The organism is Rhodococcus sp. SBT000017, assembly GCF_003688915.1.
In the GTDB taxonomy this organism is placed as follows: Bacteria; Actinomycetota; Actinomycetes; order Mycobacteriales; family Mycobacteriaceae; genus Rhodococcoides.
This window is the reverse complement of the sequence record NZ_REFU01000001.1, coordinates 2,748,555-2,975,726: the sequence shown is the minus strand read 5'-3', so window position 1 is coordinate 2,975,726 and position 227,172 is coordinate 2,748,555. Positions and strand designations below refer to the sequence as shown.

221 protein-coding genes and 6 pseudogenes (2 of these 227 running past the window's edge) are annotated in these 227,172 nt (G+C 63.3%); 128 read left to right on the top strand and 99 right to left on the bottom strand.

Annotation, left to right across the window (positions count from 1 at the left end; genetic code table 11):
- From AYK61_RS13845 to AYK61_RS28260, 11 genes are all read left to right on the top strand, one after another.
- Window positions 1-491, top strand: the final stretch of a protein-coding gene (locus AYK61_RS13845) for a lipase family protein (protein WP_121871187.1). 727 nt of this gene lie to the left of the window's left edge; 491 of the gene's 1,218 nt are visible here — the last part of the coding sequence; its start codon lies beyond the left edge, outside the window; it ends in the stop codon at window positions 489-491.
- Entirely contained in the window at window positions 488-1,357 is an 870-nt protein-coding gene (locus AYK61_RS13840; RefSeq protein WP_259468050.1) for a sialate O-acetylesterase, read from the top strand. Before AYK61_RS13845 ends, AYK61_RS13840 begins: the two co-directional genes overlap by 4 nt.
- 313 nt (window positions 1,358-1,670) lie before the next feature.
- Window positions 1,671-3,116 carry a sugar transferase gene (locus AYK61_RS13835; RefSeq protein WP_259468189.1) on the top strand — a complete coding sequence of 482 codons (1,446 nt, stop codon included), beginning with the start codon at window positions 1,671-1,673 and terminating at the stop codon, window positions 3,114-3,116.
- A 98-nt stretch (window positions 3,117-3,214) separates the two neighbouring features.
- Window positions 3,215-3,478 (top strand): hypothetical protein, encoded by a 264-nt coding sequence (locus AYK61_RS13830; protein WP_147458330.1) that lies wholly within the window; start codon window positions 3,215-3,217, stop codon window positions 3,476-3,478.
- Window positions 3,479-3,655: 177 nt separating this feature from the next.
- Window positions 3,656-4,975 carry a UDP-glucose/GDP-mannose dehydrogenase family protein gene (locus AYK61_RS13825; protein ID WP_121872737.1) on the top strand — a complete coding sequence of 440 codons (1,320 nt, stop codon included), beginning with the start codon at window positions 3,656-3,658 and terminating at the stop codon, window positions 4,973-4,975.
- Window positions 4,976-5,416: 441 nt separating this feature from the next.
- Window positions 5,417-6,928, top strand: coding sequence for a sugar transferase (locus tag AYK61_RS13820; protein WP_121871184.1), 1,512 nt, complete (start codon window positions 5,417-5,419; stop codon window positions 6,926-6,928).
- A gap of 131 nt (window positions 6,929-7,059) precedes the next feature.
- Window positions 7,060-7,341 (top strand): PqqD family protein, encoded by a 282-nt coding sequence (locus tag AYK61_RS13815; protein ID WP_121871183.1) that lies wholly within the window; start codon window positions 7,060-7,062, stop codon window positions 7,339-7,341.
- Entirely contained in the window at window positions 7,259-8,530 is a 1,272-nt protein-coding gene (locus AYK61_RS13810) for an asparagine synthase-related protein (RefSeq protein ID WP_121871182.1), read from the top strand. The genes AYK61_RS13815 and AYK61_RS13810 overlap by 83 nt, the downstream gene beginning before the upstream one ends.
- 127 nt (window positions 8,531-8,657) lie before the next feature.
- A complete protein-coding gene (locus AYK61_RS13805) occupies window positions 8,658-10,307 on the top strand; it encodes an ABC transporter ATP-binding protein (RefSeq protein ID WP_183130277.1) in 1,650 nt (549 codons plus the stop codon).
- Window positions 10,300-11,157 carry a hypothetical protein gene (locus AYK61_RS13800; RefSeq protein ID WP_121871180.1) on the top strand — a complete coding sequence of 286 codons (858 nt, stop codon included), beginning with the start codon at window positions 10,300-10,302 and terminating at the stop codon, window positions 11,155-11,157. The genes AYK61_RS13805 and AYK61_RS13800 overlap by 8 nt, the downstream gene beginning before the upstream one ends.
- Window positions 11,158-11,448: 291 nt before the next feature.
- The gene (locus AYK61_RS28260; protein WP_121871179.1) at window positions 11,449-11,907 is read left to right on the top strand and encodes a lasso peptide biosynthesis B2 protein; all 459 of its coding nucleotides are present in this window, start codon (window positions 11,449-11,451) and stop codon (window positions 11,905-11,907) included.
- Between the two features lie 15 nt (window positions 11,908-11,922).
- Here the strand turns inward: AYK61_RS28260 and AYK61_RS13790 are convergent, their stop codons facing one another.
- Window positions 11,923-13,050 carry a nucleotidyltransferase family protein gene (locus AYK61_RS13790; RefSeq protein WP_121871178.1) on the bottom strand — a complete coding sequence of 376 codons (1,128 nt, stop codon included), beginning with the start codon at window positions 13,048-13,050 and terminating at the stop codon, window positions 11,923-11,925.
- 308 nt (window positions 13,051-13,358) lie between these two features.
- Here AYK61_RS13790 and AYK61_RS13785 point away from each other — a divergent pair, with 308 nt between their 5' ends.
- Complete coding sequence (locus AYK61_RS13785) at window positions 13,359-14,810, top strand: lipopolysaccharide biosynthesis protein (protein ID WP_259468187.1); 1,452 nt, start codon at window positions 13,359-13,361, stop codon at window positions 14,808-14,810.
- A gap of 31 nt (window positions 14,811-14,841) precedes the next feature.
- On the opposite strand, the gene AYK61_RS13780 is transcribed toward AYK61_RS13785, so the two are convergent.
- Window positions 14,842-16,947, bottom strand: coding sequence for a cellulase family glycosylhydrolase (locus AYK61_RS13780; RefSeq protein ID WP_147458329.1), 2,106 nt, complete (start codon window positions 16,945-16,947; stop codon window positions 14,842-14,844).
- A 356-nt stretch (window positions 16,948-17,303) separates the two neighbouring features.
- Between AYK61_RS13780 and AYK61_RS13775 the strand changes: the two genes are divergently transcribed.
- Genes AYK61_RS13775 through AYK61_RS27880 form a run of 3 tightly spaced genes read left to right on the top strand, consistent with a single transcriptional unit; the run spans window position 17,304 to window position 21,557 of the window.
- A complete protein-coding gene (locus AYK61_RS13775) occupies window positions 17,304-19,382 on the top strand; it encodes a cellulase family glycosylhydrolase (RefSeq protein WP_183130275.1) in 2,079 nt (692 codons plus the stop codon).
- A gap of 5 nt (window positions 19,383-19,387) precedes the next feature.
- Window positions 19,388-20,746, top strand: coding sequence for a glycosyltransferase family 4 protein (locus AYK61_RS13770; RefSeq protein WP_259468186.1), 1,359 nt, complete (start codon window positions 19,388-19,390; stop codon window positions 20,744-20,746).
- The gene (locus AYK61_RS27880; protein ID WP_259468185.1) at window positions 20,667-21,557 is read left to right on the top strand and encodes a glycosyltransferase family 2 protein; all 891 of its coding nucleotides are present in this window, start codon (window positions 20,667-20,669) and stop codon (window positions 21,555-21,557) included. Before AYK61_RS13770 ends, AYK61_RS27880 begins: the two co-directional genes overlap by 80 nt.
- Before the next feature lies 1 nt (window position 21,558).
- On the opposite strand, the gene AYK61_RS13760 is transcribed toward AYK61_RS27880, so the two are convergent.
- Window positions 21,559-22,410 carry a glycosyltransferase family 2 protein gene (locus AYK61_RS13760; protein WP_121871172.1) on the bottom strand — a complete coding sequence of 284 codons (852 nt, stop codon included), beginning with the start codon at window positions 22,408-22,410 and terminating at the stop codon, window positions 21,559-21,561.
- Window positions 22,411-22,723: 313 nt separating this feature from the next.
- Between AYK61_RS13760 and AYK61_RS13755 the strand changes: the two genes are divergently transcribed.
- The 17 genes from AYK61_RS13755 (at window position 22,724) to AYK61_RS13675 (ending at window position 39,663) form a co-directional block, all read left to right on the top strand.
- Complete coding sequence (locus AYK61_RS13755) at window positions 22,724-23,527, top strand: WecB/TagA/CpsF family glycosyltransferase (RefSeq protein ID WP_183130274.1); 804 nt, start codon at window positions 22,724-22,726, stop codon at window positions 23,525-23,527.
- A 130-nt stretch (window positions 23,528-23,657) separates the two neighbouring features.
- A complete protein-coding gene (locus tag AYK61_RS13750; RefSeq protein ID WP_147458327.1) occupies window positions 23,658-24,404 on the top strand; it encodes a hypothetical protein in 747 nt (248 codons plus the stop codon).
- A gap of 58 nt (window positions 24,405-24,462) precedes the next feature.
- On the top strand, window positions 24,463-25,758 hold the full coding sequence (locus AYK61_RS13745) for an O-antigen ligase (protein ID WP_183130273.1): 1,296 nt from the start codon (window positions 24,463-24,465) through the stop codon (window positions 25,756-25,758).
- Complete coding sequence (locus AYK61_RS13740; protein WP_121871168.1) at window positions 25,755-26,897, top strand: glycosyltransferase; 1,143 nt, start codon at window positions 25,755-25,757, stop codon at window positions 26,895-26,897. The genes AYK61_RS13745 and AYK61_RS13740 overlap by 4 nt, the downstream gene beginning before the upstream one ends.
- Window positions 26,894-28,030: a glycosyltransferase gene (locus AYK61_RS13735; protein WP_121871167.1), complete on the top strand. Its 1,137-nt coding sequence runs from the start codon at window positions 26,894-26,896 to the stop codon at window positions 28,028-28,030. Before AYK61_RS13740 ends, AYK61_RS13735 begins: the two co-directional genes overlap by 4 nt.
- The gene (locus tag AYK61_RS13730; protein WP_121871166.1) at window positions 28,027-29,340 is read left to right on the top strand and encodes a glycosyltransferase family 39 protein; all 1,314 of its coding nucleotides are present in this window, start codon (window positions 28,027-28,029) and stop codon (window positions 29,338-29,340) included. The genes AYK61_RS13735 and AYK61_RS13730 overlap by 4 nt, the downstream gene beginning before the upstream one ends.
- Before the next feature lie 67 nt (window positions 29,341-29,407).
- The gene (locus AYK61_RS13725) at window positions 29,408-29,782 is read left to right on the top strand and encodes a serine acetyltransferase (protein WP_147458326.1); all 375 of its coding nucleotides are present in this window, start codon (window positions 29,408-29,410) and stop codon (window positions 29,780-29,782) included.
- A 57-nt stretch (window positions 29,783-29,839) separates the two neighbouring features.
- On the top strand, window positions 29,840-30,862 hold the full coding sequence (gene gmd / locus AYK61_RS13720) for a GDP-mannose 4,6-dehydratase (protein ID WP_121872736.1): 1,023 nt from the start codon (window positions 29,840-29,842) through the stop codon (window positions 30,860-30,862).
- Window positions 30,826-31,812, top strand: a complete 987-nt coding sequence (locus AYK61_RS13715) for a GDP-L-fucose synthase (protein WP_121871164.1) — start codon at window positions 30,826-30,828, stop codon at window positions 31,810-31,812. The genes gmd and AYK61_RS13715 overlap by 37 nt, the downstream gene beginning before the upstream one ends.
- Before the next feature lie 27 nt (window positions 31,813-31,839).
- Window positions 31,840-33,099 carry an O-antigen ligase family protein gene (locus AYK61_RS13710; protein WP_121871163.1) on the top strand — a complete coding sequence of 420 codons (1,260 nt, stop codon included), beginning with the start codon at window positions 31,840-31,842 and terminating at the stop codon, window positions 33,097-33,099.
- Window positions 33,096-33,995, top strand: coding sequence for a glycosyltransferase family 2 protein (locus AYK61_RS13705; protein WP_121871162.1), 900 nt, complete (start codon window positions 33,096-33,098; stop codon window positions 33,993-33,995). Before AYK61_RS13710 ends, AYK61_RS13705 begins: the two co-directional genes overlap by 4 nt.
- Window positions 33,992-34,822, top strand: a complete 831-nt coding sequence (locus tag AYK61_RS13700) for a glycosyltransferase family 2 protein (protein WP_121871161.1) — start codon at window positions 33,992-33,994, stop codon at window positions 34,820-34,822. Before AYK61_RS13705 ends, AYK61_RS13700 begins: the two co-directional genes overlap by 4 nt.
- Window positions 34,823-34,887: 65 nt before the next feature.
- On the top strand, window positions 34,888-36,177 hold the full coding sequence (locus AYK61_RS13695; RefSeq protein WP_259468048.1) for a lipopolysaccharide biosynthesis protein: 1,290 nt from the start codon (window positions 34,888-34,890) through the stop codon (window positions 36,175-36,177).
- Window positions 36,174-37,430 carry a glycosyltransferase gene (locus tag AYK61_RS13690; RefSeq protein ID WP_121871159.1) on the top strand — a complete coding sequence of 419 codons (1,257 nt, stop codon included), beginning with the start codon at window positions 36,174-36,176 and terminating at the stop codon, window positions 37,428-37,430. Before AYK61_RS13695 ends, AYK61_RS13690 begins: the two co-directional genes overlap by 4 nt.
- Complete coding sequence (locus AYK61_RS13685; RefSeq protein ID WP_183130272.1) at window positions 37,431-38,027, top strand: serine acetyltransferase; 597 nt, start codon at window positions 37,431-37,433, stop codon at window positions 38,025-38,027.
- Window positions 38,024-38,566, top strand: coding sequence for a putative colanic acid biosynthesis acetyltransferase (locus AYK61_RS13680; RefSeq protein WP_121871158.1), 543 nt, complete (start codon window positions 38,024-38,026; stop codon window positions 38,564-38,566). Before AYK61_RS13685 ends, AYK61_RS13680 begins: the two co-directional genes overlap by 4 nt.
- A 2-nt stretch (window positions 38,567-38,568) precedes the next feature.
- Window positions 38,569-39,663: a glycosyltransferase gene (locus AYK61_RS13675; RefSeq protein WP_121871157.1), complete on the top strand. Its 1,095-nt coding sequence runs from the start codon at window positions 38,569-38,571 to the stop codon at window positions 39,661-39,663.
- Between the two features lie 550 nt (window positions 39,664-40,213).
- Here AYK61_RS13675 and istB (AYK61_RS13670) read toward each other — a convergent pair.
- The 4 genes and pseudogenes from istB (AYK61_RS13670) to AYK61_RS13650 form a co-directional block, all read right to left on the bottom strand.
- Window positions 40,214-40,882: pseudogene (gene istB / locus AYK61_RS13670) on the bottom strand (IS21-like element helper ATPase IstB); the annotation flags it as partial.
- 61 nt (window positions 40,883-40,943) lie between these two features.
- Window positions 40,944-41,747 carry an IS21-like element helper ATPase IstB gene (gene istB, locus AYK61_RS13665; RefSeq protein ID WP_121869744.1) on the bottom strand — a complete coding sequence of 268 codons (804 nt, stop codon included), beginning with the start codon at window positions 41,745-41,747 and terminating at the stop codon, window positions 40,944-40,946.
- On the bottom strand, window positions 41,744-43,375 hold the full coding sequence (gene istA / locus AYK61_RS13660; RefSeq protein ID WP_121869745.1) for an IS21 family transposase: 1,632 nt from the start codon (window positions 43,373-43,375) through the stop codon (window positions 41,744-41,746). Before istA ends, istB (AYK61_RS13665) begins: the two co-directional genes overlap by 4 nt.
- 344 nt (window positions 43,376-43,719) lie before the next feature.
- On the bottom strand, window positions 43,720-44,334 hold the full coding sequence (locus AYK61_RS13650) for a bifunctional 2-polyprenyl-6-hydroxyphenol methylase/3-demethylubiquinol 3-O-methyltransferase UbiG (RefSeq protein ID WP_121871156.1): 615 nt from the start codon (window positions 44,332-44,334) through the stop codon (window positions 43,720-43,722).
- 177 nt (window positions 44,335-44,511) lie between these two features.
- Between AYK61_RS13650 and AYK61_RS13645 the strand changes: the two genes are divergently transcribed.
- A complete protein-coding gene (locus AYK61_RS13645; protein WP_121871155.1) occupies window positions 44,512-44,943 on the top strand; it encodes a hypothetical protein in 432 nt (143 codons plus the stop codon).
- Window positions 44,944-45,071: 128 nt separating this feature from the next.
- Window positions 45,072-45,869, top strand: coding sequence for an alpha/beta fold hydrolase (locus AYK61_RS13640; protein ID WP_183130271.1), 798 nt, complete (start codon window positions 45,072-45,074; stop codon window positions 45,867-45,869).
- A 79-nt stretch (window positions 45,870-45,948) separates the two neighbouring features.
- Here AYK61_RS13640 and AYK61_RS13635 read toward each other — a convergent pair whose 3' ends face one another.
- The gene (locus AYK61_RS13635) at window positions 45,949-46,347 is read right to left on the bottom strand and encodes a type II toxin-antitoxin system VapC family toxin (protein WP_183130270.1); all 399 of its coding nucleotides are present in this window, start codon (window positions 46,345-46,347) and stop codon (window positions 45,949-45,951) included.
- Window positions 46,344-46,577 (bottom strand): type II toxin-antitoxin system Phd/YefM family antitoxin, encoded by a 234-nt coding sequence (locus AYK61_RS13630; RefSeq protein ID WP_121871152.1) that lies wholly within the window; start codon window positions 46,575-46,577, stop codon window positions 46,344-46,346. Before AYK61_RS13630 ends, AYK61_RS13635 begins: the two co-directional genes overlap by 4 nt.
- Window positions 46,578-46,733: 156 nt before the next feature.
- Between AYK61_RS13630 and AYK61_RS28175 the strand changes: the two genes are divergently transcribed.
- From AYK61_RS28175 to AYK61_RS13615, 3 genes are all read left to right on the top strand, one after another.
- Window positions 46,734-47,681: a GGDEF domain-containing protein gene (locus AYK61_RS28175; protein WP_121871151.1), complete on the top strand. Its 948-nt coding sequence runs from the start codon at window positions 46,734-46,736 to the stop codon at window positions 47,679-47,681.
- 213 nt (window positions 47,682-47,894) lie between these two features.
- On the top strand, window positions 47,895-48,221 hold the full coding sequence (locus AYK61_RS13620) for a hypothetical protein (RefSeq protein ID WP_121871150.1): 327 nt from the start codon (window positions 47,895-47,897) through the stop codon (window positions 48,219-48,221).
- A gap of 163 nt (window positions 48,222-48,384) precedes the next feature.
- Window positions 48,385-49,353 carry a diiron oxygenase gene (locus AYK61_RS13615; protein WP_121871149.1) on the top strand — a complete coding sequence of 323 codons (969 nt, stop codon included), beginning with the start codon at window positions 48,385-48,387 and terminating at the stop codon, window positions 49,351-49,353.
- On the opposite strand, the gene AYK61_RS13610 is transcribed toward AYK61_RS13615, so the two are convergent.
- The 5 genes from AYK61_RS13610 to AYK61_RS13590 all read right to left on the bottom strand — a co-directional run bounded on the left by AYK61_RS13610 (window position 49,326) and on the right by AYK61_RS13590 (window position 53,550).
- Window positions 49,326-50,546, bottom strand: coding sequence for a Fic family protein (locus AYK61_RS13610; protein ID WP_121871148.1), 1,221 nt, complete (start codon window positions 50,544-50,546; stop codon window positions 49,326-49,328). The two genes, AYK61_RS13615 and AYK61_RS13610, sit on opposite strands and share 28 nt — an antisense overlap.
- Window positions 50,547-50,654: 108 nt before the next feature.
- The gene (locus tag AYK61_RS13605) at window positions 50,655-51,386 is read right to left on the bottom strand and encodes a TetR/AcrR family transcriptional regulator (RefSeq protein ID WP_183130269.1); all 732 of its coding nucleotides are present in this window, start codon (window positions 51,384-51,386) and stop codon (window positions 50,655-50,657) included.
- Between the two features lie 35 nt (window positions 51,387-51,421).
- Window positions 51,422-51,946, bottom strand: coding sequence for a copper resistance CopC family protein (locus AYK61_RS13600; RefSeq protein WP_121871146.1), 525 nt, complete (start codon window positions 51,944-51,946; stop codon window positions 51,422-51,424).
- 27 nt (window positions 51,947-51,973) lie between these two features.
- Complete coding sequence (locus tag AYK61_RS13595; RefSeq protein ID WP_032396178.1) at window positions 51,974-52,330, bottom strand: metalloregulator ArsR/SmtB family transcription factor; 357 nt, start codon at window positions 52,328-52,330, stop codon at window positions 51,974-51,976.
- 14 nt (window positions 52,331-52,344) lie between these two features.
- Entirely contained in the window at window positions 52,345-53,550 is a 1,206-nt protein-coding gene (locus tag AYK61_RS13590; RefSeq protein WP_121871145.1) for an MFS transporter, read from the bottom strand.
- Between the two features lie 146 nt (window positions 53,551-53,696).
- Here AYK61_RS13590 and AYK61_RS13585 point away from each other — a divergent pair, with 146 nt between their 5' ends.
- Entirely contained in the window at window positions 53,697-54,914 is a 1,218-nt protein-coding gene (locus tag AYK61_RS13585; RefSeq protein ID WP_121871144.1) for a GGDEF domain-containing protein, read from the top strand.
- A gap of 42 nt (window positions 54,915-54,956) precedes the next feature.
- Here the strand turns inward: AYK61_RS13585 and AYK61_RS13580 are convergent, their stop codons facing one another.
- Complete coding sequence (locus AYK61_RS13580) at window positions 54,957-55,250, bottom strand: hypothetical protein (RefSeq protein ID WP_147458324.1); 294 nt, start codon at window positions 55,248-55,250, stop codon at window positions 54,957-54,959.
- 93 nt (window positions 55,251-55,343) lie between these two features.
- Between AYK61_RS13580 and AYK61_RS13575 the strand changes: the two genes are divergently transcribed.
- Window positions 55,344-55,556 carry a hypothetical protein gene (locus tag AYK61_RS13575; RefSeq protein ID WP_147458323.1) on the top strand — a complete coding sequence of 71 codons (213 nt, stop codon included), beginning with the start codon at window positions 55,344-55,346 and terminating at the stop codon, window positions 55,554-55,556.
- A gap of 22 nt (window positions 55,557-55,578) precedes the next feature.
- Here the strand turns inward: AYK61_RS13575 and AYK61_RS13570 are convergent, their stop codons facing one another.
- Window positions 55,579-56,460, bottom strand: a complete 882-nt coding sequence (locus tag AYK61_RS13570) for a type IV toxin-antitoxin system AbiEi family antitoxin domain-containing protein (RefSeq protein WP_310886826.1) — start codon at window positions 56,458-56,460, stop codon at window positions 55,579-55,581.
- A 93-nt stretch (window positions 56,461-56,553) separates the two neighbouring features.
- On the opposite strand from AYK61_RS13570, the gene AYK61_RS13565 reads away from it, so the two are divergent.
- The 3 genes from AYK61_RS13565 (at window position 56,554) to AYK61_RS13555 (ending at window position 59,486) form a co-directional block, all read left to right on the top strand.
- On the top strand, window positions 56,554-56,976 hold the full coding sequence (locus AYK61_RS13565) for a hypothetical protein (RefSeq protein ID WP_121871141.1): 423 nt from the start codon (window positions 56,554-56,556) through the stop codon (window positions 56,974-56,976).
- Between the two features lie 131 nt (window positions 56,977-57,107).
- Entirely contained in the window at window positions 57,108-57,569 is a 462-nt protein-coding gene (locus AYK61_RS13560; protein WP_121871140.1) for an SRPBCC domain-containing protein, read from the top strand.
- 321 nt (window positions 57,570-57,890) lie between these two features.
- The gene (locus AYK61_RS13555) at window positions 57,891-59,486 is read left to right on the top strand and encodes an ABC-F family ATP-binding cassette domain-containing protein (protein ID WP_121872733.1); all 1,596 of its coding nucleotides are present in this window, start codon (window positions 57,891-57,893) and stop codon (window positions 59,484-59,486) included.
- A 12-nt stretch (window positions 59,487-59,498) separates the two neighbouring features.
- Here AYK61_RS13555 and AYK61_RS13550 read toward each other — a convergent pair whose 3' ends face one another.
- Window positions 59,499-59,831 carry a hypothetical protein gene (locus tag AYK61_RS13550; protein ID WP_147458322.1) on the bottom strand — a complete coding sequence of 111 codons (333 nt, stop codon included), beginning with the start codon at window positions 59,829-59,831 and terminating at the stop codon, window positions 59,499-59,501.
- Between the two features lie 41 nt (window positions 59,832-59,872).
- Here AYK61_RS13550 and lepB point away from each other — a divergent pair, with 41 nt between their 5' ends.
- Window positions 59,873-60,610 (top strand): signal peptidase I, encoded by a 738-nt coding sequence (gene lepB / locus AYK61_RS13545; protein WP_121871138.1) that lies wholly within the window; start codon window positions 59,873-59,875, stop codon window positions 60,608-60,610.
- On the opposite strand, the gene AYK61_RS13540 is transcribed toward lepB, so the two are convergent.
- Window positions 60,611-60,982: a PLD nuclease N-terminal domain-containing protein gene (locus AYK61_RS13540; protein WP_121872732.1), complete on the bottom strand. Its 372-nt coding sequence runs from the start codon at window positions 60,980-60,982 to the stop codon at window positions 60,611-60,613.
- A gap of 130 nt (window positions 60,983-61,112) precedes the next feature.
- On the opposite strand from AYK61_RS13540, the pseudogene AYK61_RS13535 reads away from it, so the two are divergent.
- Window positions 61,113-61,433: pseudogene (locus AYK61_RS13535) on the top strand (alpha/beta hydrolase); the annotation flags it as partial.
- 244 nt (window positions 61,434-61,677) lie between these two features.
- Here the strand turns inward: AYK61_RS13535 and AYK61_RS13530 are convergent.
- Window positions 61,678-62,436, bottom strand: a complete 759-nt coding sequence (locus AYK61_RS13530) for an N-acetyltransferase (protein ID WP_121871137.1) — start codon at window positions 62,434-62,436, stop codon at window positions 61,678-61,680.
- Between the two features lie 148 nt (window positions 62,437-62,584).
- Window positions 62,585-63,919, bottom strand: coding sequence for a glycosyltransferase 87 family protein (locus AYK61_RS13525; RefSeq protein ID WP_121871136.1), 1,335 nt, complete (start codon window positions 63,917-63,919; stop codon window positions 62,585-62,587).
- A gap of 702 nt (window positions 63,920-64,621) precedes the next feature.
- Between AYK61_RS13525 and AYK61_RS13520 the strand changes: the two are divergent.
- From AYK61_RS13520 to AYK61_RS13500, 5 genes and pseudogenes are all read left to right on the top strand, one after another.
- A pseudogene (locus AYK61_RS13520) lies at window positions 64,622-65,098 on the top strand (DIP1984 family protein).
- 253 nt (window positions 65,099-65,351) lie between these two features.
- Window positions 65,352-65,921, top strand: coding sequence for a cysteine hydrolase family protein (locus AYK61_RS13515; RefSeq protein ID WP_121871135.1), 570 nt, complete (start codon window positions 65,352-65,354; stop codon window positions 65,919-65,921).
- A 12-nt stretch (window positions 65,922-65,933) separates the two neighbouring features.
- On the top strand, window positions 65,934-66,488 hold the full coding sequence (locus AYK61_RS13510) for a hypothetical protein (RefSeq protein ID WP_121871134.1): 555 nt from the start codon (window positions 65,934-65,936) through the stop codon (window positions 66,486-66,488).
- 191 nt (window positions 66,489-66,679) lie between these two features.
- The gene (locus AYK61_RS13505; protein WP_147458320.1) at window positions 66,680-67,084 is read left to right on the top strand and encodes a hypothetical protein; all 405 of its coding nucleotides are present in this window, start codon (window positions 66,680-66,682) and stop codon (window positions 67,082-67,084) included.
- A 3-nt stretch (window positions 67,085-67,087) separates the two neighbouring features.
- Window positions 67,088-67,423: a hypothetical protein gene (locus tag AYK61_RS13500; RefSeq protein WP_121871132.1), complete on the top strand. Its 336-nt coding sequence runs from the start codon at window positions 67,088-67,090 to the stop codon at window positions 67,421-67,423.
- 57 nt (window positions 67,424-67,480) lie between these two features.
- On the opposite strand, the gene soxR is transcribed toward AYK61_RS13500, so the two are convergent.
- A complete protein-coding gene (gene soxR / locus AYK61_RS13495; protein ID WP_121871131.1) occupies window positions 67,481-67,984 on the bottom strand; it encodes a redox-sensitive transcriptional activator SoxR in 504 nt (167 codons plus the stop codon).
- Between the two features lie 97 nt (window positions 67,985-68,081).
- Between soxR and AYK61_RS13490 the strand changes: the two genes are divergently transcribed.
- From AYK61_RS13490 to AYK61_RS27870, 4 genes are read left to right on the top strand one after another with little or no spacing between them, the layout of a single operon-like run.
- Window positions 68,082-68,714 carry a DsbA family protein gene (locus AYK61_RS13490; protein WP_183130268.1) on the top strand — a complete coding sequence of 211 codons (633 nt, stop codon included), beginning with the start codon at window positions 68,082-68,084 and terminating at the stop codon, window positions 68,712-68,714.
- Complete coding sequence (locus AYK61_RS27640) at window positions 68,711-69,226, top strand: alcohol dehydrogenase catalytic domain-containing protein (RefSeq protein WP_220709116.1); 516 nt, start codon at window positions 68,711-68,713, stop codon at window positions 69,224-69,226. Before AYK61_RS13490 ends, AYK61_RS27640 begins: the two co-directional genes overlap by 4 nt.
- On the top strand, window positions 69,223-69,642 hold the full coding sequence (locus AYK61_RS27635; RefSeq protein ID WP_220709115.1) for a zinc-binding dehydrogenase: 420 nt from the start codon (window positions 69,223-69,225) through the stop codon (window positions 69,640-69,642). Before AYK61_RS27640 ends, AYK61_RS27635 begins: the two co-directional genes overlap by 4 nt.
- The gene (locus AYK61_RS27870; protein WP_121871129.1) at window positions 69,642-71,000 is read left to right on the top strand and encodes an MFS transporter; all 1,359 of its coding nucleotides are present in this window, start codon (window positions 69,642-69,644) and stop codon (window positions 70,998-71,000) included. Before AYK61_RS27635 ends, AYK61_RS27870 begins: the two co-directional genes overlap by 1 nt.
- Window positions 71,001-71,093: 93 nt before the next feature.
- Here AYK61_RS27870 and AYK61_RS27865 read toward each other — a convergent pair.
- Window positions 71,094-71,438 (bottom strand): annotated as a pseudogene (locus AYK61_RS27865) (winged helix-turn-helix transcriptional regulator); the annotation flags it as partial.
- Between the two features lie 74 nt (window positions 71,439-71,512).
- Here AYK61_RS27865 and AYK61_RS13470 point away from each other — a divergent pair.
- Entirely contained in the window at window positions 71,513-72,940 is a 1,428-nt protein-coding gene (locus tag AYK61_RS13470; protein ID WP_220709114.1) for an MFS transporter, read from the top strand.
- Here the strand turns inward: AYK61_RS13470 and AYK61_RS13465 are convergent.
- Window positions 72,925-73,419: a hypothetical protein gene (locus AYK61_RS13465; protein WP_121871127.1), complete on the bottom strand. Its 495-nt coding sequence runs from the start codon at window positions 73,417-73,419 to the stop codon at window positions 72,925-72,927. The two genes, AYK61_RS13470 and AYK61_RS13465, sit on opposite strands and share 16 nt — an antisense overlap.
- A 146-nt stretch (window positions 73,420-73,565) precedes the next feature.
- Between AYK61_RS13465 and AYK61_RS13460 the strand changes: the two genes are divergently transcribed.
- Window positions 73,566-74,165 (top strand): putative glycolipid-binding domain-containing protein, encoded by a 600-nt coding sequence (locus tag AYK61_RS13460; RefSeq protein WP_121871126.1) that lies wholly within the window; start codon window positions 73,566-73,568, stop codon window positions 74,163-74,165.
- Here the strand turns inward: AYK61_RS13460 and AYK61_RS13455 are convergent.
- The 3 genes from AYK61_RS13455 to AYK61_RS13440 all read right to left on the bottom strand — a co-directional run bounded on the left by AYK61_RS13455 (window position 74,125) and on the right by AYK61_RS13440 (window position 77,309).
- A complete protein-coding gene (locus AYK61_RS13455; RefSeq protein ID WP_183130267.1) occupies window positions 74,125-75,402 on the bottom strand; it encodes an alpha/beta fold hydrolase in 1,278 nt (425 codons plus the stop codon). The genes AYK61_RS13460 and AYK61_RS13455 overlap by 41 nt on opposite strands.
- On the bottom strand, window positions 75,399-76,004 hold the full coding sequence (locus tag AYK61_RS27045; protein ID WP_147458319.1) for a TetR/AcrR family transcriptional regulator: 606 nt from the start codon (window positions 76,002-76,004) through the stop codon (window positions 75,399-75,401). The genes AYK61_RS13455 and AYK61_RS27045 overlap by 4 nt, the downstream gene beginning before the upstream one ends.
- A gap of 159 nt (window positions 76,005-76,163) precedes the next feature.
- Window positions 76,164-77,309 carry a citrate/2-methylcitrate synthase gene (locus AYK61_RS13440; RefSeq protein ID WP_121871124.1) on the bottom strand — a complete coding sequence of 382 codons (1,146 nt, stop codon included), beginning with the start codon at window positions 77,307-77,309 and terminating at the stop codon, window positions 76,164-76,166.
- Window positions 77,310-77,398: 89 nt separating this feature from the next.
- Here AYK61_RS13440 and AYK61_RS13435 point away from each other — a divergent pair, with 89 nt between their 5' ends.
- Window positions 77,399-78,607, top strand: coding sequence for a citrate synthase (locus AYK61_RS13435; RefSeq protein WP_121872729.1), 1,209 nt, complete (start codon window positions 77,399-77,401; stop codon window positions 78,605-78,607).
- On the opposite strand, the gene AYK61_RS13430 is transcribed toward AYK61_RS13435, so the two are convergent.
- Window positions 78,601-79,239, bottom strand: a complete 639-nt coding sequence (locus AYK61_RS13430) for a TetR/AcrR family transcriptional regulator (RefSeq protein WP_121871123.1) — start codon at window positions 79,237-79,239, stop codon at window positions 78,601-78,603. The genes AYK61_RS13435 and AYK61_RS13430 overlap by 7 nt on opposite strands.
- Window positions 79,240-79,485: 246 nt before the next feature.
- Here AYK61_RS13430 and AYK61_RS13425 point away from each other — a divergent pair, with 246 nt between their 5' ends.
- From AYK61_RS13425 to AYK61_RS13415, 3 genes are read left to right on the top strand one after another with little or no spacing between them, the layout of a single operon-like run.
- Window positions 79,486-80,610, top strand: coding sequence for a DUF5938 domain-containing protein (locus tag AYK61_RS13425; protein ID WP_121871122.1), 1,125 nt, complete (start codon window positions 79,486-79,488; stop codon window positions 80,608-80,610).
- An 11-nt stretch (window positions 80,611-80,621) separates the two neighbouring features.
- Window positions 80,622-82,178, top strand: a complete 1,557-nt coding sequence (locus AYK61_RS13420) for a long-chain fatty acid--CoA ligase (protein WP_121871121.1) — start codon at window positions 80,622-80,624, stop codon at window positions 82,176-82,178.
- Window positions 82,175-82,930 carry an SDR family NAD(P)-dependent oxidoreductase gene (locus AYK61_RS13415; RefSeq protein ID WP_121871120.1) on the top strand — a complete coding sequence of 252 codons (756 nt, stop codon included), beginning with the start codon at window positions 82,175-82,177 and terminating at the stop codon, window positions 82,928-82,930. Before AYK61_RS13420 ends, AYK61_RS13415 begins: the two co-directional genes overlap by 4 nt.
- Window positions 82,931-82,973: 43 nt before the next feature.
- On the opposite strand, the gene AYK61_RS13410 is transcribed toward AYK61_RS13415, so the two are convergent.
- From AYK61_RS13410 to AYK61_RS13400, 3 genes are all read right to left on the bottom strand, one after another.
- Window positions 82,974-83,270, bottom strand: coding sequence for an NIPSNAP family protein (locus AYK61_RS13410; protein ID WP_259468046.1), 297 nt, complete (start codon window positions 83,268-83,270; stop codon window positions 82,974-82,976).
- A gap of 66 nt (window positions 83,271-83,336) precedes the next feature.
- Window positions 83,337-84,269, bottom strand: a complete 933-nt coding sequence (locus AYK61_RS13405; protein WP_121871118.1) for a TIGR01777 family oxidoreductase — start codon at window positions 84,267-84,269, stop codon at window positions 83,337-83,339.
- A complete protein-coding gene (locus AYK61_RS13400; protein WP_121871117.1) occupies window positions 84,266-84,937 on the bottom strand; it encodes a TetR/AcrR family transcriptional regulator in 672 nt (223 codons plus the stop codon). The genes AYK61_RS13405 and AYK61_RS13400 overlap by 4 nt, the downstream gene beginning before the upstream one ends.
- 164 nt (window positions 84,938-85,101) lie before the next feature.
- Here AYK61_RS13400 and AYK61_RS13395 point away from each other — a divergent pair, with 164 nt between their 5' ends.
- Window positions 85,102-86,043, top strand: a complete 942-nt coding sequence (locus AYK61_RS13395) for an SMI1/KNR4 family protein (RefSeq protein ID WP_121871116.1) — start codon at window positions 85,102-85,104, stop codon at window positions 86,041-86,043.
- Between the two features lie 67 nt (window positions 86,044-86,110).
- Window positions 86,111-86,521: an SRPBCC family protein gene (locus tag AYK61_RS13390; protein ID WP_121872728.1), complete on the top strand. Its 411-nt coding sequence runs from the start codon at window positions 86,111-86,113 to the stop codon at window positions 86,519-86,521.
- Here the strand turns inward: AYK61_RS13390 and AYK61_RS13385 are convergent.
- The gene (locus AYK61_RS13385) at window positions 86,515-87,423 is read right to left on the bottom strand and encodes a phosphotransferase family protein (protein WP_121872727.1); all 909 of its coding nucleotides are present in this window, start codon (window positions 87,421-87,423) and stop codon (window positions 86,515-86,517) included. The two genes, AYK61_RS13390 and AYK61_RS13385, sit on opposite strands and share 7 nt — an antisense overlap.
- Window positions 87,424-87,560: 137 nt before the next feature.
- Window positions 87,561-87,956 (bottom strand): DUF1761 domain-containing protein, encoded by a 396-nt coding sequence (locus AYK61_RS27320; protein ID WP_183130266.1) that lies wholly within the window; start codon window positions 87,954-87,956, stop codon window positions 87,561-87,563.
- Window positions 87,957-88,067: 111 nt separating this feature from the next.
- Here AYK61_RS27320 and AYK61_RS13375 point away from each other — a divergent pair, with 111 nt between their 5' ends.
- Complete coding sequence (locus AYK61_RS13375; protein WP_121871115.1) at window positions 88,068-88,916, top strand: helix-turn-helix transcriptional regulator; 849 nt, start codon at window positions 88,068-88,070, stop codon at window positions 88,914-88,916.
- Window positions 88,917-88,982: 66 nt separating this feature from the next.
- On the opposite strand, the gene AYK61_RS13370 is transcribed toward AYK61_RS13375, so the two are convergent.
- Window positions 88,983-89,393 carry a MerR family transcriptional regulator gene (locus tag AYK61_RS13370; protein ID WP_121871114.1) on the bottom strand — a complete coding sequence of 137 codons (411 nt, stop codon included), beginning with the start codon at window positions 89,391-89,393 and terminating at the stop codon, window positions 88,983-88,985.
- 55 nt (window positions 89,394-89,448) lie between these two features.
- Here AYK61_RS13370 and AYK61_RS13365 point away from each other — a divergent pair, with 55 nt between their 5' ends.
- The 3 genes from AYK61_RS13365 to AYK61_RS13355 all read left to right on the top strand — a co-directional run bounded on the left by AYK61_RS13365 (window position 89,449) and on the right by AYK61_RS13355 (window position 92,151).
- Window positions 89,449-90,303: an alpha/beta fold hydrolase gene (locus AYK61_RS13365; protein ID WP_121871113.1), complete on the top strand. Its 855-nt coding sequence runs from the start codon at window positions 89,449-89,451 to the stop codon at window positions 90,301-90,303.
- 102 nt (window positions 90,304-90,405) lie between these two features.
- Window positions 90,406-91,422 carry an NADP-dependent oxidoreductase gene (locus AYK61_RS13360; RefSeq protein ID WP_121871112.1) on the top strand — a complete coding sequence of 339 codons (1,017 nt, stop codon included), beginning with the start codon at window positions 90,406-90,408 and terminating at the stop codon, window positions 91,420-91,422.
- Between the two features lie 63 nt (window positions 91,423-91,485).
- Entirely contained in the window at window positions 91,486-92,151 is a 666-nt protein-coding gene (locus AYK61_RS13355) for a class I SAM-dependent methyltransferase (protein WP_121871111.1), read from the top strand.
- On the opposite strand, the gene AYK61_RS27040 is transcribed toward AYK61_RS13355, so the two are convergent.
- Window positions 92,152-92,508, bottom strand: coding sequence for a hypothetical protein (locus tag AYK61_RS27040; protein WP_147458318.1), 357 nt, complete (start codon window positions 92,506-92,508; stop codon window positions 92,152-92,154).
- A gap of 139 nt (window positions 92,509-92,647) precedes the next feature.
- Between AYK61_RS27040 and AYK61_RS13340 the strand changes: the two genes are divergently transcribed.
- Both AYK61_RS13340 and AYK61_RS13335 read left to right on the top strand, forming a co-directional pair.
- Complete coding sequence (locus tag AYK61_RS13340; RefSeq protein WP_121871108.1) at window positions 92,648-93,118, top strand: protein-tyrosine phosphatase family protein; 471 nt, start codon at window positions 92,648-92,650, stop codon at window positions 93,116-93,118.
- A gap of 45 nt (window positions 93,119-93,163) precedes the next feature.
- Window positions 93,164-93,466, top strand: a complete 303-nt coding sequence (locus AYK61_RS13335) for a helix-turn-helix domain-containing protein (RefSeq protein ID WP_259468045.1) — start codon at window positions 93,164-93,166, stop codon at window positions 93,464-93,466.
- Here the strand turns inward: AYK61_RS13335 and AYK61_RS13330 are convergent.
- Window positions 93,424-94,050 (bottom strand): ClpP family protease, encoded by a 627-nt coding sequence (locus AYK61_RS13330; protein WP_121871107.1) that lies wholly within the window; start codon window positions 94,048-94,050, stop codon window positions 93,424-93,426. The genes AYK61_RS13335 and AYK61_RS13330 overlap by 43 nt on opposite strands.
- Window positions 94,047-94,655: a ClpP family protease gene (locus tag AYK61_RS13325; RefSeq protein WP_121871106.1), complete on the bottom strand. Its 609-nt coding sequence runs from the start codon at window positions 94,653-94,655 to the stop codon at window positions 94,047-94,049. Before AYK61_RS13325 ends, AYK61_RS13330 begins: the two co-directional genes overlap by 4 nt.
- Before the next feature lie 99 nt (window positions 94,656-94,754).
- Between AYK61_RS13325 and AYK61_RS13320 the strand changes: the two genes are divergently transcribed.
- From AYK61_RS13320 to AYK61_RS13300, 5 genes are all read left to right on the top strand, one after another.
- On the top strand, window positions 94,755-95,222 hold the full coding sequence (locus tag AYK61_RS13320; protein ID WP_121871105.1) for an SRPBCC family protein: 468 nt from the start codon (window positions 94,755-94,757) through the stop codon (window positions 95,220-95,222).
- 190 nt (window positions 95,223-95,412) lie between these two features.
- Window positions 95,413-95,901, top strand: a complete 489-nt coding sequence (locus AYK61_RS13315; protein ID WP_121871104.1) for a histidine kinase — start codon at window positions 95,413-95,415, stop codon at window positions 95,899-95,901.
- Between the two features lie 78 nt (window positions 95,902-95,979).
- Entirely contained in the window at window positions 95,980-96,831 is an 852-nt protein-coding gene (locus AYK61_RS13310; RefSeq protein WP_121871103.1) for a DUF4097 family beta strand repeat-containing protein, read from the top strand.
- Window positions 96,832-96,847: 16 nt separating this feature from the next.
- On the top strand, window positions 96,848-97,786 hold the full coding sequence (locus tag AYK61_RS13305; RefSeq protein WP_121871102.1) for an ATP-binding cassette domain-containing protein: 939 nt from the start codon (window positions 96,848-96,850) through the stop codon (window positions 97,784-97,786).
- Window positions 97,787-97,794: 8 nt separating this feature from the next.
- Entirely contained in the window at window positions 97,795-98,583 is a 789-nt protein-coding gene (locus AYK61_RS13300) for an ABC transporter permease (RefSeq protein WP_121872724.1), read from the top strand.
- Between the two features lie 174 nt (window positions 98,584-98,757).
- Here AYK61_RS13300 and AYK61_RS13295 read toward each other — a convergent pair whose 3' ends face one another.
- Window positions 98,758-100,221, bottom strand: a complete 1,464-nt coding sequence (locus AYK61_RS13295; RefSeq protein ID WP_121871101.1) for a PLP-dependent aminotransferase family protein — start codon at window positions 100,219-100,221, stop codon at window positions 98,758-98,760.
- 61 nt (window positions 100,222-100,282) lie between these two features.
- Between AYK61_RS13295 and AYK61_RS27860 the strand changes: the two genes are divergently transcribed.
- Window positions 100,283-100,408: a hypothetical protein gene (locus AYK61_RS27860; protein ID WP_259468044.1), complete on the top strand. Its 126-nt coding sequence runs from the start codon at window positions 100,283-100,285 to the stop codon at window positions 100,406-100,408.
- 230 nt (window positions 100,409-100,638) lie between these two features.
- Here the strand turns inward: AYK61_RS27860 and AYK61_RS13290 are convergent, their stop codons facing one another.
- The 5 genes from AYK61_RS13290 to AYK61_RS13275 are packed head-to-tail and all read right to left on the bottom strand — an operon-like array spanning window position 100,639 to window position 104,032.
- A complete protein-coding gene (locus AYK61_RS13290; protein WP_121871100.1) occupies window positions 100,639-101,259 on the bottom strand; it encodes a TetR/AcrR family transcriptional regulator in 621 nt (206 codons plus the stop codon).
- 10 nt (window positions 101,260-101,269) lie between these two features.
- Window positions 101,270-102,478, bottom strand: a complete 1,209-nt coding sequence (locus tag AYK61_RS13285) for an NAD(P)/FAD-dependent oxidoreductase (protein WP_183130265.1) — start codon at window positions 102,476-102,478, stop codon at window positions 101,270-101,272.
- Entirely contained in the window at window positions 102,475-102,648 is a 174-nt protein-coding gene (locus tag AYK61_RS27315; RefSeq protein WP_027495558.1) for a rubredoxin, read from the bottom strand. Before AYK61_RS27315 ends, AYK61_RS13285 begins: the two co-directional genes overlap by 4 nt.
- Window positions 102,645-102,809 carry a rubredoxin gene (locus AYK61_RS13280; protein WP_037193905.1) on the bottom strand — a complete coding sequence of 55 codons (165 nt, stop codon included), beginning with the start codon at window positions 102,807-102,809 and terminating at the stop codon, window positions 102,645-102,647. Before AYK61_RS13280 ends, AYK61_RS27315 begins: the two co-directional genes overlap by 4 nt.
- Entirely contained in the window at window positions 102,809-104,032 is a 1,224-nt protein-coding gene (locus AYK61_RS13275) for an alkane 1-monooxygenase (protein WP_121872723.1), read from the bottom strand. The genes AYK61_RS13280 and AYK61_RS13275 overlap by 1 nt, the downstream gene beginning before the upstream one ends.
- 456 nt (window positions 104,033-104,488) lie before the next feature.
- On the opposite strand from AYK61_RS13275, the gene AYK61_RS13270 reads away from it, so the two are divergent.
- The 6 genes from AYK61_RS13270 to AYK61_RS13245 all read left to right on the top strand — a co-directional run bounded on the left by AYK61_RS13270 (window position 104,489) and on the right by AYK61_RS13245 (window position 111,493).
- The gene (locus AYK61_RS13270) at window positions 104,489-106,315 is read left to right on the top strand and encodes a DUF4012 domain-containing protein (RefSeq protein WP_121871098.1); all 1,827 of its coding nucleotides are present in this window, start codon (window positions 104,489-104,491) and stop codon (window positions 106,313-106,315) included.
- A gap of 34 nt (window positions 106,316-106,349) precedes the next feature.
- A complete protein-coding gene (locus AYK61_RS13265; protein ID WP_183130264.1) occupies window positions 106,350-107,018 on the top strand; it encodes an SGNH/GDSL hydrolase family protein in 669 nt (222 codons plus the stop codon).
- Between the two features lie 124 nt (window positions 107,019-107,142).
- Entirely contained in the window at window positions 107,143-107,361 is a 219-nt protein-coding gene (locus tag AYK61_RS13260; RefSeq protein WP_147458317.1) for a hypothetical protein, read from the top strand.
- Window positions 107,362-107,696: 335 nt separating this feature from the next.
- Window positions 107,697-108,952, top strand: a protein-coding gene (locus AYK61_RS13255) for an IS3 family transposase (RefSeq protein WP_121872722.1) whose coding sequence is annotated in 2 segments (ribosomal slippage) — window positions 107,697-107,970 and window positions 107,970-108,952 — 1,257 coding nt in all. Because the reading frame shifts where the segments join, the coding sequence is not laid out codon by codon here.
- A 47-nt stretch (window positions 108,953-108,999) separates the two neighbouring features.
- On the top strand, window positions 109,000-109,902 hold the full coding sequence (locus tag AYK61_RS13250) for a GGDEF domain-containing protein (RefSeq protein WP_183130263.1): 903 nt from the start codon (window positions 109,000-109,002) through the stop codon (window positions 109,900-109,902).
- A gap of 118 nt (window positions 109,903-110,020) precedes the next feature.
- Complete coding sequence (locus tag AYK61_RS13245) at window positions 110,021-111,493, top strand: polysaccharide biosynthesis tyrosine autokinase (RefSeq protein ID WP_121871094.1); 1,473 nt, start codon at window positions 110,021-110,023, stop codon at window positions 111,491-111,493.
- A 140-nt stretch (window positions 111,494-111,633) separates the two neighbouring features.
- Here AYK61_RS13245 and AYK61_RS13240 read toward each other — a convergent pair whose 3' ends face one another.
- Together AYK61_RS13240 and praA are read right to left on the bottom strand one after the other, a co-directional pair.
- Window positions 111,634-112,350, bottom strand: coding sequence for a hypothetical protein (locus AYK61_RS13240; protein ID WP_121871093.1), 717 nt, complete (start codon window positions 112,348-112,350; stop codon window positions 111,634-111,636).
- Window positions 112,351-112,402: 52 nt separating this feature from the next.
- The gene (gene praA / locus AYK61_RS13235) at window positions 112,403-112,912 is read right to left on the bottom strand and encodes an alkane oxidation protein activator PraA (protein ID WP_121871092.1); all 510 of its coding nucleotides are present in this window, start codon (window positions 112,910-112,912) and stop codon (window positions 112,403-112,405) included.
- 446 nt (window positions 112,913-113,358) lie between these two features.
- On the opposite strand from praA, the gene AYK61_RS13230 reads away from it, so the two are divergent.
- A complete protein-coding gene (locus tag AYK61_RS13230) occupies window positions 113,359-114,573 on the top strand; it encodes an EAL domain-containing protein (RefSeq protein ID WP_121871091.1) in 1,215 nt (404 codons plus the stop codon).
- 144 nt (window positions 114,574-114,717) lie between these two features.
- On the opposite strand, the gene AYK61_RS13225 is transcribed toward AYK61_RS13230, so the two are convergent.
- The 4 genes from AYK61_RS13225 to AYK61_RS13210 all read right to left on the bottom strand — a co-directional run bounded on the left by AYK61_RS13225 (window position 114,718) and on the right by AYK61_RS13210 (window position 117,235).
- Window positions 114,718-114,936: an ANTAR domain-containing protein gene (locus AYK61_RS13225; protein ID WP_121871090.1), complete on the bottom strand. Its 219-nt coding sequence runs from the start codon at window positions 114,934-114,936 to the stop codon at window positions 114,718-114,720.
- A 120-nt stretch (window positions 114,937-115,056) separates the two neighbouring features.
- Window positions 115,057-115,365, bottom strand: coding sequence for a WhiB family transcriptional regulator (locus AYK61_RS13220; protein WP_121871089.1), 309 nt, complete (start codon window positions 115,363-115,365; stop codon window positions 115,057-115,059).
- 145 nt (window positions 115,366-115,510) lie between these two features.
- Entirely contained in the window at window positions 115,511-115,696 is a 186-nt protein-coding gene (locus AYK61_RS13215; RefSeq protein ID WP_121871088.1) for a hypothetical protein, read from the bottom strand.
- 27 nt (window positions 115,697-115,723) lie between these two features.
- Window positions 115,724-117,235 carry a bifunctional aminoglycoside phosphotransferase/ATP-binding protein gene (locus tag AYK61_RS13210; protein WP_259468043.1) on the bottom strand — a complete coding sequence of 504 codons (1,512 nt, stop codon included), beginning with the start codon at window positions 117,233-117,235 and terminating at the stop codon, window positions 115,724-115,726.
- Between the two features lie 207 nt (window positions 117,236-117,442).
- Here AYK61_RS13210 and AYK61_RS13205 point away from each other — a divergent pair, with 207 nt between their 5' ends.
- Window positions 117,443-117,811: a DUF5313 family protein gene (locus AYK61_RS13205; protein ID WP_121871087.1), complete on the top strand. Its 369-nt coding sequence runs from the start codon at window positions 117,443-117,445 to the stop codon at window positions 117,809-117,811.
- 8 nt (window positions 117,812-117,819) lie between these two features.
- On the opposite strand, the gene AYK61_RS13200 is transcribed toward AYK61_RS13205, so the two are convergent.
- Entirely contained in the window at window positions 117,820-118,593 is a 774-nt protein-coding gene (locus AYK61_RS13200) for a sulfite exporter TauE/SafE family protein (RefSeq protein ID WP_121871086.1), read from the bottom strand.
- A 131-nt stretch (window positions 118,594-118,724) separates the two neighbouring features.
- Here AYK61_RS13200 and AYK61_RS13195 point away from each other — a divergent pair, with 131 nt between their 5' ends.
- On the top strand, window positions 118,725-120,104 hold the full coding sequence (locus tag AYK61_RS13195) for a rhodanese-like domain-containing protein (protein WP_121871085.1): 1,380 nt from the start codon (window positions 118,725-118,727) through the stop codon (window positions 120,102-120,104).
- 217 nt (window positions 120,105-120,321) lie between these two features.
- On the opposite strand, the gene AYK61_RS13190 is transcribed toward AYK61_RS13195, so the two are convergent.
- Window positions 120,322-121,200 (bottom strand): universal stress protein, encoded by an 879-nt coding sequence (locus AYK61_RS13190; protein WP_121871084.1) that lies wholly within the window; start codon window positions 121,198-121,200, stop codon window positions 120,322-120,324.
- A 304-nt stretch (window positions 121,201-121,504) separates the two neighbouring features.
- On the opposite strand from AYK61_RS13190, the gene AYK61_RS13185 reads away from it, so the two are divergent.
- From AYK61_RS13185 to AYK61_RS13175, 3 genes are all read left to right on the top strand, one after another.
- Window positions 121,505-121,897, top strand: a complete 393-nt coding sequence (locus AYK61_RS13185) for a cupin domain-containing protein (RefSeq protein ID WP_121871083.1) — start codon at window positions 121,505-121,507, stop codon at window positions 121,895-121,897.
- A 68-nt stretch (window positions 121,898-121,965) separates the two neighbouring features.
- Window positions 121,966-122,406 carry a hypothetical protein gene (locus AYK61_RS13180; protein WP_147458316.1) on the top strand — a complete coding sequence of 147 codons (441 nt, stop codon included), beginning with the start codon at window positions 121,966-121,968 and terminating at the stop codon, window positions 122,404-122,406.
- Window positions 122,403-122,915: a flavodoxin domain-containing protein gene (locus tag AYK61_RS13175; RefSeq protein ID WP_183130261.1), complete on the top strand. Its 513-nt coding sequence runs from the start codon at window positions 122,403-122,405 to the stop codon at window positions 122,913-122,915. Before AYK61_RS13180 ends, AYK61_RS13175 begins: the two co-directional genes overlap by 4 nt.
- Here AYK61_RS13175 and AYK61_RS13170 read toward each other — a convergent pair.
- Together AYK61_RS13170 and AYK61_RS13165 are read right to left on the bottom strand one after the other, a co-directional pair.
- Window positions 122,883-123,755 (bottom strand): universal stress protein, encoded by an 873-nt coding sequence (locus tag AYK61_RS13170; RefSeq protein WP_121871080.1) that lies wholly within the window; start codon window positions 123,753-123,755, stop codon window positions 122,883-122,885. The genes AYK61_RS13175 and AYK61_RS13170 overlap by 33 nt on opposite strands.
- On the bottom strand, window positions 123,752-124,162 hold the full coding sequence (locus AYK61_RS13165; RefSeq protein ID WP_121871079.1) for a DUF1003 domain-containing protein: 411 nt from the start codon (window positions 124,160-124,162) through the stop codon (window positions 123,752-123,754). Before AYK61_RS13165 ends, AYK61_RS13170 begins: the two co-directional genes overlap by 4 nt.
- A 255-nt stretch (window positions 124,163-124,417) precedes the next feature.
- Here AYK61_RS13165 and adhP point away from each other — a divergent pair, with 255 nt between their 5' ends.
- From adhP to AYK61_RS13150, 3 genes are all read left to right on the top strand, one after another.
- A complete protein-coding gene (gene adhP, locus AYK61_RS13160) occupies window positions 124,418-125,428 on the top strand; it encodes an alcohol dehydrogenase AdhP (RefSeq protein ID WP_121872720.1) in 1,011 nt (336 codons plus the stop codon).
- Between the two features lie 111 nt (window positions 125,429-125,539).
- Complete coding sequence (locus AYK61_RS13155) at window positions 125,540-126,298, top strand: GAF and ANTAR domain-containing protein (RefSeq protein ID WP_259468041.1); 759 nt, start codon at window positions 125,540-125,542, stop codon at window positions 126,296-126,298.
- 138 nt (window positions 126,299-126,436) lie between these two features.
- Window positions 126,437-127,036: a hypothetical protein gene (locus AYK61_RS13150; RefSeq protein WP_121871078.1), complete on the top strand. Its 600-nt coding sequence runs from the start codon at window positions 126,437-126,439 to the stop codon at window positions 127,034-127,036.
- 22 nt (window positions 127,037-127,058) lie between these two features.
- Here AYK61_RS13150 and AYK61_RS13145 read toward each other — a convergent pair whose 3' ends face one another.
- From AYK61_RS13145 to AYK61_RS13135, 3 genes are read right to left on the bottom strand one after another with little or no spacing between them, the layout of a single operon-like run.
- On the bottom strand, window positions 127,059-127,457 hold the full coding sequence (locus tag AYK61_RS13145) for a VOC family protein (protein WP_259468040.1): 399 nt from the start codon (window positions 127,455-127,457) through the stop codon (window positions 127,059-127,061).
- Between the two features lie 40 nt (window positions 127,458-127,497).
- On the bottom strand, window positions 127,498-127,941 hold the full coding sequence (locus AYK61_RS13140; RefSeq protein WP_121871077.1) for a universal stress protein: 444 nt from the start codon (window positions 127,939-127,941) through the stop codon (window positions 127,498-127,500).
- A complete protein-coding gene (locus AYK61_RS13135; protein WP_121871076.1) occupies window positions 127,938-128,468 on the bottom strand; it encodes a flavodoxin domain-containing protein in 531 nt (176 codons plus the stop codon). The genes AYK61_RS13140 and AYK61_RS13135 overlap by 4 nt, the downstream gene beginning before the upstream one ends.
- Before the next feature lie 507 nt (window positions 128,469-128,975).
- Here AYK61_RS13135 and AYK61_RS13125 point away from each other — a divergent pair.
- On the top strand, window positions 128,976-129,920 hold the full coding sequence (locus AYK61_RS13125) for a carbamate kinase (RefSeq protein ID WP_121871074.1): 945 nt from the start codon (window positions 128,976-128,978) through the stop codon (window positions 129,918-129,920).
- A gap of 16 nt (window positions 129,921-129,936) precedes the next feature.
- Entirely contained in the window at window positions 129,937-130,833 is an 897-nt protein-coding gene (locus tag AYK61_RS13120) for an alpha/beta fold hydrolase (RefSeq protein WP_121872718.1), read from the top strand.
- A 45-nt stretch (window positions 130,834-130,878) separates the two neighbouring features.
- Here AYK61_RS13120 and AYK61_RS13115 read toward each other — a convergent pair whose 3' ends face one another.
- Window positions 130,879-131,790 carry a universal stress protein gene (locus AYK61_RS13115; protein ID WP_121871073.1) on the bottom strand — a complete coding sequence of 304 codons (912 nt, stop codon included), beginning with the start codon at window positions 131,788-131,790 and terminating at the stop codon, window positions 130,879-130,881.
- Between the two features lie 193 nt (window positions 131,791-131,983).
- Between AYK61_RS13115 and AYK61_RS13110 the strand changes: the two genes are divergently transcribed.
- The 4 genes from AYK61_RS13110 to AYK61_RS13095 all read left to right on the top strand — a co-directional run bounded on the left by AYK61_RS13110 (window position 131,984) and on the right by AYK61_RS13095 (window position 136,176).
- Entirely contained in the window at window positions 131,984-132,649 is a 666-nt protein-coding gene (locus AYK61_RS13110) for a response regulator transcription factor (RefSeq protein ID WP_094613350.1), read from the top strand.
- Entirely contained in the window at window positions 132,642-134,345 is a 1,704-nt protein-coding gene (locus AYK61_RS13105) for a GAF domain-containing protein (RefSeq protein WP_121871072.1), read from the top strand. The genes AYK61_RS13110 and AYK61_RS13105 overlap by 8 nt, the downstream gene beginning before the upstream one ends.
- Window positions 134,346-134,452: 107 nt before the next feature.
- Window positions 134,453-135,295 (top strand): universal stress protein, encoded by an 843-nt coding sequence (locus AYK61_RS13100; protein WP_121871071.1) that lies wholly within the window; start codon window positions 134,453-134,455, stop codon window positions 135,293-135,295.
- Window positions 135,292-136,176 carry a universal stress protein gene (locus AYK61_RS13095; protein WP_121871070.1) on the top strand — a complete coding sequence of 295 codons (885 nt, stop codon included), beginning with the start codon at window positions 135,292-135,294 and terminating at the stop codon, window positions 136,174-136,176. The genes AYK61_RS13100 and AYK61_RS13095 overlap by 4 nt, the downstream gene beginning before the upstream one ends.
- Here AYK61_RS13095 and AYK61_RS13090 read toward each other — a convergent pair.
- The 3 genes from AYK61_RS13090 to AYK61_RS13080 are packed head-to-tail and all read right to left on the bottom strand — an operon-like array spanning window position 136,160 to window position 142,145.
- Complete coding sequence (locus AYK61_RS13090) at window positions 136,160-138,883, bottom strand: HAD-IC family P-type ATPase (protein ID WP_121872717.1); 2,724 nt, start codon at window positions 138,881-138,883, stop codon at window positions 136,160-136,162. The genes AYK61_RS13095 and AYK61_RS13090 overlap by 17 nt on opposite strands.
- The gene (locus AYK61_RS13085; protein ID WP_121871069.1) at window positions 138,880-141,270 is read right to left on the bottom strand and encodes a phosphoketolase; all 2,391 of its coding nucleotides are present in this window, start codon (window positions 141,268-141,270) and stop codon (window positions 138,880-138,882) included. Before AYK61_RS13085 ends, AYK61_RS13090 begins: the two co-directional genes overlap by 4 nt.
- Window positions 141,267-142,145 carry a universal stress protein gene (locus AYK61_RS13080; RefSeq protein WP_121871068.1) on the bottom strand — a complete coding sequence of 293 codons (879 nt, stop codon included), beginning with the start codon at window positions 142,143-142,145 and terminating at the stop codon, window positions 141,267-141,269. Before AYK61_RS13080 ends, AYK61_RS13085 begins: the two co-directional genes overlap by 4 nt.
- Before the next feature lie 151 nt (window positions 142,146-142,296).
- Here AYK61_RS13080 and AYK61_RS13075 point away from each other — a divergent pair, with 151 nt between their 5' ends.
- Entirely contained in the window at window positions 142,297-142,692 is a 396-nt protein-coding gene (locus AYK61_RS13075; protein WP_121871067.1) for a DUF6153 family protein, read from the top strand.
- An 82-nt stretch (window positions 142,693-142,774) separates the two neighbouring features.
- Window positions 142,775-143,401, top strand: coding sequence for a DUF305 domain-containing protein (locus AYK61_RS13070; protein WP_121872716.1), 627 nt, complete (start codon window positions 142,775-142,777; stop codon window positions 143,399-143,401).
- A gap of 83 nt (window positions 143,402-143,484) precedes the next feature.
- Here the strand turns inward: AYK61_RS13070 and AYK61_RS13065 are convergent, their stop codons facing one another.
- A complete protein-coding gene (locus AYK61_RS13065; protein WP_121871066.1) occupies window positions 143,485-145,545 on the bottom strand; it encodes a heavy metal translocating P-type ATPase in 2,061 nt (686 codons plus the stop codon).
- Window positions 145,546-145,578: 33 nt separating this feature from the next.
- Window positions 145,579-145,815: a heavy metal-associated domain-containing protein gene (locus AYK61_RS13060; RefSeq protein ID WP_310886825.1), complete on the bottom strand. Its 237-nt coding sequence runs from the start codon at window positions 145,813-145,815 to the stop codon at window positions 145,579-145,581.
- Between the two features lie 166 nt (window positions 145,816-145,981).
- On the opposite strand from AYK61_RS13060, the gene AYK61_RS13055 reads away from it, so the two are divergent.
- Entirely contained in the window at window positions 145,982-147,289 is a 1,308-nt protein-coding gene (locus AYK61_RS13055) for an NAD(P)/FAD-dependent oxidoreductase (RefSeq protein ID WP_121871065.1), read from the top strand.
- A gap of 79 nt (window positions 147,290-147,368) precedes the next feature.
- Here AYK61_RS13055 and AYK61_RS13050 read toward each other — a convergent pair whose 3' ends face one another.
- On the bottom strand, window positions 147,369-147,764 hold the full coding sequence (locus AYK61_RS13050; RefSeq protein ID WP_121871064.1) for a hypothetical protein: 396 nt from the start codon (window positions 147,762-147,764) through the stop codon (window positions 147,369-147,371).
- Window positions 147,765-147,844: 80 nt separating this feature from the next.
- On the opposite strand from AYK61_RS13050, the gene AYK61_RS13045 reads away from it, so the two are divergent.
- From AYK61_RS13045 to AYK61_RS13035, 3 genes are all read left to right on the top strand, one after another.
- Entirely contained in the window at window positions 147,845-149,122 is a 1,278-nt protein-coding gene (locus tag AYK61_RS13045) for a hypothetical protein (RefSeq protein WP_121871063.1), read from the top strand.
- 177 nt (window positions 149,123-149,299) lie between these two features.
- Complete coding sequence (locus tag AYK61_RS13040) at window positions 149,300-150,265, top strand: alpha/beta hydrolase (protein WP_374700532.1); 966 nt, start codon at window positions 149,300-149,302, stop codon at window positions 150,263-150,265.
- 105 nt (window positions 150,266-150,370) lie between these two features.
- Entirely contained in the window at window positions 150,371-150,667 is a 297-nt protein-coding gene (locus AYK61_RS13035; RefSeq protein WP_121871062.1) for a hypothetical protein, read from the top strand.
- Window positions 150,668-150,723: 56 nt separating this feature from the next.
- Here the strand turns inward: AYK61_RS13035 and AYK61_RS28255 are convergent, their stop codons facing one another.
- From AYK61_RS28255 to AYK61_RS27310, 3 genes are all read right to left on the bottom strand, one after another.
- Window positions 150,724-151,314: a CsbD family protein gene (locus AYK61_RS28255; protein ID WP_121871061.1), complete on the bottom strand. Its 591-nt coding sequence runs from the start codon at window positions 151,312-151,314 to the stop codon at window positions 150,724-150,726.
- A gap of 143 nt (window positions 151,315-151,457) precedes the next feature.
- Window positions 151,458-152,105, bottom strand: coding sequence for a TetR/AcrR family transcriptional regulator (locus AYK61_RS13025; protein ID WP_121871060.1), 648 nt, complete (start codon window positions 152,103-152,105; stop codon window positions 151,458-151,460).
- A gap of 71 nt (window positions 152,106-152,176) precedes the next feature.
- Complete coding sequence (locus tag AYK61_RS27310) at window positions 152,177-152,338, bottom strand: hypothetical protein (RefSeq protein ID WP_183130260.1); 162 nt, start codon at window positions 152,336-152,338, stop codon at window positions 152,177-152,179.
- 174 nt (window positions 152,339-152,512) lie between these two features.
- Here AYK61_RS27310 and AYK61_RS13020 point away from each other — a divergent pair, with 174 nt between their 5' ends.
- From AYK61_RS13020 to AYK61_RS13010, 3 genes are read left to right on the top strand one after another with little or no spacing between them, the layout of a single operon-like run.
- Window positions 152,513-154,051: an NAD(P)/FAD-dependent oxidoreductase gene (locus AYK61_RS13020; protein ID WP_310886824.1), complete on the top strand. Its 1,539-nt coding sequence runs from the start codon at window positions 152,513-152,515 to the stop codon at window positions 154,049-154,051.
- Window positions 154,052-154,071: 20 nt separating this feature from the next.
- Entirely contained in the window at window positions 154,072-154,893 is an 822-nt protein-coding gene (locus tag AYK61_RS13015; protein WP_183130259.1) for an alpha/beta fold hydrolase, read from the top strand.
- The gene (locus tag AYK61_RS13010) at window positions 154,890-155,666 is read left to right on the top strand and encodes a TetR/AcrR family transcriptional regulator (protein WP_128644948.1); all 777 of its coding nucleotides are present in this window, start codon (window positions 154,890-154,892) and stop codon (window positions 155,664-155,666) included. The genes AYK61_RS13015 and AYK61_RS13010 overlap by 4 nt, the downstream gene beginning before the upstream one ends.
- Here AYK61_RS13010 and AYK61_RS13005 read toward each other — a convergent pair.
- From AYK61_RS13005 to AYK61_RS12995, 3 genes are all read right to left on the bottom strand, one after another.
- Entirely contained in the window at window positions 155,603-156,721 is a 1,119-nt protein-coding gene (locus AYK61_RS13005) for an endonuclease/exonuclease/phosphatase family protein (protein ID WP_121871057.1), read from the bottom strand. The genes AYK61_RS13010 and AYK61_RS13005 overlap by 64 nt on opposite strands.
- Window positions 156,722-156,913: 192 nt before the next feature.
- Entirely contained in the window at window positions 156,914-158,356 is a 1,443-nt protein-coding gene (locus AYK61_RS13000) for an AarF/ABC1/UbiB kinase family protein (RefSeq protein WP_259468039.1), read from the bottom strand.
- Between the two features lie 93 nt (window positions 158,357-158,449).
- The gene (locus AYK61_RS12995) at window positions 158,450-159,538 is read right to left on the bottom strand and encodes a ferredoxin--NADP reductase (protein ID WP_259468182.1); all 1,089 of its coding nucleotides are present in this window, start codon (window positions 159,536-159,538) and stop codon (window positions 158,450-158,452) included.
- 111 nt (window positions 159,539-159,649) lie between these two features.
- On the opposite strand from AYK61_RS12995, the gene AYK61_RS12990 reads away from it, so the two are divergent.
- From AYK61_RS12990 to AYK61_RS12965, 6 genes and pseudogenes are all read left to right on the top strand, one after another.
- Complete coding sequence (locus AYK61_RS12990; RefSeq protein ID WP_310886823.1) at window positions 159,650-160,654, top strand: alpha/beta hydrolase; 1,005 nt, start codon at window positions 159,650-159,652, stop codon at window positions 160,652-160,654.
- Window positions 160,654-161,355 (top strand): annotated as a pseudogene (locus AYK61_RS12985) (SDR family NAD(P)-dependent oxidoreductase); the annotation flags it as partial. The gene AYK61_RS12990 and the pseudogene AYK61_RS12985, both read left to right, overlap by 1 nt.
- A pseudogene (locus tag AYK61_RS12980) lies at window positions 161,354-162,370 on the top strand (flavin-containing monooxygenase); the annotation flags it as partial. The pseudogenes AYK61_RS12985 and AYK61_RS12980, both read left to right, overlap by 2 nt.
- 166 nt (window positions 162,371-162,536) lie before the next feature.
- A complete protein-coding gene (locus AYK61_RS12975) occupies window positions 162,537-163,274 on the top strand; it encodes a MerR family transcriptional regulator (protein ID WP_121871055.1) in 738 nt (245 codons plus the stop codon).
- 76 nt (window positions 163,275-163,350) lie between these two features.
- Complete coding sequence (locus AYK61_RS12970; protein ID WP_121871054.1) at window positions 163,351-163,557, top strand: hypothetical protein; 207 nt, start codon at window positions 163,351-163,353, stop codon at window positions 163,555-163,557.
- Between the two features lie 50 nt (window positions 163,558-163,607).
- On the top strand, window positions 163,608-164,183 hold the full coding sequence (locus AYK61_RS12965) for a YdcF family protein (RefSeq protein ID WP_121871053.1): 576 nt from the start codon (window positions 163,608-163,610) through the stop codon (window positions 164,181-164,183).
- A 10-nt stretch (window positions 164,184-164,193) separates the two neighbouring features.
- Here AYK61_RS12965 and AYK61_RS12960 read toward each other — a convergent pair whose 3' ends face one another.
- Window positions 164,194-164,559, bottom strand: coding sequence for a CrcB family protein (locus AYK61_RS12960; protein WP_121871052.1), 366 nt, complete (start codon window positions 164,557-164,559; stop codon window positions 164,194-164,196).
- The gene (locus tag AYK61_RS12955; protein WP_259468038.1) at window positions 164,556-164,951 is read right to left on the bottom strand and encodes a CrcB family protein; all 396 of its coding nucleotides are present in this window, start codon (window positions 164,949-164,951) and stop codon (window positions 164,556-164,558) included. Before AYK61_RS12955 ends, AYK61_RS12960 begins: the two co-directional genes overlap by 4 nt.
- A 102-nt stretch (window positions 164,952-165,053) precedes the next feature.
- On the opposite strand from AYK61_RS12955, the gene AYK61_RS12950 reads away from it, so the two are divergent.
- Genes AYK61_RS12950 through AYK61_RS12940 form a run of 3 tightly spaced genes read left to right on the top strand, consistent with a single transcriptional unit; the run spans window position 165,054 to window position 167,729 of the window.
- On the top strand, window positions 165,054-165,434 hold the full coding sequence (locus AYK61_RS12950) for an STAS domain-containing protein (RefSeq protein ID WP_374700531.1): 381 nt from the start codon (window positions 165,054-165,056) through the stop codon (window positions 165,432-165,434).
- A gap of 21 nt (window positions 165,435-165,455) precedes the next feature.
- Window positions 165,456-165,911, top strand: a complete 456-nt coding sequence (locus tag AYK61_RS12945; RefSeq protein ID WP_121871050.1) for an ATP-binding protein — start codon at window positions 165,456-165,458, stop codon at window positions 165,909-165,911.
- A gap of 30 nt (window positions 165,912-165,941) precedes the next feature.
- Window positions 165,942-167,729: an ABC transporter ATP-binding protein gene (locus AYK61_RS12940; RefSeq protein WP_121871049.1), complete on the top strand. Its 1,788-nt coding sequence runs from the start codon at window positions 165,942-165,944 to the stop codon at window positions 167,727-167,729.
- A gap of 17 nt (window positions 167,730-167,746) precedes the next feature.
- On the opposite strand, the gene AYK61_RS12935 is transcribed toward AYK61_RS12940, so the two are convergent.
- Together AYK61_RS12935 and AYK61_RS12930 are read right to left on the bottom strand one after the other, a co-directional pair.
- Window positions 167,747-168,145: a hypothetical protein gene (locus tag AYK61_RS12935; RefSeq protein WP_121871048.1), complete on the bottom strand. Its 399-nt coding sequence runs from the start codon at window positions 168,143-168,145 to the stop codon at window positions 167,747-167,749.
- A 90-nt stretch (window positions 168,146-168,235) separates the two neighbouring features.
- Complete coding sequence (locus tag AYK61_RS12930) at window positions 168,236-168,745, bottom strand: low molecular weight phosphatase family protein (protein WP_121872710.1); 510 nt, start codon at window positions 168,743-168,745, stop codon at window positions 168,236-168,238.
- A gap of 143 nt (window positions 168,746-168,888) precedes the next feature.
- Between AYK61_RS12930 and AYK61_RS12925 the strand changes: the two genes are divergently transcribed.
- Entirely contained in the window at window positions 168,889-170,247 is a 1,359-nt protein-coding gene (locus tag AYK61_RS12925; RefSeq protein WP_121871047.1) for an Hsp70 family protein, read from the top strand.
- 10 nt (window positions 170,248-170,257) lie between these two features.
- On the opposite strand, the gene AYK61_RS12920 is transcribed toward AYK61_RS12925, so the two are convergent.
- Complete coding sequence (locus tag AYK61_RS12920; RefSeq protein ID WP_121871046.1) at window positions 170,258-171,196, bottom strand: endonuclease/exonuclease/phosphatase family protein; 939 nt, start codon at window positions 171,194-171,196, stop codon at window positions 170,258-170,260.
- A 358-nt stretch (window positions 171,197-171,554) separates the two neighbouring features.
- Here AYK61_RS12920 and AYK61_RS12915 point away from each other — a divergent pair, with 358 nt between their 5' ends.
- Both AYK61_RS12915 and AYK61_RS12910 read left to right on the top strand, forming a co-directional pair.
- Entirely contained in the window at window positions 171,555-172,559 is a 1,005-nt protein-coding gene (locus AYK61_RS12915) for a DUF1839 family protein (RefSeq protein WP_121871045.1), read from the top strand.
- Window positions 172,556-174,961, top strand: coding sequence for a glycoside hydrolase family 2 protein (locus AYK61_RS12910; RefSeq protein ID WP_121871044.1), 2,406 nt, complete (start codon window positions 172,556-172,558; stop codon window positions 174,959-174,961). Before AYK61_RS12915 ends, AYK61_RS12910 begins: the two co-directional genes overlap by 4 nt.
- Window positions 174,962-175,019: 58 nt before the next feature.
- Here AYK61_RS12910 and AYK61_RS12905 read toward each other — a convergent pair whose 3' ends face one another.
- The 12 genes from AYK61_RS12905 to AYK61_RS12850 form a co-directional block, all read right to left on the bottom strand.
- Window positions 175,020-175,982 (bottom strand): glycosyltransferase family 2 protein, encoded by a 963-nt coding sequence (locus AYK61_RS12905; RefSeq protein WP_121871043.1) that lies wholly within the window; start codon window positions 175,980-175,982, stop codon window positions 175,020-175,022.
- Complete coding sequence (locus tag AYK61_RS12900) at window positions 175,979-176,836, bottom strand: glycosyltransferase family 2 protein (RefSeq protein ID WP_121871042.1); 858 nt, start codon at window positions 176,834-176,836, stop codon at window positions 175,979-175,981. The genes AYK61_RS12905 and AYK61_RS12900 overlap by 4 nt, the downstream gene beginning before the upstream one ends.
- A 213-nt stretch (window positions 176,837-177,049) precedes the next feature.
- A complete protein-coding gene (locus AYK61_RS12895; RefSeq protein ID WP_121871041.1) occupies window positions 177,050-179,302 on the bottom strand; it encodes a hypothetical protein in 2,253 nt (750 codons plus the stop codon).
- Window positions 179,283-180,569 (bottom strand): glycosyltransferase family 2 protein, encoded by a 1,287-nt coding sequence (locus AYK61_RS12890; RefSeq protein ID WP_121871040.1) that lies wholly within the window; start codon window positions 180,567-180,569, stop codon window positions 179,283-179,285. Before AYK61_RS12890 ends, AYK61_RS12895 begins: the two co-directional genes overlap by 20 nt.
- Before the next feature lie 48 nt (window positions 180,570-180,617).
- On the bottom strand, window positions 180,618-181,604 hold the full coding sequence (locus AYK61_RS12885; protein WP_259468037.1) for a glycoside hydrolase family 16 protein: 987 nt from the start codon (window positions 181,602-181,604) through the stop codon (window positions 180,618-180,620).
- Window positions 181,601-182,296: a DUF998 domain-containing protein gene (locus AYK61_RS12880; protein ID WP_121871039.1), complete on the bottom strand. Its 696-nt coding sequence runs from the start codon at window positions 182,294-182,296 to the stop codon at window positions 181,601-181,603. Before AYK61_RS12880 ends, AYK61_RS12885 begins: the two co-directional genes overlap by 4 nt.
- Window positions 182,293-183,573, bottom strand: coding sequence for a hypothetical protein (locus AYK61_RS12875; RefSeq protein ID WP_121871038.1), 1,281 nt, complete (start codon window positions 183,571-183,573; stop codon window positions 182,293-182,295). Before AYK61_RS12875 ends, AYK61_RS12880 begins: the two co-directional genes overlap by 4 nt.
- A complete protein-coding gene (locus AYK61_RS12870; protein WP_183130257.1) occupies window positions 183,570-185,267 on the bottom strand; it encodes a lipopolysaccharide biosynthesis protein in 1,698 nt (565 codons plus the stop codon). The genes AYK61_RS12875 and AYK61_RS12870 overlap by 4 nt, the downstream gene beginning before the upstream one ends.
- Window positions 185,264-187,036, bottom strand: a complete 1,773-nt coding sequence (locus tag AYK61_RS12865; protein ID WP_259468036.1) for an alpha/beta fold hydrolase — start codon at window positions 187,034-187,036, stop codon at window positions 185,264-185,266. The genes AYK61_RS12870 and AYK61_RS12865 overlap by 4 nt, the downstream gene beginning before the upstream one ends.
- 41 nt (window positions 187,037-187,077) lie before the next feature.
- Entirely contained in the window at window positions 187,078-188,025 is a 948-nt protein-coding gene (locus tag AYK61_RS12860; RefSeq protein WP_121871037.1) for an amino acid--[acyl-carrier-protein] ligase, read from the bottom strand.
- On the bottom strand, window positions 188,025-189,179 hold the full coding sequence (locus tag AYK61_RS12855) for an acyl-CoA dehydrogenase family protein (RefSeq protein ID WP_121871036.1): 1,155 nt from the start codon (window positions 189,177-189,179) through the stop codon (window positions 188,025-188,027). The genes AYK61_RS12860 and AYK61_RS12855 overlap by 1 nt, the downstream gene beginning before the upstream one ends.
- A gap of 4 nt (window positions 189,180-189,183) precedes the next feature.
- Window positions 189,184-189,441 carry an acyl carrier protein gene (locus AYK61_RS12850; RefSeq protein WP_032396368.1) on the bottom strand — a complete coding sequence of 86 codons (258 nt, stop codon included), beginning with the start codon at window positions 189,439-189,441 and terminating at the stop codon, window positions 189,184-189,186.
- A 268-nt stretch (window positions 189,442-189,709) separates the two neighbouring features.
- Here AYK61_RS12850 and AYK61_RS12845 point away from each other — a divergent pair, with 268 nt between their 5' ends.
- The gene (locus tag AYK61_RS12845) at window positions 189,710-191,131 is read left to right on the top strand and encodes a hypothetical protein (protein WP_147458315.1); all 1,422 of its coding nucleotides are present in this window, start codon (window positions 189,710-189,712) and stop codon (window positions 191,129-191,131) included.
- 175 nt (window positions 191,132-191,306) lie between these two features.
- The gene (locus AYK61_RS12840) at window positions 191,307-193,205 is read left to right on the top strand and encodes an Hsp70 family protein (RefSeq protein WP_121871034.1); all 1,899 of its coding nucleotides are present in this window, start codon (window positions 191,307-191,309) and stop codon (window positions 193,203-193,205) included.
- Window positions 193,206-193,211: 6 nt separating this feature from the next.
- Here the strand turns inward: AYK61_RS12840 and AYK61_RS12835 are convergent, their stop codons facing one another.
- Complete coding sequence (locus AYK61_RS12835; protein WP_183130256.1) at window positions 193,212-193,736, bottom strand: Lrp/AsnC family transcriptional regulator; 525 nt, start codon at window positions 193,734-193,736, stop codon at window positions 193,212-193,214.
- Between the two features lie 116 nt (window positions 193,737-193,852).
- Between AYK61_RS12835 and ald the strand changes: the two genes are divergently transcribed.
- A complete protein-coding gene (gene ald / locus AYK61_RS12830; RefSeq protein WP_121871032.1) occupies window positions 193,853-194,935 on the top strand; it encodes an alanine dehydrogenase in 1,083 nt (360 codons plus the stop codon).
- A gap of 80 nt (window positions 194,936-195,015) precedes the next feature.
- Here ald and AYK61_RS12825 read toward each other — a convergent pair whose 3' ends face one another.
- Window positions 195,016-196,374 carry a YibE/F family protein gene (locus tag AYK61_RS12825; protein WP_121871031.1) on the bottom strand — a complete coding sequence of 453 codons (1,359 nt, stop codon included), beginning with the start codon at window positions 196,372-196,374 and terminating at the stop codon, window positions 195,016-195,018.
- 214 nt (window positions 196,375-196,588) lie between these two features.
- Window positions 196,589-197,839 (bottom strand): pyridoxal phosphate-dependent aminotransferase, encoded by a 1,251-nt coding sequence (locus AYK61_RS12820; protein WP_032396087.1) that lies wholly within the window; start codon window positions 197,837-197,839, stop codon window positions 196,589-196,591.
- 102 nt (window positions 197,840-197,941) lie between these two features.
- Here AYK61_RS12820 and AYK61_RS12815 point away from each other — a divergent pair, with 102 nt between their 5' ends.
- A complete protein-coding gene (locus AYK61_RS12815; RefSeq protein WP_121871030.1) occupies window positions 197,942-198,679 on the top strand; it encodes an SOS response-associated peptidase in 738 nt (245 codons plus the stop codon).
- Between the two features lie 109 nt (window positions 198,680-198,788).
- Here AYK61_RS12815 and AYK61_RS27855 read toward each other — a convergent pair whose 3' ends face one another.
- Window positions 198,789-198,914, bottom strand: coding sequence for a hypothetical protein (locus AYK61_RS27855; RefSeq protein ID WP_259468035.1), 126 nt, complete (start codon window positions 198,912-198,914; stop codon window positions 198,789-198,791).
- 101 nt (window positions 198,915-199,015) lie between these two features.
- Here AYK61_RS27855 and AYK61_RS12810 point away from each other — a divergent pair, with 101 nt between their 5' ends.
- On the top strand, window positions 199,016-200,929 hold the full coding sequence (locus tag AYK61_RS12810; RefSeq protein ID WP_121872707.1) for a prolyl oligopeptidase family serine peptidase: 1,914 nt from the start codon (window positions 199,016-199,018) through the stop codon (window positions 200,927-200,929).
- Here the strand turns inward: AYK61_RS12810 and AYK61_RS12805 are convergent.
- Both AYK61_RS12805 and AYK61_RS12800 read right to left on the bottom strand, forming a co-directional pair.
- Window positions 200,922-201,191, bottom strand: coding sequence for a hypothetical protein (locus AYK61_RS12805; protein ID WP_121871029.1), 270 nt, complete (start codon window positions 201,189-201,191; stop codon window positions 200,922-200,924). The two genes, AYK61_RS12810 and AYK61_RS12805, sit on opposite strands and share 8 nt — an antisense overlap.
- Before the next feature lie 292 nt (window positions 201,192-201,483).
- On the bottom strand, window positions 201,484-202,365 hold the full coding sequence (locus AYK61_RS12800; protein WP_121871028.1) for a LysR family transcriptional regulator: 882 nt from the start codon (window positions 202,363-202,365) through the stop codon (window positions 201,484-201,486).
- A gap of 138 nt (window positions 202,366-202,503) precedes the next feature.
- On the opposite strand from AYK61_RS12800, the gene sbnA reads away from it, so the two are divergent.
- From sbnA to AYK61_RS12780, 4 genes are read left to right on the top strand one after another with little or no spacing between them, the layout of a single operon-like run.
- Entirely contained in the window at window positions 202,504-203,496 is a 993-nt protein-coding gene (gene sbnA / locus AYK61_RS12795) for a 2,3-diaminopropionate biosynthesis protein SbnA (RefSeq protein ID WP_121871027.1), read from the top strand.
- Window positions 203,493-204,446 carry a 2,3-diaminopropionate biosynthesis protein SbnB gene (locus AYK61_RS12790; RefSeq protein ID WP_121871026.1) on the top strand — a complete coding sequence of 318 codons (954 nt, stop codon included), beginning with the start codon at window positions 203,493-203,495 and terminating at the stop codon, window positions 204,444-204,446. The genes sbnA and AYK61_RS12790 overlap by 4 nt, the downstream gene beginning before the upstream one ends.
- Complete coding sequence (locus AYK61_RS12785) at window positions 204,400-206,040, top strand: FAD/NAD(P)-binding protein (protein ID WP_121871025.1); 1,641 nt, start codon at window positions 204,400-204,402, stop codon at window positions 206,038-206,040. Before AYK61_RS12790 ends, AYK61_RS12785 begins: the two co-directional genes overlap by 47 nt.
- Window positions 206,037-207,473 carry an L-lactate permease gene (locus AYK61_RS12780; protein ID WP_183130254.1) on the top strand — a complete coding sequence of 479 codons (1,437 nt, stop codon included), beginning with the start codon at window positions 206,037-206,039 and terminating at the stop codon, window positions 207,471-207,473. Before AYK61_RS12785 ends, AYK61_RS12780 begins: the two co-directional genes overlap by 4 nt.
- Before the next feature lie 45 nt (window positions 207,474-207,518).
- On the opposite strand, the gene AYK61_RS12775 is transcribed toward AYK61_RS12780, so the two are convergent.
- Entirely contained in the window at window positions 207,519-208,508 is a 990-nt protein-coding gene (locus tag AYK61_RS12775) for a hypothetical protein (protein ID WP_259468034.1), read from the bottom strand.
- Between the two features lie 172 nt (window positions 208,509-208,680).
- Window positions 208,681-211,923, bottom strand: coding sequence for a heterodisulfide reductase-related iron-sulfur binding cluster (locus tag AYK61_RS12770; protein WP_121871024.1), 3,243 nt, complete (start codon window positions 211,921-211,923; stop codon window positions 208,681-208,683).
- A gap of 590 nt (window positions 211,924-212,513) precedes the next feature.
- Here AYK61_RS12770 and AYK61_RS12765 point away from each other — a divergent pair.
- Window positions 212,514-213,176, top strand: coding sequence for an ammonium transporter (locus AYK61_RS12765; protein WP_121871023.1), 663 nt, complete (start codon window positions 212,514-212,516; stop codon window positions 213,174-213,176).
- A gap of 189 nt (window positions 213,177-213,365) precedes the next feature.
- Window positions 213,366-214,451 (top strand): GNAT family N-acetyltransferase, encoded by a 1,086-nt coding sequence (locus tag AYK61_RS12760; protein WP_183130253.1) that lies wholly within the window; start codon window positions 213,366-213,368, stop codon window positions 214,449-214,451.
- Here the strand turns inward: AYK61_RS12760 and AYK61_RS12755 are convergent.
- From AYK61_RS12755 to AYK61_RS12730, 6 genes are all read right to left on the bottom strand, one after another.
- Entirely contained in the window at window positions 214,448-215,557 is a 1,110-nt protein-coding gene (locus AYK61_RS12755) for a S1 family peptidase (protein ID WP_183130252.1), read from the bottom strand. The two genes, AYK61_RS12760 and AYK61_RS12755, sit on opposite strands and share 4 nt — an antisense overlap.
- Window positions 215,558-215,643: 86 nt before the next feature.
- Complete coding sequence (locus AYK61_RS12750) at window positions 215,644-216,942, bottom strand: S1 family peptidase (RefSeq protein ID WP_183130251.1); 1,299 nt, start codon at window positions 216,940-216,942, stop codon at window positions 215,644-215,646.
- A 75-nt stretch (window positions 216,943-217,017) separates the two neighbouring features.
- Complete coding sequence (locus tag AYK61_RS12745; RefSeq protein WP_121871020.1) at window positions 217,018-218,676, bottom strand: Hsp70 family protein; 1,659 nt, start codon at window positions 218,674-218,676, stop codon at window positions 217,018-217,020.
- A complete protein-coding gene (locus tag AYK61_RS12740; protein ID WP_121871019.1) occupies window positions 218,673-219,827 on the bottom strand; it encodes a hypothetical protein in 1,155 nt (384 codons plus the stop codon). The genes AYK61_RS12745 and AYK61_RS12740 overlap by 4 nt, the downstream gene beginning before the upstream one ends.
- Before the next feature lie 43 nt (window positions 219,828-219,870).
- On the bottom strand, window positions 219,871-222,381 hold the full coding sequence (locus AYK61_RS12735; RefSeq protein ID WP_121871018.1) for a helix-turn-helix transcriptional regulator: 2,511 nt from the start codon (window positions 222,379-222,381) through the stop codon (window positions 219,871-219,873).
- A gap of 7 nt (window positions 222,382-222,388) precedes the next feature.
- Window positions 222,389-224,167 carry an Hsp70 family protein gene (locus AYK61_RS12730; RefSeq protein ID WP_121871017.1) on the bottom strand — a complete coding sequence of 593 codons (1,779 nt, stop codon included), beginning with the start codon at window positions 224,165-224,167 and terminating at the stop codon, window positions 222,389-222,391.
- Window positions 224,168-224,455: 288 nt separating this feature from the next.
- On the opposite strand from AYK61_RS12730, the gene AYK61_RS28170 reads away from it, so the two are divergent.
- Both AYK61_RS28170 and AYK61_RS12720 read left to right on the top strand, forming a co-directional pair.
- Complete coding sequence (locus AYK61_RS28170) at window positions 224,456-226,957, top strand: IniB N-terminal domain-containing protein (RefSeq protein WP_121871016.1); 2,502 nt, start codon at window positions 224,456-224,458, stop codon at window positions 226,955-226,957.
- A 148-nt stretch (window positions 226,958-227,105) separates the two neighbouring features.
- Window positions 227,106-227,172: the beginning of a dynamin family protein gene (locus AYK61_RS12720; RefSeq protein WP_121871015.1), read on the top strand. The gene runs 1,742 nt beyond the window's last position; only the first 67 of its 1,809 coding nucleotides appear in the window; its start codon is at window positions 227,106-227,108; its stop codon lies off the right edge, out of view.

Below are 227,172 nucleotides of genomic sequence, written 5' to 3'. Positions count from 1 at the left end.
CGGAGGCGGGCACGTTGACCGAGGACCAGGGGCCGGTGCTGCAGTGGATACTCGAATCACTCGCTCGGCGTGACGAGAATCTGAATCTCGACGACTACCGCAGCGGCAATGCCGAGCAGGACTGGGACACGCTCACCCAGTGCACTCTCGACAAGGCGGGTGCGCGCACCGATGCGGCGAAGAGGCTCGGCAACAACGACTTTGCACCCGACTCCCCTGCGGCGGCCGCGACGCTGCGTGACGAGCTGACGCAGATGGCTCTGCCGACGGGACCGGCATCGGCACCGATGTTGGTGGCGTACGGAGATGCCGACACCTACATCGACGTGGCGTGGACCGATGCGGCATTGCAGTCGGCATGCCGACTGGGCGATGTCATCACCATCGACCGGCAGGCCGGGCGCGGGCACGGAGATGTCAACGGCGACGCCGTCAATCAGTGGTTGGCCGATCGATTCGCAGGGGTGCCGGCGCAGAACGATTGCACGTGAGTAGGGGGAGCGTCATGGGCTTGCGCAAAGATCTGACGGTACGGGCGAAGGATGTCATCAAGAGGCGGCTGGGACGCGGCATTCCGGTGGAGGCGATCGATGAGCCGTATCTGGTGGTTGCGGTACTGGGGCAGTCCAATGCGCACGGTGCCGGCGTCGGATTGGACAGTGCCGGTCTGGATGCGCCGCATCCACGGGTGCATCAGTGGGCGGCCTCGGGCCGGTCTAAGAACACCATCGTGGCGGGCAGCAATCCACTGTTTCACGAGGTGCCATCCAAGGCAGTCGGATTCGGTCCGACGTTCGCCGCGCATCTCGCCGATGCGACGGGTAGGCCGGTGTTGCTGGTTCCGTATGCGCGCGGCGACTCGGCGTTCGTACGGGTCAACGGCATCTCCTGGGATCCTGCCGATACACGGGCCCGAGTCAACCTGTTCTGGAATGCGATGCAGCGCATCCGAACCGGGCTGGCGACCAAGCCCAGTAACGAGCTCGTTGCCGTGCTGTGGCATCAGGGTGAGAGTGACGTGCCGCTGACGTCGGGGCCGGTGTATGCCGAGAAGCTCGACTCGGTGATCGACACCGTGCGTGCCGAGTTCGGCGACGTGCCGTTCGTCATCGGGCAGATGGTGCCGGACGAGATCGAATCGGGGGAGCCGAACTACGCCGTCATCGATGCGGTGCATGCCGATACTCCTCGACGCAAGGCCGCAGTGGCGTACGTGCCGGGTCCGAGGGGGCTCTACAACAGCGAGACCGAGAAGATTCACTACAACGGCGAGGGTCAACGGGAACTGGGACGCCGAATGTGGGAGGCATTTGCCGGCATGTCCCCGCGGGTCCGACGTTCGACCGACAATGCTTGACACACGGCGTGGATGTGGCACTAATAGGTGGTCGAGACTGACCGGAATGGGGCTTGTCGGAGAAATTGGCAACGCAGCGGACGCGTCTGGTTAATGCAGTAGAAACATGTAACGACCTGCGGGTTTGCGCCGATCAACATACCGTTACCAAGTGACACGATAAGTACGACAAGATAATCTGCACGACGGGGTGGCACGGAGCTGTGTCGATCACGCAAGGGTTCGGCAACGCGTACGTACCGAGGGGAAACAAGTGTCAGTCAGCGATCTGGAAGCGCAGAGTTCGGTTGTCTCGCGGCGTGACGCACGACGGTTGCGCAGGACGACATCGCGTCGTGAATGGGAGACGCACTACACCGAGGGACTTCGTGTCACCGACACGGTGGTCGTTCTCGGCGCGGTGACGGTGGCTCAGATCATCCGCTTCGGCGAGATCGATTTTCGCGAGCCGTGGTCCATCGTCGGCTACTTCGGGATATCCGGAGTACTCGCAGTTCTGTGGCTGACGTTTCTCGCCATCTTCCGCACCCGCTCTCCACGGGTGATCGGTAACGGTTCGGAGGAGTACCGCCGCATCGTGTCGGCCACGTTCAGGCTGTTCGGAACCATCGCGATTCTCTCCCTGCTGTTTCGTCTGGATATCGCCCGTCTATATCTCGCGATCGCCCTGCCCGTCGGACTGGTCGGGCTTCTTCTGAGTCGATGGGTGTGGCGAAAAATAGTGTCGCGCAAACGTGCTCGTGGCGGGTACCAGACCTCGGTGCTCATCGTCGGCAGCCGTAGCTCGGCTCTGGCCATGGCCAAGTCGTTCGAGCGTTCCCCCGAGGCCGGCTACAGCGTGGTCGGCATCTGCCTACCCAACTACGAGCCCGGCAACGACACGTCCTTCACCATCGACGGCGTCGAGATTCCGGTGCTCGGTGACGAGCACAGTGTGGTCGAGGCCATCGAGACCTCCGGCGCAGACACCGTGGCGGTGACGGCCACCGAACACATCGGCCATCACGGACTGCGAAAGATGGTGTGGGACCTCGAGAAGAAGAAGGTCGACCTCGTCGTGTCGCCCGGAGTGGTGGACGTCGCGGGTCCGCGTCTGGTGATGCGTCCGGTGGCGAACTTCCCGCTCATCCACGTCGAGAAGCCGCAGTACAACGGCGCGAAGCGATTCAGCAAGACGGCGTTCGACTTCCTGTTCGCTGCCTCGGTTCTGCTGCTGATTTCGCCGGTCCTGATCACGCTCGCCGCAATCATCAAGTTCACCAGCAAGGGCTCGATCTTCTACAAGTCCGAGCGAATGGGTATCGACGGCAAGCCTTTCCAGATGATCAAGTTCCGCAGCATGGTCCAGGACGCAGACAAGCGGGTGCAAGAACTGGCCGCCCTCAACGAAGGGGCAGGCGGGGTGCTGTTCAAGATGCGCGACGACCCACGGGTCACCCGGGTGGGCAAGGTGATGCGCAAGTTCAGCCTCGACGAGCTGCCGCAGTTCGTCAATGTGCTCAAGCGCGAGATGAGCGTGGTGGGTCCGCGGCCGCCGCTGCGCAGCGAAGTGGAAACGTACGACGGTGAAGTGCGTCGTAGGCTGCTCGTCAAGCCGGGCATCACCGGGCTGTGGCAGGTGAGTGGCCGTTCGGATCTGTCGTGGGAGGAGAGCGTGCGACTCGATCTTTCGTACGTCGAGAATTGGTCGATGACAGGCGACTTGCTGATCATCGCGAAGACCGCTGTCGCGGTCCTCAAGAGCGAGGGCGCATATTGAGGCGACGACGGGCAACTCGACGTTGACATGCGAACGGTCGGTATCTTCCGTATCGTTCCCGCCAGTCTCACTTCTCGAAGAACGGACACACAGTGACCATGACGCAGAATTCGTTTCACGACTATCTGACAGATCGTGTCGACGAGATCGCTCGCGTACACCTGAACCGATCGACGTCACTGCATGCGGTGATTTCGGACAGCGTCAATGCCTACACGTCGGCATTTGCCGAATTCCACGGCACCGACACACCGTTGGATCTGTTGCAGCCCGAGGTTCGCAGTGAGTTGAGTGGTTTCATTCATCAGTGTGCCGAGGCCGTCGAAGAGCCGGAGAATCCACAGTTTCCCGTTCGCCGCTGAGTCACCTTCTGTTCATTGTTTTCGCGTGGTTCTGTGATGATTCTCCCTCGAGGTACGGGCCCGGCTGCCCCGTGCTTATATTTTCAGTGATTCGGTCGAGGTAGCGGGGACTCTCGCTGGGGCAGCTGGCCGTTTCGCGAAATACATCATTCGATACAAACGATGGGGATCGGCCGCATGCGAATCACTGTTTTCGGTACCGGGTACCTCGGCGCAACTCACGCCGCGTGCATGGCCGAGCTCGGCCACGAAGTGCTCGGTGTCGACGTCGATCCAGCCAAGCTCGCCAAGCTCGAAGCCGGCGAGGTGCCGTTCTGGGAGCCTGGTCTCGAAGAGGTGCTGCAGCGCAACATCGCCGCCGGACGACTGCGCTTCACCGCGTCGTATCAAGAAGCCGCGGACTTTGCAGAGGTTCATTTCCTCGGCGTCGGTACTCCCCAGAAAAAGGGCGAGTTCGCGGCCGACATGAAATTCGTCGACTCGGTGGTCGAGACGCTCGCGCCGCTGCTGACCAAGCCGGCGGTCATATTCGGCAAGTCGACGGTCCCGGTGGGCACGGCGGAGCGACTCGGGGCGATGGCTCGCGAACTCTCGCCGGCCGGTGACGATGTCGAGATCGCGTGGAATCCGGAGTTTCTGCGCGAGGGTTTCGCTGTCAAAGATACCCTCCACCCCGATCGCCTGGTACTGGGCGTGGACCGCGCCCGTCCCGGCCGTGCGGAGGATCTCGCTCGGGAGGTCTATGCGCAGCTGCTCGACGAGAAGATTCCTTTCTTGGTCACGGATTTGGCCACGGCCGAGCTGGTCAAGGCCTCCGCAAACGCGTTTCTGGCGACCAAGATCTCGTTCATCAACGCCATTGCAGAGGTGTGTGAAGCGGCTGGCGCCGATGTCACCGTGCTCGCTGACGCGATCGGTCATGACGAGCGCATCGGCCGAAAGTTCCTCAACGCGGGCATCGGATTCGGTGGTGGCTGCCTGCCCAAGGACATCAGAGCCTTCATGGCCCGTGCGGGCGAGCTCGGGGCCGATCAGGCGCTGACGTTCCTACGCGAGGTGGACAACATCAACATGCGTCGCCGTACTCGGATGGTCGAGTTGGCCCGTGAGGCCTGCGGCTCGCTTCTCGGGGCGCGAGTGGCGGTGCTGGGCGCGGCGTTCAAACCCGATTCGGACGACGTCCGCGATTCACCTGCGCTGAATGTGGCCGGGCAGATCCAGCTGCAGGGTGCTGCCGTCAATGTGTACGACCCGAAGGCCATGGACAACTCCCGCGCGCTGTTTCCCACTCTCACGTACTGCAGCTCCGCACTCGAGGCTTGCCAAGGGGCCGACGTGGTGCTGGTGCTGACCGAGTGGAAAGAGTTCAAGGCACTGACACCGAAAGACATCGAACCTGTTGTGCGAGCGAAGTCGCTCATCGATGGTCGCAACTGTTTGGAGCCTGCACTGTGGCGTGCAGCCGGCTGGACGTACCGAGGACTGGGGCGACCGTAGATATTCGGTAGATTCGTTCGTATTGCAATCGAATCGTGCTGACGATTCCTCGAATTAGCTTGTTTGAATGAATTTTTCCCTGCGCATTGTTTCCAATACATTTCGGATAGCTTACGAGTCCATGTGATGTATCCCAATTGGCTGGCCACCGAAGTAGTGCACCGCGAGAAAATCCAGATCCTCTCCTGTGATCGGTAACGTTCCCGGTGTTGGGTGCGCTATATGACCATTGTCCGTTTCTCGAGATGTAATGGGGCAGAATCGCGGATTCGGCCAGTGAGATGGACAACTGATGAAGTGGTCCGAGTCGATTCGTGCAAAGATCATCGAGGGCTCGAAGATTCCATTCCGAGCTGATCGCGACGCGGCGATGTGGACGTGGTCGGTTCGATTCGGGAAATGCTTCGGCGGGTGAAGCCGACGGGTGGAAGAGGATGATCGGTGACGGCTCTCGAAACAACACTTGAAAAGTCAGCGACCGGACGGTCGGGACGGTCTGGTTGGCGCAATCGTCGACCGACATCCCGTCGCGTGTGGGAACAGCAGTACGTGGACAGGTTGCGTTACAGCGATGTCGTAGTTGTCATCGCTGCCGTGGCTGTCGCGCAATACATCCGATTCGGTGAGGTCACTGCCATCAGCTCGGACTCGCTGATCGGCCACTTCGGAATGTCCATCGCGCTGGCGTCGATCTGGATCGGCTTCCTCTCGATCTTCCGTACCCGGTCGCCGCGTGTCATCGGAACCGGAGCCGAAGAATACCGGCGGATAGTCTCGGCCACCTTCAGACTGTTCGGCGTCATTGCCATTGTGTCACTGCTTGTTCGGGTCGACATCGCGCGGCTGTACTTGGCGATCGCCCTTCCTGTCGGTCTGATCGGACTCTTGTTGAACAGATGGCTGTGGCGCCGAAGCGTCACGCACAAACGGAGCAAGGGCCTGTACCAAACGTCGGTGCTGATCGTCGGGAGCCGAGCAGCTGCTGTGTCGATGGCGAAGCAATTCGAGCGCGCTCCCGAAGCCGGATACACCGTGGTCGGGCTCTGCCTACCTGGCTACTCTGCGGAGGACGAAGCCGCCCTGACGATCGAGGGTTCGGCAATTCCAATTCTCGGCGACGAGGCATCCGTGGTCGATGCCATCGAGGCGTCCGGCGCGGACACGGTGGCCGTCACGGCTACGGAACATCTGGGCAACAGTGGAATTCGTAAGATGATCTGGGATCTCGAGAAGAAGAACGTGGATCTCGTCGTTGCACCCGGTGTGGTGGACGTGGCCGGACCGAGACTGGTGATGCGGCCGGTCGCAGGCTTCCCACTGATCCACGTCGAGAAGCCCCAGTACAACGGTGCCACTCGATTCAGCAAGACGGCATTCGACATGGCGTTCGCGGCCTCGGTGCTGATACTCATAGCACCGGTTCTCCTGGTGCTCGCCATTTTGGTGAAGGCAACCAGTCGCGGGCCCGTCTTCTACAAGTCGGAGCGCATGGGTATCGACGCAAAGCCGTTCCCCATGATCAAGTTTCGCAGCATGGTGCAGGATGCAGACAAGCGAGTCGATGCCTTGCTCGCTCAGAACGAGAGCGCCGGTGGCGTTCTGTTCAAGATGCGGGACGATCCGCGCATAACCAAGGTCGGCAGGGTGATGCGCAAATTCAGCCTGGACGAGTTGCCCCAGTTCATCAACGTACTTCGGCGCGAGATGAGTGTTGTCGGGCCACGCCCGCCGCTGCGCCGTGAGGTGGAGACCTACGACGGAGACGTTCGACGTCGGCTCCTCGTGAAGCCCGGGATCACCGGTCTGTGGCAGGTGAGCGGCCGATCTGATCTGTCATGGGAAGAGACTGTGCGACTGGACCTTTCGTATGTCGAGAATTGGTCGATGGTCGGAGACATTTTGATCATCGCCAAGACGGTCAAGGCAGTTGCGGGTAGCGACGGAGCCTACTGAAACCTGGTCCAGGCGACCTCCTGTCGGGGAGAACAAGCCAAATGCCGGAATCATGCCTGCAAAGCATGTTGAGCGGTATCGTTTCGGTTGCTGTCGGATAGTTCGGCTGCAACCACCCCGAAGGAGTATCGATGAGCCAGACCTTTGTCGTAGAGGCTTCGCGCGTGACGTGGACCAACAGTGGGGTCGAGATCGTGATCCTCGATCTCGAAGGTTCGCAGTACTTCGCGCTGAACGAGTCCGGCTGCGAACTGTGGCCACTGTTGGTGAATGGCACGTCACGTGACGATATGATCGCCAAGCTCGTCGACGAGTACAAGATCTCCGAAGATGTTGCTGCGCAGGATGTCGACGCGCTTCTGGACGGGCTGTTGGAACGCAATATCGTCAAGGTCGCCGATGGTTCGATCTGACGCCGCAGGGGCTCGTCTGGCACCTCTGTCGTCTATCGAGATTGCTACGTCCAGGCCGAGCGGCTTGGATAGATCCCGGCCTGTCCTGGAAGAGTCCGCCGCGGCAACACCTCGCACTGCTTTTCGTGACACTGTCCGGTCGGCACTCGAACACGGCCCGTGCGTCATGAGCTTCTCCGGCGGTCGAGACTCCTCGGCGGTTCTCGCCGCTGCCGTCGACGTGGCCCGAGCTGAGGGGCTCGCATTGCCGATTCCGGCCACATTGCACTTTCCCGGTATCGAGGAGTCACACGAGTCGGAGTGGCAGAACCTGGTGCTCGATCACCTCGGCGTCACCGAGCGTCTGCAGTACTCCCTGACTACCGAGATGGATGCGCTGGGTGAGTCGGCCCGGGAGTTGTTGACTGCCTTCGGTGTAATGTGGCCGTTCAATACTCACCTGCATGGTGTCATCTGTCGCGACGCGGCGGGAGGTACGTTGGTGACGGGTTTCGGCGGCGACGAGCTTGCATTGTCGGCGTCAAATCGTTGGTCCGCCCGAGCGCTCGCGAACCCGCGGGGTCTGACTCCTCGCAAAGTCATGTCGATTGTGCATTACGGCAGTCCGCAACCGTTCCGCTACGTTGCTGATCTGCCGTTCAGCATGCCTGATCGGCTCGATTTTCCTTGGCTTACTCGCAAGGGGCGTGCTCAGGCCACGCACCGTTCCGCGACTGACAGCGCAAGCATTCCCATGGGTTGGGGCAAGATTCTCCGGGAGTGGATTCCGCGGTCACGCTATTTCGAGATGGCGAAGCAAAGCATGAACGATCTTGCATCACTACACGATGTTCGGGTAGTGCATCCATTCGTCAGTTCTCCTGTGCTGCAAGCATTTGCGGCGCATTCTCCGTCAGTGGGGCTACGCGGTCGCCGTGCAATGATGGAGTTACTGGTGGGAGGTCTTCTCCCGGCTGAAGTGATGAAACGTACATCGAAAGCCTCGTTCACTCCGTCGTTGTGGAACGGTGAGTCGCGCGAGTTCGCGCGAGATTGGGACGGCACCGGACTCGACGAGACGATTGTCAGACCCGAGATCGTTCGCGCGGAGTGGCTCAGGGAAGACCCGGGAGTCCACAGCCTTTGTCTACTGCAACAGGCCTGGCTGTCTTCGCAGAAGTCTTTCCCTCTGAGGGAGGGCCATGCCTAATTCTTTTGCACGCGAGGCAATTCAGTCGTCGAAGGTTGCTCTGGGCTTGGCGATCAGGGCAGATCGAAGACGTACGATCAGTACCGGCGTCTTCCAGGTGGTGGGCGCGGTTGCTGCCATCGGCACGGTGGTGATCGGCAAGGTCCTGCTCGAGCGAATTCTCGATGACGGGGCGACCTCGCCGCAGCAGTTGTTGTGGCCGCTGCTGGGGTTGGCGTTGGTAACGGCAATCACTGGAAGCATCGCCGTCATCCGGAACCAGCAGGAACGATTGCTCGGTGAGCGAGTGAGTCAACTGGTGTGGAACGAGGTCCTCGACGTCGTCACGAACGTCGATTTGATGACCTACGAACAACCGGGATTCATCACCGAGTATGCGAACGTGGAGCGAGGCGGGATGACCCGACCGCTTCCCATGACCAAGAGTGTCTTCGGGTTGATGGGCGCGGGGTTGGGTGTGGTTGCAATGTTGTTTGCACTGGTAAGCATCGCACCGGTGTTGGCCCCCATTCTCTTTCTCGGTGCTATCCCGGCAGTTATCGTCTCGCGGTTGGCTTCTCGTTCCGAGTTTGCGTTTGCGCAGAGGCTGACTCCGGATTTTCTGCGTCGGGAGTATTTACGGCGGGTTCTGACGCACCGGGAATATGCGGCCGAAGTACGCTCCTTCGGTGCGGCTCCCAACCTGCGATCTCGGCATACGATGCTGGACGGCGTCGTCGCCGATGGGTTGAAGACGCAGGTTGCCGGCCGTACGAGGTTGGCGCTGGTTCAGATTGCAGGCTCGGCACTGAGCTTGGTAGCGGTCCTGCTGGTGATCGTCTACATGCTGGATCGAAATTTTCTGAGCCTTCCGCAAGCCGGTGCGGCTGCCATCGCCGTCAGGATCCTCGGTTCGCAGCTCAGTTCGGTGTACGGCTCGTTCAGTACCTTGACCGAGTCAGCTCCTTTCGTCGCCGAACTCAACAAGTTCCTGCGGAACCGGCCGAAAGTCAATGCGCTGGGGGAGCCGGAGGTACTGCATAGAAGACTGACGCTCTCGAATGTCGGGTTCCAATACCCTGGTCGTGAAACTGCTGCCTTGGCCGGTATCGATCTGTTCATCGACCGTGGCGAGGTTGTTGCGCTTGTGGGCGAAAACGGTTCGGGCAAAACGACTCTCGCAAATATTGTCGCCGGTCTGTATGAGGCGGACTCGGGAGAAATTCTATGGGACGACGAGCCGCTCGCTCGCGAGCGGGTCCGGGCAAGCGTCACGATGGTTTTTCAGGACTTCGCTCAGTTCTCGTTCAGTGTCAGCGACAACATCGACATTGCTGGGCGGGCGATTACCAATCCGGGACGGGTTCACCTGGCGGCACAAGGTGCGCAGCTGGCCGAGACGATCGCCTCGCTTCCTTCGGGCTTCGACACCATGCTCGGCCGCGACCTCGACGATGGGCTCGATCTATCGGGTGGGCAATGGCAGCGCATGGCATTGGCACGGGCGCTCCTGAAAAACTCTTCGTTGATTGTCCTCGATGAGCCGAGCGCAGCGCTCGACCCACGCGCAGAGAACGAGTTGTTCCACGATGTTCGCCGGGTGCTGGACGGACGAGCCGCTCTGCTGATCTCCCATCGATATTCCAACGTGAAGCACGCAGATCGCATCTACGTTCTCGACGGGGGTCGCGTGGTCGAGTGTGGCAGCCATTACGAGTTGATGAGTCGCGGCGGGAAATATGCCGATCTGTTCACGCTGCAGTCGGCGGCATACTCGATCGAGTCGGCCGATGAGTGAGCTCGGTGCGTACGGTCTGACATTGCCGGGAATGCCTGGGCAGAATTGGCTCAAGTCCGCTCCGGCGGACTGGGTTCCGTGGTCCTTTGTGGTCGATGCCAGCCCACTCGTCAAGCGCCCTCCACAACATGTTTCGCTGGATTCGGCGATGCTGTACACCCAGCCGCGTGGATACGTTCACATCGACCGGAAGCGTTCGGTGACGACCGTCCGCCAAGGCAAATTTCCGGTGCGAGATGCATACGTGCACCCGTTGCTGGCGTCCACCGCGCTTATGGTCGCAGAGTGGAACCAGCGTCTGGTTTTCCACGGTGGCGCGTTTCTGGATTCCGCCGGGTACGTGTGGGGCGTGCTGGGCGATCGTGAGCACGGCAAGAGCTCTTTCCTCGGTTGGTGTGTGGCCAACGGAGTGGAGGTGTTCTCGGACGACTTGGTCGTCACCGACGGGCATCAGGTTCTGGCCGGACCGCGGTGCATCGACCTGAGGCAAAGTGCCGCAGAACATTTCGGTGTAGGTGTCGATATCGGCGTCGTGGGAACGCGGCGACGTTGGCGCGTCCAACTCGACGATGGAGTGGCCTCGGCCCCTTTGGGGGGATGGATCGCGTTGAAATGGGGCGAAACGTCGGTCCGAGCGATGACGGCCCAAGAGCGTGTGGCGATGCTGATCGCCAACCGCGGCATCAGCGTCGGACAGAATCATCAAGTGCCCTGGCTCAACTCGATCTCTGCACCGGCGTTCGAGTTCAGGCGCCCCCAAGATTGGGGGCACGTTGATGTGGCTATGCAGTCGCTCGTGCGCTCCGTGGAGAGATTCCGTACGCGAGCGGGATCGATCGCTTCAAGTTAGTTTCACTCACTACTTTCGGGATATATGTTTGTAACACAACGTGCTGGGGTCGAATCGAACCGAAAGTTAAGATCTTCTAGTCGGAACCGGCACAAACCAAAGGAATTCAACATGGCACAGTACTCCGCACCACAGATCTCAGACTTGGGATCTCTCTCTGCAATGACTCTCGCACCCGGAACAATTACGAAGTCCGGTAGCGGCGCGGACGGCTACACCGCATTGTCCGGCCTGACGGGCGGAGACGTCACGGTCACCATCAATTCGTGACACACCGCGGGAAGCCGTGCGATGAAGATGCACGGCTTCCCGCTCTGTTTGGGAGATCCGTTGGATGAGTTGAGCTATGGGGAATATCGGTCGACTCCTCGGCTGTCGCGATTTAACATCCAAGTGCTCCGCGCGGCATTCTGGGCAGCGAAAGCATGTCGTGAGACGCGCAAAGCCCTGCCCGTTTCGGGCGTCAACACCGAGGTGCGGGTACCGGCGTCCCTGCCAATCGGAAGCCGCCGCGGAGTAGACGCGGTTCTGCGGCGATTGAGCCCCACCTGCCTGGAACGTTCTCTCGTCAAGCAGCGATGGCTTGCCTCGCACGGTGTCGACGCCGAGGTCGTGATCGGAGTCCGCAGGGAAGATTCGGACTTTACAGCGCACGCGTGGCTCGATCACGAAACCACAGAGAAGCTTCTTGTCCAGTACTCGATCATTCACCGGCTTCCGGCTCCGTCGAACAACTCGACGCGCAAGTAATGTTGGGCAACCCGCTCACCCGTGAGACGCAACCATATCCAGCCACCGGCGGCGATCGGCTTCTGTTCCGCCGGGTAGATGCAGAATGCTGCGATCGACCACGTGGCTGCGGCGGTTGGATCCGGTGCGCGCAAGCCGAACCGCATTGCGCACAAACTGGACAACACTGTTTCTCGTAGATGTACGTGTTGCGCTGAACAGTGCACGCGCGGTGTACGCATTCAGAAACTCGGATTCCGGCGGAGCTGCTCTCGACGCCAGTCGACTCAGGGCAAGCCAGGGGTGGTGTCCGTGCTCGACCGGCGCATCGGTCCCCAGGAACGCAGCCGTTCTCGACGCCATCACCGATACGAGAAGTTCGACATTGTATTCACGGATTCGTTTGCGGATTACGTCGTTCGGCACATTGAGACTTGCTGCTGCGCAGTGGAAATCGAACATCCACTTCAAGCGATGACCACCCGACAGTACCGCGTGCGTGGCGAGGAAGATTACTGTGTCGGCCGTGTCGAGAACTGTCATCTCGACACCCCCCAAGGTGGTTGTGCAAGCGTGGTCGAATGTGCGGCAGATGTCGAGTTGAAAGGTCGATCGGGTGAGGGCCGAAGAAAAGAAGTGCCAATGCAGATCGATCACGGTCGCACCGATCGCAAGTGTGATCTCTCCTTGCTCGCGTTCGCTGATCAGGAACCAATTCTGGTCGATCAGCCGGGCAGGACCCTGGAGCAGCGCGGTAAGTCCACGCTCGAAGTCGGCGGGGTGAATGAGAATGTCCAGGTCGGAGTAGGTGCGGGCGCTGGGGGCCTCGTAAAATTGCTCGGCGACGGCTGGACCCTTGAACACCAGCCACCGAACACCGGCGGCGTCGAGTGCATTCCTTATGATCCTCAGCACTGCAAGGTGCAGGAGGTGCATGGCCGCTGCAGGTCGTATCGAATCCGCAAGTTCGGCGGGAACAGCAGTGCCGACATCGAGTAGCTTGTGGGCAATCAGAGGTCCAAGACCGGAGAATAGTGCGCAGTCGACCCAGTACGGCTCGAGATCGATAGGGATAGAGGGTAGTTCAGACTGGTTTGCGATGGCTTTGACCGACTCGATCAACAAACCGCGTGCGGCACGTTTCGGCCGCGCCAGATGAGCCATACATCGAGTAAACCAGTTCGGCAGGTGGCATGCGTGCAATGAGCATGATCTGGTGAATATCACAGTTTCTCTCGAGTGCCATGTGCTATCTGGTCAGCGAGGTGCGATGCGGGGTCAGTGGCTGTCCACACGGACCGACGGGCTCTGTTGCGCTTCGACTACCACGACATCGGCCGGGGCTCAACGGAGCGGGTTTGCCCCGGGGCTCGATCAGCGAAGAAGCAGCCTGGCATGGTTCAATTCTGTGTAGAAGAGGGGCTTGCGGCACCGGTAGGGCCTGAACCGAGATTGGGGTCTAGTTGTCTGAGGTGGACTTGGGTCAGTCAGCCGCCCGTGGCGTCTTCGTTACTTTGTTGGCCAAGTGGGGAAATACTATTACCATGCTGGCCTCATCCGTAGTGCTCGCACGCCTGCTGAGCCCAAATGACTTCGGGATTGTGGCCATGGTCACTGTCGTCATCGGATTCACTGTTCTCTTTCAGGATCTAGGATTGACATCCGCCGTTGTTCGGGCAAAAGATCTTACCAATTCGCAGCAAACATCAATTTGGCTGATGAATATCCTTCTTGGCCTTGTGCTGACGCTGACCATGTTTGCGTTGGCTCCTCTTATTGCTTCGTTCTACAATCAGCCGGAGGTAGAGAATGTTGCACGTGTACTGTCTTTGACTTTCTTGATCTCTTCGTTCTCGGGCCAGTCCCGTGCGGATCTTCTCAGATCGTTGCGCTTCAGCGTGCTCGGTGGTACGCAGGTCGCGGTCGGGCTCGTGCAATTGGTCGTCGCAATCGTGCTCGCAGTCAAAGGCTTCGGATACTGGGCGATCGTGACATCATCTGTGGTGTCCAGCGTGTTATGGGCGCTAACGCTGATCTTGAGATCCAACTTTCGACCTAGTCGACCAGCCCCCTTGCGGGAGGTAGGTATTCTTGTCAAGCAGGGTCTTCAAATCACATTTATTCAATCGGCTACGTTTCTTTCTCGAAGCATGGACGTGATCGCCGTAGGTCGTTTTTACGGTGCAGACACGGTTGGTCTGTACAATCGTGCCTCGCAAGTCGTTGGAATTGTCGAACAGCAATTGACATCGGCAATGACGGCTGTCGCGTTACCGGTGTTGTCCAAGCTGCAGGATTCACCGGATCGATTCCAAAAGGCAGTGAATCAAGCTGTGAACGCAATCGGTTACACGTTGACCCCGATATTCACCAGCCTGAGCCTGGCTGCGGTGCCTGCCGTGACTTTCGTCTACGGTGAACAGTGGCGCTTTGCGGGACAACTCCTCGTTATCATTGCCCTGGCAGGCACGGTCCGAAGTGTCCTATTGCTATTCGAATTGTCCGCAACCGCACTCGGCGCGATGAGCAGGCAAATCTCGGGTACTCTGATTGCGCAGTCGGTTGCGGCCGCCGTGTTGATCGCCGCAGCGACGGTGAGCGTTGAAACTGTCGCCATTGGCTATGTCGCCGTTACGTACATATCGGTGGTATTCAATATCTGGTGGATATCCCGAGGGACATACCTTTCGTTCAGGTCCGTGATGATTTCTTTCGCGCGGCCATTGGTAGTGTGGATCTTCGCCTACATTGTCGCGGTATTGGTTCGTGAGTTCCTTGTTGGCGGAGATTTGTTCTTGGCCTCGGTTTCGGTAGGCGTTCAGTTCGCCACAGGGCTCCTCATAATTCTGCTCCTACCTGCTGCTCGCAGAGATGTTCGGGATGTGTTCCGCTTGTTCAGACGCGCCGTGTCCATGCGCGCCTGAGTAGCGTGCCGCGACAAGTACTTACTGAGATTCATTCACCGTTTCCGTAGTCCCACAATCCAGTTCCTGCGTGCGGCGGTGGATTGGTCTTGTCCCGGGTATCGGTAGCCCACCAATTCACAGATGGCTTGGCTACGGACATACCGCTCGTCCGGGCAGCGTGCCAGGCGAGCACCCCGACGCCTTGCTCGACAAGCACGCCGGTGGTTGTCGTAACTCCGTTCCGAACCACGGAACCTTGCTCATACAGTCCAGCTTTGACGCACAGGCTGTCAGCGTCGAATGCGTATGCCTCCACTCCGATCTCGCCGATCAGAAGCGGCAACGATTTAGCGGCAACCCGCTGGCAGTAATCGCGGAGACGGGTGCCGAGCTCTTCGTCGGTAAGTCGGGTCGATCCCGTTCCACCCCAATTGACCGCCCACCGAGCATAGAGATGAACCGAGAAAACTATCGGTCCGTAGCCTTTGCCGGGTCCGAAGTCTGCGGCAATCGAGGAACCACGCGACAGTACATAAGAGTCGACTTCCCTCAAGGCACCTGTGCCTATGGTCGTGGACGTAGGAATGTCGTTCGCAAAAGACGCGGCGTCCAGAACGATGGTCGAGCGTGGAGCCACCGCGCGTACGCGAGCCAACATCCGTCGATACTGAGCGTCGAGTTCCGCCTGATTGGGACCGGGCTCGTTGATCAGGTTGAACCAGACGTACGGATTGTCGCGATACCGCTTGGCGACTTCCACCCACCAGTCGATGGACGCCTGCTCCGACGACCGTCCGCTCGGATCTCCCGACGAACCCGCGGCCGTGGGCAAATTGGAGCCGGCACCCCCGCCGCCTACGGCCGAATGCTGGGCGATCATGACAACGATCTTCTTGGCGGTGTACTCGCTGACAATGGCATCGAGCTGATTGTTGTTGAAATAGGTGTAACCCTGAGGGGATTCGTAGTCTCGGTTTCCGGTACTCAACCGAACGCACGTCCACTTCCACAGGTCGGCTGCAGCTGCCGACCGACCGCGCGTGTCGTCGTTCCACAGGAACGAAGGTCCGTTCAGATTTGCACCGATGGGGATGTACGCGAGCCCAGCCGGGTCGATGATCTTGTTCTTCTGAGTCTTGAAATAATTCGGCTGCGCAGGTGGCTGCATCACAGGTGAGCTGTAGTAGGGGATGGCGTTCGTCTGCGCGGACTGCGCCGACTCGTTGCCGGCACGGTCGTAGGACGAAACGGTGACTCGGTGAGTGACTGCATTCTGCAATCCAGCGATGACCAGAGTCGTCGCGCCTTCGACCTGCCCCCGGAACAGCTGGTTTGCATAGACCTTGTAGCCGAGTACCCCTGACCCGGAGTCCGCCGACGCGGTCCAGGAGACGCGAAGCGCGCTTCTACCGCTCACTGCCGATACACCCGTCGGAACCGTAGGTGCCGAATAATCGTTGAGGAGAGCTCTCGAATACGGAGTGACCCGAATGCGATTACGCGCTTCCGCAATCACAGCCCCGGCCGTATCCAAGCTTTCGAGGATCAGTTCTGACTCGATACCCACTGGAAGTCCTGTGACGAAGCAGCTCGTGTCGTCACCCTGCAGCACTTCCAACGGGTTCGCGCTCGCCGTGGACCGGACGATGTACTGAGCAGGTTTTCTGTCCCGGTTGGGGCCGGCGTGCAACCACCGTAGTTGAACACCGCCGAACGATCTCAGGCCGAAAAGAGCGGCTGGTACAGAACCGGAATCATCATCTGGCACAGCGGTTCTGATCACCCCGGATGATCGCTCCGACTCGACGTTGTCTGCGGTCAACGTCGCCACCTCCACGGTGTGGACCTCTGTGGTGTCGACCCCGGCGATGGTTGCCGACACGCCCCAGGACGTGGCGACCAACACGTCGTCCAAGTACACGTTGCATCGCATCGATCCCGAGGGAATCGACCCAGGCGACCAGCTCACTGCGAACGTTCCGGGCACCGTGCACTTCACTGCTATCTGGGTGGGCGGGACCGCCCCCTCGAAATCGGAGAGCAGAGCGAGACCAGCAGGAGGTTGAGCGTCTGCCGTTGCTGTATCGAACTGCGTTGCCAGCCCGAAAGTTCCGACGACAACAGGTGCCGAGACCAGAAATGTACGTCTGCTCACCCGATGTTGGTGGAGACCGGGAATTCGTGATTCGTCCAAGATGATCGGTCTCGTTTCTCGGGCTGTTTTGTTATTTGCCCTAAATATGACGGAAACTCTTGACGTCAACGCTATCGAGGCGATATGTAATCTGCTGGACACTCCGAGTTTGTTTCGTCGGGGGTCCAGAGCCTCCGATCACCGCAGGAACGCGCTGATGCGACGAATCCCCTAGGATCGCTTCGATAGCAGGCTTCGCACCGGAAATGTTTGCGGCAAACGCATCCGTGTGATTTCGACGATGGGACTCCATGACTTACCACTCCGGAGCGGCGAATCGCGGACCGACGCGACGGCAGTTTTTCAAAATCGGAGCCGTGTCTGCCGCCTTGCCTCTACTGGGCGCGTGCTCGTCGGACGAGCAAGGCCAAACTCCACAACAGAGTGATTCGGGCGAGAGCGCGAGCGCTCTGTTCGACCCACTGAAGCCGCCGACCCAGCTCATTGGTGCTGTCAGTGCTGCATCGGTCATGACGCTCACGTGGTCCGCAGGTTCGGTCTCGTCCGGAGTGCCCCGGTATCAGGTTTACGTCGACGACGAACTCCAGCTCGAGACTGACAAGACACTGGTCACTCTCGACGGCTTCGCGGACGATCGAATACACGCATTCTTCGTGCGAACCATCGATGCCGACGGACGCCAGTCCGCTTCGACCGCTCAGTTGGTGCGCGAGGTCGCTACTCCCGACGATTCTTCGCGGCCGCCTTTCCTGGTCGCAATCCCGGCGGCCAGCGGAGTGCAGTTCCGATGGGCGCATCCCACCGGAGACAGGAACTCGACCCCGGCCGAGTATCGGTTGTTTCGGGAAGGTGAAGTGCGCCCGCTCGCAGTCCTGAGTGCGGATCGGGTCAGCGGAAGTGCACCCGCGACCCACTTCTTCGCCACCGGGGTGCTTCCATCGGTCGAAAACGAGTACTTCGTGGTCGCGTACTCGGACCCCTCGACCGAGATCGGTGAGTCGCTCAATCGCGTTCGAGTCAGCGCGTATGATCGCACCTGGCCGCGCGCCGTCGACAACTTACAAGCGCCTGATCTTGCTGAGGCGAAGCAGGATTCGGCCACAGTCACCGTCTCTTGGTCCTACAACAACTCCTCTGCGCCTTTCGCATGCAACGTTTTCGCTGGTGAGAGGTTCATCGGCCAGCAGACCCAGGGGACGGAACTCGTGGTTCCGGTCGACCGAATCGCAGCGGGTGCATCCATCAACCTCACTGCCGTGGATGATGCCGGATACAGTTCCCCACTCAGTGCAGGTGTCGAGGTCGCCGGATCTAACGCTGTTCGGTCTCGAGCATTCGATGGCGAGTTCCGGACCGACGGTTTCGCGATCCTCGACCCGGAGGACCGCTCGTTCATCCCGGTTGGATCCAATATGTCGGGGCTTGATTACTTTTGGAACGAAAAGGTCATCGGTGAATCGGCTGCTGCAGCCGAGAACTGGCGGTGGAACACCGTCCGAATCGGCTGCGGTATGTCCGACTGGGGAGCGATTTCGGGCGGATATCTGTACTTTCGGAACAACGACTTGCGCCGCATAGTGGATGAGTACACCTCGCGCGAAATCGTGGTAGTCCTCTCTCAATTCTCCAAAGGCGCTCAGGGTCAAATGGGTTCGACCGACGGATTGTTGAACACCGCGCCCGGGAGTGCCCCCGATGGGACCGGACGGTCGATTGCCGAAGCGATGACCGATTGGTGGGTCGAGGTCGCCAAGATCTTTGCCGACAACCCGTACGTATGGATCAATCCCATCAATGAACCAGGAGGCGACCTGGATGGACTGGAGGGGCAATACCGCAGCATGCTGACCCGAATCAGGGCCGTCGCGCCGCGGACGCCGATCGTGCTGGATGCAGCGAACTTTGCGAACGATATTCCGAACAGTGCGACCATCGGTGCCGGGCCGGTGGATCCGGAGCAGTCTTTCGTTCTTTCCCGAGGGCCGAACTTGATGAACGACTTCGGCGCAGCGCGCGGTTACGGACCCGTCATTTTCTCGATTCACGTGTACAGCCGCTGGCCGGTCAACTACGGCGGGGACGGTCGAATAAATGACGAACAGTTAGCGGCCCGAATGCGTACGTTCGTGTCGGAAGCACGCCGACGTGGAGTTCCGTTCTTCGTGGGGGAGACCGGTGTAGAGGACTGGGCCACTGAATACGACTCAGCGAGTGTGCGCGTCGGGCTGTACGAACAAGGCCTTCTGGACGGGCGGCCTGTGGGCGTCTGGCAGGAGCAGCAGGTGGGTGTTCTTGCGTGGCACACCTCGCCGTTCAGTGGAATGCCGGTCGCGGCCGATGATCGCGACTGGTTCTCTGTGACAGATGTCTCCGAGGCCTCGCCACAGCCGGATGCAGGGGTCGGTCTGTGGAATTATTCGCACTCTCCGGGTTGATCGACGTGCTCGAAGCAGGAGATAGGACATTGAACGATATGCGAGTAGGCGTTGCATTCGCTGGCGACGCGGAAGACCCGACGGCGCGCTCCGGTACCCCGTTCGGGGTGCTCTCGGCCATCCGAGAACTCGGGCTGTCCGCGGTCGCGCTGAAAGCAGCACCACCGACCAACATCGATCGAGCGGTGGCGGCGGTCGACGCCGTTGCTCATCTCGCGTCACGGCGATCGATTCCGAGCGCTGCGCAAGCGCGTGAAACGTACAGCGGTGCGCATCTGGCCAAGTTGACGGCGAAGGTTCGCGGATCAGTCCTGGCTCGTCGCCGAGAGCTCGAGGAAATCGATGCGATCGTTGCTCTCGGAACTGGATACGATATCCCGGCCGGCATCCCGTACGTCGTCTACGACGATATGACCGTGCAGCAGGCCGTCGCCATGGAATACCCGGTCTGGATGGCGATGCGCGAATCGGATCGTGCGTTCAGGGTGGAGCAGCAGCGACGTATTTACCTCGGTGCGCAAATGTGTTGCATGACAACGACATGGGCGGCCGAGTCCGTGATACGTGACTATGGCGTGCCGTCGTCTCGGGTTGTTGTCGTGGGCGCCGGGACGCACGAAAAGGTTCGTACTGTCGAGCGAGATTGGAGCGTGCCCAGGTTCCTCTTCATCGGGCTGGACTGGAATCGGAAGAACGGTGCTCGCGTGCTTGCGGCCTTTGCTTCCTTGCGTGAGCGCATCCCGGAAGCAACCCTGGACGTAGTCGGAGGGCATCCACCGATCGAACAGGACGGTGTGACCACACATGGTCGCCTGTACCGGAACGACGCTTCCGACCTTGCGCGACTGCAGAAACTTTACGACCGAGCCACGTGCTTCGCGATGCCGTCCGTTCATGAACCCGGGGGCGTGGTGTTCGTGGAGGCCGCGGCAGTCGGGGTAGGTTCCATCGCTGGAAATCGCGGCGGTTCAGCTGATTTCGTCGGAGATGCAGGACTCATAGTAGATCCTTTCGACGACGGCGCCATCTTCGATGCCATGGTGTCGATGGCTGATCCAGCCACTGCGCGGAGTTGCGGGCAACGAGCCAGCGTCAGGGCTGCCATGTTCACATGGCCGCAAGTAGCCGGTCGCATTCTCGCGGCGCTGCACCCAGAAATCGATCTACCCATCGTGGTTTCCCCTTGGGTGGTAGCCGCCCAGCCGAGATTCAGGAGAACGGAACACCATGAATACGTCGACCCAGTCCGAGTCCACCGTCGGTGCCGTCGACGTGTCGGTGGTGATGGTGACTTACAACGCCGAAGAATGGACCAAGAAGGCGCTGTCCGCGTTACCGAGAGGCGCTACGCGCAGTTCCACTGAGCTGATAGTCGTCGACAACGCCTCGACAGTGTTGGATCGAGACGACCTGCTGTCTTGGGCAGGCCCCGATGCGAAGGTGACCTTCCTGGACGAGAACATCGGTTTCGGAAGAGCCTGCAACTTGGCCGTCACGCAGTCCACGGGCCGAACCGTGTTGTTGCTCAACCCCGATGCGATCGTCGACGAAGGTGCCGTGGACGAATTGTTGGCGTTTCTGGACGAAAATCCGGCCCGCGGAATTGTGGGTGGACGAATTACCGACCCCCAAGGAAATTTGGACTACGGTTCCTGCTTCGGTCACCAGACGACGTGGAGCCTGTTCTGCTTCGCTACTGGGCTGTCCACCGTGTTCGCGCGCAGTTCGGTGTTCAACCCGGAAGGCCTGGGAAAGTGGAAGCGCGACAGCGTTCGTGAAGTGGGAATAGTCACAGGTTGCCTGCTGCTGGCAGATCGCACGCTCTGGGACCGCCTCGAAGGATTCGACCCACGCTTTTTCATGTACGGCGAAGATGCAGATCTCTGCAAGCGGGCGTGGGACTTGGGTTTCCGCCCCTCGGTCACGCCTGCAGCACATGCCGTACACGCGCTCGGCGCATCGTCATCCTCCAGAGTGGCGAAGCAGATTCTGCTGTTTCGCGGCAAAGCCAGCCTGATTCGAAAGTCGCACAGTGGACTGATGGTCGTGGTCGAATCCGCCTTCCTGCAGGCGGGTGTTTGCCTGCGGGGACTCGGGGAACGGGTGACGCGCAAAACAGGTGGTGGGTGGTTGGATCTGTGGAAGCGTCGCGCCGAGTGGAAAGACGGCTGGTGAGTCAGCTCAAGTTGCGAGACGACATGTCCATCGACCATTGCCCGTCAGTGCCTCGCTGCTTCCGGTAAGCCGCAAGCACTTTCGCGGCCAGGGTAATGCCAACGTAGGTCACGACCTCGGCCAACCGAATGTCCTTCGACCGCGCTACTCGCAGGAGCGACTCGCGTGTGCTGCTGGTGCCGGAACCAGTGATGATGGTGTCGACCTGCTTGTTCCCCAATTCGGTTCGCGCACGCCGTCGAATCAGAGCACGCAGTGACACTGGAGCGACAGAGACGAATTCGCCTTCTGTGCTCAATCTTTCGCTCTCGCTGAACAATCCGCGCACGTAGGCGTCGTCGTTGACGACATCGGGAAACATGCCGATTCGGTCTCCTCCGGCACGATTCACGGCGTAAACACCCGATCCGATGACCCCTTCTTCCACGTACGGCAAGCGGACCCAGACCTTGTGATACGCGCGCACCGGCCAGGTGGAATGCCGCCAGTCGACCACCAGCTTGGGCGCAGCGACAGCAGGAGAGTCGGTCGCCTCCAGGTCGTTGACCAATGCCCGCAGGGTTTCGGTCGTCATCTGTATGTCGGCATCCAGGTACACCCTGGGATAGTGCGACATTGCTCGATCGCCGGCGCGCAATGCCTCGATCTTGGACGGGACATCGATGTCCACAACAGTCGAAAGTGGCCAATCCTGCAACACCGACTTGGCCTGCGCCACAGTGTTATCCGACGACCCGTTGGAAACCACACACACATGGAACTCATCCGTATCGGCGCTCGCCAGCAAAGTGCGTATGCAGCGCTCGATTACCGACCCCTCGTTGTGGGCAGGTATGACGACGGCAGAAGGCATCGGCGTAGGCAGCTTCCTCGAACTCGGATAGATGTGAACAACGTGCAGTTGCTTTGGAGATTATGACAGGTGCAGGGAAGTTCCGCTCTGCACGGCAGATCCTTTAGTAAAGCGAAGAATTCGAGAACTGCAGGCACTCTTCGGGGGTGGTTTAATGAGACAGCATCCGGATGGCTGCATGGCCGAAGCGGTGCAATGGGCGCACACGAAGCCTCGTCTGTTCGTTCAATCGGATTATTGCTGGATGCTGCACGTTGTGTTAGTAGGTTCGAACATGGCTGCATTGTTCGTGCGTGAAAGGTTACCGGGGGTAATGGGTCAAGCAACAACACTGTTAACTCTGGCGGAAGACGGTTCGGCTCAGATCGATTCACAGCTGGACCTGTTCACCGGTGCCCTGGATGAACTGATCGACGCTATTTGTGACTTGATAGCAGGCGGTGATGCGCATCTCGTGGTAACTCCCAATGTCGATCAGATTCTGCAGTTGAACCGATCTCCCGCGGCACGGCAGGCTGTGGAGGCGGCATCGCTGCGACTCGTCGACGGGATGCCGCTCGTCGGTCTGCTTCGCCTGCTCGGGGTTCGTTCGGTTCACCGACACACGGGTGCGGATCTGCTCCCTATGGCTGCGCGGCTCTCGCGGGAGAAAGCCTGGAGCATCGCACTCGTCGGAGGGATGGAGGGTGTGGCGGAGGCCGCTGTCCAGCGCCTCCGAGCGGAACATCCCGGCACCATGATCGAGGCCGTCGACCTACCGATGCTCACCGGTCCACAGGATCCTGCGGGCAAGGCAGCGGTACTGAGACTGACCGAACTGCAGCCGTCGTTGGTGTTTCTGTGTATGGGATTTCCGCGCCAGGAATCGTGGTTTCTGCATTGGCGTGAGCTTCTTCCCGGTGGGGTCTATCTCGGCACCGGTGCCGCGGTGGACTTCGCTGCGGGGACCAAGAGACGGGCACCGAAGTTGGTGCAGAATCTCGGTTTCGAGTGGGTGTTTCGCCTGTGGCAGGAGCCCAGGCGATTGGCCCACCGATACTTGGTCACCGGACCCAGGTTCGTCCTTGTCGCAGCGTTCTCCGCGAAGGCTCGGCTACGGGCAGCCCTCCGCAGATGAGGGTTGTGCTTGTACACAAACACAAATGCTCGTACTGAGAACTGCAAAGTATTCGGGTACTGTCCCAGCGGTCGACTACAGACCAGTTTCCTCGGCGTTCTGATGGTCACTCGCGAAGGGTATTGAGATCGTGGATTTGTTCGATGTAGCGAGAATTACCGCCAAGCGCTGGTACGTGTTCATCCCGCTTGCGTTGATTACCGCATTCTTCGCATACCAGGCGTACAGCGGCGTTAAGCCTCAGTACTACACGAGTGTGTCAGTGGGGCTTGTCAGCCCGAGCGTGAAGGATGTCGCCGTTCAATCGAGCCCCAGCGATCCGGTGTTCCAGGTCTCCAACGGTCTTCAGGATGCGGGCGGCGTATCACTACTGGCCAACCTACTGGCCATTGGTCTTCGGGATGCGTCGGTTCAATCCCAGGTGCGGGCCGCGGGCGGATCTGGGAGCTACTCGTCGGAGGTTTTCAACCTTCCCAATGCCGGCCAGCTGCCGATCGTGGTGGTGAGTGCGCAGGGGCCGAGCGCGCAAGGCGTGTTCGACACAGTCAATCTGGTGGCCCAGCAGTCCGACCAAACTTTGCGCGGAATCCAGGCGCAGGCAGGTGTTCCAGACACGCGATTGATAACTGCATTCCCTCTGTCGGCCGTTCCCGAACCCGTCGGTGGACTTCCCGGTAGGACGCGGGAGACTGCAACATTGGCTGTTGCCGGGCTCGCGGGAGCCGTGGTCGCGTCGGTGCTGTTCGACGCCGTCGTCGTCAGGATCGGACGCAGTCGAAGGAAGGATGGAAAGGGAATACGCGACACGGAGGAGCTGGCAGACGACGGTACTGACTCCGAGATGCACCTGGATCGCCGAGACCGTGCCTACAGGTAGAAGGCCCGCCTTAGCAGACTTTGCCTCCGGTGGCCAAAGGCCTTGGCTGGCGGCATCCATGGGGCTGACCCTGTTTCTCCTACCTACTGTCGTAGTGCTGGCCGGGCCTCTGCGATCCAATGGCTCGCCGGCCAAAATGCTCGCCTACGTTATGGCCGGATTGGTAGTTCTGACCTTCGTGAACGGGAAAGTCATGTTCACCCGCGATGGTCTTCTGCACGCAGGCGTCGCGATCGTCATGATCTTCTGCCTGAGCCGGATTTTCGTCCTCGCTCGTACATTCGAGAATGGACTGGATACCGAGCAGGACGCCACGGTACTTCGCACGGTGATGAGCACGGTGGCGTTCGTAGGGGTTGCGGTCTTCATCATGACTCGAATAACAACAGTGCGCGCACGGAACTTCGTTCTCGGAGCTATGCTTATCGGAGCGACATATGCGGCTATTGTCGGTGTGCTTCAGGGTGTTTCGGATATCGACCTCAAGTATCTCCTGCAGCCCCCGGGGTTCGTGCTGAAGGTAGAGAAAACGCTTGCCATCAGGGATGGATTCACTCGCGTGTTGGGTACCTCGGATCATCCCATCGAGTTCTCTGTTGTCGTCGCCACAATGTTTCCGATTGCGGCACACTTTTTTCGTTTCGGTTCGACCCGAAACGTGCGTATGTATTCCGGCATCTCGCTGGTTGTAATGATTCTCGCGATTCCGGCAAGTGTCTCGCGGACTGCGATCGTAGCCGTGGTGGCATCTGCCGTCGTCTACTTGTTCGCGCTCAAGGTTCGCGAAATCTTTGCTGCAGCAATACTTCTTGGAATTGCCGTGCTTATCTACTACGTCTCGGTACCCGAGTTGTTCGATGCCATAGTCAAGCTGTTCGTCGGAGCTTCGGAGGATGACAGTATTACCTCCCGTACCGACGATTACGCCTACACGGGTGATCTGTTCCGTCAGAACCCGGTGCTCGGCTCTGGTTTTGCGGCAACGATGCCCGATAGAACCCAGTACCTGGACAACGTGTGGCTGGGCACCATCATCAGTGGGGGTATCGTAGGGGTACTCGGAATCATGGCCATCGTCGTCGGCGGAATCATCGGAGCCACGCTGGCATTCAGGAACGTCAGAACGGCGGCAGAACGCGACCTCGTGTTCGCGCTGTCAGGTGCATTCGCATCCTTGGTTGTCTCCACCACGGTGTTCGACATGTTTGCCTTCCAGCAGGCTGCGTTCCTGCTGTTCATCGTCTTTGCTCTGTTGTGGTCGCTCGCCTACCGAACAGACAGTCCTGCGGTCGATATGGCTGCCCAGCGCAGTTCGGCCTTGCGCAGCCGCCCGACACAGCGAGTGGAACAGTGATCGGTACGGACGCCGTCGTTGCGATGGTGTCGGACACGTGGGCAGACAGCGTCCGCCGGGGCTTCTACTCCACCGCCGATCAGACCATACTCTCCCTCCTCGGTGACGAGCGCATTCGACGGGTGATGGTGGCAGATCATCCACGCGGACTGCCATCCAAGCTCAAAACCTTGTATGCGGGCGCTGCCAAGGCCCCACATACTGCCTTTCTCCGATCGGTGAGTCCGGCGGTCCTCACCACACCCATCCCTACATCGGTCGCTGCCATCGAGCGGCGCTATCGAATGTACGACCGGCAGTTGGCATTCGGTGCGTTGCGGCATCGACTGCAGTCACCGGCCTTGGTTACGTTCAACATCTATCACGCGGCGTACGGTGACCATCGATGGGCCGAGTCGGTGTGCTTCTATGCCCAAGACGACGAATCGGCTATTCCGTACAAAGCAGCGCAGGCACCATTGCTCAGAGAGGCGTACAAGCAGATCTCCAAGAGCGGTATGGACGTCTACGCAGTCTCCGACGTTCTGCTCGATCGCATCGCACCGACCGGTCGTGGTTTCGTGATCCCCAATGGTGTCGACTCCGAGCTGTGGGGACTCTCGCTGAGGTCAGGGAGGAGTGACACTCGGACTCCGGTGGCTGCCTACGCCGGGACCATCGACGGTCGAATCGATGTAACAGCCGTGGCGCAGTTGGCCGCAAGCGGAATTGCTGTCCGCATGGCAGGAGTGATCGCAGACGCGAGGGTCGGTACGTTGTTGGCCGAGATACCGGGAGTCGAGCTCGTCGGTAGTATCGCGCGGTCCGAAGTGGCGGCATTCCTGATGTCCGCCGACGTGTGTTTCATGGCGCACAGACGAACGCCGTTGACCGAGGCCATGTCTCCGCTCAAGATCTACGAGTACTTGGCCAGCGGAAATCCGGTTGTGGCAACGAATTTGGGGTCCTTTGGTGCTGAACCACTCGTCGGTGCCTCGTGCATTCTCGTCGACCCGGGCGGGGACTACGTCAGCGCGATGAACCTGGCGCTGGAGCGAGGCCAGTTGAGTGAACCCGATCGTCAGAAACTGGTGCAGAGCTTGTCGTGGCGCGCCCGCCATGAACCCCTCATCCAGCGACTGACGGGAGCAGGCTCATGACACCGAAACCCGCGCGACCGGTGGTCGTGTTCGCCTCGATGTACTTCGATGGGCATCAGCTGTACGACCAACGATTGGCTCGGGCATTGGCTACCAGCAACCCCATCCTGTATGTGGAACCTCCGACGCCTCTCCTGCGAAGGCCGGGTAAAGACAAGCGCACGTTCGGGTTCGGCTCCACGAACGCCGATGGCGTGACCACCTTCACTCCCGCCACGCTCCCCCTCGGATCCCGGCGATTGCTGTACCCACTGTCAGGCCTTCTGATCGCGTTGCAGATCTGGATCGGCATCTTCGCGAGGTTGCGTACGGTTCGCTTTCAGTCGGTGTTCATCGCCGTCAATCCGGTCACCAAGCGACTCTTCCCTGCCCGCCGTTCGGTGTCGCTGATTAAAGACGATTACGCGGCTGCATCGAACCTGATCGGCATTCCGAAAGAAGTGGTGCAGAGCCGCTTTCGCTCTACGATCCGTCGAGCACACAACGTAGTTGTCGTATCGCCTGTCCTGCGAAGCATCCTGTTACGCCGAGGTGTTCGCTCTCGGATCATTCCCGCTGGTTGCCACATCCCGGAACAGCAGTGGGATGAACCTGCTGAATTGTCTGATGTTGCCCACCCACGGGCGGTGTTCGTGGGCATGGTGTCCGATCGCATCGACTTGAATCTGATGCAGGCAGTCGTGGAATCAGGGGTGTCCGTTGTCGGTGTCGGTCAGGTTCAGCCCACTTTCTCCAAGCAGGTTCAATTCGAGCAACTGCGCGCGCACGCCAACTTTCACTGGCTTCCACCTCGCTCAGGACCCGACCTCGAAGCAGTCATTCAGCATTGCGCGGTGGGGTTGATCCCGTACGAGTTGTCCGAATTCAATCGTTCCAGCTTCCCGCTCAAGGCTTTCGAGTACCTCGCGTGCGGCAAGGTGGTGGTATCGACCGCGCTGCCATCCATGACCTGGCTCGAATCCGAGAACGTGCGAACGGCCACAGGCGCGGTGGAGTTCGCTTCCGAAGTGCACGACGCACTGGCGCAGGCCAGCGATTCAGGCGTCATCGCCGCGTGCACGTCGTACGCCGAGAACAACACTTGGGCCATGCGGGCCGACGAATTCCGTGCACTGCTCGGGAACAACCAATGACGAGGCCGGGGATCGTTGCGCTGGTCGAGGATCGGCGATGGCGGTCCAGCCGACTGATAGCCGTTGCGTTCGGAATCGCCGCACTGGGTCTCGTCGTGTACGCGATTTACTCGGGACTGGGCCCCCTTCGATATGCCGACGAGAAGCAGTACCTGTCGATCGCACGATCGCTGGCGGACGGTGGTGGTTTCTCCATCCACGGCCGGCCCAGTGCCTATCGTCCACCCGTGTGGCCGCTGATGTTGAGTGCTTTTGTCCTGGTCGGCATCGACGGGAGCATTCTCGTTGTGCTGTCTGCGGTTTTCATGATCGCAGCGGCAGCCCTTGCCGGTTGGATCTGTTCGAGCATCACCGGATCGCGCCTGGGCTACTTGGCGTCGGTGATAATGCTGGTTTATCCGCTGAACGTGTACACCGCTGCCACTCTCTACCCGCAGGGTCTCGCAACGCTACTGGTGCTGGCGTTGTGGGCGGTGGCAATCAAGGCCGATATCAATGGCCGAAAGCCCCTCTCATTCAGAGCATCGGCCGGCATCGGACTGTTGATGGCCTGCCTGAGCCTGGCCGTGCCCACTCTGGTCTTCACCGCATTCTTGGCCGGGGTGTGGATGCTCTGGCAGCAGCGCGGGAATCGTGTCAAGTTTGCCACGGTCACGCTGCTGTTCTTCGCCATACCGGTAGCACTGTGGGCGGCCAGAAACGAACAGCAATTGGGGGAGCCGGTTCTCTTCAGCACGACCTCCGGCGAGAACCTGGTGATCGGCAACAATCCGAGCGCCACCGGAAGCTCCGGGGTCGATATCGTCTATCCGCCGGAGTCGATTCCACCGCCGGAACTCGTGGAAGTGGAGCGGGACGCCTACTTCCGGGATGCGGCGCTGACCTGGATCGAGAACAACCCAGCCGAGGCAGCGCAGCTGTACATTTCCAAGACCCTGAACTACTTCGCGCCATACAACAAGCCGACAACGGAGGGGCGTGGAAGTGCCCTACAGATGGTGGTTGCGATCGTCGCATTCGGTGCGGTCGTGGTTGGTTTGGTCGCCCGAATCTTGTTGCGTCACAATTTGAAAATGCTGCCATCCGAGTGGGCCTTTCTCGTAGTCTTCGCACTCAACGCTCCGTTCATGGCAATTTTCTTCACTCGCACCCGCTTTCGACAGCCACTCGACAGCATCCTCATCGTCGAAGCGGTGGTTGCTGTGGTGATTCTGGTGGCGGGAATGCGGCACATGCAGGCGGCGACAGCAACGAGCGGGTTCGAGGACGGACCGGCACACGAACGAGAGGTGTCCGAACGTGAATCCTGAGGTTTTGTGGGCGCTTTCGTGCCGACTGTATCGGCGTGGCTCGACACTGCCGGCCAAGATCGTGAAGATGCTCAATTTCGCAGTCTTTCACGCCGTGCTCCCCTACGAAGCACGGTTGAACGGTTCTGTCCAGCTGTGGCATCGGGGTTTGGGTGTGGTCATTCACCCCAATACTTCGATCGGAGTTGGCGTCCAGATCGCTCAGAATGTCACTGTTGCCTCCGGTGACTGGGAGGTATCGGAGGAGCCGACCGTTGTGATCGGCGACAAGGTCATGATCGGTGCCGGTGCCTTCCTGTCCTCCAAGAAGGGGCAGGTGCTGCGCATAGGTACGGGGGCGCGCATAGGTGCCAACGCCGTGGTCACCAACGATGTGCCGGCATGGACAACGGTAGCTGGGCCGCAGGCTACGGTGCCGTCCGTTCGTCCGGCCGAGGACTGACTTGCCCTCGATCTCAGGCACTGAACGCAACCGGGAAGTCCAGTAGTGTCATCCGGAATGAAACGTGCGCTGATCACTGGCATCACCGGACAGGACGGCTCCTACCTTGCGGAGTTGCTCCTGTCGAAGGGCTATGTCGTGCACGGACTGATACGTCGATCGTCGACGTTCAACACCTCGAGGATCGAACATCTCTACACCGATCCACACGACCCCGGTCGCCGGTTGTTTCTGCACTACGGCGACCTGACCGACAGTGCACGGTTGGTGTCCCTACTGATGGAGATCGTTCCCGACGAGATCTACAACCTCGCGGCCCAATCCCACGTGCGAGTGAGTTTCGACGAGCCCGAGCACACGGGGGCCGTCACCGGGCTTGGGTCGGTTCGTCTACTCGAGGCGGTGCGGCAGTCGAAGATCGAATGCCGTTACTACCAAGCATCCAGCTCGGAGATGTTCGGCTCGACCCCGCCGCCACAGGGCGAGAGCGCGCCGTTCCACCCCCGATCGCCGTACGCCGCCGCGAAACTGTATGCCCACTCCATGACACAGATGTACCGCGAGGCGTATGGGTTGCACGCTGTGAGCGGCATCCTGTTCAACCACGAATCTCCCCGGCGTGGCGAGACTTTCGTTACTCGCAAGATCACCCGCGCCGCGGCCAGGATCAAGATGGGGCTCGAGAAGCGGATATATTTGGGCAATCTGGACGCAGTGCGAGATTGGGGTTACGCACCCGAGTTCGTCGAGGGGATATGGCGAATGTTGCAGATGGACGATCCTCGGGATCTCGTTCTGGCGACCGGTGTGGGAACGACCGTGAAGGAGTTCGCACACGCAGCGTTCGCACACGCCGGACTCGACTGGCAGGAGCACGTCGAGTTCGATGATCGGTACCTCCGCGCCGCGGAGGTCAACGCTCTGATCGGCGATGCATCGGGTGCACGGGCTGCGTTCGGCTGGAACCCCACTGTCACGGCAGACCGTCTGGCCGTGATCATGGTCGATGCCGATCTCGAGGCGTTGCAGTCCACGGGAAGGCCATGGATCGACCGCCCCACCATTGCGGGGTGGCCGTGATCGGGCCACTCGATCGGCGTGCGCCGATGTACGTTGCCGGACATCGTGGTCTGGTCGGTTCGGCTGTGTGGCGTGCTCTCGAGAATGCAGGTTTCTCGAATCTCGTCGGTCTGACGTCGAACGAATTGGACCTGAGAAACAGGACCGATGTGTTCGACTTCTTCTCCACGCGTCGCCCCGTCAATGTCGTCCTGGCTGCGGCCAAAGTCGGTGGCATCATGGCCAACGACACCCAACCCATGAACTTTTTGTCCGACAACCTGCAGATTCAGGTCAACATCATGGATGCCGCGGTCGAGTTCGACGTGGACCGTCTGCTGTTTCTCGGCTCGTCGTGCATCTATCCCAAACATGCTCCGCAGCCGCTCAAAGAGGACTATCTGCTCACCGGGCATCTCGAACCCACCAACGATGCGTATGCGATAGCGAAGATCGCCGGCATCATCGGCGTGCAGTCCGTCCGCAAGCAGTTCGGCCGGCCCTGGATCTCGGCAATGCCCACCAACCTGTACGGGCCGGGAGACAACTTCTCTCCGCAGACCTCTCACGTCCTGCCCGCCTTGATTCGTCGGTTCGTCGATGCCCGCGACCGAGGATTGACTTCGGTGACGAACTGGGGAAGCGGTTCTCCACGCCGTGAATTCATGCATGTCGACGACATGGCATCGGCGTGCGTCCATCTCATGGACCATTACGACGGTCCACGACACATGAACGTAGGAGTAGGAGAAGACCGATCCATTGCCGAGATCTCGGCCATGGTCGCCGAACTCGTCGGGTACGGCGGGCGGGTTGTGTGGGATACCTCGAAGCCGGACGGCATGGCGAGGAAGTTGCTCGATGTGAGCGCACTGCGCGATACCGGTTGGGAACCGACGATCGAATTTCGCGAGGGTCTTTCGGCGACGGTTCGCTGGTACCACGACAACCTCGAGACCATGCGATCATGACATCGACGGCGTATTGAGGGGCCTTTGATGTCTGTCGTTTCATCGTGGCACGCAGGGACCTCGGTCGACGATCATCGTCATCCCAACACGTCCAGGCGGCGGCTGTTGTTGATCGCAGTCGGTGCAGCCTCGGGGTTGCCTCTCGCGAACTACACGGTGACCGGCTTGTCGGTGCTCTGTGCGCTTGTCGTCCCTGCGCTGATGTTGTCGGTGTCCATCGGCCGCGTGTGGATCCCGACGGTCCTGTCGCTGCTCGGGTTCTGCGCGTACGCAGTGTCCGCCACAGTCAACGGCCTTCCGGATAGTGGCCCCAACTCGATCGTCTTTCTCTCGCTCGCCCTCTACATCGTCGGTATTGCGTTGGTGTGTCAGCGCATCGAGGACGTGTGCGCGATACTCGTCGGCATCGGAATGGGTACCGGAGCCTTCTATCTGTTCGTCGGCACACCGTTGACAATCGGAGGAGGACTGGCCGCCAACTGGAAGTACGGGCTCGCGCCGGCCGTGACCGTCGCAATCGTATACTTACTCGTCATTCGTGGGCGATCAACCGCTGCAATCGCTCTGGCGCTGGTGATGCTCGCGGGGGTGAGCCTCGCTCTGAACTACCGTTCGCATGCCCTCGTCTGCGTACTCGCTGCCCTACTCTTGGTGATCAGCGGGCGGCGGCTCAGGCGTCATCGCCCGCTGGTCGTCATCGCAGCCTTGGCCGCAAGCGTGTCGGCCTATACCTTGCTTCTGCCGATCGCGTCGCGATCGGGCCTGTTCGGCACCGCCCTGCAAACCAAGGTGTCCGCGCAGCTGGGTGAGGGCGTCCCGATGATTCTGGCCGGCAGAACCGAGGCCCCGTTGTCGCTCACCGCGATCATCGAAAAGCCGTGGTTCGGTTGGGGTAACGCACACAACATCCCGGAGTCCGTCTTCGTGCATGCTCGTCGACTGGCACTGGAAATCGGCTTCCCGCAGCGGTTCACATTCGACTTCGTCTGGCGGCTACCGGACGGCTCGGCATCGTTTCACTCGATCCTGCTGGGTACGTGGGCCGAGGCAGGCGTGATCGGGATGCTGTTTCCGTTGTGGTTACTCGTATCGTGTTTGGTCGTCATCGTTCGATCGGGACAAGCCGGGCGATGGATGCCCGTCACTACCCTCGTCGCTGTACAAGCATGCTGGGATCTGCTGTTCTCTCCGTGGTCGTACAACCTGGCAACTGTGTTCGCAGCCGTGGCGGTTCTGTGTGTGATGTTGCGGCCGAGGAAGACTGACGACGTCGGGCAGAACGCGTGACCACGGTCAGCGTCGTGATCCCGACCGTCGGCCGCAGTTCCCTTTCGGGCGCTGTCGATTCTGCTCTGCAGCAGAGCTTCTCGGTCTGCGAGGTGATTGTGGTCGCCGATACCGCTGACGAGCTCGGCCTCGCCGCCAACGCCAGGATCAAGGTGCTGCGGTGTGGACCGGGGGCGGGCGCGCAGAGGGCGCGTCAAATCGGGATCCGCGACGCCGTCGGCGATGTGATCGCGCTTCTCGACGACGATGATCTTTGGCATCCGTACAAGATCGAGGCTCAGATGCTGCTGCTGGAAGCGAGTGGACCGTCGACGACGATCGTGTCCTGTGCCTGCGTTGTGCGCCGCCCTGACGGCCACGAGAAGATTCTTCCGCGCGTTGCCATCGAACCGCGTCAGGACATCGCCGAGTATCTGTACACCTACTCGCTCCATCGGTCCGGCCTCGGAAACGGTGTGGTGCAAACGTCCACGTTGCTGTTTCCCGCCCAGCTCGCGCTGGATGTGCCGCTCGACGAGCGAGCCGACGCTGTGCACGACGAATCAACCTGGCTCCTGGCCGTTCGGTCCAAGTATCCGCGGACGCGTATCGAGCAACTGAACGATCCGTTCGTGATCTATCGAGTAACACCGAATTCGTTGTCCAACAACGGAAAGAATGACGTCTCCAGATACCTGGACTGGGGGCAGGAGCATCTGCACGATGCAAGCCCGCGTGTTCGTGGCGATTACTACTTGACCAGCCCTGTCGCGGCGGCAGCCTCGGCTGGGTCGACGTTGGGTATCCGGCAGGCAATTCGTGTTGGCTCGAATCGAGGGTCACCGGGCATCTGGGCGGTGCTGTACGCGGTGGCCAAACTGCTCACGGTGTCGGTTCGGGCGGTGCGTCAGCGATGACTCCGAACGAGCAGCTACCCGTTGTCTCGGTGATCACCATCTCCTATCGTGATGCCACCGGACTCCACGCCACCGTCGACAGCGTTCGCTCGCAGTCGTATCCGCACATCGAACACATCGTCATCGACGGGGGATCCGGCGATCACGTCGCGAGTTATCTTCGGACTCAACAGCATCTTCGGTACTGGCAGTCCAAGCCGGACGGTGGACGATACGACGCGATGAATCAGGGATCGGACCACGCATCGGGCGACATCCTGTGGTGGCTGCACTCGGGTGACACCTTCGCTGACGCGGATGCTGTGCAGTGTGCCGTAACAGCACTGTCCAAGAACGGAACTCGTGCCGTCGCAGACCGTTGGGGCTATGGGAAAGTGATGCGTCGGCTGGACGGCGCTCCGCTGGGGCAGTGGGGGTACATGCCCTTCGATCGAACTCGTTTTGCGTTGGGTATTCGCCCCATACCGCATCAGGCGGCGCTCATCGGGCGTGAGATCTACGTGTCGCTAGGCGGGTACGACACCGACTTCGGGCTCGCCGCGGACCAACTCTTCATGCTGAGAGCTGCGCTGATGGCCGAGCCCGACCTGGTTCCGGCAGTGCTCACCGATTTCGATGCCTCGGGCGTGGGATCTGTGCGCCCCCAGAGCCAGCACTTCGCGGACGTTCGCCGTGCGTGGGATATTGCCGGCTTCTACCCGTACGGAAGCCGAGGCAAGTCTCGGCTGCTCTCGTTCTGGGTCGAATGGACGGCACGCACGAAGGCGGCGATCAAGCGCCCTGCCCGAGGACTTGCCCGGCTTCTGGACCGTCGGAACAGCCGATGAGCGCCTCACTGCCCGGCAGCCGGCCAGCTGCATCGCACATGCTTGATCAGGCCGAGCGTCGAACAATGCTGTATAGCACCCTGTTCCGAGTGGGTGGAACCCCGATCATCGCGGTGGCCGGACTCGTCACCACTGCCATCACGATCCGTGCCACCGGTGAGATCGGTTTTGGACTGGTAGCGCTCGTGGGATCGCTGGCTGTGTTGTTTCCGTTTGCCGATCTCGGTATCGGTGCCACCGTCACGACTGCCTGCGCACGCAGCGCGAACCTTCGAGAGGACAAGGCTGCGCAGGCCGTGATCGCTCGCGCTTATCGAGTGCTTGCGGGAGTTGCCTTGTCGGTCCTGGCCGTCGCCGTGACGGTGATGGCGGTCGATGGGTGGGAAACGATTCTCGGCATCCGGTCGGGTGCCAGCGACCGATGGGCAATATCACTCGCTGTCGCACTGTTCGGGTTGTCGATTCCGGCGGGACTCGGGTTGCGCATTCTCGTTGGGGTCGACCGGACACCAGTCGTGGTCCTGCTGATGATGAGCAATTCACTGCTGGGTATGACGACTGCAGTCGTGCTGTACGCGTGCGGGATCGACGGCATCTGGTTCGTTCTACCCCCGATCGTGGGTGCGCTCCTGGGGAACGCTGTGGGCACGGTGGTTGCGTTCCGCTCGACAGGGTTGCCGCCATGGTCTCGTGCAATTCGCCTGGCGGAGAACCCAGTAAGCGGATTGCTGGCCGGATCGTTGTGGATGTTCTTGATCTCGATCGGGATACCGTTCGGCCTTCAGGTTCAGCGTGTTGTCCTGGCGCATCGATCCACGCCGGATCAACTTTCGCAGTATTCGCTGTTCGCGCAGATGTACGCCATCGGCTGGACCGTATTCTCCACTGCTGCATTGACGATGTGGCCCATGTTCGTTCGGCGTCGCCCCGATGCCGGGGCCACGGTGACGTTGTGGCTCAGGGCAACCGCAGCGTTCGCCGCAGGGGGTCTCGTCATCGCCGCTGGACTGGTGGTTCTCGGCCCTTGGGTGGGGAAGACTCTCTCCACGGGCCAGATTGCCACCCCCGTTGCGTTGGCGTCGGCATTCGCTGCCCTGCTCGTGTTGCAATGTGCGCACCTGCCGTCGGGGATGTTGCTCACCACACCTCGGGAGGCGAGATGGCAAGCCGGGTGCATGGCTGCGATGGCCGCGATCACTCTCGTCGGTGCTGTCCTCGTCGCGCCCAGATTCGGCGCAATCGGCGTCGTCGTGGTGACTGCAGGCGCTGTGCTGATCGGGCAGCTGATCCCTGACCTCCTGGGTGTCCCGCGGCTCGTGAAGCAGCGTCGAACGATCGACGGGGTCACCACATGAGTGCGGTACCGATGTCGATCGGCATACTCGCGCTCAACTATGCGCCGGAGCCGACCGGGATCGCCCCCTATGTGAGTGATCTTGCATCCGGGTTGACCGAGCGAGGGCACTCGGTGGCTGTGTCGACCGGATACCCACACTATCCACAGTGGGCAATAGACCCGCGGTACGGCGGCAGGACGTTGCGCGAAATCGTCGGCGGTGTTCCGGTCACCCGCCTACGTCACCACGTTCCGTCGACGGCGGGAGCAGTTGGTCGGGTGCGGATGGAGACCAGCTTCGGAACCAGACTGGCGACGATGCCGTGGCCGAACGTGGATGTACTGCTTGCTGTTTCGCCTGCCCTGCTGGCCACCGGTATGGCTCTTCTGCGCGCCCGTGTCTCGGATCGGTCCACGCCGGTCGGACTCTGGGTACAGGATCTCTACGGGCCGGGAGCCAGCGAGACCGGGCTGGTGGGTAGTCGAGGTGCCCGGTGGACTGCCGCTCTGGAGTCCAGAATTCTACGGTCCGCGGATTCGGTGATCGTGGCACACGAGCAATTCGAGCAACAGCTGCTCGAGCGATACTCGGTGGACCCGAAACGTGTTGAAGTGATCCGAAATTGGACTCATCTCCCAGACCGTCCGCAGGTCGATCTCGCCAGCGCTCGTCGACGCTTCGGCTGGGCACCGGGGGAGACGATCGTGCTTCACACCGGCAACATGGGAGTGAAGCAGGAACTGGACAACGTGGTCGAGGCCGGCAAAGTGGTCGATCGGCAGGGCGCCCGCATCAGGTTCCTGTTGGTAGGGGACGGTAACCGGCGCTCTCACCTCGAACATGCCGCTCGCGGAGTGCGATCGATCGAATTTCTTCGACCGTTTCCCAGTGAGGACTACGCGGCAGCGCTTGCAGCAGCGGACGTGCTACTGGTGAACGAGAAGCGTGGGCTTTCGCAAATGTCGATTCCCAGCAAGCTGACATCGTACTTCGCAAGCGGTACAGCCGTTCTCGCCGCAACGGATGCCGGCAGTATCACCAGTCGTGAAGTCGAGCGATCCGGTGCCGGAGTGACGGTGGCGGCAGGGGACCCGCAGGCGCTGGTCGACGGAGTACGTACTTTGGCGTCCGACACCAGGCACGCGCAGTCCCTCGGCCGACGGGGTATCGACTATGTCGATCGAAACCTGACGCGGGTCGCGGCACTGGACAAGTTCGAAGCATGGGCCCGTCGTATCGTCGAGAGCACCAGCGACCGGAGGAACCACTAGATGGCGTATTCCAGAAGCAAGGTGTGGCTCCTGCGCCTCGGCTACGTGTACGCGTATCCGCTCAGGTTGGGAGTCGCGCTCGCACGCGCAGACGAGGTGGTGCGTGCAGACGTCGACCGGTGGATCGACTGCGTCGGTATCGCCGACCTGCACGACCTCGGCCCCTTCGCGAGATTCTGTTACCTGTCGAGCGCGTTGCGTGAATTCAGATCCCTTCTGCACTACCGCCTGCGCAGTGCCCCCTTGCCCGTACGGGCGATCCTCCGCGCGCTCTACAGGGGTGAGCCCACGCTGATTCTCGAAGCCGATGCGATCGGCCCGGGTCTGTTCATTCAACACGGTTATGCCGCATGTATATCGGCCGAATCCATCGGGTCCAACTGTTGGATCAACCAGAATGCGGTGGTCGGCTATTCGGTGCACGGTCGACCCACGCTCGGCAACGACGTGACCGTCGGACCCGGTGCGGTGGTCACCGGTCCCATCACCTTGCACGACGGATGCCGAATCGGTCCCAATGCCGTCGTGTTTCGTGATGTGGCACCAGGCACCACCATGCTTGCTGGCGCTGCTGTGGCGAGGAAGGCAGAACAGTGACCCACAACCCGAACGGCTCTGGCCCTACTCGCTCCCTGGCGGGGTTTCGAGGCGACGGGTACGACAAGGGGCGCGGCCGGGTGGTGCAAGCCTGCTGGTTGCTGATTTCAGGTGCCCTGGTGATGAGGTGGTGGTGCCCCAACTCTGTTCGTATCGCCGTTCTTCGGATGTTCGGCTCCCGGATCGGCCCCGGTGTCTCTATCCGGCACCGGGTGCGGATTCACTGGCCTTGGAAGCTCACGGTTGGAGCCGACAGTTGGATCGGCGAGGGGACATGGATTCTCAACCTCGAACCCGTCGCTATCGGACATGACACCTGTGTATCGCAGGAAGTGTTGCTCTGCACCGGAAGTCACGACAGGAACTCGCCCACTTTCGAGTTCGACAATGCACCGATTCTGCTGGGCAACGGAGTGTGGATCGGTACCCGCGCGACGGTGTTGCGCGGCGTGACCGTCCACGACAACGCGGTAGTGGGTGCTACGACATTGGTGCATCGAGACGTCCCGGCCGGCGCTGTTCTGAAGGCACCGCTGTAGCGATGCGAATCCTCCACGTGGTCACCCTCGTCTCACCCGACGGGGCATTCGGGGGGCCTGTGACTGTCGCGTTCAACCAAGCCGCCGAACTGGCCAGGCGCGGTCACGATGTGACAGTGTGCGGTGGCACACGGGGATACGAAGCAATTCCGACAGAGCGAGACGGAGTTGCGCTTCAGCTGTTTCCTGTTGTGCAGCTACCGAGGTTGGGGTTTGCTGGAATGACGTCGCCCGGCCTGGTGCGTTGGGTGAGAGCCAATGTCACCGATTTCGATGTGGTTCATGTTCACTTGGCTCGAGACTTGGTGACGATGCCGATGGCGCTGATGGCGGTACTCAGAGCCGAAAAAGTGGTGGTTCAAACCCACGGGATGGTCGTTTCCGACACGAGGTTGTCGACCAAGGTGTTCGACCGGTTGCTGACGCGGCCGGTGTTCGCGCGTGTGGCCGCCGCCCTGTACCTGAACGACCGAGAGTTGAAGTCGCTGAGGAACATCGGCGGCCACGGCTTGTCCTGCGTCGAACTGATCAACGGTGTGAAGCCCTACGAGACGAGGGATCCGGCAGCGGAAACTTCCGGGGAGGTCGTTTTCGTCGGACGATTGCACCGGCGCAAGAATGCTCCTATGTTCGTGGCAGCGGCGCACCTGCTCATCGAACGGGGATCGGCTGCGCACTTCACGTTGGTGGGACCAGACGAAGGTGATGGGGCCGCGGTATCGGCCGCCATCGACGGCGAACAGCAGATCTCCTGGATTGGAGCGCTCGGCCCGAATGATGTTGTCGACTTGCTCCGCAAGGCTGCGATCTACGTCCTACCCGCAGTAGACGAGCCCTTCCCGATGACCGTTCTCGAGGCGATGTCGGTGGGCCTGCCTGTGGTCATCACTACGTCTTGTGGTCTTGCCGACTTCGTAACCGAGCACGGTGCGGGTTTGGTGGTCGACGCCACGGCTGCTGACATCGCAGGCGCGATCGACGAGCTGTTGGCCAATCCCGATCGAGCACAGGCCATGGCCGCCCGAGGCCGACAGGCAGTACGCTCTCACGCGAGCGTCGACGCCGTGGTGACCAAACTCGTCGCATACTACCAGTAACCTGTTGACGGACAACGGAATGCGCAACGTGATGGCATGTCCCCAGTGAACGGGTCCGCCCTGTTCTAGAGTCTTGTTGCCCATGAACAGGGCAGATAGGACGATGGAGAACATGGCTGGACGGAAGCGGAACTCGGCAGAGGACCTCGTGCGCAAGCTGCGGCGGGCCGACGAGTTCACCGCTGCGGGCAAGACACAAGATGAGATCGCCGCCGCACTATTTGAGCCCCGACAGGTTCCTGCGGGCCCGGCCGCTATCGGCACGGCCGACGATCAGACCTGCCGGATTGCGGTACGACGCCGAAATCTGGCACTTAGCTCACGCCCTTCAGTTTCTCGCGTTATGCACCCGTTGGCGGGGGTCGGTCGAACGGATGACTCGACATGCCGATCGGTCCGGTTTGCGGCAAGATCGCGCGAATGACAGAACAGCGCCTGGACGAGAAACCGGCACGCACGAGTCGGCTCGACTGGGTGGACATCGCCAATGACGAGGCTCAGTGAAATTCCCCAACCGCGCTCACCGAAATTCCCCACTCGTGAGCGGTCTTCACTGTAGTGGTTGGCGGGTTCCGGTGGTGGCTTTGCGGAGCTTCTCCGATCTGGCGTTGTGGTCTCGTAGGCGGTAGGAATCGCCGTCGAGGTTGAGTACGACAGAGCGATGCAGGAGCCGGTCGAGCATGGCTGCTGCGACGGTGTTGTCACCGAGCACTTCACCCCAGGATCCGACACCGCGGTTTGTGGTCATCACGATCGATGTCTTCATATACCGTTGCGAGACAACCTGAAACAGTGCCGACGCTGCCTCACCGGGTAGCGGTAGGTAGCCGAGCTCGTCGATCACCAGCAGCGTTGGGCCGGCATAGAAACGCATCGTCGTTGCCCAGCGCCCCTCCAATGCAGCTCGATGGCAGCGGGCAGCGAGATCGGCCGCGGTAGTGAAATACGTCCGATACCCCGCATGCGCAGCAGCCCTCGCGAGCCCGACCGACAGATGCGTCTTCCCGACCCCGGGCGGGCCGATGAGCAGCACATTCGTCGCCGTCTCCAAGTATCGGCAGGTCGCGAGCTCGTCGATGAGCTTGCGGTCGACACCGGCTGCGGCGTCGTAGTCGAAGTCCTCGAGCGACGCCGGCGTAGGCAAACACGCGAACCGCAACCTGCCGGTCAACCGGCGTGCCTCGGTGGCCTCGACTTCGATCGACAGCAACCGATCCAATGTCGCTTGCCAGGGTGATGGGACCACCTGATTGCCAGTGGGTAGGGACCACCGTGGCGCGTTATTGAGGATGCTCGTTGTCGGTGGTGGCGTCAACTGTTCCGGGTCGGGTGCGTTGGCGGTAGGACGGTCCTTCGATGACGAGGGTGTGCGCGGTGGAGGTCAGTCGGTCGATGGCGGATTGAGCGAGGAGGGTGTCGGCGGTCATGGTCAGCCACTCCGCCGGCTCCCGGTTGGAGGTGACGATGGTGGTCTTCTTGCGGTGGCGTTCGACGATGAGTTCGTAGAAGTCGCTGGTTTCGGTGGCATCGAGTGGGCGCAGCGCGAAGTCGTCGATGATCAGGACTTCGATGGCGGTCAGTCGCCGGATTTCGGCGTCGACGGTGTTGTCGAGTCGGGCCGCTCGGAGTCGGGTGAACAGTTTGTCCGATCGTGCGAACAGGACACTGTGTCGACGGCGGATGGCCATGTGTCCCAATGCTGTTGCCAGATGCGTCTTGCCGACTCCGACGGGTCCGAGGATGATCGCGGACTGGTGAGCATCGAGGAAGCGTAGTGAGGTCAGATCTCCGAGCAGGGTCCGGTCGTATCGGAGATCGTCGTGGGTGTTCCAGTCCTCGAACGCCATCGCCGGATCCAGTCCTGCTTTGGTCGATCGCAATGTCGCCGAACGGGAGTCGCGGCGGTTGACTTCGTCGGAGAGGAGTACTTCGAGGAACCCGATGTGGCTGAGTTTGTGTTGCCGAGCCAGGGCTGCTCGTTCGGGGAGCGTGTCGGTGAGCGCGCCGAGTTTGAGGGCCTTGAGCAGTCGGACGAGGTCTGTGCCGACCGGTTCGGTGGTGGCTGGGGTGCGAGTGGTGGTCATGAGTGTCCTTCCGTGGATGCGGAGCCGGCGTCTACGACGGTCAGTGATGGTGTTGTGGTGGAACGGAATTCGGATGGGTCACGAGAGAATCGCGTCGATGCCTGTCCGACCGCTGCCGGTAAGGACGGTGCTGTCTTTTCGGTGGCCCGCTCCAACATGGACGCGATCTTGGTGACCGAGACGACATCGAGATCCAACGACAGTGAGCAGGCCTGTTCGACCCGCTCGGCTCCGTAACGTCTCACCAACCCTTGCAGCCGGTAGACACTACGAATCCGCGTCCAGGGCAGTGGGTCATCGAGGATCCGTTCGGCGTAGATCCCGATGTTGCGGCCATGGCCGTTGCAGGTTCTGATCAGTGAGGTGACATCGCGTAATGCGTAGTCGGACTTGTGTTCGGGGAGGTCGGCGCGGTCGGTACTGCGCCCACCTGCAGGTTGGCGGGGATGGATCTTCACCAGGGTGCCGCGGTGATAGAACTTGACCAGCTCGGTGTCGGCCCGGACCGACAGTGTCGAGCCGATCCACTGCTGCGGCAACGAATACAGTGCCCGCCCGATCTCCGCGTGGAAGTCGCGGTGGACTTTGACGTCCTTGAAGATCGGCACGTCGTACTCCGGCGGCACCGGAAGCAGTACCGGCAGTTCGGAGTCCTCGAATACCTCGCGCGGTCGGGCGCATGTCGTGCCGTGAATACGCATACCCGCGGTGCTGCTGCACCACCGAACCGCCGCCTCCTGCGCTTGCTCTAGACTGTTGAATCGTTCACCGGCCCAGAAGTTTCCGCGCACATACTGCACGGTGCGTTCGACTTTCGGTTTGTCCTTCGGCGAGCGCACCCGCGCCGGGTCGGTGATGAACCCGACGTGGGCGCTGTAGTCGAGCCATCCATCGCTCAACCGCGGAGCGATCGGGTCCGCCCTCGTGACAACAGGTTTGAGATTGTCCGGGATCAAGACCGCGAACACGCCGCCGAAGAACTTCCATGCTGCTTCGCAGCCGGCAATGACCGCCACCAACGTCTGCGAATAGCTCAGCCACACGAACATGTGCCGGCTGTAGACCGCGGTGAAGATCAGGGCGTGGACTTTGCGGGCCCGCCCGTCGTCGGGGTCGGTGAGCATCCCCAGATACCCGAAGTCGACCTGGCATTCGATCCCCGGTTCGCCGTCGACGACGCGGACGGTGAGGTTCTTGCGGCCGAAACCACACATCTCGGTGGAGAACCGGTGCAACGTCCGGTACGGCACCACGCATCCTTGACGGGCAAGGAGGACTTCGATTTTCGCGATCGTGAGCGGCTTGCGTTCACCGTCGCCTGCCACCCACTTGGTGATCTGCTCCTGATGGGGCACCAGTTGCTCCCATGCCGCGCCGTGACCGTGCGGCCGGTCGGGCCGGACAGTGGCGACGACCGCTGCGATCACCTCGTCGCTGACCGCGCCGGCATCGTCGGTTCTGCTCAGGCCGGCTGCTTGGGCTGCCTCGACGTAACGGCGGACCGTCTTACGATCCACACCGGCATGCTCGGCGATCGTGCGCAGCCCCGGAGCCGGCAGTGCCGCCGTCCCGAGCCACAGCCGTAGTACTTCTCTGATTTCGTTCACACTGATCTCCCGAAAAGCCATGCTCACCGACCTCCGTGACGGACTTCGTGCTGTCACAGACGATCGAACGAGCAAACGACGGGACCACCGGCAAGGCGCGCCGGTGGTCCCATAACTGGCAATCCAGGTGGTCCCATCACCCTGGCAGAAATCAGGTCACGCTGGTCCCATGCTCATGGCAGACGACAACGCTTCGTGCCGCGTCGCGGGTAAAACCGGATTCCAGTCCGGCGGCACTCGTCGTAGATCGGCACGTCATCTAGACGGGTGGCATGACATGCACGTGCACAGCTGATTCGGGGAGATTGAAAATTCGGACTGATCGGACACCGGTGCCTGGGCGGCAGACGCCGCTGGGCACCGGGTCAGATCAGACGGGTAGCGCGAACCACCGCATCGCGCAACGTTTTCGAGTGCACACCGATACCGCCGACGGTCCTGGAACGCTCGAGTGCGGTGTCGATGCGCCACGAGGAGGCGTCGAACAGGGCGGTGATGTCTTTTACGGTGACGGTGGCCTCGTGCGGCGGCTCGCCATCGTGTGAATGATGTTGTGCGCCATGGTGCAGATGCCCGACGATGAGCAGCGAACCGCCCGGCGCAACCCACTGCGCGATGTGTCGATAGAAGTCCAACTGCGGAATAGACGGATGCGCGTAGTGGGTCATCACCAGATCCCATCGCTCGGTGGGGTTCCAGGTCGTCAGGTCGGCTTCGATCCAGGTGGCGTCGACACGTGCCGACTCGGCCTGCTTCGCGGCGGCGTCGAGGGCAGTGGCGGAGATGTCGGCACCGGTGACTTGCCAGCCCCGCTCGGCGAGCCAGATCGCTTCTGCTCCGGTGCCGCATCCTGCGTCCAATACGGAGCCGGGCGTCGATCCGGCTGTTTCCTCCACGAGATACGGATTCGCGGCGACGGTATGGGATGTTCTGTCATCCCAATGGTGCTGCCAGTAGTCCTTGTCGAAGGTGTGCGTCATTGCAGGGTCCTCTCGGTTCGATGTCCTCGAGTCGAGAGTGGCAGCCCATCGCGAATGCAGCAAGCTATCTTGCTGCTTCGGCAAATCGGTACGAATGTACGACTTTCGGGAACCATTCGTCGCCGCCGAGCGTCGAAGGGGTGGGGGTAGTCGGTCGACGATGGGGGACGTTCGAGCATGACGAAGTGGCGAGAAGTGACGAGCATCGAGTGCCAACAGGATTTCGACGACCTGCTCGACGTCTGTATCGACATCGCAGCCGAACGGATCAGCGAGAACTGGGGCCTGCACCCGGTGGCCGTCGTCAACGCCATCTCCGGCGGACAGCGGGTGCTCGCGCCGCTGCAGTCGGAGGGAGGCGGGGCATCGAACACCGCGATGCACGAGCAACTCGTCCACGATCTGCGAGCCGTCGCCGGAGATCTGCGGTCGTACGCCATCGTCTCCGACGTGACCGGCGAGGAGGCGTCGGGCACATTTCTCGAGGTTCTGCTCGAACACCGCGAATACGCGATGCGGATACTCGTCCCGTACCTGATGCCCGACGCCACGACCTTCGATCTGGGTCCTACGAAAGCTTCAGTGGGACAACGGCTTCTGTGGGGCTGAGCGTGAAGATGGCGCAGGTTCGTGGCCAGTGGAAGCTGCAGGCGGCAGCCCATCGGAATTGCGATACCAATCGGTATGCTCGGGCACATCGGGGCTCGAAGGGGCCAGGCAGAATGCGGAGGCGGTCGATGTCGAATCAACCCGTTCGGATTGTCGGCGACGGCGGTCCTTCGGTCGTTCTGTTGGCCGGAGGGGCTGAATCGGTCTCGGACTTCTTCCCTGGTCTGGTCGACGAACTGGTGTCGAATCGTCGGTGTCGGGTTGTGCTGTACGACCGACCGGGAGTGGGTAGCAACGCAACTCCTGGGCAACTGTCCGGTGCGAGCGTCGCGCTGCATGCGATGCTCGAAACGAACGGTTTCGGTCCTGCTGTGCTGATCGGCCAAAGTCTCGGGGGTGCTGCCGCGCTGCTGCTCGCCAGGGACTATCCCGAGGATGTTGCAGGTCTCGTCCTGCTCGATCCGTCTTTGGTGAACGATGTGAACCTGGCGAGATCGACCGAACGTGCGGCCCGTGCGGCGGCCTTCCTCTGCCGGGTACCGCTGGTCGAGAAGCTGTTCGACTCCCAGTTCCGTTCGTACGGTGCCAAGTTGGCAGACCGACGCAACCTCAGTTCGGACGATCGGTCGGCGTTTGCCCAAGCCGCCGCGGTCGATATCCCCAAACTTCGTGAGGCAGTGCAGGGCTTGGCGGAAATCGCACAGGACTTCCGCGAGAGCGATCTTCCGCGCGTGCCGTCGGCGGTCGTTACCGCCGATCGAAAGAAGTCCTCCAAAGTGTTCAGGGCGCATGCACGCTTGGCCGAAGCTCTCGGTGCCCACTTGCATCAGTGGCCGGGTGCAGAACACGCCGTTCATCTGACCAATCCTTCAGAGGTTGTAGACGTCTGCAGACAAGTTCTAGGAGAAGTCGATCTCAGGACCTGATGCCCGACGCCTCGACCTTCGATCTGGGTCCGACGAAAGCCTCAGTGGAACAACGGCTTCTGTGGGGTCGTGAGTGCTGTCAAGCGCGCGTATCGAGTGTCGACGTCAGTGCCCCGTCGAGGACGACTCGGTCGCTGGTAGCGATAGTGAGGTTTCGACGTAGTGCCTGGGCCACGATCATCCGGTCGAACGGATCGTTGTGAGCCCAGTCGAGTTGGCCGGCCGCCGACGCGTCTGCGGAGTCGATGGCGAGTTCGGTCGCGTTCATCCCGGTCAACCTTTCGGCCCACGTCGACAACAGAATCTTGCCGTCGAAGCGCCCGATTCGAGTCTTGATCGCGATCTCCCATGCCGAGGCCGCCGAGACCACCAGTTCGTTGCTCTGATCGGCGAGTGTGCTCCGCGCGTCGTCGGACATCCTGCTGGAATCGGTGACGAGCCACAGCAGTGCGTTGGTATCGAGAAGGAACGATGTCACGCCGGCGTTTCCCAATCGGACAGTTCTGTCGGGGGCAACGGTTCGTCGAACGATTCCGGTACGACGAGACCACGCAGCTGGCCGAAGACGCGAGGCTTGGGTCGAGTCGGTGTCAGTACCGCGACGGGTCGGCCGTGATTGGTGATCGTGATCGAAACGCCGGTTCGCTCCACCTCGGCCAGAATCGCATTCAGCCGCGTCTTGGCTTCTGTGCTGGTGATCGTCCTCATGTCGCGAGTTTAGACCAGTGCGACTGGTCCGAATAGTGTTGTCGTCGAATTCGACTTCTCGTCGGGTGCGAAATGTGTCACTCGATATACCTCGACGGGTAACGCGGTCGGTTCGGCAGCGATGGACGGTCTGTGATTCCCCGGCGAGAGCGGCAAATGATGCCGAATGCTGCCTCGTCGGTGATGGACGGACGTCGCCGAGTTCTCCCGTCCCTGCTCGCCGTGCTCATGGTGCTGTATCTCGTGGCAGTCTTCGCATCGAGGTTCGATACCAACGGGGCCGGTGCAGTCGGCGAGATGTGGGCCTCGGCAGTGGCTGCGATCGGATTGCTGGCGCTGGCACCTCGGCGGCCCAACCCCGTGCGGCAGGGAATCGCCATCGCCTGTGCAGCGGCGGCACCGGCCCTGACCATGGTCTTCCACGAGTACGTCGAAGGCCAGGTGTGGGCGCTGATACCGGCGATGTTCCTCGCGCTCTATCTGCGGGCGACCTACCGCGTGGTACTGGCTCGGGTGCTGTGCATCGCGCTCGCCGCGCTCTCGACCACAGCGCTGCTGCTCTCTCCGGCCCCGGTGCCGATTCTGTGGGCAATCCTCTACGTGGTGTGCATCCTCGGAGCTGCCGAGATGTTCGGTGCCCTCGGTGCCGACCTCATCGCCGGCGCTCTGCGAGACCCGCTGACGGCCACGTGGAACCGCGCAGGATTCACCTACGCGGCGGCGAACCTCGCTGACGGTGCCGCCCGCCGATGGGAGAACATCGCCGTCATCGTGTTCGACGTGGACCATTTCAAAGCAGTCAACGACAGGCTGGGTCACGCCGCCGGCGACCGCGTACTCACCGACGTGGCCGAGCGACTGACGAACAAGGCCCCCGCCGGAAGTGTGGTCGCCAGACTCGGCGGCGACGAATTCGCCGTCCTCGTCACCGGACACGACGCAGGGCAGGTCGACGCTCTGGCCCAGGAACTGATCGAGGGACACCGGGTGGGCGTCACCTACGGAACGGCACTCGGTGATCCGAACGTCGACGTCCTCGATTCCTTGCTGCCCCTCGCCGACGCCGACATGTATCGACGAAAGGCGCTGCGCCGCAGTGGTTGAGGTGTTGGCCCGGATTTCCCGCAAACGCGCGCGCATTCGCCAGGTGCGCGCGAACTAGGCCCGGATCGGTGGCGAATCCGGACGCGTTTCGCAAGTGCGCGCGCGTTTGCGGAACCGGGGCCGCGCGCGCCCATCGGCCCCGTCCAGGGGATTGGCACTCTCAACCGTCGAGTGCCAAAATGGAGGCACATTCTCACTCGAAAGGAGTCCGCAGTGACTGTCACCTCTCCCCACTTCGATACACGTGATTCGGACGACGACATGCCACCGAAGTGGTGGAATCGGCGCATTCGTACCCGCGCACAGGTGACCGAATACGCCGTGATGTTCGGTGCGCTGTCGATCGTCTCGTTCTGGGCCGCGGGCCTCGGCATCGCGGCAGGACTGATTGCCGTCGCCTCTGCGCTGTGGGCCGATCGCAGCCCCGACCTCTCCGGCCCGCCCGCCGATCGCAGCGACACTGCGCTGGCTATCGGCACCGGAATTCTCGGAATCATCGTCGGCGTGGGATTCGTGGTGATGGTGCTGCCGCACTGGTGATGGAGCGCCTGCCTCGAGGCCGGTCGACCGCAGTGCGGTCGGCCGGTTTCGTTGTTTCGAAGAACATTTCTCATGTATCTGCGACGGAGCGTTGCACCAACCTGTTTTATGTGTGACGCTGTGTTGCGTACACATTTGTTCGGACGCAGGCGGAAGGACCACCATGACTGCAGTCGACGACGCACGGACGCTCTACCGAGACAGGCTGCACGCTCTGTCGACGGCATCTGTGCATCAGCACTTCGACGCCTTCCTCGACATCCCCTGGGACGAGCCCGAATACGCGATCGTTCCGAACGATCCACGCTGGGTGCTCTCGGACGCGGACCCGCTCGGCCACACCGACTGGTACAAGTCGCTTCCCCTGGACCGACAGATTCACATCGGGATGTACCGCCAGGCCAGCATGGTCAAGGTCGGCCTGCAGTTCGAGCAGATCCTCATCAGCGGACTCATGCAATACGCCCTCACACTGCCCAACGATTCACCCGAATTCCGGTACTCGACGCACGAGGCAACCGAAGAGTGCCACCACACCCAGATGTTCCAGGAACTGGTGAACCGCATCGGCATCGACGTGCCGGGTGGGCCCGCGTGGTTCCGCAAGGTCGTGCCGATGCTCACGGTGTTCGCCGCTCGATCGGCACCGTTCGGATTCTTCGTCGGCGTCCTCGCAGGAGAAGAGCCGATCGACCACATGCAGAAGGGCGTCCTGCGCGCCGGTAGCGTCGGACACCCCTTGGTCCAGCGCGTGATGCAGATTCACATCGCCGAGGAAGCGCGACACATCGGCTTCGCGCATCAGTATCTCGAGCACAAGGCTCCGCGGCTCGGACGCTTCGAGAAGGCATCGATCTCGATACTCATGCCCGTCATCATGCGACTGCTGTGCGACGTGATCATGAAACCGAGCAAGCAGATGCGACGCGACCTCGACATCCCCGACGAGGTAGTAGACGCCGTCTGGTGGGACAGCGACTCCTCGCGAAAGGCATTGCGCGACACGTTCGGTGACGTTCGTATGCTGGCGGGCGAGCTCGGGCTGATGAACCGCGTGTCCCGACGCGTCTGGCGCGCCCTCGGTATCGACGGACGACCCTCGCGCTACCGCAGTGAGCCGTCGTTCGGCTGAGCTGATTGTGGGGGGATCGAGCGTTTCCCGATGGTGAGGCTGAGCGCATCGAGTTCGGCCAGCACAGCCGTGGCAGCCCAGATCTGGTTGCGCTTGCTGGCTGTCAGTACCTCGAGCACTCCTGCCTCGGTCAGCCGAGCGAGGGCGCGATAGGTACTCGCATCGGTAGTGCCGGTGATCTGGCCGGCCGTGTCCGCGTTCAAGATCGGGGTGTCGAGCAGGGCGACGATGATCTTCGCGTCCGCCGAATTGGCGCGGGGTCGCGCGGTGGCGCGCCAGTGTTCGGGAAGTTCGGCCAAGGCCTGGGCCGAGTCCTGGGCGGCGTAACTGGACACGGTTGCCGCGTGCGCGACGTACTCCACGAATCCATCTGCGTCACCGGCGCGGTAGTCGGTCAGTCTGTCGAAGTAGCGGCCTGTGTCCGCAAGCATCACCGATGCCAGAGGGACGGTCACTCGTCCGGTCAACCCGCGTCGACGCAGGATCGCGCTGATCAGAGCGCGGCCGATGCGGCCGTTGCCGTCGGTGAACGGGTGGATGGACTCGAACTGGGCGTGCGCGATCGCGGCCTGAGCGAGTATGGGCAGATCTGTTCGATTGGCAAAGGCGAGCAGATCGGTCATCAATTCGTGGACGAGTTCAGGCGGAGGTGGCACGTACAGGGCGTCGATCGGGGTGTAATCGCTGCCCCCGATCCAGTTCTGCACGTCGCGAACGATGCCCGAATCGCGCGCGGTGTAGAAATCCGGTGCCATCAATAATCTGTGCGCGGTCGTGAGATTGTCACCGGTGATCGGACCTTTGCCTGCGGCGTCGACCATCGCCGCCAATGCATGCACGGCCGCAAGTTGAGATTTCGCCTCGGCGTTGGATTTACCTCCTGCGAACGCCTTGCCGAACGCTCGCCAGCCGGCGTCGATGTGCTCGATCTTCGACGATGCCACCGACTCGCTTCGGAGCAAAAAATCGGACAGAGGAGCCAGGTGCTCGCCGAAACCCGCCTCCAGTCGTGCAACTGCAATGATCGCCTCTTCGTTGGCCCGAGCAACCGAGCCGGACAGATCGCAGTGCGCTTCGCCGATCATGGGTGGAATGGACACTTCGACGTGTTGCAGCGTGCGATCGGCCCGCGAACCTTGACGCCGACTCGGCTTCCAGGCCCGCGACTCGACGCGGTGTGGCGACCAGATCATTGCTGCCCCCGTCGTCAGAAAACGCGATCAGTCCGGCCTTAAATATACTTTGATAACATCAAAGTATTCTATGCGGCCGAATGGTTGCGTTTCCCGCCGCTGTCGGGGCTACCGCAGTAAGCCGTCGTTCGGCTGAGTCTCCTCGACGACGCTTTCGAGGGGCACCTGCGGGATCGCGATCCCGCGGGATGCCCCGAGGCCCTTGACCTGCAGCCAGATGGTGTCGGCCAGGAACGTCGCAAAATGATCGAGCCCGGTACGTGATTCGGTCTGCCCGCTCCAACTGCGCACCGCACCCATGCAACCGGAGACAAGGCCCGCCACCCACGGCCGCACCAGCGACCAGTCGTCGGTGGTCAGGTCTGCGTGCACCAGTGACAGGAACGCGGCGACGCTCACTTCCAACTGCTCGGCCAGCAGAGCGTTGGTCTCCTCGAGCGGCGTGGGCGACTCGGCACTGACATCCTGCTCGACGAAACGCGTCCACGCGGGATGCTCGGCCACCCAGCGCACGTACGTGCTCACCACTCGATGCACCACGTCGCGAGGCGTTCCGGTCAACGCGAACGACGTGACCAACGTGGCCGTCAACTCCGAGCAGATGGCCCGCTGAATGGCCGTGTCCAAGTCGGTGCGATCACGAAAATGCCGGTACAGCCCGGTGCGATGCACCCCGGCCTCGGCGGAAATCTGAGCGGTGGTGAGCCGCTCACCAGGAGCGATATCGCGCGCCAGAACCGTCATGGCCGCGTCGATGATATGGCGTCGACGATCGGTGTTGTGCTGTTCCCAACGCCGCTTGCGGCCATCGGACGTCGGGCGGGGGCCACCGTCACTCATGCTGCATGGTCTCACGTCCATATCGGATGAGGACGTCAGTTGCTGCGATTACGAAGCGCGAACAGAACCCCCGCTGCGGCGACCACGGCCACCGCTGCCCCGATGGGCCAGAGAGGGAATCCACTGTCGGTCTCTTCCATGGCGGTTGAGGTTGTTTCGGTTGTGGCCGGCGCTGCGGGTGCTGCCGACGTCGGGGACGATGAGGTGACTTGGAACGGAATGCTGCCGGTGATCGGATGCCCGTCGGCGGAGACCACTCGGTAGCCGATGGTGTACTCGCCGCCGGCACCGAGCCCGTCCAGATCGACGGTCACCGTGCTGCCGTCGACGACGGGATCCGATGCGGCCCAATTCATTCCGTCGGATCCGACGACGGTGACGGTGGCGAAGTTCTGTGAGACGGACTGGTTGAACGTCAGGGTCACCTCGTCCGGCGCGGCGTCGAGCACGGAGTTCTCGGCAGGGTTGCTGGACTGCAGAGTTGCATGCGCAGCTGCTGGGGCGATCGACAGTGCCGTCGCGGTGAGAATGGCGGCTGCGATCACGGCGAGGCGTTTCATCGGGTGCTTTCTTGTTGTGGTGCAGGGTTATTCGTGCGGGGGCTCGCCGGTGACCTTGTGGTCGGCGAAGTTGAGGCCCTCACGAACGAGACGGGCGAGGTGACCGTCGGCCAGGCGGTAGATGACGTTGCGACCGTCGCGTCGGGTCTCGACAAGTCCGGTGAACCGGAGCTTGGCCAGATGCTGACTGACGGCGGTGCGGGAGGTTCCGGTGGCTGTGGTCAGTGCGCTGACGTCCGCGGGGCCTCGGTCGAGTAGCCAGAGGATGTGCAGTCGGGTGGGGTCGGAGAGCATCCGAAAGGTGTCGCTGGCCGTGGCCAGGCGCGCGGAGTCCGGTTCGACGGCATGGTCGAGACTGATGCGCGGTTCCTTCTTCGGTGGCATCGAACGTCGTCTCCCTACGCGGAGGCGACCACCGACATTCGGGAGCGACTCCACAGGCGTGCTGCGGACAGTGCCGCAAGTGTAGCCAAGCCCGTGAGCACCATCGCCGCGGCGAACAGTCCGAACTGGGCCCCGACCCATCCCGCAATCGGATAGGTGAGCAGAAACGCCGCGTGCGACAGTGAGAACTGCGCCGTGAAGATGGACGTTCGGGTGCTCTCGTCGGATTCACGACGCAGAATCCTCGCCGACGGCGTATTGATCATCGACGTCCCGACGCCCAGCACCGCCCACGTCGTGGCCAGCGCAACCCAGGCGGCCGACCCACCGTGCAGTGTTGCCACCAATGTTGCTGCGGCCGTGCCTGTCACGGCTACCGCGGCCCCGGTGAGCATGAGGGTGTGATCGCTGATGGATCTGACGGCTCGCGGGATGAACAGTGCTGCCACCATCGAACCGGCACCGTAGAAGCCCAGAGCGATGGCCAACTGGCTGTTCGATCCTCCGAACAGATCGCGGACGTAGACCACGGAGTTGACCACCACGAGAGCTGTCGCTGCCGCGACCACCGTGTTCAACGCGAGCAGTCCCTGCAGTTCGGGATTTCTGACGAACCTCGCGATGCCTGTTGTCGGTCTTTGGATCTTGGTTGCGACGTGTCTCGGTAGTGCGGTGTTGACCACCAATACCGCGGAGACGACGAACCCCAGAGCTGTGCCGACGAACAGCGTGTGGAATCCGATGACCGTCAACAATGCAGCGGCGATCAGTGGGCTGAGCAGTGATTCGAGGTCGTAGGCGAGTCGCGAGAGCGTCAACGCGCGGGTGTACTGCTGCGCGTCGGGCACCACGGACGGAATGACGGCCTGGAAGGTGGGAGTGAAGGTGGCCGACGCCGCCTGCAGAACGAAGATCAGCACGTAGACCTGCCACACCTGATCGACGAACGGCAATGCCAGCGCGGTGAGCGCCCTGACGACGTCGGCGGTGACGAGTACCAGCCGGCGCGGCAGCGTGCTGGTCAGTGACGAAACAATCGGAGCGACAAACACATACGCGATCATCTTGATCGCGAGGGCGGTGCCGAGCACTGCGCCGGCGGCACTGCCTGCGATGTCGTAGGCGAGCAGCCCCAGCGCCACCGTCAACAGTCCGGTGCCCAGCAACGCGACGACCTGCGCGGTGAAGAGGCGTCGAAACGCGGGAATGTCGAGCAGCATGGCTTCAACATACACACGTGTGCGCAAGTGCGCACTCATAATATTTTCGGGTATTGGAACTCTGCGCCCGGTTCACGCAACCAGCCGCACGTGAACCGGCATTTTTAGGTACATTCGGGACACAATCGAGCATCCGGGGGTGGTTCATGGCCGACGCATTTGTGGAGAGTGCGTGCCGAGCCATCAATCAGTTGCCCTCGATGATCGGATACTGGGATCGCGCGCAGCAGAACGTTTTCGCCAATCGGGTCTACGCCGACTACTACGGCATCGAGCCGTCACGAATGCTCGGCATGCACATCAGCGAACTGTTCGGCGAGACTCTGTACGGGTTGAACTCGCCCTACATAATCGCCGCACTCGCCGGTGAACAGCAACAGTTCGACCGCACACTCATCGATGTCCGCGGCGCGGTTCGCGTCACGCAGGCCACCTATGTTCCCGACATCGTCGACGATGCCGTCGTCGGATTCACCGAATTGGTGGTCGATATCAGCGCCCGCGCCGAAGTGGAACGGCAACGCGACCGAGCGATCCGGCTGTTCCAGATCGCGATGGAGAACGCCCCGATCGGCAAAGCCGTTCTGACAGTGGACGGACGCTGGTTGCAGGTGAACAAGGCCCTCTGCGAACTATTGGGATACACCGCGGAAGAGTTGCAGCAGAAAACCTTTCGTGACCTCACTCATCCCGACGACATCCCCATCGCGGACGAACACCTTCGCGCGTTGGCAGAAGGAACCCTGACCACGGTCGCGTCGGAGAAGCGGTACGTCCGCAAGGACGGTGCAACCATCTGGGTGCAGCGCAACGCCACACTCGTACGTGACAACGAAGCCGGCGACGTGATCATCGCGCAGATCCAGGACATCACCGCACGAAAAACAGCCGAAGCCGACCTCGAACGACAAGTGCTGATCGACGACTTGACCGGGCTGGCGAATCGTCGACGATTGATGGCCGAACTGCACTCGCTCAGGGAGTCGGCAGGCGACCGCCCCGTCGGAATACTCTTCGTGGACGTCGACGGCTTCAAGTCCATCAACGACCGATTCGGTCATGCCGTCGGTGACACTGTGCTGCAGGGAATTGGACGGCGCATCCTCGACAACGTCCGCTCGGACGACGTCGCGTGCCGCATCGGAGGAGACGAATTCGTCGTCCTGCTGCGCAGTGCCCGCTCACTCGAAGGAGTCGAGCGACTGGCCGAACGAGTCGTCGGCCTACTCGCCGGGCCGTACGACATCGCCGGCACCGCAATCCAGGTGACAGTGAGCGTCGGATGGAGCTGGGAGCCGACCACCAGCCCCGACAACCTTCTCCGCATCGCAGACGAACGAATGTATTCCTCGAAGCGAGCCTGAGATCGGGATCAATGTGGGTTTCAGTCGCTCAGAATGCGCATCTCAGAGACGTGTGGGCCGAGCACCCAGCGGCGGCGCAGGGATAGGCCCGCGGTTCTTACGTGAATCGACTCGATACGCGATGTAGAGATACAGGAAGCCGGTGATGGCACCGCCCAGACACCCTGCCGCAGTGTCGAGAGCCGTCGAACCCGAGTCGACTATCAACTGGATCAGAAGGAAGCCGATACCGACTGCGGGGGCAAGAGCAAGTGCATTGATGTAATCGGCTCGGGTTGCGCCGCACTTCTTGCTCAGAGCCCCGGTCATGACCCACTTGCGAAATGGCTTCTGCATCTCGGCCTCCGGCCTGGTGTGGTCCACTTTGCCCGTTTTCTCCACGGTACCGGATAGTTCGCGGCGCTGACGATGTCGTGGGAGGGTGCAGGTATGCGTGCTCTGGTGTTTCTCGCGGTTCTCGCAGTTCTGTACAAGTGGCCTCTGTTCGGAGACAGTCCCGGCCAGTGGTCGGCACTGCTGCAGGGCGTCATGTTCGGCGCGATCATCAGCACCGCGGTGACGCCCGCGGGATGGAAGGCGATCCGACGCATCAGGGGTCGACTCGATGGGTCGTACAGTCCACCCGGGTCCCCGCGGCCATGAAATCGGGTGCAGCTGACCGCGCTCAGCGCGGCTGGCTGCACCGGATTCGATCGAGAGTGGCGACAATTTCGACTATTACGCGATCCATGTCTTCGGTCAGGTCGATCCAGGTGTAGCGAAGGATCGTCCAGCTATGAGTCATGCCGTTCTGCCTGGTCCGATCCCGTTGGAATGCATCGTGATCGGAGTGAAATGCCCAGCCGTCGATTTCGATGGCGACCATCTCGGCGAGGAACGCGATGTCGAGTTCGTAGTCGCCCCATCGATAGTTGACCACCCAGCCGCTGATCTTGCGGGCCCGGAACTCTCCGATCAAGAGTCGCTCTCCCTCGGAGCGGGCACCATTCGCTGCGATCTTCAGTAGCCGCTTCGCTTCGGGAGCACCGGTGCGACCGGGGTTTCGCGCATGGGCTTGCTGCAATCGCCCGAGGTCGGTGTGTCGCTGAAGTGCCCGATCCATGATGTGCGCCTTGCCGATCGAGGCTTCGAGAACGGTGAGTTCGAGAGACGTGACCTGAAGCCCGCGGCGCTCGACGATGTCCTTGCCGTGGATATCGCGGCGACGGAGCCGGCATCCTTCGGCGCGGCTGCGCCCCTTGCGCGGGGTGGTGACCTCGATGATGCTCGGCATCTCGGTTATCACCCGATGCCAGAAAGCCGCGGCTTCCCCGCTGAGCGCAGCGTTCGGTCCCGCACCCCACACCGCGCACCGAATGCGCGCGTCCGCAGTGAACGGGCGGTCGACGACGAAGTACACCGCGCGGTGAATCGTTCGCCACGCACCCGCGCGCACCAGACGGTCCACGGCATCGCCGCTCAGGCCGCAGAACGCCGCCTGCGCGCGAGTGATCACGCCGTCGTGCTGCGCCAACCATTCATCGAGCATGTCCACTTGGACGTTCACTGCGCCTAAGCGGTTCCGCGGAGCGAATCGGGTGCACTGGACCGCGCTCGGCGCGGCTGGCTGCACCGGATCCTGTGTGTTTGAGTTATCTGCATGGATTGGGTCGCCAAAGAGCTTTGCGTCGCAGCGGCCAGTGGTGCGTGTACGGCTGCGGCGCTCATCTGGTCGAGTGCCAACGGTCGGTGGTGGGACCTGACCCTCCCTGCTGTGATCGGCGCAGTGGTCGGACTGATCGTTGGCCTCGTCGCGGTCGCAGGTGGGCATTACGCAGCGCGGACTGCGGTGTTCTGGCCACCGCGCACTCGCAACCGGTGGAGACATCGATTCGCGCTCTGTTCGGCAGCGGCCGTGATGCTGGTGGTTGGGGGACTGCTCGCCTGGGCCGAGGCGGCATCGGGAAATCCTTCCCTACACCCGGAGTCGTTGATAATGCTCGCAACACTGACATCGGTGAGCTATGCATTCGCGTACCTTCTCGCGCCTGCGGATCCAGCGAAGCTGGGGCCCACCGCTTGAACGTCGGACGCTTGCGGTCGGTCGGACTACTGTCATGCCTTGGTAGGCGTGCGGTCGTCGTGTCGGATCGTACGCAACAAGGGCGGATACGGATGGAAGTCTCGGAGGAACTCGAGGATGCGGAGTAGCGAGTGAGCCCGGAGTTCGATTTCGAGCCGGATCTATCACGCGTCGAAGTGGGCAGTTTTTACGCCCAGCAACCGGAGGCTGTCTGGAACGCGATCACCGATCCGGCAGCGCTCGAGCGGTGGTTGATGCCGTCGACCGGGTACATGGGTGCCATCGTCGGTTCTCATTTCCTGTTGTCCGTTCCGTCGAGTGCGTCGGCCGAAATTGCGTGTGAAGTGTTGGCGGCTACTCCCAACAGGGCCATGACCTGGAGCTGGATGGACCTGCGCTCGGCTCGCCCCGTGCGATGGCTCTTGAGCTGGGAGGTCCATTCACATGGGCGTGGTACTCGGCTGCTGTTGATACACAGTGGGTTCGATGTAGACGACAAGCGGCAGGTCATGGCGCGCAACGCATTTGCGCGAGGGTGGAATCAAATCCTGTCGACCAAATTGCCCGACGTCTTGGCTCGACCTCAGTCATAGCCCACCGTCGGCCACTTCGACGGGTGCGCAGGCGCAGCCGAAGACAACCAGGGTGATTGCTCCGAATCCGGCTCTTCTCACCGGAACAGTATGGACCGATGCTTGCCGAGGCCGCCAGCAGCTGACGAAAAAATCGATGGCGGACCGCCGACTCGGCTTGCTACCGTGCCGGCATGCATTTGATCTTCGAATGACGGTCTTCATCGGCGAGTCGAACGTGGGGAACTAACCGCGTTCGACCGTGCCGTCGATTCCGGACCTACCCGGTCCGTCCGTCATTCACGCGCAGTTATGTTGCTGCGCTTATTCTTCGGAGATCTCATGGCATATTCTGCAACTATCCCTGCGCGCGCCGACGCGCAACTCATCGCCTCCGACATCGCAGTCGCCTTCGGCGGCTCACCGGTATTGACCGGTGTCGACATCGCTGTGACACCCGTATCTCGGTGGGCAATCGTGGGCGAGAACGGACGCGGAAAGTCCACCCTCCTTCACGTCCTGGCCGGACGGTTGACGCCCGACTCGGGAACCGTGTCACGCGTCGGGCCCCTCGGTGTTGCCGAGCAAGAGATGGCCACCGCGGACGAACGCACTGTCGGAGAGGTCCTTCGCGAATCCATCGCCGAGTCGATATCGGCGTTGGCGAGCCTGGACTCGGCATCGAACGAATTGGCCTCTGGCGGAGCAGAAGCCGAACAGAGGTACACATCAGCGTTGGAGCGCGTCGAGGCTCTCGACGCATGGGACGCCGAGCGGCGACTGGACATTGCGCTCGACGGACTCGGAGCAGTGACCGACAGATGCCGAGTTCTTTCCACACTGTCTGTTGGACAACGTTACCGAGTGCGACTCGCCTGTTTGCTCGGCGGAGATCACGACTTTCTGCTCCTCGACGAACCGACCAATCACCTCGACCGAGCCGGCCTGGACTATCTGACCGGACGGCTTCGAGATCGGGCCGGTGGCGTCGTAGTGGTCAGTCACGACCGAGCTCTTGTGTCCGATGTGGCGCAACACATTCTGGATCTCGATCCGACTCCGGACGGTCGCCCACGCGTCTACGGTGATGGCTATGCCAGCTATCGGGCCGGTCGCGCTGCCGAGCGGATCGCGTGGGAGCAGGAGTACGAACAGCAGTTGGCGACGACCGTCAAGCTCCGCGAGGATCTGAGCAAAGCACAGAACAAGCTGGTCAGCAGCTGGAGGCCGAGCAAAGGTACGAACAAGCATCAACGAGCCACGCGTGCAGGCGGTCTCGTGCGAAACGTGCACCGCAGGCAGGAGGACCTGGAATCTCAGCTGCTCCCTGTTCCGGAACCACCTCAACAACTGCGGTTTCCGAGGATCGTTGCAAGGCGGGGAACGTTGTTGGTAGCCGAACATGTGTCAGTGGAGGGGCGACTGGGTGTGCCTGTATCGCTGACCTTGTCGGCAGGCGTCAAGCAGGTGGTGACGGGGCCGAACGGATCCGGGAAGTCCACACTCCTGTCCGTGCTCGCGGGACATGAGAACCCGACGACAGGTCAGGTGCGTGCAGCGCACGACGCGCGAGTCGTTCTGCTGCGTCAGGAATCGGCACTACCGCCGGAAAGCCGAGCGGGAGAATACTTTCGATCGCGCTTAGACGGGACGGTCTCGTTGTCTTCGCTCGGCCTACTGCGGTCACGAGAGATGAACAAGCGGATCGGTGAACTGTCGATGGGTCAACATCGCCGCCTCGACCTCGCACTGGCTCTCGCCCGCCGGCCGAGCGTTCTGCTGCTCGACGAGCCGACCAATCACCTGTCCATCGCGCTGGTGGACGAATTGACCCAGGCCCTCGACGCGACCGATGCCGCGGTGGTGGTGTCCACACACGATCGACAGATGTTGCGAGACACAAATTCCTGGGAAACTCTTGACCTCGAGAGTTCGTGATGTCCCGGATGGTCACCGTCCCGGGGCCGGCAAGTGTCGATTGTGCGTCAAGGTTATGACTATGACTGGAATTGCAACTGGCGCAACGAGAGTTGTCATGGTGAGAATGATCGAAGGCCAGGGTGCGGTGTAATCCCACGTCGCATTCATGACGATCAGCGCAGCGACGAGAGCTGCAGTCTGAGCTCCCACTCGAAGCGCTGTGGCTGCGAACGGGGAACGGACCGCGAATCTACCGATGATCATCGGTAGATGGTGGCCTTCGTTGACGCGCGACAGTTGTCTCGTCGCGACGGTCATCATCACCGCGCCGAGGACAGCGACCACAAGGCCCAGAAACAACATGCTCAGTACGTTACGCAACTGCCGGGCTCTAGGCTGCCAGGATGACAACGGCACGCGATCCGCAGCGACGCAGAGTCCCGTCCTGGCTTCGCGAGATCGCCGTCCTCGTGATCGTTGCGCTGGTGCTGAGCGTTTCTCTGCAGACGTTCGTCGGTCGCGTGTACTTCATACCGTCCGAGTCCATGGAACCGACGCTGCACGGGTGCGCGGGATGCACGGGCGATCGGATCGTCGTGGACAAGATGACCTTTCGCTTCGGTGACCCGGAGCCGGGCGATGTGGTGGTGTTCCGTGCACCGTCCTCGTCGTGGAACGTCGGGTACAGCTCCGCGCGGTCGACCAACCCGATAGCGAAGGCGCTACAAGACGCCGGTTCCTGGGTTGGACTGGTTGCGCCCGACGAGAACGACCTCGTCAAACGCGTCATCGCCACCGGTGGGCAAACCGTGCAGTGCTGCGATGCGGAAGGTCGCGTCGAGGTGGATGGTCAGCCACTCGACGAGCCATACGTCGTCATGGACTTCCCATTCGTCGAGAACACGCTCACCTGCGAGACCACGCCCCAATCCGGACGCTGCTTCGTGCCGGTGACCGTGCCCACCGGAAATCTCTGGGTGATGGGCGACAACCGCAGCGGTTCAGCCGATTCCAGAGCTCACCGCAAAGACGAACTGGGCGGCACGGTCCCCGTCGGAGATGTCATCGGCAAAGCGCGACTGATCGTGCTGCCGCCGTCGCGATGGGGCACCATCGAGTCGCCGTCGATTCGGCAACACTGATCAGAATCCGAGATCTCGCTTGCGGCGCTCGCGCTCGAGTCGACGTTGTTCCTCCGCGCGCTCTCGGCACTGCCGAAGAAATTCCGCATCGGCATACGGATTCTGCGCCGCCTGACGACCAGGGCGCGTCTCGTACTCCGGAAACGCAGAATTGCTCGCCCGCCGGTTGCCGCCGCCGGAACCTCCCCAGATTCCGCCACCTATCGGACGCCCCGCGAACAACCATGCCAACGAGCCGGCCAATGGGAGAAACACCACCAACAGCAGCCACACGATCTTCGGGAGGAAGCGCACTCCACCGTCGTCGGCCGTGATCACGTCGATCAGACAGAACACCCACAGCAACATCACCAGCAGACCGAGATACGGCATGTGATCCTCCATGTTCAAGACCGTTCGGTCTGATGTACCGAGCATCGTAGCGGGGTTGTCGCGAATTCAACAGTTGTAGCCTCGACGCGTATTCGGTGGCGGAGAGCGTCGACCCCTTCTAGCTTTCGGTGGCCCCGTCGGATACTCGGGAGGAGTGATTGCAATCGGTGTCCGGCTCGCTGTGGTCGAACCACGCATCGCAGCTGCGCTTCTGTACGCCGGGAGCTTCGTGCCCCGCAGTATGTTCGAGGAAGCGAGGCAGACCACCATTCCACTACAGATTCTGCTGCAATGGGACGACGAAGGAAACGACCGACAGATGGCGTTGGATCTGTTCGACGCCTTCGGGTCCCGGGAGAAAACGTTGCACGCCAACATGGGTGGGCACACCGGTGTCCCACACTTCGAGGGCGACGATGGAAACCGGTTCTTCGATCGGCATCTGAAGTAGACCGCTGACAGTGGAAATCGGGTGCATCTGACCGCGGTGAGCGCGGTCAGATGCACCCGATTCGGTCCCGTGGTCATTGTTCCGAAAACACCGCCGGGTAGGCGAATGGAATGCACAGCTCACCGTGTGGCCGAATCGTCGTCCCCGCGGAGACGTAGCGAATCCGATATCAGAACGTTGTCGGCACTCAGGGGCCGTTCGCATCCGAGTACTCGACCGGCTCGAAGCGAGCTCGTACCTCAAACTACGCAGCATCGCCTTGCGGGTCCGTCGCGTGACGCACCCACACATTCGGTTCGGTGTACACGGCAATGCCGCGATCGAGGTCGACTATCACCGGTACCAATGCACCCGGCACATCTACCGGTCCTGATCGGTCGAACGGCAGACCCGTCCACTCCCGCCACTCGGCGAGAGTTCCCGGCACGACCATCGACCGTGGCGCGACACTGTCGATGCGACCGCCCGCACGGACGTGGACGCGCAGCCACGGGTCGACCGGCAAGCCGTCCGGTCGAGTGCGGTGGATGTACGACGCGATCGGCTCATCTAGATCGGTTCTACCGTTGGGACGGAGCGGAGCCAAGAGTTCGCTGAAGCCCAGTCGTCGGGCATTGTCACGAAGGGCGACCAGCAGTGTCGTCGACAGGCTTCGCCCCTGAGTGCTCGAAGTCAAGGAAATCTCCAGCGCCGAAACCGCATTGGCGGACTTCTCAGTGAGTCGAGTGCAGATGCCGCGTCTGATTGCGCCGTCCCAGCCGTCGGCAGGAAGGACAGAGGCGTCGGGCAAATGGAACGGTATGGAAATGGCCTTGCCGACCACGGCGCCTGCGTCGTCCTGACACACGAGGACGTGGTCGGCGAACAACTCGAAGATGGCGGGATCGAAATACATCGAACCGATCGGATCCTTGGTCATGAACGTCGGCCACGACGAGTGCATGTTCCACAGTGGTTCTGCGAGATCGGGACGATCAGCGAGAACGGAGACGGTGAAGGTCACCTGTTCATCGTGCCTGACCCACTATTCGCAGGACGTATATCAAGTGAAGCTCAGCGTAATTGCCCACGTCACTCGGGTATGCGTTTCGGTTCGGGCGGGTTGGGCGAATCAGCGTTCGCCAGGGCGGTCCGAACGTGAGCAGAGATCGTCACGCAGTCGTGGGACGGCGCCTACCCGTCGAGGAGATCAGCGTGACGGCAATTGTTCCGAGAAATACCGCTGGGTAGGTGAATTGAACGGCCGCCTCGAAGGCACGGGACCCCTCGAACATGAAGATTCCGATTGCCTTGATGCCGCGGTAGTCGGTGAAATACCAGGCAATCATGGGCAAAGTGGCCGCTACTGGTGCCAGCCAGCTCCACCACGTGCGGTGTCGATTCGCGTAGTCGAGGGCGACGATGGTCAACGGTATGCACCACACCCAGTGATGTCCCCACGCAAATGGTGAGACCATCGGCGTTGCGAGTCCGCAGATCACCAACGCCAGCAACGTCTTACCCGCTCGGTGAGCCCGCGCAGCTGTCCACAATGCCAGGGCGGTGATGGCTGCGGCACAGAGAAGCCACACCAGGAACGGCGGAGTGTGGCCCGGCCACAACCGCGCCAGTGCGCCGTGGATCGACTGGTTCGCCGGTGATGCCAGTGCCCCGATCCGCTCGGAGTCGACCATGGTCGTGGTCCAGAACTTCCAGGAATCGGAGGGGATGACCAAGAATCCGGCTGCAACGGTGACCGTGAAAGCGGCACCCGCGGTGAACGCCGCACGCCACTGTCTGATAGTCAGCAGGTAGAGCACGAAGAAGGCGGGCGTCAGCTTGAGCCCCGCGGCAATTCCCACGCCGGCACCGCGGAGACGACTACCTTCCCCCCGGCTGAGATCGAACAGAACCAACACGAGCAACAGCAGGTTGATCTGCCCGAGCCAGATGGTCATCCGTACCGGTTCGAGCCATGTGAACGCAATTGCCATCGGTGCGCTGACGAGATACATTCCGCCGCTGCGATATCCGAGGGCGCGCCAGCTCAGAACAACCGCGGCGTAGACCAGCAGAACATTGATCACCTGCAGCACGGTCACGGCACTCGTCACGGTGAGCAATGCCAGCGGGGTGAAGAACAAGGCCGCGAACGGCGGGTAGGTGAACGGCAATCCGATGTCGAACAACGCGAACTCGTACAGGGGCTGACCCTGCAAGACGACGTCGCCGCCGTGTCTGTAGACAATGGTGTCGATTCCGTTGCCGAAAAGACCGAACGGAACCGTCCACCCCAGGAAGAACGCATGCGCTGCAATCGCGATGCACGCTGCAAGTGCCGAACCTGCCAGCCACCACCGACCGAAACGATTCGGTGTGATGTGCGCAGATGAGTCCGGTGCGCCCGGAACGACCTGTGCTCGTGCGTCTTCGGTGATCGACCGTCGCTCAGCGTGCGTGCGCTGTCCAGTTCTGGTCCGTAGCGGCGTGAAGCTGGACGACGTCATGCATGTGACGATAGAACGTGCCGGTTACAACAACGGATTCGACACGGACTGACTGGTCGCTTTATGGTCTCGTCTGCGCGGCGGGCTGAATGCAGACCCTGAATTGGAGCTGCATCCAGACCTTGGACTCGTTTCCAACGGTCAAAAAGGCACTCCGTTGGTATCAGTGATGGTTCGACGAGTTGCGTTTCACGCCAGCAAAATCGGCATTGGTGGTTTGCGACCAGGTGAATTCGATCTGATCGCTGCGCTTCGACGCGCCGGAACCCCGCATCGCCTCACCGTTGAACAGTTGCTCGACAGGGCGATGGTCACGTCCGGAGCTATCACGAACCGCTCGAATCGGCTCACGGGCAAAGGATGATCGAACGCGAAGTCGACCCGACGAACCGTCGAGTGGTCATCGTGCAATTGACGCGGGATGAGGTTGACGCAGTGGATACCCCGCTACCTGCACATGGCAAACGAGGAAGCGCTGCTGACATCACTGGCTCCTGGCGAACGAAGCCAACCCGCTGCCTTGCTGAAGCGACTTCTCTTGGCTCTTCGGTAGTGGTGCGCCGATCGGTCACCCGCACAAACCCTTCCGCATCTGGCTGAACTGTGGTACTTGTTGATCCATGAACAGTTTCGACACGTCGAAAGGCGCATGAGCGCCCGCAGTCACTCCGCATTCGGTTCTTCTCGACCGAGGTGCAGATCATGAAGCTTGCCGAGGCCCTCGCAGAGCGAGGCGAACTGATCAAGCGCTCCGAGCACTTGAAAGCGCGAATTCTGGCGAACGCCCGCCATCAGGATGGCGAAGCACCGGCCGAGAACGCGTCGATTCTATTGTCGGAGTACGCAATTGTGCTTGACCGCCTCGAATTTCTCATCCGCCGGATAAACCGGACGAACAGCGCAGCGACGGTGCGCGATGGAACCATTACCGACGCGCTCGCATCTCGAGACGTTCTACGTATGCGCCACAAGGTTATCTCCGCCGCAGCGGACGCTGCGTCGGGGCGCGATCATGAGCATCGGTACGGCCCGCGTCAACTGCGATCGGAGTTGGTGTAAGTAGCAGCTCTTCCGGTTGCCGAATTACGTTCGACTGCCGACGATATCGCCAAACGTATTCGACTAGTGGACTTGGAGATCCAACGTATGAACTGGGAGTTCGATCTGATCGAGGAGTGAGCTGGACGCCGGGTAGTAGGTAGTTTTCGTTCGAGGCGAGCACGTACCGCGGGTCGGCGGTCTTCCGGCCCTCTCCTGCGTGGTGGGCAGCGTTTCGGGCATTCACCCGGTCACAGTGCAGCTCAGTACAATTCAGGAGAAAGGTGCACAGCGCACAATGCATTACCGTGTGCTGATCGAACGGGGACGAGGGTGGGTAAGGGGCCACTCGGCGGTATGGTGTCGGCCTGCGATCGCGGATAGCCTGCATGGTATGGCTACTTCACTGATCAACTTCGGTCATCCCGCTCTGATCGTTGTCGATGTACAGGCGGGATTCGACGATGCCGAGTTCTGGGGTCCGCGGGACAACCCGTCGTGTGAAGGCAATATCGCTGCCCTCGTTCGCATGTGGCGGTCCGAGTCATGGCCGGTGGTGTTCGTTCGACACGACTCCGACAACCCTCTGTCTCCGTTGTCACCGAGTAGTTCCGGGCACGCGTTCAAAGACGTCATCGAAGGAAGTCCAGATCTGCTGATCAGCAAACGAGTCAATTCGAGCTTCTACGGCACCCCTGATCTCCATGCCTGGCTGGGCGTCGAGGGCATCGACCAGGTCGTCATCTGTGGGATCACGACGAATCATTGCTGCGAGACGACGGCTCGGATGGCCTGGAACCTTGGATACGACACGCACTTCGTCATCGACGCCACACACACCTTCGATCGCGTCGGGCCCGACGGAACGACCGTGCCCGCCGCCACCTTGTCGGCCATCACCGCGACGAACCTGCACGGGGAATTCGCAACTGTTGTCATGACAGGAGACCTGCTCTCGGACTGAAGAAGGTGCGCAATGGAAGTGACAGGGCAACTGTCCCCGGACGAGTTCTGGGAACACATTCGCGAGCTCGAGAGCCGAGTGCTTTCGGAAGCTCGGCAGGTTCGCGTGTTCGGGCTGAAGGAGTGGACCGGCCCCATCATGATCGGGGACTGGGGATGGGCGGACGACCGGCTTTCATCCGCCGGACTCGTGCACGGCACTCCTGACGGCGACCTGTCCGTGCAGATCAGCACGGTGGTCGGAGATCCTCGGCGGGAGGTGGTTCGAGCGATCGAACGCGCTACCGGAATTTCCCCGAGGGAGCCCGACTACGACGACCGGCACCGGGCAGTCCGGGACGCTCCCGGGGTCGCTGTGTCGATTCCCTGCGACGGTGTGAGCGTCGAGTTCTCGAAGTGGGGTGGACCCGACCGATGGTGGGCCGCCGGCGGGGTCGACGGCGTCTCGATCGTCATCGACAGTCGAAACTACCCGGTCGAAGATGTCGCTCTGATCGAAATCGATGATGTGAAGCCCTATCTGGAGGGATGGCGAGACTACATGCGACGCGTTCGAGGTGGAATCTAGTCGGTCGTGCGTCTACTTCGATTGTGCACCAACGTGAGTCGAACCAGGTGGGTATCGAGGAGGCGGTCGAACGGCGAGACAGGACTGGCAGAATCGCGGCCCTCGGTACCAACGCCCGCCGACATTCGAGCCGTTTGATACCGTTCGGTATGGCGAATGGGCGGACGGCTGCGGGTCTGGCGGGACCAATCGTGTTGCTGTACCTGGGTTACTTTGCTTCGGTCCCCACCCTCCAGGCGTTCGTTCGCGGGCTGTTCGAGCCGCGGTTGAACTGGGCCGAGATCGGTTGGGGTGGAACGATTGTGTTCGCATTCATGGTCGTTGCAGGACTGGCTGCATGCGTCGCGGCGGTACGGATGCTCGTCGACTCGCCGCGATTTCCCGGAATCGTGGCGACCTCGGGTTCGTCTATCGGCCGAAAGATCGATTTGATTGGTGTCACTCTGATCGGGTGCGCAGTCGTCGTGATCTCGCTGATGGGTGGGGGCCTGACACTCGGATTCTTCGCTCCCATCGTCACTGCGTGGTTGTGCGTCAACACAATTCGAAACTACAGAGCGCTATCCAAGTCCGGTCGAGCTGTAGCGGGACGGTGATTCGTGAACACTGCGCTCGCTCTCGGGCTGATCGTGGGAATTTTCGCGTTCGGCTTCGGCTCGTCAGTCGGGTTGCGAGGCAAAGTTCTCTATCCGGACTACTACGGCAGCGACGTACCGGACCGGGTGAAGACCACCCCACACCTGCGTGCACGGGCGAACAGGCTGTTCGTGATCTGCGGTGTCGCTGCCGCCATTTGGCTGCTGGCTCCGTTGCTTTGGATATTCTCCGACTTCCAGCGCGAAAGAACGACGTGGGAGTTGGCCGGGCTGGCAGCCTATGTGTTCGTCGCTGTGCTGATCGGTGGCTACCCGTTCGCCGAAATCAAGACCTTGTGACCATGTCGATTGGTGACTCTTGTTGCCGAAGGCACGTCGCTCGTTCCACGATCACGATCACGAAAACAGCGAGGTTTCGGTTCCTGTGCGTGTCGTCGATTGCGTCATCCGGGCTGTGAGGCGTCGTGCTCCCGTACCGTGTTGTCCGAGAATGTCATTGGGGTTCGAGTAGGGGCACGATGTCAGCGACAGGCATCCGCATCCGATGCAGTCGGAGAAGTTGTCTCGCAGCGCAGTCAATTCTTCGATGCGAGCAGTGAGTTCGTCGCGCCACTGTCGAGATATCCGCGCCCAATCGCGTTTTCCTGGTATGGCCTGTTCCGGCAGTTGGTCGAGCGCATCCTTGATCTTCTCCAGGGACACGCCGAGACGCTGAGCTGTTCTGATGAAGGCGATAACCCGCAGCACGTCGCGCCGGTACTCCCGACGGTTTCCGCTCGTGCGGCGACTGGAAATCAATCCAACCTGTTCGTAGTAGTGCAGGGCCGATACTGCCACCCCGGCACGTTCTGCGACCTGGCCGGGCTTGAGCCATACCGCGTCCGTATCCAGTTGTGTCATGACCTGCCCCTCCTGGTTCGTTCACTCGCCTTGACGTCAAGTGCACTTGATGAAGTGCACTGTACATCGCAGTCTTCGGCGAGGTCAGGAGAGACAATTGACGACAACGATCACGACTTGGGCGGACCTACGGTGCCCGTGGTGCTGGATTGGGCATCGACAACTGGGGCGGGCACTCGGCCGTCTCGAATCCGGCACGCGGGTCGAGTACAGGAGCTTTCTGCTCGAACCCGCCGGTCCAACTCGCTCCGGCATCACCGTTCGGGAAGCGGCGCTGTCCTCGTGGGGCTTCGACGAAGCACGATGGGCAGCCCACAGCAGGAAGATCGTGGCGGGCGGTACATCGGAATCGCTCACCATCAACATCGACACCGCGTTGGTAGTCGACTCACGCAATGCGCACCGACTGCTGAAGCTGGTGGCGGATCGAGAGTTGAACAGATTCGAGGCGTGGGATTCCTTGTATTCGAGGCATTTCGAGTTCAACGACGATATCGCGGATTGGATGGTGCTCCGCTCGGTCGGCGAACAGGTGGGCCTGGCGGGCGGCGACATCACGATGCTCGTAGAGACCGACGAGTACTCGGCCGCTGTCGACGAGGACATTCGCGATGCGGCCGCGCTCGGCATCAGCTCGATTCCGACTGTTCTTGCCGATTCGGTAAGAATCACTGGTGATCCGAGCGTCGGTCTCGATCGGATCGAAGGTCGCCCGGCGGTCGGCCGATGATCAACACGATGCGCGCCGTTGCGATCGACGAACACGGCCCCGCATCGGTGCTGAAGACCAGAACGCTTGCCCGGCCGACTCCGAATCCTGGAGAGGTGTTGGTCAAGGTTCGAGTGGCCGGTGTGCAACTGACCGATGCGGCGATTCGGGAAGGGTGGGTACCGCCGGGCGCGAGAATCGAGTTTCCGCAGATTCTCGGCAACGAATTTGCGGGAACCGTCGAGGCGCTCGGTGCAGATGTCCACCAGTTCGCTGTTGGTGACGACGTCCTGGGATATCGAGTTCTCGGCTGCTACGCGGAGAACGTGAGCGTTCCGACCGACCAGATTGTAGCCAAGCCCTCTCACGTTTCCTGGCGCACGGCGGGGTCGCTGTCCGCGTCGGGGCAGACGGCCCACACCGCACTGGAACGGTTGGGTGCGCGGGCAGGTGAAACTTGCTGGTCCATGGGGCAGCGGGTGGGGTGGGTTCGATGGCGGTTCAGTTGGCGCTTCATCGAGGCCTGCGGGTGATTGGTACGGCAAGTCGAGACAACCACCCGTATCTGGAGCAGATGGGCGCAGTCGCAGTAACTTACGGTGAGGGTCAGATCGAACGAATCGTGGCAGCGGCTCCGGAAGGAGTCGATGTGGTGCTCGACGCGGCCGGACATGAGAACCTGCGCACTGCAGTCGATCTGACGTCCGACCGTTCCCGCATTGGAACGATCGTCGACATGGCACTGGCAAGAGAGCTCGAGTGCCAATGGATTTCGAGCGATCGATCGGCCGAGCGTCTGCGCGAACTCGTCGATCTGTGCGCTACCGGACAGTTGCGCGTCACAGTCAGGGCCGCGTACTTGCTCGACGAGACCGGCCAGGCGCATCGTGACGTCGAGAGCGGACACGGGCGCGGCAAGGTTGTGTTGCTCGTCGATGAAGGAAGCTGATGACCGACAGGGTGGACCGTCCTTCGAATCTGCTGTCGGGAGAGCATCGGTCGCTGATTATCGGCCTGCTGGGAACGATGACGTTCATTGCGTTCGAGTCGTTCGCAATCACCACTGCTCTGCCCGTGGTCGTCGATGACTTCGGTGCCGATCGCTGGTATTCGCTTGCGTATGCCTCGACACTGACCGCAGCTCTGGTGGGGATGACCATTGGGGGAAATTGGGCCGACCGACGCGGTGTTTTGGTCCCGATGGCAGTGGGCGGTACGGCCTTTCTCATCGGGATTGCGCTCTGTGTGGTGGCACCCACGATCGAGCTCTTCGTGGCAGGTCGGCTGCTGCAGGGATTCGGCGGCGGAATCAACTCTGTCGTCCTGTACGTAGTTATTGCACAGTGCATCCCAGCCGAGCTGCATTCTCGAACCTTCGGGCTGTTGACGGCTGCGTGGCTTCTACCCGGAATCTCGGGACCGCTACTCGCCGGTGTACTCGTCGAGTTCGTCGGTTGGCGAACGGTGTTCGCGATGGCTTTGGTCGGATCCGGGGCGTCCTTGATATTGCTTCTTGTTGCGGTCCGTGGTTCGGTCCAGTTACGTAACGGCACAGCAGTATTCGGAAGTCGAGGAAGATGGGCCATGGTTGCAGCGGCAGGCGTGCTCGCGCTGCACCTCGCCGGTCAGCAAACAGTCCCCATTCTTGTCCTGGGCAGCTTGGGCGCCGTTTCGCTGATCGGGTTGTCGGCAACACGCCTTCTTCCCCAGGGCACGTTCAGGATTCGACCGGGCATTCCTCGAGCGACCGTGCTGCGCGGATTGCTGGGTGCGACCGTTGCGGCAACGGACATCTATCTGCCTCTCTACCTCCAGCGCCAGCTCGGCTACAGTCCCAGTTCGTCCGGGTTGATCGTTGCCCTCGGAGCGATCGGATGGATTTTCGGAGCCTGGCTGCAGGGTAGAGGCTCCGGCGGCGACGGTGGTTCCGCTCTGGTACCGAGAGCGGTAGTGCTGGTGTTCGTCGGTCCTGTCGGCGCGTGGCTGTTCGTCGCCGGAGCGATACCGGTACCTGCTCTGGTGGTCGCATGCATTGTCATGGGAACAGGTATGGGGCTGGCGTACCCGCGAATCACCGCCACTGTTCTGGCGGAGTCGACGGAGGCCGAATACGGTGCCAACAGTTCCGGTTTGCAGATTTCGGAGTCGATGAACCAATCGATCCTGATCGCGGTGTCAGGAGCGGTGTTGTCGCTCGCGATCGCGCACGAGTTCCTGCTCGCCTACACGCTGATTGCTGGTGTCGGCGGTGCCGCCGTTCTCGTTGCGCGTCGACCCGACTCTAACCTGAGACGGAGTCACTGCTGACGCGTCGTCGAATACTGCCCGAGCGTGGGCAATTCGTTGCTGATTGTGTTCGGTCCATTCGACGAGAGCTTGGATGGTTCCCAGCAACGTTCGACCCAGGTCCGAGAGTCGGTAGTCGACGCGCGGAGGAATTTCGGGGTACATGCGCCGGTCGATCAAGCCGTCGCGCTCGAGGTTGCGCAGCGTCACGGTCAACATGCGAGTGCTGATCCCGTCGATCTCTCGTCGAAGTTCGCCGAATCGAAAGGTTTGCTCGTCCAACAACGCGATCACCAGAAGGGACCACTTGTCGGCGACACGATCGAGAATCTGCCTGACGCCACAGTCCTCGCGGGCATCCCATTGGTACGCGTCACGGCCATCGCGGCAACATCCGTCGGCCACCTGGTCACTTCCCTGCGGGGAACCGACTGACTCCAAAGTGCCTTCTTGTGTCATGCACTCATGATGACCCAGGCTGCAGTCGGTTACAAGAAGTAACCAACTGATGTTTTGTCACCGAGGAGAGTGTTGTGACCGAATCCGAATCAGCAATCGAAGGCCATGCGTCGCTGCTGCCGGGCCGTGCGTGGGTCGTACTGAGTGTCGTGACCGGAGCGTTGTTCCTCGAAGGGATCGACATCGCGATGCTGAACGTGGCAGTGCCCAGCATTGCTGCCGATATCGGCCTCGGCACCGGTTCGGCCCACTGGGTGATCAGCGCCTATGTGCTCGCCTACGCGGGGTTCATGATTCTGGGTGGTCGCGCCGCCGACGTCCTCGGACGACGCCGGGTCTTCTTGACGGCTCTCGCCGTGTTCGCGGCTTTCTCTGCCATCGGTGGGTTGGCGCAGGAATCATGGGTGTTGATCGTGGTCCGGTTCATCACCGGCGCAACTGCCGGTTTCATGACACCCGCTGGATTCAGTCTGCTAACCACGACATTTCCAGAAGGAGCGCTGCGCAACAAGGCCCTTGCCATCTACGGAGCTATCGGGGCCTCCGGATTTCTCCTCGGAGTGTTCGCCGGAGGCTTGCTCACGTCACTGGACTGGAGGCTGGTCTTCTTCGCCCCGGCTTTCCTGGGGCTCGGATTCCTCGTTGCAGGAGGGCTTTTCATCGTGCGCGACGCAGAAGAGACCGAAGATCCAGCCCGCGAATCATTCGATTTTGCTGGAGGCGCGACGCTCACTGCAACGATGGTCAGCCTGGTGTACGGGATCGTCACCGTAGGAGAGAACGTGTCCAACGTAATGGGGCTCAGTGCATTCGGTGCCGCCGCTCTACTCGGGTGCGCCTTCGTCGCCATCGAGAGGCGAGCGGAAAACCCGTTGATCCCCGCAGGAGTGCTGACAGCCGGACTGCTGCCGTGGGCAACGTCGGTCGGCTTGCTGTTCATCGGAGCCTTCTTCGCATGGCAATTCGTCCTGACGCTGTATCTCCAAGAACTGTTGGGTTGGACTCCGCTGCAGACAGGCACTGCATTCGCGGCGATGGGGATCGAGTTGGTCGTTGCACCGTTCCTGACACCGAAGTTGGTCGCCCGATTCGGCAACGTTGCAGTGATGCTTGCCGGACTCGGGGCGGTGGCACTCGGGTTCGTTCTGACCCTCCGGTTGGATCAGGGCTCGGGATTCGGCGACCTGCTGCCATCGCTGCTCCTGCTGGGCTTGGCATTCGCATTCATCTACGGCCCGCTGACTGCTGCTGCAGTAGAAGGCGTCAGCGATGACAAGCATGGATTGGCAGGTGGAATCGTGTACACCGGATTCCAATTCGGTGCTGCCCTGGGGGTCTCGATCGTGACGGTCGTGCTCGTCGGCGGAAGTGTCGGCGAGCCGTCGGTCGAGGACTACCAGCGTGCATTGATCGTCCCCGCCGCGGCGGCAGGACTCGCCCTGGGCATCGGAATACTGCTGTTCGTTCGTCAGCGAACGAGCGTGGGTCAGGACGCGGATTGACGTGCATCGGTGGCCGAGTCGCGACGGGCGATTGCTTCGGCGATATCGGTAATGGCGTCCCGGATGCCTGTGCCGTACGAATCGTCCGGAAGGTCCTCCGCAAGCCTTCGAGCTGAATCTATGTGCGCGCCGGCGGCCTCGAACGATGCCAGACGGCGGTAATCCTCAGCGAGGTTGAGATGTAGTGAAGGATAGAAACCGGCGACATAAAGCGACCGATGATGGCGTCGAACTCGGTTGCCGGTAAGGGCATCTGCAGCATCGAGAGCCCGAATGTTCCATGCCAAGGCTTGCGCCGGGTCGTCGTACAGGTCCGCCAGATAGTGGGCGAGAGTGCAACGATGTAGGGCATCTCCATCGGTACCGATTTCGTTCCACAGTCCGAGCAGTGATCGACGAGCGCCGGCAGAATCGCCGACGCGTCCTTCGGTTGCTGCTGCGACGATTGCGGTCATCGTGGTGTCGAGGTCTTCGGTCATCGGTTCTGCTCCTTCGGTGATTCATCAGTGGACCGCAGGGAGCGGCGACTACCAGCATCGAGCTTCGTGTTACTGGAAGGTCAAGGGATGCAGCTGTTGTCCAGGTAGTCTCGACCTTCGAGCGCACATCGATACGGAGTCCCGATATGACGATCGAGAAACACGACCTCCACGAACTTCCCGAGACTGCAGCGTGGCGGCACCGCGGATTGCGCGACGGCTTCGAGGTGGCGTACTTCGCTTCGAACCCTGCGGACGGCACGACTCGTATCTGGGGTAGCAGTGTCGCGGTGGAAGGATCCGCGAGCTATGCAGTGTGCTATCGCGTGATCGTCGACGAACAGTGGGCAACGCGTGAGGCCACTGTCGAAACGCAGACCCGCGACGCGACGTGGAGCACTGACATCGCTCGTGACGAGAACGGCACGTGGTTTGTCGACGGTGAAGTGCGCACTGATCTGGCTGCATGCGTAGACATCGATCTCGAAGCTTCTGTCGTGACCAACACCATTCCAGTCCATAGACTCTGGGCAGAACCCGGTTCGCACGAGGTGCGCGCGGTGTATGTGCGCGCCACTGCGAACGTGGTGGAAGTGCTCCACCAGAGGTATGACATCCCGGCGACCGTCACATCACCGTTCTCGCTCGGCTACACCGCCCCGCAGTTCGACTTCTCCGCAAATCTTCGTTATGACGCTTCAGGACTCATCGTCGAGTACCCGGAGCTCGCAGCGCGAATCGGCTGAGCCGAGGGAGTGCTTCCGCTGCGTTCTCCAATCTGAGTCGAGTTGAAATGATATGCGGCAGAAAGCGTGTGGCAGAACCGCGAACGGCCAGTTGTCGGATGATCTGTGTGTCCGACGGCCTGGTCAACCTGTTGGACTGATTCTGAGCCATACGTTCGATGACGTGCAGAGCCACCAGCTGGTGCGTATCGAGCGCACTGTGGCCGTTGTCGATTCCGAGCAGAATCGAACCGGGGATCGAAGCGTGGGCGCGCTCGGCTATCGGTCGGGGAGTGCGTAGATCGCGACTTCCGGTGATGATCACCGTCGGCCACCGAAATCCAGGAAGATGCGCGGGAATGTCGAGTGGCTCCTTGGAGAACGGTGGGTATTTGGCTGCAGTAGAAATGAATTGAGTTGCCGGATCGAACGGGCCACCGTCGGGCGGGGGTGCGTAGTTGAGTTCGGTGAACGCGATGCCGGCGACCGGCCCGAATTCCATCCAGAAACGCGTCGCGACCTCGTCTTCGATTTCGCTTCTTCCGAGATTCGACACGAAGACCCAGGTTCGCTGCGCTTTTCCGGACGTCGCCTGCTTCAGAAATCGTTGCAGCAGTGCGGGTCCGCCGAATTCATAGGTGAGTCGCGCAACGTCGCTCGTGTCGTCCTTGGTGTGGGTACCCCCGGCGATCAGATCGCGCAGTAGCCGCGCACTGGACTCGGTGTCGGGGTGCTGTCCGTCCCAAAGCAGTGATCGCGCGTGTGACCGAACCGCATGGTGATCGTGCGCCGACAGCACTGTCGAATCGAGGATCATCCCGGCTACCGAGTGTGGATGCTCGATACCGAAGCCACACGCGAGGTATGTGCCGTACGAAGAGCCGTACAGCACTGCGGCATCGATGTTCTCGTGCTCGAGTACAGCTGCGATATCGCCGATCACCGCTGAGATCGTGACCGCTGCACGCGGAAGATCGTGTCCGGTGGTGTCGGTGCGGGAAAGGCCGATTCCTCGATGCTCGATCATGACGACGTCCAACCCACGTGCGGTTGCGCGGCGACGGAAGCGTCGATAGGGCAGAACCGAGGCCAACCCCGGTCCACCGGGCAGCACCACGACAGGTGTGGCCGACGGCGGTCCGGTGCGGGTGTATGCCAGATCGAATTCAGGGCAGTTCGTAGTCGCCGGGCGGCGGAGACTGCGAAGCCCGGGACTTGTCGATGCAAGTCGGCGTAGTTTGTCTTGGTTTCTTGTCACTGCACTGCCTTGGCCAACAATTCTGAGAAGTGCTGTGTGAGTAATATTCTGCCGCGCTCGATGGTCATCGGGGATCCAGGAGTCAACGCTTCGAGGGTCAGGCCGACGGTCAACGCAATGGCAGTCTCGTTTGCATCGTCGATCATGTCGTCGGCCACGAGACCCTCGTTGGCGAAGTTCCGCAACCATCGGCGCATGTGCTGGTGCGACCGGCGTGCCGCAGCGGTAAGGAGTTGCTGGCTCGCCACGGATGGCGTTGGACCCAAGGCAGTGGAATAGTAGGCGAACCACAGACCCAGCGCTCCGGGCTGGTCGAGTTCGGCCGGCAGGAACTGCCTGACCATGTCGGCGATCCGTGCATCGATTGGTGCTGCCGAATCGAGCACGATCGAATCGTCTATCACCGCGTCGACCCGACGCTCGACGATCGCATCGAACAGATCCCTCTGTGTCGGAAAGTAGTGTCGCAGAGTTCCGATTCCCACACCTGCTTCGTGCGCAGCAGCTCGGACGGTGACTGCCTCGAGACCCTCGGTGTCCGCAATGAAGCACGCGGCGTCGAGGATTGACTCGCGTCGCGAGTGGCGCTTCCTGTCGGGCATGGGAGCCAAGCTAGCACTGTGTACTAGAACGGCGTACCAGATTGGAGGAACGGGTGCAGGTTTTCATCGTTGTCGGATGTCACCGGACTGATCTCCCCGGTTCCCGAACAGTCCGAGCGTGGACGCACACCGTGATGCGGCTCCGCCGCAGTGGCGTGCTCAAGTGCCCTGGGCGGCACTTTTTCGCACCACTGCCGAAGGCACTGGCCCGTCGTAGCGAGCGATCGGCCGGATGATCTTGCTGTCGTGCGACTGCTCGACGATGTTGGCGCACCACCCCACCATCCGACTGCACGCGAAAGTGGGAGTGAACATCGACCGAGGGATTCCGCAGAGCTCCATCACGACGCCTGCGTAGTACTCCACATTGGCGTACAGCTTGCGGTCCGGCTTGAGATCCGCGAGCGCAGCAGCGATGACCTTCTCGACCTGCACGGCCTTGTCGATCAGGTCACCGCCCAACTCCTGTGCCGTATCGCGAAGCATCACCGATCGGGGATCGTCGGTTCGGTATACCGGATGTCCGAATCCCATGATGCGTTCGCCTGCAGTAATTTTCGCTCGTGCCCACGCGTCTGTAGAATCGACGTCGGCAATCTCGTCCAGCCCGTCGAGGGCACGATCCGGGGCACCTCCGTGCAGCGGTCCGGCAAAGGCACCGATCGCAGCGCACACTGCCGATGCGATGTCCGACCCCGTCGACGCCACGACTCGCGCCGTGAAAGTCGACGCATTGAACCCGTGATCGATCGTGGCGGTGAGGTATCGGTCGATCGCTCGGGCGTGGTCGGCCTCGGGCACCTGCCCGGTGATCATGTACAACCAGTTCTGAGCCGTCGTCAGATCATCGCAAGGACCGATGGGTTCCTTGCCGGCCCGAATCCTGTGTACGGCAGCCAGAATGGTCGGCGTCATCGCGCACAGACGCAGGGCGGTCGCACGTTTGTCCGATTCCGAAGACTCGTACAGCGGCACAGCACCTGCTATTCCCGACAACACCGTCCGCAGTGCGAAGAGTGGTTGCTCGGGACCCGACAACGCCACCGTCTTCACGGCCGCTGCGACGTCCTTCGGAAGCACGCGCAGCGGGGCCACCGTACGCAGGAACTCGGCGCGCTCGGAGTCGGTCGGCAACCGGCTCTCGACCATGAGGAACCATGCGTCCTCGAAGGTCATGTGTAGCGCGATGTCGATCGCCGAGTACTGGCGGTAGTGATAGAAACCCTCGTCGCCTCGTACATCTCCGATCGATGTGGTGGTGACGACGACGTTGTGGAGCCCTCGTGGGGCGTCGAGAACGGTCATGGCTGCACTCCTTTGCGCTGGTCAACCTCTACGATCCGCGCTAGTGTTGATTCTTGTCAATGTTGATCGAGTCAATGTGAAAGGTGGACATGACGCACGCCGACGGTCGGAACATGCTCACCACCGCGCAGGCCGCCGCACGGCTGGGCGTCAAGCCGGAAACGGTGTACGCCTACGTCAGCCGTGGTCTGTTGACCAGTACCCGACTTCCCGGAGTGCGGGGGAGCGTGTTCGACGTGGACGAGGTGGAATCTCTCGCCGGACGCGATACCGCTCGGCGCACCGATATCGGTGCCGTGGAACGAATTCGGACTCGGATCACGCTGATCGACGACGGGCATCTCTACTATCGGGGGCGTGATGCCGTCGAGCTCAGCTCACGCACTTTGGAATCGGTTGCACATTTCGTGTGGACAGGTGAGCTGGTGGACGGAACCCAGTACGTCGCCGATCCCGTTGTGGTACAACGATGCCGAGATGCACTGGGGCTGATGGCACCGGACTGCCGGTCCATCGATCGGATCCGCATCGCCGTCGACATCGCCTCCACCTACCGACCGATGCGATTCGACACCGGGTCCACATCCGTTGTCCGCGAGGCAGGGCAGCTGCTGGTGACGGTCGCAGCAGCCCTCGGTCGTGGTTCCTCTGAGCATTCGATCGCCGAATCGGTCTGGGAGGCAATCACGTCCGACGAGTCCGATCCGAATGGTCTGGTGGTACTGCAAGCTGCGCTCGTCCTGATGGCCGACCACGGTCTGGCCGCCTCGACGCTCGGAGTTCGGGTTGCTGCGAGCACCCGTGCAAATCTGTACTCCATAGTCTCGGCGGGCCTCGGCTGTATCGACGGCCCCCTGCACGGCTCCGCCGCCGATCCCGTGCATCGGTTCCTGACGACGGCAGTCGACGACCCGATAGGCGCTCTCGCAACACAATTGAGGTCGGGGGAGCGGGTGCCCGGATTCGGGCACGTCATCTACACCGACCGAGACCCGCGTGCCGAGGAATTACTGCGATTGCTCCGGGACCCCGCCCTCGGTGCGGATCCCGTAGTGGTCGCTGCTGCGGACGTCATCATCGAGGAAGTGAGCAACAGATTCGATACGTTTCCCAACTCGGATTTCGCTCTTGCCACATTCACCCTCGCCTATGGGCTCAGAGCAGACACGCCGGAAACGGTGTTCGCCCTCGCCCGAATTGTCGGGTGGACTGCACACGCCCTCGAAGAGTACGACGAAGCGCCCCTGCGCTTTCGGGTTCCCGGCATCTACACGGGAACTCGGCCGGGAACCTACTGAGGCGTCGGGCAATCCAGTAATGCGAACGCTGCGAGTAGTTGGCGACGCGCGGCGGTGATCTCGGCTGTGTTGCCGGCCAGGTGGTGCAGTAGAGCGCGCTGAAAGATGCCGTCGAGAAGGATGTACGCGGAGGCCTTGTCGAGTGCAGGCGTGGTGCCGCGAAGTTCGCAGTACCGAGCCACCACTCGCCAGATCATGTCTTCGCGACGCTCCTCGATCTCGAGCACGTCGCCGCGGAACGAACCGTCGAACAGGGCCTGATTACGGAGGTCGTACCAGAGACGGTGAATTCCGGCGTCCGCGGCCAGCGTGGCGAAATACTTCTCCTCGAAGTCCGCGTACAAGCCGGCGGCGTCCACCGCGTTGGCCACCACCTCGTCGTAACGAGTGACACAGATGGCCTCGTACTGGCGGACGGCGTGCGTGATCAGGTCGAGTTTGTCGGTGAAGTAGTAGTGGAGCACGCCGTGCGAGTACTCGGAATTCTGCGCGATCTCCCGCAGGGACGTGCGCGCATAACCCAATTCGGCCAATGTGTGCAGCGTCGCCTCGGCCAGCTCGGTCCGCTTGGACTCGAACTTGTTGCGGGCGCGCTCCTCGATACGCGCGCGCGGATCAGCGGTTTGGGTCATGGTCCGTGTCCTTTCCGCGCGTGGTCGTCACCTCAGTGTATGCCCGACGGCCGATCGAGGAACCTCGGCGTCGGCCAAATCCTGGGCAGTTGTCCAGAAAAAGCTTGACGGCTGTACAAATTCTACCCTAGTGTGATCCACGGCACACGTCAGCAGGGCGGATGTTCCCTACGTCCCCTCCGGTGCCCGGAGTCTCAACCCATCTCGGTCCGCCGTGCGGACGGGCCGATCACGAGAGGACTTTTCATGCCAACCGACAAGCGCGTCGTCGTCTACGGAGCGTCGGGATACACCGGCCGACTGATCTGTGAATACCTGCGCGAGTACAACATCCCGTTCCTGGCCGCCGGACGTGACGAAGGCCGAGTCAAGGGCATCGTCGACGTGGTTCCCGGAATCGAGACCGTCGAGTACGACGTCGTCGAGGTCGACCACACCGCAGCGGCTCTCGCCGAAGCCTTCCGGGGTGCCGAGATCGTCCTCAACACGGTCGGACCGTTCTCGCGGTACGGCCACGAAGTTGCGCAGGCGTGCATCGAGATCGGTGCGCACTACACCGACACCACGGGTGAGCAGGACTGGATGATCGACGCCGAGGCGAAGTACGGCGCCGAGTTCGCATCCCGAAACCTCGTACTCACACCAGGTTTGGCGCAGATGTACAGCATCGGTGAGATCGCTGCGAACATCTGCCTCGAGACGCCGGGGCTGGACACACTCGACATCGAGGTCTTCTGGAAGGGACACCCGACGGTCGCGTCGACGAACACGATCCTCACCAACGCTGCGTTCTCCAAGGCCTACTACCTGGAGCAGAACGAGTACGTCGAATGGCCGGACGACGGCGTCATGCAGGTGGTTGTGCCCGGCCAGCACGACCTGGGCCTGGCTCTTCCCTGGGGTGGGACATCCCATCCGGTGTGGTTCAAGAACGATCCGCGCGTAGCGAATGCTCGGGCCCTGGGCGGTGTGATCAACAAGCCTCTGATGCTGGCAGTGCCTCAAATCATCTCTGCCGCAATGGCTCAGATGGAGGGCAAGTCCGATGCGGAGAAGTACCAGATCATCGACACGGTGTCGTCGTCGGTGCGCAGCGAGACGCCCCCACGGGAGAACCCGCGCATCAACACCTCACTCGACTCGGTCTACGCGTCGGGACCACTCGGTCGCGTGCACACCGTGATTCACGGCAACTGCAACTACAAGCAGACCGCACTGCTCAACGCCTACGCGGCGGCGCATCTGCTGCAAGGACCGCCGAAGAAGGTCGGATTCGCCTCGAGTTGCCAGGCATTCGGACATCGGGAACTGCTCGGCGTGCTCCGCGCGTTCGGACTGGTGCTCGAACCCATCGTCACTGCACACAGCTGAGGACAGGGCCGATGCGGCTGTCCGACTACCTCGACAAAGGTGTGTCACTGGGCCGAGACGCACCCTGTCTCACCATCGGTGACACCACCCGAAACTACGGCCAGGTGTACGACGACACAGTGGCCATCGCCGCTGCGTTGCAGCACAACGGGATCGAAGCAGGTGACCGGGTCGCCGTGCTCTCCGCCAACGACCCGCTGGCGTTGACCTGTGTATTCGCGATCTCGCGGGCAGGGGCGGTGTGGTGCCCCATCAATCCACGCAACGAAGCAGACGAGAACCGTCAACTGTTCGAGCTCTTCGGCTGCCGATTCCTGTTCTTCCAGAAAGCCTTCGCCGATCTCGTCGGTCGCATTCGCGAGCAGCTTCCTCGGCTGGAATGGCTCGTCTGCCTGGACGGCGACGTGCCGGGAGCGCTCTCGTACGACAGCTGGCTCGTCGAACACGGCTCCGATTCTGTTGCGGAGAGACGACCGGCGGACGGGTTGTGCATGATCGCCGGAACCGGCGGTACGACCGGAAAACCCAAGGGGGTGAGGCTGACCGAGGAGAACATGATGACCTCCACGGCAACGGCACTCATGAGCTACCCCTTCGGGGATCGACCCAGATACCTGGCTCTCGCGCCGCTGACTCATTCTACGGGCGTGCTGACGTTTCCCATCCTCAGTCTGGGCGGACACGTCGTTGTCATGGGTGCTCCCGACGTCGGGAAATTCCTGTCGCTCATAGAACAACACGGGATCACCCACGCGTTTCTGCCGCCGACGGTGATCTACGGCGTGCTCGATCATCCGGATCTCGACGTCACGGATCTGTCGTCGCTGCGGTGCCTCTGGTACGGGGCCGCGCCGATGTCGCCGACTCGACTGGAAGAGGCGCTGACCCGCATCGGGCCGGTTCTCGGACAGCTCTTCGGGCAGACCGAGGCACCGAACATGATCGCAACACTCGCTCCGGCCGATCACTTCCGCAGCGACGGATCGATCGCCACCGAGCGACTGAGTTCGGCAGGCAAGCCGACTCCGCTGACAACGGTGGCGATCATGAACGACGACGGTGGACTGGTCGAGCGCGGCGAGCGTGGCGAGATCGTCGTTCGCGGTCCCCTCGTGATGCAGGGCTATCACGAGAATCTCGACGCCACAGTCGAAGTCGGTGCATACGGGTGGCACCACACCGGTGACATCGGGTACCTCGACGACGACGGCTACCTGTACGTGGTCGATCGTGCCAAGGACATGATCATCACGGGCGGGTTCAACGTCTACTCGGCCGAGGTGGAACAGGCCCTGCTGTCGCATCCGTCGGTGAGGGAATGCGCCGTCGTCGGCCTGCCCGACGATAAGTGGGGCGAACGAGTCACTGCGGCAGTTCTGTTACGGCCCGGCCGTGACGCGTCCGACGAGGAACTGATCACCCACGTGAAGGCGCGAATCGGAAGCATCAAGGCACCCAAACAGATTCAGATCTGGACCGACCTTCCCCGCTCGAAAGTGGGAAAGATCCTCAAAACCGAAGTACGCAGCACCATGTCTCACTCATCATCGAAGGGAAGCACACCATGACCGAGTTCGAGGGCAAGCGAGTATTCGTGACCGGATCCGGAGCCGGCATCGGAAAAGCCATCTCCCAGATGTTCATCGAGCGCGGCGCTCGTGTCGTCGTCAGCGACATCGACGAAGGCGCAGCAGCGAAGACGGCCGAGGAGATCGGTGCCGCCGGCATCGCGAACTGCGATGTGTCCGACGAGAGTCAGGTGCAGAGTGCGGTGGCGCAGGCCGTGGAGATTCTCGGTGGACTCGACATCGTCGTCAACAATGCGGGAATCGAAGTGTCGTCACCGCTGCTCCAACAGTCGACGGAGAGCTTCGACAAGATCTACGCCGTCAACGTCAAGGGCACGTTCCTGGTGATGAAGGCCGCAATCGGTGCACTGGTCGAGTCCAAGGGAAACATCGTTAACATTGCCTCGCTTGCCGGCGTGGGCGGTACCGCATTGCTCGGGTCCTACTGTGCCACAAAGGCTGCAGTCATCCAGCTCACGCGCGTCGCTGCCATCGAGATGCGCGCATCGGGAGTGCGAGTGAACGCCGTGTGCCCCGGATTCGCCGACACCGCAATGGTCGATCGACTGGTCCCGGACTTCGAGGCCGCGACCCAGATCCCGTTCGGTGACCTCGTCAAAGCCAAGCAGGGACGGCTGGGAACACCGGAGGACATCGCGGAAGTGACGCTGTTCCTCGCCTCCAACCGGGCGTCATGGATCACCGGAAGCCACTACATCCTGGACGGAGGACTGTCGGCGTCGCTCGTGTAGCCGTGGTCGAGTTCGGGCGTATCGCAGAAGCGTTGGTAGCGCCTCACACGCCAGCAAACATCGGTGACAAGAAGCGACGTTCGTAGCGTCTGATGCATCCCGTGGTGCGGGCGAATTCGATTGCTTCGATGCAGTCCGGGTCTACGGCTGACTCTTGTCGGTAGCGTTCGTATGCTGCAAGCGAGTCGAACGTGAACAGCGCGAAGGCTTCGTCGCTGTCTCCTTCGCTCGGCAGGAAGTAGCCGTGATGCGTTCCGCCGAATCGTTCGACCAAGGGGATCCAACGTCGTCCGTATTCGCGGAACTCATCGAGGCGATCGGGGTCGATCTCGTACCGCAAATGTATGGAAATCACCGTTCGTCCTTCGGTAGCCGGGTTGCTTCATTTCTTGGACTTGCGGTGACATCAGCCGAGAGCGACGGGGAGCAATCCCCGTCGCGTCTCGGATGCGATGTCGACAAGCGCATCGTCCAGCTTGGGATACTGAAACTCGAAACCACTGCCTGTCAACACTTGTGGATCCACCCAGCGACTCTTCAAGACCAATTCGGCCTCGGTGCGAATCACCCGTGCACCGAACTGAAGCAGCCACGCCGGTGTCGATAAACCGTGACTGCGGCCGAGAACATTCCTGACCTGCTGCATCATGTCCTCGTTGGTTACCGGGAACGGAGTAGCAACGTTGACCGGCCCGGAGATACCAGTGTTGTCGTAGAGATGATCGAGGGCTCGAGCGACATCGGCGACATGCACCCAACTGAACTTCTGGCCGCCGTCGCCCATCTTTCCGCCGAGCCCCACTCTGGCGAGATCGATGATCGGGTTGATGGCCCCGCCGCCTGCGCCGAGCACGATCGACATACGCAGCGCCACATTGCGAATGGTCACATCTGCGTCGAACAGTTCGCGCTCCCAAGCGCGGGCGACCTCGACGGAGAATCCCGACCCTATGTCGCCGGATCGTTCGTCCATCGGCCTGTCGCGCGAATCGCGGTAGATGGTGCCGGTGCTGGCGTTGACCCACAATCGAGGTGCGTTGTCTACGTCGGCGATGGCGCGGCCGAGTTGCGCCGTCGTCTGGATGCGCGATGACATGATCTCGTCCGCGTTCGTCTTGTTGTAGCGACAGCTCACCGAACGGCCCGCGAGATTGACGACCAGATCGGAACCGTCGAGCACATCGACGAGGCTGCGATGATCGGACCACGTTGCATCGCTCGATGTTCCGCGTCCGACGGTCCTGACGCGAATACCGCGATCTTCGTAGGAGCGACGCAGGTACCGTCCGATGTAGCCGGAGGCACCGCACAGGACGACGGTCGATGGTGAATCACTCATTGTTCGAGCCCTTCTGGGGACGTCATTCGTTTCAACAGGCCGGCCACGTCGGTGACCAACCCCCGCGCCACCGGGAGGCGAGCGAGGCGTACGGCTTTGGCCACCACCGGCACGAGCCCGTCGACCAAGGTGTGGGTGCGCGCCTGGTTGTCCGAAGAATCGGTGACCCAATGGAGGGTGACACCCATGTAGATCATCCAGAGCAGCTGTGGCAGAACATCCTTCAGAGAGGCCGGAACCTTCTGTTTCGACGTCTCCAAGGTGGTTCGCATGAGGTCGATGGCCATGGACCTGGCGTCGGACGATTCCTCCGAGAACGGACTGGAACTGGACCGGGTGGGCAACGCCAACTGCAGGAAGGATCCACCGAAGGCGTGATACGGCTCCATCACTTCCAAACCGGAATGCAGAACGGCAGCAAGGTTTTCGGACAATGATCCGCCGTCGACGAGGACGTGGAGAGCACGCTCGCGATGATCGCGCTGAATCACGATGTACAACTCGTTGACCAGCTCGTCCTTGCCGGCGAAGTAGTAGTACGCATTCCCGACAGAGATGCCCGCTTCATCGGCGATACGACGCATCGTGGTTGCTTGAAACCCTTCCTCGCGAAAGAGGCGCAGGGCTACCTCGACCACCTTGTCGCGAGTCTCGGACGTGCGAGCCATCGATTCACCTCAATTCTGAACGTGTTCAAAATTGACCGTAGACCTAAATTTGAACATGTTCAAGGTCTCGCGTGCGGGTCGCAGCGGGAGGTGCTCAGTCGTAGACCCGGCCGCGTGTGCCACCGGGGCGTAATGTCGCACTCGGCGGGCTTTAGGGTGCACGCATGGTCTATTGGGCGATGTCACAGGTCGATTCGGCGGCTGTAGTCGTGATTCGAGACGGTTATGTCGACGGCGACGATGCCGCGTTCGGAGAGGTTGTCGATACTGCGTTGTCATCGCTCATGGAGCGGCCGGCGGCTGCCGTCTGGGCGACATTGAGCGCGACGCACGTCCAGGTACCCGAGTTCGGTGACGTGTCCAAGTCTCGCATGGACCTTATTGCAGACGTGAAGCGAAGAATCCGCGACGAGGAGAACCGTCGGCGAGCCAGTGGATCGGTGCCGTCGAGCAATCTGCATGAGACGCGACCAGGATCGGTGCGCGAGCAGTGGGCCCGCATCGCGACATGGCTGCACGAGCGTTTTCCGGAGAACTCGATCTCGGGGGCCGAAGCCGAATCGATCGAACAGGCGATATCCGCGACTGGGCAGAAGTGGCCTGCGGAGCTTGTCGAGTTCTTCGAGCTGGTCGACGGCGATACCTCAGGGCCCGCATTCGTCGCGATCTTGCCCAGCTACCAATTCCTGACTCTCGACGCGATGGTCGAGGAGCGAGCAGAGATGATTCAGATCTGGGCCGACGTGTGGAGCTCACGTGGGTTGGAAGTGCCGCCTTGCGCGGGGGAAATGTCATTCACCTTCGCTCCTGTCTTCGTTCCGTTTGCAGGCATGGACGGCAACTTCTTGTTCGTCGACACCCGTCCCGGCGAGCTGTATGGATGCGTTTCCGAATTCGACAAGTCGGGATCTGACGAACGCGGTCCACGTTGGCTGTCGATCAGCGCCATGCTGAGAGATCTGGCAGACAGTCTCACTCAGAACAAGGAGTTCGACGAGTGTTGGCAGTGGTCCATCGAGGGCGCTGCCCTTCAATGGGATTGGAGCCGCGCGAACTCTGTTGCGCGGGACATTCGGCGTGCGCTTCGCTCCGGCCGCAGCTGGTGAATTCACGATCTCGACGCCGGTCCGATTTCGGGAGAGCGCCGCGGAACCTTTGCGTATGGTCCCTGGTATGAATCGAGAACCCGTCGTGGCAAGTCGGCACGTCAGCCAAGTTATTGGGTGTACACCGGATCAGGTCTACAAGTTCGCAGCGAATCCTGCGAATTTGCCCCAATGGGCAGCAGGATTGGCGAACAGCCCCGTGACCATCGACGGTGATCGGCTTCTCGCTGAATCGCCGATGGGGCAGGTGACAGTACGTTTCGTGCCACACAATGACCTGGGCGTCCTCGATCATGACGTGACGCTGCCGTCAGGGACGATTGTGAACAATCCCGTAAGGGTGCTGAGCCATCCGAATGGCGCGGAAATTCTGTTCACGGTCCGCCAGATCGAGCTCAGCGACGAAGAATTCGAGCGCGACCTCGGTATGGTGGCCGAAGACCTGAGACGACTCAAAGACGTGTTGGAAGCTCACTGACCACTCGCGTTCATCAACATGGAGATGTACGCGTCCAACCGGTCCTCCACAACTCCTGGCGTCAAGTCGACACGGCCCGCTTCGCGCCACGGGGCAGCCCACGACTGCACCTCCTCGGAGCACGCTAGTGCATCGCGCACGCGCCAATACTGCCGCGTCCGAGTGCTTTCGGAGAGTACGCCCCCGGCCTCTTCGTATGCAGAGGCGAACCGCGGTCCCCACTGTGGCCCGTGCAGTAGAGCAAGATTGGTCGAGCAGTGCGCTACATCGAGGTCCGTTGGCCCCCACGATGCTCCCGCCCAGTCGACAACTCCGGTGATGCTGGGCGCGGCGTTCTGCGATACGTCGAACAGAACGTTCCCGGGTAGGAAGTCGCGATGCAGAACTCGCCCGTCGTATGTCGGTACAGGCCCACGTAGTACGTCGATCGCGGCGGCCCATACTTCCGCGTCGGCTCGTGTGGGCACCACGACGGTATCGGCAGTCGTCATTGCCTGATACTCACGGGGCCTGGGCTCGGCCTTCACGGCATGAATCTCGACGAGTTGCCGAGCTAGGAGGGGGACCCGATCGTCCACGCCCTCGTCGGCGAGAACCGTCGAACCCGGGACATGGGTCATCAGGATCGAGGGATACTCGCAATGAGTGGCTGTGGAATCGAATGCCAATAGTTCGGGGACCGGTACGGCTGACCCCGAAAGCGTTGTCAAAGCGGTGCTTTCCCGCTCCAAGGAGTCCTCTGCGTGCTGCAAACTGGCTGAATCCGTATAGGTGCGCAGCACCAGATTCCGACTGAATCCATCGGTGGTCCAGATGGTCAGCTTTCGCATCTCTGCGGTGATGCCGCCGGACAGTGTTTCGGATTCGATGATTCGTTCACCGGCGTTCAGGTGTCGACTCACCCATGCACGAGTAGACGGACCCACTGCCGAGGGTGGTTCGGGTTCGGTCACCACGTCACTGCAACAGACGATCCGACCATGTGCAAGGTTGTTTGCCTGACGGGAAGGCAACGAATCGATATGGCACGGAACGAACGTCAGCGAACCGCTCCGAGGATCGCGCCCGCTACTGTCGCTCCCGTGAGGTGGTAGCTCGCGGTGACAGCTCCGAAGACGAATGGTTGCGGAGTATGGGGCGTCAGCGCGTTGGTCAATGATGCTGCAGCGGAGGCCGATCCAACACCAAGTCCGACGAGCACGCCCGATGTCACGGCGTCGGCGTCGATGACATCGATAACGAGAGCGATCACGATGGTTGTCACCGCCGAGCAACAGAGCGGAACCACGTAGTAGGACAACGGGAATCGGCATCCCGTCTGCGCCCGATCATGCCCGATCGAACGATCCCACGCGCGCCCGAACAGGGGGCCGAACCAGAGTGCGCCGAGGGCGTAGTACACAACCGCCGCCACGGCTACTCCCAGCCAGTTCACGACACTGCCCTTCGGCCCGGTTGAGTCGCTCGGTCGACAACGGTCCAAGAATTGGTGGTCATGACGTGATCGTCTCGAGACTGGAGGCCGGTTGTATTGCAGAATTGCGACATGCAAGAAAGGCAGGTCGCGTCCAAGCCCATCGACGTTCACGAACGATCCGGCGTCATGGCTCCCTCGCTTCTTCGTCGCTTCGACGCAACCTGGCACGAACCGGCTGCAGAGGTTGGAGATGTCGTCGACGCGTACTGGAGTGTGCGATGGGAATTGTCCGCGGACGAAATCATCGAGCAGCGAGTCCTCGAGTTTCCGGCAGTCACGGTCAGTATGGAGACCGGGTCAGTGCCTGCGCCGTTCATGCTCACCAATGTTCAGCGCAGGGCGTGGTCCCGGACGATCGAAGGTCGAGGCTTCGTGTTCGCCGTCAGACTGCGTCCAGCTGGTCTGGCTGTCGTGTCCAGCCTCGATCCCACGAGACTTCAGGCGACGCAACCGATCACGAGAGATCTCGATGACCGTCTATTCGGCATGCTCGGCGCCGTCTCCGGGCATGACTCGGCTGCCGACCATGCTCTTCGGGCAGATTCGGTGATCACCGAGATGCTGGCGAAACGACCACCCACTCCCGAACACCGTCTCGCGAACGCCGCAGTCGACGCACTGGCACAAGGGTCCGTCAGGAGATCCGGGCAATCCGTGGCAGCAATACTCGGGGTCAGCGAACGTGCCGTGCAGAGGGCACTGCGATCGACACTCGGGATGGGTCCCAAAGCAGTCGCCCGACGGGTTCGACTACAGGAAGTGCTGCAAAGACTCTCGCTCCCCGATGCCGACGCTGCCCACATTGCTGCGGACCTCGGCTACGTCGATCAAGCTCATCTGATCAACGACTTCCGCGGCGTCGCCGGAATTACACCGGGCGCGTACCTCCGTGAGCTCGCTGCACTTGCCCGCGCCTGAGTGAGGTTGTTTCAAAGGTCTTCTGCACATCGATACTTCAGCCTTCGTTGCCCTGTCGAATACCGGTTATTCGGAATCGACCGGCGCGCCGGCGTCCAGGGGTGACCGTATCTGCGTAATGGAGTATTCGCTGCACTGCGCGCATCGGGTGAGCAGATCATGTGTGCACGAGACGACGTGCGCGAGGAAGCGCTCGGCATGGTCGAGTTGGGCTTGTTGCCGTCGTATTCGCGTCAGTTGTTCTTCGATGACTGCTGTTCGTTCGGGCTCGTCTCGATGGAGTATCAGCCGAATATCGGCCAAGCTGATTCCAACGCCTTGACAGGCTCGCAACACCTGTAATCGTCGTACATGTTCCTCGCTGTAGTCGCGGTGGCCCGACGGTAGGCGTTCGGGCACAACAACACCGGCGTCGTCCCAATGTCTCAAGACATGGGTCGGAACATCGAGCTCCCGCGCAACCTCTCCGATCTTCACCCGTCGATGCTCTCACGTTGACTTCAGGTCGACCTTAAGTTTTAAGGTCATCGCCATGACGACCGACAGATTCGATCTACCGGAGCCGATCTTCGTGTCCGTGGGCGGCGATCGGGTAGCGACCTACGAGCTGACCCCCGAGGTGGACGTGCCATCCGCGGACGTCGTGTTCTGCCATGGAACGCCCTGGTCGGCGCTGGTTTGGGCGCAGGCCGCTCGTCACCTCAGCGTTGGGCATCGGGTCTACCTGTGGGACATGCCCGGATACGGCCGCTCCGCGCGGGGATCTCAGGTGCGGACCGACCTGGCTACTCAGATGTCACGGTTCGCGATGTTGCTCGACCACTGGAAGTTGGAACGGCCCTTTGTCGTCGCGCACGATATCGGCGGCGCGGTCGCCCTGGGAGCCCACCTGATACACGGACGCGACTACGGCAGTTTGTTCTTGTGGGATGTGGTGACCCTGGACCCGTGGGGATCTCCCTTCTTTCGGCTCGTTTCGGAGCACAGGGACGTGTTCGCCGCGTTGCCGGCTTCCCTGCACGCAGCACTGGTGTCCGAATACATTGCAGGAGCAGCACATCAGCGGCTGGACCGAGACATCGTGGCGACGTTGACCGAACCCTGGATATCCGACGAGGGACAGCCTGCCTTCTACCAACAGATCGCCGAACTGCGGCCCGAGCACACGAGACCGATCGTCGACGCACTTCCCCGAGTCCGCTGTGACACCTCCATCGGATGGGGTCGACAGGACCCCTGGATTCCCGTCGAACAGGCGCATCGACTGCGGCAGTTGTTGCCGGGGGAATCGTCTGTGATCACTGTTCCGGATGTGGGGCACCTGAGTCCGCTCGAAGCTCCATCACGCGTCCAACAGGCCTTGGATGTGTGGTTGGCGTCACCGTGAGCCGGGCCATCGGTCAAAAGGACCGAAGCTGTCCGCATCTGTTCCTACCGTCGGCGTCGCACCTGGAAGACCGGGTCTCGCAAGCCGTCGAGAGGAACAGAGATGAATTCGAACGAAACCACAGCGGTAGTTCTGCGCTCTCACCGCACGGATGTCGGTCAGCAGCCGTCCGAGCTGCTGGAAGTTCGAGTCGTGGATCAGCGGCCTATCGGGGATGGAGAAGTGCTCGTAGAGAACATTTTCCAACAGATCGTAGCTGTGAATGCAGACCTGATGTTCGAGAACCCGGGTCTCCCACTGCCGGCCTTCGAGGTCGGTGCGCCTCTGTACGGGCCGGCGATCGGGCGGGTAGTGGAATCTAGATCGGATACGGCGGTCGGAACCGTCGTGCAGCACAACCAGGGGTGGAGGAACCTGACCGCGATCGCGTCGAACGCGGTATTTCCCGTTCCCGACGGAGTGTTCCCCGGCCCGGAGTACATGCTCAATCAAGGGGTCACGTCCTTTCATGGCATGGTCGACATCGCAGGAGTAGGTGCGGGCGACGTGGTTCTGGTCAGCGGGGCGGCAGGTGGAGTGGGGTCGATCGCGGGGCAGATCGCCAGGGCGCACGGTGCCGCGTTGGTGATCGGTATCGCGGGTGGTCCGGACAAATGCACTTACCTCACCGAGCAGCTCGGCTTCGATGCGGCGATCGACTACAAGAACGAGGATCTCGACGCTCGTCTCGGTGAACTCGCACCGGAGGGCATCACCGTCTTCTTCGACACCATCGGCGGCACGCAGTTCGAGACTGCCGTCCGACACGCAGCCTTCGGCGCGCGATTCGCGCTGTGCGGTGCGCTCGCCGGACAGATCGGCGGCGGTCACGGCGGACATCCGCGCTTGGACATCATGACCGCCATCGTCAAGGAAATTCAGATCCGGCCGTTCACGACCATGCACACCCCCGAACAGATCCAGGCTTGGATCGGCCACTTCGTCCCCTCGTTCTCGCAGGGCACGATCACCTTTCCTCACACCGTGCTGGAGGGGCCGCTGAATCGAACTATGACTGCGCTGGACGAACTCCTGGCAGGTGACCATCGTGGAAACCTGATCGTGAAGCTGGCCAGTTGACGTGGTTCATCCAGCTGTCGCGGGCGTGCCTCGTGGATACTGGGTCCCGTGGTGCTGAGACGAATGGGAACGTCCCTTATCGGAGGCAGAGGGGCCCAGTGGGTTCGTGAGCTGAATGAGCGACACCCATGGAGTCACAACGACTACTTTCACAGCTGGATTCTGGCGAATCTGCCGGACCGGCGCGGCCGTGCAGTCGATATGGGTTGCGGACGGGGTGGCCTGGTGCGAGCCTTGTCTCCTCATTTCGATCACATCGTCGGGGCCGACGCCGATGGGGAGATGCGTCGAATCGCAGAGGCAACTTCTGCCGCTGTGGACAACGTGTCCATCACCGATCGCCAACTCGACTCCTGGGCAGACGATTCGATCGATCTCGTGACCATGGTGGCAGTGCTGCATCACCTCGACATGGACGACGCACTACGCCACGTCGGACGGATTCTCGCGCCCAACGGTCGCCTGCTCGTCGTGGGGCTGGCGCCACCGCGAAGCGCACGAGATCTGTTGTGGGATGCTGCCTCGATCGTGACCAATCCGGTGATCGGATTTCTGCACCGACCATGGCCGAGTCCGGTGGCAGCGCCGCCGCCGCCATTCCCGGTCAAGGATCCGGTGCTGAGCTTCGACGAGATTGGACACATGGTCGACAAGTGGCTACCGGGTGCGATCATGCAACACCGCATAGGTTTTCGTCACACGATCGAGTGGACGAAGCCACCGCGGTGATCACACCCATGGTGCCCGGCGTTCCCACCACGGCATCGTCCTGGACTTGTCGACTTCGACGGTCACGTCGCGATACCGCTGATCCAATCGAGCTACTGCCGCGCGTAATTGGTGGGCATGCCGTCCCTCGCGACGCATGAGTCGTTCCAATGCATCGCGCGGTCCATCTCCATAGAAGTGGGCGTCGCATGCGGGGCATCCGGTGAAGCCGGCCAAGATCGGCACCCGATCATCGAGCGTTGATCTGTGCTTGCCATCGACGCGTTCTTCGAGATACTCAACTCGTCGACGCCACTGCACCAGATAGTGCAGGGCCCAACCGTCACTACGGGCCTTACGTGGCCTGTGGGGGTTCATCGAACGAACGGGGGCGTTGCCCTCTCGTGCAGAATTATCATCATGTGCGCCATGTCGGAGGCGGGCCGGTGAGTGCTTCGGTTTGGTGGAGTGGACGATACCGCAGTATCGGTACTTTCAGAAGACGAGTGGGTACAGCATGGGGAACTCGGTCCCGGGGAAGGGCGAGTACGTGTGGGACGTAGACAGCCCGGGCGCACTGCAGTTGCCGTCGGGCAGCGTAGTTCGTGGACGCGCCTTGCGTGACCCGATGCCTGACGGACCTTCGCCAGATCTCGGGGTCTACCTGCAGGGCAAGGATCCCGGCGGGTTCGACTGGGACAGTCGATGGGTGCGTTGGCCCGATTTCTGGCTTCCGTCCAGCTCGACAGAACTCGAGGTCGTACTACGAGAGGTACTGCGCCGCTGTATAACCGAGAGAGTCGAGATTGCGTGCACCGGTGGTGTCGGACGCACTGGCACTGCACTGGCGTGTCTCGTCGCGCTCGACGGGGTGCCCGGTAGTGCGGCCATCGACTACGTCCGGCGACAGTACTCGCATCGAGCCACGGAGACGCCCTGGCAGAAGCGCTTTGCGAGGACGTTCGTGAAACCGGGCTCTCTGCTCTGAGCAGAATTGCCGACCCGTCATGGGATCGAGGCCTAGGCTCCGATCATGGGAGAGGTCATACGAATCGATGAACGTCGAGCAGCGCGCGCCGTGGAGCCGTTGTGGCGTGAGGTGGTAGGCCGACGGTTGCGCGAGCGCAGACATGTCCGCGGCGACACTCTGGCCGAGACGGCTGCCCGCGCCGGCATTGCACCGCAATACCTTTCGGAACTCGAACGCGGCCGCAAGGATCCGTCGAGTGAAATCCTCGCGGCCGTCGTCGGTGCACTGGGCACGTCGATGGCGGAGATATCAGGCCTGGCGCATCACGACCTGTCACGCGGCGACGCGACGTTGATGGCGGCCTGACGGCCCTCGAGTACCTGATCGACGACGCCGTACTCACGGGCAGCCGGTGCCGTCAACACCAGATCGCGGTCGGTGTCGTGGCGGAGTTTCTCGACGTCGCGTCCCGTGTGCTTCGCGAGAATTGCTTCCATCTCGGCCCGGACGCGCACGACTTCGTCGGCAGCCAGAATCAGATCGGGGATGGTGCCGCGTCCCTGCGCAGCCGGCTGATGCAACACCACCCTGCTGTGGGTCAGTGCGGAGCGTCGCCCCGGTGCGCCCGCTGCGAGCAGCACCGCACCTGCTGCAACGGCTTGTCCCACACATGTTGTGGCGACGGGTGATCCGATGAACTGCATCGTGTCGTAGATGGCGAGCATGGCAGCGGTATCACCGCCCTCGCAGTTGATGTACATCGAAATTTCCTGGTCGGGGGAGTCGGCCTCCAAGTGCAGTAGCTGCGCGATCATCGCGTTGGCGACCCCTGCGTCGATACCGGTACCGAGGTAGACGATGCGCTCACTGAGCAGGTGCGAATAGACGTCGACGACGCGTTCGCCGCGCGAATCTCGCGTGATGACATTGGGAATCGTGTACGTACTCATCGCGCCAACTCCATTCCGAACGACACTCGTCTCGCAGGCATGACCTGATCGAACGAGTCGACGATCGCGTCGACGAACCCGTACTCGCGGGCAGCCTCGGCGGTGAACCAGCGATCGTGCAGAGAGTCGTCGAAAATCTGCTCGCGTGTTTGCCCGGTGTCGTCGGCGATGAGGCCGAGCACCGTATCTCGGGTATGGCGCAGATCGTTGGCCTGTACTTCCACTTCGACGGCCGACCCACCGATGCCGGCTGACCCCTGATGCATCAGTATTCGCGAATGCGGCAGGGCATACCGCTTTCCGCGCGTGCCCGACGACAGCAGGAATTGACCAGCGCTGCAGGCCAATCCGAGTGCGAGCGTAGACACGTCGCACGGGACGAGTCGCATCACGTCGCGGATGGCGAGCATCGCAGGAACCGACCCTCCCGGTGAGTGAATCCACAGGGCGATGTCGGCGGAGGAATTCTCGGCCGCCAACGTCAGCAGATGAGTGGTGAGGACGGTGCCGTTGTCGTCGTCGAGGGCGCCGTCGAGCACGAGAACCCGATGACGGAGAAGTTGGTTGCGGAGTTCGGGCGGGAACATTCGAGGCGATTCGCTCATGATTCGAGTGTGAATCCGAATACTGTTGCACGCCAGTGGTTCTGCTGTGGGCAGCGAGTCTGCTCACAGCTTCGTTGTGCCCAGGGTGACAATGGTGAGATGACTGCACTCGAGTTCTCCGAATCCGTCGTCGTCGCTGCGTCGGTCGACGACGTGTACGCCGTTGTCTCCGACGTCACCCGAACGGGCGAATGGAGCCCGATCTGCCAGGAGTGCTGGTGGAACGAACCCGACGGCGGTGGCGTCGGATCGACGTTCACCGGCCGCAACGTGGTCCCGGGTCGCACGTGGGAGACCGTGTCGACGGTTGCTGCAGCCGAACCGGGCCGTGAATTCGGGTGGGTGGTGGGCGACAATTTCGTTCGCTGGGGCTACACCCTGGAGTCGGTGGACGGTGGCACACGCCTAACCGAGAACTGGAACTTCCTGCCCGACGGCATCGCCCACTTCCACCGCAAGTTCGGCGACGACGCGCAGAAGGAAATCGACACTCGTAGCCAGGCAGCACTCGATGGCATCCCGCGGACCCTGGCGGCAATCAAGCGAATCGTGGAAGCCGACTCCTGACCGCAGGGGTCGGGCGTTTGCGAAAGCCGCCGCCCTCGGTACCACCCGGATTCTGTCGGTTCGGTTCACCATCGGTGGCCAGGCGATACGTGGGCGCATCGGCCTTATGGGGGTCGGGCGAAAGCCCTCGCCAGAGCAAGTGACACCACTAGGCCTTGACGTGACACCATTGTGGTGTCACTCTTGATGCATGGAACTCGGCCAGTACGTCAACGACCTCCAACGCCGGTTGGTCGAGTCGGCAGCAACCGGAGACGAGAACACTCGCGCCGCTGCTGAACGACTCGTCGACGGGATGGATGCGGCAACGCGTCTGGTGATGCTCGACGTGCTGTCGGCCGCGGTCGGTGACATCAACCGCGACCTTGCCCCTGGTTCCGTGGACATCAGGCTCCGCGGACGTGAGATCGAATTCGTCGTGGCGGCACCTGTCTCGGAACCGGAAGATGACGAACAAACCCCTCCCAGCATCGAACTCGACGACACGAGCACATCCCGCACCACTCTTCGGCTGCCGGATGCGCTCAAATCACGTGTGGACGAGGCCGCGGCATCGGACGGGATGTCGGTGAACACCTGGTTGGTGCGAGCCGTCGCTGCTGCACTTCAACCCAAACAACGCCGTGCTGCGCAACGCACGGTTCGCACCGGCGATAATTTCGCCGGCTGGGCGCGCTGATCGCCCTCTCTTCCAAAGCTTTCCAGTAGCCCTGCACTGAGCAGGGTTTCACAACCATGCCCACAGGGAGGCACTGCCATGCCCGAATTCGCTACCCCGACGCCGATAGACCTGGCCATCGATCTGCAGGTCGGGAGCATCGAAGTCGTTGCGACAGAACGTGTCGACACGCTCGTCACCATCGCGCCCACCAACGCGTCGAAAGCTGTCGACCGCAAGGGGGCAGAGAACACCAAGGTCGACTTCGACGGTGAACGCCTGACCGTCGTCGGCCCCAAGGCGCGCATCAGCTTCTTCGGACCGACAGAGTCCGTCGAGTTGAAAGTCGAATTGCCGCAGGGATCTCGACTCACTGCGGAGATTGCAGCCGGCAGCCTACGCACCAAGGGCGATCTCGGTGCCGTGCGGATCAAGAGTTCGATGGGCCCGGTCGAACTCGACACCACCGGGGACCTGTGGGTGCGGGCGGGCCACGGCAACGCGACCGTCGGCACTGTGTTGGGCAATCTGGACATGACCGCCGACCATGGGCAGATTCGGATCGGCACCGTCGTCGGCGACGCCGCGCTCAAGGCGTCGCACGGCTCGATCATGTTGCGGGAGTCGGGCACCGATCTCGACGCCAAGCTCTCTTACGGTGATCTCGATGTCGAGAGATCACTCGGGGGAGTGAGTGCGAAGACCGCCTACGGCAGCATCACCGTCCACGAAGTCAGTAGTGGTGCAATCCAAGTCGAGAGCGGATACGGCCAGATCACCCTGGGTGTGCGACGCGGCGTGCCCGCGTGGCTCGATCTGTCGTCGAAAGACGGGCACGTTCGCAACGAACTCACGCCCGAAAGCGCACCGGACGAAACAGAAGAGAGCGTGACTGTTCGCGCTCGAACGCGATACGGCGACATTGCGATCCGTCATACACCGCAGAGCTGAAAGCGAGGCACAGGCAATGAGAATATCCGCAATCGATGTCCGCGGACTGCGAAAGTCCTATGGCGACAAACGTGTACTCGACGGCGTCGACCTCACCGTCGACGCCGGCACAGTCACCGCCCTGCTCGGCTCCAACGGGGCAGGCAAGACCACGATTGTCCATATTCTGTCCACTCTCGTTCGGCCGGAGAGCGGTTCGGTAACAGTAGCTGGCTGCGACGTCGTCAATGATCCCGGCGGCGTTCGTGCAGCAATCGGTCTCACCGGGCAGTTCTCCGCGGTGGACAACCTCCTGACCGGTGAGGAAAACCTGATGCTGATGGCAAGACTGCGTCATCTCGGATCGCGCTCCAAGCCGCGCGTGGCAGAACTGCTCGAGCAGTTCGATCTCGTCGGGGCCGGGCGAAAGCCGTTGTCCACGTACTCGGGTGGTATGCGGCGGCGGCTCGATCTTGCGATGACTCTCGTCGCACCGCCACGCGTCATCTTCCTCGACGAGCCGACCACCGGTCTCGACCCACGGAGCCGACGCACCATGTGGGACATCGTCCGATCCCTGGTGGCCGACGGCACCACGGTGCTGCTCACGACCCAATACCTCGACGAGGCAGACGAACTCGCCGACAGAATAGCCGTGCTGAACGACGGCCGGATCGTCGCCGACGGCACCCCGGACGAGCTGAAACGTCGCATGCCCGGCGGTCACATCCGTCTTCGCTTCGCCGACGCAGCAGCGCTCGGCAACGCAACCAGAGCCTTCGACGGCGCGGTGGTCGACACTGACGGCCTGGCGCTGTCGGTACCGACCGACGGAAGCGTCGACACCCTGCAGACCGTGTTGGCCCGGCTCGATACGGCGGGCGTTGCGGCCGAGGATCTGAGCATTCACACCCCTGATCTCGACGACGTGTTCATGGCACTGACAGGCCGGACCGACAACAAGGAGGCATCGTGACCACAGCGATGACGTACACAGTGGGCGACTCGATCACGATGCTGCGCCGAAGTCTTCTGCACATCGTGCGGTATCCAGGTCTGACGATATTCGTCATCGGAGCACCGGTGGTGTTCCTGATGTTGTTCGTCTTCGTGTTCGGAGGGACGCTCGGGGCAGGGCTTCCTGGTGTGAACCCGGAAGGTGGACGGGCCGCTTATCTGCCTTACGTGATGCCGGGCATCCTCGCCATGACGATCGCAGGCACCGCCGGTGGGACGGCGACCACCGTCGCAATGGACATGACCGAAGGCATCACCGCGCGGTTCCGAACGATGGCGATCTCGCGGGCTGCGGTTCTCGCCGGCCACGTCCTCGGCAATACCGTGCAGGCCGTACTCGGAGTGGTGGTCGTACTGGCAGTAGGAATCGCTGTGGGCTTTCGGCCGAATACGAGCCCTGTGCAATGGATTTCGGTGTCGGCAATGGTGATTCTGATCGCCTTCGCCATCAGTTGGCTGGCCGTGGCGATGGGAATGGCGTCGAAGTCGGTCGAGACCGCGAGCAACCTGCCGATGTTGTTGCTGCTGTTGCCATTTCTGGGCAGCGGGTTCGTCCCGACCGACACGATGCCGTCAGGACTGCGATGGTTCGCCGACTACCAACCGTTCACACCGTTCGTCGAAACCCTGCGTGGACTGTTGACAGGGGAGCCGCTGGGCGCGAATCTGCCACTCGCACTGGGATGGTGCGCGGTGATCACGGTGATCGGATATGCCTGGTCGATGGCGATCTACGAGAAGAAGTTGGTGCGCTGAGGCCGTCGGACATCGGAGGTTGGGTGTCGGCGTCGCAAACGCGCGCGCATTCGTCAGGTGCGCGCGATTCAGCTAGCGAACAGGTGACCAATTCGCGAGCGTCTGGCAAACGCGCGCGCGTTTGCGGGCCGGGGGTTGGACGCGCGATCGGGGTAGACGGTGCGGCGCTGCCACTCACACCACCGCCGTGGGTCTGCTCGACGCGACGGCCGGCGTCGGGGTGTGCTCCGAAGACAGACGAGTGAGGATCTCGACCGCAGACGTGATGTCGGGAAGCGAGCGCGTGAAGGGTATGCGCTGACGATCGTCGAAGGCGTAGCCCGTTCCGAATCGCAGTCCGGGTGCCAGCAGTAGTCCCTGCGACTGGGCGTCGGCGACGAGATCGCTGGATCGAATGCCGTCGGGTAGGGAACACCACAACGCCAGACCACCGTTCGGTACTCGAAAGTGCCAGTCCGGCAGATGATCACGCATCAATGCGACGGTGTGGTCTCGGGCGATTCTCGACGCCTCCGCGCGTACCCGACGGACCTCGTCGTATCGGCTCAGCAATTCGGTAGCGGCCAGCTGATCGAGAATGGAGACCGAAAGTTGGCGTCGCGCATAGGTTGCAGCGATTCTCGCCACCAGACCTGCCTCGGCCCGAACCCAGCCGACCCGCAACCCTCCCCACACCGTCTTGCTCGTGGACCCGATCGTCACCGTCGCCACATCCGGGGTTGCCGCCCCAAAGGGTTCGATGTCGGGTGACCCGTCGAGAGACAGGTCCGCTGCTACCTCGTCGACGATGGTCAGTACGGCATGGCGATGCATGGTGGCGGACAGCTGCCGGCGAGTGTGAAGGGGGAGTCGCGCACCGGATGGATTGGAGAAGTCGGGCATGAAATACGCAAGCGTAGGTGCACTCTGGCGTGCGGCCCTGTCTGCTGCAGCCACGAACTCGTCGGTGTTGTCGGGATCGATCGGCACCGGGATGCAACGACCACCGAGAGAGTGAACGAGTTCGACGACACCCGGATACGTGGGGTGCTCCACCAACACGCGGGCCCCGGGCTCGGTGAACGTGGCCAACACCGCGTGGATGGCGTCGGTGGCACCGGAGGTGATGAGGATGTTGTCTGCGGTGGTCGGTACGCCACGCCCTCGGTAGTACGCGGCAATGGATTCGCGGAGCTCGAACAGGCCGGACGGGGCATATCCGCCCAAGGTGAAACGGTCTCGAATCTTCTCTGCCGCAACACCGTACGCCTCGGACAGCAGGGGCGAGGCGGAGGGCGACGCGTTGACGAATTCCAGATTCGCAGTCTCCCGGTCGCCGGCCAGCGAACCCCACGACGGCATCGAACCAGTCGGGGAAACGAAGGTGCCGGAGCCTCGCTGGGCGCTGATCCACCCGCCCTCGCGCAGATGCCGGTACGCCGATGCCACCGTGACTCGACTGACGTCCAAGCTGATCGACAGCGCGCGCTCCGCAGGCAGTCGCGTCTGGGCCGAGACCTCACCGTTCTCGATGAGCCGTCGCAATTCGTCGGCGATCTCGAGGTAGAGCGGACCGCCGGATCGGTTCCGCAACGTCGATGGGTCGATCCGTGCGGCCAGATCCGCGGCCGAGATCGCAGAGGCGTCTAACGAGTCCATGCATGCCACTCTCGCACACTGGACTGCGCGATTCCGGGTGAAAGCAGTCCATTGTTGGTCCATGATCGCAATTGGAGCTGTATTGGTCCTGTCCGTCATGGGCGCAGGGTGGACTGTGGTCGCACTGCGCGAAGGTGGAAGAAGCGCGCCCGCCGGGCCGCCGCGGAGTCGAATCGACGTCGACTGATCCGTCTGTACTTCGACAAACGCGCGCGCATTCGTCAGAGGCGTTCGGATTCGCCATCGATCCGGGCCTAGTTCGCGCGCACCTGGCAAACGCGCGCGCATTTGCGGGATCCGGGGGCGGCGGGAGTTCAGGGGCGGCGGCGGGATCCGGGGGCGGCGGCGGGATCCGCGGGCGTATGGGAGCGAGGGGGCGGAGAGCAGTGGAGCAGGGGAGTGCTGTGGACGTCGAGGTCAGTTGTCGCCGGTGATGGAATCGATGAACGGCGTCAACAGCAGCGCGATGTCGTCTGCGGCAGCGGCGATGTCGTCGGGCGGCTCGGGGATGTAGCTCAGGGCCAAGCGCACGATTGCCTTGCTGGCGATGTCGGCGTGTCGTGGACTCGCGCCGACCCAGCCGTGTTGGAGTGTTTCTGCGAGACGGTCGCCCGCGCGCTCGATGAGCACGGCACTGTCGGTGGTGATGAGTCGGAGCAGATCCTCTGGCGCGTCGTCTCCGTGCAGCGATCGCACAAGCGGATCGAGCACGCTCAATTCGAAGAACGCGGAGAAGCCCTGCTGCAGTGCTGCACGAGCATCATTTGGATGTTGGTACAACGCAGAACCGCACAGGTCCACGAACATGTCCGTCAGTCTGATCGCGTATCCCTGTGCGACTCCGCGCCGCGAACCGAACTCGTTGTACAGGCTCTGTCGGCTCAAGCCCGCGGCCTTGGCGATGTGGCTCATGGTGACGGTGCGCCAGGTGCGCGCGTGCAACAGTTCACGCAGGGCATCGAGCGCGGTGTCGCGTGCGAGGGTGGAGGCAGCCACGCGGTATCGACCGGGGGTCGACGTCTGTTCGGCTGCGGGCATGAGCACGACTCTATCGAACGACGGCCTGTGGACCGTCCAACCAGGCCTCCGTCAATTGATCACGTTGGACGGGACTACCGGTCGCGATCGCCGCCCTGACCTGCCTGATGTCCTTCGGGTATCCCACTCCGATTGCCCCGACGAGGCGGCCGTCACGCAGCGCACATGCGGTGAAGTGGCGGTCGGCAACAGAGCCGCGAGCCACCACGTACTCGTCGGTCGCACGGGTCCAACCGGCGAACTGGAGGTTGACGCCGTGTTGGGTGGACCACCCCCACGGGACATCGAGATCGCCGGGTTCCACACCCATCATCGAGCGGGCAGCCCGGGCGGCCTGATCCAGTGCGCCGTTCCAGTGTTCGCTGCGATACGTGCCGCCGAGGAGTCGATTGGGTACCTCTGCCACGTCGCCCGCCGCGTAGACGTTCGGTGTGGAGGTACGCATCCCCGCGTCGACAAGAACGCCGGATCCGATCTCGAGGCCCATGCCTGCGCCGAGTTCGACGTTGGGCACCGAGCCGACGGAGACCAGCACAGTGCCGGCGGACCACGAACGACCGTCCGCGGCGGTCACGAGAGATGTTCCGTCGCCTTGCTCGGTGAGGTCGGTGACGGCGACGTCGGTGTGGAACGCGATCCCGTTGTCTGCGTGCAGGTCGACGTACATCTGCGAGACCGCGGCCGGAGCGATCCGGTTGAGCGGTGCCGCTGCTGCCTCGAGGACGGTGACCTCGGCTCCGAGGGACCGCGCAGCTGCGGCTGCCTCGCATCCGATCAGGCCGCCGCCGATCACCAGGAGTGATCGGGTGCGCAGAATGTCGGCGTGCAGCGGCTCGACATCGGCGGCACCGCGGAGGGTGAACACGTGGCCCGGGAGATCGAGTTGCCGTGCCCGAGAGCCGGTTGCCAAAAGCAGCGCGTCGTACGGAACCGGGTCGCCGTCGTCGAGCAGCACAGTCGAATCGGCGACGCCGACAGCCGTGACACCCGAGCGTACGTCGACGCCGTCGATGGCCGAGCCGAGCTGCACTTGCTCGATCGACTTGGTTCCGGTCAGCAACTCCTTGGACACCGTCGGGCGGCGGTACGGCGCAGCGTGTTCACTGCCGATCATCGTGATGGACCCGGTGAAACCCTCGGCGCGTAGAACTTTGGCCGCGGTGTACCCGGTTGCACCCGAACCGATGATCGCGATCGCGTGCGGAGCGGACGTACTCACCCGCGCTCGACCTCGACCATCTCGAAATCCGCCTTGGCAGCGCCACAATCGGGGCACGACCAGTCGTCGGGGATGTCGTCCCAGCGCGTGCCGGGCTCGATCCCGTCTTCGGGCCAGCCCAGTTCCTCGTCGTATTCGAATCCACACTGAACGCAGCGGTAGAGCTTCATGCCTTACTCCTGAAGTCGATTTTCTCGCGGACACCGCAATCGGGGCACGGCCAGTCGTCGGGTACCTCGGACCACGCTGTGCCGGCCGGAAAGCCCTCGCGCGGAGCGCCGTTGGTCTCGTCGTAGACGAACTCGCACACCGGGCACTCGAAGGCGGCCATCACTTGGCTCCGTGCTGGGCGAGGATCTTCTCCCGCTTGGACGGCTGAATGTTGACCTTTGTGATGTCGCCGTCGTAGTGGTCGAGAACGCGGTGGTCCATCACCTTGCGCCACACGGGCGGGAAGTACGCCAGCGAGATCATGCTCGCGTATCCGCTCGGCAGGTTCGGTGCCCCGTCCATGCTGCGCAGAGTCTGGTAGCGGCGAGTGGGGTTGGCATGGTGATCACTGTGTCGCTGAAGGTGATACAGGAAGATGTTGGTCACGATGTGATCGGAGTTCCAGCTGTGCTCGGGGGTGCACCGCTCGTAGCGGCCGTTCTCCTTCTTCTGACGCTGCAGGCCGTAATGCTCGAGGTAGTTGACCGTCTCGAGCAGCGAGAAGCCGTAGATGGCCTGAATCACCAGGAACGGCAGCACGATCGGACCGAACACCGCGACGAGCACCGCGTAGAGAACGACGGACATCAGCCACGCGTTGAGTACGTCGTTCTGAATGCTCCACGTGCTTTTGCCCAATCGCTCCATGCGAGTCTTCTCGAGCTCCCACGACGACTTCAGGCTGCCCCAGACACTGCGAGGGAGAAAGGCCCAGAAGCTCTCGCCGAACTTCGAGCTCGCCGGATCCTCGGGTGTGGCGACGCGAACATGGTGGCCGCGATTGTGCTCGATGTAGAAGTGGCCGTAGAACGTCTGTGCCAGTGTGATTTTCGACAGCCAGCGCTCGAGGCTGTCCTTCTTGTGACCGAGCTCGTGCGCGGTGTTGATGCCGACGCCGCCCATCACGCCGATGCTGATGGCCAGACCGATCTTCGAGATCAGCCCCAGCCCTCCGTCGATCCCGAGCCACGACAGGTTGTCGGCCGACCAGAGGTAGCAGGCGAACACCAAGCTCGCGAGCTGGAACGGAATGTACGCGTACGTGCAGTAGCGGTAGTACTTGTCTTCCTCGAGCGCCTTCATCACCTCGTCGGGTGGGTTGTCGCCGTCCGGGCCGAAGAACCGGTCCAGGATCGGGAGCAGTCCGTAGACGAGCAGCGCGCCGATCCACCACCAGACCGGAGCCACTGCGTTCCAGCCGAGCTGATTGAAAGCCCAGACCAGGCCGGTGGCCAGGAACACCGCCGTGGGCGGAATCAACCCCATCAGCCAGAGGTAGCGCTTTCGGTCGTGCCATTCGGCAACCGGTGCCTGCGCATGGTTGTCCACATTCGATGCGGTCATCGTCACTCCTTGTGTAAGGCCGATCACTATGGATTGGACAATACACCAGATTTGTCACCTCGGTGGACAAATCTGCAAATTTGTACAAACGAGCACGGGAATGTGGCTGCGCCCACAGCGCCACCGTTTGGACAGATCCAGCTGCTACCTTCCGACTCGCTGTGGCCGGTCACAAACGGCTGCAGCGCACGTAGGTCCGTCTGTATCCCGTCGGGGGTACTTCACAACAGGAGTAGCTATGGACGTATTCATCGCCAAGATCATCGCCGAGGTCATCATTCAGCTGGTCAGCAGCGGAAGCGCCGAGAGCGGCGCCACCGCGGTGAGCGCAATCCTCGGGTCCTGAGTTCGACGGCTGCGCCGGTACGAGACCGGTGCAGCCCGCCCGAAAGTCGTGTCGCGGTGAGGGGACGTCGTTTGTAGTCTTAGCCGCAACGAAAGGGTGCCCATCCAGCCATGAGCTACGACAACGACTCCCCGCACGGCGACCGTCGCAGCTCTCGTGGTCGCAGCAGACGTCGTCGTTCCAAGAAGACCGGTCGACGCCTCCTGCTCGGTTTCGGTGTGTTCGTCGTCGTTGCGCTCGGACTCGGTACGTGGCTGGCTTACACAGCCAACACCGCATACACCAACCTCGATCAGGCTCGCGACTACGCACAGGCGGCGAAAAGTGCTCTGCTGGAGGGGGATACGCAGACTGCGGAGACTTCCGTGGACGACGCAGTGCGTACCTCGACCCAGGCGAAGGACGCCACCGATTCGCTGATCTGGCAGGCGGCTGCCGCGATTCCGTACGTGGGCCAACCGCTGGATGTCGTCTCGCAGATCACCGACGTCGTCAACGGGCTGACCGTGGATGTATTGACTCCATCGGTCGAGGTGGGGGCCACACTCGATCCGAGTCGGCTGCGCGGGCCCGACGGTGCCATCGACATCGTCGCCCTGCGCACCGCTTCGCCCGCGCTGTCGCAGGCCGCCGCCGCAGCGGACGTACTCGACGCACAATCCCGGGCGATCGAAGAACCGACCTTCGTCGCTCAGGTCGGCGACGCTCGAACTCAGCTGCAGGATCAGACCCATGAGCTCACGACCCTGTTGACCAACACCGACATCGCCGCCAAGGTGCTCCCGGCGATGCTCGGTGCCGACGGACCTCGCAGTTACTTCATGGCGTTTCAGACACTGTCGGAATCGCGGGGAACCGGCGGGCTGATCGGTGGCGTCAGTATCGTGCGGGCTGCGGACGGACGAATCGGCGTGGACAGCCTGGCAAGCAACGACGAGCTCCGAATCCCCTACGACGCCATCGATCTCGGTCCGGACTTCTTCAACACTTACGAGAGTCGCTTCCAGCCCACTCGGAATTGGCAGAACAGCAACGTCAGCCCGCACTTCCCGTACGCCGGGCGAATCTGGCAGTCGATGTGGGAGCAGGAAACCGGTGAACGTGTCGACGGCGCTCTGGCCACCGATCCCGTTGCCCTCGGCTACATCCTCGATGTCGTCGGTCCCATCACGATGGGTGACGGTGAGGTGATCGACGGATCGAACGTCGTCCGGATCACCCAGTCCGACGCGTACTTCCGTTTCGAGGACGACAACACCGCGCGCAAGGCCTACCTGCAGGACATCGCCGCCCGGGTGGTCGCGAAGATGCAGGGCAACATCGGATCTCCCAGTGCGCTGCTCGAAGCACTCGGCAAGGCCGCCAGTGAAGGCCACATCTCCGTATGGAGTGCGGACCCGGCGCTGCAAGCGATCCTGGGTCCGACCAAGATCGGCCACGAAGTGCCCGACAGCCCAGAACCGTACGCCGCGGTGGTGGTGAACAACGGTGCAGGAGGCAAGCTCGACTACTACCTGCAGCGCAAGGTCACCTACTCCGCACAGTCCTGCGACGGCCCGACGCGGAGCACCCGCGTCGTCGCCGAGATCACCAACAGTGCTCCGCTGCAGGACTACACCACCTACATCGCCGGCAGACAGAACGACTCCACCCGATACGACGGACCCCCGGGAACCAACCGATCGGTGGTGGCGCTGTACGCAACTCAGGGCGCGACCTTGACGAACGCCACCATCAACGGAACTCCCCTGTTTCTGCTGACTGCTGCCGAGCGGGGCCATCCGGTGTTCTACGTGCCCGTCGTCATCGAGCCGGGGCAGACCACGACCGTCGAGTACAACCTCGTCGAACCGACCGTCGCCGGCGAGGCGCAAGCGCCGGTTCAGCCGCAATCGGCCCCGGCACCGACCGAAGTGGACTTCCCCGACTGCAACTGATTCCCCGTGTCACCCGTAGGGCAGAATCCCCGGCGTGCGAAGAACTCGACTGTGGATCGCCGGGGCACTCGGGTTGGCGCTCGTCGCCGCACTGGTGGCAGGACCACTGAAGAAGCCGGCGCTGACGATCCATAACGCGCACTGTTTCGGGTGGAGCGTCAACGACACCGGTCCCCGGTTGGTGACGCTGGGAGACTCGATGGCGCAAGGCAATTTACGCGTCGACTGGGGAATTCACGGCAACACGTCGTGGTACTCGTACCTCGTGTGCGGAGACGATGCTTCTGCGGCCGACGGTGCCAACTTGGGAATCAACGGCGCAACGACGACGCAGATCCTCGCCCGAACCGACGAAGCACTGGCAGCGAACCCCGACATCCTCGTCGTCAACGGCGGCACCAACGACCTCGCCCGATCGGTACCGCTGCCCCGGATCATCGAGAACCTACGCACGATCCTGGACCGGGTACGCGACGTCGACACGGTGGTGATCGCCACGGTTCCGTCGTCGCGGAAGGTCAGCGCCGACGAGCTCAACGACGAAATTCGAGCACTGGCCGCCGAGCGCGACATACCCGTCGCAGAATTCGCGCCACTGCTCGATCGACCCGGAGCCACCTTCGACGGTGTGCACCCCACTGCGCGAACGGCTGCCGAGATGGCAGACGAGGTTGCGGCGGTGGCCGGGATGGGACACCTGTAGATCGCGAACTCGCACTCGTACATATGTTCGATTTGGAGTAGTATTTCCGTCGGCGGGGTTGGGAGGGAAGCCCGACTCCGCCGCCGAATCCGTGAACAGCTCCAGCGACGTGGACGGTGATCCGATGAACGACGTGCTGCACAAGGTAGAAGAGCTCAGGGTGCTCGTCGCCGAACTCGAGGCTCTGGACAGACAGCGCGTCGAGATGGGCGATCGGTTGGTGGATCTGGAGCACTACTTTCGAATGGCCGGGTGCCCCGAACTGTCCCAGCAAGCGCTGGACGTGTTCATGGTTGTCTACGCCGGACGAGTACTCGAGCTGGCGGACGGCATGCGAGGCTGACCACGCTGGAGAATTCTGTTCTTCGCGAACCAACCGGTTTTATCTGTGGTTGACTTGTGAATCCAAGTCGGGACACTAGGAAAGCTGCTCTAGACCTGTGAACAGTCTTCGCCAATGGTGGTCGCTCCCGGTCGATTACGGGTGGAACGTAGCGTATGCACGATCTCAGCAAGCGCTGAAGATCACCAAGAATCTGATCGGCATCTGGTGTTTGACGTACGCGGTTGCAGCGGCGATCGCATTGGCGATTCCCATTGTCGGCCACAGCACTCCAGGACGATGGGTGAACCGTCCCGGGTTTGATGCCGCTTCGTTCTTTGTGAAGGATGAAGTACATGGCGAAGCAGTACCCGGCCGAGCAACGTGAGCGTGCGGTGAAGATGGTCCTCGACCACCTCCACGAGTACAACTCCGTGTACGGCGCGTGCAAAGCGATCGGACCGAAATTGGGCGTCGGCGCGGAGTCGCTCCGGCTCTGGACACGCCAGGCTCAGATCGATGCCAACCAAGCCCCCGGAGCAACAACCGAGGAGCAGCAACGCATCAAGGAACTCGAACGTGAAAATCGAGATCTCAAGGAAGCCAACGAGATCCTGAAGTCGGCATCGATTTTCTTCGCGAGGGAGCTCGACCCTCGCCGCCGCAAATAGTCCAGTTCATCGATCAGATGCGTGCACAAAATTACCGGGTCGAGTCGATCTGCCGCGTGCTTACCGAGCACGGCGTGCAGGTCGCCCCACGCACGTACCGCAACTGGAAAACCGCACCACCATCGGCTCGCACTGTCTCCGACGCCTACCTCACCGCCGCTCTCCGCGACACGGTCGGCGAACCGGAAGAGCTCTACGGTCGCCGCAAGATGTACCGGCACCTGCGCAGGAAGGGCCATCACGCCGCTGCCTGCACGATCGACCGCCTGATGGGTGACGAGGGTATGTCCGGCGTCGTCCGAGGCAAACGGCACCGCACCACGATCCAGGGCGGCAAGAACGCCACACGGGCTCCTGACCTGCTCGACCGTGACTTCACGTCCGAGGCCCCGAATCGGAAGTGGGTCACCGACTTCACGTACATCAGAACATGGGCCGGGTTCGTCTACGTCGCGTTCGTCATCGACTGCTTCTCCCGAGCGATCGTCGGGTGGCACGCCTCGACGGTCAAAGACACAGCGATGGTCACCACGGCGCTGAAGATGGCACTGTGGCGACGAGATCACGGGGGACACCGCGTCGGCTCGGGGCTCATTCATCACAGCGACGCGGGCAGTCAATACACGTCGATCGCGTTCGCGGAAACGCTTGTGCTCGAGGGCATTGCAGCATCGATCGGCAGTGTCGGGGATGCCTACGACAATGCGTTGGCGGAGAGCACAATTGGGTTGTTCAAGACCGAGGCGGTATCGAAGAGGAGTCCGTTCCTGAACGGTCCGATGAAGACCATCGACGATGTCGAGTTCGCCACGATGGGATGGGTCGACTGGTTCAACCAACGCCGCCTGCACAGCACCCTCGACTACCTCACACCGGACGAATTCGAGGAGGTCTACTACAGTCAAGAATCGGCACTCCGCCCGGAGATGTTGCAAGCGTAGGAGCGGCAAGAAACCCGGGACGGTTCAGGGCGCTGTGGTTCACCATCGTGACCACCGTCCCTGTGGGGGTCGCTTGGCTGATCGGCGGGTGGCCGAGTTGGCGCATCTCCTTTGCCTTCGTGCTGTACGCGGACGTCGTGCTGGCGGCGGTTTTGCTTACTTTCGATTCACCGTCCGTGGTGGTTCCCTTGGCTGCGTTGTTCACGGTGATGGGCAGTTACGTCGTGGGGTTCCACGGCCCGAAGTTGTTCACGGCCCATCACATCTTCGCTTTCGTCACCGTTGCTGCCCTGTATACGTCGGCGATGGTGAACGACCCGGCACAGCGGCTGCAGACCAATCTCTACCTCGTGATGCTGATACTGGTGATGTTCTCCGCTCCACTGATCTGTCATTCCTTCCTTATGCTGCTGCGTCGCGACGCAACGGGCGCGTTCTACGACCCCCTCACCGGGATGCAGAACCGACGGGGGTTCGATGCATCGATAGGCAATTTGCAACTCCGACCGGCGCCGGACGCGACACTGAGCGTCGTGGTGATCGACATCGACAACTTCAAGGCGGTCAACGACCGTTTCGGCCATCAACACGGAGACATCGTCATCCGATTGACCGCGAGTCGCATCCTGGACATGTTCCCAGCACCGGCTGTCGCCGTCCGTCTCGGCGGTGAAGAATTCGCGGTCGTATGCCTCGAAAATTCGGAGGCGGTGAAGGAACGATCAGAACTGTTGCGAATCCTGTTGTGCAACGAAACCGACCGGTCGCCGCTGACTGCATCGATAGGCGTCGCCCACGCAGTTGTCGATTCTCGCAACATCATGGACCGTATCGACAACCTGCTCGGTCGCGCGGACAAGGCCATGTACCAGGCGAAGAGGTTGGGCGGGGACCGCGTTGCCGTGAGCGACGAATCCACCGAGGACGTCCCGATCGACGACCGTCCGTGATCTGTCAGCGCGAACCTGATGTCTCACCAGCCGCACAGATAGCAACGAGTCATGTAACGATTGACGCTCACACAGTCACGGGCCGCCACTCGCCGCGACGGATGGGGAGCACGAGTACATGGAGATACAGGATTACTTGAAGATCCTGAAGGCACGATGGGTGATCATCGCCGTCACCGTGATGGTGGCCGTCCTGGGAGCGCTGGGCGTATCTCTGCTGACGAAGCCTCTCTACCAGGCGACGGCCAAGATGTTCGTGTCGGCAACCGGCGGCTCCACCGTCGGCGAGGCATACCAGAACAATCTGTTCTCGCAGCAGCGCGTTGCGTCCTACTCCGAATTGGTCACCGGTGAAGCACTCGCCGAGCGAGTACTCGGGGTGCTGCCACTCGACCTCACACCGGCTGAACTGGCAGAGAAGGTCGAGGCCAATTCGACCCCCGACACAGTGTTGTTCGACATCACCGCTAGCGACGCTTCCCCGACGATCGCTCGGGACATCGCCAACGCGATGGCGGCTGAGCTCATTGACCAGGTGCGGGAACTCGAAACGCCCGCTGACGGTGGTACTCCCGCAGCCGGGGTCAAAACGGTTCAGCTCGCCGGTGTGTCGGAAACCCCGGTTTCTCCGAAAACTTTACGAAATTTGGCAGTCGGAGCGGGAGTGGGATTGTTAATCGGGATTGCCCTCGCAGTGTTGCGAGATCGACTCGACAACACGGTGAAGGACCGACGCGACATCGAAGCTGTCTTCGGTAGAACTCAGGTAGGCAGCATTCCCTTCGACAAGAGGCGTACAGAACATCCGGCGATCGAATTTCACGATCCTGGGCAGTCACCGAGTGCCGAGGCGTTTCGAGAACTGCGCACCAACCTGCAGTTTCTCGCAGTCGACAATCCGCCACGAGTCGTTGTTGTGACAAGCGCAATTCCAAGTGAAGGCAAATCAACGACGGCGGTGAACCTGGCGCTGGCAATGGCAGAGGCCGGCCACCATGTCGCGTTGGTCGAGGGTGATTTGAGGCGCCCTCGGATCTCGAACTACCTCGGGGTACTCGGGTCGGTCGGTCTCAGTACGGTGCTCGCTGGGCAAGCAGACTTGAACGATGTGATGCAGCCGACGAAGTACGAGGGACTCGAAGTGTTGGCGTCGGGCCAGTTGCCGCCGAATCCCTCCGAACTTCTGGGCTCGGAGGCATCCAGGTCGCTTTTGGATCAGCTTCGCAGACGGTTCGACTACGTGATCGTCGACGGTGCGCCGTTGCTGCCGGTCACCGACTCGGCCGTACTCACCACACACACGGACGGAGCTCTGATAGTGACCCGCTACGGTCACACAAAGTCCCACGAGTTGGACAGAGCAATCAAGAATCTCGAGGCCATCGGAGCCCGAGTGCTGGGTGTGGTGCTGGTCATGACTCCGACAAAAAAAGGGGATGCGTACAGCTACTCATACAGTTACAACGCCGACTCGAACCGGCCGCGCGTTGATCTCGCTCGGGCACCCTCACGTGCACCGCACACCGACAAGCGGCCTCGCAGTACCGCAACCAAGGCCGCGGGCAAGAAGTGGCCGGAGACAGCTCAGTAACGGTCGTTGCCGCCGTTGTTCGACAGTGGCGTAGGTCGAAGTTCCGCCTACCCGCAGTGAATACGTGGAAACCGAAGACGACGGCGTCGACCGAGTTCCGCGATGGAACCGGTCGACGCCGCCGATCGAGGTGTGAACTGCTACGCCACCTCTGCCGCAATCGCGGACCGGGTGCCGACGTCGAAGACCGGGTTGGTCAGGTGCACGTCGAGGGTGTTGCCAGGACCGGCGATGATCGCGTTGAGCACCGAGGTGAACGCGCCACAGTCCTCGAACTGCGGAATCGTGTAGGTGCCCGTGACATGTGAGTCGGTCTGGTTGTTCTGGATCAGGTCGATCGCATCCAGCGAACCGGACAGGTTGGCGGTGGTTTCGGCGGTGACGCAGTTGCTACCCGCCGGGATCAGGTCGACTGCGGCCGATCCGGCCGAACCGGTGTCGATCCCCAACGGCTTCACCGAATCGATGCGAATCTTGAAGCTCTGCTCGACGTCGAGATCCAACGTGGGTGCCTCGGCGGGTCCACCCTGGACGAGGGTGCCGGAGACCGGGGTTGCGTCGACGATCGAGATGGTGAAGTTGGCCAGCGTCGCGGGTCCGAGTTTCAGATCGGCCGACGCCTGCGGGAGGGCGAGCGAACCGGTCACGGTTCCACCGACCAGGTCGACATCGGTCACCAAGTCGGTGGTGGGGAACACCACCGGCTGACCGGTCTTGGCGATGATCGTCGTCGTGTCTGCCTGGAACGTGATGGGAAGGGTGTCGGCAGCATTGGCCGGGGCGGCGACGAGCGTGCCCAGAGCGATGCTCGATGCCAGAGCCGTCATCGTGACGACGGTCTTGTTGCGGATCTTCACGTGTTCTCCTTGTCGAGAATGGGTGGTGCGGAACGAGATGGGACGGGAGGAGTCAGGACAGGGTGAAGGCGGGGTTGGGCTGGACCGACAGGCTGTTGACGGTGCAGTTGCCGGACATCGGCTGGTTCGTCGCGGTGAGCGTGTTGGTCATGTTGTCGAACGATCCGGCCAGCGTGGCGGGGCCGCAGTTGTAGCCGACCAACGAGAAGCCCACGTTCGAGACCTCTCCGGTGGTGGCGCTGGTGGGGGTGAGAGTCCAGGGCAGGTTCTTCAGCTGGGGCAGGCCGCACAGACGGTTGGAACCGCTGATCTGGGCGTCGGTGATCGATGCCGAGGAGCCGTCGGCACTGGTGGTGCCGGACAGTGAGATGGAACAACTCACCGGCACTCCGAACGAAGCGGGTGTGCTCACGACGATCGTGCCGGGTGCCGTGAAAGCGGTGCCGGCAGGGGAGATGGTGGCGGCACCGGCGCTGGCGGCACCGAGCGTCGCTCCGGCGATGGCAAGAGCGGCAATTGCGGCGGAGAGCGTGCGAGAGCGGGTCGGCGGGTTGAGCGTCATCGATCGATCCTCCAAGTCGGAAAGCGGCTTCGGACCCCCGCGAGGGTCCGGCGGTGCCGGTGTTCCGGCAACCGGGAGGGACGTTAGGGCGACGAAACTTCTGCAGAAATTGCTTCGAGGCAAGTCTGTGACAAGTCACAATCCGGTCGGTATGTTTGTTGTATGCAGTGGTAATGGAATCCGGCGGACGTCTCGGAAATGCACTGCGACATCGGCTTTCGGACCGCTTTCGTGACGACCGTGGGCCATTCGTTCCGAGGGTTAGAGGCGGCCCCGCTGTTACCGTTGCGTTATACAAAGTTACCCAAACGAGATAGTTGTGATTGCGTCGATGACACCTCCGACGGCGAGCATGGGAGAGGCGAAGACAAGAGCATGCTCGACAGGTTTGGAAATGGATGTGCCCCCGCGTGACGGGGGTCCTTTTTTCGTGTCAAACTTCAGGTGTGACGTTCGCGCTGGCCGAAGCAGGATCTGCAGTCGACACGGACACGGGAGAGCTGACGGTGCATCCGTATTTCGCCCCGGTCTGTCGACTGGACAACGGCGCGCTCGCAGCGATCGAAGTTCAACTTCGCGGTCCCGAGAACGGTCCGCTCGCCTCGGCTGACGCGCTCAAGCGTGCAGCCAGAGCAATGGACGCCAAGCGCGAACTCGACGCTCTCGCGTGGGGTGTGGCTCGAATCAACCAGTCGGTGCGGTTGCCGATGCTCGTCTCCATGGACGTCGACTCCCTGGCCGCACTCGATTCCGCCACCGAAGAACAATTGCGCCGAGACATCGTGGTCGTCACCGAAGCGGCACTCGTCGACAGTCCGGCCCGTACCCTCGCAGCGATCGACAAGGCCAGGCGCGACGGCAAAGTGGTGGCCGTCGACGACGTCGGTCGTCGGCCGCAGTCGATGACTCTGCTGCCGCTCATCGAACCCGACGTGATCATCCTCGCCGGATCGATGGTGTCCCGGCGCCCCGATCTGGCCACTGCGCGGACCGCTCATGCCGTCTCGGCGCAGGTCGAACGAACCGGCGCGGTTGTGGTGGCCAGCGGAGTCGACACTGCACTCCATCGCACCCGCGCACTCGGACTCGGAGCGACCTACGGGGTGGGCGAGTTGTATCCGGCGGCGGAAACGACGGAGGAGCTTCCTGCCGATGCGGCCGAGGTGATGCCCCCGTTCCCGACCTGGAGCACACCTGCTGTCGCCGCCGAATCGCCGTACGCCATCGCGTCCGCGGGCAAGACCGCCACCCGTATCACCAAGCGTCTGCTGGTGGCGATGAGTACGTCCCTGGAGATGCAGGCCGCGGCCGCTGGTCCGGAAACGTTGGTGCTCGGCACTTTTCAGCGGGCGGAACACTTCACCGCGACCACCCGCGGGCGGTGGGTCTCGATGGCCGAGCAAATCTCGTACGCCGGCGTCTACGGCGTGGGCATGGGTTACGTGCAAGAGGGCGGCATCATGCACGCGCCCCTCGATCCGACGGATCCGCTCGTGGAGGAGTGGAACGTGGTGGTGCTCGGCCCGCACTTCTGTGGGGTGCTCGCGGCGATCGATCTGCACCGCGGCGAGGTCGACGCCGACCGCGAGTTCGATTACGTGATGTCGTACGATCGCGCAACCGTAGTGCGTTGTGCCCGAGCAATTCTGGCCCGCTTCTGAGCCCTTCGCCGAGGGCGACGAACGACGATGTTTCGGGTAGCCGCGTCAGGGCATACGGCACTCAAGCGATTGTGTAGTCCGGACTGCTCCATCGCCTAGGCCCCGCACGTTGAAAAAACAGCGTGTGGGGCCAAACCTTTTCGGCTACCCAGCCGATGCCCAACGCACGTGGTCGAGTGCCACCTCGCGAAGTTTGCGATTGGTGCGCTGTGACTGCTCGGCGAGCATGTCGAATGCCGCCTGCGGCCCGATGCGATGCAACGACATCAAGATCCCTTTGGCCTGCTCGATGGGTGCACGGTTGTCGAGAGCCTTCTGCACATCGTTCGGCTCGAAGCTGCGAAGAGCCTGACCTGCATCCATGCGCACTATTGTCACCCGAGGCGGAACGCCCCAGGTCAGACACTCGCAGACGCGCCGAAAACGCGTCGAACAGAGCTGTTGGCGTGACCTGATTCGTAGCGATCCGTTACTGTCCCGTGATCAGGCGGCAGGGTTGGCCAGCGGACGCCCGATGAGAAACTCGAGTGTGCGGTACGCGTCCGTGCGACGGCCGTTGCTCGCGTTGTCGTGATACGCAGCACCGGCGACCACCACTCCCACCGGAATGCGACCCGATTCGATATCGCGAGCCGTCTGCTCGGCGCAGTCCCGCAGCACCGGGCAGTCGGCGCACAAGCGCCAAGCCTTTTCTGCGCGCTTACGTCCGTGGCGGGGGAGTTGCTGCGAGTCGTAGGCATCCATATCGTCGATGCACGCACCCTTGAGGCGCCAGACCTGGTCATCCGTCATCGTCGTGATCCGTTTCGCGTCGTGCCGATCGTTCCACGACCTTTGTTCCCCGTCACGTGGTACTCGAAACACAAGTCCGAGTGAAAAACTCACCGGACTTGAGCGAAAAGCCCGGAGGCTCGGATCGGGGGTATTACCGATCCGGCTACAGGAGAGCGGCGAACCGGGGTGCCGCGACGAGATCCCGGGGACGGGTGGCCCCCTGGACCCGCATCATCAGTCGGATTCGATCCTGCACGAACAACAGCTGCGCCTCGAGAGGACTGCGCATGATCTGTGCGTCGAACCTGTCGCCGAACGACGGGCCCGCGCTCGTCACCAGAAGTGCCATGTCGATGTCTCCTGTCGGGTGGGTGAATCAGCCGATATCGGCGAGGATCCGGTGAATCGCGTTGATGCCATGATCGTTTCGGTCGATCCCGGTGTCGATCACAGTGTCGATCACAGTGGCTTCCGGCCACGGCAGATCGTTGCGCGCCATCGCGTCGTACACGTCGGGTGAAGCGTCGGATGGACCCGGAGGGCGGGACTCGACGCGATCGAGTGCTATCCGTTCGGGCGCTCGGCACACGTACTCGCGCAGGTCGGTATGAGCAAGGGTTGCGAGTGTCCGCACACGCCTGCGTTCTTCCGGATCGGTCCACGACGCGTCGAGGATCACCGACCTGCCCATCGAGACGAATTCGCGGGCCCGACGGAGGAGTTCCGCGTACGTATGGGTGGTGACGCTGTGCGTGTATAGCCCGCTTCGGATATCGGCAGGACGGCGGTCGTGGGGGTCCAGGCCGGCGAGTTCCTTGCGAACGACGTCGCTGGAGAGCACCAGGGCACCGGTCTGCTTCGACAGCGCTGCTGCCAAGGTGCTCTTTCCGGTCCCGGGCAATCCGCCGATCAGTGTGACGGTGACCGACGAGGACTGCAGATGCGCGAGAGCGAGCCGCAGGTGGGCACGAGCGTCGTCCTTCGAAGTGGTGTGGCCCTGGCCGAACCGTATGCACGCCACTTTGGCGCGAACGAGCGCCCGGTAGGCAATGTAGTGGTCGATCAGTGACCGTGGGGGACTGTCGGCTGCCGCCTCCACGTACGAGTCGAGGAAGAACCGAGCGGCGTCCGGTCTACCCAGGTACTCGAGATCCATTGCCAAACAGGCAACGTCGTCGATTCCGTCGATGAAGCGCAAGTGATCGTCGAAGTCCAGACAGTCGAGAATTCGGGGTCCGTCGGGCAGGCAGAAGATGTCGTCGGCCAGGAGATCACCGTGACCGTCGACCACCCTTCCCTGAGCAATTCGGTGCTCGAACAGATGCGACCGTCCGCTGATGAAGTTCGACGCCAACCCCGCGATGTTCTCGATGAGATCCATGTCGACGACGCCGATTGCGACCGTGCGCATTTCGTCGATATTGTCCTGCCAGCGTTGCGCAATCGCGGTTCGATGCCCCTCGTGGTCGATGCGGGCGCTCCTCGGCCCGCTTCGGTGGGCGGATGCGATGACCCTCGCGACTGCGTTCAGGTCGCTCGAGAGATTCTCGCCGGCGAGTGCGCGGGTCGACAGCCTGGTGGAATCGGGGAGTCGACGCATCTTCAGCAGTGGCTCGGCCGGACCACCTTCGAGGTCGGTGAGTTCCGCGATCCCGAGGTAGACGTCCGGTGCGAACCGGGAGTTCAGAGTGAATTCGCGATCGCATGCGACCCAACGTGAATCGACGGAGCGAAAGTCCAGGAAGTCGGTGCGGATCGGCTTTTTCATCTTGTAGGCAACATCGCCCACCATGAAGACATAAGCGCTGTGCGTCTCTCGGACCGTCGCCGGCATCGGCGGAGCAGGGTCGATCGAACGAACACTGGTGGAATCGGCGACTGCGGTCATGAAGCGTCCTCGGATCGGCATTCGGTGAACGAGCCGATGTGGCCTCGAAATCACGACGCTACGGCGGCCGGCGGCCTGTGGCTGGGGACCTTGTGCACCAGTGTCGATGACCAAAGGTTCGCATTCGGGCGAGAAGGGACTTTCGTCGACATGCCCGTTACCGATGGCACCTGCGGGCGTCGACCGTCACGCAATAGCGTCGTTCTCATGCTCGAGCCGACAGCACGACAATGGATTTCCTACAACCTGGGTGGAACGCTGCCCGCGGACTTGAATCCGTGGGTGCACCACGATCTCTTGGGACGGGGATCTGCTGTTCGGCATGTCCTGCGTTTCACGATCCCACTCGTTCCCCTACTGCTGCTGTTCCTTCTCTTTCCCGGACCGGTGTGGTTGCCGCTGCTGATGATGTCCCTGATTCTGCTTCCGGTGCTCTACTTCGCACTGGGTCTGATGAATGTGTACCGAGGATTTCGACTACGGCAACACGGCATGGCGGACGACCCCGCGGAACGGAAACGCGAAGGCACCGAGGAGAAGCGCCGCGAGTACGAGGCACGCTTCGGGCGCGAATAGAGCGCCGATCAGCCGAGGAACAGCACGTCGACGACGACGTAGCCGGCGACCACGAAGACCAGGTAAGCGAAGAGTCGCTGCAGGCGGGCGGTATCGACGCGGGTGCCGAAGTGTCCGGCCAGTAGCGAACCGGCGATCGCCGTGCCCGCGAATGCGGCGGTGACGGCCCAGTCGATGCTCGTTCCGCTCAGGTGCGAGAAGAGGCCTGCAGCGGAGTTGGCGACGATGATGACCAACGAGGTACCGACCGCGACCGACATCTCGATACCCAGCATCAGCACCAGAACCGGAATGATGAGGAACCCTCCTCCCACACCGAACAGTCCGGTCACGAAGCCTACGGCCAGCCCTGCCGGGATGGATCGCGGGGCGCATCGCCTCCAGTTGATCCCGGATCCCGATGTCCTACAGGCTGTTCCGGTGTCACTCCGTTCGGCGAGCATGCGTGCACCAGCGGCCACCATCACCGCTGCGAACCCGAGCAGCAGCGCTGTGTCCGGAAGCAGGCGACCCACGGCGCTCCCGGCGAAGGTGGCAGGAATCCCGGTCGCCGCGAACACGCCGGCCAGACGCCATTCGACCTTCCGTGCCCGCAGTTTCGGTAGCACCCCGACGGCCGAGGCAGCGCCGACGACGATCAGCGAGACAGCGACCGCCTCGGTGGGCGACATTCCCAGCGCGAACACCAACACCGGAACGGCCAGGATCGAGCCGCCGCCACCGAGAAGTCCGAGCAGGATGCCGATCACCACGCCGAATCCCAGCGCCAGTGTCAACGTCATCGTGGGTCCACCCCTATCAGCTGTTCTTCGTTGGATACCCCAGGGGGTACTTGACATACCCTAGGGGGTATTGCACACTGTGTCTACCACCCAGCGAAACTCGCCCGGAGACTTCTCAGACGGAGGAACCCATGATCCTCGAGCAGTACTACCTCGAATGTCTTTCCCACGCTTCGTACCTGATCGGAGATCAGAGCACGGGGCGCGCGATCGTCGTCGATCCGCGTCGCGACATCGCTGAGTATCTCGACGACGCCGCGAAGTACGGACTCACCATCGAAGGGGTCGTCAACACGCATTTCCACGCCGACTTCGTCTCGGGCCACCTCGAACTGGTCGACGCGACCGGTGCCTGGATCGGCTTCGGCGAGGCCGCCGAGACCGACTACCCGATCCGGCGACTGCGCGACGGGGAGCGGTTGTCCCTCGGCGACGTCGAACTCGAAATCCTCTCGACGCCAGGTCACACCTGGGAGTCGATCTCGGTGCTGGTGCGGGAGCGCCCCGGTGTCACGCCCACCGCGGTCCTGACCGGTGATTCCCTCTTCATCGGGGATGTCGGACGCCCTGACCTGGTCAATCTCGGGGACGGGTCCACCACCGACCTCGCCCGTGCAATGTATTCGACGATCCACGAGAAGCTGCTGACGCTGCCCGACGAGGTCACCGTCATGCCCGCTCACGGTGCCGGCTCGTCCTGTGGAAAGAACCTGTCCTCCGAGCTCACCTCCACCATCGGTGAGCAGCGCGCGAGCAACCCGTCGGTGCAGCCGATGAGTGCGGACGCCTTCGTGGCACTCGTCACCGAAGGTCAGCCGGCAGCGCCGTCGTACTTCTCCGCCGATGCCGCCATGAACAAGCGTATACACCCGCTCCTTCCGCAGGGCCGGACAGTTCCTGAGCTGACACCCGAAGCGATGAAGGCCGAACTCGCCGCCGGCACAAAGGTGCTCGACGCAAGAAGTGTGGACGATTTCGCGGCCGGTCATCTACGCGGATCGGTCAACGTGGGATTCGACGGTCGCTTCGCCGAGACCGGCGGCATGGTCGCGGAGGTCGGTGGTCGCATCGTGCTCATCGCCTATCCGGGCGAAGAGCAGGAGGCAGCACTGCGGTTGGCCCGAATCGGATCCGACAACGTGACCGGTTACCTCGGAATCGGCAGTGACGGTGTGTTTCCAGCCGAGCTGGCGACCTTGGTCGAGACGGCACCGCGCACCACGGTCGAGCAGCTCGACGCGATGCTCGCCGCGGACGAGGTGACACTCATCGACATTCGCAACCCGGGTGAGCGCGACTTCGGCACGATACCGGGAGCGATCCCGATCCCGCTGGCCCAGTTGCGAACTCGACTCGATCAGGTGCCGACCGGCAAACCGATCGTGATGCACTGCGCCGGAGGATGGCGCTCGAGCGTGGCTGCGTCGCTGCTGCGTGCTCAGGGATTCGACGACGTCTCGGACCTGCTGGGCGGCTACAACGCCTGGGCCGACGCGCACGTTCCGGCCTGACTTCCGACCGACTCGTACCAGGAGGATTCTCATGTGTTACCCCGTCACCTGCAAGAAATGCCACAAGACCGGCTGGGGCGGTTGCGGCAAACATGTCGACTCCGTCATGCGGACGGTTGCGGCATCCGATCGTTGCACCTGCAGCGAGGATTCGACGCCACCCACGAAGGAGCGTCGAAGCATGCGGTCGTTGTTCGGTCGCTGAGCGTCCGGCAACTCACCGGTCGGTGGGGACGATGATCGCTGGAATGTCGACGGCGTGGAGAACGGCCATGGAAGTCGATCCGAGAAGCAACGACGCCATACCGCCCCGTCCGCGGCTACCCATCACCACCAGTTGCGCACGCTCGCACTCTCGGGCGATTTCGCGAACAGGCTGATCGCGCGCCACTACACGTCGGATCGTCACATCGGGATAGTCGTCCGCGAGGCCTGCGAGGGCCTCGGCAAGCGAAACATTGGCGGCTACTTCGTCTTCCCACCAATCCACGATGAGATCGCGCGTCAGGGTGCTGCCCCGATCGGCGTCCTTCCATGCGTGAACCGCGACGAGATCGACGCCGCGCAACGATGCTTCCTCGAGCGCGAGGGCTACGGCGGGTTGGCTGTTCGGTGTGCAGTCGACACCGACCACGACCGGGCCGTCCCGGTCCGAGTCCGACTTGACCACGACCACCGGATACCGGGAGTGCGTCACCACCGCGGTGCTGACCGATCCGAGCAGGGTGTCGGCCACCTCACTGCGGTCCCTCGCGCCGACAACGATCATCTCCGGACGCCGCGCGGTATCGGTCAGAACGGCTGCAGCCGAACCGTGTTCGCGTCGAGTATCGACGTGCGTTCGAGTCGGCCCGGCACCTTCGTGCACGACGCCCACCGCGTCGGCCAGAATTCGGTCGGCGGCTGCGTCTCGGTCGCCGAGAGTGTCGGTCAGCACATCGAGCGCCTCGAGGGGCGTGTGAGGCACGATCGAGGTTGCCGTCACCAATTCGATCGATGCCTGGCGGCGCGCTGCCTCGAACGCGGCCCATCGCACTGCGTCGAGCGATGCCTCGGATCCGTCCACGCCCACAACTATTCTGGCCGATTCGACCATGTGATTTCCTGTTCTCTGATTTCTCAAAACTGCACGTTCACCTCCATGTTGGCCACCGTAGGGTCGCGTGGGCAGGGGCTGAAGTCACCGGAAACCGGGACGAAGTCACGACCTGGACGGCGTCGCTCCGAGCGGACACACGGCAGCGACGCACCAGGACCTTGTACCCCCGATTCGGGGCAGTCCGGCCGTGTGCCGACCGGTTCGCCAGCGCGCATGCTCGGATGGAGCCTCTTGTTTCGAGGGGAACACAAAAGAACAGGAAGTTCCAAAGCACACGGAGCAATTCACCGTCGAAGGCAATGTGGCGCACTACACGATCGAGGACATCGCCCGGGCCAACCCGGACTTCCGCAAGGTGTTGTGGACCGGCAAGTACGCGCAGATCGTGTTGATGACGATTCCGGTCGGCGGCGAAATCGGGGACGAGGTACACGAAACCACCGACCAAATACTGAATTTCGTAGCCGGTACCGGAGAAGCAGTGCTGAACGGCCAGTCACATCGCGTCGAAGCCGGCGATCTGTGTGCCGTCGCTGCGGGTGCCCAACACAACTTCAGGAACACCGGTGACGAGCCGCTCGTCCTCTACACCGTGTACGGCCCGCCGGAACATGCAGCAGGCGCGTCCTATGCAACCAAGGTCGATGCCGATGCGGCCGAGGCAGCCGGCCGCGACGAGCCCCCGCACTCCTGATCCGCCCGCATTCGATCAAGGGCTTTGTGCCCTAGAGATATTGGACGATCATCGGTCAAGCTGGAACGATGATATCGACAACGCGGATGGCCACCGAACGCAACCGACGATGGCCGTGGCTCGGTGCAGTCTGCGGAGGAGTGTCGATCAACGCCTTCGGCGGAGCGATCGGGTTGGCCTCGGGTGCAATCGATCTGAGCCCCGATGTACAGGCCAGTCTGCCGATGTCCAGCACCGCGCTCGCTGCACTCGTGCTGGTGATGGTCGTCGGTATTCCGATGGGGCTCGCTGCGGTGTCCGCCTTCGCCGGCGGCGGAAGGTCGGGGCCGATGGCCCACATCGCCGGTGTGCTGTTGGTTGCCTGGATCGTCGTGCAACCGGCGGTGACCGGTGAGACGAGTTGGCTGCAAGGATCGTTCGGGGTACTGGGGTTCGTCATTGCGATCCGCGGATGGCGGATGACGGTGGTTGCGGGCAGGTCCGCATACCTCATTTCGGAGGAGACATGAGAATACTTGTCTCCACCGCCGGTCGCCACGGAGCGACTGCGACACTCGGACAAGAAATGGCGTTGGTGTTCGCGCATGGCTGTGCGCACGTCGATGTGCGCACACCGGATTCCGTACTCGAAGTGGATGACTACGACGCTCTGGTGATCGGCAGTGCCGTCTACGGCAATCGATGGATTCCGATGGTCAACGACCTGGTCGCACGGTTGTCCGACAAGCCGCATCCGCCCGTATGGCTGTTCTCCTGCGGACCGTTGCATTCGTTGGACAGGCCTGTCAACGACACGTCCGATGCGGCGCGAGCAACTGCGGCCTTGAATGCATTCTCGCACTGCACATTTCCTGGCAAGCTCGATGTGGCAGAGCTGTCGCACGGTGAGCAGTTGGTGTTCGCCTCGTCCGGTGCCGCCGAAGGGGACTTCCGCGACTGGATTCGAGTATGCAACTGGGCACGAGACATACTGGCTTGCCTCGCCTCAGTGGACCACGAGAACAGGGCAGTGCGATGAGTGCACGAGCGACTGCCCGATCGATCCGAGGAGCGGCCCGGTAATCGGTCCCAAACCGCGGCTTCCGACGACAACCAGCTGCGCCGACGCCGAAGCGCGAACGAGCGCGTGCTCGGCAGAGGACTCGATGCAGTGCAGGTGCACTGTGACATCGGTGAACCTGGAAGCGGCGGGCGCGATCCTCTTCTCGAGCCGGTCGAGCGGTGGACGGTCATGGCCGGCATTCGGACCACGGTGATGCGAATCGAGATGGATTGCTGTCAGTGGAAGTCCGAGGGTGTGGGCGAACCAGAACGCTCCGTCGGTCGCCCTGGTGCAGGACTCCGAATCGTCGACGCCCACCACCACGGCAGGCCTCCTGCTCGCGGCAGCGGAGTGAGGTCGCCAGACGACAACCGGGCAGTCCGACTCCGCAACGATACGGGTTGACTTGTAACCGAACAGGACATCGCTGAGTGGGCCTGATCGATGCCCGCCGATGACCGCCAGATCGGCGGTCATCGAGACCGAGCCGAGGAACCTGGCGATGGGCGAGCCGGACAGAATCGAGTCGACCACGACATCGGGATCGACGCCGTGAATTTCGGCGCGGGCCGAGCGCAGGAGTCGACGGCCCGCTACGCGATTCTCCGAATCGTACTTCTCGCGATCGGTATCGGCATGCGAGAGGTGTTGCTGCAGAGCATGAACAAGCCGAATTCGGGCGTTCGTGACATGGGCAAGATCGGCCGCCCACCTGCTCGCACCTCGGGATGCGTCGGATCCGTCGATGCCGACGGCAATGTCACCCAAGCCGGTCCGTGACCAGAATCCGCGCTGCGTGTGTTCGGCCTCGGTCATCGTGACCGCACCGCGGACGGGCAGACATGCTCGTGGATCTCCGACGCCAACTGCGCCACGGATTCGGTCAGGATCGTGTTCGCCTCGATCATCTCCTGCAGCAGTGCCGTATTCGAGAGAGTGTGCACTGCAACCTCGCTGCTCACCGAGTCGGCACGCTTCGCCGAGATCAGCAGAATCGCGCCCTGGAGTCCTGCGATCATGGAGAGGAACAGGTTGAGCAGAATGAAGGGGTACGGATCGAAGCCGTCGCTCTTGTTGTATACGGCCCAGAGCGCCATCAGTCCCAGGAAGAAGTAGACGAACGGCCATGAGCCCATTCCGTTTCTGACGTAGTCCGCAGCTCGTTCACCGGTGGTCAGTGCGTCGCCGGTACGGACGCCCGGGTGTTTGCGCCACAGAGTCATGGGCCGCAGGTGTTCGGTTCGTGATGGGCAGCAGCGGTCATGAGCATCAGTGTGTCCCGCGCGGACGGTGCGCACCAGGGACGAAAGACCACGATGGGCGGGAACTTCGCCCGCCAACCGACAAACCGGGATCTGTCCTCGCTCCTCGGTGACTTCCGGCCCTACATCCGAGTATGCAGTAGTCGCCATGATCGACATCAGTGCATCGCTCGAGCGTCGAGAACGGCACGGTTTGCACAGTTGGAGGAACTCACCATGAAAGCTGCAGTCGTCACCGAGTTCGGCGGGCCTCTGGTCGTCAAGGACATCCCGATCCCGACACCCGCACCCGAGCAGGTGCTCGTGAAGATGGAGACATGCGGGGTGTGCCACACCGATATTCATGCGGCGCAGGGTGATTGGCCTGCGAAGCCGACTCTTCCGTTCGTTCCGGGACACGAGGGTATCGGCGTGATCGAGGCAGTGGGATCGCAGGTCGATGCAAGTCGAATCGGCGAACGCGTTGCGATCGCGTGGCTCGGGTCTGCGTGCGGGGAATGCGATCACTGCGTGTCCGGATGGGAGACGCTGTGCGAGAAGCAGCAGAACAGCGGCTACTCCATCGACGGCGCGTACGCCGAATACGCTGTGGCACATGCGCGATACGTCGTTCGCGTGCCCGACAGCATCTCCTCGTTCGATGCAGCCCCGTTGACGTGTGCCGGCGTCACCACTTACAAGGCCGTGAAGGTCGGCGGGGTAGCACCGGCTCAACGCGTTGCGATATTCGGTGTCGGTGGATTGGGACACATGGCCGTGCAGTACGCCAAGATCGCCGGCGGATTCGTCACTGCAGTGGACATCGAGGACGACAAGCTCGAACTTGCTCGTGAACTCGGTGCCGATCACACCGTCAACTCGTCGAAGGTCGATCCCGTCGAGGAGATCAAGGCACTCGGCGGAGCCGATGTGGCCATCGTGTTGGCCGTGATCCCGAGCGTGTTCGATCAGGCCTTCCGTTCGCTTCGCCGCGGCGGCCGACTGGTGTGCGTCTCGATGCCCGCTCACGGTGTGTTCCCGGTCCCGATCTTCGAGACGGTCGTCGGCGGAATTTCCGTCCTCGGTTCGATCGTCGGTACCCGAAAGGACCTGCGTGAAGTGTTCGCACTGCACGAGGCCGGGCGGACCACGGTATCTGCCGTCTCACGCAAATTGGACGAAGTGAACGAGTGCTTCGACGACCTCATGGGTGGCCGCGTCACCGCTCGTCAGGTCTTCGAGTTCTGAACTCGACATCGTCGGTCACTGCGGGGCTGACCGCGGTGTTCCCTTCGGCCGAACGATTCGCCGTTCGGTGAGGCCGTAAGGTCGGGGTGGGCAGGCGCATACCCGAAAGGTATGTGTGCCCACAACGGAGTGAGCAGTGATGAACACCGACGAACACGAAGACGATCTCAGGTCGAGCCTGGCCGACCTGAGCAAGCTGTCCATGACCAATCTGTCTCTGTCCGACACCCTCTCTCACGTGGCGGAATTCGCTGTTCGGGCCATTCCCGGTGCGGACGGTGCCGGATTGACGCTCCTGCATCCGGCCGCCCCGACACGATTGTCGCGAGTGCAGATTTCGTCCGTGTCGTCGACGACATCCAGTACGGACTCGGCCAGGGCCCCTGCATCACGGCAGCTGCAGAGGGCATCACCGTTCGATCGGGTTCACTCGAAACCGATCCGCAGTGGCCGGAGTTCGGTCCGAAGGTCGGTCGGTTGGGAGTGCACAGCGTGTTGTCTCTGCCGCTGATCACCGCAGGCGGTGTGCTCGGTGCGATGAATGTCTACGCGCACCGGCCCGATGCATTCGATGCCCGCGCTGCCGAGTTGGGCGAACTGTTCGCGGTACCGGCTGCGATCTCGGTGCAGAACGCGCGCGCACTGGCCAGTGCTGCCCGGCTCACCGAGCAACTGGAGAGGGCACTGAACAGTCGGGCGGTGATAGACCAGGCGATCGGGGTGCTGATCAGCCGAAGTGGATGCACCGGCACCGAAGGGTACGACAAACTCCGATCACTGAGCCAGAGCGAACACAAGAAGGTCGCAGTGGTCGCTGAGTCCATCGTGGGCGAGGCGATGAAGGCAGCCCGCTCCCGTTCGCGCAGATAAGGGCGTAGCGTTCAGGTCGCACGCGCATTCCGAGGAATCGAGTCCGACTTTTCCTCGCGCTGGCATATCCACCCGGGCACGACGTTGCGGGTGAATCGGAAGAATCGAACAGGCGATCGGGCCGCACCTGGATTCTCGATGGAACTTCAGCCTCGATTACTGGACGATCTTGCGACGCTGACCGAATCACTGGACAACTCGACCGTCGATCTCGCGCGCTTGGCGAGGCAGTTGGCAGCCGACATCGATGTGGCCGTCTCGGCTGTCGTCTCGATCACCCTGACCCTGATCGTCGACGGTGAACGGTTCGACGTTTCGATAGCGACGAGCCGCCCGCATCAGGGGGTCGTTGCATCGTCGCTCGAATTCACCCTCGCGGGTCTTCCGGATTCGCCTTCGGCCAGACAACTGCTGATCCTGTCCGGTACAGCCGGAGCACTTGTCGACTTCGCAGCGGATGTGGGCTTCGCGCTCGGGCTATCGGAGGGTTCGGCTGTGCTGGACCGACATCTGGTCCGCAGCGGCGGAACCGACTTCGTACCCGCCGACCCGCGCCTTCTTGCCGATGTGAGCGAGGTGAATCAGGCAATCGGTGTTCTCGTTGCAAGCGGCCGCACGGTTGCCGAAGCGCGTACCGAATTGGGCAGACTCGCCGAGCGATCGAATCGGTCTACTGTCGCCGAGGCCGGCCGCACCCTGCGCGATGCCCGCGGCTGGTTTCCGCCTCGGCTACCGTGAATTTCCGCGGCCGATCGACTGCTCAGCGAAAGCGATGGGCAATGACGCTGCGCGGCAACCCCAATGGGCTGGGATACGCGACCAGTACTCGGTTTCCATCCGGGTCACAGCCGTCGACGTAGCTGACGCCGCCCTCACTGTGCGCGAACGTCGACGGATACCACTCCCGGAGCCGAGCACCCATTTCGTTGAGCGACTCCATGCGCTGGGCAGACCACATGATCTCGTTGACGCCGAGAGCTCCTATCGGTCGCTGCACGGACATCGGATCCGCGTGCAGGTAGATCTGAAAACCGTTTCGGGCCAATAGAAGAGCTGCGTCCTCCTCCTTGATCGAGACGGTGAACTCGAACACCGAACAGTAGAAGTCGATCGATCGCGACAGTTCTCGTACTCGAATCAAAGCGGATGCGACTGCCACCGTGGCGATATGCGATGGGATCGCCCCGGTGGTGCCCGGACTAGAGATGATCCCTCGAATGAACCACAAGCACTGGGCAGTGGGCATGTTCGGCACATTGCGAGCTGACAGAACCGAGAAGCAGTCCGACGAAGCCGCCGTGACCGCGGCTTCCGACAACGAGAATCTCGGCGTCATGGCTGGCTTCGAGTAGAACCTTCGCCGCAGAACCCTGCCTCGCCAGCTGTTTCAGACCTGCGGGGAGATCGGGGCCGAATGCAGCAGCCGTAGCCTCGGCGAGAATCGTCTCGGCGTTCTTCGCGGGCTCGACCTCGATCACATAGCCGGTGTCCATGTACGGCTGGTACTGCCAGACATGGATTGCTTCCAGCGTGGTCGACAAGGCAGCGGCCAAATGCTGCGCACGTTGCAGGGCAAGGATCGAGGAAGGTGATCCATCGACCCCCACCACAATCGGGCGGCCGGTCGGCTCGGTAGCGGTCATGAAGATCGGCCTTTCTCGGGTGAGGGCACCAGTCGTTCGGTGAGGATTCCGCTGATGTCTTCGGCCCATCGGGCAACATCTGCGGGTGATCTGCTGTCGCCGTCCGCAGCCTTGATCAGCCGAACGACCGCACGCTCGAAGCGTGACAACTTCGAGTGGTCCAGTTTGCCTCCGAACACACGATGCTCGATCGCCCAGGCGGCTTTCGTCTCCTTCGGCTGAGTTTCGGCCGGGGTACTGCCGTCCACCGGGCCGCTCGAGAACAGCCACACCGGCATGGTCTCCAGTTCGGCCTGTTCCCTGGCGATCAGTGAGCGTGCGTCTCGGAGCCATCGGCCCATGTAGACGCCGCTGCCGATGATCGCGGCGTCGTACTCGACAATGCTGTCGACGTCGGAGGCATCACGAACATCGATCGTCGTCGCGCCGTCGACGCTGGACAGTTCGTGCGAGAGGTTCGAGCCCAGCCACCGCCCGATCTCTCGGGTGGCACCGTGGCGGCTCGCTGTTGCTATCAGGATTCGCATGTGGACGTCCTGTCAGTGTTGGTTCGGGTTCGGTTGAATCGCAATGCAAGGCCATCCATCTGTGTCAGGTACTGCACTCGATCCAAGTCGCCGCGCGCATATCGCGCGGCGAACAGTTCTTCCAACGTGTTGGGTCCGGCACTGTCGAGTGAAGGAACGAGAATCATGCCGGGTGGTCCTTGTCGTGGAGGGAGACTGCTCGATGATCACTCTGCGCTGCGGGTCCGCCGCCGAGTAGGGACTTACGACCCACAGGGACGGCCGAAGGTGATCGACATATCGGGTCCGCGGCATGGACTCCGAACGCGCTCCACTCGAGTTCGTAGAAAAGGACCTTCGGCAGCGGTGCGGGGGCATCCGACCGTGGCCCGGAGGCAGTCACAACACGCACGCTGGTGGCGTGCGCAGATCCGACGGTCTGCCGCACCCGGCTACGAGGAGACCTGTTGACCATGGACCTGAAGCACATCACTCGCGTAGTTCTCTTCACGGCAGTGAGTAGCTGACATGCGCATCGTCATTGCTGTCGGCGGAAACGCGTTGCTTCGTTGCGACGAGCGCTCCGATACCGCCGAACAACTCGCGCATGTTCGTTCCGCGGCAATCGCTCTCGCGCCCATCGTTCGCGAACACGAGGTCGTCATCTGTCTCGGCAACGGACCTCACGTGGATCCACGTGCACCGGAAAGCAGCTTGCACGCGGCATTGGTGCACCCTTACCCGCTGGATGCAGTCGGAGCTCAGAGCCAAGGCATGATCGGTTACTGGCTGTCGCAGGCATTGCGCAACGCGGGCATCGTGAAACCGATCGTCAACCTGACCACGCAGGTACTCGTCGACTCGGACGATGTGGCGTTTTCCGATCCGACCACGTTCGTCGGGGCCGTCTACACCGAGTCCGAGGCCCGCGCCGCAGTGGACGAGCACGGTTGGTCCATCGCTCCCGACGGCACAGGGTGGCGTCGAACAGTACCGTCGCCCAGTCCGATTCGCGTGATCGAGCAGGAATCGATCACGCGCTTGGTCCAGGCCGGCTCCGTCGTACTCTGTGGCGGCGGCGGCGGTGCCCCTGTCGTCGAGGCAGCGACTGGACAGCTGCGCGGAGTGGATGCGGTCATCGACAAGGACCTGACCGCGACGCTGATCGCCCTCGATTGCGACGCCGATCGTCTGCTGATTCTCACCGATGTGCCCGCTGTCGTCGATCACTTCGGAACCGCGCAGGCGGAGCCGCTGGGCAACGTCTACGTCGACGAACTCGACCCCACCGCCTTCGCGGCGGAGTCGATGGGCCCGAAAGTGCAGGCCTGCAGCACCTTCGCCTGGGCGACCGGGCACTTCGCATCCATCGGCGCCCTCGACGATGCACAGAACGTGCTCGACGGGATATCGGGCACAACGGTTCTCGACCGTCGAACCGAGGACATCGCGGCCGGACGGCGTGCAGTATGAGCCAGGCGGAACGCCGATGACCGTCCTCGTTCGGACAACAGACGGCCGCAACCTCGAAGTACTCGACACCGGCCCCGCGGACGCCTTTCCGCTCGTCTACCACCATGGCACACCGCAGGGCGCGGTGCCTTTCCCGACCCTCGAACGTGCTGCTGCAGCTCAAGGATTGCGGGTCGTCTCCTACTCGCGGCCAGGGTACGGAGCGTCGTCTCCGCGCCCGAACGGTGCCACCACTGCCCAGGTCGCCGACGACGCCGTCGACACCGCGGCGGTGCTCGACTACCTCGGGATCGATGAGTTCCTAACGATCGGCTGGTCCGGCGGGGGACCGCGCGCACTGGCGTGTGCTGCGATGCTGCCAGGACGCTGCCTGGCCGCTGCCTGCTGTGTCGGGATCGCGCCGGCCGCTGAGTACGACGGTGACATTCGCGATGGGATGGCCGAAGAGAACATCGACGAGTACACGGCCGTCTTCGCCGGTGTCGAGGCACTGGAAACGTTCCTCGATGTCAGAAAGGGTTTCTTCGGTGTCACGCCGGACCAGGTGGCGGCAGGATTGGGAGCATTGGCTCCGCCGGTCGACCGTGCTGCACTGACCGACGAATTGACGAATTATCTCGCCGCGTCGGTCAACGCCGCCGGCCGTCAAGGCATCGTCGGGTGGCGTGACGACGACCTGACCCACACGCGCCCATGGGGTTTCGATACGAGCCGCATCACGACTCCGGTGTCGATCTGGCAGGGCAGCCTCGACACGATGGTGCCGTTCGCGCACGCTCGATGGCTGGCGGCGAATGTTGCCGGCGCGCAGGCGCATCTGATCGAGGGAGAGGGACATATATCTCTCATGAGTCAGCTCCCGGCCATCCTGAAGGACCTTCGGGGGTTGGGCGGGTCGGTTCGACCGCGGTGACGGCTGGCTCGACTCACGTGTAGATGGCTCCCATCCATATCGTCGTCACAGGTATTCCTTTGTCGCAGTCGTTCTGTTGCGGGCTGCGCTGGGCACGACGGTGACAGGACACGACGCGCGTGCCATCACCGAGCGGCTGGTGGAGCCGAGCATCATTCCGGCGAATCCTCCGCGACCGTGACTGCCCAGCACCAGTAACTGGGCGCTCTGCGCGTGGTCCAACAGTGCGTGGACCGGACGGTCTCTGACCGCCACATGGCGCAGCGCCACCGTCGGATGACGGCGGGCGCAATCGTCGACGGCCCTTGCCAATACGTCGTCTGCTTCGGGGCGGTGGACTGCCCATTCGAGGCCGGGAACCGACATCCCTATCGACAGATCGGAATCGGCCCATGCGTGCACTGCGGTGACCGGAGCGCTTCGCACTTCGGCCTCCTCGAACGCCCACTCAACCGCGGCCATGGCGGCCGAGGTTCCATCGACTCCGACCACGACCGGTTCGGACTGTGTGTAGCCACCCGTCGGCCACGCATGTACGACCGTGACCGGGCAGTGCGAATGTGTGCTCAGGGCAACGCTGACCGAACCCAACGACATGCGTTGTGCCGCACCGAGTCCGCGCGTCCCGATCACGACCATCCGCGACGTCTCGGACATCTCGAGCAGGGTGGCGGCGGCGGGCCGGTCCGACAGAACTACGTCGACGGCGATGGTCGACACGACCGACCCCCTCGGCTGAGCCATCGACATCGCCTCGTCCAGAATGCGATTCGTCTCGAACCTCAGATGCGCGGATGTCCGTTCGGGCAGGGCATCGAGACCCGTGAGAACCGTCGGGACGGCCGAGACGATCGTCAGGTCGGAGCCGTGCAGTTCGGCATCGAGCACGGCCCACCGGACAGCGTCCAGAGACGCGGCTGAGCCGTCGACTCCGACGACGGTGTGGGAAATGCCCATCTGTTGTGTCCCTTCATGGCGGTGTCAGAGCTCCATCAGACGCTTCGGACCGGCATCCGCGCACCAGGACAACTACACCGACGGCAGGGACTTTCGACTCCACTTTCGATGACCAAAGGTGAAGCTCCCTCGCCCGTGGGTCCGTAGTGTTGGGGGAGATGCGCCCATCGAGGACGCGGGTGAGGGGTTGGACGTGGTCACAGTGTTTCTGGTCGACGATCACGAGATCGTGCGTCGAGGTCTGATCGATCTCATCGACTCCGACCCCGATCTCTCCGTGATCGGTGAAGCCGGAAGTTGCGCACAGGCACTCGCTCGTATTCCCGCTTTGCGGCCGGACGTCGCCGTTCTCGATGTTCGACTGCCCGACGGCAACGGCATCGAGCTGTGCCGCGAATTGCTCGACCGACTCCCCGATCTCAAATGCATGATGCTGACCTCGTTCACCGAGGATCAAGCCATGCTCGACGCGATCCTGGCCGGCGCGAGCGGATACGTCGTCAAGGACATCACCGGTATGGAGTTGACCCGCGCGATCAAGGACGTCGGCTCTGGTCGGTCGCTGTTGGACAATCGCGCGGCGGCAGCGCTGATGGACAAGCTGCGGGCGGGCACGGCCGCTCCCGGACCGATCGACCACCTCACCGGGCAGGAACGGACACTGCTCGACCTTCTGGGGGAGGGACTGACGAATCGGCAGATCGCCGCTCGAATGTTCTTGGCGGAGAAGACAGTGAAGAACTACGTCTCCCGGTTGCTCGCCAAGCTCGGGATGGAGCGCCGCACCCAGGCAGCGGTGTACGCGTCGAGGCTGGCCGAAACGCATCCGCGAACGCAATCCGGGCCGTCGGATGGATGATCACCGCGCATCGGGTCTCCCGCAGCTCCGACTCGGTGAACTGCTGGCCGAGGTACAGGACCGAATCGGGCGCATCGCGGATGCGCGCGTGCAGGCGGACGGCCTGCTCGACGCGATGTTCGTCATCACCTCCGGCCTCGACCTGGAGGTGACGTTGCGGTCGATCGTGGAGTCGGCAGTCAACCTCGTCGGTGCCCGGTACGGGGCCCTCGGTGTCCGAGGCGACGGTCACGGTCTGAAAGCGTTCATCCATCACGGTATGGACGAGGAGGTACGCGAAGCCATCGGCCACCTGCCCACCGGCCGAGGTGTGCTGGGTCTGCTGATCGATCAACCCCATGTCCTGAGACTCGACGACCTCTCGGCACATCCGGAGGCGGTGGGCTTTCCGCCGAACCATCCGCCGATGAAATCTTTCCTCGGCGTACCCATTCGGGTGCGCGACGAGGTGTTCGGAAACCTGTACCTCACCGAAAAGAAGGACGGAGGCCAGTTCACCGAGGACGATGAGGTGGTGACGCGCGCTCTCGCCTCGGCGGCCGGAATCGCGATCGAGAACGCACACCTGTACGAGGAGTCGCGGATCCGTCAATCGTGGATGGAAGCGATGCGGGACATCGGGACCGAACTGCTGGCCGGGAGCGATATCGACGAAGTCCTGCACATGGTGTCGAGACGAGCATTGCATCTGACCGGGGCCGACAGTGCGTTCATCGCTGTTCCCGCCGACGCGGCTCCGAACTCGGAGACGGTCTCTCGGTTGGTCATCTCGGTCGCCGAGGGGCACGACGCAGACGCTCTGGTGGGTTCACTCATCCCGATCGAAGGGTCGAGTTCCGGTGCGGCATATCGTCTTCGGACCGCTACCCGCAAGGAGGAGCTGGATTACCGGCCCAACGAGCACGTGGCGAACACCTTCGGCCCGGCGCTGATCTCGCCGCTACGGGTCGCCGACGGCGTGCGAGGCGTCCTGGTGACGCTGCGCCGAAAGGGCGCACCGGTCTTCAACGACTCCCAACTCGATCTCATTTCCAGCTTCGCCGACCAGGCCGCGCTCGTCATGCAGATGGCCGACACCACACGGCGAATGCACGAGCTGGACGTCCTCGCGGACCGTGATCGGATCGCCCGGGACCTCCACGATCACGTCATCCAACGGATCTTCGCGGCCGGATTGTCGCTGCAGAGCACGTTGCAGAAGACCGAGCTCGACGATATTCGTCAGCGTCTGGCTCGCACCATCGACGATCTGCAGGACACCGTCCAGGACATCCGTACGACGATCTTCGACCTGCAGAGCGCGACGCACTCGACCACTCGTCTACGGCAGCGCGTCAACGGAGCCGTCCTCGAACTCACCGAAAGCGTTCCCATTCGCGCCGTGGTTCGCATGTTCGGGCCCCTGTCGGTCATCGACAGTTCCCTCGCCGACCACGCCGTCGCCGTCATTCGTGAAGCAGTGAGCAACGTCGTCCATCACGCTCGGGCCGAGACCGTCAATGTCACCCTGGCGGTCGGAGACGATCTCCGCATCGAGGTCTCCGACGACGGAATCGGATTGGACGAGAACATCACTCGTAGTGGACTGGCGAACCTCGAGGCGCGGGCAGTCGATTGCGGTGGCACGATGACTCTCAGGCCGTCCGCAGCCGAAGCAGGTGGCACCGAGCTGATCTGGTCGGCACCGCTGCCCTGACGGCGGACGACCTTGGTCACTCGTTCCGATGACCTCGGACTGCTGTGTCAGGTGTGCCTGCGCTCGTAGCGTTCTCGTTGTAGACGCGCACCATCGAGAGGCATCTGATGAACACTTCACATTCCACCGGACCGGTCACGGTCGGTATCGACGGATCGGAGACCGCACTCGATGCGGTCCGGTTCGCCGTGCAGGAAGCACGCGGGCGGGGCACGTCACTTCGCTTGGTCCACGTGATCGACAGACACGCAATGGCCGAAACGGTATACGGAGCGCCGGATATCGACGGTGACTACGCCCGTGCGGCGTTGAATCGCGCAGCGGACGTCGCTGCCGCGACCGATCCGGCGGTTGCTATGGAAACGGCCGTTCTACAGGGTCGGCCCGAATCGGTGATGTCGACCGAAGCCGGATCTGCGTCCCTGCTGGTACTGGGGACCACCACCGGCAGTGCAGTGGCCGCCTGGGTACTCGGATCGATGGTCGGTGCTGTGGTCGAAGCATCGCCCCACCCCGTGGCGATCGTCCGGCACTTCGACGCGCAAGGGCACGGCCCGGTAGTCGCAGCGTTGGGTGATTCCGAAGTATCGGCGACCGATGTCGTTGTGAATCAAGCATTCCGCGAGGCATCGATACGAGGGACCAGCGTGCTGGCCGTGCATACCCAGGCTGTGTCCTCCATTCTCGCGTCCGCTCTCAGTGGTCCGGGCGACGGGCTTCATCCCGAATCGGCAATGGATGTTCGACTCGAACCCTTCGGCGCGGACTACCCGGACATTCGCGTGGCGTCGGTGTACGCCGAGGCCGACTCGGGATCGGAGCTGGTCGCCGTGTCCGAGACAGCCCAGCTGATGGTGGTCGGTCACGAACGAGACCGAGTGCCGGGACGAACACTGACCGCCGTACTGCGGCATGCCCATTGCCCCGTCCTCGTCGTCCCGCACGCATGAGTACCACGAGGCAGTCTCCGATCGTCGTCGGTGTCGACGGCTCCGGCTCGTCGCTCGACGCAGTCGGATGGGCCGCGCATGCGGCCGAGTTGCGTGGGCTACCGGTGAAGCTGGTATCCGCCTACCAAGTCAAAGCCCTGTACACGAGTTTCGTCGCGCTGCCCACTCACATCGGCTCCGAGGAGCACACAGCCGCAGAGTCGATTCTGGCCTGGGCGACGCTGGTTGCTCGACGCTCGGTGAAGAACCCGGACGCGCTCACCATCATGAGCGAATCGATCGTGGGACCGACCATTCAAGCCATGCTCGATCAGAGCTCGAATGCGTCGATGATGGTGGTCGGCTCGCGCGGCAACGGCGAATACTTCGCCGAACTGCTCGGCTCGGTGAGCACCGCCGTGGCGGTTCAAGCGCACTGCCCGGTCGTCATCGTGCCGGGAAGCGTCGAGTTGGATTCGTCACGAGGGCCTGTTGTCCTCGGAATCGACGGGTCGCCGCACAACCAGAAGGCTGTTCGGTTGGCATTCGACGAAGCCTCACTACGGGGAACAGAATTGGTTGCAGTCCACGTGTCGACGGACGAACTGATCTCGTCGCCCGACGCGTCCGAGACCGACAGATCCGACGCTATCGTGTCGAACGGTCGAACCGTGTTGGCAGAGAGCCTGTCCGGCTGGAGCGAGCAGTATCCGGACGTAGTGGTTCAGCAAAAGGTGTTGCGCGGCAACGTGGTCGAGAAGATCCTCGAGGTATCACCGCGGGCGCAGGCCGTCGTCGTCGGTTCGACCGGCCGCAACGGTTTCAGCGACCGACTTCTCGGATCCACCGTGCGTTCGCTGGCCCACCGCGTCGACTGTCCGTTGATCATCGCCCGCGGGTAGCGAACGTCCTACGGTTGTGGACCCGCTTGTCGATCCCGACGACGAGCGACAGCACGACGGCCACCGCACCGATCAGCAGCCACGAATCGATGCCGATCGGTGCGGTACCGAACAACGCGTTCATGGCCGGAAGATACGTGAGCGCGATCTGGCCGGCTGTTTGGGTGAGCACCCCGACAACGATCCACCGGTTGGTGAACAGACCCAGCTGCCAAGCCGAACGTGTCAGTGATCGACAGCTGAACAGGTAGGCGATCTCGGCAGCGACGAACATGTTGAGCGCGACAGTGCGTGCCTCGTCGAGGCCGGCCCCGCGGCTCTGCTCCCACTCGAAGATCGCCCAGGCACCGACCACGAGCACGGTCGACACCAACAGAATCCGCACCATCAGGGCCCGCGTCAGCAGCGGCTCGTCGGGTCGGCGCGGCAACCTCGACATGATCCCGGGCTCTTTGGGCTCGAACGCCAACATCAGGCCCAATGCGACGGCAGTGGTCATGTTGATCCACAGAATTTGGGTGGGCAGGATCGGCAGAGCGGTGCCGAACACGATCGCGACCAGGATGACGAGGCCCTCGGCAAGATTGGTGGGCAGCGTCCACGCAATGAACTTCGTCAGGTTGTCGAACACACCACGGCCTTCTTCCACCGCGGCCTCGATGGTGGAGAAGTCGTCCTCGGTCAGCACGACATCGGCCGCATCCTTGGCCACCTCGGTTCCGCTGTGGCCCATCGCGACCCCGATGTTCGCCCGGCGCAGTGCAGGCGCATCGTTGACGCCGTCACCGGTCATGGCGACAACGTGGCCGCGCGACTGCAGGGACTCGACCAGCTGAAGCTTCTGTTCGGGGCTGGCCCTGGCGAAGACGACCGCACGATCGACCGCGTCCGGATAGTCGTCCGCGCTCAATGACGACAGATCGGATCCGGTCAGCACCGACCCGTCTGCGTCACCTCGATCCAGCAAACCGACCTGCTGGGCAATGACGGTCGCGGTTACGGCGTGGTCACCGGTGATCATCTTGACGGAGATCCCGGCGGAGCGACAGGCCTGTACAGCGGACGTCGCGGCCTCACGGGGCGGGTCCATCATGGCTTCGAGGCCCGTGAACACGAGCGTCCCCGGCAGGCCGTCCACCGTGAAATCCACTGCCGCTCCGGCGGTTGTGCGCGCAGTGGCCAACACGCGGAGTCCGCGTCCTGCGAGGTCTTCGGCAGCCTCGGATATCCGATGACGATCGATCTGACGCAGCCGGCCTTCGGAATCCATCATCGTCTCGCTCATGTCGCTGACGCGCTCCACGGCCCCCTTGACGAGGGCGAACCCGTGCTCGTCGCTGCTGGAACGATGGAGCGTGGCCATGAACTGCCGGTCCGAGCTGAACGGAATACTCCCCGATCGCGGATGGCCATCGAGGAAGCTCGGGGTGTCGATATCGGCCTTGATCGCAGCCACGATCATCGCGGCTTCCGTCGGATCTCCGACAATCGTCCACTCATCGTCGATCTCTCGCAGCGACGCGTCGTTGCACACGGCACCGGTGAGAAGTGACCACCGCAGTGCGTCGTTGTGGTCCACGGAAACGAGATCACCGTCCTCCGTCAGGTCACCGACAGGCTCGTATCCCGAACCGGTGACCACGACTTCGCCGTCGATCGTCCACAGAGCCCGCACCGTCATCTGATTCTGGGTCAACGTGCCGGTCTTGTCGGAACAGATGACCGTGGTGCTGCCCAGGGTTTCGACAGCGGGCAGCTGCCGGATGACAGCACCATGCCGCGCCATCCGGGAGACCCCGATGGCCAGGGTGATCGTCACTGCTGCGGGCAAGCCCTCGGGAATCGCGCCGACGGCGAGTGCGACTGCGGCGACGAAAGTTTCGACGGTGTCCTGGCCTCGGAGCAGTCCGACTCCGAAGGTGACAGCGGCCAGCCCGAGAATCGCGAACGTCAGGATCCTGCCGAACTCGGCGAGTTTGGCAGTCAGCGGTGTGGCCAGTGGCCGAGCTGACCCGACGAGACGGTGAATGCCACCGAGTTCGGTATCGGACGCGGTGGCGACGGTGAGGCCGGTCCCCGTTCCTGCCGTGACGAGGGTGCCGGAATAGCCCATGTTGGATCGGTCGGCGAGCAGGGTCGACGGCGGCACTGCTGCAGTGCCTTTGGCGGAGGGTTCGGACTCACCGGTCAGGGTGGACTCGTCGACCTCCAAGCCGATCGTATGCACCAGCCTGAGATCGGCAGGGACCTTGTCGCCGGCTTCCAATCGCACCAGGTCGCCCGGCACCACGTCCTCGGACGACAGGGAGTGCACCTCCCCGTCGCGCACCACCCGCGCCGGAGTTCGGGCCATCGATCGAAGAGATTCCAGCGCCGAACCGGCCTTGGACTCCTGAACGAACCCGATCGCTGCGTTGAGCACCACGACAGCGAAAATAACTGCGGAGTCGACGTATTCGGCCAGCCCCGCTGTGATCGTGCCGGCGACGATCAGAACGTAGATCAGCGGATTGTGGAACTGACCGAGCAGGCGTCGGGGCCATCCGGGGCCGGCTCTGGCCGGGAGCACGTTGGGCCCGAACCGGAGAGTTCGTCGGGCCACCTCGTCCACGCTCAGACCGCGATCGAGGCTCGAAGCGACAGAGGCCACCACCTCGTCGACGGATAGAGCGTGGCGTTCCCCAGTGTCTCCGCCCACGAGTGTCACGACCACCGCCACTGCCGAATCTCCGGGAGGTCCTCGAAATGCTCTCGGATGTAGGCGTCGTGGCGTGCGAGTTGGTCCTGGCAGTGCTGCCGCAGTTGCTCGGCACCGGCCGGCGCAGTGCGCGCTCGGTCGAGTGCTGCGAGCGTGAGGTGATAGCGACTGATCTTGTTGAGCACCACCATGTCGAACGGTGTTGTCGTGGTGCCCTGTTCGATGAATCCGCGAACGTGGAACCGTTGGGCGTCGGGTCGGCCGTGCACCAGTTGGTGTACCGCACGGGGATAGCCGTGGAACGCGAAGACCACGTCGACCGAGGCGGTGAACAGTTCCACGAACTGCTCGTCGGAGAATCCGTGCGGATGATCGACGACGGGGAGCAGCGCCATCAGATCGATCACGTTGACCACGCGAACCCTGAGTTCGGGAGTCCACGTACGCAACAATTCTGCTGCAGCGAGGGTTTCCTCGGTCGGCACGTCGCCGGCACACGCCAGAACTATCTCGGGGTCCTCGTCGGTATCGGCCACTTCGGTGCCGGCCCAGTCCCAGCGGGACGCACCAGCCGCGGCATGCGCCCGCGCCTCGGGAAGCGTCAGATACTGCGGGTGATTCTGCTTGTCCACCACCAGAACGTTGACGTGGCCTCGACTGCGGAAGCAATGATCGGCAACGGCGAGCAGAGTGTTGGAGTCCGGTGGTAGCCACACACGCACCACATCCGGCGCCAGCGGAATCACCGCGTCGATCAGTCCAGGGCCCTGATGGCTGAATCCGTTGTGGTCGTTGCGCCAACACGTGCTGGTGAGCAACACGTTGAGCGACGCGACGGGAGCCCGCCACGCGAGTGTGGCCGCATGCTGGAGCCATTTGGTGTGCTGGATCAGCATCGACACGCTCACCATGGCGAAGGCCTCGTAGCTCGCGAACAGACCGTGTCGACCCGACAGCAGGTACGCCTCGAGCCAGCCCTCGCACAGGTGCTCACTGAGCACCTCCATCACGCGGCCGTCGGGACCGAGGTTGTCGTCGAACTCGGTGGTCGGCAACTGCCAGCATCTGTCGGTGGCCTCGAACACGGCCTGCAGGCGGTTGCTCGCGGTCTCGTCGGGACAGAACAGACGAAAGTTACCGCCGCCGTTGGGCTGTGCGTTGTCGAGGTAGATATCGCGCATCATCTCCCCGAGCACCGTGGTCGTCTCGTGCGACGTGCGCCCCGGGGACTCGACGGTGAGCGTATAGTTCTCGAGGTCTCGAATGACCAAGGGCTGCAACAGCACACCGCCGTTGGCGTACGGAGTGGCCCCGAGACGTTCGGTGCCCGACGGTGCGAGCTCGCGAACGGCCGCCACCGGGGCACCGTTGTCGTCGAACAACGATCGGGGATCGTAGGAGAGCAGCCACTTCTCGAGCAGATCCAGATGTGCTGGGTTCTCGCGGACGCCCGACAGCGGCACCTGGTGCGCCCAGTGGGTGCCCTCGATGAGTTTGCCGTCCACCTCGTGCGGTCCGGTCCAGCCCTTGGGAGTGCGGAGAACGATGGCGGGCCATTCGATATCGTGCTGTGGCTCGCCGTTCCGGGCGGCGTGCTGGATTCTCTCGATCGTCTCGTGGGCGCGGGTGAGGGCGCTTTCGAGAGCCGGGAACACCTCTCGTGGATCGTCGCCTTCGACGAACAGTGGTGCCCACCCCTGGCCGCTGAGGTAGTCCGCGATCGATTGATCGGTGCTGCGTCCGAGAACCGTCGGTCCGGAAATCTTCCCGTCGTTCAGGTGCAGGATGGGCAACACGGCACCGTCGCGAATCGGATTGAGAAAGGCCGGGATCTTCCACGAACCGGACAGGGGACCGGTTTCGGCCTCACCGTCCCCGACGACACAGGCGACGATCAGATCGGGATTGTCGAACGCTGCACCGGCGGCGTGGACGAGGGCGTAGCCCAGCTCGCCGCCCTCGTGAATGCTGCCCGGAGTCTGGACACTCACGTGGCTCGGAATGCCGCCGGGAGTGGAGAATTGACGACACAGACGTCGGACGCCGTCGTTGTCGAGCGAGATGTCCGGGTAGATCTCGCTGTAGGTGCCCTCGAGGTAGGTGTTCGCCACCAACGCCGGACCGCCGTGGCCCGGACCGGTGACGTACAGCCAGTCCGAATGGGTTCGACGAATCACGCGATTGAGGAGGGTGTAGATCATCGACAGGCCGGGACTCGTGCCCCAGTGCCCGAGCAGCCTCGGCTTGATGTGCTCCGCCTCCAGAGGCCGACGCAGCAATACGTTGTCCTGCAGATAGATCTGCGCCACCGTCAGATAGTTCGCCGCAGCCCAGTAGCGTAGGTCGGCGTCCAGTTCCTCGGAGTTGTAGGTGGTTTCGGTGGTGGACGCGGTCATCGGTTCGTGGGTACGACGACGACGGGAACATCCACCGAATGCAACACCGCGCGCGAGGTGGAGCCGAGAAGCATCGACGCGAATCCGCCCCGACCGCGGCTTCCCACAACGATCAACTGCGCTGTCTCGGAAGCGCGGACCAGTTCACGAACCGGCCTGTCCTGAACCACCACACGGTGGATGGTGACGTCCGGGTAGTCCTCCGACCATCCGGCCAGGCTCTCCGCCAACGACGTCTTCTCGGCGAGTTCGGAATCGACCCACGGACCCTCGTCGTCGCGCGTCAACACGCTGCCCAGCTCGAGGTCGCTCCAAGCGTGCACCGCGACGAGGTCGACGCCTCGCAGTGACGCTTCCTTCAGAGCGAAGCCGATGGCGGGTTGGCTGTTGGAGGTGCAATCCACGCCGACGACGACCGGACCGTCGCTGATGATGTTGGATTTGATCACGGCCACAGGGCATGTCGCATGCGAGACGACCGCGGTGCTGACCGATCCGATCAATCCACCGGTGAACTCGCCGAGACCTCTCGATCCGACGACGATCATGGCGGGCGCGACGTCGAAATGCGTCAGGTTCCGTGCGGCAGAGCCATGTTCGAGACGAGTGTCGAGAATCAGTGAATTGCCTGCTGCGGCCTTGTGTGCAACATCGACCGCGGCGGTCAGCACGCGCTTGGCCTCGACATCGGGGTCCGAGAACGAACCGATCCGAAGACTGATGGCATCCCCGTAGGTTCCCGGCGCAAACAGAGACGACGTGACCAACTCGAGCGGAGCGTGGCGTCGAACAGCCTCGCGTGTTGCCCAGCGGACCGCGTCGAGCGATGTGGCAGATCCGTCGACTCCGACGACTACCCGGCTCGATGCATTCATGACGAATTCCCGTCCATTGACTTACGTGTGCAGATACACAGCGAGCATGGCCCGAATCGGACCGCCACAGACAGAGGCGGAAGTCCTTCGGTGCGGGGCGGAAGTCCCTGCCGGCTACCCCTAGGGGGTATGACTTGCTATCGTCGGTGACATGCACTCAGTGATCCGACGCAGACGCCCGGGCGTTGCCTCGGCGACCGGATTGCTGATCGCACTGACGATCTTCGGGGTGCTGCTGATGCACTCGGTGACACCGACAACGTCGGCGAGCAGCGAACACGCCGCCATGGCGTCGGCGACCCACCACGAGGATCCGGTACAGGTTGCGACCGGTGAACACGACTGCCCGTCGGCACATCAGATGATGCATCCGTGCGCGGGAACCACGGTGTCGTGGGCTGCGCTGTCGGTCCCAGCGACCGGCGTGGATGTCGTTTACTCGCTGATGTCGGAGGACGGTATCGGTGGGCGCACCGACTCCATCTCGGAGCGTGCGCCGCCGTGGACCCTCTGGGAGCTGGACAGGTCGGTGACCTTGCGAGTGTGACAGGGAGCCCGGTGGACGCACCACCACCGGCGGATCGCCGTACCCAGATCCCTGTATTTCGCACTTGTTCAAGGAGATTCACATGCGTACAACACTCGTCGCTTCGCTGGCTGCCGCCACCGTGAGCGCATTCCTTCTCGCCGGCTGTAGTAGCGACGACTCGTCGATGGACGGCCATTCGATGGGCTCGCCGAACTCGTCGTCGGCGTCATCGGACCAGGCCGACGCGTCCGCAGAATTCAACGATGCGGACGTGATGTTCGCTCGGATGATGTACCCGCATCATGCGCAGGCGGTCGAGATGGCGGCAATGGTCGATGGCCGCACCGACAATTCGGACGTCGTGGCCTTGGCGTCGGCGATCGAAGCCGCGCAGCAACCGGAGATGGACCGGATGACGGCCTGGCTCGCCGAATGGGGTCAGCCCGCACCCTCGTCCGACATGGGTGAGATGGGCGGAATGGACCACAGCTCGGGCATGGGCATGGGCATGATGACCCAACAGGACATGGACGCGCTGAGTGCGGCCACCGGTGCCGAGTTCGACCGCCAATGGTTGACGATGATGATCGAGCACCACGAGGGCGCAATCGAGATGGCGAACATCGAGATCGCCGACGGCTCGAACCCCGACGCGCAGGAGATGGCGCGCACGATCGTGGCCTCACAGCAGCAGGAAATCGACACCATGCAGGCGTTGCTCGGCTGATCTGCACAGACACCGAAGGCCGCACCCTCTCATCGGGGGTGCGGCCCTCGGCCGTGCCGGGACGATTCGGCGTCGTCGATGGCTCAGTGCACAGGTCGGCCGGTCACCGCGTCGGGGGAGAGGTCGAGTCGACGGAGTAGCTGCGCGTTGGCGGCGACGACGATCGTCGACAGTGACATCAGGACGGCACCGATCGACATGGGGAGCACGAAGCCGACCGGTGCCAGCACTCCTGCCGCGAGCGGAACCGATATCAGGTTGTATCCCGCTGCCCACCACAGGTTTTGCTTCATCTTGCGGTACGAGGCGCGGGAGAGTTCGATCACCGACAGCACGGACCGGGGGTCGTCGCTGGCCAGGATCACTCCCGCCGACGCGATCGCGACATCGGTACCGGCTCCGATCGCGATACCCACATCCGCCTGCGCCAATGCCGGGGCGTCGTTGACCCCGTCGCCGACCATCGCGACGGTGCGTCCTTCTTGTTGCAGGGTCGCAACAGTGTGCGACTTGTCTGCCGGTTTCACTCCGGCGAAGAACCGGTCCACCCCGAGTTCGGTGGCAACGGATTTCGCGACGGCGTCGGCGTCTCCGGTGATCATCACCACCGTGATCTCTCGGGCGTGCAACGCGTCGATCGCAGTGCGTGATTCGGGTCGAATCTCGTCGGCGAGGGCGAGCGCTCCGATGACGGTGTCGCCGGCGAGGACATGCAGGATGATCGCCCCGCCCTCGCGCCATCGATCGGCGACAGAGAGTTCGGTTGCGTGTTCCTGCTTCAGTAGTGCAGGCCCGCCGACCTGGATGTGGAGTCCGTCGACGTCGGCGGACACCCCGATCGCCGGGGACGATCGGAAGTCGGTGGCCGCAGGAACGGTCAGCTCTCGGTGTCTCGCAGCGGCGACGATGGCGCGCGCCAACGGGTGCTCGGAGTCGGCTTCCGCGGCTGCAGCCAGCGCCAGGACGTCGTCGGGGCTGCGGCCGGCGGTCACCTCGATCGCGGTGACGGTGGGTTCGCCTTTGGTGAGGGTGCCGGTCTTGTCGAACAGCACGGTGTCCACCGTCCTCATGGTTTCGAGTGCGAGCCGGTCCTTGACAAGCACGCCGCCGCGGGCGGCTCGTTCGGTGGCGATGGACACGACCAGCGGGATCGCCAAGCCGAGTGCGTGCGGGCAGGCGATGACCAGCACCGTGATCGTGCGGACAACGGCGTCGTCGGGCATCCCGAACAGTGTCCACGCGGCGGCGGTGAGGCCGGCCGATCCGAGGGCGAACCAGAACAACCACCCCGCTGCGGTGTCGGCAATGCGTTGAGCTCGCGACGTCGAGTTCTGGGCGTCGGCAACCAACCGGCCGATTCCGGCGAGTGCGGTGTCCTCTCCGATGGCGGTGACCTGTACGCGAAGACCGGAATCGCTGGCCACTGTTCCCGCGACGACCTGATCGCCTTCGCGGCGACGGACCGTCTTCGATTCACCGGTGATCATCGATTCGTCCATGCTCGCCGAGCCGGCGACGACAGTGCCGTCGGCGGGCACCCGTCCTCCGGGACGGACGACGACGACATCGCCGAGTCGGAGCTGGTCCGGGGATACCTGCACGACATCGTCGTTCTCGACGCGTTCAGCGGTGTCGGGCAGCAGTGCTGCCAGAGAATCCAGCGCGGATGTGGTCTGCGCCAGCGATCGCATTTCGATCCAGTGCCCGAGCAGCATGATCACGATCAGCAGGGCCAGCTCCCACCAGAAGTCGAGCTGATGATCGAGGATGCCCAGGCTTGCGCCCATCGATGCACCGAACGCGACGGTGATCGCCAGTGCGATGAGGAGCATCATGCCCGGAGCGCGCGAACGGATTTCGCTCACTGCGCCGGTGAGGAACGGAGAACCGCCCCAGGCGAACATCACGGTGCCCAGCACCGGGGAGATCCAGGCGATCCATGGCTCGTCGGGCAGTGGGTATCCGACGAGCATCGCGAACATGTCGGACGCGAGGACGACGGGGACGGCAAGCACGACCATGATGGCGAACAGGCGTCGGAACATCCCGACGTGATCGCCGTGCCCAGCGTGGTCGCTGTGTCCTTGGTGTCCTTCGTGTTCCGAATGTGTCGAGTGTTCCGTGTGCGTGTGCGTGTGGGTCATCGTGCTGGTCCTTCCCGCTGACGAGTTCGGCGGCTACGAATGGTGTGAACTGGAGGGATCCGCGACGGCCGAATAGCCGGCCTGTCGGACCGCGGCGATGACGTCTGACTCGTGGAGCGCCGGCGTACCGACCACGGTCAGTGTCCCACTGGCGGCGGACACGACCATGGACTCCACCTCGGCGAGCTCGCCGACCTCTTCGGTGATCGACGCTTCGCAGTGGCCGCAGGTCATGCCGGTGACTCGATAGTTGCTGGTGAACAGTTCCATTTCTCCGCCTTTGCTCGCATACCCCTAGGGGGTATCTTGGGTGACGGCTCGAACATACCCCCTCTGGGTATGCTTGGAAAGGGGCGGGTCGAATCGAATTCTGCTCGAGTAGGCTGCGATATCGGAGAGTCCTTCTCTGCGGGTCCGTCCGAGGGAGAGCGTTCACATGGCACGTCCACGGGTATTGGTCATCGGCGGGGGATTCGGTGGGCTCCACGCGGCCCGTCGCCTACGCGGTGAGGACGTCGACGTCACCGTGCTCGAACGCGGCACCTCCCACGTCTTCCAGCCGCTGCTCTATCAGTGCGCCACCGGTCTGGTGTCCGAGGGATCGATCGCCAGTCCACTGCGACACCTGCTGCGTAAGCAGAAGAACGTGCATGTGGCATTGGGCGAAGCGACGTCCGTGACCGCAGTGGGTGACGGCGGAGTGGTGACGGCGAGTCGGTTCGACGGCTCGACGTTCGAGCTGCCCTACGACTACCTCGTCGTCGCCGTCGGAATGCAGCAGGCCTATCACGGCCACGACGAATACGTGCAGTGGGCACCGGGCATGAAGACCCTCGACGATGCCCTCGCGATCAGGCGAAAGCTGATCTCCGCCTTCGAGATGGCCGAATCCCTGCCCACCGCCGACGAACGCCGACCCTGGCTCACCTTCGCCGTGGCAGGGGGAGGTCCGACCGGAGTCGAATTGGCCGGGCAGATAAGAGAACTCGCCACCAGGGCATTGGCGAAAGAGTTCGACGCCATCCACCCGTCGGAAGCGCGAGTGCTGCTCTTTCACGGCGGCGATCGCGTTCTCGAATCGTTCCCCGACTCCCTGACGAAAAAAGCGCAGCGCACGCTCGACGCGGTAGGCGTGGAAACCCATCTCGGAGTTCACGTCACCGACGTCACGGCCACCGACGTCGAGGTGACGGCCAAGGCCGAACCCAAGACCGTCACTCGCTACGGCACCCACACCGTGCTGTGGACCGCAGGCGTCGAAGCCGTACCGTTCGTGAAGCAACTCGCCGACGCGATGGGCGTCGAGCAGGATCGCTCCGGACGCATCGCGGTGCAACCGGACCTCTCGATCCCAGGGCATCGCACGGTGTTCGTCGTCGGAGACATCATGTCGCTGAACAAGCTTGCGGGAGTAGCCGAAGTGGCGATGCAGGGCGGCCGAGCGGCGGGTGCGGCGATCGCAGCAGACCTGTCCGGTTCTGTGCGAAAGGATTTCAAGTATCGAGACCTCGGCACCGCGGCCTACATCGCCCGCGGTCACGCTCTGGTACAGGCCGGGCCGCTACGGATGTCCGGATTCCTCGGCTGGGTCTCGTGGGGCGTCATCCACATCGCGTTCCTGGCCGGCAACCGCAATCGCGTCGGGACGCTGATCAACTGGGCCGCAACCCTGGCCACCGGCACCCGACGCGAACGGGCCATCACCTACGGCGACCCGGAAACGGCGCGTAAGCCGTACCACTGAGCGCACCCCACTGTTCAGTACCGTCGCCGATCTGCGGAAATCCGCGATCGGTCGACGGTAGTGAACGGTCAGGTGCGGATCAGCCGATGCCGGGGATGAAGCCGGGGTAGACGAAGTGCCCGGGCCCGCCGCCGGGCAACAGCTGACCCGTCGAACCCGGGTAGTTCATGTTCAGCGGAATCAGCTTGTGCGGGTTGCCGTTCGAGTCGGCCTGCCAGCACTCGAGCAACACGCCATGGAAACCGGTGCACACGATGCGAGTGCTGTTGCCGTAGGGCGAGGTCAGTCTGTTCTTGCTGACGAAGGGGTTCCAGTAGTCCGGGTCCTGAGGAGTGAGGAAGCCGGTGACATCCTGTGGGGCCGTCGGACTCGGATACGGCGGCGGAGTGGGCCATTCGTCGGCGGCGGCCGTTCCCATGCCGAGAGCGGCGGCACCTGCAATGACGCACGCGATGACGGCTGTGCGACGAAACATCTCGATCGACTCCTTCGCTGGGGCTGGCACCCAATAGACCACAGACACCCGTTCCGAGGGAATACCTCTACGTTGAAGACATGATCGCGGATCGGTACGGGCCAGTTGTGGCAACGGTATGCGGTGGATTCGTTGCCGGATACTCGATTCGCGAATCGCTCGGCCAGGACTTGTTCCACATCGAGTCCTCGGGCAAGTGGTACGGGGCATTCGTCACCGCGCAGTGGGCGGGCACCCTCGCGGTGATGGCCGCTGTGGTCGTGCTCGCGGTAGTTCATCGCCGACGCCCCCGGGTGTCGGCTGCAGTGGCTGCCGCGCTCGGGGCGGTAGTGATTGCGCTGCCGTCGTTCGCACCGATCGCGTCCAACCAAGCGGTGACGACCAACGCCCTCGGTGCCGGCGTTCTGGTCGGCGTCTGCGGATTCGTCGCCAGTGGACGCAGACTTCCGTCTGCAGGCATCGCGGTCGGGCTGCTGGGCTCGATGTTGTTCTACCACGCGATCTCTGCGCTACGCGGACCGCGTGAGGGACGATGGATGGATGGGTTGGCACCGCAGCACGTCGAATCGACCGTCCCGCTGCTCCTCCTGCTCGCAACCACTGGTGTCCTGCTCGTGGCCGTCCGGCGCGCACCCGTGGGACGATTCGAATCCTCCGACGCGGTGGCCGCTCTCGTGCTGGGATTCGTCTGTCTGACGGCCTATACCTACCTCGGCAACACGACGTCGACGGTGACCATGTGGATGTTCGCCGTCGCGATCGTGGTCCTCCTTACCTACGCCGTCGCGTTCGACCTCGGTGGCCGCGACGGCCGATACATGATGCTGGGGTTGGCGATCGCGGCGTCCGGGGTCAATTCGCTGGGATGGTCGGACGCGTCGTGGTGGGTGCTGCCGATCTCTGCGTCGCTGTTCGTTGCGGCGGTAGGGATTGGCCTGCGCCGAGACCTGTCGACCCCCGCGCTCGTGCTGCTGGCCGTGGTCACGGCCACCGGTCTGCTTGCGATCGACGACAGTGCGGTCAATGTCGTTGGAACCGTTGCCTATTGCACTCTATATCCCGTCGCCCTCGGCCTGGCCGTCGGGTCGATGCAACCCACCCGCACGGTGGCGTCGAGCATCGGTCCGCTGATTCCGTTCGCGCTGACGCTGTTCTGGGTGTCGGCTCCGGTGCCGCCGCGGGAATTCGGATGGACGGACGGCACGCCCGAGGACTATGTGCGGCCCATCGTCTGGCTGTATTCGCCGCTACCCGTCGGCGTGGTGGTCGCGATGATCGTCATCGTGGGTTGCCTTGTCGTCATTCGACACGACGACCGCGAGCATCACGATCGAGTCTCGGATTCGTCCGGTCCATAACTTACCGGTCGGTTGCTCGAGGTAACGTCACCTCATCTTCGGCCGATGTAGAGACTCGACCGGTGTAACTCGACGAAAAGGTGAAACAGCGTGCCACGATCTCGACGACACGGCTTCCGGCGAATCGGTTCGGCTACGGCCGTCGCCCTCGCAGTGGCGATTCTTCCGACCGCGCTGATGACGCCCGTCGCGTCCGCAGACGAACTGCCTGCGGCCACGACGCAGTCGAGCAACGGATCGCGGATCGAATCGGTGAACACTCTCGACAACCGCCAGGTTCAGCTCCAGGTGTTCTCGGCGTCGATGAACCGCACCATTCCGGTGACGGTGCAGAAGCCGGCCGACGACAGCGTGTCCCGCCCGGTGCTCTACCTGCTCAACGGCGCAGGCGGCGGCGAGGATGCCGCATCGTGGCAGTCGCAGACCGACGCCGAGGCCTTCCTCTCGGACAAGAACGCGTACATCGTGACTCCGCAGAAGGGCAAGTGGTCGTACTACACCGACTGGATCCAGGACGATCCGAAGCTCGGCAGCAACAAGTGGAGCACCTTCCTCGGTGAAGAACTGCCCCCGCTGATCGACGCCCAGTTCGACACCAACGGCCGCCAGTCGCTCGCAGCACTGTCCATGACGGGCACCTCGGTTCTCAACATCGCGATCAAGTACCCGGGCAAGTTCACCGGCGTCGCTGCGTACAGCGGCTGCGCTCAGACCTCCGACCCCATCGGTCAGCAGTTCGTCAAGCTCGTCGTCGAGACCTACGGCGGCGGCAACGTCGAGAACATGTGGGGACCGCTCGACGGCCCCGTGTGGCGCGAGAACGATCCGCTGCTCAACGCCGAGAAGCTCCGCGGAACGCAGATCTACATGAGCACCGGCAGCGGCCTGCCCGGTGCACCGAACGACACCTACGCCAACCCGCGTCTGAAGAACGACCCGGCGACGCTCGCCAACCAGGTCATCGTCGGCGGCGGCATCGAAGTTGCCACCAACTTCTGCACCTCGAACCTGGCCAAGCGGCTCGACCAGCTCGGAATCCCGGCCACCGTGGACTTCCGCCCGATCGGAAACCACTCGTGGGGCTACTGGCAGGACGACCTGCACAACTCCTGGCCGTTCCTGGCGGGATCGCTCGGCATCTGATCCTCGTAACACCGAACAACGGCCACTCGCACCTCGCGTGCGGGTGGCCGTTCTTCGTTCTCCGGGGCGGTGGATCGGTGTAGAAATCGAACGTATGATCGAACGATGGCACGGCGCGCGCAACCTCGACCGGCGTCTGCCGTGCGGCCGTTCAAGCTGCTCCGACCACCGCTGAAGGTCTGGATCGACCTCAACATCCTCTACCCGCTTCCGCCGCACCACTCGTCGAAGTTCAACCCCGAGGGATTCGATGTGCGACGCGTCGTACCGGGAGATCTGGTCGAATGGTCCATCACCGTCGACGGGGATTGGCTCGGTCGCGTCACGTACGAGTTGATGTCACGAGACCGAAGCGAAACCGTCACGCACTGGGTGCCCAGCCGGGCACTCAAGCCGCTGTAGAGACGAGAGAAGCCCCGCCTCGAACGGGAGGCGGGGCTTCTCTCGTGCAATTACCGTCAGAAGCTGTGCTTGCGAGCCTTCTTGGCGAGCTTGCGGGTGGTGCGCTTCGACGGCACGAACAGGTGCGCAGCGCTGTTGCGACGGTTGCGTCGACGGATCAGCACGAACGCGACAGCACCGGCAACGGCTGCGATGGCGGCGATGACGGGAGTACCGACCTTCGCGGCCTCGGCCACATCCTCGCTGTCGATGTTGCGAACCTTGTTCTTCACGTCGTCGGCGACGGCGGAGGCCTTGTCGGCTGCCTTGTCGGCGACCTGGGAGGCCTTCTCCTTCACGTCGTCGGCATCGACGTTGCCGACCTTGTTCTTGACGGTGTCCTTGACGTCCTCGGCAACGTCGGCCGCCTTGTCGGCGACGTCGGAGGCGGCATGCTTGGCCTCCTTGGCTGCACCGGCTGCGGAGTCGGCAACACTTTCGGCGGCGTCGGAGACCTTGTCGGCGGCCTGGTGAGTGTTGGCCTTGGCCTGATCCTTGGCACCTTCGGCGCGAAGGCTGTCGTCACCGGTCGCCTCGCCTGCCTTCTCCTTCGCAGTCCCGGCAAGTTCCTCTGCCTTGTGCTGAGCCTTGTCGATGAAGTCGGCCATCGGTGCGTACCTCTTTCGTGTAGGTCGTCTCCGGACATCCGGAGCTGGGGGCGTCGCGGACGACGCCGATAAGTATGAGTCGATCCAGCTGCTCCGAAACATACGTCGAGCAGGAGTGTGATGGGTCACTATCGATGGTCGGGCTATACGGGTCGGGGCGTCCGCAGCGCGGCGGTGACCAGTTCGACGAGGGTGTCGATGTACGGGGTGAAGGTGTCATCGGTCGGTTCGGCACTCGAGCTGCAGCTCAGAGCCCACTCCTGGGCGAAGATATTGGCGGCGCCGATGATCGCGAGAATGACCAGACGATAGTTTCTGTCGGGCAGTTCTCCTCGTGCTGCGGCGGCAGTTGTCAGGGAACCGAACATCTCGACGATGACGTCTCGCTGATTCATGCGCCACAGCTCGATATCGGTACTGACTCCGACCACCTCGACGTAGCAGACCCGAGCCGACATCCGGGTGCGACACGTGACGCCGAGGTACGCCCGGATCGCGGCGTCGATCGACGCCACCGCCGATTGCTGACCGTCGCCGGACAGTGCGTCTCGCGCAGCGCGCTCGCCGTCCTGATTCAAGGTGGTGACGATCTTCTTGAGCAGCTCCGTCCGGCTTCCGATCTCGCGATAGAAGTGACGGGTCGACACGTTCGATTCCGAGCACAACATGCCGATCGTCGTCGCGGCGTATCCGTGCGTGCCGAACAGACCGATCCCGGTATCCATCAGACGGGTAATACGTTCGGAGGAACGCTCCTGTGGGGATCTGCCTGCGTACTTCCGATCGGGCATGGGTCCGAGCGTACTGATCGAACTCGCCCACGTCGGGTGATGTCACAGAACGGAACGGACCGCTCCCGAGCTCACCACGTGCGTCGACGCGTCCGCAGTCGCTTCGACAACGTCGAGCGCACCGGCTTGTACGCGCCGGCCAGAGAGCGTCGGTCGAAGTCCATGCCTGCGCCGCGTGAAGTGAACAGGACGAGGGCGATGACTCCTGCGGCCCCGACCACCACAGGAGTCATCGGTCGCTGCTTCCAATGGGACGTGTGCGGTTCATGAGAGTTCCTGTCTTCGGTGTACCAAAAGACTGGCATTGACATCGCCATTCGTCAATGGCACATTATGTGATGTAAGTCGCGGTGCCGCTGCTTCCGGCGCGAACCTCGATGGAGTTCGGCAAGACAGCGAGGTGCGACGTGAAGAAGAGTCCAGGCCAGTGGCCCGAGATCGGCAGTTCGATCGAAGACGACTTCAAGGACGTGCTCATCATCGGAGCCGGTATCTCGGGGGTCGGCGCGGCATATCGCCTGCAGCAGATGGCGCCCGAAATGACCTACGCCGTTCTCGAAGGGCGCGAGCGAGCAGGTGGCACGTGGGACCTGTTCCGCTACCCGGGTATTCGTTCCGACAGTGACATCTTCACCTTCGCGTTTCCGCACACTCCGTGGCAGGGCGACACCCTGCTCGCTCACGGCGAAGACATCCGCAACTACATCGTCGACACCGTCGAATCCAACGGCATCGACGAGCACACGCATTTCTCGACCATGGTCACCGCGGCGAACTGGGACTCGTCGACGGATCTGTGGACCGTCGACACCGTGTCCAACGGCGTGCCGAAGCGCTACCGCAGCAGATTCGTGTTCCTGTGCACCGGCTACTTCGACTATGCGGGCGGATACTCTCCCGACATACCCGGACTGGACGACTTCGCCGGACAGGTCGTGCATCCGCAGCAGTGGCCGGAGGGCCTCGACCACTCCGGCAAGAAGGTCGTCGTGATCGGAAGTGGTGCAACCGCAATCACGTTGGTGCCATCGTTGGCTGCCGATGCGGCATCGGTGACGATGCTGCAGCGTTCACCGACCTACATCGCGTCATTACCGATGACCGATCCGTTCACCACGATCACCAAGCGACTACTGCCGGACACGCTCGCCCACAGCGCACTTCGCTGGCGCAACGCCCTGCTGATGGTCGGTTCCTACCAGCTCTGCCGCCGCGCACCGAAGACGGCCCGCAAGGTCTTTCGCGCGATGACGAAGGCTCAGCTGCCACGCGGGTACGACGTCGACACGCACTTCAACCCGACCTACGACCCCTGGGACCAGCGACTGTGCGTCGTGCCCGACGGCGATCTCTTCAAGGCCATTCGCTCCGGTCGCGCGACCGTGGTGACCGACAAGATCGCCGAGATCACCGCCGATGGGATTCGGTTGGAATCGGGTGACGAGATCCCGGCCGACATCATCGTCACCGCAACGGGATTGAAGCTGCAGGCGATCGGCGGTATCGAGTTGTCGTTGGACGGCGCGCGCGTCGAAGTGCACGACAAGTTCGTCTACAAGGGCCACATGCTCGAGGACGTACCCAACGTGGCCTGGTCCATCGGGTACACGAACGCATCGTGGACGCTCAAGGCCGACATGACCGCGCAAGCCGTGGCGAAACTGTTGATTCACATGAGATCTCGCGGTCATACCCGCGCGATTCCGAACCGGCAGGACAAGAAGCTGACCGCCCGACCGGTCGTGGATCTCGCGTCCGGATATGTCACCAGGTCGCTCGACCAGTTGCCGAAATCGGGAACCGAACGCCCGTGGTCCGTACGCCAGAACTATATTCTCGATCGAATCGACGCTCGATTCGACGACCTCACCGAATCCATGACGTTCGGACGGACCGTGCCGAGCCAGGTGGCCGGTCCCGAGGCAGTAGACGTTTTCACGGCGTAGACGACAGAGAGTGGACTGCAGTGACTTTCGATATCGATGGCCGGGCTCTCGCGCACACGATCCGAGGGGAGGGGCCGACGTTGGTACTCATCCACGGCATCGTGCACCGGCAGCATGCGTGGGACAGCGTCGTCGACGCACTGGTGCGCCATCGGCGAGTGGTGACCGTCGACCTGCCCGGACACGGTGATTCGCCCGAACTGCCCACCGAGGACTTCGATCTCGGTCCATGGATCGTCGTCGAACTCGAGCGATTCCTCGAGCAGGTCTCGGTGGACGGAGAAAAGCCACACGTGGCCGGCAATTCTCTCGGCGGCTATTTCGCCCTCGAACTCGCGGCCCGAGGGTCGGTGGCCTCTGCCACCGCACTGTCGCCTGCCGGTTTCTTTCGCGGACACTGGGATCAGACGCGGGCACTGCTCGTCTTTCGCTTGCTGAGGGCGTTGTCCCGACTAATCGGTCCGATCGCGCCTGCCGTCATGAAGAGCGTCGTCGGTCGTACGATCGCGAACTCGGTCTTCTATGCCAAGCCGTGGCGAGTTCCGGCGGCCACGGCCACGATCGACGCGTCGAGCATCACCACCAACAGGGCGATCGACGCGGCCGGTAATGCAGTGCCGCGCTTCAGCGTTCCGGTCGACGAGAGTGTCCCCGTCACCGTCGCATGGGGCCGTCGAGACTGGGTGCTGCCGGTGTATCAGGCACCGCTGGTACAGCAGACCTTTCCGCAGGCGGACGTCACGACCTATGCGGGGCTGGGGCACGTGCCGATGACGGACGACCCGGAACTGGTTGCCTCCATTCTGTTGAACGGTTCGCGGGCAGTCGCGCAGCAGGCGTGACCGCAGCGACGAAGGTGGACGGGCGCAGTCACCGGTGGCGTGATCACCGGATCACGCGGCGTCGTGAGCTGCTCGACGGCACTTTGGCAGCGATCCGCAGGCATGGGCACGCCGTCGGGCTCGACGAGATCGCAATGGAGAACGGCGTCTCGAAAACTGTTCTCTACAAGCACTTCACCGACAAGAAGGGCTTGACCGACGCCGCGATGGAACGGTACATCGAGACGGTGCTGGTGCCGCGGATTCACGAAGCACTCTCCGAGGATCTCGACGAGTATCAACTCACCCGTGCAGTGATCGCGGCATACGTCACGACGGTAGCCACCGATCCCGAGATCTACATCTACGTCCATGCCAACAACTCCGCCGCGAACAATCGCGAGATCATCACCGCGTCGGAGCAACTGATCGCGGACGTGCTCAGTGCGGTGACCGCCGACAGACTGCGAACTCGGGAATTCTCGACGGCAGGAGCAATGCCGATCGCCTTCGCCATGATCGGCGCGGTTCGATTGGCATCACATTGGTGGATCTACGACCGGACCATGTCGGCCGACGAACTCGTCGACTACCTGACCATGATGGTGTGGGGCGGTATCGCGGGTATCGCACGCGCCCAGGGCTCGGCCGGACGATTCGCGGCGGAACCTCACCCGTTGGTCGAGGCGAAAGAGGATCGGTCGCTTGCGATCTCGCTCGCGACTTCCGGTCACCGACCGCCGGACGACCCGAAAGTCGGAGGCAAGCCGATCGGGCCCGAACCCAGTCGATAGCTCGCGATGACTGCCTTGTGATCGGTCGGCCACGGCAGCGGTGAGGAGACGAAGTTGTCGGCCGTCGATTCTTCGACCCGCTGATTGCGGACGATCGATCCGCGTGGGCCCACGATGCCGGCCGATGTCAGCGTCAGCTGCGGTGACGGGCCGGCGAAGATGTAGTCGATTCGGTCCCGCTCGTCCGCTTCCGGTGTCCACGTGAGTGACGACACCGAGGCATCGGGATTGTCTGTAGGCCAGGTGAATCCGGGATGAGTGACCGGATCGGGGTACAGGTGTCGGTAGGCGTCGACGAAGCCTGCATCCCTCAGCCGCTGGGTGGAACCCCACGGCAGCACCACTCCGTTGTGGTCGAACAGATCCTTGGTTGCCGGGGTCCAGTCGAGTGTCGACGGTTCGTTCAAATCGCCACCGAGGATGACGGCCCGACCTTTGGCCTGTTCCAGCGCGGCGTCGGCGATGAACTCGGCGATCTCGGTCGGACGTCCGGACTCGTCGTTGATCTGGGTGACCGCCGCTACGTCGGTGACCGGGCCGGTCGGTATCTTGTCCCAGCCGTACTCGGCGAACCGGCCGGGTTCGGGCACTCCGGCCCCGTAGCCGCGCGGCAGGTAGGTTGCGTACCACTGGTACTGGAGGTGGGCGGCGTACACGGCGATGGGCACACCGCCCGGCGCGATCACTGCCTTGGTCATGTACTCGAACAAGCCGGTTTCCTGGATCGGATACAGGGACAGCACGGCGGTGTCTTCGCTGGGTGCCGAATAGAACTTCAACCCCAGCCTTTCCAGGATGACTACCAGATCCGCTGCGGCGGTGCGAGCTTCGGAGAGCAGTACCACCGATGCGCCGGTCGATTGGATGATGCCGGCAACCAGTTCGAGACCGTTGTCGATCCTGGTCCCGTTGAGCCAGGTGTTGATTGCCAGCACTCGCAACTCCGTCGGTGAAGGTTGCGCGAACGCGAGACCCGCACCGGACGAACCGAGCGTGACCAAGCCCGCCGCCAGGCCGAGGCCTTTCAAAGCGCTGCGTCGTGAAATCGGATCCATGTAAACCCCCAGGAGCATTGTCGAACATCGACGGTCGAATCGATTGTCGACGTCGACAAGGATCGGTGGAACGCCGTGGCCGATTGTTCAACGAGCGGTCACGCGTTCGGGGTCAGAACGACGCCGAATATTTCGCAAAACTTAGAGTTTCTCGTACTCGGCCCGCCCGGCCGACCTACCCGTGGAACGAACCTAGTCCGGTAGCACGATGTTTCTCGCGGCCACCGCTGCGGCCACTTCTTCCGGGAGAATGTTTTTGAACAGGAACAGGTCTCGACCCAACACCCACTCCGGTGCGAGTGCGGCCGAGTAGCGCTCGAAGTAACCGAGCTGCTTGCCGAACAGCACCAGTTCCTCCGGAGTCGCGACGCCCCAGCGTCTGCCGGTCTCGACGAGAGATGCGACCAGCTTGCTCAGATCGAGTCGGGCGGCTCCACGGCCCAGAATCGGCTCGAAGAGCTTCCTCAGTTGAAGCCCGATCAATTTGTCGCCCAATGTAGTTCCCTCGGTGACCCCGAGCATGCGGATGCGCCTCGCAGCTTCGGTGTAGTTGCCGTCGAACAGCGACGCACGAAACATCTCACGCAGTACGATGCGCCACTCCTCGGGCAATTCGCCGACGATCCCGAAGTCGAGGAATCCCACGCGACCGTCGTCCAGCGCCCACAGATTGCCCGCGTGCACATCGCCGTGGAACGGGCCATGCAGCACAACGGCTTCCAACCAGACTTTCACACCACGACGAAGCTGCAGCTCGGAGTCGATCCCGGCAAGTTCACTCGTCGTTATTCGGCCGACCGGAGTGCCGCGAACTCGCTCCATGCAGATCACGCGCGGACCGCAATGGCTCCAGTAGATCTCCGGAACCATGACGCCCGCATTGTCGCCGAAGACATGCACGTTGTTGCGGAAGTTCTGCTGCCGCAGTGCCTCGGCGGCACCGTTCAATTCGTGAGCCGTCAGATCGTTGAGCTCGCGGACGATCACCGTCGCGTTGGCGATACGAAAGAACTCGAAGAACCGCTCCAACAGCGATGCGCCTGCGAACGCCACCCGAAGATCGACGCGCATGCGACGCCTGATCTCCGGACGCTGTACCTTCACGACAGCGTCGCGGCCGTCGCGCATCACACAGGCGTGGACCTGAGCCACCGACGCCGCCGAGAGCGGCACGTCGTCGAACGAGTCGAACAGGGCCTCGATCCTGCCGCCCAAGTCGCGCTCGACCACCCGACGAGCTTTGTGCGCCGGAACGGGAGGAACCCCGTCGAGCAACCGCAGACAGGCGTCGGCAAGCACCGGAGGGAAGACCCCGGGCGACGACGCCATCAGCTGACCCAGTTTGACGAAAGTGGGCCCCAACGCCTCGAATCCCTTGACGAGTCCCTCGGCCAGGGCGACCGAGAAGCGTCGACGCTTTCGCACCCAGGACACCGGCCAGCGAAGGACGGCTATCCCCGTGGCTGCCGCGAGGACCACCGTGATCAGGACCGCGCGCGCCAACTCTTCGAGACCGAACCGGGTGAGGTCGGAACAGTGGACTTCGAGTGCCTCGGGCGGAGGACCTTCGGAGTACGGACCAACGAACGGTGTGTCGTGGTCGCTATCGTCCGGCGCTGGGATTGGTGACGTCACTGGTCAACCACCTGCCGTCCTCCTGCCGTTCGAGTGTCATCATGACCTGTCGACGACGTCAGCTCGAGGCCGTACGGCCGATCCCCGTGGACATCAGCGGTCGAACACCGCACGAATCGGCTCGGCGGCGGGTATCGACTGGCACGCCAACCGGACCCCGTGCCCGAGTTCGTACTCGTCCAGTGTCTCGTTCGCGAGCATCGTCACCGACCCCGCCGTCAAGGTGTAAGCGCAGCCGCCGCAGGTGCCTTCACGGCAGACGTACGGCGGATCGAGTCCGAGCTCGAGCAGGCGGTCGAGTAGCTTGGTGTCTGTATTCCACTCGAATTCGGTTGCCGTCCCATCGATCTCGACCTCGGCGGTAACGAAGTCCGCAGTCGATCCGGACGTGGCCGGGGATTCGCTGGGCTGAAATGGGTTCGACTCGAAGGAAGCGAACAGCTCGCGGTGGGTACGGCGAACCGTCACGCCGGTGCCCGCGAGCCATTCTTCCGCGACGTTCATGTACGGCGGCGGACCACAGAGGAAGGCCTCGCAGTTGTCGGTCACCTGGGCCCCCATCGAGGCCAGTCCTGCTGCAGTGGGGAGTCCCGATTCCGAGGTGAACCAGTGGTGGACGTCGAGTCGATCGGGGAACCGAGACTGCAACTCTGCCAACTGTTCCGCGAAGATCACCGACTCGCGGTTCTGGTTCGCGTAGACGAGGGTCATCCGGTTGCCGTGTCGGAACAAGGCGGTCTTGATGATCGACAGCATCGGGGTGATTCCGCTGCCCGCGGCCATCAGAACGAAGTCGGAGTCCCAGCTCTGTGGACCGAACATGCCCGACGGTGCCAGCGCATTCAGTCGCATCCCTCGAATTGCGTTCTCGTGCAGCCACTGTGACGCGAGTCCGTTCGGGATCCGCTTGACGGTGACGGTCGGCTGGGTATCGCGGACCGGGGAGCTCGAGAACGAGTAGCAGCGCGCCAGGGATCCCTCGTCCGAGCAAGGGATTTCGAGGGTGAGGAACTGCCCCGCTTCGTACGAGAACTGCGTGGCCAGGTGTTCGGGGACGGTGAAAGTCAGCGAGATCGCGTCCTCGGTCTCGTGCGCGACCTGGTCGATCTCGAGTGCGACGATCCTGGTCGCGGTGTCGTCCTCGCGTGCTGCGAGGTTTGCCGGTGGTCGGCTTCCGAACATCGTCACCAGCTGCTCCTCAGGGCTCGAAGTGTGTCGGTCGTCACTGTTGCACACTTCGCCACTAATTAATAGGCCATTGACAAATGGCGAATAGAGAGTGAAGGTGACGTCGTGAGTTCAACCACAGATGTTGCCTTCGTGCCCACCGGTATCGCAGCCGTCGGGTCACCGCGAGCCCGAGTGGCAGCCTTCGCCACTCGATGGTCCCTGCGGCCTCTGACCAGCGCCCTTCCGGCGAACCGCAGAGGTATCAGGGTCTCCCGACGCATCGTCGCCGCATCGATGAACCTGTTCGGTCCCGTTCCGAGAGGAACGTCTGTTGACCTCGTTGCAGACGGTTCCGTCCGCGGCGAATGGGTCCGCGCAGCCGGTGTGACACCGGGGGAGCGCGTGATTCTCTACCTCCACGGCAGCGCGTACGTCATCTGCTCGGCCCGCACGCATCGTGGGCTGACCGCGAGGTTGTCGAGGTCCACCGGGTTGCCGGTCTTCACGGTGGACTACCGGCTGGCACCGGAACATCCGTTTCCCGCAGCGGCCGACGACATCGAATCGGCCTACCGCCGGCTCCTCGAACAGGGGTACCGCGCAAAGAACATCGTCATCGCGGGAGACTCGGCAGGCGGCCACCTCGCCGCAGACCTGATCATCGAGAACGACCGAACCGGGACGCCGCAGCCGGGTGCAGTGGTGCTGTTCTCACCGTTGATCGATCTCGACTTCGAGCTCTCGGCGCAGACCGAGCGAATCCGCAAGGACCCGATGATCTCGGCGGCATCGGCGCGAGCACTCGTAAAGCTCTACACCGACGGCAACGCGGCCGACCTTCCGCGGCTGCGGCTCGACCTCGCCCTCGTGCGAGACCTGCCACCCACGTTGATCCAGGTGGGTGGAGCCGAGATGCTGCGCGCCGACGCGCGGCACCTGCACTCGATGATCGACAAGGCCGGCGGCAGCAGCGAACTCGAGATCTGGCCCGATCAGATGCACGTGTTCCAAGCTCTCCCGAGGTTGATACCCGAGGCCGAACTCGCGCTCGAGTGTGCAGCCGAGTTCATCGCCCATACGCTCGACAACCAAGTCGTACAGGATGATTCGAAGGAACAGGTGAGCTGATGAGGACCAAGGCCGGAAAACCCTCGTACGGGTCGAGAGCGGTGGTGACGGGCGCAGGTAGCGGCATCGGCCGCGCCTTCGCACTCGAACTGGCCCGCCGCGGAGGCGTCGTCATGTGCGCCGACATCTCACTGCCCAGAGCGCAGGAGACGGTCGCCATGATCCACGCACTCGGCGCCGAGGGATACGCCGTCGAGTGCGATGTGTCGATTCGTGAGAACGTCGAGGAGCTTGCGCTCAGTGCTGCCGTCGAATTCGACGGACCGACGACTGTGGTGATCAACAACGCCGGAGTCGGGATCGGCGGAAAGCCCGTCGGAGAAGTCGGTTTCGAGGATTGGAACTGGGCTCTGGGGATCAACCTGTGGGGCGTGATCCACGGCTGCGAGGTGTTCACCCCTGGGCTGCGTGCCGCAGGCGAGGGCGGGATCATCAACGTCGCCTCCGCCGCGGGCTTCGCCGCCGCACCGTTGATGGGGCCGTACAACGTGGGTAAGGCCGCGGTGATGTCGCTGTCGGAAACGATGGCCGCGGAGCTGTCGGGTACCGGTGTTCGCGTGTCGGTCCTGTGCCCGACGTTCGTCAAGACCAACGTGGCCGTCGACGGCCGAATCACGTCGAGTTCGTCACGGTTGGCCGAGTTCGCGATGCGCTGGACCGGACGTTCACCCGACAAGATCGCGATCAGAACCCTCGACGCACGACTTCGACTTCGCCGGCAAGAAGATCGCCGTCGTCGGAACCGGAGCCAGCGCAGTGCAGATCGTTCCCGAACTTGTGAAGATCGCCGATACGGTCAAGGTGTTCCAACGCACCCCGGGTTGGACGTTGCCCAGAATGAATCGAAAGACGCAGCCGGGCACCAAGCGTCGATACGCGCGATACCCGCAGACGCAGACGCTGGCACGTTCGCTGTGGTTCTGGGGACACGAGTCCGTCGCACTCGGTGTCGTCTGGAAAACCCCGTTGACCCGGATTGTCGAACTCGTCGGTCGCGTGCACTTGCGTCGTCAGGTGCGCGATCCCTGGCTGCGGCGGCAACTGACACCTCGCTTCCGGGCCGGGTGCAAGAGGCTGCTGATGACGAGCGACTACTACCCGGCGCTGCAGAAGCCGAACTGCACGCTGGTGACGTGGCCGATCGCGACGCTCTCACCCAAGGGAATTCGCACCGTGGAAGGCGTCGAGCATCAGTTCGACGCGATCGTGTTCGCCACCGGATTCGACGTCTCGAACACCGGGACCCCCATTCCGATCACCGGCCGTGACGGCCGTGTGCTGGCCGACGAATGGAGCGCAGGGGCCAAGGCGTACAAGAGCATTGCCGTGTCCGGTTACCCCAACATGTACTTCACTTTCGGCCCGAACTCCGGTCCCGGCCACAGCTCGGCACTGGTGTACATGGAGGCTCAGATCGACTACATCGTCGAGGCGATCTCGCTGGTGCTCGACGGCGATCTGCACAGCTGCGACGTTCGGCAGGACGTCCAGGACTCCTACAACGCCGAGCTGCAGCGCAAGCTCGGCAAGACCACATGGAATTCCGGCTGCAGCAGTTGGTACCTCACCGTGGACGGCTTCAACGCCACCATGTTCCCCGGGTTCGCCACGCAGTACGTCAACCAACTCCGACGCGTCGAGCGCGGCGATTACACCACCATCCCGCGCGGCGTCGGCCTCGATTTCGAGCCCACCCCGGCCGTCGCACACTCCTGAAGACACGAAGGAATCAGAGAATGGGTTTTCTCCCGAAGAATCCGGCCGAGGTGCACAAGCTGCCGAGCGCGCATCACGTGCGATGACGTACCGACCCGGCTCCCTCTTTCGTCGCGTGATCGGTGTATATCCTGTGGGTCGACGCGCGGCGGAGGTAGGGAGCTCGGTGGAGTATCGAATCGACGACTTGGCCCGGGAGGCCAAGACGACCACCCGCAATGTGCGGGCGTACCAGGAACGCGGGTTGCTCCCGCCGCCCACGCTCCGAGGACGCGTCGGCATCTACGGCGACGACCATCTGACGCGGCTGAAGATGATCGATTCGCTGCTGCAGCGCGGTTTCACCTCGGCGCACATCGCCGATTTCCTCTCGGGCTGGGAGCAGGGCAAAGACCTGAGTGAAATCTTGGGCCTTCAGGAAATCGTGACCCGTAAATGGTCGTCGGGCGAGACCACGGTCATTCCCGTCGAACTGATCGCTCAATTTCTCGGCGAGGACAACGACCACATCGTCGCGCGACTGATCGAAGCGAAGCTGATCAGAATCGACGGCGACCAGTGCGAGATTCTCGACCCCACTCTCCTCGAAGTCTTCGTCGATCTGAGCCAGTACGGCTTCACCCTCGAACAACTGCTCGACCAACACGAGAGAACCGCGTCGAAGATGAACGCCATCGCCGAGTCGATGGTGGGGAGCGTGACCGACCACTTGATCAGCCAGCACGGTCCGGGTTGGCTGCCGAAGTCGGGGGAGGTGGCCGAGACCACCGAGATGTTCGAGAAGATGCGCAGTCTGGCGATGAAATCTGCGCAAGCAGAGTTGGCCCGTGCCCTCGATCGCGTCCAGGAACAGGCGCTGAGCGACTACCTGTCTCAGACACTGTCCAGGCAGAACGACCAGTAGCGGTTTGAAGACTGCGACAATCGGACATACCTGGCTCCCGACAGCCGAACGGCGGCTGACCGCCTAAGGGGGCACCATGAGATTCGTGACATTGATCGTTCTCGTCTGGCTGATAGTCGGCGCATTCGCGTCGTACCAGCGTGGAGACTTCGAGAGCACACCCGAGAACTGCGCAGGCGCGGGCACCATCGCCCTCACCGTCGTCGCAGGACCGCTCAACTACTTCGGCGTCAACCCTGAGGTCTCCGACTGCAACGTCACAGTGCCTCAGCCGAGCGAGTGATCTGGGTCGCTGATCGCGCGCCCGCGGTGCACCTTCCCTAACCTGGTGAGGTGTTCCGCGGACGGTTGCTGCTGTTTCTCGCCTTCGCGATTCCTGTTGTCCTGGTGTCTGCGATCGGTGTCGGCGGCTACGTCGCGTTCACCAAGGCTCGCGTCGATCCACTGACCACGGCCGACGCCATCGTCGTACTGGGCGGCGAACACGACGGCCGTGAGGCATACGGAATCTCGCTCGCCGAGCAGGGTCTGGCGAAGACGGTGGTGCTCTCCGATCCCTACGGGTCCGGTGATTCGACGATGAAGAAGGCGTGCGCCGCATCGTCACAGAAGTTCGAGGTGCTGTGCATTCCACCCGTTCCGTCGACCACGCGGGGAGAGGCGATCTTCACCCAGGAACTCGCCCGCGAACGGGGCTGGAACCACGTCATCGTCGTCACCTGGCGCTACCACCTACCGCGCGCCCGCTACATCTTCGATCAATGCTTCGACGGCACCGTCACCATGCGTCCGACGCCACGCTCCTACGACTTCTCGCTCGTCGAGTGGGAATTCACCTACCTCTATCAGATCGCGGGATTCGTCAAGGCCGGAGTGCAGGGGCCGTGCGAGGACTCGACGAGCGACTGACGGATCCGAGTCAGAAAATTTTGTGATAGAGCGTGATGCCGGACTTCCACGCCAGGAAGCCGAACATCACCGCGGCGACACCGCCCACCACATTCGCAGCGAAGAACGTTGCAGCGCTGCGATACTGCTGGGTTCGAGTGAGCCGGAGCGTAGCCAGCACCACCGTGGCCATCGGAGCCACCGACGCCAGAAATCCGACGGCCACCAGCGAACGAAACCGGTCCGGGGGATCGAGAGCGAACACCAATCCCAACGCCGCGCACGCCACCAGATTGAGTGCGGACAACCGTCGCCGAGACCTGATCGCGTGCGCGAACACGAACTGCCCGAGCGCAGCGAGTCCGCCACCGGCGGCCACCAGGAGCATCGTCGTCATCGTGTGCTGCCCGGCCTGGGCCTGGTGATCGCCGCACCGAGTGCCATTGCCACGAGCGCCGCCACCGGTGTGGCCAGCAGGTAGACAATCGAATTCCAGGCACCGCGATGCGTTACGGCGTGGAATGCGTACAGGCTGAAGGTGGTGAACCCGCACGCCAGCCCGAACACTCCTGCTCGGGCAATCGGAGCCGGACGACCCCAGAGGTATCCCAACGCCGCACCGACGACGAGACATCCGAACACGTTGACTCCGAACGTGCTCACCAGCAGCCACCTCGGCGATGCGCGCCATGTCCAGACCTCGTACCGCAACGCCGCACCGACCGCGCCGCCGACCGTGACGGCAACATATTCGCCGACCGAACGACGGCGAGATCCGCGACGGTTCACGTCAATGCTGTCCCTCGATCACCGAAGCGAGCCTAACGGGAGTCGGGCCACTCGGCTGAGTGGAAGAAAGTCTGCCAGGGTGCGCCGAGGTAAAGTCTTCGTGTGACTGCGGACGACACGGGCCTCGGGCCCCAGCACTTCGATGTGATTGTGGAATGGCGTGATCAGGACGTGGTTCTTGCAGTGTCCGGTGAACTGGATCTGGTGACCGCTCCTGATCTGTCCGAGTCGGTTGCTCTCGTGCTCGAGAAATCGCCGACGGCTGTGGTGATCGACCTCAGCGATGTGGGATTTCTCGCCTCCGCGGGCATGTCTCTGTTGGCGTCGACGCATCAGCAGCTCGGCGGCGAGGCCGGGTTTGCGGTGGTCGCGGATGGTCCGGCCACCGGTCGTCCCCTCACTCTCGTCGGTTTGGACGAGGTGTTCGGAATCTATGCAACGGTCGACGAAGCATTCGTTGCAATTCATGCGGGTAGATCCTGAACTTTTGGGTAGACGGGATTCATGATGGCGACTCTCTTCGGAGGTGACGACTCACGTACCGACAGTTCGATCTCGACGGCAGGTGCGCGAATGGAAGAACTGCTGTTCACCGGCGAACCTGCCGATGCGGATCGAGCGTCGGAGCTTCGTCGTGAGCTCGGTGACTGGTTGGGCACTGTGGGCGTCGACCCCGATCGTGCATACGACGTGGTGCTGGCCACGTACGAGGCGATAGCGAACAGCGTCGAGCACGCGTATCGAGACCACACCGATCGCGGAACACTCGACATTCGGGTCTCGTGTGCCGCGGAGGGTCGAATAGAAGTGAAGGTGACCGATCGCGGGGACTGGGCGTCGCACAATTCCGATCCCAATCGCGGGCGAGGGGTGCCGCTCATGCGGGCGCTGGCCGACAGTGCCGCCGTCACCTCGGACCAGAACGGTACGACCGTGCACATGATCTGGGACGCGATCTAGACCGACCCTTCCATCCGGCACACTGGTGCCATGGTCGACGTGCAGATCGCTACCGCAGAGAAGAAGAAGATCACGGTCCCGAATCTGCGCGTGCTGTGGCAGTTCGTCCGGCCGCACCGTCGGACCCTTGTCCTGGGCCTGACACTCGGCCTGATCGGCACCGGAGCAGCGCTGGCGACGCCGATGGTCGCCAAAGGAGTGCTCGACGGCCTCGGCACCGACGCATCCCTGATCCAGCCGGTGCTGATCCTGGTGGGTCTGCTGGTTGTGGGTTCGCTGGTGCTGTATCTGCAATGGATCGTGCTGGGGGTCCTGGCCGAACGCGTGGTCCTGGACGCCCGTAAATCCATCGTGCGCAAGTACTTCGGTGCCACGGTGGGAAGTCTGGGAACTCGGCCCACCGGAGAACTCGTCACCCGGGTCACCTCCGATACCGTTCTGCTCCGCGAGGCCACGTCGAACGCGTTGGTGGCCATAGTCAACAGTGTGGTCGGCCTCGTCGGCGCACTGATTCTCATGGCCGTGCTCGATCTGGTGCTGCTCGGCGCGATCGCCTCGGCCATCATTGCGATCGCGGTGCTGTTCGCGCGCCTGATGCCTCCGATCGCCGTCGCGCAGCGGCAATCCCAGGAAGCGGTGGGCCGCCTCGGCGGAATTCTCGACGGCACGCTGCGGGCCATTCGTACCGTCAAGTCCAGCAGGGCCGAGGCCCGCGAATCGGAGCGAGTCATCTCCGAGGCGCGAATCTCCGCCCAGCACAGCGTCCGGGCGGTCAAGATCTCCGCGTTGGCATGGACGTTCGCCGGGGGCGGAGTACAGCTGGCGATCATCGGAATCCTCGGTCTCGGCGGCTATCGCGTCAGTACCGGGGCATTGGCCGTGTCCAGCCTGATCGCGTTTCTGTTGTACGCATTCCAGGTGATGGGACCGGTGTCCACGCTGGCCACGAACATCACCGCACTGCAGGCCGGAATGGCCGCGGCTGCCCGTATTCGCCAGATCGACGATCTGGTCACCGAAAAAGGTGAGACGGGTTCGACACGGTCGGCGAAGAGCGAAGCGCCCGCTCCGGCTCTCGAATTCCGCAGCGTCACAGCCCGATACGCACCGGGTAGGGAGCCGGCCGTGCGCGGAATCGACCTCGAGGTGCCCGCGCGTGGACACACCGCGATCGTCGGACCGTCGGGAGCGGGCAAGACCAGCGTCTTCTCCTTGATCCTGCGCTTCCTGACGCCCGAGGCCGGCGAAATCAGGCTCGGCGGAATTCCGTACGACGAGCTGACCATCGACGAGGTGCGAGCCCGGTTGTCCTACGTGGAGCAGGAGACGCCGGTGCTCCCCGGCTCGATCCGCGAGAACCTACTGTTCAGCCATCCCGATGCCGGCGAAGCCGATATCTGGGCGGCGCTCGAGTCGGTGCATCTGGACTCGGCGATCCGCGCGCTGGACGAAGGACTGGACACCGACCTGATCGGATCGACCGTCTCCGGTGGACAGCGTCAACGAATTGCGTTGGCCAGGGCCATCGTTCGACGTCCGGAAATTCTCCTGCTCGACGAGGCAACCGCTCAGGTCGACGGCCGCACCGAGGCGGCAATCCACGAGGTGATCCGATCGATCGCGATCGACTCCGCTGTGGTGACCATCGCGCACAGGTTGTCCACCGTGCTCGACGCCGACACGATCCTCGTGATGAAGGACGGAGTGGTCCGCGCCAGGGGCACGCACTCCGAGCTCATGAACACCGACTCGCTCTACCGAGAATTGGTGGCCGCGTTGCGAATCGGTGACAACACGGCGCTGACGAAGCCCGGCTGACGACCCTCGGCCGGTGCCTAGCGCCCGGAGTCGGATTCGGTTTCCGTGGTGCTGCTTTCTTCGTCCGAATCGTCCGAATCGTCCGAATCGTCCGCGGAGGTGGTGGTGGTCGTCCGGTCCGAGGACGGGGTTCGGCGCGGGCTTCGCGTCGTGGTCTCGGGCCGATCCGGAGTGGTCGTCGTGGGGCGAGCGGTGGTGGGTACCGCGACCTGCCAGGTGGGCGACGGCGGGACGATGACGATCGTCGAGGCCGGCGTCGACTCGACCGAACTCAGGCTGTCCGACTTCAGAGCGGGCGGACGAACGGTCTGGCTCGTGTCGTCGAACGCGCCACCGAGAGCGCCGATGGTCAAGCCCACGGCGACTGCCAGTCCGGCGCTCGCCACTGCTGCCGACGCGATGACCTTGTCGCGCATGCACAGACCCTAACGCCGTGGCCGGACCCGGATGGTCGGCAATGATGCGAGAACGTTACCTCAGCGAGCGGCTCGGTGAGAGATGGACGTTCACTGCGTCGACAACCGCAGAACGTGGGGGAGCGTCTCTGCGATCAACTCCCCGGCCTGCTCGTACACCGAGTGATCGCGCCGATACGGATCGCCGATGTCGAGTGTGTCGACACGGTGCACCGCCCGTGCGTCGGCCAGGGTCGCGATGGAGTGCGCGCCCGACGCGGCGGCGAGACCGGCCGCCTCGAGCAGCGTGAAGGTGCGACGCATCTGCCGCGGTGCAAGCGCCAGGACGGCATCGCGATGTGCCGCCGTCATCGTCAGAACGAGGTCGGCGTCGGCAGCGATCGCGGGCGTGAGGCGTCGGGCAACAAAACCGTCCGGGTCACCGCCGAGCTGCGTCAGCACCGTCGCAGCCGTCGGGTCCATGGCGTGTCCGGTCAAGCCCTGCGTTCCGGCGCTGCTCGCGGTCAGCTCGAACCCACCTTCACGCGCGAATGCGGCCGCAAGTCGCTCGGCTGTGGGCGATCGGCAGATGTTCCCGGTGCAGACGAACAGAACGCGCATGGCCGCAACTGTAGTGCTGTGGTCGGGTGCTGCACTGTGCACCACGGGACGCGCTACAGTGAGCCATTGGCAGGGGGATCGAGACTCGTTCGTGACAATGAGTCTCGGCGTGTGTTCACGGGGAAGTCGACCGAAGGCGGGTAATGACCGAAGTTCTCGGTGTGTCGGTGGGGGCCAGTGCAGTGCGCATGGCTCGTCCCGACGCGCGCCCTCAGGATCCGGGTCGCCTCGATTTCCACCACGACACCGTCGACGCCTACTGGGACCGCGCGGAGGAACTGGCCGCCGAATCGATCGGCGTCGTGCTCTCGCAGCCGGGCGACGGTGGGCCGGTGCAAGCAACCGGTGTCGCGTACCGGGACCAGCAGCAGTTCGGCGAGATCCAGCAGGCGATGGCGAGTCAGCGGCTCTACAACTACCGACTGGTTCCCGAGGCGCGAGCAGCGTTGCAGTACCTCGAGGCGTCGGGAGAGCTGGGACACTTCGGCACCATCGCTCTCTACGATCTCGGCAGCTCCGGATTGACGATCAGCGTGATCGATCGCGGTACCGGGCAGGTTCTGCTCGCCGAGCGCACCATCGACATCAGCGGTGACGATTTCGATCGCCTCATCTCGGACAATCAGCTCGCCAAGCAGGGCGTCGACATTGCCGACAATCAGGAACTGAGCGAGTTCACCGCACGGTGCCGCGTGGCCAAGGAGCAGCTGTCGACCAGCGGCGCGGTGTGCCTACCCGGTGACGGCGGCGTGATCCTGATCTCGCGCGAGGCGTTCGAGTCCCTGGTGACCGTTCCCATCGAGTACTCGGCGCGGTTGGTGCGTGACGTGATCGGTCGTTCACCCAAGCACGTCGACGCTCTCTTCCTCATCGGCGGCGGAGCACGCATTCCGCTGGTCGAATCGATTCTCAGTGCGTGGATCGGCCTCCCCGTAGTGACCCCGGCGAACCCGGAATCGGTGGCCGCACGCGGCGCAGCGCTGCTCGCGACCCCGGTGGCCGATGCACCGCGTCAACCGACCCCGCAGCCGGGCGTTCGGCAGTCTCCGTCCGGTCCCGCATCGTTGACCGGGGCTCCGGATTGGTTGAGCCCCGAGCCCGTTGCCGACAAGCCCGCCGATTCCAAGCGCAAGGTGCGCGGTGCCGTGCTCGTCGCAGGTGGCCTCGTTGCTGTCGCTGCGCTCGGGTTGTCCCTCGGGTACGGCGGCAGTTCCACGGAACCGACGAGTGCCCCGGCGGAGACGAGTACGCCTGCCACCGCCGATCCCACGACGCCGAGGACGAGCGCGCCGACTACCACCGCGCCGCCGACCACCACCGTTCCGCCGACCACCGAGGCCGCTCAGGCCCCGGCCCGCACCTACTCCGAGCCGGAATACGTGCCGCCCGTCGCACCCGCGCCCGCGCCCGCCCCGCCGCCGCTGATACCCGGCCTGCCGCAGATTCAGCTGCCGCAGATCCAGCTGCCCCCGCCACCGGTGATCGAGTTGCCCCGCTTCTAGACACCCGAGGTCAGGGCAGCTGCAACTCCGCGAGAACCGCCAGGTGATCGCTCTCCGGGATCGCCACGGGCTCGACCGACCGGGCGCGGACGTTCTCACTCGTCACCACATGGTCCAAACGCGCGAGCGGACGCTCCGACGGGAACGTGCGGAACAGTCCCGCGCCCGCCCCGTCTGCCGCGTCGGAGAACGGGGACGACGCCAACGTGCGGAACTGCCGATGGTCGTTGGTGGCGTTGAAATCGCCCGCGACGAGCACGGTGCCCTGGTAGGTGTCCATGATCGACCGCATCCGGGCCAGGTCGGCGTCCCACTCGGTGGTGTGGCGCGGCGTGGCAGGAGACATCGCGTGGAACGAGACGACGGTCAGATCCTGCCCGTCGACGGTGGTTTTCGCCTGGACCGGTACGAATCCGAAGTTGTCGAGGCGGGTGCCGTCGGTCAACGGGGTGCGGCTCCACAGCCCGGTGCCATCGGCCACCGGGAGTGCAGCGGTGAAGGAGAACGGCAATAGGTCCTCGATACCCGCGGCCTGTAGATCGGTCACTTCCTCCGGGGTCAGTTCCTGTACCGCGAGAATGTCGACGTCATTGCTGCGCACCGCGTCGACGATGGACTCGGCGTCGGCGTCGCCGTGCGCGACGTTGATCGTCAGGACCGACAGTTCAGGGCCGGTGTTGTCCGGGCCGTCGGCGAGGAACATCGGCACCTGGACGCCGACGACGGCGACGGTGAGCAGTACTGCGACTGCCGACCCGATGCGGGAGCGCGCTGCGGCGAACAGGATCACGGCGATGATCGAGGCGACACCGAGATACGGTGCCCCGACGACGAACGCAACAAAAGTGATCTCCGTCACACCAACCTGGCGAACGAGGAACATTCCGAATACGACAGCGAGCAGAGCCCAGCCGATGACCAGCGCTGCGCTGGACGCGAAACGGCGCATCGCGCTCGTGCCTCCTATTGCGTGCCCGAGTTGGGCATGGATGTGTCAGGTGTTGTCTACACTCGGCATGTGCCCAGCTCAGAGCCTCTATGCAAGTGCCATCACGAACAAGCTGCGCACCAGCATTACCGGCGCGGAACCGACTGCTCGCTCTGTGATTGCCCCCGTTACCGGGGGCGGATGTCGTTGTTGTCGAGATGGTGGCCCAGAAAATAGTTTGCCCGGGCAAAAACAATCCTACCGTCCGATCGAGTGCGAAGAACAAACCGATTCGTTAGGATTAGGGGCCTGGATACAGGCAATACGGACAAATGCGGCTCGGGGACCGTCCGACATTCGATCCGGTAGGAGAGGCTTCATGTCGAACGATGCAGTGCTGGACAGGCTCGGGACCAGCCTACGAGTCCTCGAACTCGACCCCATCAGTTACCGGCCACACCCGATACACAATCACGACCGCATCTGGACCGAAACCAATTGCTACGTCGACCTGTGGATCGAAGTTCTGCACTCCTTCGGTGCCGATCCCACTCCTGCGCTCGCCTTCGTGCTGAGCGCGGGATGCGACGGGCGACAGTGGGACTTCGTGAAGATCGCGCCCGAGGACCTCCGCGCCCTGTACGGCATCGGCGTCGCTGAGATGAACGTGTGGCGTCCTGTACTCGAGCACGTCGTCGAAGGCCTGGAAGACGGCATCCACGTCACCGTGGAGGTCGACGGCTTCTGGCTGCCCGACACCGCGGGGACCAGTTACCGCAATCAGCACACCAAGACCACCATCGTGCCGAACCTCGTCGATCGCGAGGGCAAGGTGATGGGGTACTTCCACAATCGCGGCTACTTCGAGCTCACCGGAGCCGATTTCGACGGGATCTTCAATCTCGCTCCGGAACCGCATGCCGAGGTGTTGCTGCCGTACGTCGAGCAGATCAAAGTGGACTCCACCGTGCTCGACGCCGGTTTCGAGGATCGTGATCTCGATGTCGCTCGCGCACACCTGGCCCGCCGCGCTCCGGGCAATCCGGTCGATGCACTGGCCCGCCGCGTCATCGCCGACATCCCGCTCGTGCAGACCGCGGGTCCCGACGCATTCCACCTGTGGTCGTTCGGCCTGCTCCGCCAATTCGGTGCAACGGCAGAACTCGCGGCCAACTACGTGCACTACCTCGAAGGCAGAGGCGTGACGGGTGCCGCCGCGGCCGCTCCGTATTTCCTCGACGCGGCCTCCGGTGCCAAGGCCGTTCAGTTCCGGATGGCCCGCGCCGCACGTGGCCGGGATGTGGTGCTCGACGAGCCGCTGATCGAGATGAGCAAGAACTGGACGGCGGCCATGGACATCGTTGCAGGTGCATTGGGCACGTGATCGATCTGCTCGACGGCGCTCGGTGGCGGCTGGCCCGAACCGACGCCGGTTCCGTTCTCGCCCCCGGCGACCTACCGGACGAGCTCGACTGGATCGACGCGGTGGTGCCGGGCACGGTTGCCACCGCGCTGGGGCACGCACTCGCAGTGAATCCGGACGACCACGACTGGTGGTTCGTCGCCGACGTCTCCACCGGCGGCCATCGCCGGGTGCGAGCGAGATTCGGTGGCATCGCGACCCGTGCTCAGATCTGGATCGATGGTATTCATCGCAGGACCGTGACCTCGATGTTCGTTCCCGAGACTCTCGATCTGTCGGACTGTGGTGACACCGTCACCATCGCCGTCCACATCGAATCGCTGGCAGCACATCTGAAGTCTCGACGCCCCCGCGGTCGGTGGCGATCGTCGCTGATCGCTGCCCAAGGGCTGCGACACGAGCGGACGACCATGCTCGGACGCGCACCCGTGTACGGGCCCCTTCCGGTACCCGTCGGACTTTGGCGCCCGGTGTCGATGACGGTGATCCCCGAGGTTCGTCGCGTCGCCCTGTCGACGACGGTATCCGGTACGGACGGCATCGTCGCACTGCGCGCCGACCTGGATGCTCCGGGGGTGGCTCGAATCATGATCGACGACAGGGCCTTCGAGCTCGGAACCGTCGAGCGTATCGACTCGGCGGTGACGCTGCCCGACGTCGAACTCTGGTGGCCCCACACACACGGCCGACCGCGAACGTATCGCGTCGCGCTCGAGGTGGACGGCACCCTGCATTCCATGGGCGTCGTCGGGTTTCGTACGGTGGATCTGGACCGTACGGCCGGCGGCGCAGTACTGACGGTCAACGGCGAGAGCGTCTTCTGCCGCGGAGGAACGTGGACCCCGCTGGACCCGGTGCGGTTGTGGTCGCCGGAGCCCGATCTGCGGGCGGCGCTCGAGCAGTTCCGATCGGCGGGCCTGAACATGGTGCGCGTCGTCGGCACCCTGGTGTACGAGCAGCCCGAATTCTGGTCCCTGTGCGCAGAATTGGGCATCATGGTGTGGCAGGACGTCATGTTCGGCACCATCGACCCGCCCACCGATGACACGTACACCGCAGCGGTCACCCGCGAGCTCGGCGCATTCGCAGACGCCGTCTCGGCCAACCCGGCCCTGGTTGTCGTCAGTGGCGGAAGTGAGACTCAGCAGCAACCCACGATGTTGGGGATTGCAGCCGACGATCAACGAATGGTGATGCTGGACAGCATTATTCCCGAATTCCTCGCCGATCGTGTACCCGGAGTCGCATACGTGACATCGAGCCCGTCCAGTGCTCAGGGCGAGTTGCACACGCATGTGGGCGACGGCATCGCGCACTACTTCGGGGTGGGCGGCTACCTCCGACCACTGTCCGATATCCGCACTGCCGGCGTGCGTTTCGCAGCAGAGTGTCTGGCCTTCGCAGTCCCCCCGGAACGGGCGCAGGTGGAGAAATTCTTCGGGTCCGCGGCCGTCGCCGGTCACCACCCGGACTGGAAGGCCGCGATCCCACGTGACCGCGGCTCGTCCTGGGATTTCGAGGATGTGCGAGATCACTACGTACGCACGATCTTCGGCGTCGACCCCCACCTGATTCGGCGCGACGACGCAGAACTGTACCTCGATTACGGTAGGGCGGCGATCGTCGAAGCGTTCACCGAAGCGTTCGGCCACTGGCGTCGAGCATCCTCGGGGTGTGCCGGAGCCCTCGTGCTGACGCTACGAGATACTGTGCCCGGCGCAGGCTGGGGCATCGTCGATACCGCCGGCGTGCCCAAGGCTCCCTTCTACGCGTTGGCGCGGGCAAGCGCCCCGGTGGCACTGCTGTTGTCCGACAACGGACTCGACGGCTACTCGGTGGAACTGGTCAACGACGGACCGGCACTCTCGGGCACTATCCGATTGGTGTTGCACGCTTCTCGCGGCAGCCACGAGTTCGAGCGCACGGTGAACGCCCCAGCGAACGGGTCCATCGCAGTGACGGTGGATTCCATCGTCGGCACCTTCACCGACGTCAACCACGCCTACCGCTTCGGCAGTCGAACCTACTCCGCCGTCACGGCCGCGTTACTGGACGACAGCGGCGTGGAGGTGACGCGAACCACCGCGCTCGTCGGCGCGCAGAGCCGTCAGAACACGGTGGGATTGACCGCAGAGGTCACCGAAAGAGATTCTGGAACATGGGAATTGACTGTCCGGTCCGACTGGCCTGCGCAGTACGTCTGCGTCGACATCGACGGCTTCGAGGTATCCGACTCGTGGTTCCACCTGGCACCGAACGAACCTCGTACGCTGACTCTCGTCGGTCGTGGCGCGAGTGCCCCGCGCGGACATGTGCGCGCGCTGAATTCGATCGAGCGGGCCTCGGTGGCACCGCGGCCGTGAGCAGCCTGGGTCGTGAGCAGAAATTCGTAGTGGGCTACGAAGTTTCGTGCACGTGCCGCTAGCGGCTCGTGCTGAGTTTGCCTCGGGCATAGCCGATTCCGGCCGCCCCGACACTGGCGACCACGGCCATCGCACCCCACGCGCGTGCCGGGTTGCCGCGCACAGCGGCGCTGGTCTCCCGGCCGACTGCGCGAGGCAGGATCTTGGCGGTGTAGGCCCGCTCCGAGGACAGTGCGTCCTCGGCCCCGATCAACCGGGCGATGGCGGCCTTGGACACGCCCTCGGCGTAGCTGCGCGTGATGAGGTAGCGCGGACGAGTGCGGTCGGCACTGACCGTGTGATCGACGACGATCGATGGATCGAACACGATCTGCGCGTCCGGATGCGTCTGGCGCAGTCGGATGCACAGCTCCGTCTCCTCGCAGCCGAGCGGGACGCGTCCGATCCGGCCGATGCCGGAGACGAATCCGCCGAGTGCGACGACGGGCTCACGGCGGAACGACATGTTCGCGCCCATGAGATTGCGGACCTGGGCGGTTTCCGTTGGCTGCCCGCGGTAGGTGCACCCGACGACCCAATCGAGTTCGCCGGGTTCACCCACTACCTCGGCCGGTAAGAAGGCCGGACGCTTGTCCGGCCATACCGGGTATGCAGAGCCCCCAACGGCGTACACGGCATCGTCCGAGTAATGGGACAGAATGGCTCCGAGCCACTCTGTGGTGCGCGGTGACGCGTCGTCGTCCAAGAAGACGACGATCTCACCGGTTGCAAGATCGAGCGAGGTGTTGCGCGCTCCCGAGAGGCCGCGAGGGTGGTTGTTCTCCACCACGTTCACGGTCCGGTGCAGCGGCGAGAACTCGTCGCGTGCACGTTCGGCCAGTTGCGCATTGTGATCGATGACGATGATCAGTTCGTCGGCAGGCACATCCTGATCGAGGACGGCCGATACGGCGGCCCGGAGTTCGGACCATCGAGCCAACGTGTACGCGCAGATGACAACCGAGGAAGTCGGCAGACTCACGCCGTCTTCTCGCGGAGTTCGAGAACCTCGTTGTACGACTCCAGAGCCTCGAACTCGAGGTCCATGTCGGTACGGGCGTCGATCGACTCTCGCAACGGACGGGCGATGGACTTGCGGGCGATCTTGCGTGCCCGCAAGCGCTCGGTCATCAGGGTGCGTAGCACCCGGAAGCCGTCGGAGAAGGTGCGCAGATTGCTCTGGCCGTAGATGCGGGCCAGCTCGACGCTCGGCACTTCCTCGATGCGCACGGACGCCTCGGCGAAGCGGCAGTTGATGATGGTCTCGATCTCGAAACCGTCGCCCCAGAGCATCATGCCCTCGGCACCCGGCTGATCGACTACGGGCAGGTCCAGGACCGGCACCAGATCGCGCCAGAAGGCGTTGTAGCCGTAGCAGAGATCCGAGAAGCGAGTTCCGAAGAGCGTGTTGGCCACGAGGTGCAGGCCACCGTTGCCGGCGCGGCGCAGCGGCGTGATGTCGTGGCTTCCGCCACCCTCGCAGAACCGGCTGCCCTTGGCGAAGTCGGCACCGGCGATCAAGGCGTCGACGAAGCGCGGGATCTCGGCAGCATCGGCGGAACCGTCGGCGTCGAACATGACGATGATGTCACCGGTAGCGGCCTCGAAGCCGCAGGCGAGCGCGTTGCCCTTGCCCTTGCGGGTCTGCTTGATGATGCGAATGTCACCGCGGATCTCGCGTGCCGCGTCGATGGTGCCGTCGACGGATCCACCGTCGACCAGCACGAGCTCGTAGTCGTGAGAGAGCAGGGGGAGGACGTGGCGAAGGTTCGCGGCCTCGTTGAGCGTCGGGATGACGACACTGACGCGGGGATTCTGACGATTCAACATATCCATTCCACATGGGTCGAGTGCGATGGGCAGATGTCTCCGAACTCCGTGAATCGACCCCCGCCGCATCCACAGACAGTGTCCTGACGTTCGTTCCGAAGCGTAAGAACCTGTTTCCTTTGACTGAAAGCAAGCTTAAAAGAAGCTACGAGTTTGTCAAGCTGCAAACAAACCAACTGGGAGATTGTTTGGAGATTCACGTCATAGTTTGTGACACCGTCAACGAGACTGGTACTGGTAAACGATCGTGTCGGGGTCCTGATACCGCACCGACCACGCCGAGTTGGTCGAGAGCCACTGCCGGAAACGGGCGACCTCATCGTCGGCAACGAACCCGTAGTACTGCATCGCCTCGAGCGACTGACGGGTGAGGACCATGTATGTCGGTGTGTCGCTGACCGACGCGTTGTAGTCGATCTCGCCGAGCTTCTCGGGCGTCGGGAAGCCTTCCATGTACTCGGGGCCCAGCGCGTAGAGCGGGACGTCCCAGTACTCGTTCGCCTCGGTCAAGCGTCCGTAGTCCGACGTCGACCGGGCCGGGTAGCCCGAGGAATACAGCATCGTGATCGAGGTGCCGGACGGCGACTGCGCGGCCATCGCTCGGGCGTCGTCGATCTGCTGCCGATGTTCGAGCACGATCGGCCACAGGCCGAAGTAGCTCTGCAAGCCCAGCACGGCACAGCTGATGGCACCTGCCGTGGCGACCGCAACCGAGGTCCGGGCGGTGATCCTGCGGGCCCGGGACGGACGATCCTGGGACGGCTTCCGATCGAACAGGGCCAGGAACAACGGCGTGATCAGCAGCACGCAGCCGGGAATCGCGTACAGGTACACCCGGAAGATCGCCTCACCGCCGTAGCTCTGGCCGGCGAGCAGCATGATCGAGCCGAACGCCATCACCATCGGAGCCCAGAACGTCTTCTTGGTGCGCCAGGCGTAGATCGCCGAGACGAACGCCAACACGAACACCCCGCCGGACAGTGCGCGGCAGACCAGAGACGTGATCTGTTTGCCGAGCACGCCCTCCTCCTCGACGTTGCTCGCGGCGTTCTGGACGGGGTCGAACCCCTGGAAGAGTCCGTACGGTGCCACGATCGGCAGTCGCGGATACAGGTATCCCAGCAAGATGATGCCGAGCGGAATCATCAACCACCACGGCTTGGCTCGTCGCGTCACCAGCAGGACGCCGGTGACGGCCATCAGCCAGTAGGGCGTCAGCTGGTGCGTGGGGACCAGTGCCGCGAACGGAACGATCGACACGTAGGCCGCGGACCGGGTGAGCGACGAGGACATCAACAGCGCCAGGAAACCCACGGCGAGCAGGACGGCCCACGCCTGCGGTGAGTAGTAGTCCTGGCCCACCCAGTTGATGACCTCGGCGAGCATCGCCGCCGTGATCGCCGCGCGTTTGTCGAACTTCATGACCCGCGCCAGACCGTATACGGCCGCCGCGAGCACCACGTGGATCATCGGCGCGAACACGTGCGCCAGAGACAGCGTGTCGTATCCGGTGACGTGCTGGAACCAGGCCGAGACGAGGAAGAAACTGGGCCACTCGCTGTAGATGTCGACGCCGCTCGGAGCCAGCCGGTTCAGATCGAGCACGAACTCGGTGACGGCGACGTGCTTGTAGGTCCAGTCGTAGATCGGAGCGGAGGTGACGAGGGTGACGGTGAATCGCTGCACCACGATGGCCAGGCCGATGGCGACCAGCATGGTGCGCAACTGGTGACGCCGCAACGCGATCAGGAACGCCGCCATGATCAGAACCATGCACAGCACCAGTCCTGGGCCGGTTCCGGCGGTCAACAGTCCGAACTGCGAGTACGTCGCGCGCTCCAGACCCGGCAACAGCGGCAGCCACAGGAAGAAGGCCAACGCCAGAATCAAGCCGGCAACGTTGCGTCGCAACGTCTCTCGGTCGGTCAGCACGAACTTCACCGAGGCCAGGGCGGACCTTCGCGACGACGGAGAGACGACCTCACGTGCGCGCGATATCCATACCGGCAGATCGGGACGGCCGTGCTTGCGGTACCAGAGCACCGACGACCCGATCAGGGCCACACACAGCCACAACGTCCACATCCGGGGCGACCAGCGGTATCCCCACATCGCCACCGACACCATCAGTGTCACCACCGAGATGCTCAGAATCGGCAGGGCAGCAGGAACTGCGGTGCGTGGGATGCGCACCCACGACAGGATGGCAGCGCCGGGTCCGAAGAACAGCAGGACCGTGAGAAGCACGACGCGAACCAGCGTCGGCAGCGCGATCATCGAGGCCAGGCCGGACAGTGCGGCGAGAACGCTGATGTCGGAATAGCGCAATCGGCTACCCGCGCGCCGCCGCGTGCCTGCAGCGGAGTCGGTGGTGCCGACGGGCCAGTCGACGGTCCAGTCGGACGGGACGAACAGCTTGTGCCGGAGATCCGCGATGGACCGGTATCCGGAATCAGTCGAGGACAGGTTCACGGCTCACCCCCGCCAGAGGAGTGCGCTCGCGACCTTCGCGCCTGCTGCGCCGGATGGCCGCAGGGCCCTTGGCGATGGACAGCAATTCCATCCGGCCGATGCCGTCGGGCAGGTCGGCGGCGAGATCGTCGGGAGGGGAGGCGACCTTGCTCATCTTGGCGGACAACCGAATCGCACTGCCGAGTCGGCGGACGGCCACCGTGGCGGCCAGCGTCGCCGACCTGCGGTCGGTGGCGACGGTGTACAGCCACGCGCCGAGTCCGAGCCCGTACCCGCGCGCCTGCACCGCCAACGCCTCGGAGTCGGCGCGGTGGCGGTGCCACACGATGGCCGCAGGCTCGTACACCAGCTTGTCGCCGGCCATCAGAACCCGGAAGAACATGTCGAGGTCCTCACCGCCGTTGGTCGGGGATCCCACCCCCAGTGCCTCGTCGAAGCCGCCCAGATCGAACATCCGTCCGCGGTCGACCGCGAAATTGGCTCCGGTTCCGTACATCCCGACCTGGAACGGAAACAGCGGAACGTCGGCCGGTGGATTCTTCAGGTCGTAGACCCGAGGCGTCACCGAACTCGCCCACCCGACGCGGCGATCGAAGTACGCCTGCGCCTGAGTCCTGATCTCCCCACTCGGCACGATGCCGGACACACACGTCACCCGATCGGCCCGCCCGAAGCCGCGCGCGATGCTCCGCAACCACCTGGCGTCGACGGCGACGTCGTCGTCGGTGAAGGCGACGATGTCGTGCCGCGCTGCCCGTAACCCGGTGTTCCTGGCCCTCGACAGACCCGCCGTCGGCTCGGACACGACGCGCACGCGGGGGTCGCCCAGCCCGCGAACGTACCGTTGCGTGGCATCGGTCGGGGACGCGTTGTCGACGACGACCACCTCGAAGTCGGGGTAGTCCAGAGCGGACACTGACGCAAGCGCTCCCTTCAGATGGTCGACTCGGTCGCGAGTGCAGATCACCACGGTGATCGGCGGCAGTGCCCGATCGGTGTCGGGCAGCGCGTCGGGCATCGGAACCTGCGCGAGCGACATGGCCGCCGCGCGTACATCGGCTGACGCCACCGCTCCGTCGACGACATCGAGCTCGACGAAGCCGAGCGGGTCGAGTCCGCGTCGGATCAACAGCCGGGCACGGCGGTAACCGTCGGAATCGTCGAGGTCGAGAGACTCCGGCAGATCCAGCTCCAGGTCGATGTCACCGATCCACACGGCACCGTCCCAATCGGGAGACTGGAGTCTGGGGAGTGCGGGAGGTAACACGGGGAGGGTCCTTTCGGGGTTACACGTACGGGCAGGTACAGCGGAGTCTCAGTCGGCGCGATACCGCACCCAGTCGACCGTCATGGTCGCCGGGAACGGCGTGGAGTTGTCGGTGGGACCGGGCCAGTCGCCGGCAACGGCGACGTTGAACAGCAGGAAGAACGGCTTGTCGAAGACCCAGTAGTCGTCGCCGCCGATCAGGTCGTCCGGAGTGACGGTGGCCAAGGTGGTGCCGTCGATGCCGGTGGTCACGCGCCCCGGTGAGCGTTCGACCCAGTAGGTGTGGAAGTTCTCGGACAGCGGCTCCGGGGGAATCCCGCCCGCGTCCACCTTCTGGCTCGTCAACGAATCGGGCTGGGGGGCATGAATTCCGGTGTGGTACTGATCGGCCTGGTTCAGCGTCTCCATGATGTCGATCTCGCCGGACAGCGGCCAGCCGACGGAGTCCAGGTCGGTACCGAGCATCCAGAACGCCGGATGCAGTCCGGCTCCGGCCGGCATCTTGATCCGAGCTTCGATGCGGCCGTAGGTGAACTCGAACTTGTCCTTGGTGGTCACTCGGGCCGAGGTGTATCCGTCACCGTTGCGCATGGCCTTGATGACCATGTTGCCCTCGCCGTCGAGAGACGAGTTCTCGGTCGAATCGGTGTAGTCCTGCTTCTCGTTGTTGCCCCAGCCGGTCCGGCCGACATCGTGACTCCACCGGTCGTTCGCCACCGCGTCGCCCGCCGTGCCCGAGAAGTCGTCGTAGACGGTGAATCCGGGCTTGGCGGCTGCCGTGTTGGACGCCGACGTCGTCGACCTCGCGTCGACGGTGCCCTGCGCGGTGGAGTCGGGATCGATGTCGGCTCCGTCCGAGCGGTGAGAAAGCCCGTACACGGTGCCGGCGACGACCAGACCAAGCACGACGAGGAACGTCAGAACGGAAGGCCAGCGCCGTCGGGGAGGCTCGACGATGAGTCCGGTTCCGGGAAGCCGCGAAACCTCGACGGTTCCAGCTCCGGACTCTCGGCTGGACGCGGAGTGACGACTCACGCGGTCTCGTCGACGTTCTTCGGCACTCGCGTCGCGTTGAACTGCGAGACCGACAGTACGACTATGCCCACGAGCAGTGCATAGGTGGCGATGCGTTCCATGGTGCCGATGCCGAGACCGAACTCGTGACCGCTCATGTAGGCGAAGTATCCGGCCAGGCCGACGGCACCGAGTGTGGTCACCACGATGCGGATGGGGCGTCGCAGACTCCGGTGCCCGCCGGCGATGACGAGGCCGAAGTTGCCGAAGACGAAGAACGCGGTGGCACCGAACGAATGGATCGGGTAGTTGACGCCCTGGTTGATCACGCCGGCGGTGATGGCACCCGCGCCTGCGACGAGGAAGAACGACGCAGCCCTACCGTCGATCCGGCGGACGATGTACCAGGATCCGCCCACCGCCGCGATCGCCACACCGAACAGCACCATCGAGGCGTTGAGCAGGACGTAGAGCTGGCTGCACGGCCAGTTGCCGGTTGGCCCGCAGAAGGGAACGCCGAGCTCGCTGATGTAGTTGTTCCGGTAGCTGTAGAGCCCGCGCCACGTGGCCGAGACGATGTACTCGACGAGGACGAACTGCACCACCGACAACCCGGCCCAACGAGCGACATGGGCGACGAAACCCGATCGCACCGGTGCAGACGTCGTGGGCGCGATGGAACTCGAAGTGGGACGCTTCGCTTCGGTGGTCATGCAGTCTTCTCCTGAGGGGCCAGCAATGAGAGGGGGTTCGCTGCTACGAGATCGAGTGCGGCTTGCACGGTGTGACTGTCGAAAACATTGTCGTGGAACGACGCCGAGACGAACACGACCGAACCGATGGTCTCCATCGTGATCATCACCGACTCCGGTTGGCCCGGATCGGCGATCACGAAGAAGGCGCGGTCGGCCGGCTCGGCAACCCAGGAGACCTGCTCCAGCTGCCTGACCCTACCGAGGTCGGAGTACATGAGCTGGACCTTCGGTTCCATTGGGACCTTGTCGCCGAACACCCCGGAGACGGCTTTGTGTTCACGCTTGTACTTGATGGTGCTGATCGTCGCCGATGCAATCGGACGACCCTTGGCGATGGCACCGGACAGTGCCCCGTGCACCTCCCCAGCCGAGGTGGGATCGATGTCGGAGAACCGGATCCCGGCAGCGAAGTTGCCGAGCACGACCGTCGACGGCGGAAGATAGCGGCGGCAATCGAAGAGAAACGCTGCGGACCGATCGAGCGAAAACGACGTGCGCGCGAACGCCGCGGCCACGGCCGCGCACATCACCGCGCTGACGCTCGCGCCCGGCAGGTGGGTTTCCCGCCACCGCCGGATCGCATCGGTGGTACCCGACTGCGTCACCGCGGTGGCCACCGCAGCGGACGGAGCCCACGGCCGAAATGCCGTCGTCGACGCGGTGTCGGGTGCGGTGGCCATGGTTGTGGATTCGGGGTTCGTGCCGGGACGGACGCGGTCGTAGATCGTGTCGACGACTTTTCTGGGATTGCGAACGACCCAGCGCAGCAGTGCTTTTCGAAGAGGATGACCGTCGACGGGACTGTCTGCCCACGCCGGAAGCGGTGCGTCGGGACGTGCGTCGGCCAAATACGCGAACAGGTCGACCGGCAACAGCGCGTCGCCGAGACCGTGATTGAGATCGAGGAACAGGTAGCGACCGGCCAGACGAATACGAAGAGGTATTCCAGGCACGGACGCGTGCGAGAACTCGGTGAGCTCCTTGGTCAACTGCTCGTGGCCGACGGCGGTTCCCTCGGCGATGTGCTCGACTACCCGCTCCGGCTCGTAGACCCAGCCCACCGAAGACTGGTCGGCGCGCAGGCCCAGCCGCGTGGCAGGACCGATCGAGGCCAGTGCGAGCACCCGGCTCTGCACCCGTGCGAGATCGCCGAAGTCCGCGGGTCCCAGCACGGTCACGATGCGCGAATCGGACCGAAGCATGTCCAACGAACTGGCGCGATAGGTCTGAGTCATGGTGCCGTCCTGTGTTGGGCGTGGACCGGAATACGACGCGGTGACGGTTCGTCGAGCTGCGGTGGACCGTCCTGTGGGTCGCGGCGAGGCTCTTCACGGTGTCGGGGTTCGGCGTGTCGGGGTTCGCCGCGGCGAGGCTCTCGATGACGCGATCGCGGTGGACGGGCGTCGCTGTCGTCGATCGGCCCGCGGGGGCCCGGGGAGCCCGACGGGCCCTGGTCGTCACCGGACTCACCGTTGCTGCCTGCGGACAGCTCACGAATCCACCGCACGAGCGGCACGATCAGGACGACGGCACCGAACGCCTCGGCCGCGAGGTACGCCCAGCCGACGGCCGCGATGCCCATCGACGACGACAGCGCCACCGAGCCGCCGATGATGATCGAGGTGGCCACCACCTGCACGATCACGGCGAGTCGCATGCGTCGACGGACCCGAGCCAAACCGTCGTACAGGGAACCGACGACGGACAGCGGGATGGTCAGCGCGGCCAACTGCACGATGATGGTGCCCTGATCGCGGTAGCCCTGGCCGATCAATCCGAGACCGAACGGCGCAACGAACGCCAGGAAGATCGACCCACCCACCGCGACGATGCACACCAGGCTCATGAACCGCTTCGTCAGGCGGTGGAACTGTTCGGGGTGGGCAGCGACCTCGGCCACGTACGGTCCGATCAACACACTGATCAGGATGTAGAGCGCGCTGACGATCGACCAGGTGAGGGAGAAGTAGGCGTTCTGCTCGGCACCGAGGGTGGCGACGACGATCATCGGCACGAGCAGCGGAGCGAGGGATCCCAGCGCGGTGATGCCGTATGCCGAGCCGAAGTAGGCCCACATCTCGCGCCTGGGCGGCAGGTCCGGCTTGCCGGCGTACCGCTGTTCGGTGCGGACGTTCTTCATGATCGCGCGCAGGACGAAGATCGACGCCACGATTGCGGGGACTGCCCAGGCCGAGATGATCGAGGTACTGCGCTCGGTCGAGAACAGCGCCAATAGCAACACGAACTTGAGGACGGCGTGGAAGACGTTCTTGGCGGCCGCCCAGCGTGCGACGCCCAGGCCGGACGAGGTCTGATCCTGCAGCGCGAACACCGCGAGCACCGCGACGAAGAACGGGAACGACACGATTTCAGCGGTGTTGGTGAACATCTCGTCCACCGGCGCAACAAGCAGGAAGCCGCCGCCGAGCACGAACGCGAATGCAGTGACGGTGAGGTAGCCGCGCACGATGAACGACTTGGCCAACCGGCCCGAGATCGGGAGGAATCGCTCGTACATCGAACCGAGGCTCAGATTGGACAGCGTCGAGAGCATCACCGCGGAGGTGATGACCGCCGACGCGCTGCCCACCTCGGCCACGGGATAGAGCCGACCGGCCGCAGCCCAGAACAGCAGGCCGAGTGCGCCGGTGATGGCCGTCGAGAGCATCAGGGCCATCGAGTTGAGCGCGAGGTTGCGATCGGAGGCCTTCGAACCCGGTCCGGTCTCGGGTGCCGGTCGTTCGACGACGTCGGCGACCGGAGAAACGTCCACCGAGTGCACGGGATCGTGCCGCGGCACGGTCGGCACCGGCATCGTCGGGCTGTTCATCAGACCCAGGTCGAACCGAGCCGGTTCGACCGGATACCACCGAAGCTGTTCGAGCTGTTCGTGCTTGGGCGGCAGGATCCGGGGAGCGCGGTGCTTCACAATCGAACCTTCCCCACCGGCACGGGAGGCGACGGTGCGGCGATCTCGATATCGAAGGCAGCGGAGGCGGCCGTCACCAGTTCTGCTCGCACGTTCTCTCGGAGATCGCGACCGTAGAGCGAGTGATCACCGGACGCGAAGGAGGTGACGGTCGGTACGGACGACCGGCGCTGGAGCCGGCGCATTCCCTCCGGGCCCCGATTGGTCTCGAACCAGGCGGTATCGCTGGGGGAGAGCAGAACTCGCGTCTGCACCCGACGGTCGCTGAGAATGCGCAGCGAGATCTCGGGAACCTGGATCAAGCCGCGTCGCCCGAGCCAGATCCACAGCGCGTACGGAATCCGTGGCTGCAGTGCGTTCTTGATCCGCACACCCCAGTGGTGCAGACGGTCGAGTGCGCGAGCCTTCAGCCCGGTTTCCTCGATGTGCATCGAGGAACGCTTGACGAATTCGAGACGACGAGTGGTCCAGTCCAGGGTGTTGAGCAGTACTGCAGCGCGAACCCCCAGTTCCCGGGCGGCGAAGCTGGAATACCACGAGCCGGAGCACATTCCGGCCACCAGGACGTTGTCCGGGGTGGTCCCCGACTGCCGGACGGCGGTGAGTGCGTCCTCGTTGCCCTCGTCGCTGTAGAGCCGGGTCAACTCCCCATCGCCGACGCTGCCGCTCTCGCCGGTGCCGCGCCGATCGAAGCGCACCGTGGAGACCCCGAACCGGGGCAGGAGCCGGGCCAGTTCCACCCACATGCGCACCGGGCCGACGCGATGCTCGTTGGCGGTGGGGTACAGCACCACGGTCGGACCGCCTGCCCGGCATCGATCCGAGGATGAGCGAATCGCGAAAAGCTGCTGCGCGCCGAGGTATTCGATGTTCTCGTGGATTCCGTCGACCACGAACGCCGAGCGAGGCTGCAGCTCGATTTCGCCCGAGGGCTCGACGGGGAACTTCGATGCCGTCCACGTCGCGAGGTACGCGATGTCGGTCGTCGGGATGATGACCTCGAAATCGCTCGGTTCGAGAAAGTCGTCGTGCGCGGTCAACGTGTGCTCCTGAGCCGAGAGAGTCTCGACGAGCTTGCGAACCGGCTTCGTATCGCCTCGTTCGGCGCGCGTGGCGACCAGCACCGGCGCGTCGGTCTTCGTCTTCGCGGCGTCGAGCGCGGAGAAGTCCGCAGCCGAATCGGGATGCAGCACAGCGCCGATGATCGACACCCGGGGATCGGTGTCGGAGTCGGTGGTGACGCTCACCGAATACAGCGCGCGCTGCTCGTGCAGATACGACCGTCCTTTGACGACCGGATCCCACAGCGTCATCGCGGTGAGCGGCCCGCACTCGGCGGCGGCCGAACACGCCAGCAAGGCACCGACGCGCAGACCGACGAGGCCGACCTCGCTCACCCCGCAACCGCGAACGTAGTCGACGGCCTCGACGATGCTCCGCCGCCAGTGTTCGACCGCGCCGGGCCGATCCTGATCACCCCACGAATCGCCGGTGCCGCGGTAGTCGAACCGCAGCACCAGAAGTCCCTGCGCACTGAGCTTCTGCGCGAGCAGGGTCATGCCGCGATACGAATCGACCTGCTCCTTGCCGAGCGGCGGGCACAGGACGACACCGCCGCGCGCCCGACCGCCGGACGGCACATGGACGGTGCCGAACAGCGGCGCGTCGGACGGGCCGAACCACGTCGGGTACTTGCCGCCCGCCGTACGCGAAGAGGACTCGGCGGGAACTGAGCCGATGCGCCGGGGAGCGGTGCGGGAACTGTTCACAGATTTGGTCCTTCGTGTACACACGGGTGAAGCGGTATCGATCAGTTGCGCAGTGCGGCAGGCCAGCTCGATCGATCGAGACCGTGGGTGCGGAGCATCGCCAGTGCGATGCGTTCCATGCCGAACCCGACGCATGCGCTGTGGGCCGGTTCGCCGTCGACGGTCTCGATGCCGAAGGTGTGCCCGAAGTGATCACGGTGGCAGTTGCACGAGACGACCGCGGTGCCCTCGTCGAGATCTCCGTAGAGCTTGACGACCAGTTCGGTCTTGAGGTTCTCGTTGCGCTGGTTCGCCGCGAGCATGCGTCCGGCGCGACCGAAGAAGGGGTCGTTGGCTATGACCGCCTCGGCTTCCAGTCCCAGATCTGCCAGTACCTGCAGGCCGCGCGGTACCCAGCGTTCGCGGTGCGCGATCGCATCGTCGGGGGTGCCCACTCGAACGAACTCGTGCATCCGAAATGCCTGCATCCGAGCCGGATCCACCGCGGGCTCGTGCCGGAAGCAGTAGCCGTAGACGTCCATCAGCGTGCCCTCTTCGGGCAGCGTGCCGGTGAGCATCGAGTAGGACGGATGGCAGGCAGCCGAGACCAGCATGGTGCCCGCGGACTGGAGGAAGTGATCCCAGTCCTTACCGTCAGAGCGCTCGGCCAACAATGCCGCGTGTTCTTTGTTGTCGCCCTCGAACGTGTTGATGGCACCGGTGAGGTTGGGGAACGACGCGATGTAGTCGGTGCGCTCGAACGCTTCCCGGGGGAAGACCGGAGCGAATCGGAACCTGGTGGCCTGACGGCCGTGTTCGGCAACCCCGGCCTCGGTGACTCGGGCGTCGACGAACTCGATGATGTCCTCGAATTCGCCACTGCGCCCGTACAATCCGGGAATAGAGCTGGGTACCAGCAGGCCGGCGTCGATGAGCTCGGCGCGGAATGCTGCTCGGGCGGAATCGAGTTCGCTGATCTCTGTCTCCGGTGCGGAGTGCGTAGTAGTCATCACTTGCCCTTGTAGACGAGGGAGAGCTGGGCGTTGTGCCCCAGGATGCGTTCGTTGCTGACCATGATCGCGGACCCGTGCGCATCACGAAGATGACGGCCGATGCTCATCTCGCCGCCCTGTCGGTAGCCGGAGATGCCACAGATCTGCAGTGCCCTGCCGACGATGTCGATGACGAGCGTCGACGCGGTGACCTTGACGTTGTTGATCTTGAGCGCGAAACCGATGGCTCCGAGCTCGGCGGGGCTGTCGGCGACGGCCTCGAACTTGGCTGCGGCACCGAACACCGTGTCCACCAACTGCTCGTGCACCACCATCAGCTCCGCGAGACGCAGCGCGCTCGGCGGCGGGGTTCCCGGAGTCTTGCGTGCGGCCTTCTGTACCGACTTGCGGGCCTTGGTGACCGCCGCGTCGGCGATGCCGAGCCACGCAGATCCCCACAGCACGTGCGCCACCGGAAGCATGGTCTGAGCGGAGATGTCTCCGTAGTTGTCGCCCAGAATGTTCGACGTCGTCGTGCGCGCGTCCAGCATGAAGCCCGGGCTGCAGGTGCCACGGAAGCCGAGGGTGTCCCAGGTTCCGGTCTTGACGAGCGTCACGTCGGGCTTCTCGCACACCACGAGCACCTGATCGCTCGGCGGGCTGTCGACGCTGCGCCGCGCCGTCGCCAACACGATCTGTGCGTACTCGCCGTAGGAGATGACCGGTGCGTTCTTGCTGAGCGTGATCTGCTCGCCGTCGTACTCCACCGCGCAACTGCTCGAGCGGACGTCGCCGCCGATGTTGATCTCGGTGGTGGCGGACGCCACCAGTATGCGATCGGTCACGATGCGACGCTGCAGGTCGGCCATGGCGTCGGACTTGCCGTGGCGGACGATGCTGAGCACCTGCGACTGGTGCATCACGAAGATCATCGCCGTCGATGCGCACTCGGCACCGAGGGCACGCGAGATCCGGGCTATGTCGGTCAGTGTTGCCCCGCCTCCGCCGAACTCCCGCGGAATTCCGACCCCGAGCAGGCCGGCGTCGCGCAGCGCATCCACCGATTCGGTGGGAAAACGGGCATCGCGGTCGACCTCGTCGGCGTAGGTCCGCAGTACGGCCAGCACGTCGGTGATCGACTGGTCGATCGAGCTCTCGTAGACGGTGGTCATGGCCTCAGTCCGTCAGCTGGGCGATGGCCGCGGCGATCGCGTTGATGCTGCCGAAGGTCGACTTCTGCAGCATGGTGTCGGGGAATTCGACGTCGAACTCGTCCTCGAGCGCGATCATCACGTTGACGCTGGCGTGCGAGGTGAGGCCGCTGTCGTAGAGATCGGCAGCTTCGTCGATGCCCTCCACGGGGACCGGCAGCTTTCCGAATTTCTCCAGAACGGTTCGCACTCGAACCACGTCGTGAGCATTGAGCGTCTGCATCGAAACCTCCACCGATCGCGTTAACCACGAGACCGGACGGCCTCGTCGTCGACTCAGGGTCGGCTGGCTGTGCGCCTTTTCGACCCAAAGTCTCCCCAGACCCTCTTAAACAATATCGTAGATTGTTTAGTAGCGTTACCGGGATGCCCGCATCGGGCATCTCGACCGCCGTACACTTCGAGTGGAGCGGGGGCTCGTACGGGCGCCGGATCGGGCGTCGAAACACAATCTGCGAAGGACTGTCTGGTCGATGGGTGGAGTCTGCGGGGTGTCAGTGGGTACCGGTGCCGTGCGCATCGCGTACATCGCCGACGGCCGCCGCGTCGAGGACTCCATCGACGCAGAGGGCGCACACGACCTGCTGCCCGGCAAGCTCGTCGACCTCGGGCCCTTCGAGGACATAGTTCTCGCCGGATGGGACACCGCAGCGGTGACGGCGCTGCTGGAGACCCTCGGCGACGGCACCGTGCCGAAGGCTCGCATGGTGGAGGAGTCCCGCGCCCTGCTCGCCTACGCCCGCACCGTTCCGGAACTGGCCGACAAGGACTACGTCCTGGTCGTGGACCTGGGCAAGAAGGGCCTCTCGGCCACTGCACTCGATGTTGCCGGCGAGTACGTCGAGTGGACCGCACGCACCGTCGACATCAGCGGCGACCGCTTCGACGAAGTGGTCCGAGGCATCGTGATGGCGAAGGGGATTCTGCCGGCTCCGGTCGGACCCGAGGGCGACCAGGAGTACCAGGCCTTCTTCCGTGAGCTCAAGGAGCTGGTGAGCTCGTCGGTGGGCGTCAGGGCACCCAACCGCGGCCCGATGTTGCTCAGCCGAAAGGAATTCGAGCGAGAGATCACCCCGCTCGTCTCCGACGCTTTGGACTGGGCCTCCAAGCAGGCGCCCGATGCAGTACTGCTGATCGGCGGCGGTGCAGGCATTCCCGCAGTGCGCACCATCATCGAAGACAAGTGGAACGTTCCCGTCCACGTGCCTGATGCACCTGCGATGGCCATCGCCAAAGGCGCTGCACTCGACGAGAGACCCGCCGAAGCCGCCCTCGACCTCGATGTGGGAATCATCACCGTCCCGGACGACGCGTCGGAACTGCTCGATGCACCCGAGATACTCGCCGCTCCCGACACACTCGATGCACCGGAGACAACCGGCCTCGACACCGTCGAGGACTGGATGGTCGACGACCTGACCGTCGACCAACTCGCGACCGAGGATCTGACGATCCCGTCGACCACCTTCGAGACCGACCTCGTCGAACCCGCGCTGCTGCAGCCCGAGGTGCTCGAACCCGACGTGCTCGAACCCGCGGTCCTCGAGCCTCAGGTACCCGAGCCCGGCGTCGTCGCCGAGCCGGTTCGCCGCGGCCCGCGCACCTGGTCGATTCGTGATGCTTCCGTGCTCGCCGCCGTGAGTCTGCTGGTCGTTGCCGTGGTGGGGCTGGTGTTCACCCGGGGAAACACGCCGCCACCCACTCCGCTGATCGACCAGCAGGTTCCCTTCGATTCCACGTTCGCCGCGGCGCTTTCTGCCGCCGCGGGTCCGGCCGACGCGGCCGTTCCGGGGCCCGCCGAGTTGCCCGTCCTGGGGCCCGTTCGATTGTCCGACGCAGACCTGTACGAGCGTGCGTTCAGCTACGACGGCGAGTTGTACCAACCGGTCGTCGATTCGGAACTGCCGGAATAGACCGGAGGTCCGGTTCGCGCGGGCCGGCTAGGTGGCGGGACCGGTTCCCTCACGCCCGGGTGCGTCCACCTCCGGGGCGCGCTCCCCGCCGATTCGGCCGAGGCGGTAGCCTGGCGCTCTGGACGAGCTGAACCGCGTCCGAAGACTTTTGCCGATCGAAGTGAGGCCGAACACCGTGACTGTGCTGCTTGGGGTGTCCATGGGGACCCGAGCCGTGCGCACGGCGCAGCCCCGAGCCGAGCAGTTCGGGGCACCCGCCTCCGACCCTTCCGGCCTGGTCACCGACATCGACCGGCCTCTGTTCTTCCGCAACGAACTCATCGACAGCGTCGGCGGAGACCTTCCGCATCTGGCCGCCGAATCGATCGGTGCCGCAGCCGAAACCGAGCCCGAACTCGCCACCGGCGTCGCCTATCGCGACCCCCGTCAGGCCGACGCCCTGCACGCTGCCCTCACCGGTGCGCATCTGCACAACTATCACCTGGTCCACGAGGTGGAAGCTGTCGTCGAGTACCTGGCAGCGACGGGCGAAGCCCGCAACTGCAGTTCGGTCGCCCTGTTCGACCTCGGCAGTTCCGGACTGACCGTCAGCGTCGTGGACCTGGTGCAGCGCACCGTCATCGCCTCGCAGCGATCCGGCGAGTACAGCGGAGATCTGCTCGACGCCTACGTCCGCAACAATCAGCTCCAACGCCTCGGCAAGAACCCGACCGAACCCGACATGCCGCTGTTCGAGAAGCGCTGCCGAATCGCCAAGGAACGCCTGTCCACTCAGGACGCGGTGTGTCTGCCGGATGCGAGCGGCATGATCCTGCTCTCCCGTGAGAACTTCGAGCTGCTCATCACCGACCTACTCGACGAGGCCATCGAGTTCGCGCGCGAGGTGATGATCGGGGCCAACGTTCCGATCGACGCCGTCGTACTGATCGGCGGCGGCGCACGCATGCCTATCGTGCAGAAACGCGTCGGACCGCTGCTCGAACTGCCGTCGATCGTGCCGACCGAGCCCGAGACCGTTGCCGCACGTGGAGCGGCACTGACTGCGCGACCGCATTCGCGCACGCGAACCGGAACACGACGAGCACCGGACGCCGGCCGGCCGGCGGAGTCCGCTGCGTCGATCGCATCCACGTCGCAGGTTCGCTCGGAACCCGTGTCGCCTCCGGTACCGCTTCCGCTGCCTGCGCCGGTCCGACCGGTTCCGGCTCGCACGGAATCTCAGCACGCCGCCCCGCCCGTACCTGTCCAGGCTCCTGCGGCAGCGCGACCTGTGCCCGCCCGTCCCTGGATCGCGGCGGCACCGATCAGCGAGGGCTCGAAGGCTCAGGACACGGTTGCCGAGCCCACCGGCACGGCGGGAGAGTTCGCGTCCTCGAGGTTCACCGACTCATCCGACTCCGGTGCAGTCGATTCGGTTCCGGAGACATCACCGGTAGTGGAAGATGTTCTCGACGACCACGTGCAGGGGGTGCGGGTCGACGGGGAGGTCGTTGCGTTGAGCGCGAACACGGGGGATTCGTCTGCCGAGAGTTCTGCTGCCCGGTCCGAGGCAGCCGACGACGGCAAGCCTGTTCCGTTCCAGCTGAAGAACGTCTACTGGCTCGACGCCGATTACGACGACGACGACGGCGAGGATGATCGCACCCGGGCTCGGCGCAAGCTTCGCACCGGAGGTGTTCTCGCGCTCGGTCTTGCGTTGGTGGTCGGCCTTTCCGCGTTCATGCTCACCCAACAGAACACACCGCAGGTGGTCGACACCTCGGTCAGTCGCAGCCAGACCGAAGCTCCTGCTGTCACCACCACGGTGGCTCCCACACCGGTGATACCCGCTCCTGTCCTGCCGCCGCCCGCGCCTGCACCGACCACGACCGTCGAACCGACCACGGTCCCGCCGGAGACCGAGGTCTACCAGGAGCCGTGGACGCCGGAGCCGACTACGGCCACGGCCGAGCCTGCTCCGTCGCCGCCCGTCGAGACCGTTCCTCCGACGACGCAGCAGCCGCCTCCGCTGATCCCGGGTTTCCCGGACTTCACGTTGCCGGTGTTCCCGCCGGTTGCTCCTCCCGCTCCCTGATCGAACTCACTTGTCCGCGTGTGTGTTTCGCGGTCGGATGTGCTCGAAGATGAGGATGGTCTCGGTGGCGGCCACGGCAGGGTCGGCACTGAGATTCTCGACGACGAAGTCACGAAGGGTGGCGGTGTCGACGGTCGCCACATGCACCAGGAAGTCGTCCGCACCGGCAATGAAGTAGATGTTCAGCGTCTCCTTCCGCGAGGCGATCTTCGATCCGAATTCGCTGATGCGCCGTCGAGCATCCGCTTGCAGCCGAACCGAGATCATGGCCTGGATGCCCTGTCCGAGAGCCTCGGGATCTATCTCGGCGTGAAAGCCGCGGATGACGCCACGTTCGACGAGGGCACGAACTCGGGCCAGCGCGGTGGATGGAGCTACACCGGCCGCGGCAGCGAGTGCGTTGTTGGGTGTTCGGGCGTCGCGGCGGAGCTCGTCGAGCAGGATGTGGTCGATTCGGTCCAGTGGGATCGGCCGAACATCGTTCGGCTGGGACCCTTTGCTACCCGTCTCGAATGAACTATTGCTCGCCATTTTCGGAGTGTATAGAATTATATTCACTTCCGTTGCGGCTATTTCGTAGATAATTCATAGTTGGCCTACACGGATGGAGCCCCGGCTTCACGCCACCCACCACCGAGGAGGCCGCCATGAAGATCGGAATTCCACGCGAGATCAAGAACCACGAATACCGGGTGGCCATCACCCCGGCGGGCGTGCACGAACTGGTCTCGCGAGGACACGAAGTGATCATCGAAACCGAGGCAGGGGCCGGATCGTCGTTCACCGACACCGACTACAAAGCCGCCGGCGCACAGATCCTCACCGATGTCGACGAGGTCTGGGAGACGGCCGACCTCCTGCTCAAGGTCAAAGAACCTATCGCCGAGGAGTATTCGCGTCTGCGCAAGGGGCAGGTGCTGTTCACCTACCTGCATCTCGCCGCATCCAAGGAATGCACCGATGCGCTGCTGGAGTCGGGTACCACAGCCATTGCATACGAAACCGTCACTGCCGCAGACGGTTCGCTTCCGCTGCTCGCTCCGATGAGCGAAGTTGCCGGACGCCTCGCCCCGCAGGCCGGTGCCTACCACCTGATGTCGAGCGAAGGCGGACGTGGAGTTCTGATGGGCGGAGTGCCCGGAGTGCGCCCTGCCAATGTCGTGGTGATCGGAGCCGGCGTCTCCGGAAGGAACGCCACCGCAATAGCTTTCGGCATGCACGCCGACGTCACCGTGCTCGATCTCGACGTGAAGGCGCTACGCGCCATCGACGATCAGTACCGCGGGGCTGTCAAGACGCTGGTATCGAACGCCTACGAGCTCGAACAGGCCGTTCTCGCAGCGGATCTCGTCATCGGCGCAGTGCTGGTGCCCGGTGCCAAGGCACCGAAGCTGGTGTCCAACAGTCTGGTTCAGCGCATGAAGCCGGGTTCGGTTCTGGTCGACATCGCCATCGATCAGGGCGGCTGCTTCGAGGATTCGCACGCGACCACCCACGCCGATCCCACGTACAAGGTGCACGAGTCGGTGTTCTACTGCGTCGCCAACATGCCCGGTGCCGTTCCGCGCACCTCCACCTACGCGCTCACCAACGCGACCCTGCCGTACGTCGTCGCACTCGCCGACAAGGGTTGGGAAGCTGCATGCGAGGCGGACTCGGGTCTCAAAGCCGGACTGAGCACGCACAACGGTGCCTTGCTCTCGGAGACCGTCGCGGCTGCATTCGCCTGAGCGGGTGAGCGGCTGCGCCGCACGTGCATAGAAACTCGTAGCCCACTACGAACTTCTGCTCACATGGGTCGCAGCCGCTCTCACGCACTGTGGCGGCCGGAGCGCCGGGTTTTGCGGGTGGATACCGCGGCCCGGCGCTCTGCTCGGTTCGAGGGTCCTGTGACGTTGATGGGACGCGCGAGCAGCACGGCGATCGCCGTGGTCAGCGGAACCGACAACGCCAGCGCCACACCGCCCACCGCGGAGCGCACGATCTCGATGGCCACCGAATCTCCGGTGAGCACGTCCTGGATCGACCGGTCGGCGACGCTGAAGAGCAGCAGCAGCGGCAGCGCGCCACCGGCGTACGCGAGCACGAGCGTGTAGACGGTGCTGGCGATGTGGTCACGCCCCACCCGCATCGTGGCAGTGAAGATCTCGCGTCGCGATGCCGTCTCGTCCACCGAGGCGAGCTCGAAGGCGGCCGACGCCTGCGTGATCGTCACGTCGTTGAGCACTCCGAGTGAGCCGATGATGAAGCCGGCCAACAGCAGGCCGGTGACGCTGACGTTGCCGATGTATGTCTGGACGGCGGTGTTCTGTTCCTCGGACAACCCGGTCAGGTGGGTCATGCGAATGGCGACGTAGGACAGCACCGCCGCCACCGCCATGGAGGTGAGAGTGCCCAACAGCGCCGAGCTGGTGCGCAGATTCACCCCGTGCGCCAGATACAGCACGGCGTAGAGGATCACCGCCCCGGCGACGAGGGCCACCGGAATGGCGGGTGCACCGTCGAGCAGGGCGGGCAGCATGAACACCACCAGCACGGCGAACGCGATGAGCAGGCCCACCAGTGCGCGGAATCCCCGCCAGCGGGCGACGACACAGATGACCACGGCGAACACACCGACGATCAGTGCCAGCGGCAGCCCGCGCGAGTAGTCGTTGAAGGAGTAGCGGACCCCACCGGCGGGGTCGGTCTGCACAACCAGCCGAATGTCCTCACCGGCGCTCAGGGTCGGTTGGCCGGGACCGGGCGCGATCTCGAGTACCGTCCGCTTGCCTGCGTCCTCACCGGTGGTGATATCCACGATGCTGCGCTGACATTCGTACGAGTCGTTGACTGCAGGCGTCGGGTCGCCGGTGAACGCTCGGCCTGCGTCGGGACTGCCGCAGGGCCCGATGCTCTGCGAGGTGATGGTGCCGGCCTCGGTGGACACCGCACCTCCGCCGGAGGTCTGGAACGGCAGCGGGATATCGATGCTCTGCTGGCTGGGCCACAGAGCGATGGCACCGCCGATCACGGCGATCGCAATGGCGACCAGGAGTCCGACGACGACCTTGGCCGCTACCGGCCCCAACGGCACCGGTGCGTCACTGTGGCCGTGCCCGTGACCATGCCCCACCTGAGATCCGAGGCTCGGCTTACTGCCGTCGGGAGGATTGCCGTGTGATTCCACGGTGCCAGGCTAGTGGCCGATGCGAGGAGCTCGGTGGCGGGGAGCAGGGGGCGTCCCCCGCCACCACCTGACCGACCCGGGGGGGGGAGGGGTACGACCAGGGCTCGCGGGCACCGAAGTGCCGTCCGCCAATGTACAGATCATTCGTCGTTCAGGCGTGATCGCCCCGATGTTTTGTGCATCACTTTCAACTACTTTTCGGTAACTTGGCGTCTCACTGCTTGTACGACGCGAGGAAGTTACCGAACCTCTCGATCGCCACCGCCAGATCTCGTGCCCACGGCAGCGTCACGATGCGCACATGATCGTGGCCGGGCCAGTTGAATCCGGTGCCCTGAACCACCAGGATCTTCTCCTGCAGCAGCAGATCCTGGACGAGCTTCTCGTCGTCGTAGATCTCGTGCACTTCGGGATCGAGGCGCGGAAACGCATACAGCGCACCCCGTGGCTTGACGCACGAGACGCCGTGGATCGCGTTGAGCTTCTCCCATGCGACGTCGCGCTGCTCGAGCAGGCGGCCGCCGGGCAGGATCAGATCCTCGATGCTCTGATATCCGCCGAGTGCAACCTGAATGGCATGTTGCGCTGGCACATTGGGGCACAGCCGCGTCGACGCGAGAAGGTCGATACCCTCGATGAAACCTGCGGCGTGCGCCTTCGGTCCGGTGATCGCTAGCCATCCGGCGCGGTAACCGGCCACTCGATACGCCTTGGACAGTCCGTTGTACGTCAGGCAGAGCAGATCGGGAGCCAGGCTCGCCAGCGAGGTGTGCTCTGCGTCGTCGTAGAGGATCCGGTCGTAGATCTCGTCCGCGAGCAACAGCAGCTGATGCTTGCGTGCCAGATCGACGATGCCCTGCAGCACCTCCTTCGAGTACACCGCGCCCGTCGGGTTGTTGGGATTGATCACCAGCAGTGCGACGGTCTTCGGGGTGATCTTGGACTCGATGTCGGCCAGATCGGGATTCCACCCGTTCTCCTCGTCGCACATGTAGTGCACGGCCTTGCCGCCGGACAGCGTCGTCATCGCCGTCCACAGCGGGTAGTCCGGGGCCGGGATCAACACCTCGTCACCGTCGTCGAGCAACGCCTGCATCGTCATCGTGATGAGCTCGGACACCCCGTTGCCGAGGTAGATGTCGTCGACGTCGAGCTCCGGGAAGCCCGGTTCGAGTTCGTAGCGCGTCACGATGGCCCGGCGGGCCGACAGGATGCCCTTGGACTCCGAATACCCCTGGGCCACCGGCAGCGCCGCGATCATGTCCCGCACGATCACATCGGGAGCTTCGAATCCGAACGGTGCCGGATTGCCGATGTTGAGCTTGAGGATGCGGTGCCCCTCGGCCTCGAGGCGGGCAGCGTGGGCGTGTACCGGTCCGCGGATCTCGTACAGCACGTTCTGCAGCTTGGTCGACTGCTGCAACGTGCGGTATCGCGGCTGGGAATGGATCTGCGGAGTGGTCACCCGTCACATCGTGCCAGGTGGGCGGTATCGGTTTCCACAAGGTTGTTTCGCGCGGGGTTGTTTCGCTCGGGTTGTCGGTGCCAGGTGGAACAATCTCGTTCCATGTGCGGACGGTATGCCAGTACCCGGAGTGACAGCGACCTGCAGGCGGTGTTCGACATCGCCGAGACCGTCGGCGCGGAGGTGCCGCCGTCCTACAACGTGGCCCCCACACAGACGGTCCGGACGGTGCTCGAACGGCCGCCGAAGGACGAACCCGAGGCCGACGCCGTGCGGCAACTGCGGTCGGTGCGCTGGGGCCTGATCCCGTCGTGGGCGAAGGACGCGAAAATCGGTTCCCGGCTGATCAACGCCAGGTCCGAGACCATCACCGAGAAGCCGTCGTTCAAGAAGGCAGCAAGCCGTCGGCGATGCATCGTCCCTGCCGACGGCTACTACGAGTGGGAGAAGCGCGACGGCGCGAAGGTGCCGTACTTCTTACACGACGGTGACACGGGTCGTTCCGCAGGCTCCACTCCTGGGGGCGTATTGGCAATGGCGGGCCTGTACGAGCTGTGGCGAGACCCCACCAAGGCCGAGGACGACGAGTCGCGTTGGGTCTGGTCGGTCACCGTGCTGACCTCGCCGGCTGCCGACGCGCTGGGACACATTCACGATCGCTCGCCCGTCGTACTCCCACCTGATCTGCGCGCGAGTTGGCTCGATCCCACCGTGACCGACCTCGGCGCGGTTCAGGACATGTTGGCCGCGATCCCCGAACCACGTCTCGAGCCCTACGAGGTGAGCACCGCGGTGAACAGCGTGAAGAACAACAGCCCGGAGCTGCTGACGCCGGTGTAGCGCCGGCTCAGGCGAGTCGCAACCGGCAGATGTCGGCAATCGCGGCCCGCTCGTCCGGCGACAGCTCCTCGGCGACGGGCGAATCGAGGATTCGACGCAATCGCTGGAATTAGGTACGCGCGTCGACGCCGAATGCCACGTAGATGTCCTCGTCGCTGCCACCGCCGTACCCACGCCAGGTTCGGCCGAATGTCAGAATCTCGTGGTCCACCGAATGGGTAGTGGTCCGGCGCATGGTGTTCCCCCTAGTGCTACTTGACTCCTATCATCCGGGTCACGGTTGAAGGGCCGGTGAACAACGCGTTACGTGCACGTCAGTTCACTAGGGTGGACGGCGTGACTGCTCTCGCCTTCGGATCCTGGCCCTCGCCCATCACCGCAGCAGATCTGTCGTCGGCGGGCCACCCCGTCGAGGGTGGGTGCTTCGTCGGCAGCGAGATCTGGTGGTCGGAACTACGGCCCGCCGAACAGGGCCGGACGGCCATCTGCCGCTATGTCGACGGAGAAGTGCAGCCTGTTCTGCCCGCGCCGTTCAACGCCCGATCCCGCGTCCACGAATACGGCGGGGGAGCCTGGACCGCGACGGCGGCCGGCGACCTGGTGTTCGCCGAATTCTCCGATCAACGCGTCTACCGACTCACCCCCGGCGGCGCACCCGTGCCGCTGACTCCGAAACCGGCTGTGGCGTCGAGCATCCGGTACGCCGATCTCTCGGTGGTCGGCACCGACGTGATCGCAGTTCGCGAGATGCACGACGCAGGTGCGGTGTCACGAGACATCGTGGCGATCGATCTCGGCGGCAGCGGGGTGCGTTCGCTGGTGGCGGGCTCGGACTTCCTTGCGTTCCCGAAACTTTCACCCGACGGCACCCGCATCGCATGGATTGCGTGGAACCACCCCCAGATGCCCTGGGACGGAACCGAACTACGCGTTGCCTCCCTCGCTGATCCCGGCGCATGGACCGTGCTCCTTGGCTCGACCGAGGAATCGGTGATGCAGCCGGAATGGATCGACAACCAATCGCTGTACGCCATCAGCGACCGAAGTGGTTGGTGGAACCTGTATTCGGTCACGCTCGACGGATCGGTCACACCGCTTCGGGCGCTCGACGCCGACTTCGGGGCTCCGCTGTGGCGATTGGGATCGAGCTGGTACTCCGTGCTCGACGACGGGAAGCTGCTCACCGTGCGCGCCGTCGGCACCGACACCCTCGCGGTACTCGATTCGGCATCCGGGGCACTCGAGGACATCGCGCTCGACGGTGTGACCTCGGTGGGGCTCGGTGGGCGCTCCGGGTCGACCGTGCTCCTCAAGTGCGGCGGAGCTCGGGTGGCCGCCGGTTTGTTCGCCCTCGACCTGGAATCCGGCGAACTGACCTCGGTACGTTCGGGTTTCGAATCCGTACCCGACAGCGCATACCTGCCCGAGGGTCGTCAGGTGACATTCCAGGGGCCGAACCGTGAGGTGCACGCCATCACCTATGCGCCGCGCAACCCGTCGTACGAGGGGTTGGACGGCGAACTGCCACCGTACGTCGCGTTCGTTCACGGCGGCCCGACCGCGCACGTCGCCCCCGCTCTGAACCCGTTGTTCGCCTATTTCACCAGCCGCGGCATCGGCGTCGTAGATGTGAACTACGGCGGGTCGAGTGGATACGGCCGCGAATACCGCAACCGACTGCGCGGGCAGTGGGGAGTGGTCGACGTCGAGGACACCATCGCCGCGGTGCAGGGGTTGGCCGACAGCGGACTCGCCGACCCACGCCGGTTGGCCATCGAAGGCGGATCCGCAGGCGGTTGGACGGTGTTGGCCGCGCTGACATCCTCCGACGTGTTCGCTTGCGGCGCATCGTACTTCGGTGTTGCCGAGCTGGAGCTATTCGTCGCCGAGACCCACGACTTCGAGTCCCGCTACATCGACGGGCTCATCGGACCGTTGCCCGAGGCCATCGACCTGTACCGCACCCGTGCGCCGGTCAACAACGTCGACGGACTGTCCTGCCCGGTGCTGTTGTTGCAGGGGCTCGACGATCCGATCGTGCCGCCGTCACAGGCCGTACGGTTCCGAGATGCCATGGTGAAGAAGGGAATTCCGCACGCCTACCTGGCTTATGCGGGGGAGTCGCACGGATTCCGCAAACTGGAAACACAGGTGAACGCGCGAGAATCCGAACTGTCCTTCTACGGCCAGGTCATGGGCTTCACGCCGCCCGGAATTCCACAGCTGGAGCTGTGGCGTCCCTCTAGCTGAGTGGCGGGTGCGCGCGCTTCGCTTCCAGGAATTCGAGGAGCGCGCTGGGGATAGCGCAGTACTTGCTGTTGCCCTCGGACAATTTGCTGCCCGCCTCGAACGCTGCCTTCGATGGGCCGTCGTGTTCGCGGATGAGTGCACAGAGGCGCTCGTCGGTGCGGCCGGATTCGCAACACTGCTCGACGTGCGCTCGATCGTCCGGTGACAGAGCCGTCCACCACTCGTCGTAGCGGCGAAAGAGCCTGTCCGCGTCGTCGGTCATGCCTGCTCCCTACTTGTCGGTACGCCTTCGAGTCCGACCATACTCACGATGTCCGATTCGGCCACTTCCGAGGGGGGATGCAGTGGGAGTGGGGGGACCTCACACCCCTGTTGACGACTGCGCGCCCCTGCTCTGACGTGAGCGGGGGCGCGCGGTCGGTAGAAGGGTCGCTCGGTTGCCACGTCCCGCTCTGTCGGCAGCATCGCGGTCGTCTGAGCTGGTTGTGCTGCTCGAGGTCAGACGAAGTCGATTCCTTATCCATCCGCTTCGGACATGTCGCTGACGCGCAGGCCTAGGAAGGTTCGGATTTCGAGGTGAGCTGATGTTTGTGAACCGTCCGAACCATTGCGCAGAATTCGGTAGCGACCGGGGTCAAGTGGGGACTGTCCCAGATGCAGAAGACTTCGATGCGCGGCGTCGTCGCTTTCATGGGTACGTAGACGATCCCTGGATAAGGGTGCATGTGTGGCGTCGACTCGGCTGTGATTCCGATTCCGTGGCCCAGCGACACATGATGGTTCCATTCGTCCACCGATCCACATTCGATCGGTCGACTGAAGGGACGGGTATGGGCAGGCCATAGGTCCATTGTGGTTGTGCCCGACATGATATCGAGCACGATGATGTCGTCCGAAAGGTCGGAGAGTGCGAGCTCCGGACGGTCCGCCAACCGATGCCGCTGGGACAGTGCGACGACCCTTGCTTCACCGAACAACGAGCTGGAAAAGCTGACCGAGGCGATTCCCTGCCGAACTATCCCCAGGTCGGCCTCTCCCGATTCGACACCGGAGGTGCGGCTCGCGAACCTCTTGAGCATCAACTGCTCCTGTGGTTTGGTGGCATTCCACGTCTCGAACACTGTGTTGGTCAGAGATCCCAAGGCCGACCACACGTAGCCGACTATGACTGTGCCCACCGACTCGGGAGGTTGCACGGCCAGATCGAACGCCGAGATCGCCCGCGAGGCCCTGACGAGGTAGGCCTCACCGGTTGTCGTCAGCGTCGCGCCGGCAGACGTTCTGTCGAACAGTCGAGCTCCGATTTCGCGTTCGAGCTGCGCAATGGAGCGAGAGAGAGCCGGCTGTCCAACATGCAAACGGCGCGCAGCACGAGAAATGCTGCCCTCCTCGGACACTGCGATGAGCGCCTGCAGGTGACGAAGTTCCAGTCCCATGTTTCAGAAGCATAGTGCGCGCTGATTCGGCATTACCTCCAGCTCTGCCAGCTGAGCTAGTTTCGTTCCTGCTCGATGCGCGTAGTGCGGATATGACATGAGTGAGCCATTGCACTCAGCAGCGAAACCGGGGAGGGATTGACCTTGGCCGTCCGGCCGGAAGAACTGACCACATTCGATCCATATCTTCAGCTACCAGGAGTCGTATACACGGATGAGTTGTACCTCAAAGTCGAGCACTTGAACACTGCTGGATCAGTAAAAATGAAGGCCGCTCGATATCTGATCAGCGACGCCGAGAAGAAACACGGAGACCTTTCGGGAAGGTTGATTATCGAATCGTCGTCCGGGAACCTCGGCATTGCTTTGGCAATGATTTGTGCCGCTCGAAATTACAAGTTTCGGTGTGTAGTCGATCCCAATAGCAATGTGGCTGCGATTGCAGAGATGCAAGCCTACGGCGCAGAGATCCACCGGGTGTGTGATCGCGATGAAAACGGGGGGTATCTCGGTACGCGTTTGGCTGCTATCGATCAGATCATAGCTACCGACTCAACCGCGATCTGGCTGAACCAATATCAGAATCCAAGTAACCCGATTGCACACATGGCGTTAACTGGTCCGGAGCTTGCCGCAGCATTTCACCACATCGACTATCTGTTTATCGGAGTCGGCACAGGGGGCACCATCCGCGGTGTAGTCGACTATTTGAGCCGTCTGGGAACGGCTACCACGGTGGTCGCCGTCGATACTGTCGGATCTGTGACTTTCGGGGACGATCCTGCTCCGCGATACATCCCAGGGCTTGGTACCAGCAGGCGTCCAGGTCACGTACAGGGCCTCGATGTCGACAATATCGAACTCGTGGACGAACTGGCCGCGGTTGTCGAATGCCGCCGCCTCGCGAGGGAGCACGGTCTGCTGGCGGGCGGTAGCACTGGAAGCGTCATGGCAGCCATTCGCCGATACGATTCAGGTTTCAAAAAACACGATGTCGTGGTCGGTATCTCACCGGATTCTGGTCAACGATATTTGAACACAATTTTCGACGATTGCTGGGTCGCGACAACATTTGGCGCAGTTGTACCCTCTGTATCGGCAACACCAACAAGAAATGAGCTCCAGCCGTGAACGCGGTTTCTATCGTCAATCAGAGTCAAACATCCCATGCGCTGCAAAACAAAAATTCCGTTCTGGAACTTGTTGCGGCCGCGTACAAGGCGCACCGCGTCAACCCTGAGCAGACCCCACGCTCGCACTTTCTTCGTTTCGCGGACCGTCCAGCGGACCGTATTATTGCGTTGCTTTCGCGGTTTACGAATTCGACCGGTCGAGACTATGCGGGCGTGAAATGGGTTTCCAGCTTCCCTGCGAATCTGGAATCGGGACGTCCCAGAGCCTTCGCATCGATAGTGCTCAACGATATGCAGACCGGTTATCCCGTTGCGTTTATCGCGGCCTCGCCGATCAACGCTGCCCGCACGGCAGCATCCGCTGCGTTGGCGGCGGATTCCATCTATCGAAACCGCGGGAACGGGCCTGGGTCCATCGGACTGATCGGCGCGGGCTATATCGGGGTCAGCATCCTCGACTACCTTCACCACCTCGGCCTGAGCGCCCCCGTCGCAGTCCATGACAACGACCCCGTTCGCGCCGCTGAGCTGACTCATTCGATAGGAGTCACTCAGACACTTGGTCTCGAGCAAGCGCTGGACTCGGATCTGGTCGTGTTCGCAACAACCGCTCAGGCTCCGTTCGTGTCGCGTCCTTTTCGAGATGGTCAAGTAGTCCTGCACGTCTCACTCCGTGATCTGGAACCTTCCGTTCTCCTAGACGCACAGAACATCGTGGACGACGCGGAACATGCTGTGCGCGAGGGCACTTCTCTCCAGCTCGCAAGTAGCGAAGTAGGGCACCTGGACTTCATCAACGGAACAATTCCCGAACTGCTCGCCGGTGAAGTGTCCCTGGACGATCGACCGGTCATAGTGTCGCCGTTCGGTCTCGGAATTCTTGACATTGCGGCCGCTGTCCATGTCTTGGATAACACCGCACACCCCGCCATTGTGGAGTTCTTCTAGGATGGAGCGATCGATGATTCGAGTTGCCATAGTCGGCTTCGGACCTCGCGGACTGGTCGCCCTCGAACGTGTCGGAGCGCATTTGTCCGAGACAGACTTTGCAGCCACGATCGACGTCTTCGACTCGAGTCGATCGGACGGTTGGGGGGTGCACAATCCCGACCTCCCCGAGTTCATCCGACTGAACACCATTGCGTCCCAACTGACGGTGTACACCGACGCCGAGATGGTTATCCCGGGAGCCCCGACCACGCCGGGTCCCACGTTTTACGAATGGGTTCGAGACAACGGCCAGACGGTGGTCGAGTATGGCGATGAGCGACGGCCGGAACGCACGGACTTTCTGCCTCGTGGCCTGATCGGCAAGTATCTCGCCGAAGCAGCGGCCCGATTCACGACCGACACCGACCGTCTCACGGTGAAGGTGCACCGCAACGAAGCAACCGCCGTGCGCGCGCTGTCTACAGGCGCAACTGTCAGAACGGCGACAGATTCGACCGAGCTGCGTTACGACTTGGTCATCATCGCCACCGGTCATGGAACAGATCGGTCCGCCCGTCAGCTCGAGCTGGACCGCGTGCCTCCGCGCCGACGACTTTTGCTCAGGGGCATGGGTCTGACTTCCATGGATCTTGTCGCGCACCTCACTGTCGGGCGCGGCGGCCGTTTCACTCGTGACACCGCTGGAATCTTCACCTACCATCCCAGCGGCGAGGAGCCCTTCCTCACCCTCACCAGCCGATCTGGCCAACTGCCCGCAGCCAGACCCGAGACTGATCCATATGGTCGAGCCCATGCGAGCGATCTGTTCGCAGACAATGTCGATTCTCTCCTTTGCAAGTACTTCACCGCGTCGACGGATCCGCGAAATAGCGCCCAGAGAATGCTCATCGATGAACTATCGCCGCGATTGAACGACCGCGAACAGCAGCGCCTACACAACAAGCTTTCAGACGACAAGATGTGGGTCGATCACGAAACGTATTCGAGAACCGTCTTTGCCGACGCCAGATGGGACTTGACCGAGGCTTCAGCAGGTATTCCCAAGAGCAACTACAAAGCCACTCTGGAAGCTCTGCGAACCAATCGCGAACATATTCGCCAAGCCGTGGACGACGCGCACCCGATGGTGAAGGCAGCATTCTTCGCCGCTACCCCCAACCTGATCAACCGCCTGGTCATCGGACCGCAGAAAGAACGCATCGCGGAGTTGATCGCACTTCACCAGTCAGGAATATTGCAACTGGGACCGGGCCCCGATCCCATACTCACACCAGTAGGCGATGGGTTCCAGGTCGTGTCACGACAATTGACCGTCCCCTCGGTCGTCACCGTCGACGAAATCCTGGATGCCAGAGAGACCTCTGCCGCTGCGCCTTCGCTTTTACCTGCAGGACGTATCGAAGGAGCCCGATTGCACACCAGCGCTGGACCCCAGTCGATATGCGTTGTCGGGCCACCTGCCGAGGGGTATTCGTACTACAACCACTACATTCCCTCGCCGGCAGTTCCGTCTCGAGCCCACCGAGAACTCGACGTGATCCTCATGGAGTTGGTGGGCAGCGTGCAGCCCAGAGTTGCGGTCGAACTATGACCCTCGAACTGATGATCGTCCTTGTCCCGGCCGTCATCGTCGTGGTCGGCGTACTGATCGTCCGACGTGCCGCGTGGCAGGTCGCGCTGGCTTCGGTCCTTGCTGCCGCCGCAATGTTTGCCGTCGTACTCGGTACTGCCGCACTCGTGGAGGCATCCCCACCTGCGCTCGAAGCAGGAATCCTGTTGACCGCCGATGCAGGACTCATCATCTTCCCAGGACTGCTGCTCAACGAAGTGCTGCGTCGCAACGGCACGCACGCGACAATCGTCGGGTGGATCGAGCGCTGGCCCGTCAGTCCTGCCACCGCGACCGTCATTCTCACCGTCGGATTTGCACCGGCACTCGAATCGATCACAGGCTTCGGCGTCTCGCTCCTTGTCACCGTGCCGGTCCTGTTGCAACTGCTACCCCGAGCGAAGGCCTTGCTGGCCTCAATGCTCAGTTTGACGATCATGCCCTGGGGCACCGCTGGTTTGGCAACCACGGTGGCTGCCGACTTATCGGGTAACACCGCCCGCGACATCGGTTTTCAATCATCGTTGTTCAGCGCAGCCATCTTTCCGGCCTTCGCGATCGTGACTGCGCTGCTGGTCTCCGATCGAGCCGAACGCACCCGAACCATCGTCGTTGCGGCAGGATTGGGCGTCACGTTCGCGCTGGTGCTCATAGGTATGAACTTCGTCGGGTTGGTGCCACTCGCCGGCGTCACAGCAGGGGCGGTGACCGGCGTACTCGGTTACATACTCCTGGCAGCTCGTCGTCAGGCCGCCACGGCACCACCGTGGCGGGCCTTGTCTCCGTTTCTAGTGGTCGTGGCACTTATTTTGGTTGCGCGTGTCGCCGACGCTGCAACGGGTTGGGGAACCGCGGTAGCGCTGCACGCTGGGCGAGTTTCATTCGAGCCCTTGCTCTCTCCCGGTCTCGCGTTGCTGATCGTGTCCGTGGGTTTCGGTTGGCGTTATGTGAACGTCAGCGCTATCCGGATTGCCGCGCAAGGCGGTTGGAAACCGCTGGTTGCTTTGTTCGGGTTCGCCGCGGCTGCTCAACTCATGAATTACTCTGGGGCGGTTGGTGATCTCGCTGCATTGGTTGGTCGAGCAGGTGACATCGGTTTCGTTGTGTTCGTTCCCTTGCTGGCCGTGATTTCTGGTTACCTGGTGGGATCGAACACCGGTGCCAATGCGTTGATGGTCATTCCGCAACAGAATATCGGTGATTTCTTCGGTGCTGGCTCCGCTGCAGTTGCCTTGCAGAACAGTGGCGCTGGGCATTCGATTTTTGCGTCCGTTCCCGAGACTCTTCTTGTTCTCGCAGTGGCAGGCAAAGGAACTCGCGACGAAGAGACACGCATGCTGAGGTTCGGCTTCAAAATTCTTGGCCTCGTCGTGCTGATCATGGTGATCGGTGCTGCTTTGATGATCGTTTTGTGAGCTCGCTACGCGAGCGAATCAGATGGGCAGAGCCGGAAGTGGACCTCACACACTTTCTGACGACTGCGCGCCCCTGCTCTGACGTGAGCGGGGGCGCGCGGTCCGTAAAGAGGTCGCTCGGTGGCGTCGCGCTCTGTCGGCAGCATCGCGGAGCCTCCGATCGACGAACTCGGGGTGATCGAGATCCGACCAGGCGATGCGCACCACCTGGCGGCCGGTTGCGCGGATGCGATCCTCGCGACGCTTCTCGTCCCACAACACATCGGCCGCAGACTTCCCCTCGGGCACGTAGCGTCCGTACTTCACCTTGCCGTCGAATTCGAGAACGGTCTCGATGTCGGGCAGATCGAAATCCACGCGCCCGACGAAGCCGCGCTCATCGACTATCTGCACCTGTAGTTGCGGGCTGTAACCCAGCTGATGCAGCAACACCCGGGCGCGTGATTCCCCGACACTCTCGGATCTGCCGTCCATGAATTCTGCGACTCGACGCGCCATCCGATTGCCGGGGTGGTTGGGGCATGAATCCAATGCTGCAAGAACATCTTCGGTGGTGAGGCCGCGGGTTCTCGCAGCGAAGTCCGCGACGCAGACGGCCGTATCGAACGGAAGTGAGCGAGCACAATCGGCAACGGTGCGCGCCAGGCCTGTGACTCGCACGCCGTCGAAGTCCACGACCTCGTCGTCGGTGTACGGCGAGGTGTGCACTGCTCGAACGGCGCTGCTACGACCGCCGCCACGGGCACGATTGCGCGTGATGTGCACTCGGCTCAGGTCGGCATTCCATACGTCGAGACCGTGGAATATTGCTGCGCTCACATGGCTGACCACGGCATCGGGGGCGATGGTCGCGTCGAACACGGCCTCGGCGATGACCCGATGCTTGTCTTCCCTGGGCAGTGCGTCGAATTTGTCTCTGCTGACGAACCTTCCGGGACGGAGTCGACGCCACGCTCGCGTTCGGCAGTAGCGCTGCAGCTCTGCGTCGGAAATTACGCGGGAGAGAGCGTCGGATCGCGAGACTATGCGGGTCATGAAGAAATGCTCTCGGGCGCAATCGCTTTCGACAACCCCCAAGTGGCCGATTGTGGATAACTGGTGTGCCTGTGGATAACCGAGGGCCGGGGGACCTCACACCCCTACTGACGACTGCGCGCCCCTGCTCTGAATTGAGCAAGGGCGCGCAGTCGGTAAAAAGGGTGTGAGGTTACTTCCGGCGACCCGGAACCTTGGCTCCCGGAGCGAATCCGAGTCCACCGGCCTTCGGCTGGGGCGGAGTCCGATCATCGGAGCCGTTGGATGCGGCCTCACCGGCAGTGTCCGACGCCTCGGCCTTCGGTACCTCGGGTGCAGCGGCTTCCGGAGTCGGCTCGGCCTTCTCGGGCTCTGCAGTCTTCGGCTCAGCGGGAGTCGCTGCTGCCGCACCGGGCGTGCGTGCACCCGGCTTCTTGAATCCGGACTTCACGGCCAGACCCTTGGGCTGGACGGTCGGCTTGGATTCGGCCGCAGCCTCGGTAGCGGGTGCCTCCGACGCCGTGGCCTCGGCAACCGGCGCCTCGGCGGTAGGAGCCTCTGCCGCAGGTGCTTCGGAGACCGGCGCTTCGGCGGCAGGCTTACCCGGTGCCTTGGCTCCCGGCTTCTTGAATCCGGACTTCACGGCCAGACCCTTGGGCTGAACGGTCGGCTTGGATTCGGTTGCAGCAGAGGCCGATTCCGTAGCCTCACCCGAGGTTTCCGGCGCTTCGGAGACCGGCGCTTCGGCGGCAGACTTACCCGGTGCCTTCGCGCCCGGCTTCTTGAAGCCCGACTTCACAGCCAGACCCTTGGGCTTGACCGACGGAGTCGACTCCGAGGTCTCTGCGGTAGCAGGTGCTTCGGTCGCCGCGGGGGCGTCGGCAGGTGCAGCCGCTTTCGCGCCGGGTGCCTTGCCCTTCATCTGCAGGCCCTTGCCGCCGGGTGCCTTGCCCCCGGCCATGCCGAGACCCTTGGGCTTGGCGGCGGGTTCTGCGTCGGCAGTGTCGGCCGGTGCAGCGGAACCGGGTGCCTTGGCTCCCGGAGCCTTGGCCAGACCCTTCATCTTCAGTCCGCCGCCGGCCTTGGGAGCCGGAGCTGCCGGAGCGGACTTCGCCTCGGCCGGCTCCTCGACGGGTGCGATGCGTTCGGCCTCTTCGACCTCGGCGGCGTTCTCGGTCGCCAGCTTCTCCTCGGGAGTGCGCTCGCGGGGGATGACCTTGATATTCTCGGCCAGCACCGAGGACTCGACGCGGGTGATCGACTCGAGCATCAGCTGCGCGACATCGACGACCTCGACGCCCTCGTGTGCGCCGCCTTCCTGACGTGCGGTGACACCGTCGGTGAGCATCACTCGGCAGAACGGGCAACCCGTGGCGATCTTCTTCGGGTTGGTCGCCAGTGCCTCGTCGACCCGGTCGATGTTGATGCGCTTGCCGATGTTCTCTTCCATCCACATGCGTGCGCCACCGGCACCACAGCACATGGACCGCTCACCGTGGCGCGGCATCTCCTTGAGGTTGGAGCCCGACGCGGCCATGAGCTCACGCGGGGCGTCGTACACCTTGTTGTGACGGCCCAGGTAGCACGGGTCGTGGTAGGTGATGTCCTGGCTGACCGAGGCCACCGGGATCAGCTTCTTCTGCCGCACGAGGCGGTTGAGCAGCTGCGTGTGGTGGACCACCTCGTAGTCACCGCCGACCTGCGGGTACTCGTTGCCGAGTGCGTTGAAGCAGTGGGCGCAGGTGACGACGATCTTGCGCTTGTTCTGCTCGACACCCTCGAAGACGTTGTTCAGCGTCTCGATGTTCTGCATGGCGAGCTGCTGGAACAGGAACTCGTTGCCTGCGCGGCGAGCGGAGTCGCCGGTGCAGGTCTCGTCCGCGCCGAGCACCATGAACTTCACGCCTGCTGTGGCGAGCAGCTCGGCGACGGCCTTGGTGGTCTTCTTCGCGCGGTCCTCGTAGGCACCGGCGCAGCCGACCCAGAAGAGGTACTCGTAGTCCTGGAACGAATCGGCGTCCTGGCCGAAGACCGGGATGTCGAAGTCCATCTCGTTGATCCAGTTGAGCCGGTCCTTGGAGTTCTGACCCCACGGGTTGCCCTTGTTCTCGAGGTTCTTGAACAAACCTGCGAGCTCGGACGGAAACTCCGATTCGATCAGCACCTGGTAGCGGCGCATGTCGATGATGTGGTCGACGTGCTCGATGTCCACCGGGCACTGCTCGACGCAGGCACCGCAGGTGGTGCAGCTCCACAGCACCTCGGGATCGATGATGCCGCCCTCGATGGCGTCGGCGACGAGCTTGCGATCGGCTTCGTCGCGAGCGTTCTGCGGGATGGCGTCGAGCGCCTTCTGGTCGACGTTGCCCTCGGCGTCGACGAGTCCGACCTCGTCGCCAGCCATGTCCTTCTTGCCGCCGGCCAGCAGGTACGGGGCCTTGGCGTGGCTGTGGTCGCGCAGCGACATGATCAGCAGCTTGGGGGAGAGGGGCTTGCCGGTGTTCCAGGCGGGGCACTGCGACTGGCAGCGGCCGCACTCGGTGCACGTGGTGAAGTCGAGCCAGCCCTTCCAGCTGAAGTCTTCGATCTTGCCTGCACCGAACGCGTCGACGTCGGGGTCGGCCTCTTCCATCTCGAGGACCTTGCCGCCGGACATCATCGGCTTGGCCGGGCCGAGGGCCACGGTGCCGTCGTCCATGCGCTTGAAGTAGATGTTGGGGAACGCGGTGAAGCGGTGCCACGCGATACCCCAGTTGATGCGCGAACCGACGATGTAGAGCCAGATCATGCCGGACATCAGCTTGACGAACGCGAAGACTGCGACCATGTTCGAGTTGGCGGGCAGCAGTTCGGCCAAGCGGATCGTGAAGAAGTCCGTGTACGGGTTCCCATGCCCATACGTTGCGATCTTGCCTGCCTTGACGAACACCATGCCCAAGCCCTCGATGAGGACGACGGCTTCGACGAAATAGGCCGCTTTGAACCCGGAGCCGGCGAAGCGAGACTGACGCTCGGGCTTCCGCGGGTGATTGAGCTGGCGAATGATGATCAGCGTGGTGATGCCGATGACGGTGCCGAGGCCGAGCAACTCGTCGATGAGGTGGTACGCCGCGGTGTCACCGACGATGGGCCAGTGGAACTCCGGGTTGAACGTCTGACCGTAGGCCTCGAACCAGACGATGGCACCGAGCATGAAGCCGATCATGACCAGCCAGTGCGCCCAGCCGACCGTGCGGAACTTGACCATCTTGGTGTGGGCAAGGAACTCGATCATCATCTGCTTGAAGCGAGGGACTATCGGTCGCCAGCGGTCGGGTGCCGGCTGGCCGATGCGCACGATGTTGAACATCCGCAGGCCCCCGCGAATGAAGACGTACCAACACACGAGGCTGAGCAGAGCACCGACTGTGCCCAACGTGATCGTCAGGGCGTTCATGTCGCGGCCTTTCGCTAAAGGTGGCAGCTGGAAGGGCTACCGCGGGTTCAGCCCGTAGAGCTGGATGACGGTCTATGTTACTCGCCAGTAGCAATTTCGCTGTACTGACGGGTAACTTAGCATCACCGGGTGAAGCGATGCTGGTGGGTGCTGAAATGAGGCCGTCCGACGGGCGGGCTGAACTCGTCAGTAGGTTGTCTCGCAGATCACCGTATGCGTAGGCCGTCGAGGTGCTGTCGAGAAGGCAGTCCTTACCTACTCCCTGCGCGCGGCCGTATGTCGCGGAGACCCACCTGTTGCCGGTGGGATCACGCGCCCGGTGTTTCTCGATCGTTCGAACGATCGACATCTCCGACCTCAGCATGACGTGACTCGAGCCGCTGTGCTGCGAATATCCAAAATGTTTGTGACAGTGGGTAACTGACAGGCAGCGGATGGGTTGCAAAAGGACAACGACCGGTCCGATTCGTACGTTACAATTCCTGAGCGCACCATAAGTCGCAGACGCGTCATCGGGGTGACTTTGCGTTTGACGGTTGCCTAGCGGTACTGCCAAGCACTCAATGCACAGAAACGGAACTGAACTCCACATGAAACTCAGCAAACTGGTCGTCACGTCGGCCCTCGTCGCAGTCGCGATGGGCCTGGCCAGCGGAACCGCGTACGCACAGCCCACCGATGAGACGGCCCCCGGTGACACCAACTACACCGTCGATCTCGAAGATCGCACGATCGTCACCACCATCGACGCAGGCGTCTTCAAGGTCGCCGACGACGGCAAGACGGTCGACGTCCTCGACGCTGCCGACAACACCCTCGTGACGCTTCCGCTCTCGTTCAACCTCGGCGGACTCAACTTCCCGTACGAGCAGAACGTCGACGACGACGGCAAGACCCTGCGCCTGGTTCCGGACCTCGACTTCACGAAGGCATCGGCCAACTCGCGCAGCATCGGCGCAACGACCGTCGCCTCGCCCGAGGAGAACCTCAAGGCGCAGCAGAACTTCGCCTCGCAGCTCGGCATCGCGACCGCGATCGGTGGCTTCACCGGAACCGCCATCGGTGTAGGCGTCGGCTTCGTGCTGGGTCTTCCACTGGCGGGCGTCGGCGGGGTTGTGACCATCCCCATCGCCGCCACTGTCGGGGGCATCCTCGGCACGATCGCTGCCGGTGGCCCGACTCTGGTCGTTGCCGGAATCGACTTGATCAACACGCTGAACGCGGCACCCGGCACCACGGTCTGGGCCAACTAGCCTTCAGCTTCTACGCCAAGCAGGGCCCGCACTCTCGACGAGAGTGCGGGCCCTGCGTCGTCCGAGGCGCCGTCGACAGTCGAATGCCATCAGCCGAGCGAATCGACGAGAACAAGTCGTATGCGTATTAAGTAAACCGACCGTAAAGTAAAACCCATGAAAACCGACTGTGAACCCCTTTGTGGGGGCATGGACACAAGGCTCACCGACGAGCTACGCGATGAGTGGGATGCGTTGGCGGAACGGGTCGGCACGGTCTTCTCCTTCCGTCCCGGTTACGCACTGAATGCCCCACGGCCGGCGGGAAGTGAGCTCGCCTTCGTGCATGTACGTCGAGGTGGGCGTTTGGTGGCACTGGCACCGATGTTCGTCACGCGAGTGGGTCCGGTGAAGGTGGCGAAGATTCTCGGGACCGGGCAGGGCGTCCCGACCGAATTGCTCAGTGAGGACGACGCGTCGTCTCGCGTTCTGTGGGATTCGATCGACGATCACGGTCTGATCTACTATGCGGACTCGATGATCGACAACCGAACTGCCATCGAGGCGCTCGGTGCGCACCCGCGGTGGCGTTCGGACTCGCTCGTGCGGGAGCGAGTTCCGGTTATCGACGTACCGCCGGGCAGTACCGCACGCGATGTGCGTGGGCACAAATCACTGAAGCGGCTCGAGAAGTACAGACGTCAGGCCGAGCGGTCCGGGAGTCCCCTGGTGGTGGAAACCATCCGCGATGCCGAGCACCTCGAGCTGCGTTGGGCAGACATTTCCAGGTTGGCTGCCGCGTCGACGCGTCACACCGATCGCACCGACTACCTCGCGGAGAAGTCGCCTGCCGATCCCTCGGCGTCGGCCAAGGCCTTTCTGCTCGGTGAAGCAGCGGCCGGCAGATTGGCTCTTGTAGGAGTGAGCGTCGACGGGCGATGGTGCGCGCACGAGATCTGCATCCGCACAGGATCGCGACTCGAGTCGTGGCTGACGCACCACGATCCTGCAGTTGCGAAGTACCAACCCGGTCATCAGATGGTGGAATGGCTGATCCAGACGCACGACGAACTCGACGTGACCGTGTTGGACCAGGGTGTAGGTGTCAACGAGAACAAGAAGGCGTGGTCCACCTCTGGCTACGACGTGTTGGCTGTGGTGGGCGTACCCAGCCGCACGGTCGGCTCGCCGATCTTGGTCGATTTGCTGCTTCGCTGGGAGCTTTCCCCCCGGGTCGCGTACGCGCGGAAGGTCGCCTACGCGGTGCTGTCACGTCTGCGCCCGTCGAACAACTAGGACGTACGGATGGTCAGACCGGGGTTCTCGGCGAGTACGTCGTTGATGGGGGTCGCGAACAGCTCGGGCCGCTGACCCTGCAGCATGCTGACGACGGTAGCGACCTCGCAGGAGGGCTGATCGCCCACGTTCGATGCACTGGCGATCCCGACGGCGAGAGTGCCGCTGACGACGGGGCCGCCGCTGTCGCCGCGCAGCGCGCAGATGGAGGTGGAGAAACCACGGTCCAGGACATTGTCGCCCAGTACGACGTGCTGGCCCGTGGAAAGAATGGTGCCGCAACTGAATCCGGTTCGGGATCCGGATTTGCAGACCGGAGCGCCCACGATCGGATCGACTGTCCCGGTGATGTGCAGTGGTGCCGCTCCGGGGACTCGGACGGCGTTGCTCTCGAATTCGGCGACGTTGGCATCGTCGATGTCGATCAAGGCGTAATCGTTGCGCGACTGGCTGGTTCGGTAGAAGGTTCCGAATTTCGAGCCCACGAGACTGCCGAACATCGGGTACGCGCCCGCCACTGCCGCCGAACCGGTATCGGTGGTACTCGGATTGCAGTGGCCCGCAGTGATGTTGACCGATCCGTGCGTCGGGTCGACGGCATTGAACCCGAGTGAGCAGCGCTGACCGAGGCCGGCCGGTGTACCCGCGAGAAAGCTGTCGCCGCCCAGATACGAACTCGCGCGAATCGGGCCTGCGATCGGTGACGGATCGAACGGGAGCAGGTCCAACAGCGGCTCGACGGCACTGTGCACCGCCGGCGGGAGCACGATGCCGGATGCGTCGATCCCGAAACCGCTGGCCGACGCGGCGTCGGCCACGTCGGCGTTGCTCGGTCCGTCCGCCACCGCGACGACGGGCCGTCCGTCCGCATCCAGCCACGCACTCGTGACTCCGCCGGAACCGACGGTGTCGGTGAACTCGGCCAGCCGGCGTGCCGCGTCTGCGCGATCGAGGAATTGCTGCGGAGTCAGCCCGAGGTCGCGGGCCACGGCGTCGGCGAGGGCGGGAGGCAATCGTGGTTCTGCGCTCGCGGTCGGTGCGAACACCGCCATCGTCGCCAGAAGCGGAACTGCAACAGTCGACAGCCGGAACGCTCGGCGACGCATAGATACCTCTCCCCCGGGCATCGCCAGATGTGATGCCGTTCACCTGTTGTACGACTATAGGCGGTGGACGGCCCCCGACGTACCCACTACTCGGAGCGCAGTGTGGCTCCGGTCGCGCTCGTGACCTGATCGATGGGAATGCCCAGGCTCGCGGTGCCGCCGTATTGCGCCAGCGCGAGGTTGGCCTCGTTGCAATCGGGTGCCCCGCCGCTGTTGGATCCGCTGGTGATTCCCAGCGCGAGCGTTCCGGTCACGATGGCACCGCCGCTGTCGCCGGCGAGAGTGCATGCGGTGCTGGCGAATCCGCGCACGGTGCGGGAGGTGCCGTCCTCCATGTAGAGCTGCGTCTCGACGCGATCGGCCGCAACCACTCCACAGGTGAACGACGACGACTGCCCGGACTTGCAGACCGGCGCTCCGATGACCGGTGCCGCGGTTCCGGTGACGGTGACGGTGCTGCCGTTCGCTCCACGGACGGTAGGACGGTCGAGTCCGGATGCGATCCCGGTGTCGTTCAGGGCGATCACCGACCAGTCGAGGCCGTCCGCAGCGCCCAGACTCGACCGATCGAACGACCCGATCTGCGTGCTGCGCGAGATGTCGGCCGGATCGGGAAGGTAGACCGGTGCGCCGCCGGATCCGGTGGCCTTGTTGGGATTGCAATGGCCTGCAGTGAGATTGACGGCGGCACCGGAGGAGTCGACGGCGTTGAAGCCGAACGAGCAGATACTGATGTCGGTAGCCGGAGCGTCGGCGATGGGTCCCGAGGTGGTGACGTAGGTGTCGCCGCCCATCGGAGTCGGGTCGACCGGCTTGTTTCCGCCGGGCGAGAGGATGACCTTGATGTTCGCCAGCAGGGTCGGCAGATTCAGCGCGCTGCCGATCGGGCTGTTCACCAGGTCGATGACGATCTGATTGTCGATGAAGTCGATGGCGGTTCCGTTGATCTGCTCGGAGATCTCGCGGGGGAGGCCGGCGATCCAACTGTTGAGATCTGCCAGCGACTTCTCGAGTCCGTCTGCCGACACGGGCGACTGCGCGGTGGCGTATCCGTCCTTGGCGACGGCCTGTGCCGCAGCAGGCGAGGTGACGGCGACGACGGGATTGCCGTCGGGTCCGATCCAGGCACCGGCGAAATCTGTGGGACGGCTGGCCCGGAAGTCCGATGCGTAAGCAGAGAGTTCCTGCGCGCGGGCGGCACGATCGAGGTACTCCTGCGGGGAGATCTTCAGATCTCGCTGCACGGCTTCGACGAGCTCGCGGGGAAGCTGATCGGCGGGTGACTGGACGACGGGGTCCGCTGCTGCTGTCCCGGAGAACGAAGCAAGAAGAACAAAAGCCGTCGAACACAGCACTGCGGCACGCAGCGCCCCGGTGTTACGCATGAAATCCCTTCATCGGGTGCTTGGCATCAGCGACCCACCCTAGGGCATCGGGCGCAGAATCAGTGTTCGCGCAGCTCAGGGGTTGGTGACCTCGTCGGGCGTGGTTGTCGCCGCGGCTGAGGTCGTGGTCGTAGCAGTGGTCGTGGTCGTGGTCGTGACCGGGGTGGTCGTCACCGGAGTCGTGGTGGGGACCACTGGCGTCGTGGTGGGGACCACGGGCGGAGGGGCGGGTACCGGCGCGGGCGGCGGAGCAGGCAGGGGAGCGGGCTCGGGCGCGATGTACGGCTCGTTCGGCGTCTGTTCGACGACCTCGGGAACGAAGACCGGCTCGACGGGGGTGGCGGTGGTGGTCGAGGGTGCGCGCGTCGAGGTGACGATCGGCGAGCCTGCATCGGTGACGGTCGGAGGTGTCGCGGCGGGAGCGTCACCGAACACTCCGCTCAGTGCTGCGATCGCGAGGACGATGACGACGCCTGCCGCTGCGCCTGCGACGATGGTGGCGATCGTCCGCGACCGCTCGCTTCTTTCCTTCTTCGCCCCGACCGATCCAGCGGCAACGGCCGGAGCGACGGGTGCGTAACCGGTGGTCGACGCGTTCTCGTCGACCGGAACGATCGGCTCGGATCGAAATTCGGAATGGTCGAACACCGGAGCGACCGCAGGAATTGCCTCGGAGAACGCGAGGGACGGCTCGGGTGCGACGACCGGGATGGCGTCGGTGTCGAGGGACTCCGTGCCGTCGTTGCGGGTGACGACCGGCGCGGCCCCGGTCACCAGGGAGTTGCCGTCGACGTCCTCGACCTCGGCGAGCAACAGTGCGCCGCGGGTCGCAGCGAGCGGCTCGACGAGCACTCGGCCCGACGAGCGTTCACCGATGTCCGTCGCTATCGACGGGAGTGCGGCGCTGCCGCCGGTGAGTATCACGGTGCCGGTCTCCGGCACGTCGAGCCGGCCGATCAACGGCGCGACGAGGCTTGCGAACTCGTCTCGTGTCACCGTCGTGGACTGCGAGACACCGGGGAGTTCGACCGAGATCGTGGCGACGTCGGCCGTGCTCAGGGTCTGTTTGGCGGCCTCGCACGAGGCGACGACGCCTGCAAGGGCCGCCAGGACTGCCGCGTCGGACAGGTCGATGTGCTCGCGATCGGTCACCACGTGATCGAAGAGTGCATCGGTGAAGGCGTCGCCACCGACGGCGGTGCTGCGCACCGTCCCACCTCCGGGATAGGTGGAGATGTCGGTGCCGGTGGCCCCGATGTCGACCACCGTGACCGCCGCTCCCGGGCTCGGCTGCGCGAACGCGCTGGTGGCTTTGGCGTCGGGCACCAGGGCGACATCGGTGAGGCCGGTGTGATCGAGGGCGTCACGCAGCAGTGCGACGGCGGCGCGGGTCCACCGCGTCGGGTACGTCATCGTCGTGACGGGCATGTCGCCGGCCACCCCGGCCTTGGCGGACACCATCGTGACGAGGCAGTTGGCGGCGTTGGCCATCAAGTCCTCGGCGCGGTACGCATCGGCGTCGGGCTCGAGATGCTCCTGCTGACCGACGAGATCGACGAACCGGGTGAACGGGGCCGTGTCGGCGGGTTCTCCGAGGTGGGCGCGGCCGTCCTCGTCGAATCGCAGGGTCGTCGGCAGGACGACGATCGTCGGTTCGTCCTCCACCGATGCGCGGTAGGCCGCGACGGACCTCGTGTTGCCCACGGTGATTCCGAGATGCCCGGCACCGCTCATGGAGTTTCCCCTGTCGATCGGTCGTTCGACGCTCGGTCGGAGGGTGTGCCGCCGCGGGCCGCCGGACCCTGCTCGGATGCGGGCTGCTCGGCGGCCTGGTCGGATTCGGGAGTCTCGACGGGCTCGTCGGTGGGTTCCTCGATCGGCAGTTCCGGCTCGACCGGTTCGACGACGATCGGGGGCTCCTCGGTGTCGGTGTCCTCGGGTGCCTCGATCGCCGGCTGCGTCTCGATGTCGATCTCGGGCGGCTCGCGCCGCGGGAGGTCGGAGGTTTCTGCCGTGGTCGTCTCTTCCGTCGTGGTGGCCGGCAGCGGAACGACGGGAGCGATCTCGGCGGCCGGCTCCACGACGACGGTGGGGAAGTCGATCGGGCCACCCGATCCGGAGCCGATCGACGACGTGGGCGGCACCACCTGGGCGTTGTCGATGGTGGGGACTGCGGTGTCGGTGGACGTGCCGAGTTGCAGCGCGACGAGCGCGGCACCGACGGTCAACGCGGCGGCGAACGCTGCAGCCGCGAACAGCGGGCGACGGTCGGATCTGGTCGCGCCGAGCACCGCGAACCGCTCGGTGACGGCGTCGACGGGGAACTGCGCCGCCAGAATCGCAGCACCGCGAGCGGCGGCTACGGCGGTGTCCTTCTTCTGCAGGGTCTGCAGGACCGATGCGTTCCACGCGGCGAGCGCCTCCGCTTCGGCGACCAGCGAGACGTGTGCGAGCCCGTGCGCGTTCATCGCCGAACGCAGCGCGAACACCTGCTCGGCCGTCCACCGGGCGGGGTAGGTCGCGGCCGCGGCCAGATCGCCGGGCCGCAGACCGATGGACGACGCCACCTCGGTGAGCAGGCACAGCAGGGCCATCGACGTCAGTTGCTCGGCAGGAAAGACGGTGCCCTTGCTGCCGGTGACACCCACGCCGTCGGCGAGGGAGTCGAGAAAGTGGGTGTAGGCCTCGGAGTCGTCGTCGGTCGCATCTCCGAGCGAGACGGTGCCGTCGGGATGAGTGTTGAGCACGGTCGAGTGCAGTGATGCCAGATGCAACGACGGTCCGGGCGCAATCGGATGGGACACGGCGGCGACGGCGCGTTCGTCGTCCAGGTAGAGGCCGACGTCCGGTGCGCCGACACTCGCATTGCCGAGCTGCTCGGTCATGGGGCTGCTACCTGTTCTCGACTCGGGGAATTCTGCTCGGTCGTTATGTCGCTCCCGGTCCTCGCACAGTTACAGGGTCGACGCCTGCGCTGGTCGAGGCCCCGTAGCCCATGGCGCGCAGCATCGAGATCAGCTCCGACCGCGACTGGGCACCGAGCCTGCGCCGGATGCGGGCCACATGATGCTCGACGGTCTTCGGGGAGATGTAGAGCCGGCTGCCGACCTCCCGATAGGTGACTCCGAGGACGAGCAGTTCGGCGACCTCGGCCTCGCGTTCGCTCAGCGAGCCCGTCGGCTGCGGCGTCGATCTCGGGTTGTCGCGCTGAGTCGAGCTGGGTTGGCGCAACGACCTGGCGATGTGCAACAGCGAGGTTGCCGTCGCAGTATCGGTGACGGTCAGCGCGGCCTCGCTGGCCAATCGGGCTCCGTCCCAGGGCAGTCCGAAGGCGGTGAGTGTGCGCGCGGAATTCTCCACCTCGGTCGCGTCGGGCCTGCCCTGCAACACCCCGAGCCATGCGCGACCGGCAGCGGCGAGTGCGGCGCTGTACGGATGGGTCGGAGCGGCAGCGGCCAGAGCCTTGGCGTGCGGCACCAACGCGTCGGGGGTCTGGGCCACGATCGCCGCCTGAACCTGGTACCAATGCAGCGCCGACGCCCAGACGGGTGGGTCGCCGAGCGCCGCGAGCAGATCGGTGGCCTGCGCCACCAGATGCTCGACGCGGTCCACCTGGCCGAGTCGAGTTGCGGCCAAGAGCAATTCGCCCAGGGGTAGCAGCGCGAACAGGTCGACGGAGTACTCGGAGATCACGTTCTGCGCCTGGGTCCATGCCGTGATCAGCGACCCTGCGTCACCGGACCTGCGAGCCAGACCCACCCGAATCGCGTGCAGGAACAACTGATTGCGCACGTGCGACACCGGAATCCGCAGTGCCTCGATCGCGGCACCTGCATCGGCGGTATCTCCCCGCAGCATCGACGCCCAGGCTCCGACGAGGCTCAGCCTGGTGTGCGCCTCGGATCCCGGGCGGTGTTCGGGAAGTGCTCGCGCCACGATGGAATCGACACGGGGCAGGTCGCCGCAGTGCACCGCGTGCAAGGCCGAGACGGCAGCGGCGGTATCCGGGGTGCACCAGCGATCGGAAGTGTTGCCCGTCAACGTCATTGCTCGCATCAGTGCATTCGCGGCAGCGCTGGAGGCCGCTGCGCTCCGCGAATCGATCGACCCGATCACTCCGGAGACGAGCAGACTGCCCGACGCGATGCTCGACGTCGGCGCGAGTGCGGACACGGCAGTGATCGAACGGTCGGCGGCGGCGCGATCACCGGCCGCTGCGGCGGAGAGGGCGGCCCACACGGCATCGGGTCCGAGTCGATCCTCGCCGAGCCACGTGAACAACTGCGCACTGCGCGAGGCCATTCCGCGTTGCGCTGCAACCGACGCCGACACTCGCACCGCCGTCCGCAGATGCGTCGCATCGCACCCGGCAGCACCATCGAGAACCACATCGGCGAATCTCGCAGCCTCGTCCAAATCTCCGGTTGCCGCCGCGACCTCGGACCTTCTCGCAGCCAGCACCACCGAATCGAACCCCGCCTCGACCGCCGCGTCGTACAGGGCACCGGCGGCATCGATTGGAGCCGAATCAGCCTGTCGAACAAGGTAATCGGCGAGCCCGGCATGAACGACGCCCCGCTCTGCCAACGCACGGGCCGCGGTGGCGTCGAGCAGGCGAGATCGGGTGGCTACGTCGGTGACGGCCGAGAGCAGGACGCGGCAGCGCCCGTCTCCGATCATCTCGATCAGTGGGGCCTCGGCGGACGCAATCAACGTGCCCGTGGTGTCGAGCATGCCGGAGCTGCAGGCCAGGTCGACGATCGACTCGACATCGGTCGCGCGCGGCACGATCTGCGCGGCCGATGCAGGGTCGGGTGTGACGCCGAATCGAGCTGCGAGCAGCAGTGCCCGCGTGTCGTCGGTGGTCCCGATCAGCATCCGGCGGTGTTGTTCGGCAATCGATTCGGCGACCACGCGAAGCGGAGCCGGATCGGAACGGTCGCCGCCGAGCGCGCCGAGTGCCGCGTCGACAGCGGCGAGGATTCCGCCGGTTGCCTTGGCGACGGCAGCGGCGAGCGACGCCGAGATCGGCCGGACGGTCGCTGCTGCCCGCGCGGCGATGGCCACCTTGTCCAGCGGAACCAGCGTCACTCGGTTGGAACCGGCGGACGCGATCAACTTCTCGATGCGTGAATCGAAACTCCGCGGCGCGGTGGCGACGATCAGGGTGATGTCCGAGCGTGTTGCAGCCGCGGCGATCTCGTCGAGACGCTGCTCCGGTAGCAGGTGCGCGTCATCGACGAGAACCGTCGAGCCGGACGGCGCGTCGGCGATGGTGCCGGTGTACACGTCCACCGACGCCGCAACGGACGCGAGAACCGCGGATCGACCGGATCCGTTCACTCCGACGACGACATGGAATCCGTTGGCGTCGAGCGCATCACGGACGAAGCGATCGGCGCGCTCGATGCCGACGAGTTCGGAACGGGTACTGGTCACGGTCGACCTATCGGCCGGTCAGGCCGCCGAGGGCTCCGCCGAGTCCGTCACCGACGCCGCCGACGACACCGCCGAGCCCGTCACCGACACCGCCGACCACTCCGCCGAGCCCGTTCCCGACGCCCTGTCCGACATCGCCGAGGGTGGGGCCCTGATAGCTGGGAACCTGCACGTTCGGTGCCGGGGGAACCTGCACGGCAGGCGGTTGGTAGTTGGGAACGGTCGGAGCAGTGACCGGCGGGATGGTCGGCACGGTTGCCGCGCCGTTACCCGCAGGCGCAGGTGCCGGGGCAGGGGATCCCGCGACCGGAGCCCCGGTCGCCGGGTCGATCTGTGTCACCGTGCCGTCGGCGTTGACCACCGTGGTGGGAGAACCCCCGGATCCGGGAGCGGCAGCGCCGTTCTCGCCGGTGGCCGCCGTCGTCGTCGCGGCATCCGCCACCGCCGCGGTGGTTCCCGGTGTCTCGGTGCTCGAGATCGAGGTCTCTGCATTCGATTCTGCCGGAGTGGTGTTGTCGGAGGTCAACGCCGTTCCCACCGACAGGCCTCCGCCGGCGAGAAGCGCGAGGACGAGAACGGATCCGGCCACGACGCCTGCCTTCTTACGGCCGGACATCCCTGCGTCGGATTCGACGGCGGTGGGCGTCGGTGCGGGCCGGGGAGTGGGGCGAGGCATCGGTGCGGCTGCCGCAGCGGACGCCACGGCCATGGTGGGCACCGCAGCCAGGGCTGCGGCGTTGTCGGCGGCGGTCGCGTCGGCGATGTCACTGCCGAGAATTGCGGCACCGATTGCGACGGTCAGTTCGGGCCGCGGTCCGGCCACCACGGGAGCGCGCAGTTCGGACGACATGAGTTCGGCGACCAGCGGGATGGCCGAACTGCCACCGACGAGGACCACCTGGTCGATGTCGGTGACGTCGAGGCCCGCGGCGGTGACGGCGTCGCGTACCACTCCGATCGAACCCAGCAGTGATGCGCGCACCAGTTCTTCGAGCTCGGAGCGCACCAGACGAACCTCGGTGTGCAGGCCCGGCAGGTCGACCGTCAGTGACGTCGACGTGTCGTAGGAGAGCTGTTCCTTCGCCTCGCCGCAGCGGGCTCGCAGTTCCACCAGCGCGCCGACGGTATCGGGATCGAAGGGATCGAACTCGAAGGACTGGCTTCCCGAGACGGTGTCGAGGACGTGCTGCATGATCGCGTGATCGAATTGCGCTCCGCCGAACTCCTGCGAGTGAATTCCGGTGCCGACGGGGCCTGCCTCGGAGCCGGTGCGCATCAGCGTGACGTCGAGTGCGGTCGCACCGAGGTCGTACACCACGGCCAGGCCGTCGGACTGTGGTCCGCGGGTGACTTCGAGCCACCGCATCGTGGCGACGGACTCCGGGACCAGCGTGACGTCGGCGAGTCCGGCGCGGTCCAGTGCTTCACCGAGAACCTCGGCGGTGTACGCGGTCCAGCGGGTGGGATGGGTGACGACGACGGTAGGGGCGGCGTCGGTTCCGGCGGAGACCTCGGCCACGAGTGCGCGAGTAGCGGTGGCATAGAGGTCCTCGGCGCGGTGACTGCGGCCGTCGTCGTCGATCAGCTCCACCGGATCGCCGACGCGGTCGGCGAATCCGCTGATCAGATTCCGCGTCGAACGGTCCCACAGCTCTGCCAGACGCGGGGCTTCGCCCGGACGGAGGTCGAGTGCCGAACGCTTGACCACCGAGGTGACGGGATCGGTGTCCAGTGCAGCCACCGCCGTCACCGAACCGATGCGTATGCCGAGCCCTGTCTCTGTCATTCCGCGGGCTCCACTCCTGCCGCTCATTGTCGTGTCGCCGCCTTCGTCTCGCCCTGCCGTCGGTACAACTGCCGTCACACGCACTGTCGGCAGAAGCTACCTATTCGTTACGTCTCACAGCAGGTTAGAGCGCACAACGAGAGAAATCCCCTAAAGCGCCGAGATCCCCTAATCGAAGTCCCCTGGCAACCCCCGGGGGAGTAGGGGGATCGGCCCCGTTGGGCGGGGGCTCCGAAGTGCATAGCTTTGTGATCAACCACGAAGTACCACTCGTCAAGGAGACCCACGATGGCTACCAACGCCGTACTCGATTTCATCCTCAGCCTGCTGCGCGACGACCAGGCCGCAGCTGCCTACTGCGCCAACCCCGAGACGACGCTGGCCGCCGCGGGACTCGGTGACGTCACTCATGCCGACATCGTCGCGGTGGCACCCCTGGTCGCCGAGTCGGGACTGTTCGCCGGTGCGGGCAGCCAGCTCTCGGCCATCCTGGGCGCAGGCGGATCCGCGGGACTCGACGGCGCACTCGCCGGAGGCGCGAGCCTCGGCGGCGGACTGTCGGCCGGACTCGGACTTGCCGCCGGTGCAGTAGCAGGCGGCGGACTCGCAGCAGGCGGCAGCCTGACCGGCGGCGTCGATGTGACAGGGGAAATCGCAGCGTCCCTGCAGGCAGCACTCGCCGCAGCACTGGCAGTCGGAGGCCAGATCGGTCTGGAGCTCGGCACCGCATTCGGCGGCGCATTCGACGCCTTGCTCGGTGCAGGTGCAGGCATCGAGGGTGGCCTCGGGCTCGGTGGCGGTCTGGATCTGGACCTCGACGGTCTGCTCGGCGGAACCGTCGGACTCGGCGCTGCACTGACCGGACTGATCGGAGCAGGCGCAGGCATCGGCGGCGAGATCAGCGGAGACATCGCCGCCCAGCTGCAGGCAGCACTCGACGCCGCCATCGGCGCGACCGGTGCCGTGGACCTCGGCGCTCTGGCCGACATCCAGGGCGGCCTGGCCGGCGCTCTCGGTGCGGTCTTCGGAGTCGGCGGAACCGTCGGCGCAGAGCTCGGCGCGGCCCTCGGAGGAGTCTTCGACGCCGCACTCGGTGCCGGAGCCGGACTGGACATCGCGGGTGACCTCGGTGCCGCTCTGACCGCGGGAATCGGCGGCGCACTCGGCGGACTGGGAACCATCGGAGCAGATCTGACCACCGACATCGGCGCAGCACTGGACGGCGCTCTCGGTGCAGGCAGCGCACTGGTCGGCGACCTCGCCGGCGGAGTCGGCGCGAGCCTGGGTGGTCTCTTCGCCGCAGACGGTGCCATCGCAGGATCCATCGGATCCGCACTCGGAGCCGTCCTCGACGCCGGTGCGCTCGCCGATCTCGATGTCGACGCTCTGCTGGCCGCGGGCGGCAACCTCGGCGCAGTGGTCGGCGGCGCACTGGGAACAGCGCTCGACCTCGACACCAGCGCAGTCGGCAGCCTCACCGCTGCTCTCGACGCCGCACTCGACGGCACGATCGGCGCAGGAGCCGGCATCGGCGGCGGACTTGTCGGCGGACTCGAAGGCGGAGTCGCGGGCGGAGTTGCCGGTGGCCTCGAAGGCATCCTCGGAACGGCATTCGGTGTCGGTGGAACAGCTGGAGCCCAGCTCGGTACCGCCCTCGAATCGGTACTCGACACCAGCGCAGCACTCGACCTCGGAGCCGCACTCGGTGCCGGAGCCGACGTCAGCGCCGGACTCGTCGGAGCGATCGACACAGCGGTTGCCGCCGGAGCAGACCTCTCGGGCACCGTCGAAGCAGCACTCGCCGGAGTCGGCGGAGTGGGCGCAGACCTGTCGGGCGGCCTGGCCGGAATCGGTGGACTGGGCGCGGGCCTCACCGGAGGACTCGCAGGCCTCGGAAACGTCGGTGCTGATCTGACCGGTGGCCTGGCAGCCGTCGGAAACGTCGGTGCTGATCTGACCGGTGGTCTGGCGGGTGTCGGAAACGTCGGTGCTGATCTGGCCGGTGGCCTGGGAGCCGTCGGAAATGTGGGTGCAGATGTGGCCGGTGGCCTGGGAGCCGTCGGAAATGTGGGTGCAGATGTGGCCGGCGGGCTCGCCGGTGTGGGTGATGCAGGTGCGGGCCTGACCGGTGGACTGGCCGGACTCGGCAGCCTCGGCGGCGGCATCGCAGGCGGCGTGGCAGGCGGAGTCGCCGGCGGCGTGGATGCTGCGGCCTCGGCCGGTGCCGGACTCGAAGGAGCCGTGTCCGGTGGCATCAGCACCGGAATCGATGCGGCAGCGTCCGCAGGTGCAGGCCTCGAAGGTGCCGCGGGCGGAGTCGTCGACGCCGGAACCTCGGTGGGCGGAGAGTTCGCCTCCAACGTCGGTGCAGGACTGGACACCGGTGCCTCGATCGGAGGCGACTTCGCGTCCACTGTCGGTGCGGGTTTGGATGCTGGTGCGGACGCTGCGGCTTCCGCGGGCGGCGGGTTTGATTCCGCTGCCGACATCGGTGGCCAGGCCGCGGGCAGCCTCACCGGTGGCCTGCAGTCGGGTGCCGAGGGACTGGCAGACGCCGGCGGCAGCCTTTCCTCCGCGGCGTCGGGATCGTTCGATCACTCCAGCTCGTTCGATTCCACGGCCACCGCGACCGGCACCGGCTGGTCGAGCGTCGACTCGGACGTCTTCGGTCAGGGCGAGGCCGATTCGAGCCTGTTCAGCGATTCGAGCCTGCACGGTTCGGTGGATTCGGCAGCGGACTCTCTCGGCCATGTGACCGTCGACCACGACTTCGACCCCACGCAGCCTTGATCCTGTCGCCTACGGGCGGGCATTGACACGATTCGGCCCCGAGTGTTCACCGACACTCGGGGCTGAGTCGTAGCTAGAGTTCGTTCCTGGGCGGATGTTGAGCCCAGGTACTGCGGAAGTCGAAAAGAACGGTTGTGAGCACGAGCGTATGGACGGGCAATCTACGGAGCTGGCCGAGCTGCTGAGCCGTACCGCGGCGGTGGCGACATCGGCGG

What these genes read in the sequence shown, in the direction of transcription:
- AYK61_RS13830 (WP_147458330.1), top strand. Translation starts at nt 3,215, where the DNA reads ATGACGCAGAATTCGTTTCACGACTATCTGACAGATCGTGTCGACGAG.
- AYK61_RS13825 (WP_121872737.1), top strand. Translation starts at nt 3,656, where the DNA reads ATGCGAATCACTGTTTTCGGTACCGGGTACCTCGGCGCAACTCACGCC.
- AYK61_RS13815 (WP_121871183.1), top strand. Translation starts at nt 7,060, where the DNA reads ATGAGCCAGACCTTTGTCGTAGAGGCTTCGCGCGTGACGTGGACCAAC.
- AYK61_RS13810 (WP_121871182.1), top strand. Translation starts at nt 7,259, where the DNA reads ATGTTGCTGCGCAGGATGTCGACGCGCTTCTGGACGGGCTGTTGGAAC.
- AYK61_RS13800 (WP_121871180.1), top strand. Translation starts at nt 10,300, where the DNA reads ATGAGTGAGCTCGGTGCGTACGGTCTGACATTGCCGGGAATGCCTGGG.
- AYK61_RS28260 (WP_121871179.1), top strand. Translation starts at nt 11,449, where the DNA reads ATGAAGATGCACGGCTTCCCGCTCTGTTTGGGAGATCCGTTGGATGAG.
- AYK61_RS13790 (WP_121871178.1), bottom strand. Translation starts at nt 13,050, where the DNA reads ATGGCTCATCTGGCGCGGCCGAAACGTGCCGCACGCGGTTTGTTGATC.
- AYK61_RS27880 (WP_259468185.1), top strand. Translation starts at nt 20,667, where the DNA reads ATGGTGACTTACAACGCCGAAGAATGGACCAAGAAGGCGCTGTCCGCG.
- AYK61_RS13760 (WP_121871172.1), bottom strand. Translation starts at nt 22,410, where the DNA reads ATGCCTTCTGCCGTCGTCATACCTGCCCACAACGAGGGGTCGGTAATC.
- AYK61_RS13755 (WP_183130274.1), top strand. Translation starts at nt 22,724, where the DNA reads ATGGGTCAAGCAACAACACTGTTAACTCTGGCGGAAGACGGTTCGGCT.
- AYK61_RS13745 (WP_183130273.1), top strand. Translation starts at nt 24,463, where the DNA reads ATGGGGCTGACCCTGTTTCTCCTACCTACTGTCGTAGTGCTGGCCGGG.
- AYK61_RS13735 (WP_121871167.1), top strand. Translation starts at nt 26,894, where the DNA reads ATGACACCGAAACCCGCGCGACCGGTGGTCGTGTTCGCCTCGATGTAC.
- AYK61_RS13730 (WP_121871166.1), top strand. Translation starts at nt 28,027, where the DNA reads ATGACGAGGCCGGGGATCGTTGCGCTGGTCGAGGATCGGCGATGGCGG.
- AYK61_RS13725 (WP_147458326.1), top strand. Translation starts at nt 29,408, where the DNA reads ATGCTCAATTTCGCAGTCTTTCACGCCGTGCTCCCCTACGAAGCACGG.
- gmd (WP_121872736.1), top strand. Translation starts at nt 29,840, where the DNA reads ATGAAACGTGCGCTGATCACTGGCATCACCGGACAGGACGGCTCCTAC.
- AYK61_RS13715 (WP_121871164.1), top strand. Translation starts at nt 30,826, where the DNA reads ATGGATCGACCGCCCCACCATTGCGGGGTGGCCGTGATCGGGCCACTC.
- AYK61_RS13710 (WP_121871163.1), top strand. Translation starts at nt 31,840, where the DNA reads ATGTCTGTCGTTTCATCGTGGCACGCAGGGACCTCGGTCGACGATCAT.
- AYK61_RS13700 (WP_121871161.1), top strand. Translation starts at nt 33,992, where the DNA reads ATGACTCCGAACGAGCAGCTACCCGTTGTCTCGGTGATCACCATCTCC.
- AYK61_RS13695 (WP_259468048.1), top strand. Translation starts at nt 34,888, where the DNA reads ATGCTGTATAGCACCCTGTTCCGAGTGGGTGGAACCCCGATCATCGCG.
- AYK61_RS13690 (WP_121871159.1), top strand. Translation starts at nt 36,174, where the DNA reads ATGAGTGCGGTACCGATGTCGATCGGCATACTCGCGCTCAACTATGCG.
- AYK61_RS13685 (WP_183130272.1), top strand. Translation starts at nt 37,431, where the DNA reads ATGGCGTATTCCAGAAGCAAGGTGTGGCTCCTGCGCCTCGGCTACGTG.
- AYK61_RS13675 (WP_121871157.1), top strand. Translation starts at nt 38,569, where the DNA reads ATGCGAATCCTCCACGTGGTCACCCTCGTCTCACCCGACGGGGCATTC.
- istB (WP_121869744.1), bottom strand. Translation starts at nt 41,747, where the DNA reads ATGACCACCACTCGCACCCCAGCCACCACCGAACCGGTCGGCACAGAC.
- istA (WP_121869745.1), bottom strand. Translation starts at nt 43,375, where the DNA reads ATGGCTTTTCGGGAGATCAGTGTGAACGAAATCAGAGAAGTACTACGG.
- AYK61_RS13650 (WP_121871156.1), bottom strand. Translation starts at nt 44,334, where the DNA reads ATGACGCACACCTTCGACAAGGACTACTGGCAGCACCATTGGGATGAC.
- AYK61_RS13645 (WP_121871155.1), top strand. Translation starts at nt 44,512, where the DNA reads ATGACGAAGTGGCGAGAAGTGACGAGCATCGAGTGCCAACAGGATTTC.
- AYK61_RS13640 (WP_183130271.1), top strand. Translation starts at nt 45,072, where the DNA reads ATGTCGAATCAACCCGTTCGGATTGTCGGCGACGGCGGTCCTTCGGTC.
- AYK61_RS13630 (WP_121871152.1), bottom strand. Translation starts at nt 46,577, where the DNA reads ATGAGGACGATCACCAGCACAGAAGCCAAGACGCGGCTGAATGCGATT.
- AYK61_RS28175 (WP_121871151.1), top strand. Translation starts at nt 46,734, where the DNA reads ATGATGCCGAATGCTGCCTCGTCGGTGATGGACGGACGTCGCCGAGTT.
- AYK61_RS13615 (WP_121871149.1), top strand. Translation starts at nt 48,385, where the DNA reads ATGACTGCAGTCGACGACGCACGGACGCTCTACCGAGACAGGCTGCAC.
- AYK61_RS13610 (WP_121871148.1), bottom strand. Translation starts at nt 50,546, where the DNA reads ATGATCTGGTCGCCACACCGCGTCGAGTCGCGGGCCTGGAAGCCGAGT.
- AYK61_RS13605 (WP_183130269.1), bottom strand. Translation starts at nt 51,386, where the DNA reads ATGAGTGACGGTGGCCCCCGCCCGACGTCCGATGGCCGCAAGCGGCGT.
- AYK61_RS13600 (WP_121871146.1), bottom strand. Translation starts at nt 51,946, where the DNA reads ATGAAACGCCTCGCCGTGATCGCAGCCGCCATTCTCACCGCGACGGCA.
- AYK61_RS13595 (WP_032396178.1), bottom strand. Translation starts at nt 52,330, where the DNA reads ATGCCACCGAAGAAGGAACCGCGCATCAGTCTCGACCATGCCGTCGAA.
- AYK61_RS13590 (WP_121871145.1), bottom strand. Translation starts at nt 53,550, where the DNA reads ATGCTGCTCGACATTCCCGCGTTTCGACGCCTCTTCACCGCGCAGGTC.
- AYK61_RS13585 (WP_121871144.1), top strand. Translation starts at nt 53,697, where the DNA reads ATGGCCGACGCATTTGTGGAGAGTGCGTGCCGAGCCATCAATCAGTTG.
- AYK61_RS13580 (WP_147458324.1), bottom strand. Translation starts at nt 55,250, where the DNA reads ATGCAGAAGCCATTTCGCAAGTGGGTCATGACCGGGGCTCTGAGCAAG.
- AYK61_RS13575 (WP_147458323.1), top strand. Translation starts at nt 55,344, where the DNA reads ATGCGTGCTCTGGTGTTTCTCGCGGTTCTCGCAGTTCTGTACAAGTGG.
- AYK61_RS13565 (WP_121871141.1), top strand. Translation starts at nt 56,554, where the DNA reads ATGGATTGGGTCGCCAAAGAGCTTTGCGTCGCAGCGGCCAGTGGTGCG.
- AYK61_RS13555 (WP_121872733.1), top strand. Translation starts at nt 57,891, where the DNA reads ATGGCATATTCTGCAACTATCCCTGCGCGCGCCGACGCGCAACTCATC.
- AYK61_RS13550 (WP_147458322.1), bottom strand. Translation starts at nt 59,831, where the DNA reads ATGTTGTTTCTGGGCCTTGTGGTCGCTGTCCTCGGCGCGGTGATGATG.
- lepB (WP_121871138.1), top strand. Translation starts at nt 59,873, where the DNA reads ATGACAACGGCACGCGATCCGCAGCGACGCAGAGTCCCGTCCTGGCTT.
- AYK61_RS13540 (WP_121872732.1), bottom strand. Translation starts at nt 60,982, where the DNA reads ATGCCGTATCTCGGTCTGCTGGTGATGTTGCTGTGGGTGTTCTGTCTG.
- AYK61_RS13525 (WP_121871136.1), bottom strand. Translation starts at nt 63,919, where the DNA reads ATGACGTCGTCCAGCTTCACGCCGCTACGGACCAGAACTGGACAGCGC.
- AYK61_RS13515 (WP_121871135.1), top strand. Translation starts at nt 65,352, where the DNA reads ATGGCTACTTCACTGATCAACTTCGGTCATCCCGCTCTGATCGTTGTC.
- AYK61_RS13510 (WP_121871134.1), top strand. Translation starts at nt 65,934, where the DNA reads ATGGAAGTGACAGGGCAACTGTCCCCGGACGAGTTCTGGGAACACATT.
- soxR (WP_121871131.1), bottom strand. Translation starts at nt 67,984, where the DNA reads ATGACACAACTGGATACGGACGCGGTATGGCTCAAGCCCGGCCAGGTC.
- AYK61_RS27640 (WP_220709116.1), top strand. Translation starts at nt 68,711, where the DNA reads ATGATCAACACGATGCGCGCCGTTGCGATCGACGAACACGGCCCCGCA.
- AYK61_RS27870 (WP_121871129.1), top strand. Translation starts at nt 69,642, where the DNA reads ATGACCGACAGGGTGGACCGTCCTTCGAATCTGCTGTCGGGAGAGCAT.
- AYK61_RS13465 (WP_121871127.1), bottom strand. Translation starts at nt 73,419, where the DNA reads ATGACCGAAGACCTCGACACCACGATGACCGCAATCGTCGCAGCAGCA.
- AYK61_RS13460 (WP_121871126.1), top strand. Translation starts at nt 73,566, where the DNA reads ATGACGATCGAGAAACACGACCTCCACGAACTTCCCGAGACTGCAGCG.
- AYK61_RS27045 (WP_147458319.1), bottom strand. Translation starts at nt 76,004, where the DNA reads ATGCCCGACAGGAAGCGCCACTCGCGACGCGAGTCAATCCTCGACGCC.
- AYK61_RS13440 (WP_121871124.1), bottom strand. Translation starts at nt 77,309, where the DNA reads ATGACCGTTCTCGACGCCCCACGAGGGCTCCACAACGTCGTCGTCACC.
- AYK61_RS13435 (WP_121872729.1), top strand. Translation starts at nt 77,399, where the DNA reads ATGACGCACGCCGACGGTCGGAACATGCTCACCACCGCGCAGGCCGCC.
- AYK61_RS13430 (WP_121871123.1), bottom strand. Translation starts at nt 79,239, where the DNA reads ATGACCCAAACCGCTGATCCGCGCGCGCGTATCGAGGAGCGCGCCCGC.
- AYK61_RS13425 (WP_121871122.1), top strand. Translation starts at nt 79,486, where the DNA reads ATGCCAACCGACAAGCGCGTCGTCGTCTACGGAGCGTCGGGATACACC.
- AYK61_RS13420 (WP_121871121.1), top strand. Translation starts at nt 80,622, where the DNA reads ATGCGGCTGTCCGACTACCTCGACAAAGGTGTGTCACTGGGCCGAGAC.
- AYK61_RS13415 (WP_121871120.1), top strand. Translation starts at nt 82,175, where the DNA reads ATGACCGAGTTCGAGGGCAAGCGAGTATTCGTGACCGGATCCGGAGCC.
- AYK61_RS13405 (WP_121871118.1), bottom strand. Translation starts at nt 84,269, where the DNA reads ATGAGTGATTCACCATCGACCGTCGTCCTGTGCGGTGCCTCCGGCTAC.
- AYK61_RS13400 (WP_121871117.1), bottom strand. Translation starts at nt 84,937, where the DNA reads ATGGCTCGCACGTCCGAGACTCGCGACAAGGTGGTCGAGGTAGCCCTG.
- AYK61_RS13395 (WP_121871116.1), top strand. Translation starts at nt 85,102, where the DNA reads ATGGTCTATTGGGCGATGTCACAGGTCGATTCGGCGGCTGTAGTCGTG.
- AYK61_RS13390 (WP_121872728.1), top strand. Translation starts at nt 86,111, where the DNA reads ATGAATCGAGAACCCGTCGTGGCAAGTCGGCACGTCAGCCAAGTTATT.
- AYK61_RS13375 (WP_121871115.1), top strand. Translation starts at nt 88,068, where the DNA reads ATGCAAGAAAGGCAGGTCGCGTCCAAGCCCATCGACGTTCACGAACGA.
- AYK61_RS13365 (WP_121871113.1), top strand. Translation starts at nt 89,449, where the DNA reads ATGACGACCGACAGATTCGATCTACCGGAGCCGATCTTCGTGTCCGTG.
- AYK61_RS13360 (WP_121871112.1), top strand. Translation starts at nt 90,406, where the DNA reads ATGAATTCGAACGAAACCACAGCGGTAGTTCTGCGCTCTCACCGCACG.
- AYK61_RS13355 (WP_121871111.1), top strand. Translation starts at nt 91,486, where the DNA reads ATGGGAACGTCCCTTATCGGAGGCAGAGGGGCCCAGTGGGTTCGTGAG.
- AYK61_RS27040 (WP_147458318.1), bottom strand. Translation starts at nt 92,508, where the DNA reads ATGAACCCCCACAGGCCACGTAAGGCCCGTAGTGACGGTTGGGCCCTG.
- AYK61_RS13340 (WP_121871108.1), top strand. Translation starts at nt 92,648, where the DNA reads ATGGGGAACTCGGTCCCGGGGAAGGGCGAGTACGTGTGGGACGTAGAC.
- AYK61_RS13335 (WP_259468045.1), top strand. Translation starts at nt 93,164, where the DNA reads ATGGGAGAGGTCATACGAATCGATGAACGTCGAGCAGCGCGCGCCGTG.
- AYK61_RS13330 (WP_121871107.1), bottom strand. Translation starts at nt 94,050, where the DNA reads ATGAGTACGTACACGATTCCCAATGTCATCACGCGAGATTCGCGCGGC.
- AYK61_RS13325 (WP_121871106.1), bottom strand. Translation starts at nt 94,655, where the DNA reads ATGAGCGAATCGCCTCGAATGTTCCCGCCCGAACTCCGCAACCAACTT.
- AYK61_RS13320 (WP_121871105.1), top strand. Translation starts at nt 94,755, where the DNA reads ATGACTGCACTCGAGTTCTCCGAATCCGTCGTCGTCGCTGCGTCGGTC.
- AYK61_RS13315 (WP_121871104.1), top strand. Translation starts at nt 95,413, where the DNA reads ATGGAACTCGGCCAGTACGTCAACGACCTCCAACGCCGGTTGGTCGAG.
- AYK61_RS13310 (WP_121871103.1), top strand. Translation starts at nt 95,980, where the DNA reads ATGCCCGAATTCGCTACCCCGACGCCGATAGACCTGGCCATCGATCTG.
- AYK61_RS13305 (WP_121871102.1), top strand. Translation starts at nt 96,848, where the DNA reads ATGAGAATATCCGCAATCGATGTCCGCGGACTGCGAAAGTCCTATGGC.
- AYK61_RS13300 (WP_121872724.1), top strand. Translation starts at nt 97,795, where the DNA reads ATGACGTACACAGTGGGCGACTCGATCACGATGCTGCGCCGAAGTCTT.
- AYK61_RS13295 (WP_121871101.1), bottom strand. Translation starts at nt 100,221, where the DNA reads ATGGACTCGTTAGACGCCTCTGCGATCTCGGCCGCGGATCTGGCCGCA.
- AYK61_RS27860 (WP_259468044.1), top strand. Translation starts at nt 100,283, where the DNA reads ATGATCGCAATTGGAGCTGTATTGGTCCTGTCCGTCATGGGCGCAGGG.
- AYK61_RS13290 (WP_121871100.1), bottom strand. Translation starts at nt 101,259, where the DNA reads ATGCCCGCAGCCGAACAGACGTCGACCCCCGGTCGATACCGCGTGGCT.
- AYK61_RS27315 (WP_027495558.1), bottom strand. Translation starts at nt 102,648, where the DNA reads ATGAAGCTCTACCGCTGCGTTCAGTGTGGATTCGAATACGACGAGGAA.
- AYK61_RS13280 (WP_037193905.1), bottom strand. Translation starts at nt 102,809, where the DNA reads ATGGCCGCCTTCGAGTGCCCGGTGTGCGAGTTCGTCTACGACGAGACC.
- AYK61_RS13275 (WP_121872723.1), bottom strand. Translation starts at nt 104,032, where the DNA reads ATGACCGCATCGAATGTGGACAACCATGCGCAGGCACCGGTTGCCGAA.
- AYK61_RS13270 (WP_121871098.1), top strand. Translation starts at nt 104,489, where the DNA reads ATGAGCTACGACAACGACTCCCCGCACGGCGACCGTCGCAGCTCTCGT.
- AYK61_RS13260 (WP_147458317.1), top strand. Translation starts at nt 107,143, where the DNA reads ATGAACGACGTGCTGCACAAGGTAGAAGAGCTCAGGGTGCTCGTCGCC.
- AYK61_RS13245 (WP_121871094.1), top strand. Translation starts at nt 110,021, where the DNA reads ATGGAGATACAGGATTACTTGAAGATCCTGAAGGCACGATGGGTGATC.
- praA (WP_121871092.1), bottom strand. Translation starts at nt 112,912, where the DNA reads ATGACGCTCAACCCGCCGACCCGCTCTCGCACGCTCTCCGCCGCAATT.
- AYK61_RS13225 (WP_121871090.1), bottom strand. Translation starts at nt 114,936, where the DNA reads ATGGATGCAGGTCAGGCTCTTCGCAGCTTCGAGCCGAACGATGTGCAG.
- AYK61_RS13220 (WP_121871089.1), bottom strand. Translation starts at nt 115,365, where the DNA reads ATGACGGATGACCAGGTCTGGCGCCTCAAGGGTGCGTGCATCGACGAT.
- AYK61_RS13215 (WP_121871088.1), bottom strand. Translation starts at nt 115,696, where the DNA reads ATGGCACTTCTGGTGACGAGCGCGGGCCCGTCGTTCGGCGACAGGTTC.
- AYK61_RS13210 (WP_259468043.1), bottom strand. Translation starts at nt 117,235, where the DNA reads ATGACCGCAGTCGCCGATTCCACCAGTGTTCGTTCGATCGACCCTGCT.
- AYK61_RS13205 (WP_121871087.1), top strand. Translation starts at nt 117,443, where the DNA reads ATGCTCGAGCCGACAGCACGACAATGGATTTCCTACAACCTGGGTGGA.
- AYK61_RS13200 (WP_121871086.1), bottom strand. Translation starts at nt 118,593, where the DNA reads ATGACGTTGACACTGGCGCTGGGATTCGGCGTGGTGATCGGCATCCTG.
- AYK61_RS13195 (WP_121871085.1), top strand. Translation starts at nt 118,725, where the DNA reads ATGATCCTCGAGCAGTACTACCTCGAATGTCTTTCCCACGCTTCGTAC.
- AYK61_RS13190 (WP_121871084.1), bottom strand. Translation starts at nt 121,200, where the DNA reads ATGGTCGAATCGGCCAGAATAGTTGTGGGCGTGGACGGATCCGAGGCA.
- AYK61_RS13180 (WP_147458316.1), top strand. Translation starts at nt 121,966, where the DNA reads ATGATATCGACAACGCGGATGGCCACCGAACGCAACCGACGATGGCCG.
- AYK61_RS13175 (WP_183130261.1), top strand. Translation starts at nt 122,403, where the DNA reads ATGAGAATACTTGTCTCCACCGCCGGTCGCCACGGAGCGACTGCGACA.
- AYK61_RS13170 (WP_121871080.1), bottom strand. Translation starts at nt 123,755, where the DNA reads ATGACCGAGGCCGAACACACGCAGCGCGGATTCTGGTCACGGACCGGC.
- AYK61_RS13165 (WP_121871079.1), bottom strand. Translation starts at nt 124,162, where the DNA reads ATGACTCTGTGGCGCAAACACCCGGGCGTCCGTACCGGCGACGCACTG.
- adhP (WP_121872720.1), top strand. Translation starts at nt 124,418, where the DNA reads ATGAAAGCTGCAGTCGTCACCGAGTTCGGCGGGCCTCTGGTCGTCAAG.
- AYK61_RS13155 (WP_259468041.1), top strand. Translation starts at nt 125,540, where the DNA reads ATGTGTGCCCACAACGGAGTGAGCAGTGATGAACACCGACGAACACGA.
- AYK61_RS13150 (WP_121871078.1), top strand. Translation starts at nt 126,437, where the DNA reads ATGGAACTTCAGCCTCGATTACTGGACGATCTTGCGACGCTGACCGAA.
- AYK61_RS13140 (WP_121871077.1), bottom strand. Translation starts at nt 127,941, where the DNA reads ATGACCGCTACCGAGCCGACCGGCCGCCCGATTGTGGTGGGGGTCGAT.
- AYK61_RS13135 (WP_121871076.1), bottom strand. Translation starts at nt 128,468, where the DNA reads ATGCGAATCCTGATAGCAACAGCGAGCCGCCACGGTGCCACCCGAGAG.
- AYK61_RS13125 (WP_121871074.1), top strand. Translation starts at nt 128,976, where the DNA reads ATGCGCATCGTCATTGCTGTCGGCGGAAACGCGTTGCTTCGTTGCGAC.
- AYK61_RS13120 (WP_121872718.1), top strand. Translation starts at nt 129,937, where the DNA reads ATGACCGTCCTCGTTCGGACAACAGACGGCCGCAACCTCGAAGTACTC.
- AYK61_RS13115 (WP_121871073.1), bottom strand. Translation starts at nt 131,790, where the DNA reads ATGGGCATTTCCCACACCGTCGTCGGAGTCGACGGCTCAGCCGCGTCT.
- AYK61_RS13105 (WP_121871072.1), top strand. Translation starts at nt 132,642, where the DNA reads ATGGATGATCACCGCGCATCGGGTCTCCCGCAGCTCCGACTCGGTGAA.
- AYK61_RS13100 (WP_121871071.1), top strand. Translation starts at nt 134,453, where the DNA reads ATGAACACTTCACATTCCACCGGACCGGTCACGGTCGGTATCGACGGA.
- AYK61_RS13095 (WP_121871070.1), top strand. Translation starts at nt 135,292, where the DNA reads ATGAGTACCACGAGGCAGTCTCCGATCGTCGTCGGTGTCGACGGCTCC.
- AYK61_RS13085 (WP_121871069.1), bottom strand. Translation starts at nt 141,270, where the DNA reads ATGACCGCGTCCACCACCGAAACCACCTACAACTCCGAGGAACTGGAC.
- AYK61_RS13080 (WP_121871068.1), bottom strand. Translation starts at nt 142,145, where the DNA reads ATGAATGCATCGAGCCGGGTAGTCGTCGGAGTCGACGGATCTGCCACA.
- AYK61_RS13075 (WP_121871067.1), top strand. Translation starts at nt 142,297, where the DNA reads ATGCACTCAGTGATCCGACGCAGACGCCCGGGCGTTGCCTCGGCGACC.
- AYK61_RS13070 (WP_121872716.1), top strand. Translation starts at nt 142,775, where the DNA reads ATGCGTACAACACTCGTCGCTTCGCTGGCTGCCGCCACCGTGAGCGCA.
- AYK61_RS13065 (WP_121871066.1), bottom strand. Translation starts at nt 145,545, where the DNA reads ATGACCCACACGCACACGCACACGGAACACTCGACACATTCGGAACAC.
- AYK61_RS13060 (WP_310886825.1), bottom strand. Translation starts at nt 145,815, where the DNA reads ATGGAACTGTTCACCAGCAACTATCGAGTCACCGGCATGACCTGCGGC.
- AYK61_RS13055 (WP_121871065.1), top strand. Translation starts at nt 145,982, where the DNA reads ATGGCACGTCCACGGGTATTGGTCATCGGCGGGGGATTCGGTGGGCTC.
- AYK61_RS13050 (WP_121871064.1), bottom strand. Translation starts at nt 147,764, where the DNA reads ATGTTTCGTCGCACAGCCGTCATCGCGTGCGTCATTGCAGGTGCCGCC.
- AYK61_RS13045 (WP_121871063.1), top strand. Translation starts at nt 147,845, where the DNA reads ATGATCGCGGATCGGTACGGGCCAGTTGTGGCAACGGTATGCGGTGGA.
- AYK61_RS13040 (WP_374700532.1), top strand. Translation starts at nt 149,300, where the DNA reads ATGACGCCCGTCGCGTCCGCAGACGAACTGCCTGCGGCCACGACGCAG.
- AYK61_RS13035 (WP_121871062.1), top strand. Translation starts at nt 150,371, where the DNA reads ATGGCACGGCGCGCGCAACCTCGACCGGCGTCTGCCGTGCGGCCGTTC.
- AYK61_RS28255 (WP_121871061.1), bottom strand. Translation starts at nt 151,314, where the DNA reads ATGGCCGACTTCATCGACAAGGCTCAGCACAAGGCAGAGGAACTTGCC.
- AYK61_RS13025 (WP_121871060.1), bottom strand. Translation starts at nt 152,105, where the DNA reads ATGCCCGATCGGAAGTACGCAGGCAGATCCCCACAGGAGCGTTCCTCC.
- AYK61_RS27310 (WP_183130260.1), bottom strand. Translation starts at nt 152,338, where the DNA reads ATGACTCCTGTGGTGGTCGGGGCCGCAGGAGTCATCGCCCTCGTCCTG.
- AYK61_RS13005 (WP_121871057.1), bottom strand. Translation starts at nt 156,721, where the DNA reads ATGGATCCGATTTCACGACGCAGCGCTTTGAAAGGCCTCGGCCTGGCG.
- AYK61_RS12995 (WP_259468182.1), bottom strand. Translation starts at nt 159,538, where the DNA reads ATGTTCGGAAGCCGACCACCGGCAAACCTCGCAGCACGCGAGGACGAC.
- AYK61_RS12970 (WP_121871054.1), top strand. Translation starts at nt 163,351, where the DNA reads ATGAGATTCGTGACATTGATCGTTCTCGTCTGGCTGATAGTCGGCGCA.
- AYK61_RS12960 (WP_121871052.1), bottom strand. Translation starts at nt 164,559, where the DNA reads ATGACGACGATGCTCCTGGTGGCCGCCGGTGGCGGACTCGCTGCGCTC.
- AYK61_RS12945 (WP_121871050.1), top strand. Translation starts at nt 165,456, where the DNA reads ATGATGGCGACTCTCTTCGGAGGTGACGACTCACGTACCGACAGTTCG.
- AYK61_RS12940 (WP_121871049.1), top strand. Translation starts at nt 165,942, where the DNA reads ATGGTCGACGTGCAGATCGCTACCGCAGAGAAGAAGAAGATCACGGTC.
- AYK61_RS12935 (WP_121871048.1), bottom strand. Translation starts at nt 168,145, where the DNA reads ATGCGCGACAAGGTCATCGCGTCGGCAGCAGTGGCGAGCGCCGGACTG.
- AYK61_RS12930 (WP_121872710.1), bottom strand. Translation starts at nt 168,745, where the DNA reads ATGCGCGTTCTGTTCGTCTGCACCGGGAACATCTGCCGATCGCCCACA.
- AYK61_RS12925 (WP_121871047.1), top strand. Translation starts at nt 168,889, where the DNA reads ATGACCGAAGTTCTCGGTGTGTCGGTGGGGGCCAGTGCAGTGCGCATG.
- AYK61_RS12920 (WP_121871046.1), bottom strand. Translation starts at nt 171,196, where the DNA reads ATGCGCCGTTTCGCGTCCAGCGCAGCGCTGGTCATCGGCTGGGCTCTG.
- AYK61_RS12915 (WP_121871045.1), top strand. Translation starts at nt 171,555, where the DNA reads ATGTCGAACGATGCAGTGCTGGACAGGCTCGGGACCAGCCTACGAGTC.
- AYK61_RS12900 (WP_121871042.1), bottom strand. Translation starts at nt 176,836, where the DNA reads ATGGATATGTTGAATCGTCAGAATCCCCGCGTCAGTGTCGTCATCCCG.
- AYK61_RS12880 (WP_121871039.1), bottom strand. Translation starts at nt 182,296, where the DNA reads ATGACCACCGAAGCGAAGCGTCCCACTTCGAGTTCCATCGCGCCCACG.
- AYK61_RS12875 (WP_121871038.1), bottom strand. Translation starts at nt 183,573, where the DNA reads ATGACTCAGACCTATCGCGCCAGTTCGTTGGACATGCTTCGGTCCGAT.
- AYK61_RS12860 (WP_121871037.1), bottom strand. Translation starts at nt 188,025, where the DNA reads ATGACTACTACGCACTCCGCACCGGAGACAGAGATCAGCGAACTCGAT.
- AYK61_RS12855 (WP_121871036.1), bottom strand. Translation starts at nt 189,179, where the DNA reads ATGACCACCGTCTACGAGAGCTCGATCGACCAGTCGATCACCGACGTG.
- AYK61_RS12850 (WP_032396368.1), bottom strand. Translation starts at nt 189,441, where the DNA reads ATGCAGACGCTCAATGCTCACGACGTGGTTCGAGTGCGAACCGTTCTG.
- AYK61_RS12835 (WP_183130256.1), bottom strand. Translation starts at nt 193,736, where the DNA reads ATGGCGAGCAATAGTTCATTCGAGACGGGTAGCAAAGGGTCCCAGCCG.
- ald (WP_121871032.1), top strand. Translation starts at nt 193,853, where the DNA reads ATGAAGATCGGAATTCCACGCGAGATCAAGAACCACGAATACCGGGTG.
- AYK61_RS12815 (WP_121871030.1), top strand. Translation starts at nt 197,942, where the DNA reads ATGTGCGGACGGTATGCCAGTACCCGGAGTGACAGCGACCTGCAGGCG.
- AYK61_RS27855 (WP_259468035.1), bottom strand. Translation starts at nt 198,914, where the DNA reads ATGCGCCGGACCACTACCCATTCGGTGGACCACGAGATTCTGACATTC.
- AYK61_RS12805 (WP_121871029.1), bottom strand. Translation starts at nt 201,191, where the DNA reads ATGACCGACGACGCGGACAGGCTCTTTCGCCGCTACGACGAGTGGTGG.
- AYK61_RS12800 (WP_121871028.1), bottom strand. Translation starts at nt 202,365, where the DNA reads ATGGGACTGGAACTTCGTCACCTGCAGGCGCTCATCGCAGTGTCCGAG.
- AYK61_RS12785 (WP_121871025.1), top strand. Translation starts at nt 204,400, where the DNA reads ATGTCTTGGATAACACCGCACACCCCGCCATTGTGGAGTTCTTCTAGG.
- AYK61_RS12780 (WP_183130254.1), top strand. Translation starts at nt 206,037, where the DNA reads ATGACCCTCGAACTGATGATCGTCCTTGTCCCGGCCGTCATCGTCGTG.
- AYK61_RS12775 (WP_259468034.1), bottom strand. Translation starts at nt 208,508, where the DNA reads ATGACCCGCATAGTCTCGCGATCCGACGCTCTCTCCCGCGTAATTTCC.
- AYK61_RS12770 (WP_121871024.1), bottom strand. Translation starts at nt 211,923, where the DNA reads ATGAACGCCCTGACGATCACGTTGGGCACAGTCGGTGCTCTGCTCAGC.
- AYK61_RS12765 (WP_121871023.1), top strand. Translation starts at nt 212,514, where the DNA reads ATGAAACTCAGCAAACTGGTCGTCACGTCGGCCCTCGTCGCAGTCGCG.
- AYK61_RS12760 (WP_183130253.1), top strand. Translation starts at nt 213,366, where the DNA reads ATGGACACAAGGCTCACCGACGAGCTACGCGATGAGTGGGATGCGTTG.
- AYK61_RS12755 (WP_183130252.1), bottom strand. Translation starts at nt 215,557, where the DNA reads ATGCGTCGCCGAGCGTTCCGGCTGTCGACTGTTGCAGTTCCGCTTCTG.
- AYK61_RS12750 (WP_183130251.1), bottom strand. Translation starts at nt 216,942, where the DNA reads ATGCGTAACACCGGGGCGCTGCGTGCCGCAGTGCTGTGTTCGACGGCT.
- AYK61_RS12745 (WP_121871020.1), bottom strand. Translation starts at nt 218,676, where the DNA reads ATGAGCGGTGCCGGGCATCTCGGAATCACCGTGGGCAACACGAGGTCC.
- AYK61_RS12740 (WP_121871019.1), bottom strand. Translation starts at nt 219,827, where the DNA reads ATGACCGAGCAGCTCGGCAATGCGAGTGTCGGCGCACCGGACGTCGGC.
- AYK61_RS12730 (WP_121871017.1), bottom strand. Translation starts at nt 224,167, where the DNA reads ATGACAGAGACAGGGCTCGGCATACGCATCGGTTCGGTGACGGCGGTG.
- AYK61_RS28170 (WP_121871016.1), top strand. Translation starts at nt 224,456, where the DNA reads ATGGCTACCAACGCCGTACTCGATTTCATCCTCAGCCTGCTGCGCGAC.